A 226,418-nucleotide genomic window follows, 5' to 3' on the forward strand; every position below is an offset into this window, starting at 1 on the left:
GCCCTTCTTGACGTTCCCGCCGGGGATCGCGTCCTTGACGGTGGCGACGATGATGTCGCCGATGCCGGCGTAGCGACGCCCGGATCCACCGAGAACACGGATGCAGAGGATCTGCTTCGCACCCGTGTTGTCGGCGACCTTCAGTCGCGTCTCCTGCTGGATCATGTCCTCGAACTCCTGTCGTCGTGCTGGTTCTCGCGGCAGCCCTCAGGCCGGGCGAGCCTTGCCGAACGGATGGTGGTCTGGCGGTCGGGGCGGTGGTCCGCCCGGCCGGGCTGGACGACTACTTCGCCTTCTCCAGGATCTCCACGAGCCGCCAGCGCTTGGTCGCCGACAGCGGGCGGGTCTCCATGATCAGGATCAGGTCGCCGACGCCGGCCGCGTTCGCCTCGTCGTGCACCTTGACCTTGCTCGTGCGCCGCATGACCTTGCCGTAGAGCGGGTGCTTGACCCGGTCCTCGACCTCGACCACAACGGTCTTGTCCATCTTGTCGCTGACCACGTAGCCACGCCGCGTCTTGCGGTACGGCCGGGCCTCAGTGGTGATCGTCTCGCTCATCTCTGCCTTCACTCCGCCGGGGTCGGTGCAGTGCGGATGCCGAGCTCGCGCTCACGCAGGATCGTGTAGATCCGCGCGATGTCGCGACGCACGGCCTTCAGCCGGCCATGGCTCTCGAGCTGTCCGGTCGCGGACTGGAACCGCAGGTTGAACAGCTCCTCCTTGGCCTTCTTCAGCTCCGCCGCCAGGGCGTCGTCGTCCATCCCGTCCAGCTGGTCGGGCAGGAGAGCCTTCGAACCGATGGCCATCAGACGGCACTCCCCTCACGCACGATGAACCGGCACTTCATCGGGAGCTTGTGCATCGCACGGCGCATGGCCTCGCGGGCCAGGGGCTCCGGGACGCCGGCGAGCTCGAACATGACACGGCCGGGCTTGACGTTGGCCACCCACCACTCGGGCGAACCCTTACCGGATCCCATACGGGTCTCGGCCGGCTTCTTGGTGATGGGACGGTCCGGGTAGATGTTGATCCAGACCTTGCCGCCACGCTTGATGTGGCGGGTCATGGCGATACGGGCCGCCTCGATCTGCCGGTTCGTGACGTAGGCGGGCTCGAGGGCCTGGATCCCGAAGTCGCCGAAGGCGATCTGGGTACCACCGGTGGCGGCGCCGGAGCGGCCGGGGTGGTGCTGCTTACGGTGCTTCAGCCTGCGCGGGATCAGCATCGTCAGGCCTCCGTTCCGCTCGTGGTGGTCTCCGTGGCCTCAGCGGCGACCGGGGCCGGAGCCTCGGCAGCAGCCTCGGCGGGGGCCTCGGTGCGCTCGCGACGCGGGCCGCGGGCGGGCCGGTCCGGACGGTCGCCGCGACCGCGCGGGGCGCGGGGGGCCTGCGTGGCCTGCTCGCGGGCGAACTCCTTCTCGGTCATGTCGCCCTTGTAGATCCAGACCTTCACTCCGATCTGGCCGAAGGTGGTCCGGGCCTCGAAGGTGCCGAAGTCGATGTTCGCGCGGAGCGTGTGCAGCGGCACACGACCCTCGCGGTAGAACTCCGACCGGCTCATCTCGGCGCCGCCGAGGCGGCCGGAGCACTGGACGCGGACGCCCTTGGCGCCGGCGCGCTGGGCGGACTGCATGCCCTTGCGCATCGCGCGGCGGAACGAGACGCGGCTCGCGAGCTGCTCGGCGATGCCCTGGGCGACCAGCTGGGCCTCGAGCTCGGCGTTCTTGACCTCGAGGATGTTCAGCTGGACCTGCTTGCCCGTGAGCTTCTCGAGCTCGCCGCGGATGCGGTCGGCCTCGGCGCCACGACGACCGATGACGATGCCCGGCCGGGCCGTGTGGATGTCCACACGGACGCGGTCACGCGTGCGCTCGATCTCGACCTTGGCGATACCGGCACGCTCGAGGCCGGTGGCCATGAGCTTGCGGATCTGCACGTCCTCGCGGATGTAGTCGCGGTAGCGCTGCCCGGGCTTGGTGCTGTCGGCGAACCAGCGCGACCGGTGGTCGGTCGTGATCCCGAGGCGGTACCCGTGCGGGTTGACCTTCTGTCCCACTAGCGGGTCCTCCCCTTCTTGGTCGTGGCGGCGCCACCAGTGGCGGCGGCAGCCTTGGTCGGCGCCGGAGCGACGACCACGGTGATGTGGCTGGTGCGCTTGAGGATCCGGGACGCGCGACCCTGTGCGCGCGGCCGGAACCGCTTGAGCGTCGGGCCCTCGTCCACGAACGCCTCGCTGACGACCAGCGAACCGGCGTCGAACGACTCCCCTGCCCGGTCGGCCTTGACGCGCGCGTTCGCGATCGCGCTCTCGACGACCTTGCGGACCGGCTCGCTCGCGGCCTGCGGCGCGAACCGCAGCGTGGCGACGGCGTCCGTCGCCTTCTGCCCGCGGATGAGGTCGACGACGCGCCGGGCCTTCATGGGCGTGACACGGATGAACCGCGCCTGCGCCTTGGCTTCCATTGCTGTCCTGCCTTCTCGTGTCGACGGCTCGCCGGTCAGCGCCGGCGGGCCTTCCGGTCGTCCTTCTCGTGGCCGCGGAAGGTCCGCGTCGGGGCGAACTCACCGAGCTTGTGGCCGACCATCGACTCGGTCACGAAGACCGGGACGTGCTTGCGACCGTCGTGCACGGCGAACGTGTGGCCCAGGAAGTCGGGCGTGATCATCGATCGGCGAGACCAGGTCTTGATGACCGTCTTGCCGCCCTTCTCGTTCAGCGCGTCCACCTTCTTCTGCAGGTGGCCGTCGACGAAGGGGCCCTTCTTGAGGCTCCGTGGCATCTGTCTGGCTCCTTGTCAGCGCTTCTTGCCGGTGCGCCGGCGGCGGACGATCATCGCGTCGCTGGCCTTGTTCGGGTGACGGGTGCGGCCCTCAGGCTGACCCCACGGCGAGACGGGGTTCCGACCACCGGAGGTCTTGCCCTCACCACCACCGTGCGGGTGGTCGATCGGGTTCATGGCGACGCCACGCACCGTGGGCTTGCGGCCCTTCCAGCGCATGCGCCCGGCCTTGCCCCAGTTGATGTTCGACTGCTCGGCGTTGCCGACCTCGCCGACCGTCGCGCGGCAGCGGACGTCGACGTTGCGGATCTCGCCGGACGGCATGCGCAGCTGCGCGAACCGCCCTTCCTTGGCGACCAGCTGCACCGAGGCGCCGGCCGAGCGGGCGATCTTCGCGCCGCCGCCCGGGCGGAGCTCGATCGCGTGCACGACGGTGCCCGTCGGGATGTTGCGCAGCGGGAGGTTGTTGCCGGGCTTGATGTCGGCGCCCGGACCGTTCTCCACCACGTCGCCCTGGCTCAGCTTGTTCGGCGCGAGGATGTAGCGCTTCTCGCCGTCGGCGTAGTGCAGCAGCGCGATGCGGGCGGTGCGGTTCGGGTCGTACTCGATGTGAGCGACCTTCGCCGGCACGCCGTCCTTGTCGTTGCGACGGAAGTCGATGACGCGGTACGCGCGCTTGTGGCCACCGCCGATGTGACGCGTGGTGATCCGGCCCTCGCTGTTGCGGCCACCCGACTTCGGCAGCGGACGCACCAGCGACTTCTCCGGGGTGCTACGCGTGATCTCGACGAAGTCGGCCACGCTCGAGCCGCGGCGACCCGGCGTCGTCGGCTTGTACTTGCGGATTCCCATGACGTGTCAGTCCTTGGTCTCGTCGCCGGTCAGCCGACCGGGCCCCCGAAGATGTCGATCGTGCCCTCGCGGAGCGTCACGATCGCGCGCTTGACGTCCTTGCGACGGCCGATGCCGAAGCGGGTGCGGCGCGCCTTGCCCTTGCGGCTGATCGTGTTCACTGCCGCGACCTTCACGCCGAAAATCTGCTCGACGGCGATCTTGATCTCGGTCTTGTTCGAACGGGGGTCCACCTCGAAGGTGTACTTGCCCTCGTCGAGCAGGCCGTAGCTCTTCTCCGAGACCACGGGGGCGATGAGCACGTCCCGCGGGTCCTTGTTCAGCGTGGTCACTTGCTCTCCTCCGCCTCGAGGGCCGAAGCCTCGGTGGACGTGGCCACGGCCTTCGCGCCCCGCCCGGTCGGCCGCGCGAGGAAGGCCTCGAGCGCACCGCGGGTGAACACGACGTCGTCGGACACGAGCACGTCGTACGTGTTGAGCTGGTCGGCCCAGAGGACGTGCACCTGCTGCGCGTTGCGCAGCGACTTGATGCTGAGCTCGTCGGTGCGCTCCAGGACCACCAGCACGCTGCGGCGGTTGCTCACCGTGGCGAGGATCTCGAGCGCCGTCTTCGTGGACGGGGCACCGTCGGCGCCGAGGAAGCCCTCGACGACGTGCACGCGGCCGGCACGGGCCCGGTCGGACAGGGCACCACGGAGCGCGGCGGCCTTCATCTTCTTGGGCGTCCGCTGGGTGTAGTCGCGCGGGACCGGACCGTGGACGGTGCCACCGCCGGTGAACTGCGGCGCGCGGGTCGAGCCCTGGCGGGCGCGGCCGGTGCCCTTCTGCTTGAAGGGCTTCTTGCCGCCACCGGAGACCTCACCGCGCGTCTTCGCCTTGGCGGTGCCCTGACGGGCGGCAGCCAGCTGCGCGACGACGACCTGGTGGATCAGCGGCACGTTGGTCTGGACGTCGAAGACCTCAGCGGGGAGCTCGGCCGTACCGGCCTTCTCGCCCTTGGCGTCGAGGACGTCGACGGTCAGCGTGGTGGACTCGGTCATCTCACGCCCCCTTCGCGGCCGTGCGGACGAGGACGACGCCGCCCTTGGGGCCGGGAACGGCACCCTTGACGAGCAGGAGACCCCGCTCGGCGTCGACCGCGTGAACAGTCAGGTTCTGGGTGGTCTGCCGCACGTTGCCCATGCGACCGGCCATGCGCAGGCCCTTGAAGACGCGGGACGGAGTGGCCGCCGCGCCGATCGAACCGGGCTTGCGGTGGTTGCGGTGCGAACCGTGCGAGGCGCTCACGCCGGCGAAGCCGTGACGCTTCATGACACCGGCGAAGCCCTTGCCCTTCGTGGTGCCGATGACGTCGACGACCTGGCCCGCTGTGAAGGCCTCCGCGGTCAGCTCCTGACCGAGCGAGTACTCGCCGGCGTCGGTGGTGCGGATCTCCGTCACGTGGCGGCGCGGCGTCACACCGGCCTTCTCGAAGTGGCCCTTGAGGGGCTGCGTGACCTTGCGCGGGTCGATCTGACCGTAGGCGAGCTGGACCGCTGCGTAGCCGTCCTTCTCGCCGGTGCGCACCTGCGTCACGACGTTGGTGCCGACCTCGACGACGGTGACCGGAACGAGGCGCCCGGCCTCGTCCCACACCTGCGTCATGCCGAGCTTGGTGCCCAGCAGCGCCGTGACGGCGCGCTGGTTCTGGGGAAGGGTCGTCATCTCGATCTCCCTCAGAGCTTGATCTCGATGTTCACGTCAGCCGGCAGGTCGAGTCGCATGAGCGAGTCCACCGCCTTCGGCGTGGGGTCGATGATGTCGATCAGGCGCTTGTGCGTGCGCATCTCGAAGTGCTCGCGGCTGTCCTTGTACTTGTGCGGCGACCGGATGACGACGAAAACGTTCTTCTCGGTCGGCAGCGGCACCGGACCAACGACCGTCGCGCCTGCGCGCGTCACCGTGTCGACGATCTTGCGCGCCGAGCTGTCGATGACCTCGTGGTCGTAGGACTTGAGCCGGATGCGGATCTTCTGTCCCGCCATGGCGTCGTCTGACTCTCTCTCTCGAACCGCTGTGGCCGACCCCCGCACTCGGGCGTGTCGCGAATCGCGACGCACCTCCGCGCTGCGCACCGCGAGGTACGAGGTCGTTGGATGCTGTGTGGCACCGCGCCCGGAGGCGCAGCGATCCACTGGCGTCTGTCGTGCTTGGCCGGTTCGCCACCTGCACGCGCACGCGCGTCCAGGTCTCGGCGGTCGCCGGGCAACCGGAACAGTGTGCCAGACGTCGGGGGCCAATACCAAACCGCCTGCCCTTCCCCGGCGCTCGACGCGCCGGGGCGGGCGGGGCGCCGGTCCGGACGGGTCCGGGCCGGCATGGCGCGGCCCGGGCTCAGCGAGCCCGGGCCGCGCAGTGCCTCACTTGAGGATCTTGGTCACTCGACCGGAGCCGACGGTCCGGCCACCCTCACGGATGGCGAAGCCGAGGCCCTCCTCCATGGCGATCGGCTGGATCAGCTCGACCGTCATCTCGGTGTTGTCGCCGGGCATGACCATCTCGGTGCCCTCGGGCAGCGTGATGACGCCGGTGACGTCCGTGGTCCGGAAGTAGAACTGCGGACGGTAGTTCGAGTAGAACGGGTTGTGGCGGCCGCCCTCGTCCTTGGCCAGGACGTAGACCTGGGCCTCGAAGTTGGTGTGCGGGGTGATGGTGCCGGGCTTGGCCACGACCTGGCCGCGCTCGACCTCCTCACGCTTGATGCCACGGAGCAGCAGACCGCAGTTCTCGCCGGCCCACGCCTCGTCCATCTGCTTGTGGAACATCTCGATGCCGGTGACCGTGGTCTTCTGCGGCGCGCGGATGCCGAGGATCTCGACCTCCGAGTTGATCGGGAGCTTGCCCCGGTCGACCTTGCCGGTGACGACGGTGCCGCGGCCGGTGATGGTGAAGACGTCCTCGATCGGCATGAGGAACGGCTTGTCCATGTCGCGGACGGGCTCGGGGATCGACTCGTCGACGGCCTCGAGGAGCTCCTCGACCGACTTCGTCCACTTCGGGTCACCCTCGAGGGCCTTGAGGCCGGACACGCGCACGACCGGCGCGTTGTCGCCGTCGAAGCCCTGCGAGGACAGCAGCTCGCGGACCTCCATCTCGACGAGCTCGAGGATCTCCTCGTCGTCGACCATGTCGGACTTGTTCAGCGCGACCAGCAGGTAGGGGACGCCGACCTGACGGGCGAGCAGGACGTGCTCACGCGTCTGGGCCATCGGGCCGTCGGTGGCGGCGACCACGAGGATCGCACCGTCCATCTGCGCGGCACCGGTGATCATGTTCTTGATGTAGTCGGCGTGACCCGGCGCGTCGACGTGAGCGTAGTGGCGCTTCTCGGTCTGGTACTCGACGTGCGCGATGTTGATCGTGATACCGCGCTGCTTCTCCTCCGGCGCCTTGTCGATCTCGTCGAACGGCGTGAAGGGGTTGATGTCGGGGTACTTGTCGTGCAGCACCTTCGAGATCGCGGCGGTCAGCGTCGTCTTGCCGTGGTCGACGTGACCGATCGTCCCGATGTTCACGTGCGGCTTGGTCCGCTCGAACTTGGCCTTAGCCACGGGTGTCCTCCTCGGACTCGGGTAGTTGTCGCATTCTTGCAGGTGCCGGGTGACCCCTGCGGGGCGTGCGGGTCGCTACAGGTTGAGTGGTGTGACGGTACTGATGGTTCGACCTGTGGGACTACTCGCCCCGGGTCTTCTTGATGATCTCCTCGGCGACGTTCCGAGGAACCTCCGCGTAGCTGTCGAACTGCATCGAGTACACCGCGCGGCCCTGCGTCTTGGAACGCAGGTCACCGACGTACCCGAACATCTCGGAGAGCGGCACGAGGGCACGGATCACCTTCACGCCCGTCGCGTCCTCCATCGACTGGATCATGCCGCGGCGGGAGTTCAGGTCACCGATGACGTCGCCCATGTAGTCCTCGGGCGTACGGACCTCGACCGACATGATCGGCTCGAGAAGCGCGGGGTCCGCCTTGCGGACGGCCTCCTTGAGGACCATGGAGCCGGCGATCTTGAACGCCATCTCGGACGAGTCGACCTCGTGGTACTGACCGTCGAGCAGGGTCGCCTTGATGCCGACGAGCGGGAAGCCGGCGAGCACGCCGAGCTCCATAGCGGACTGGATGCCCGCGTCCACGCTGGGGATGTACTCCCGCGGGATGCGGCCACCGGTCACGGAGTTGACGAACTCGTAGAGCTCGCCCGCCGCGGCCTCCAGCGGCTCGAAGGTCATCTGGACCTTCGCGTACTGGCCCGAGCCACCCGTCTGCTTCTTGTGCGTGTAGTCGATCTTCTCGACCTTGCGCCGGATGGTCTCGCGGTACGCGACCTGAGGCTTGCCGACGTTCGCCTCGACCTTGAACTCGCGCCGCATCCGGTCCACGAGGATGTCGAGGTGGAGCTCGCCCATGCCGCCGATGACGGTCTGGCCGGTCTCCTCGTCGAGCCGCACGCGGAAGGTCGGGTCCTCCTCGGCGAGCTTCTGGATGGCGACCGAGAGCTTCTCCTGGTCGCCCTTCGTCTTCGGCTCGATCGCCACGTCGATGACGGGCTCCGGGAAGGTCATGGACTCCAGCACCACCGCGTTCGTCGGGTCGCACAGGGTGTCACCCGTGGTGACGTCCTTCAGCCCGATGAACGCGTAGATGTGGCCGGCGGTCGCCTCCTCGACGGGGTTCTCCTTGTTGGAGTGCATCTGGAAGAGCTTCCCGATGCGCTCCTTCTTGTTCTTCGTCGAGTTGAGCACCTGCGCGCCCGTGGGGACCCTGCCCGAGTACACGCGGACGTAGGTCAGCTTCCCGAAGAACGGGTGCGCCGCGACCTTGAACGCCAGCGCGGAGAACGGCTCCGTGGCGGAGGCCTCACGCGAGATCGGCTTCTCCGCGTCGTTCATCGCGTGGCCCTCGACGGCCGGCACGTCGACGGGCGACGGCAGGTAGTCGATGACGGCGTCGAGCATGGGCTGGACGCCCTTGTTCTTGAACGCCGAGCCGCACAGGACGGGGTAGGCCTCGCCCGAGATCGTGAGCGTGCGGATGCCGCGCTTGATCTCGTCGACGGTCAGCTCCTCGCCACCGAGGTACTTCTCGAGCAGCTCCTCGTCGGCCTCCGCGACGGCCTCGATGAGCCGGTTGCGGTACTCCTCGGCCTTGTCGACCAGGTCGGCCGGGATCTCCTCGATCGTGTAGTCCTCGCCCTTCTGCACCTCGCCACGCCACGTGAGCGCGCGCCGGTAGATGAGGTCGACGACGCCGATGAACGACGACTCGGAGCCGATCGGGATCTGCAGCGGGAGCGGCTTCGCCTTGAGGCGGTTCACGATCGTGTCGAGCGTGAAGTAGAAGTCCGCGCCGAGCTTGTCCATCTTGTTGACGAAGCAGATGCGGGGGACGTTGTACTTGTCCGCCTGCCGCCACACCGTCTCGGACTGGGGCTCGACGCCCTCCTTGCCGTCGAAGACCGCGACCGCGCCGTCGAGCACGCGCAGGCTCCGCTCCACCTCGACCGTGAAGTCGACGTGGCCCGGGGTGTCGATGATGTTGATCTGGTTGCCCTGCCAGTAGCAGGTCGTCGCGGCGGACGTGATCGTGATGCCGCGCTCCTGCTCCTGCTCCATCCAGTCCATCGTCGACGCACCGTCGTGCGTCTCACCGATCTTGTAGTTGACGCCCGTGTAGAACAGGATGCGCTCGGTCGTCGTCGTCTTGCCGGCATCGATGTGCGCCATGATGCCGATGTTGCGGACCTTCTTGAGGTCGGTGAGCACGTCCAGTGCCACGTGGTAGCCCTTCTGGGTGTCGGGTGGAGCCGGTCAGGATCGCGGCGCCGGGATCACCAGCGGTAGTGCGCGAATGCCCGGTTCGACTCGGCCATCTTGTGCATGTCCTCGCGACGCTTCACAGCGGCACCGAGGCCGTTGCTCGCGTCGAGGAGCTCGTTCATGAGGCGCTCGGTCATGGTCTTCTCGCGACGCGCGCGGGAGAAGTCCACGAGCCAGCGCAGCGCCAGCGTGGTCGCCCGGACGGGACGGACCTCGACGGGCACCTGGTAGGTGGCACCGCCGACGCGGCGGGAGCGGACCTCGAGCGCGGGACGCACGTTGTCGAGCGCGCGCTTGAGGATGACGACGGGGTCGGTGCCGGTCTTCTCGCGGGCGCCCTCGAGAGCGCCGTACACGATCGCCTCGGCGACCGAGCGCTTGCCGTCGAGCAGCACCTTGTTGATGAGCTGCGTGACGAGCGGGGAACCGTAGACCGGGTCGATGATGAGCGGCCGCTTCGGGGCCGGGCCCTTGCGAGGCATCAGCTCTTCTCCTTCTTGGCGCCGTAGCGGCTGCGAGCCTGCTTGCGGTTCTTCACGCCCTGGGTGTCGAGCGCGCCGCGGACGATCTTGTACCGCACGCCGGGAAGGTCCTTCACACGGCCGCCGCGCACGAGCACGATCGAGTGCTCCTGCAGGTTGTGGCCGACGCCGGGGATGTACGCCGTGACCTCGATCTGGCTCGAGAGCTTCACGCGTGCCACCTTGCGCAGCGCGGAGTTCGGCTTCTTCGGGGTCGTGGTGTAGACGCGGGTGCACACACCGCGCCGCTGCGGGCTGCCCTTCAGGGCGGGTGTCTTGGAGGACACCGACTTGGTAGCCCGGCCCTTGCGCACGAGCTGCTGGATCGTGGGCACTACGTCTCGCCTTCTGCTGGTCGTATGGTCGGCCGGGTCCTTGACCCGGTCATGAGGCCCGTCACCGGACCTGGTGCCTTTCGTCCCGCACCGACCCCCGCACCCGGGCGTGTCGTCCCCTCCGGGCGCGGCGCCGACCGCCAGACTGATCTGAACGGTGGGACCGCGCGGTAGGTGGCTCACCACCCGGCGCCTTCGCCGACCCCACCCCGACCGGGGCGGCATCCGACGCGGAGCACGCGCGAGGGCCCGACGGCGCGGGCACAGGGGCTCACGTTACCTGCTCCCCCGAGGGAGCGTCAAAGCGATCCGCCGTGCGCGAGCCCCGTCACGTCCGGGCCCACCAGGGGCAACCGCGCGTCGGGCCGCGGCATTCCCGGCAGGCCCTGGGCGCCTTCCTGGCGGAGACCCGCCGGACACCCGCCGGACGCCCGGCAGACGCCCGGGAGACGAGGAGAGGGGCCCACCGCATGGTGGGCCCCTCCTCGCCGGCGCGCGTCCCGACCAGTCCTCGCAAGGGACGCGTGCCGTGGTCGTCCCGGGCGGGCGGGTATCGGCCCGCCCAGCCCGGGACGCTCGTCAGCGCAGGTCGCCGAAGTCGATCTCGTCGAGCGGGATCGCCTCGCCGGAGCCCATGCCGAGCGGCGGGAAGTCGATCTCGTCGTACCCGAAGCTCGGGTAGAGCTCGGCCTTGGCCTCCTCGGTCGGCTCGACCGCGACGTTGCCGTACCGGGTCAGGCCGGTGCCCGCCGGGATCAGCTTGCCGATGATCACGTTCTCCTTCAGGCCCAGCAGGGGGTCGCTGCGACCGCTCATGGCGGCCTCGGTGAGCACCCGCGTGGTCTCCTGGAAGGAGGCCGCCGACAGCCACGAGTCCGTCGCGAGCGACGCCTTCGTGATACCCATCAGCTCGGGACGACCCGACGCCGGCTGGACGCCCTCGGCGATCGCCGCGCGGTTCGCGTCCTCGAACCGGCCACGCTCGGCCAGCTCGCCCGGCAGCAGGTCCGTGTCACCCGAGTCGAGCACGGTCACGCGACGCAGCATCTGCCGCACGATGACCTCGATGTGCTTGTCGTGGATGTCCACGCCCTGGCTCGAGTAGGCCTCCTGGACCTCGTCCACCAGGTGCTTCTGCGCCGCGCGCGGGCCCAGGATGCGCAGGACCTTCTTCGGGTCCACCTTGCCCTGGACCAGCTGCGTGCCGACCTCGACGTGCTGGCCGTCCGAGACCAGCAGGCGCGAGCGCTTGCTGATCGGGTACGCGATCTCCTCGGAGCCGTCGTCGGGCGTGAGGACGATCCGCCGCGTCCGCTCGGTGTCGTCCACCGCGACCCGGCCGGAGTACTCCGCGATCGGCGCCTCACCCTTGGGGGTACGGGCCTCGAAGAGCTCCTGGACGCGGGGCAGACCCTGCGTGATGTCCTCGGCCGACGCGACACCACCGGTGTGGAAGGTACGCATCGTCAGCTGCGTGCCCGGCTCACCGATCGACTGGGCGGCGATGATGCCGACCGCCTCGCCGATGTCGACGAGCTTGCCGGTGGCCAGCGAGCGGCCGTAGCACTTCGCGCACGTGCCGACGCGCGACTCGCACGTGAGGACCGAGCGGATCTTGACCTCGGTCACCCCGGCGGCCACGACGCGGTCGATGATCACGTCGCCCACGTCCTCGCCGGCCTCGGCGAGCACGGTGCCGTCCGGCCCGACGACGTCCGTCGCCAGGGTCCGCGCGTACACGCTGGTCTCGACGCGGTCGTGCCGACGGACCTTGCCGTCGGGCCCGGTGGTCGCGACGGGCAGCGTGAGGCCGCGCTCGGTCCCGCAGTCGTCCTCGCGCACGATGACGTCCTGCGACACGTCGACGAGACGCCGCGTGAGGTAGCCCGAGTCGGCGGTCCGCAGAGCGGTGTCCGCCAGACCCTTGCGGGCGCCGTGGCTGGCGATGAAGTACTCCAGCACCGACAGGCCCTCGCGGTAGTTCGACTTGATCGGCCGCGGGATGATCTCGCCCTTCGGGTTGGCCACGAGGCCACGCATGCCCGCGATCTGGCGGACCTGCATCCAGTTGCCTCGCGCACCCGAGCTGACCATGCGGAACAGCGGGTTGCCCGTCGGGAAGGACTCCTGCATCGACTTGGCGACGACGTCGGTCGCCTGCGTCCACACCTCGATGAGCTCCTGGCGGCGCTCGTCGTCGGTGATCAGACCCTTGTCGTACTGCGACTGGATCTTCGCCGCACGGCCCTCGTACTCCTCGAGGATCGCGGCCTTCGTGTCCGGCGTCGCGACGTCGCTGATCGAGATGCTCAGGCCCGACAGCGTCGCCCAGTGGAAGCCGCCGTCCTTGAGCGCGTCCAGGCTCGCCGCGACCTCCACCTTCGGGTACCGCTCGGCGAGGTCGTTGACGATCGCGGACAGGCGCTTCTTGTCGACCACCGTGTTGACGTACGGGTAGTCGACGGGGAGCAGCTCGTTGAACAGCGCGCGACCGAGCGTCGTCTCCATGAGGAGGGTGTCGCCGGCCTGGTAGCCCTCGGGGGCCTGGTAGCCCTCGGGCAGCACGACGTCCGACATCCGCAGCGAGATCACGGCGTTGAGGTCCAGGGTGCCCTGGTCGTACGCCATGATCGCCTCGGCGACCGACCCGAACGCGCGGCCGGCGCCGACGGCGTCGTCCTTGTCCGCGGTCAGGTGGTACAGACCGATGATCATGTCCTGCGAGGGCATGGTCACCGGACGGCCGTCCGACGGCTTGAGGATGTTGTTGCTCGAGAGCATGAGGATGCGGGCCTCGGCCTGCGCCTCCGCGCTCAGGGGCAGGTGGACGGCCATCTGGTCGCCGTCGAAGTCCGCGTTGAACGCGGCGCACACGAGCGGGTGCAGGTGGATCGCCTTGCCCTCGACGAGCACGGGCTCGAACGCCTGGATGCCGAGACGGTGCAGCGTCGGTGCACGGTTGAGCAGCACCGGGTGCTCCGAGATGACCTCCTCGAGCACGTCCCACACCTGCGGACGTGCGCGCTCGACCATGCGCTTGGCGCTCTTGATGTTCTGCGCGTGGTTGAGGTCCACCAGCCGCTTCATGACGAACGGCTTGAAGAGCTCGAGCGCCATCTGCTTGGGCAGGCCGCACTGGTGCAGCTTGAGCTCCGGGCCGACGACGATGACCGAGCGGCCCGAGTAGTCCACGCGCTTGCCGAGCAGGTTCTGGCGGAACCGGCCCTGCTTGCCCTTGAGCATGTCGGAGATCGACTTGAGCGGGCGGTTGCCCGGGCCGGTCACCGGACGGCCGCGGCGGCCGTTGTCGAACAGCGCGTCGACGGCCTCCTGGAGCATCCGCTTCTCGTTGTTCACGATGATCTCGGGCGCGCCGAGGTCGAGCAGACGCTTCAGCCGGTTGTTCCGGTTGATGACGCGGCGGTAGAGGTCGTTCAGGTCGCTCGTCGCGAAGCGGCCACCGTCGAGCTGCACCATCGGGCGCAGGTCCGGCGGGATGACCGGGACGGCGTCGAGCACCATCGCCTCGGGGCTGTTGTTCGTCGTCAGGAACGCGTTGACGACCTTGAGCCGCTTGAGGGCGCGCGTCTTCCGCTGGCCCTTGCCGTTCTTGATGATGTCGCGCAGGTTCGCGGCCTCGGCCTCGAGGTCGAAGGACTGCAGCCGCTTCTGGATCGCGGCGGCGCCCATCGAGCCCTTGAAGTAGATGCCGTAGCGGTCGACGAGCTGGCGGTACAGCGCCTCGTCACCCTCGAGGTCGGCGACCTTGAGGTTCACGAAGCGGTCCCAGACCTGCTCGAGGCGCTCGATCTCGGCGTCGGCCCGCTTGCGGATCTGCGCCATCTCACGCTCGGCGGAGTCGCGGACCTTCCGACGGGCGTCGGACTTGGCGCCCTCGGCCTCGAGCTGGGCGAGATCCTCCTCGAGCTTGCGGGCGCGGGCGTCGATGTCGACGTCCCGGCGGCTCGCGATCTCCTTCTTCTCGAGGTCGATCTCGTTGCGCAGGTTCGGCAGGTCCTCGGTCCGGCCGTCCTCGTCGACCTCGGTGATCATGTAGGCCGCGAAGTAGATGACCTTCTCCAGGTCCTTCGGGGCGAGGTCGAGCAGGTAGCCGAGGCGCGAGGGCACGCCCTTGAAGAACCAGATGTGCGTGACGGGCGCGGCGAGCTCGATGTGGCCCATGCGCTCACGGCGCACCTTCGAGCGCGTCACCTCGACGCCGCAGCGCTCGCAGATGATGCCCTTGAAGCGCACGCGCTTGTACTTGCCGCAGTAGCACTCCCAGTCCCGGGTGGGGCCGAAGATCTTCTCGCAGAAGAGGCCGTCCTTCTCCGGCTTGAGCGTGCGGTAGTTGATGGTCTCGGGCTTCTTGACCTCGCCGTGGGACCAGGCGCGGATGTCCTCAGCCGTCGCGAGGCCGATACGCAGCTCGTCGAAGACGTTGACGTCGAGCAAGGTGTCCTACTTCCTTCGAATGGTGTTCACCGGTGGCCGGTGGGCCGGAGGCCGGCTCCTCCCCGCGCGCGCCGGCGGGCGCGGGCGGGGAGAGCCGGCGAGGTCAGATCTCCTCGATGCTCGAGGCGTTCGGACGGCGGGACAGGTCGATGCCGAGCTCCTCGGCCGCCCGGTACACCTCGTCGTCGGACTCCTTCATGTCGATCGCCATGCCGTCGGAGGACAGCACCTCGACGTTCAGGCAGAGCGACTGCATCTCCTTGAGGAGCACCTTGAACGACTCCGGGATTCCCGAGTCGGGGATGTTCTCGCCCTTGACGATGGCCTCGTAGACCTTCACGCGGCCGGGGACGTCGTCGGACTTGATGGTCAGCAGCTCCTGGAGCGTGTAGGCGGCGCCGTACGCCTCGAGCGCCCACACCTCCATCTCGCCGAAGCGCTGGCCGCCGAACTGGGCCTTACCGCCCAGCGGCTGCTGCGTGATCATCGAGTACGGACCCGTCGACCGGGCGTGGATCTTGTCGTCCACCAGGTGGTGCAGCTTCAGGATGTACATGTAGCCGACGGCCACCGCCTCCGGGAACGGCTCGCCGGAGCGGCCGTCGAAGAGCCGGGCCTTGCCGCTGGCGTCGACCATCCGGTCGCCGTCCCGGTTCGGGTTGGTCACCGAGAGCAGGCCGGTGAGGACCGACTCGGGGACGCCGTCGAACACCGGGGTGGCGACGGGGTTGCCGGGCTCGCTGCGGACGGCGGCGACCGGCACCTCGGCGACCCACGCGGGCTTGCCCTCGGCGTCGGCGATGTCCCAGCCCTGCTTCGCGACCCACCCGAGGTGGGTCTCGAGCACCTGGCCGACGTTCATGCGGCCGGGCACGCCGAGCGGGTTGAGGACGACGTCGACGGGCGTGCCGTCGGACAGGAACGGCATGTCCTCGACCGGCAGGATCTTGGAGATGACGCCCTTGTTGCCGTGGCGACCGGCGAGCTTGTCGCCGTCGGTGATCTTGCGGCGCGCGGCGATGTAGACGCGCACCAGCTCGTTCACGCCGGCGGGCAGCTCGTCGCCGTCCTCGCGGTTGAACGTGCGGACCTCGATCACCGTGCCGGACTCACCGTGCGGGACCTTGAGCGACGTGTCGCGGACCTCGCGGGCCTTCTCGCCGAAGATCGCGCGGAGCAGGCGCTCCTCCGGGGTCAGCTCGGTCTCACCCTTGGGGGTGACCTTGCCGACGAGGATGTCGCCCGCCGAGACCTCGGCGCCGATGCGGATGATGCCGCGCTCGTCCAGGTCCGCCAGGACCTCCTCGGAGACGTTCGGGATGTCCCGCGTGATCTCCTCGGGGCCGAGCTTGGTGTCGCGGGCGTCGACCTCGTGCTCCTCGATGTGGATCGAGGAGAGGACGTCGTCCTGCACCAGGCGCTGGCTCAGGATGATCGCGTCCTCGTAGTTGTGGCCCTCCCACGACATGAACGCGACCAGCAGGTTGCGGCCGAGCGCGAGCTCGCCGTCGTCGGTCGCCGGGCCGTCCGCGAGGACGGAGCCGACCTCGACGCGGTCACCCTCGTCGGCCAGCACGCGCTGGTTGTACGAGGTGCCCTGGTTCGAGCGGCGGAACTTGGCGACCCGGTAGGTCGTCGTCGTGCCGTCGTCGTTGGCGACGGTCACCAGGTCCGCGGAGACCTCGGTGACGACACCCGGCTTGGTGGCCACGACCACGTCACCGGCGTCGACGGCGGCACGCCGCTCCATGCCGGTGCCGACGAGCGGCGCCTCGGCCCGGACCAGCGGCACGGCCTGACGCTGCATGTTCGCGCCCATGAGCGCGCGGTTCGCGTCGTCGTGCTCGAGGAACGGGATCATCGCGGTGCCGACCGAGACCATCTGCCGCGGCGAGACGTCCATGTAGTCGACCTGGTCGCCAGGGACGAGCTCGATCTCCCCGCCCTTGGTGCGCACGAGCACGCGGTCCTCGGCGAAGTGACCCTTCTCGGTGAGCGGGGCGTTCGCCTGGGCGATGACGTAGTTGTCCTCGTCGTCGGCGGTCAGGTAGTTGACCTCGTCCGTGACGCGGCCCTTGACGACCTTGCGGTACGGGGTCTCGACGAAGCCGAACGGGTTGATGCGGCCGTAGCTCGCGAGCGAGCCGATGAGGCCGATGTTCGGGCCTTCCGGCGTCTCGATCGGGCACATGCGGCCGTAGTGGGAGGTGTGCACGTCGCGCACCTCCATGCCCGCGCGGTCGCGGGACAGGCCGCCCGGGCCCAGCGCCGACAGGCGGCGCTTGTGGGTCAGGCCCGCGAGCGGGTTGTTCTGGTCCATGAACTGGCTGAGCTGGGAGGTCCCGAAGAACTCCTTGATGCTCGCCACGACGGGCCGGATGTTGATCAGGGTCTGCGGCGTGATCGCCTCGACGTCCTGGGTGGTCATGCGCTCGCGCACGACGCGCTCCATCCGGGACAGGCCCGTGCGGACCTGGTTCTGGATGAGCTCGCCGACGGCGCGGATGCGGCGGTTGCCGAAGTGGTCGATGTCGTCGGTCTCGACGCGGACGTCGACCGGCTCGCCGTTGCGCGTGCCCGGGAGCACCGTGATCTCGGCGTGCAGGGCCGCGAGGTAGCGAATGGTCGCCACGACGTCGGCGCGCGTGAGCACCGAGTCGGTCAGCGGCGCGTCCAGGCCGAGCTTCTTGTTCACCTTGTAGCGGCCGACCTTCGCCAGGTCGTAGCGCTTGGGGTTGAAGTAGAAGTTCTCGAGCAGCGCACGGCCGGCCTCGATGGTCGGCGGCTCGCCCGGGCGGATCTTGCGGTAGATGTCGAGCAGCGCCTCGTCCTCGGTGTGGACGTGGTCCTTCTCGAGCGTCTCGAGCACGGCCGGGAAGTCGGCGAAGTCCTCGCGGATCTCCGACTCGGTCATGCCGAGCGCCTTGAGGAAGACGGTCACCGACTGCTTGCGCTTGCGGTCGACACGGACGCCGACGGCGTCGCGCTTGTCGATCTCGAACTCCAGCCAGGCGCCGCGGCTCGGGATGATCTTCGCCGTGAAGACGTCCTTGTCGGAGGTCTTGTCGGCGGTCCGCTCGAAGTAGACGCCCGGGGAGCGCACGAGCTGGCTGACGACGACGCGCTCGGTGCCGTTGATGATGAAGGTGCCGTGCTCGGTCATCAGCGGGAACTCGCCCATGAAGACCGTCTGGCTCTTGATCTCACCCGTCGTGTAGTTCACGAACTCCGCGGTGACGAACAGCGGCGCCGCGTAGGTGAAGTCCTTCTCCTTGCACTCGTCCGGCGTGTACTTCGGCGGCTCGAACCGGTGGTCCCGGAAGGAGAGGGACATCGAGCCGCCGAAGTCCTCGATCGGGGAGATCTCCTCGAAGATCTCCTCCAGACCGGAGGCGGTGGGGACGTCGTTGCGGCCGGCCTCGACAGCGGCCGCGACGCGGTCCTGCCAGGCCTGGTTGCCGAGGAGCCAGTCGAAGCTCTCCGTCTGGAGGCCGAGGAGGTCAGGGACCTCGAGGGGCTCGTGGATCTTGGCAAAGGAGATGCGGCGAGATGCTGTGCGGTTCGCGATGGCTTCGGCGGTCGGAGCAGACGGGGTGCGCGAGGCAGCCAAGAGGGGTCCTTCCCTGCGGATCGTGTGCACGCGCGCAGCGTTGTGGCCTACCCTGCTCATCTGCCTCGCGGAGACCGATGGTCGTCACGAGCCCATGACGATCGGTTCGAGACCCGGGCAGCGCTCGGGACCGAGGGGCGGATGAGGGGTACGGGCACAAGCCAGCGCAAAGCGCTAGCGTACTCACCTTGGCCACCCCTGTCCAACGAGCAGCAGGTGACCAGGGCGCGTCGCCTTGACGGACGCCGTCGGGCGTCGCACTATCCCCGCCCGACGACACCCGAGGGCCCGCCCCCTCACGGGGACGGGCCCTCGGCGCGCGGCCGGAGCCGCGGGGTCGTGCTGGGTCAGGCAGACGTCACTTGAGGGTGACGGTGGCGCCGGCGCCCTCGAGCTGCGCCTTGGCCTTGTCGGCCGTCTCCTTGTTGACGCCCTCGAGGACGGGCTTCGGGGCGCCGTCGACCAGGTCCTTGGCCTCCTTGAGGCCGAGGCTGGTGAGGGCGCGCACCTCCTTGATGACCTGGATCTTCTTGTCGCCGGCGGCCTCGAGGACGACGTCGAACTCCGTCTTCTCCTCGACCTCCTCAGCGGCGGCGGCCGGGCCGGCCGCAGCGGCCACGGCCGCGACGGGGGCGGCGGCGGTGACCTCGAAGACCTCCTCGAACTTCTTCACGAAGTCCGAGAGCTCGATGAGGGTGAGCTCCTTGAAAGCGTCGATCAGCTCGTCGATGGTGAGCTTCGCCATGATGGCGGTCCTTTCGGTTGCCCTGCACGGACGGCAGGTGTCGGTGGTTGCAGACGCAGAGGGCCGTCAGGCCGCCTGCTCGGTGGCCCGCTTCTCGCGCAGGGCGTCGATGGTGCGAACGGCCTCGCCGGTCTTCGCGGTGAACATGTAGGCGGCCTGGAACAGCTTCGCCTTCATGGCGCCGGCCGCCTTGGCCAGCAGGACCTCACGCGACTCGAGGTCGGCGAGGGTCGTGATGTCAGCCGCGGTGGCGAGCCGGCCGTCGAGGACGCCGCCCTTCACCACGAGCTGGGGGTTGGCCTTGGCGAAGTCACGCAGGCCCTTCGCCACCGCCACCGGGTCACCGGTGACGAAGGCGATCGCGGACGGGCCGGCGAGCTGGGCGTCGAAGCCCTCGACACCAGCCTCGCGGGCCGCGATGGCGGACAGCGTGTTCTTCACCACGGCGTAGGTGGCGTCGCCGCCGAGGGCGCGTCGCAGCGCCTTCAGCTGGGCGACGCTCAGTCCGCGGTACTCGGTGAGCACCACCGCGTTCGCGGTACGGAACCGCTCGGTGAGCTCGGCGACCGCGGCTGCCTTGTCAGGCCTCGCCATGTCGATCCTTCCGGTAATGGTGCCGCTGGGCGTCCTACCGGGTCCTGACACGACGAGAGCCCCGGCGCAGGCACGGGGCTCGGTGGGCCCGACGTCGTCGGGCACCTGTGAACTCTCGCCTGCGCGGGCCTCCGCCGGAGCGGGACTTCGGTCGCTCCCCGGAGGGAACGGACGACCTGCGGTCTTGGGCGTCGTCCAGGCTACGCGACGTCGGGGCACTCCCCCAAATCCGCGCGCCAACCGCACGCCGCGACCCCGCGCGGCCGACACGGCCGACACGAGTGGAGCGCACCGGCCACGAGTGGAGCGCACCGGCCACGAGTGGAGCGCACCGGCCACGAGTGGAGCGCACCGGCCACGAGTGGAGCGTTCCCGACCCGACACGCCGGCGTGTCGGTCGGGAACGCTCCACATCGGTCGGGAGCGCTCCACACGGTCGTGTAGGGCGGGCGTGGTGCGGATGCGCGGAGGCCCGGACCGACGTGCGGTCCGGGCCTCCGGTGCGTTCAGGGCAGAGGCGTCGTCAGGCGACGTCCTCCTCGGCCATGAGGTTGCGGGTGCGGTTCGCGTCGAGCGGGACGCTCGGGCCCATGGTCGAGGTCACGAAGGCCTTGAGCACGTACCGGCCCTTCGACGCGGCCGGCTTGAGCCGGAGCACCTCCTCCAGGGCGGCGGCGTAGTTCTCGACCAGCGCCTGGTCGTCGAACGAGGCCTTGCCGATGATGAAGTGGAGGTTCGCGTGCTTGTCGACGCGGAACTCGATCTTGCCGCCCTTGATGTCGGTCACGGCCTTGGCGACGTCCATGGTGACGGTGCCGGTCTTCGGGTTCGGCATGAGGCCGCGCGGGCCCAGGACCTTGCCCAGGCGACCGACCTTGCCCATGAGATCCGGCGTCGCGACGGCGGCGTCGAAGTCGGTGTAGCCCGCGGCGACCTTCTCGATCAGCTCGTCGCCGCCCACCTCGTCGGCGCCCGCGGCGATGGCCTGCTCGGCCCGCTCGCCGACGGCGAAGACGAGCACGCGCGCCGTCTTGCCGGTGCCGTGCGGGAGGTTGACCGTGCCACGGACCATCTGGTCCGCCTTGCGCGGGTCGACACCGAGGCGGAAGGCCACCTCGATCGTCGCGTCGTACTTGGTCACCGACGTCGACTTCGCGAGCCGGATCGCCTCGAGGGGCGCGTAGACGCGCGTGCGGTCGATCTTCTCCGCGGCGGCGCGGTACGCCTTGCTGCGCTGTGCCATCTGCTCTTCTCCTTGTTCTCAGCAGTCGTGGTCCGGGCCAGCGCCTGGCCCTGCCACTGTGGTCGTCCCGGGCCGAGGTCCTCGGCCCGGGACGGTGCGGGCCTCAGCCCTGGACGGTGATGCCCATCGAGCGGGCCGTGCCCGCCACGATCTTCATCGCGGCCTCGATGTCGTTGGCGTTGAGGTCCTCGAGCTTCGTCTGGGCGATCTCGCGCACCTGGTCCTGCGTCAGCGACGCGACCTTGGTGGTGTGCGGGGTCGGCGAGCCCTTCGCCACGCCGGCCGCCTTCTTGATGAGCTCCGCCGCCGGCGGGGTCTTCGTGATGAAGGTGAACGAGCGGTCCTCGTAGACCGTGATCTCGACCGGGATGACGTTGCCGCGCTGCGACTCGGTCGCCGCGTTGTAGGCCTTGCAGAACTCCATGATGTTCACGCCGTGCTGACCGAGCGCGGGGCCGATCGGCGGGGCGGGCGTCGCCGCACCGGCGTTGATCTGGAGCTTGATCAGGCCGGCGACCTTCTTCTTCGGGGGCATGATGCCTTCCGTTCCTTCTCTGGGCCGACGCCGTGGGCGATGACCCGGTTGCAGTGCCCGACCGCGGTCGCGGACGGGCGGGACGTCGTCGTCAGATCTTGGCGACCTGGTTGAACGACAGCTCGACCGGGGTCTCCCGGCCGAAGATCGAGACGAGCACCTTGAGCTTCTGCGCCTCGGCGTTGATCTCGGAGATCGTCGCGGGCAGCGTGTCGAAGGGGCCGTCGGTGACGGTGACGGACTCGCCGACGGTGAAGTCGACGTCGATCGTCTGCGCGGCGGCGGCCTTCTGCGGCGCGGCCGCCGGCGCCAGGGTCGGCGCGAGCATCGAGAAGACCTCGTCGAGCGTCAGCGGCACCGGCTGGTGCGTGTGCCCGACGAAGCCGGTCACGCCGGGCGTGTGCCGGACGGCGCCCCACGACTCGTCGGTCAGGTCCATCCGGACGAGGACGTAGCCCGGGATCCGCACCCGGCGCACGACCTTGCGCTGGGCGTTCTTGATCTCGACGACCTCTTCCATGGGCACCTCGACCTGGAAGATGTAGTCCTCCATGTTGAGGCTCTGGATGCGGTTCTCCAGGTTCGCCTTCACGCGGTTCTCGTAGCCCGCGTAGGAGTGGATGACGTACCAGTCACCCGGGAGGCGACGCAGCTTCCCCTTGAACTCGGCGACCGGGTCCAGGATCTCGTCGGAGTCGTCCTCGGCGGCGAGCGGGGCGGCCTCGGGCTCGTCCGCGGCCTCGACCTCGTCGTCCGCCACCTCGGTGGCCTCGTCCTCGACGTCCGCGGCCTCGGCGGGCAGCGTCTCGTCGGGCAGCGTCTCGTCGGTGCCGTCCTCGGACAGCGTGGGGTCCTGCTCGAGCGGCTCCAGCGACTCCTGGGACACGAGGTGAACCTGCTTTCTGTCTGCTTGTCTGCGGTGCTCTTGCGGTGGGTACGGGGTCCGCCCGGGTCCGGCTCGCGCTCGCGGTGGCGCCCGAGGGCCGAGCCGGTGGCGTCAGCCTCCGAAGACCACCTGCGTGAGCGAGCCGACACCGAGGTCGACGAGGGTCACGAACGCCATCACGGCGGCCACGAACACGAGCACGGCCGTCGCGTAGCCGATCAGGTCGTTCCGGCTCGGCCGGACGACCTTCTTCAGCTCGGCGACCACCTGGCGCACGAACCGGGCGAGGCGAGCGAAGACACCGAGCTCCGCGGTGCCCTTCTTCCCGCCGGGGCGTGGCGCAGGGCGCCGGGTGCTGTCGGCGCCCTGGGCGCCTGCCCGAGCGGAATCGCTCACGTCTCGTTCCCAACGTCGAAGTGTTCGCCCGTACGGGTTCGCCGGTGCGAAGCCCCGTCCGGTGGACGGATGCTCAACGCAGGGCAGGAGGGACTCGAACCCACAACCGCCGGTTTTGGAGACCGGTGCGCTGCCAATTGCGCCACTGCCCTTCACAGCAGCCCGCCCCCGTCCCGACGTCCCTGGCGGGCGCGCCGAAGCATGGCGGACGGACCACCAGCGGTCGAGTGTACGGGGTTCGGGGCCGTGCGGTCGAACGGGCCCGCGACCGCCGCGTCCGGGCGCCCAGCACGCCCGGTGCCCACGATGAGAACTCCCTCGGCACAGCGCGGCCACTCTGCGAGGATTGCCGCGTGAGCCAGCCCACCGCCGCCAGCGCCCCGGCCCCCGTCCACCCCCGCATCTCGCCGCGCATCGCGCAGATCGCGGAGTCGGCCACCCTGGCCGTCGACAGCAAGGCCAAGGAGCTGAAGGCCGCCGGCCGGCCCGTCATCGGGTTCGGCGCGGGCGAGCCGGACTTCCCGACGCCGCAGTACATCGTCGACGCCGCGATCGCCGCGTGCTCCGACCCGGCGAACCACCGGTACACGCCCGCGGCCGGCCTGCCCGCGCTGCGCGAGGCGATCGCCGCGAAGACCCTGCGCGACTCGGGCTACCAGGTCTCCCCCGCCCAGGTGCTGGTGACCAACGGCGGCAAGCAGGCCGTCTACGAGGCGTTCGCGACCGTCGTCGGCGAGGGCGACGAGGTGCTGCTGCCCGCGCCGTACTGGACCACCTACCCCGAGTGCATCCGCCTCGCCGGCGGTGTGCCCGTCGAGGTGTTCGCGGGCGCCGACCAGGGCTACCTGGTCACGGTCGAGCAGCTCGAGGCCGCGCGGACCGAGCGCACCAAGGCGCTGCTGTTCTGCTCCCCGTCGAACCCGACGGGCGCCGTCTACTCGCGCGAGCAGACCGAGGCCATCGGCCGCTGGGCGCTCGAGCACGGCATCTGGGTGATCACCGACGAGATCTACGAGCACCTCACCTACGACGGCGTGGCCGCCACGCACGTCGTCGAGGTCGTGCCCGAGCTGGCCGACACCTGCGTCGTCCTCAACGGCGTGGCGAAGACCTACGCGATGACCGGCTGGCGCGTGGGATGGCTGATCGGGCCGGCCGACGTCGTCAAGGCCGCCACGAACCTCCAGTCGCACCTGTCCTCGAACGTGGCCAACGTCTCCCAGCGCGCCGCGCTCGCGGCGGTGACCGGCGACCTGACCGCCGCGGCCGAGATGCGCGAGGCCTTCGACCGGCGCCGGCGCACGATCGTCGCGATGCTCAACGAGATCGAGGGCGTCGTCTGCCCGACGCCGCAGGGCGCGTTCTACGTGTACCCGAGCGTCGAGGGGATCCTCGGCAAGACGATCCGCGGTCGCACGCCGACGACGTCGGCCGAGCTCGCGGCACTCATCCTCGAGGAGGCGGAGGTCGCCGTCGTGCCGGGTGAGGCGTTCGGGCCGAGCGGCTACCTGCGGCTGTCGTACGCGATGGGCGATGCGGACATCGTCGAGGGCGTGGGGCGCATCCAGCGGCTGCTGGCCGAGGCGCGCTAGCGATCGGTCGACGTCGGGGTCCACCGGTCGGTGGACCCCGGATCCCGACGGGCGGTGCTGTCGGCGGGGCGCTCGCGCCGACCAGGCTGGAGCCATGACCAGCCACCTCCTCGAGCCCGCAGCGCCTGCCATCAACGTCCGGGACCTGCACAAGCGCTACGGCGACAAGCACGCCGTGAACGGCCTCGACCTCGTCGTCGAGCGCGGCGAGATCTTCGCGGTCCTGGGCCCGAACGGCGCCGGCAAGACCACGACCATCGAGATCCTCGAGGGCTTCCGCCGTCGCGACAGCGGCCTGGTGCAGGTGCTCGGCGAGGACCCCGGCGACGCGGGCCGCGCCTGGCGCAACCGCATCGGCATCGTGCTGCAGACCGCGAACGACCAGGCCGAGCTCACGGTCGCGGAGCTCGTCCGGCACTTCGCCCGCTACTACCCCGACCCGCGGGACCCCGACGAGCTGATCGCCGCCGTCGGGCTCACCGAGAAGGCCGGGACGCGGACGCGCCAGCTCTCCGGCGGCCAGCGCCGGCGGCTCGACGTGGCACTCGGCATCGTCGGGCGGCCCGAGCTGCTGTTCCTCGACGAGCCGACCACCGGGTTCGACCCGGAGGCCCGGCGCTCGTTCTGGGACCTCGTCTCCGGCCTGCGCGACGGCGGCACCACGATCCTGCTGACCACCCACTACATGGAGGAGGCCGAGCAGCTCGCCGACCGGTGCGCCGTCGTCAAGGACGGCCGGGTCGTCGCGCTCGACGCCCCCGCCCGCCTCGGCGACCGGGTCGCGCGCCGCGCCGTCGTGCGCTGGCTGGAGGACGGCGTCGTGCGCGAGCACGCGACCGACACCCCGACGGCCGTCGTCGGCTCGCTCGCGGCGCGCTTCGCGCCGCAGGAGGTGCCCGGGCTGCAGGTGCTGCGCCCGACCCTCGAGGAGGTCTACCTCAGCCTCATCACCGACCACGCCGACGCCGCCGAGGACGCGGCCGACGACGCGGCCCTCGCCGCCGTCCCCGAGCGCACCCCCGCCGTCGCCCTCGCCGGGGCGTCCGTCACCATGAAGGAGCAGGTCCGATGACCGCCGTCGCCGACCCCACCACCGACCTCCGCGGCCCCCGGGCCGTCCGGCTGCCGTCGGCCGTGTCCGTCGCCCTCGCGCGCACGTCCGTGGAGCTGAAGCAGTTCTTCCGCGAGCGCGACGCCGTGATCTTCATCTTCGCCTACCCGATCATCATGCTGGCGATCTTCGCCACGGTCTTCGGGGACACCCCGATCGAGTTCGGTCCCGGCGACGAGGTCACCTTCGCGACCTACTTCCTGCCCGGGATGATCGCGACGGGCCTGCTGCTGTCCACGTTCCAGAACCTCGCCATCGGCATCGCGGAGGAGCGGGACAACGGCGCCCTGAAGCGCCTGCGGGGCACGCCCATGCCCGCGTCGGCGTACTTCCTCGGCAAGATCGGCTCGGTGCTCACGACCAGCCTCGTGCAGGTCGGCCTGCTGCTCGTGGTGGCCGCCACGATGTTCGACGTCGAGCTGCCGACGGACCCGGGCCGCTGGTGGACGTTCGCCTGGGTGCTCGTGCTCGGCACGGCGTCCGGCGCGATCTGCGGCGTCGCGTTCTCCTCGATCCCGCGCTCGGCGCGGTCCGCGAGCGCCGTCGTGACGCCCGTCGTGCTCGTGCTGCAGTTCGTCTCGGGGGTGTTCTTCCAGTACGACTCCCTGCCCGGCTGGATGCAGGACCTCGCCGCCGCCTTCCCCCTGAAGTGGCTCGCGCAGGGCATGCGGTCGGTGTTCCTGCCCGAGGGCGCCACGGCGATCGAGCCCACCGGCTCGTGGGAGCACGGGCGCACCGCGATCGTCCTGGGCGCCTACCTGGTGGTCGGCCTCGTCGTCGCGCTGCGCACCTTCCGCTGGCGCCGGCGCGACGACGGCTGACCATGATGACGCCCGGCCCCAGCGTCGGGGACGATGCGGCCATGGACCGCACGCTCCACACCTATCCGCCGCCCGGCCCGGCCACGACCCCGGTCCCGGGCGGGCCGGACTGGCGCAGCGACCGCGCAGCCTTCTGGGCACGGTCGCTGCGCGGCTGGGACGTCGCCTTCTACGCGCTGTGGGCGCTCGGCGTCGCGTCGTACCTGTTCGAGCGCCCGGAGGCGGGCCTCGGCCTGGGCATCGCGCTGGCGACGTTCGCGACCCTGCTCGTGGCGTACGTCGTCGTCGGGCGGCGGGCCGCGACGACCGGGAGCCGCCCGCTCGCCATGACCTACGTGGTCGTCATGATCGTGTGCGTGGGCGCCGTGGTCTCGGCGACGGAGACCGGCAGCCTGCTGCTCTTCATCGCGTACAGCCAGGTCTGGTACTTCGCGGAGACCCGCCGCCAGGGCGTGGTGCTCACGGTCCTCCTCACCGCCGTGGTGTTCGGGACCATCGCGGCCCAGTCGCCGTTCGACGACCTCTCCGACGCCGCGCCGCTCATCACGCAGGCGGGCATCGCGATCGCGTTCTCGGTGCTGCTGGGCCTGTGGGTGACCCAGGTCGCCGAGCAGAGCGAGGACAGGGCCGAGCTGCTCGCCCGGCTCGAGGAGGCGCAGGCGGAGGCCGCGGCCTCCCACCACGCCGCGGGCGTGCTGGCCGAGCGCGAGCGCATGGCCCAGGAGATCCACGACACGCTCGCCCAGGGCTTCACCAGCGTCGTCATGCTCGCCCAGACGGCCGCCGCGGACCTGCGTCGCGAGCGGCCCGACGACGCCGCGGCCCGCCTGGCGCTCATCGAGCGGACCGCGCGCGAGAACCTCGCGGAGGCGCGCGCGCTCGTCGCGGCGGCTGCACCGGTCGGCCTGGCCGAGTCCACGCTCACGGAGGCGCTCGAGCGCCTCGCGACCCGGTTCGGCGAGGAGACCGGCGTCGAGGTGCGGGTGGTGGCCGACCACGCCGCCCTCGCGGACCTCAGCCGCGAGCGCGAGGTCATCCTGCTGCGCGCCGCGCAGGAGGCCCTGTCGAACGTCCGGCGGCACGCAGGCGCCACCAGGGTCAGCCTGGTGCTCGGCGCGGCTCCCGACGGCGGCGTCAGCCTCGAGGTCGCCGACGACGGGCGCGGGATGGCGCCCGCAGCCGTGGAAGGCTTCGGGTTGCGCGGCATGCGCGAGCGGGTCACCACCGGGGGCGGCGCGCTCGCGGTGACGAGCGACGTCGGGCTCGGCACACGCGTCCAGGTGACCATGCCGGTGGGGGCCGAGGAGGCTGAGCCCGAGCCCGGCGAGGGCGACGACGCTCCCGCCGCCGGGGGCACGGAGGAGGTTCGGTGAGCGTTCGGGTGCTGGTGGTCGACGACCACCCGGTGGTGCGCGCCGGCATCGTCGGCCTGCTGGCGGGCGAGGCCGATCTCGACGTCGTCGGCGAGGCCGGTGACGGCGAGCAGGCGTGCGCGAGGGCGGCCGAGCTGACGCCGGACGTCGTGCTCATGGACCTGCGCATGCCGGTGCTCGACGGCGCGGCCGCGACCGCGCGGATCCTCGCCGAGGTGCCCACGGCGCGCGTCGTCGTCCTGACCACGTACGAGACGGATGCCGACATCCTGCGGGCCGTCGAGGCGGGCGCGACCGGCTACCTGCTCAAGGACACGCCTCGCGACGACCTCGTCGCCGCCGTGCGCGCCGTCGCGAGCGGTGAGACGGTGCTCGCGCCGTCGGTGGCCCGGCGGCTGGTGCGCGGGGTGCGCACGGCGGGCGAGCGCCTCACGCAACGCGAGCTCGACGTGCTCCGCGCGGTGGCGCGCGGGGGCAGCAACGTGCAGATCGGCGCGGAGCTGTTCATCAGCGAGGCGACGGTGAAGACGCACCTGCTGCGCATCTTCACCAAGTTCGGGGTGGACGACCGGACGCGCGCGGTGACCGTGGCGCTCGAGCGGGGCATCCTCACGACGCCGTGACCCGGCCGGTCAGCGGCCCCAGCCACCGTCCCAGCCACCCCAGCCGCCGTCCCAGCCGCCGTCCGGGCCGCTGCGACCGCCGTCGCGGCCGTCGCGATCTCGGTCCCGGTCGCGGTCCCGGTCGCCGTGGTGGTGACCGTCGTGGTCGGCGTCGGGGGCGGGCGGGGGCGGCGGTGCCGGAGCGGGCGGCGGCGGCGGCGCAGGCGCCGGAGACGGCGCCTGGGCCGGCGCGGGCGCTGCAGGCGCCGCTTGTGCCGCAGCCTCCTGCGCTGCGGCCTGCTCGGCAGCTGCCCGCGCCTCCGCCGCGCGCTCGGCGGCGACCCGGGCCGCCTCCTCCGCGGCGGCCTGCTCGGCCGCGACCCGCGCAGCCTCCGCCGCGGCCGCCTGCTCCGCGGCGATGCGCCGGCTCTCGCCGACCAGGTCCGCGCCCGCGGCCAGTCGCTCGGTCAGGGCCTCGCGGGCCTGCGTGTGCGCGGTCAGCTCTGCGGTGCGTTGGCCCGAGAGCACCGTGTCCGGGCCGCCGACGCCCGCCGCGCCGCTGATGAGCACCGCGGCGCTCCCGACGGCGACCGTGGCCGCGAGACCGGTGGCAAGCCTGAGTCGTCGATCCATGGTGTCCCCCTCACGGGCGCCCTCGCGGGCGCGCCATCGACCCACCCATGATGTGGGCGCCCGGCGGAGGCCGCCACCCGAACGGCCTCACGGCGCGACGGCCCCGCGGTGGGAGCCGGCCCGCGACGCTGGCAGACTCCTCGGGTGCGCGACCTTGCCCTCCTGCCCAAGGCGCACCTGCACCTGCACTTCACGGGCTCGATGCGGCCGGCGACCCTCGCGGCGCTGGCCAGCGCGCAGGGCGTCCGCCTGCCGCACGCGCTGCTCGACGCCGACCCGCTGCTCCTGCCGCCGGGCGACCGCGGCTGGTTCCGCTTCCAGCGCCTGTACGACTCGGCGCGCGCCTGCGTGCGGTCGGAGGCGGCGATGCGGCGGATCGTCGCCGAGGCCGCCGCGGACGACGCCGCGGAGGGCTCCGGGCGGCTCGAGATCCAGGTGGACCCGACGTCGTACGCGCCGTTCGTCGGCGGGCTCACGCCGGCGCTGGAGATCGTCCTCGACGAGGCGCGCCTGGCGAGCGCGCGCACAGGCGTCGAGGTCGGCGTCGTCGTGGCGGCGTCGCGGCTGCGGCACCCGCTCGAGGCACGGACCCTCGCCCGGCTGGCCGCGCACTACGCGGGCGACGGCCCGGGCGAGGTGGTCGGCTTCGGCCTGAGCAACGACGAGCGTCGCGGCGAGACCGACGAGTTCGCGCCGGCGTTCGCCCTGGCCCGACGCGCGGGCCTGGCGTCCGTGCCGCACGGCGGCGAGCTGCTGGGCCCGGACCACGTCGCCGAGATCCTCGCGCACCTGGCGCCGGACCGGCTGGGCCACGGCGTCCGCGCCGCCGAGGACCGCCGCGTGCTGGACGTGATCGTGGCCCAAGGGGTCGCGCTCGAGCTGTGCCCGGCGTCGAACGTGTCGCTGGGGGTGTTCGCCGAGCCCGGCCAGGTTCCGCTCGGCACGCTGCTCGAGGCGGGCGCCACCATCGCCCTGGGCGCGGACGACCCGCTGCTGTTCCGGTCGCGGCTGGTCGCGCAGTACGAGGTCGCCCGGCACGTGCACGGGGTCGACGACCCCGGGCTCGCAGCGATGGCGCGCTCGTCCATCCGGGCGTCGCGCGCGCCGGAGTCGACCAAGACCCGGCTGCTCGCGGGCGTCGACGCCTGGCTCGCCGGGCCCGCTTGACGCGGGCCCTCCGTCACGCCATTGTTGCAATGTCCTAGTACATTGCGTGATTCGAGGTGCTCAGTGTTCGGCGGCGTGATCGTCATCGTGGCCCTGGGGGGCCTGCTCCTCGTCGTCGTCGCCCTCGGGCTCGCCGCCGCCCTGAGCCGACAGCCGGTGCCGCCGCCCTCGGAGGCAGCTGAGGCGGCCCGGCGCCACGGAGTGCTCGTCTCGATCGCGGCGTGGGCGCTGCCGTCGATCGTCGGCCCGCTCCTGCTCCTCCAGCTGTCCGACCTGTACCTCCGATGGGGCGGCACCGGTGGCCCGGCGACCTGGAACGCGCTCCTCGTCGGCCTCTACCCCGCGCTCTTCGGACTCGGCTACCTCGGCGTGCACGCCATCGGGGAGCGCACGTGGCCCCGACCGGCCGGACCCGTGCGCCGGGCCGCGCTCGTGCACCGTCGGGTCTCCGACGTCGCGCCCCGCTGGCTACGCCGCACCGTCAACGGCCTCGCCGTGGCGACCGTCGTCGTGCTGGTCGTGTGCGGCGCGACGGGGGCCGACGACGGCCGCAGCATCACGACCTCGGCCTTCTCGGGGGACGCGTTCACCACGCGCAGCGCCAGCCCCTACCCCGGGTGGCACTTCGCTCTGCCACTGCTCGTCGCCGTCGTCCTCGTCGCGCTGGCCGCGGAGGGTGTGCTGCGGCTCGTCGCCCGCCGCCCCGCGATCGTCGACGCCGATCCGACCTACGACGCGGCCTCGCGCCGGCTGTCCGCGCACCGCGCGCTGCGCGGCGCCGTGCTCGTGATCGGCTGCTCCCTGGCGGGCGTCCTCGTCGTGGCCGGAACGGCGCTCCAGGGCGTCGAGCTCCGGCCGCTCGGGCTCGCCGCGGCGGTCCTGGGCGTCGTCGTCGGGCTGGGCTCGATCGTGGTCGCGGCGATCCCCGGCCGGGCAGCGGTCGCAGCGCCCGCCGCGGCGCGCGGCCCCGCGACCAGCCCGGCGAGCAGGAGCGCCGCAGCGTGACGTCGGCACCCGCGATCGAGGTCGACCTCGGCTCGAGCATCCCGCCGTACGAGCAGATCCGGCTCCAGGTCGTCGCGCACGTGTCCGCGGGGCACCTGCGCGCGGGCGACCGCCTGCCGACGATCCGCGCGCTCGCCGCCGACCTGGGCGTCGCCACGGGCACCGTGGCCCGGGCGTTCCGGGAGCTGGAGCAGTCCGGCGTCGTCGTCACGCGGCGCCGCACGGGGACCGTCGTGGCCGACGGCACGCCCGCACCCGACACCGCGGTGCAGGACGCCGCGGCCCGGTTCGTCGCCGTCGCCCGCGCAGCCGGCCTCGACGACGACGAGGCGCTCGCCGCCGTCCGGGGGGCGCTCCTGGGGACCCGGGAGGCCTAGAGGCGGACGCCCACCAGCACCGGCTCGGGCTCGAGCGTGACGCCGAACTGGTCACGGACGCCGTCGCGCACCTGGCGGGCGAGGGTGAGCAGGTCCGCCGTCGTGCCGGTGCCGCGGTTGGTGAGGGCGAGCGTGTGCTTGGTGGACAGGCTGACCGGGCCGGGCAGGCCGTAGCCGCGGCCGAAGCCCGCGTGCTCGATCAGCCAGGCGGCACTGGTCTTCACCAGCGACGGGTCCACGGCGCCGAGCGACGGTCCCGTGGTCACCTCCGGCAGGGGCGAGCGCACGGGGTAGCGGGGAGCGCCGTCGGGCAGCGTGTCCGCGAGGTCCATCGGGAGCACCGGGTTGGTGAAGAACGACCCGGCGCTCCACGTGTCGGGGTCCGCGCCGTCGAGCAGCATGCCCTTGCGGGCCCGCAGCCGACGCACGGCCTCGCGCACCTCGGCGAGCGGCGCGCGGCGCCCGACGGGCACGTCCAGCAGCGCGGCCAGCTCCGGGTACGCGATGGGCGCCGACAGCGTGCCGAGCCGCAGCTGGAAGCCCACCTCGAGCACCACGTAGCGCGGCGTCGGCGCCCAGCGGGACGGGCCGCCGTCGTCGTCGCGCAGGGAGCGCTTGAGCAGCGAGGTCCGGTACCCGAAGGCCAGCTCGCCGACGGCGAGCGTGCGCACCCGGGCCTGCTCGCGGTCCCACACGCGCACGGTCGAGACCACGCCGGCGACCTCCTGGCCGTACGCGCCGACGTTCTGCACGGGCGTCGCGCCGGTCGAACCGGGGATGCCCGTGAGCGCCTCGACGCCCACCCAGCCCTCGGCGACGCACCGCTCGACCACGTCCTCCCACGGCGTGCCCGCCGGCACCCGCAGGCTCGCGCCGCCGCAGCTGCCCACGTCCCCGTCGACGACGACGCCGGTGCGCACGTCGCGCACGACGGTCCCCGGGAAGCCGTCGTCGCCCACGACGAGGTTCGAGCCGCCGCCGATGACAAGCAGCGGCTCGCCGGCGTCGTCGGCCGCGCGGACCGCCGCGACGAGGGCCGCTTCTGTGTCCGCCTCGACGTACCGGGCGGCCGGCCCGCCGAGGCGCAGCGTCGTGAGGTCGGCGAGGCGTGGGGCGTTCACGCCACCCAGGCTAGTTGGCCGCATCCGTCGCTCCGGCGGCGTCCGGCACGCCGGGCTGCGGCAGCGCCTGCGGGAGCGGGCGGGTGACGCCCATGAGCAGCAGGCTGACGGCCGTCGGGACGGCGACCGCGAGCAGGGCCTCGCGGTAGCCCACGTGGTCGGCGAGGAAGCCGAGCAGCGGCGGCCCCGCGAGGAAGGCGGTGTACCCGAGCGTCGAGACGACGGCGATGCGGCCGGGCGCGCGCCGCGGGTCGTCCGCGGCGGCGCTCATGCCCACCGGGAAGCCGAGCGCCGCACCGGCGCCCCAGACCAGCACGCCCGCGAACGCGAGCGGCAGGACCGGCGCCAGGCCGAAGACGAGCAGGCCGGCGAAGGCCAGGCCGGCCGTGATGCGCAGCGTGGTCACGCGGCCGAACCGGTCCAGCAGCACGGTGCCGAGCAGGCGCATCGTCGTCATGGCGGTGACGAACACGGCGAACGCCGTCGCGCCCATCGCCTCCGGCGCGTCGAAGCCGTCGACGACCGCGAGGCTGAGCCAGTCGTTCGCCGAGCCCTCTGCGAGCGCGGCGGCCAGCACCACGAGACCGATGAGCACGGTGCGCCGCTCGCCCCAGGCACGGAAGACGCTGCCCTGGCCGCTGCCGGCGGACCCGGCCTCGGCACCGTCGGCGTGGGCCGCGTGGGTGCCCTCTGGCAGGAAGCTGCGGGCCGCGACGAGCACGGCCACGAGCACGGCCACGAGCACCACCGACAGGTGGACGCCGAGCGGGACGCCGAGCGCCGAGGCGCCCGCGCCGATGGCCGCGCCGCCCATCGTCCCGAACGAGAAGCCCGCGTGGTACCGCGGCATGACGGCGCGGCCGAGCCGCTGCTCGACGGCGGCACCCTCGAGGTTCATCGCCGCGTCCCAGACGGCGGTGCCCACGCCGTACGCGAAGAGGCCGACCGCGGTCAGCCACTGCGCGTGGATGCTGACCGCGCCCACGGCCGTGAGCAGGCCGATCACGGCGGTGGACCCGGTGACCTGGACGGTCCGCGTCGCGCCGAGGCGCTGCACGACGACGCCCGAGAGCGGCAGCGCGACGACCGAGCCCGCGGCGAGCGACAGCAGGAGCACGCCCATCTGCGCGGGCGTCAGGCCGAGCGCGTCGCGGACCGTCGGCAGGCGCGACGCCCAGCCGGAGAACGCGAAGCCGGACAGGAAGAAGACCGCGAACACCGCCCACGACGCGCGGCGCAGGGCCGCCGGGACGGCGGCCGGGGCGCCCGCGGTCACCGGACGAGCTCCGGGGCGACGGGTGCCGCGCCCACGCCGAGCGCGTCGGACTCGAGGTCGATCGACGCGACCATGGCGACGGCGGCCAGCTCGGTGGCGCTCGTGGGCATCGCGTGCGGCTCCTGGGCGTCGGGCTCGGCCGGCTCCGTCGCGTCCGCGCCGACGGTGCGGGCCAGCAGGATCGCGACGACGAACCCGCCGACGATGAGGACGAGCGCGTGCCGCACGCCCATGGTCTCAGCAGCGGCGCCGAGCAGGGGCGGCGCGACGATCGAGGCGGTCGAGCCGAAGGTCGACAGCACCGAGACGCGGCCCGCCATCCGCAGGCGGTCGCCCGAGACGGCGGCGACGCCGATCGGGAAGACGAGGCCGGCGCCCAGGCCCCAGCCCACCGCACCGACGACGGCCGTCGTGAGCGACGGGCCGAGCGAGAAGAGCAGGAGGCCGACCAGCGAGGACGCGCTCGAGGCGACCAGGACGGCGACGCGTCCGTACCGGTCGATCACCCGCGTCCCGACCAGGCGCGCGAGCGTCATCGCGCCGGTGAACACGCCGAAGACGATGGCGGCCATCGCCTCGGTCTGCTCGAAGCCCTCGACGACGGCGACGGTGAGCCAGTTGTTCGCCGATCCCTCCGACAGGATGCCGGTCATCACGATCACGCCGATGACGAGCGTCCGGCGCTCGCGCCAGGCGCCGAGCGCGGTCCGCATCCCGCCGCCGGGGCCGGACCCGGCGGCGGCCGCCGCGAGCTCCGCGGGCACCGGCAGCACGGCGCGGGGCACGACGACGACGCGGAAGACCAGCGTGCCCAGCGACAGCGCGAGGAAGTGCGCGAAGACGGGCACGCCCGCCCACGACGCCGCGGCGCCGAGCAGCGAGCCGGTCACGCTGCCGATGGAGAAGGCGGCGTGGAACTGCGGCACCACGGAGCGGCCCATGCCGCGCTCGATGACCACGGACTCGAGGTTGAGCGGCACGTTCGCGACGGCGTAGGACGAGCTCGAGATGAGGATGCCGACGGCGAGGACCAGGGTGCTGCCGATGGTGGGGCCCAGCCCGACCAGCACGTTCGCGAACGAGAACATCACGGCGCCGATGACCAGGCCGTTGCGGCTGCCCCAGCGGTTGGTGAGCGCGCCGGCCGCCAGCACCATCGCGAGCGAGCCCACCGAGCCGACGACGAGCACCGAGCCCAGCTCGGCCGCCGAGAGGTCGAGCATGTGCTTGATCGATGGCAGGCGCGACAGCCACGTGGCGACGGCGATGCCGGTGACGAAGTACAGGGCGATCAGCGCGCGGCGGGCGTGCAGCACCTCGTCCGGCACGGCCGCGTCGCGGGTCGGGCGGGGCCGGGGGTTCGGGTGGAGTCGGTCGGCGGGGCGTGGCCGGGCGTCGGGGCGGGCAGACATGGGTGGGCGCTCGTTCGTGTGGTCTCGTCTGGTTCGGCCGGTGAACGTCGGTCTTTGCCCCTGCGCTACCTGCTCTTGGGGAACGCTCGAATCGTTTCGAGGCCGGTCCCACCAGTGTGCCGATAGGCTGCCGCCAGAGTCAAACGGCTTTCCTACCGGGGCAGGGTGATATGTCGCAGGGTCGACCCACGCTCGCGGACGTCGCGTCCGCCGCAGGCGTCTCCGTGTCCACGGCCTCCCTGGCCTTCTCAGGAGCCGGCCCGATCGCCACCGAGACCCGCGCCAAGGTGCACGAGGCCGCCCAGCGGCTCGGGTACGCCGGGCCCAACCCGCTCGGGCGCTCGCTGCGCAGCGGCCGGTCCGGCATCGTCGGCGTGGTCATCGGTGACCAGCTGCGCCGCAGCTTCCGCGACCCGGTGTCGGTGCAGGTCCTGGACGGCCTGGTCAGCACGCTCGGGCCGCTCGGCCTCGGCGTCCTGCTCATCCCCGCCCTGGACCCCGACCGCGACCCGACGGAGTCCGCCGAGCTCGACCCGCTCCTCGCGTCCGCGCCCATGGACGTCGCGGTCCTCATCTGGGGCGCCCGCCGCGAGGACGCCACCCTCGAGGCCCTGCAGCGCCGCGGGGTGCCCGTGGTCATCGGCGAGGGCCCCGAGATCGAGGGGGCCGCCGTCGTCGGCATCGCCGACCAGCAGGGCACCGCCGACCTCGCGCGCTACCTCACGGGCCTGGGCCACACGCGGATCGCGACCGTGACCCTGCCGCTGTGCCACCCCCGGCAGACCGGCATCCCGACGCCGGACCGGCTCGCCCGCCTCGACTGGGCCCCCGCGCGGCACCGCCTGCAGGGCCTGGCCGACGCCGGCGTAGAGCCCACCGTCATCGTCGAGGCCTCCGCGTCGCTCGTCGAGGACGGCCGCGCGGCCGGCCACCTCGTCCTCGACGTGCCCGAGCCGCCGACGGCCGTCATCGCCCAGTCGGACCTGCTCGCGGCCGGCGTGCTGCTCGCCGCGCGCGAGCTCGGGCTGCGCGTGCCGGAGGACGTGTCGGTCGCCGGCTTCGACGGCCTGGACCTGCCCTGGCTCTCCCCCGACGTCCTGACGACCGTCGCCCAGCCGCTGAGCGCGAAGGGCGAGGCGATCGGGCACGCCGTCGCGCAGGTGCTGGCCGGGGAGGTGCCCCCGCCCGTCCGCCTGGACGTGGAGCTGCGCGTCGGCACGACGACGGGCCCGCCCCGCACCTGAGCGCTAGAGGCGGACGACCGCCTGGGCCTTGGCGAGGACCTTCGCGCCCTCGAACGTGACCGTGAGGTCGACGCGGACCGTGCCGGCCTCGGCGTCGATCGCGCCGACGACCCCCGTGACCTCGACGAGCGCCTCGCCCGGGTCCGGCACGGGCACGGGGCGCGAGAACCGCACGCCGTAGTCGACGATCGCACCCGGGTCGCCGGTCCAGTCGGTCACGACGTTGACGGCCTGGCCCATGGTGAACATGCCGTGCGCGATGACGCCGGGCAGGCCCACCTCGCGCGCGAAGCGCTCGTTCCAGTGGATCGGGTTCCGGTCGCCGCTGGCGCCGGCGTAGTGCACGAGGTGCGCGCGGGTGACGGTGACCGTCCGGGCGCCGATCTGCTGCCCGACCTCGAGGTCGCCGATCGCGGGGCGCGCGCTCATGCGTCGGCCCCCCGGACGGCCAGCGTCGAGACGACGGTGGCGAGCCGGGCGCCGTCGGCGGCGGCCAGCTCGCAGCGCGTGGTGACCATCGCCAGGCCGGCGCGCTCGGTGATCGAGTCGACGTGCAGGACGGTGACGACCTCGTCACCGGCGTGCAGCGGGCGGTGGTGCGTGAAGCGCTCCTCGGCGTGCACGACGCGCGAGAAGTCGATGCCGGCCGCGGGGTCCTCGATGAGCTGAGCCTCGGCACGCTGCGCGATCACCACCGCGAACGTCGGCGGGGCGACCACGTCGGGGTGGCCCAGCGCACGGGCAGCCTCGACGTCGTGGTGTGCGGGGTGGTCAGCGCCGACGGCGCGCGCGAAGTCCCTCAGGTGCTCCCGCCCGACGACGTATGGCGCCGTGGGCGGGTACTCGCGGCCCGCGTACTCGAGGTTGACCCCCACGAGCGAAGGTCAGCGGGTCTCGCGGTGCGCGGTGTGCTTGCCGCAGCGCGGGCAGAACTTCTTCAGCTCGAGCCGGTCGGGGTCGTTCCGACGGTTCTTCTTGGTGATGTAGTTCCGCTCCTTGCAGTCCACGCAGGCGAGCGTGATCTTCGGGCGGACGTCCTGGGTCTTGCTGGCCACTTCTGTGCCACCTCTCGCGTGCTGAGCGCAGTGCTCTGCCGGTTCGTCCCGCGCGCCGGGCCGGCGCGCCACTACTGGTAGCGGGAGCGGGGCTCGAACCCGCGACCTCACGATTATGAGTCGTGCGCTCTGACCAACTGAGCTACCCCGCCATTCCAGGGCCTGACCCGACGGGGACCGCCGGGCCGGGCACCAGGAGAGCCCCGAAAGGGAATCGAACCCTTGACCTTCTCCTTACCATGGAGACGCTCTGCCGACTGAGCTATCGGGGCGGCCTGGCTAGGGTACACGGGCGCCGACGCGCCTGCGAAATCCTTGACACCCCGGCCTCGGGGCCGCCGCGACCGGTAGCCGACCGGCCAGGCCGTCGGTCGGGCCCTCCGGCCCGGGTCTGGCCGGGTCGCTCCGGCCAGAATTGGATGACGGCGCCGCCCGGGTGACGAGACCTGCGGGCGGCGCCGTCGTCTTGGAGGGTTCACGGGCTCTCCTCGCATCGATGCGAGTGACCCGCGTGCCATGGCGCTCGCCCCCACGGTAAGCAGGGGCACTGGACCGTTCCAGGGGCGAACGTCCCGAAGCGGACACGATTCAGCACCGCCGGGGTCTCGACGGACGCGCGGGCGGCCGCTCGCCGCACCCGGGCGCCGGAGACACGACAGGCCGGACCCTGTGGGTCCGGCCTGGTGGGACGTCGGTGACGTCTGGTGGCAGGTGAGGGATTCGAACCCCCGTAGCTCTCGCAGCTGATTTACAGTCAGCCCCCTTTGGCCGCTCGGGTAACCTGCCGGGGTCGTGCGGATGGAAGGATAGCAACTCGCGAGGGTGCTCCGGACCACGGCCGCCGCCCGGGTCGACCGGGGCCGCCCGCGACCGCACCGCCACAGCCCAGGAGGACACATGGCCGACTCGTCGTTCGACGTCGTGAGCAAGGTCGACCGGCAGGAGGTCGACAACGCGCTGAACCAGGCGGTGAAGGAGGTCGCGCAGCGCTACGACTTCAAGGGCGTCGGCGCCTCGATCGCCTGGAGCGGCGAGAAGCTCGTGGTGATGACCGCGAACTCCCCCGAGCGCGCGAAGGCCGTCCTCGACGTCTTCGAGACCAAGCTCGTCAAGCGCGGCATCTCGCTGAAGTCGCTGGACGTCGGCGAGCCGAAGCAGTCCGGCAAGGAGTACCGCCTCGAGGCCGCCATCAAGGAGGGCCTGAGCACCGAGAACGCCAAGAAGATCGCGAAGATCGTGCGCGACGAGGGCCCCAAGGGCGTGAAGACGCAGATCACCGGCGACGAGCTGCGCGTCTCGGCGAAGTCCCGCGACGACCTCCAGGCCGTGATCGCCCTGCTCAAGGGCTCGGACCTGGACGTCGCGCTCCAGTTCGTCAACTACCGCTGAGGCCGCTGGCGGTGGACCGGCCCCCGCTGCTGGTCAGCGCGTGCCTGGCCGGCGCGGCGTGCCGGTACGACGGCGGCGCGCTGCCCGACGGCGAGGACTGCACGGACGCCTTCCGTCGGGGCGCGGAGCTGGTCGCGGCCGAGGCCGTCGCGCAGGGCGTCCGGGCCGCCGTCCTGCAGGCCCGCAGCCCGTCGTGCGGGACGGGCGCGATCCACGACGGCGCCTTCGCCGGCCGGGTGGTCCCCGGCGACGGCGTGCTCACCGCGGCCCTCCTGCGGGCGGGCGTGAGCGTCGAGGCCCGGCGCGGGGTGCTGCCCGGGCCGTGACGGTCACCGCCGGTCAGTGGCGGGCGATGCCGCCCTGCTGGTCGGACAGCTGCTGCAGCCGGCGGATCCGCTCCTGCATCGGCGGGTGCGTCGCGAACAGCGAGCTCATGCCACCGGCCCGGAACGGGTTGGCGATCATCAGGTGCGAGACGTCGACCAGGTCGCGGTTCGGCGGCAGCGGCGCGCGCTGCGTGCCGCGCTCGAGCTTCGCGAGTGCGCTGGCCAGGGCGAGCGGGTCGCCGGTGAGCCGGGCGCCGTCCTCGTCGGCGTCATACTCCCGGGTGCGGCTGATCGCGAGCTGGATGAGCACCGCCGCGATGGGGGCGAGGAACGCCATCGCGATCATCGCGAGCGGGTTCCCGCCGCCGCGGCGGTCGTCCCCGCCGCCGAAGAACATGAGGAACTGCGCGACCGACGTGATCATGCCCGCGAACGCGGCCGCCACCGACGACGTGAGGATGTCGCGGTTGTAGACGTGCATGAGCTCGTGGCCGAGCACGCCGCGCAGCTCGCGCTCGTCGAGGATCGCGAGGATGCCCTCGGTGCAGCACACAGCGGCGTTGCGGGGGTTCCGGCCGGTCGCGAAGGCGTTCGGCGCGGCCGTCGGCGAGACGTACAGCCGCGGCATCGGCTGCTGCGCCGCCGTGGAGAGCTCGCGCACGATCCGGTACATCGCCGGCTGCTCGATCTCGCTCACCGGCCGGGCGCGCATGGCGCGGATCGCCAGCTTGTCGGAGTTCCAGTAGCCGTACGCGGTCCCGAGGACGCCCAGCCCGGCGAACAGCCACAGGTACTCCCCGCCGTTGATGACGGAACCCAACCCGATCATCAGCGCCCACAGGACGCCGAAGAGCGCGGCCGTCTTGAGCCCGTTGAAGTACCGCCGTCCCACCGGTGCGCTTCCCTTCCCTCGTCCTGCCTGGTCAACGCACGTGAGCTCGGCTCGGTTCCCGCGGACACCTCGCCGCGGGCCCCTGCCGTTCCCGTACGCTGTGGCCGCTGCGCGGTGCCCACCGACGTGCGCCGCGCCCCAGCGTTCCCCCACACAGTCGGAGGCCCTCGATGCGCATCTCCCACGCCGCCACCCGCTCCGCCCGGACGCTCGCCGGCGCCGCCGTCCTCGCCCTGGGCGCCACGATGCTCGTGGCCTGCGCACCCGAGGAGGCCGACGACGCCGCGGAGGGCGACGCGGGCGACGGCGCGCTGCCGACGCTGACCGACGGCGTGCTCACGATCGGCACCTCCGACCCGGCGTACGAGCCGTGGATGGTGGACAACGACCCGACCAACGGCGAGGGCTACGAGTCCGCCGTCGCCTACGCGGTGGCCGCTGAGCTCGGCTTCGCGGCCGAGGACGTCGAGTGGGTCCGCGTGAGCTTCGACCAGATCATCGCGCCGGGCGAGAAGTCGTTCGACTTCGCGATCAACCAGGTCTCCATCAGCGACGAGCGCCGCGAGAACCTCGACTTCTCCTCGAGCTACTACGACACGGCGCAGGCCGTCGTGACCATCGGCTCGAGCCCGGCCGCGGACGCCACGTCGCTCGCCGAGCTCGCGGAGCTGCGCATCGGCGCCATGGTCGGCACCACGAGCGCCACGGTCGCCGCCGAGTCGATCGCGCCGAGCACCGACGTCCAGCTGTTCAACGACAACGACCAGGTCAAGCAGGCCCTGACGTCCGGCCTGGTGGACGCGATCGTGGTCGACCTGCCGACCGCCCTGTACATCACGGCCGCGGAGCTCGAGGACGGCGTGCTCGTCGGCCAGCTGCCGGCGGGCGAGAACCCGGACCAGTTCGGCCTGGTGCTCGACAAGGGCAGCGCGCTCACCGCCGCGGTCTCGGCCGCCGTCGACGCGCTCCGCGAGAACGGCACCCTCGCCGACCTCGAGGCGCAGTGGCTGACCGACGCCGCCGGCGCGCCCGTCCTCGACTGAGCCCCGAGCCCTCCCGGCACGACACCCGAAGACCCCCGACGTGAGCACCTGGACGCCGTCGCCCCGCCAGCTCGAGCGCGAGGCGTTCCGGCGACGGCGCGCGGTCCGCTCGACGGCGCTCGCGGCCGTCAGCACCCTCCTGGTGGTCGCGGTCGCGGTCGCGGTCCTCGTCAGCTCGCCGGGCTGGCCCCGCGTGCGGCAGTCGTTCTTCGACTGGGACGTCGCGGTCGACTCGCTGCCGAAGGTCGCGGAGGGCCTCTGGCTCAACCTGCGGGTGATGGCGGTGGCCGCGGTGGTCATCGTCGTGGTGGCGCTGGCGCTCGCCATCGCGCGCACGCTGCGCGGGCCCGTCTTCTTCCCGCTGCGCGCCGCCGCGACGGCGTACGTCGACACGTTCCGCGGCCTGCCGCTGATCCTCGTGCTCCTGCTCGTCGGGTTCGGCCTGCCCGGCCTTCGGCTGCCGGGCGTGCCGCGCGACGCCGTCGTGCTGGGTGGGCTGGCCCTGGTGCTCACCTACTCCGCCTACGTGGCGGAGGTCTTCCGGGCCGGCATCGAGTCCATCCACCCGTCGCAGGTCGCCGCCGCGCGCTCGCTCGGCCTCTCGCGCGGGCAGGCGATGCGGCACGTGGTGCTCCCGCAGGCGGTGCGCCGCGTCGTGCCGCCGCTGCTCAACGACCTGGTGGCGCTGCAGAAGGACTCGGGCCTGATCTCGATCCTCGGCGCCATCGACGCCGTGCGCGCCGCTCAGATCCAGACCTCCGCGTACGCGAACTTCACGCCCTACGTGGTGGCCGGCGTCCTGTTCGTGGCGCTGACGATCCCGCTCACGCGGTTCACCGACGCGCTCGCGCGGCGCAGCGGGTGGATGGGCGCGATGGGCGCGGTGCCGGGCGGCGTCGGGGGCCTGCGATGAGCGCGGAGGCCGGGGTGAACGGGGTGACCGGGCCGGGCGCCGCCGTCGGGCCGGTGCTGCGGGTCGAGGGCGTGCGCAAGGCCTACGGGGAGCACGTGGTGCTCGACGGGATCGACCTCGACGTCGACGCGCACCGGTGCGTGGTGCTCATCGGGGCGTCGGGCTCGGGCAAGTCGACGCTCCTGCGCACGATCGACCTGCTCGACGACGTCGACGACGGCGCCATCTGGCTCGAGGGCGAGGAGATCACCGACCCGCGCAAGGACGCCGACGCGCTGCGCGCGCGCATGGGCATGGTGTTCCAGGCGTTCAACCTCTTCCCGCACATGCGGGTGCTCGACAACGTGACCCTCGCGTCGCGGCTGGTGCACAAGGTGGCGCGACCCGAGGCGGAGGAGCGCGCGCTGGCGATGCTCGAGCGCGTCGGGCTGGCCGGCCGCGCGTCCGCGTTCCCCGACCAACTCTCCGGCGGTCAGCAGCAGCGCGTCGCGATCGCGCGGGCGCTCGTCGGCGCGCCACGGCTGCTCCTGCTCGACGAGGTGACCAGCGCGCTCGACCCCGAGCTGGTGGGCGAGGTGCTCGACCTGCTCATCGAGCTCAAGGCCGACGGCATGACGATGCTGGTCGCGACGCACGAGATGGGCTTCGCGCGACGCGTGGCCGACGAGGTGTGCTTCCTGCACGAGGGCCGCGTGCACGAGCGCGGCGCCCCCGACCAGGTGCTCGGGGACCCGGCGCAGCAGCGCACCCGCGACTTCCTCCGCCGCCTGGCCTGACCACTCGGCACCGCCTCGCGACCGACACCACGCTCGAGGGGCGCCGCGCGGGCACCCCGGCGTCACGGCTGCGCGGGCAGCCTGCGCATGACGGCGAGCATGTCCTCGCGGGGGACGACCTTGACGCGCTCGCGGCCGTGCGGGGCGCCGAGCTCGCGCTCGTACGCGTCCAGCAGGGTCCAGCCGGACCACTCGACCGGCTCGACGCCGCGGTCGGCGAGGAACGTCACGACGGCGTCCCGGTCGCGCTCGGGCGCGCGCTGCAGGCCGTCGGCGTCCTCGACCAGGTGCCGGATGGTCTCGCTCGCGTCGGACTTGGTGTGGCCGATGAGGCCCACCGGGCCGCGCTTGATCCAGCCGGTCGCGTAGACGCCGGGCACGGGGTCACCCGCCGGGTCCACGACGCGGCCCTCGCGGTTCGGGATGACCCCGGCGACCTCGTCGAACGGCACGCCCGGCAGCGGCGAGCCGAAGTAGCCGACGGCGCGGTAGACCGCCTGCACGGGCCAGTCGTGGGTCTGGCCCGTGCCCGCCACGGACCCGTCGCCGGTGAGCACCGTGCGCTCGGTCCGCAGGCCCTCGACCCGGTCCGTGCCGAGCACCGCGACCGGCTTGTGCAGGAAGTGCAGGTGGATGCGCCGGGACGCCGTCAGCTCGGACGGGTTCTTCAGCGTCCAGTCCGTCAGGGTCTTGACCACCTGCTTGGTCTGGTTGGACGAGTGGATCGCCGCCATCGAGCCCTCGTCGAACTCGAAGTCCTCCGGGTCGACCAGCACGTCGACGTCGGGCACGTGCCCGAGCTCGCGCAGCTCCAGCGGCGAGAACTTCGCCTGGGCCGGGCCGCGGCGGGCGAACACGTGCACGTCCGTCACGGGGCTCGTCTTGAGCGTGGCGTAGACGTTGTCCGGGATCTCGGTGGGCAGCAGGTCGTCCGCGTGCTTGGCCAGGATCCGCGCGACGTCGAGCGCCACGTTGCCGGCCCCCAGGATCGCGACGTGCTGCGCCTCGAGCGGCCACTCGCGCGGGACGTCCGGGTGGCCGTCGTACCAGGACACGAAGTCGGCCGCGCCGTAGGAGCCCGGCAGGTCGATCCCGGGGATCGGCAGCGCGGCGTCCTTGATCGCGCCCGTGGAGAAGATCACCGCGTCGTAGAAGCGGTGCAGTTCCTCCAGCGTCACGTCGCCGCCGAAGTCCACGTTGCACAGCAACCGGATGTCACCGCGCTCGAGGATCTTGTGCAGCGCCAGGATGATCTGCTTGATCCGGGGGTGGTCGGGCGCGACGCCGTAGCGCACGAGCCCGAACGGCGCGGGGAGCCGCTCGATCAGGTCGATGCTCACGTCCAGCCCGGACTTGCTGAGGATGTCCGAGGCGTAGATGCCGGCCGGGCCGGCGCCGACCACGGCGACACGCAGTTCGCTGCTCACGGGGAGATGGAAACCTTCCGCAGGTCGAGGGAGCTCGCGCGCCGGGGGCGCGGCAAGGAGGGAATCTGCCGCCAGTCTAGGTCGACCGGCCGTGCGGGAGCGCCCGAGGGCCGTGGGCCTGCACAGCTCCTCCGCAACCCTCAGCGGGAACCTCGCCGGCGCACCTCGAGCACCACGCTGTCGACGCGCGGCGGCGGGGCAGCAGCAGGTCCCGCGCGTCCGCCTGGACGACGACGACCCCGGCGTCCGTGAAGCGTTCCCGCAACGTGGCGGCACGGCCGGGGTGCAGCTCGAGCGCGATGACGCGGGCACCTGCGGCCACGAGATGCCGCGTGAGCGCGCCGTCACCGGCGCCGATCGTGACGCTACGGGCGGGGCCGGGCCGCCGGCGATGGAATTCCGCGCGAGCACGTCGCCACGAGGTCTACCGTCGCCGCGTGCCCGACCCACGCCCCCTCCCCGACCGGATCGACCGCGGCGGACTGGCCCAGGGCGTCGGTGCCTACTTCCTCTGGGGCCTGCTGCCGCTGTACTTCCCGCTCCTGGCCCCGGCCGGCTCCGTCGAGATCATCGCCCACCGCGTGGTGTGGTCCCTGGTGTTCTGCCTCCTGCTGCTCGCCCTCACCGGCGGCCTGGCGGACCTGCGCGCGGCGCTCACGCACCGGCGCACGCTGGCCAGGCTCGGGACGGCGGGCGTGCTCATCGCCACCAACTGGCTGGTGTACGTGTACGGCGTGCTCAGCGGGCACACCGTGGACGGGGCGCTCGGCTACTACATCAACCCGCTGGTCACCGTCGCGCTGGCGGTGGCGGTGCTCGGCGAGCGGATGCGCCGGACCCAGTGGGTGGCGCTCGGGCTCGGGGCCGCCGCGGTCGTCGTCATCACCGTGGGCATGGGCCGCCTGCCCTGGATCTCGCTGGTCCTCGCCCTGACGTTCGGGCTCTACGGGCTCGTGAAGAACCGGGTCGGCCGCACGGTCGGCGCCGTCACCAGCCTCACGGTCGAGACGGCGGCGATGGCGCCCCTGGCCGTGGCCTACCTCGCGTTCCTCGCCGACGACGGCCGCCTCACGCTCGCCCGCGGCGGCTGGCACGCGGCGGCGCTGGTGGCGCTCGGCGTCGTCACCGCGGTGCCGCTGCTGCTCTTCGGCGGCGCCGCCCGGCGCCTGCCGCTCAGCGTCGTGGGCATGCTCCAGTACCTCTCCCCGACGCTGCAGTTCCTCGTCGCACTCCTGGTCTTCGGCGAGGAGATGCCCGGGGCGCGCTGGGCGGGCTTCGCGCTCGTCTGGGCGGCGCTCGTCGTGCTCACGGTCGACGGCATCCGCTCGGGCCGGCCGCCGCGCCGCGTGGCGGAGCTCGCGGCCCAGGTGGTCGACCCTCAGGAGACGGTGAACCAGAAGTCGCCGAAGGAGACCGTCGCCCCGACGGGCACCCGCACCAGCTGACCCGGCGTGCAGATCACCTGCGCGCCGTCGGGCAGCGTGATGACCGTGCCGTTGGTCGACCCCCGGTCCCGCACCCACAGGCCCGCACCGTCGACGCCCGCGGACAGGTGCGTCTTGGAGACCGAGCGGCGCTGGTCCGGCACGGTGATGACCTGCTCGGGCAGCGGCTCGTCGTCCCGCCGCACGGGGTTGCGGCCCAGCAGCGCGAACCCGGTGAGCGTGACGTCCTCGCCGTTCCACAGGTGCAGGACGGCGTGCGCCGGCCCGTCCGTGCGGCGTCGACCGCGGCTCGTGCCGCTCAGGCTCAGGCGCGTCGCCTCGACGTCGTCGAGGTCGTCGTCGGCTGCGTCGTCGGTGGCCGCAGCGCTCGGGGTCGCGACGGGGGCGGCGGCCGCGGGCGCGATGCCGTGGCCGGGCACCGTCGGGAGCGGGACCGCCTCGCCGGCGACGGGCACGGGCAGGTCCGCGCCGGCGTCGGCCCCCTCGGCGTCGTGCGCCGGGAGCGGGACGGCGAGGCCCTCCGGCACGTGGTCCACCAGGATCGTCGGCTCGAGCGGCGGCGGACCCCCGGGCGCCGCGGGACGCGCGCCCGGGACGGCGGAGATGAGGCCGGTGCTGTCGTCGTCGGCGTCGTCGATGGCGGCGAGCGCCGGACGGGCGTCGGCCGGGTGGCCCGCGACCTCGCCCGGCGCCGGCTGCGGCGGGACGGCGGCCGGATAGGGCGCGAGGTAGTCGGGCGCGGTGGGCGCCGCCACGTCCGGCACAGCGTTGTCCGGCACGGCGTTGTCCGGCACAGCGTTGTCCGGCACGGCGTTGTCCGGCGGCGCGGGCGCGGCCGGGCCGGGCGTGGCCGCCAGGTAGTCGGGCGTGACCGGCGCGAGGTATGCGGGCGTCGTCGGCGGGAGGTCGGGCGCCGGGACGTCGAGGAAGGCCGGGGCGGGCGGCGGCGGAGGCGGCGGAGGCGCGGCGGGCGTCCCGGGCGGCAGGTCGACGACCGCCACGGGCGCGAGGAGTCCGTCGAGCCGCGCCGTCGCGGCCTCCTCGCTCGCGCGGGCGCGCACCGGGTCGACGCCCGTCACGACGTCGACGAGCAGCGCGCGGACCGCCTTGTCGTGCCAGCCCTGCCGGCGGCCACCCGCGTCGAAGAGCGGCGAGGCCAGGACGACGAGCTGCCCCACCCCGAAGGCCAGGCTGCCCGCGGCCACGACGAGCGCGCGCAGGAGCGCGCGGCCCATGCCGATCGGCTGCCCGGTGTCGGCGTCGACGGTGCGCAGCCCGACCAGCGCCTTGCCGAGGGTCGCGCCGCGCCGGCCGTGGTACCACCACTGCGCCAGGCCCAGCGCCGCCAGCAGCCCGACGCCCACGAGCGTCAGCACCAGCGCGCCGGAGGGCACGCCGTCATCGGTGGCGGTCGCGGCCTGCCAGGTACCCGCGCCGAGGAAGGCGCCGCCCAGGAGGAACGCGGCGAGCGTGTCGATCACGGAGGCCAGCACGCGCTTGCCCACGCTGGCGGGTACAGCTCCCGGGTACGCCATCTCTCACTTCCCGCTCGGGGCGCGCGCGGCGCGCGCTGCCCTTCTTGTCGGCACCGAGGCGCCGCCGGATGAGCCGCTCGGGCGTCCGGTGGCACCTGTCCTCGCCACTGTCCCCCGCCGACGACGCACGGGCACGCCCACGAGCGCGGCCGCGGCGCCCGCGACGGCCGCGGCGAGCAGCCACCAGGTCGCCGCCCGGCGGGTGTCGGCACCCAGGTCGACGGCGGGGCTCAGCGAGACGGGCGCGGGCTCGGGGGCGGCCTGGGGCGCGTCGTGCACGGGGCTCGCCGGGCCGGCGGCAGCTCCGTCGTCGACGAACGTGAGGGCTGCCCACGGGCGGACGATGCCCCAGCCGAGCGTGTCGCTGCGTTCGGTGGCGATGGGCCGGGCGGCCGTGACCATGAGCCGGTGCGCCCACTGCGCGGGCGACTCCTGCGGGTAGAGCTGCGCGACGAGCGCGGCCGCCCCGCTGACGTAGGCGGTGGCGTAGCTGGTCAGCGCCCCGTCCCCGGCCATGACGCAGTCCCCGTCGGCGAGGAAGGTCGTGAGCACGCCCTGGCCCGGCGCGGCGACGTCGACGTGCGGCCCCTGCTCGACGGCGCCGGCGGCGGCCCCGGCCGCGTCGACCGCGGTCACGGCCAGCACCTCGGGGTAGGCCGCCGGGTAGCGCGCGCCCGACGGCGGCTGGTCGGGCACGAGGTTGCCGACGCTCGCGACGACGAGCGCGCCGCTGCTCGTCGCGTAGTCCACCGCGTCGGCCAGCCCGGGGTCGTCCTGCGGGCTGGACATGGAGACGTTGATGATCTGGGCGCCGGCGTCGGCGGCGAGGCGGATGCCCTCGGCGAGGCGGTCGTCGCGCGGGCCGAGCCCCGCCTCGACAGAGTCCTCGGTGCGGTCCACGAAGACGCGGATCGGCAGGATCGTCGCCTCAGGGGCGAGCCCCACCAGCCCGGAACCGGCCACGGGGCGCGCGGCGATGATGCCGGCGACGGCCGTCCCGTGCCCCTCCACGTCGGCGAGCCCCTCGGTGTCACCGATCAGGTCGCTGCCCGGCACGACGGCGGTCGTCAGGTGCTCGTTCGCGGCGGTCACGCCGGAGTCGACGACGGCGACGGTCACCCCCGCACCCGTGGCCAGCTCCCACGCGCCGTCGACGCCGAGCTGCGCGAGCGCAGCCGGGCGGTCCGCGATCAGCCTCCGCTCACCGGGGGTGCACGCGTCGTCGACGGTGGCGTCGGCCGTGGCGTCCTCACCCGTGGCGTCCTCACCCGTGGCGTCCTCCCCGGCCGCGTCCTCGCCCGTCTCGGCGCCTGAGCCGTCGCCCTCCGTGGCGGGCGCGCCGGCGGCGGGCGTCGGCACGGATCCGGCGGTGTGCGTGACCCGCGCCCCGTCGACGGTGAGGGCGGGGCCCGTCGGGAACAGGCCGAGCCACTCCTGGGGCACGCGGACCACCTGGTCGGCGGTGAAGCCGAGCCGCGTGACGACGACGCCGTCGCCGGCGGGCACGGGGTACGCCGTCCCGGTGGCGTCCACGAGGTGCACCCAGCCGCCCGCGTCGGCGCTGCCGGCCACGGGCAGCACGAGCGCGCCACCGTCCACGTCCACGGACGCACCCGCGCCGGTGGCGATGTCCTGGGCGGTCGGCACGAGCTGCACCGTCGCGTCGGCCGCGCCGCCGGCGCCGGACGTGGACAGCCGCGCGCAGGCGTCGGGGGTCGTGGCGAGCGCGGGCAGGGCCGCGGGCCAGTCGTCGGGCGCCACCAGGGCCTCGGCGTTGCGCAGGCCGGCGACCTGCGCCTGCGTCACCTCGAGGTCCGGCCCGACCAGCTCACCGGCCCCGAGCCGGTAGAGGTTCAGGGCCACCTCGGACAGGGGTGCGAGCCGCCCGTCGGACGTGATCACCCAGGCGGCCACGCCCGGCGTCGCGTCGTCGGTCACCCGCAGCACGGAACCGACGCGGGCGCCCACGGGCGCGCCGAGGCCGTCCGGCAGCGCCTCGCCCGCGCCGGGCAGGGCGAGCGCGTCGAGGTCGGCGCCCGGCGGGAAGAGCGAGAGCCAGGCGCCGGAGGCGGGCCAGGGCTGCGCCGTCGCGAGCGCGAGGGCGCGCAGCACGGCGTCGCGGGAGTCCGCCGGGACCAGGTGCCGGCGCCCTTCGGTGACCAGGTACTCCTGCCCCGCGACCTCGACCAGCACCGCCGGCGGCCCCTGCTCGCCCGCGGCCAGGGCGCGCTCGACCGCCGCCTGCTCGTTCGCGACGGTCTGCGCGACCCGCCCGGTCGACAGGACCGTGGCCTGCGCACCCGTGGCGTCGATGCAGGACAGCCAGCCGTCGGCGACCAGCGCGCCGGGGTCGGGCACGGCGTCGGGCGCGCCGGGGATGCCGACGGTCGCGCCACGGGGGGCGTCGGCGATCTTCTCGTCGCTCGTGCGGACCACCCGGAACTCACCGGAGACGAGCAACCGCGCGCTGGTGATGTTCAGGACGGGGTACAGCGTCCCCTCGAGCGCGACGTAGCGTGCGCCGCTGTCGGTGACGACGAGCGTGTTGTTGTCCCAGCCGGCGGCCAGGCCGGGCTTGACCAGGCCGACCACGAGGCTGCCGAGCACCACCATGACCGCCAGGAGCAGGCCGGTGACGACCGCGCGCATCGGCTTGGTCGGCTCGAGCTCCCGGCCGCCGGGGGCACCCGAGACGAACGCGGTCAGCAGGCGTCGGCGGCTGAACGCCTGCGCCTCGACGAGGTCCTTCTTGCTGGCCACCCGTCACACCAGCCCGGCCGCCGCCACGCCGAGCGGCAGCAGGAGCGCGAGGACCGCGAGCTCGATGGCGTCCGCGAGGCGGCCGAGCGCCACGCGCTGCCGCGGCGCGACGAGGCTGAGCGCGATGACGACGGCGGCGACCGTCCCGGCGACGACGGCGAGCGTGGCGCGCCAGTCCGGGTGGGCGGCGGCGGCGAGCACGCCGGTGAGCGTCAGCCCGACGATGCCGGCCCCCATGACGACGGCGACGTCGTAGCGCGAGTACGTCTGCCGGACGCCCAGCAGCATGCCGGCGAAGCCCGCGGTGACGAGCAGCGTCCCGGGCAGGCCGGTGGCCACCACCTCGGGCAGCGCGACGAGCGTGAGCGCCGCGACGGCGGCGCGCAGGGCGACCTGCATGCGGTGCCCGCGGGCGTACTGCTCGCGGACGGCGTCGGCGTCGACGACGGGCGGGTCGGCCAGGATCTCGGCGTCGCTGCGCGGGGTGACCACACGCAGCGGGGTGCTCGCCAGCGCGAGCCACGGGATGCCGTTGCCGGCGGTCAGGACGAGCGCGACGACGATGGCGAGCACGACGCCCGGCTCGGCGTCGGTCGACGCGACGGCCGTCCCGGTCAGCGCGACCGTGAGTCCGAACGCCGCGGGCGCCAGGCCCACCTCGCGACGGGTGGTCAGCGCGGCGATCCCGACGACGGCCGTCACGAGCATCGCGCCGCCGGCGAGGGCGGCGGACCAGCCCCACCCGGGCGCGCCCGTGCCGGCGGTCAGGCCGGCGACGCCAGCCAGGACCGCGGCCGTGACCGCGAGCGACGCCGCGCCGACGTCGTGGCTGCCCACGCGGGCGACCACGGCGGCGGCGCCGAGGACGAGCAGCGCACCCGCGCCGGCGATCACCGGCGGCAGCGGGGACGCCTGGTCCGCGCCGAGCAGGAGGACCGCGGCGGCGAGCAGGAACGCGACGGCGGTCGCGACGGCCGTCAAGGCCGAGTCGCGCGGGGTCCACGCGGCCCGCTGCGCGGCGACGGCGTCCGCGACGGCCTCGACGACGTCGTCGTACACGCGCACGGGCGCGACGCCGACGCCGGCCTCGAGGGTGAGGACGGCGCCGTCGGCCACGTTCTGCGCCTGGAGGCTGCGGTCGGAGTCGAGGACCGCGCCGTCGGAGCGGACGAGGCGGAACCCGCCGTGCGCCGTCGCGGCGTCCAGGAGGCCCAGCGTGCGGGCGAGTCCGGGGACGAGCTCGGCGACCGGGACGCCGCCGGGCGCGCCGAGGTCGACGGTGCGCCCGCCGCCCTGCACGGACACGCGCACGAGGCTCCCGAGGCTTCCGGGAGCGGAGGCTGCAGCGGTCATCCGGGTCCCTCGCTCGGGCTGGGCACGGAACGCACCGGGGGCTGGGCCACCCGGCGCGCGTCGGCCGTCAGCATAGTGAAGCGACCCGCGTCGGGGGCGGGCGGTGCGACCACGGGTCCGGGTGAAGGTCGGTGGTGTGCGTCAGTCGTCCGCACCGACACGGTCCACACCCTCGCGAGCCAGCCGGATCAGCTCGTCCAGCTCGACGGGCGGATCCGCCGCGTCCGTCTCGAAGCCCACGAGGAGCACGGCATCGCCGACGGGCACAGCCGCGTACTCCCCCCAGAGCCCGCCCTCGTCGTCGCCCGTGCGCCAGCCCATGCCCTCGTCGGGCAGGCCGGCGATCGGGTCGATCGACAGCTCGGGGTGCTCCTCGGTTGCCTCGGCGCAGGTGGCCGCGGCGTCCTCGAGGCGGGCGGCCGTGAGGTCCATCTCCTGATCGACCAGGACCGCCCCGACGCGCGGGTAGCCGTCCTCCTCGTCGAAGGACAGCTCCGAGACGGCGCCGGTCGGCAGCCCGAGGTCGCCGACCGACAGGCCCTCGCACCACGTCGGGCCAGGGACGGACTGCTGTCCCACGTCGTCGTGGGTCGCGGACACCACACCGTCGAAGTCGGAGTCACGCAGGAGCGTCGGGGACGCTTGCGTGCACGCTCCCAGCACGAGGCCGGACAGGACCACGAGCGCGGCGCTCGGGGCCGCGCGCCAGTGCCGTGGGCTCACCGCAGGGCTGCGACGTGGCATCGCTCACTTCTTCCCGAAGTAGGTCTCGAACTGCCTTTCGTAGACACCTCGGAGGTAGTCCTCGTTGATCACGTGATCCATCGCTCCACCCATGTCGCCGGCAGCCGTCCCCACGAGCTCGGGCGCGATGTCCTGGAGCCGCGGGATGACGCCGTCCGGTGCCCACGCGTCTGCGATCTCCGGGGAGATCTCGAGGATGCCCGCCTGGACCAGCGCCTGGTAGGCGTTGACGACCAGCCGGTTCGCCGCCCGCTCGGCACCTTCCTCCTGCGCCTGGATCACGGCGTCGACGTTGCTGCTGTAGGCCGCGTCGATGGTCTCGGTCGGCATCTCGGAGAGCTTGTTCCAGGCGAACTCCCACGCGTTCTTGCCGACGTCGCCGAGGATCTCGCCGGCCTCGTCGGCGTACGGCACGGGGAACATCCCGACCGCCTCCGAGACCAGGTTGGTGAAGGTCTCCACGCGCTGCGCCCTCGACTCTGCGCCCTCGATCGCGATCTCACCCGTCATGTACTGCAGGTGGCCCTCGAGCGTGGCCGTCGAGGTCATGATCCGTTCGAGGCCACCGGGGTCGCCCGGCACACCACCCGGGTTCGCCGCCGCATAGGCATCGAGCTGCGCGCGCTGGAACCCGGCGACGCCCTCCGCGACGCGGGCGACGCCCTCGTCGGTGCTCAGCGCGACCTTCAGGAGCCCGTTCAGGTCGGCCTTGTCCATCAGGGGGTACGGGTCGATGTCGGGCAGGTAGCTCTCGACACCGATGTGGCCGAGCCGCTCCCCGACCGCGAGATCCGTGGAACCGGAGTCGATCGCCACCTCCATCGCCGGCGTGTAGAACTTGAGCAGCTTCGCCACGGGCTCGGCGGCACCGTCGGCGCTCTCGGCGTTGAACTCGGGGTTGTCCGGGAGCCGGTCGAAGTACTCGGACACGAACCTCGCGGTGGCCTCGGGCGACCCGGCGAGGTTCTCCGGATCCGTGCCGATGGCCAGAGCGGCCTCCGAGATGCCTGAGAAACCGTCGCGGCTCCAGTCCCTCTCGGCGAAGTAGAAGTCGGAACGCGCCTCGCCCGCACCTGACTCGGTGAAGAACTCCAGGCCGAGCTCCGGGTGCTTGCCGAGCTGGCCCATGACGGCTGCCATCGGGTCGGGCTGGTAGGAGAAGTCGACCCCGTCGAGACCCGTCAGCGGCGAGGCGAGCGAGTCGTGGTGAGCCCAGGTCGAGGCGCCGAAGGGGTTCGAACGCTCGAACTCGTCCATCTGCCATGCGACGCCGCGGACGAGGCTCTCGCCGTAGTCGCCGTCACGCATGAGGAAGTCGAGGACGGCCGCGTGCCCCTGGCCGTCCGAGCCGTACGTGTCGAAGAGCGCGGCACGCTCGTCGTCGGTCACGTCGTAGGTCGCGTAGCGGGCGAGCTCGCGGCCGTACGTCTCGCCGTCGAAACCTGGGTCCTGGCTGGCGACCTGCAGGCCGGCGCGGAGCTCGCGGGCGAGCCCGCCGAGCTCGTCGACGTTGGATCCGATGTACATCATCGACTGCACGTTGCTGAAGGTCGCGAGCAGACCCTCCGGCTCGAGCCGCTCGTACATCGATGCCATGACCACCTGGTCGTCGCCGAACGCCGTCATCAGCGCTGTGCACCGCTCGACGGTCGCGACGTCGTTCAGGGCCGTCGCGTCGCGGGCGACGGCGTCGAGCTCCGCCGCGACCCGCTCGCCGACGATCTCCTTGACCTGGGGCGAGGCGTAGTCGTCGAGGAGGGCGTACGCCTCGGGGTGGGCGAGCAGGTAGTCGACCTGCTCCGACGTGGACATCTCGGTGAACTCCAGCACCTCGCGCTGCTGGCCCAGCGACCCGACGGTGTTCGTGTCGGTGGTCGTGGCCGTACGCAGCGCGGCGGCCAGGGCCTCGTCCGCGGCGGCCGCCGCGGCGAGTGCGTCGTCGACCTGCCGGCTCACGTAGTTCTGCTGGGTGGCGGCGTAGGCGGCGTCGGAGGTGTTGTCGTACGACCGGGTCATCCGCACGGCGCCCGTCGCGCCGTCGATGCGCAGGTCGTGCCTCGAGGCCGCGTAGTAGGCGCCGTCCAGGTCCTCCTTCGCCGAACGGATCGCGGCCGCGGCCGCGTCGAGGGCGGCGATGACGTTCGCGGCCTCGGCGACCTGGGTCGCCAGGCCGTCGGCCAGCCGCTGGTGGGCCGCCTGGGCGGCCATCGCCGAGGCGAACGTCCACGACGTCGGCACCCGGCCGGCGGCGAGCTCGTCGCTCTGGTGGATCAGGGCCCTGCGGTGGGCGGTGATCTGGTCGGAGATCTCCGCCAGCCGGTCCGGCCGCCAGGAGCGCAGCTGCGTCGGGGTGACCATCAGACCGCCTCCATCCCACCGGCCGTGAACCGCCCCAGCTTGGCCGGGCTCGACGTCGGTCCCGAGGCCCCCGGCCACGCTGCTGGCCCGGTCGGCGTCATCGGGAACTGACCGAAGGCCCCCGCGGCGTGCTCGTCGACGCCGTCCCAGTCGCCTGCGGCCTCGCGCATCGACTGCGCGTGCGCCTCCGCCTGCGTGGCCCACGCCGTGTACGACTGCGCCCACGCGGCCGCGAGCGCCGACCCGGCGCCCCCGCTCGCACTCCCCGACAGGGCCGAGGCGATGTCGCCCACCTCGTCCGGCACGTGCGCACGCACGGTCCGCGCCACTCCTGCGACGGTCTCTGCCGCTGCCCGGACGTCAGCCGTCCTGATGTTCCCCACGTCGAACCCCCTCAGCGATCGCCACGCCAGAGGGTAGCGGTGTCCGGTTCGTCCCATCCGACGTTTGCGGCGGACTTCACCCGGACCGGCCGCACGGACGGGAGCGCGTGCTCGCCAGGACGGGTGAACCTGTGTCCGAATGCCGCAAACCGCCCAGCGCGATGGCCCGTTCTCCCCTACGCTGCCCGTGTCGCCGGCCCCGTGGGACCGGCGTCGGCGTCGGCCGTCCGGTCGCGTGACAGGGGGACCTGCGGGTCCGGGCAAGGGGAGGTGACCATGGCCGGGGAGATCACCGCGGCAGATGGGGCACTCAAGGCTGGTGCGGACGCGATCGGGCAGTCCCGCGCCGAGCTGAAGGGCGAGCTGTCCAAGCTCGAGGGGAAGCTGGCCGAGATCGGCAGCAAGTGGCAGGGCCAGGGCGCGGTTGCGTTCAACCAGCTCATGGTGCGCTGGCGCGAGGACGCCACCAAGATCGTCGACGCGCTGAACGAGTTCGAGGCCAACCTCGTCGACTCGCAGAAGACGTACACGGCGTCCGACGAGTCCGAGGCGTCGACGTTCGCCAAGTTCAACCGCTTCTGACCCGCCGACGAGACAGGACGAACCGATGGACCTCTCAGTCAACTACGGCACCCTGGCCGCCGCTGCGGCGGACATCCAGGCGTCCGCGGGCCAGATCGAGTCCCGCCTGAACGAGCTCGACCGCTCGCTCCAGCCGCTGCGCGCGAACTGGACCGGTGAGGCGGCGACCGCCTACGAGGCCGCCAAGGCCAAGTGGACCTCCGCGCTGACCGACATGAAGATGCTGCTCGCGCAGATCGGCAACCAGGTCACCACGACCTCGCAGAACTACCAGGCGACCGACCGGAACGTCGCCCAGCGCTTCTGACCTGACCGGCGGTCGGTGCGCCCTCGGGGCGCGCCGACCGCCGTCCGGTCGACAGCAGGGGGCGATGCAGGACCGCACGCGACGAGCGTGCAAGGAAGGACGGACGCGGTGAACGAGATCAAGGTCAACATCGACACCGTGCAGTCGAACGTCAAGGCGCTCAACGGGATGTTCGACCAGCTCGAGTCGGGCGTCCAGGGCGTGAAGGCCGTGCAGGGCCTCCAGACGACGACCACGTGGACGGACATCCCGTCGTGCCAGCAGTTCGCTGCGGCCTACCAGGCGGGCCTCGTGCGACTGCAGCAACGGCTGAACACCACGTGGCAGAACATCCGCGACCAGGCCGAAGCCCTGCGCGATGCGGCTGCGGCACTCGCTGCGACCGACGAGGCGAGTCAGCAGGAGCTCGCGCAGATGCAGACGTCGCTCGACGCCCTCCTCGCTCGGGCAGCCCGCGGCCCTGAAGCGGTGGCGCCCGTGCCCTCCGGGCCGATGCGCGCGATCTGATCGTGGCGGCTCGGCGAACACCGCATCGCAGGTCGCACCGCAGAAGGAGCTTGATGGCCGTCATGTCGACGCACCGCCCCGCCCGCCTCCCGCGCCGACCCATCCACCGGCGTGCGCTGGCGACAGCGTGCGCGGCTGCGGCCGCGCTGGGGATCGGCGCCGTGGCGATCACGCCCGCCTTCGCCGCGACGGACAGCGGGCCTATCGACGACGGCCTGTGGTACTTCACCCGGACCGGCGTCGCCGAGGCCCACCAGCAGACCACCGGCCAGGGCATCACCATCGCCGTGCTCGACACGATGATCAACCCGGACGTCCCCGACCTGGTCGGGGCGAACGTGCAGGCGCTCGGGACCTGCCGCGCCGCTGACGGCACCCCCGTGCCCGCGACCTCGACCGGGCCGGATGCCAAGCACGGCACACAGGTGACGTCCGTCATCGCCGGCACCGGGGCGGGGACGGAGGGGCAGGCGGGCGTGCGCGGTGTCGCCCCCGGCGCCACGATCATGCACTTCGCGATACTCCCGGCTGGCTACGACGCGGACGGGTCCGAGGTCGGTCAGGGGTGCGAGATACCGCCCGACGCCGAGTTCGGCTACGAGATCACCGCGGCGGTCGACCAGGCGGTCGCCGCCGGCGCCGACATCATCACGACGTCGATCGGTACCCACTGGGCCGACGGCTCCGTGGATGCGCTGCTCCGGGCGTACGCCGCGGGCGTCGTCGTGCTCGCAGCCCCCGAGAACCAGATGTCGCCAGGTGACGAGATGCTCGGTCCGGACGCCCTCAACGGCGTCGTGACCGTCGGCAGACACGATGTGAACGGCGCACTGCCTGACGCGCTCGCGCCGAACGGTGAGTATCTCAGCGTGGTCGCGCCCGGTATCGACCTTCGGGTGCCGGCGGCCGTGGACGGCGTGTGGAACCGCTACGCCCTCGCCGACGGCACCTCCTACGCGACGCCGTGGACGGCGGGTGTGCTGGCGTTGGCGTGGTCGCTGCACCCGGACGCGACCGCGAACCAGATGATCCAGGCCCTCATCCACACCACCGCCACCACCCCCGAGGGCGGCGAACCGGTCCACGACGACTTCTACGGCTACGGGCCGGTGTCCGTGCCCCGCCTGCTCGCCGTCGACCCGACGACCTTCCCCGACGAGAACCCTCTCCTGCACCCCCTCGACGACGCCGGGGCCCGTCCGTCGACCGCCGCGATCCTCGAAGCCACCGGCAAGGCCGTGCCGCAGGAGACCGCCGAACCCACCGCGGAACCCACGGCGACGCCCGCCCCGGACACCACCGACGACCAGGCCGGCGACGACACCGACACCTCCGCGTCCCTGCCCCTGCCCGCCATCCTCGGCGGCGCCGCCCTCCTGCTCGCCGCCGCCATCACCACCGCCGTCCTCCTGCGCCGCCGCACCACCAGCCCGGCAGCCGGAAGCACCAGCCCGACCGGAGAGGAAGCCTGATGGGCGCCAAGGAGAAGCAGCTCGCCAAGACCACCGAGGCCCAGCTCTGGGCGGCCGACCACACTCGGGACACCCTGTCGGGTGCTTCCACCGAGCTGCACGACGCCTCGCAGAGCCTCGTGAAGGTCGGTTCCGAGAGCGGACTCGAGGGGCTCGCAGGCGACGCCGCGACGGAGTCGTTCGCGCAGCTCGCCAGGGAGTGCGCACAGCTCTCCCTGGACCTGACCACCATGTCGAACGTCGGCTACATCGCGCGCCTCGCGGTCCAGAGCGCAGCAGCCCAGTACGAGGCCCTCCCCCCGGTCGAGCTCACACCGAGCCAGCGGACCCGCGTCGCGAATGCCTACGTGTCGCAGGAGCCGGTCTACGTCGCCGGTCACGGCATGCTCTCCGCGTGGGCTGCGGAGCAGGCCTGGCTCGCCGAGGCACGGGCACGGCGGGAGGCAGAGGCGGCCGACGCGCTGCAGAGCCTGAACGCTCAGATGGCGGAGGCCGCGAAGAGCGCCGACATCAAGACCGCCCGTGACGATGACCAGACGCTCCTCCCCCCCGGCACGGGCAGCGGCGACACCGGAGGGTCGTCGACGCAGAATCGGCCAGGCGGCGGTGCCGCCACCGGTGCGGGTGTCGGGGCAGGCGCGGGGGCTGGCGCGGGCGCGTCCACCGGGGGTATCGGCGGTGGCCCCATCGCCGTCGACCCGCCCGTGCGCGACTGGTCCGACATCTCCGCAGACGGGTCGACGGGTGGCACTGGTGGCCGTACCGGGTCAGGCGGAGGCATCGGCGGTTCGGGGAGCGGGCTCGGTGGTGGTTCGGGCTCGGGTTCGTCCGGGGGTGGTTCGTGGGGCGGCCCGGGCCTCGGTGGTTCCGGTAGCTCGGGCGGCGCCGGTGGCGCACTCGCTGGTGGCGCGGCCGTCGGCGGCGTCGCGGTAGGAGCGCTGGGCCTCGGCAGGGGCGGCCTCGGCATCGGCGGGCTCGGCATGGGCGCGGGCGGCGCCGGTGGGGCGGGCGGCGCCGCGGGCATGATCGGCGGCGCCGGCGCGGGACGAGCAGGCATGGGCGGCGTCGGCGGCGCTGGCGGCGCAGGGGCTACGGGCCTGGGCGCGAGTGCGCGAGGCGGAGCCGGTTCGACCGTGCTCGGCACCCCGGCCGGCGGCGCCCAGGGCTCGGCGGCAGCAGGCGGGCAGGCCGGTGGGCGTGGCATGGCCGGCGCGCCGATGGGTGGTGGCGGTGCCGCGGGCGCGGGCGACAGCAAGAGCCGCCGCCGCGGCGCCGGGTACCTCGCGCCCGACGTGGACATCGAGGACGAGGCCGGACCCGTTGCTCTCGGGCCCGCCGCGCGCGCCGGGTCCCGCGACCAGGTCCCGGTCGAGGCCGTCGAGGTCGACGTCGACGACGAGTGGTGACGCCCTGACGTGACGACCGGCGACGACCGCTACGGGCCCGACCCGAGCTGCGCCCCGTACGGCAACGACATCGCCTGCCAGCTCACCTACGAGGCGATCGAGGAGCTCTCCGCGCACTGGGAGGAGACGGCCGCTGTCCTCGACGAGCAGGCCGGCCGGGTCGCCGCGACCGGGAGCGGCTGGTCACCCGCCGTGGCCGGCGCCGTCTCGCGGTTCGCGGAGCAGTGGCGCGAGGACCTCGCCGGCCTGGCCACCGGCGCCCGGGGCAAGCGCGACGCCCTCACCGGGGCCGTCGCCGACTTCCGCGAGGCGGACGCCCAAGCGGCGCGCGACTGGTACTACGGCGGTGCCCGATGACCGTCGCCGTCCCCACCGTCCCGCCCGCCCCGCAGCGTCCAGCCGGCGACCCCGCCGGCGCGAGCGCCTGGGCCGACGGGCTGCGGCTCGCCGCCTCGCTGTGCGACGAGCGCGGCGAGTGGATCGGTGGCGAGGCCGTCGCCATGGTGGGGCGGGACGACGGGTGGACGGGCGCCGCTGCCGCCGCCTACCGGTCCTCGACGTACCGACCGCAGGTCGCCGCCCAGAGCGCCGCCACGGCACTGCGCACGGTCGCCACGGCCGTCTACGCGTACGCCGACGCGCTCGCCACGCTCCGCGGTCAGGCCGACGACCTCACGGAGCGACGCGCCAACCTGGCCGACCGCGCGTCGGACCTCCGGGCGCTCGCCCGCGGGGCCGATCCGGAGGACCTCGCCCTCGCCCAGTCGCTGGCACGCTCCGCCGCGGGGCTCCGCTGGGAGGTCGACGCCTACGCCCGGGCCGTGTCCGCGCTGACCGCCGACACCCGCGCGGCCGAGCAGGCGCTCCTGGACGCGCTCGCCCGATACCCCGACCTCGCGACGGCGCAGTCCGCGCTCGCCGCGACCTCGGGGAACGACCCGGCCGTCGCCTCGGCGCTGGTCAAGGCCGGCGGGCTGCCGACCGGCCTCTCCCCCGACGAGGCGCGCGACTGGTGGGCCGGCCTGACCGACGCCGAGCGCGACGCGATGGTCGTCGAGCATCCGGAGATCATCGGGTCCCTCGACGGTCTGCCCGCCGACGCGCGGGACACGGCCAACCGCCTGCTGCTGGACCGCGACATCGAGACCCTCGAGGCGCGCGAGGAGGCCGTGGGACTGGACGTCGACGAACGCGCGGCGCTGGCGAACGCGCGGACCGTGCGGGACCAGCTGGCGAGCTTCGTCGGTCAGCGGGATCCGCTGACCCGAGAGCCTCTCGTGGCGCAGCTCTACGACTACGAGCCCGGCGCATTCGGCGGTGACGGCCGTGCCCTCGTCTCGCTCGGGGACCTCACGACGGCAGACAACGTGGCGTTCTTCGTACCGGGCCTGACGACCACGGTGGGCAGTCTCGGCACGAACCTCACAGCCATGAACGAGCTGTACCAGGAGTCGCGGTACGCCGACGCGAACGCCTCGACCGCCTGCATGGTCTGGATCGGCTACGACGCGCCGTCGGACCTGGACTCGCTCACCGTCGCGACGGAGGGGCGGGCGCGCGCCGGCGGCGCGATGCTCGCCGACGACGTCGCCGGCTTCCTGGCCAGCCGCGGCGCAGACGAGCCGAACCTCACGGTCATCGGGCACAGCTACGGCAGCACCACCGTCGCTCACGGCGCGACGGGCACCGGCATGGACGCCGACTCGATCGTCCTGCTGGGCTCACCCGGCGCGGGCAACAACGTCGACCACGCGAGCGACCTGGGCATCGGCGCGGAGAACGTCTACGTCGGCAGCGCGAACTCCGACCCGGTGTCGTGGCTCGGCGGGCACGGCTGGGTCAACCTCGAGACCCTCCCGGGCGACCTCGGGCTCGGCAACGACCCCGCCGAGGACGACTTCGGCGCGCACCGCTTCCAGGCCGAGGTCGCGGACGAGACCATGTGGCACGTCCCGACCACGTACCCGCCCGGGGCCGCCGCCGCCGACTGGGTGATCCGAGCGCTCGACGACCACACCTCGTACTTCCGCGAGAACAGCGAGTCGCTCTACAACGTCGCTGCGATCGTCACCGGGCACGAGGACCAGATCCTGACCGCTGAGCACCGCACCGATCCGTGGTACAGGTCGGTGCAGGATCCTGAGGGCGACCGCGACGCCACCCACCAGAGCCACCAGGGGACCCCGTGACGAGCGACCCGTTCTTCGACGAGCTCCGCCGCCGCCTGCCGGGCGTCCGCATCGTCGTCCTCCCGGGCGGGCCTGACGGCACCTCGGCTCCCGAGCCGCCGCAGCCCGTTCCGGACGTCGACCTGGCGACCGCGGCGACCCGGGCCTCGCGCGCCCGGGCCGACGCGCTGGCGCTGCTCCGGGACGTGTGGCCGACGGCGTCCGCCGGCGCGGCGCCCCCGCAGACGGTGCAGTACGCGTGGCAGCCCGACCCGGGAGCGGGCGAGATCGTGGCCTCCGTCACCGCCCGGCTCGTGGGCCTGGTCCATGACGTCCGAGCCACGCTCCTGCCCGTCGCCGAGACGCTCGACGCGGCTGGCTGGCAGGTCGTCGCGCGCCCCGTCGGGCACGCGGGCGCCCGACTGCACGCCGATCGCGGCGACCAGCGCCTCGACGTCGTCGCCTGGGGCCCGGACGGGCCGTGGGACGTCACGGCGGGTGCGACGGCGGCCGTCGGCCAGCACGCGGCCGCCGTCAGCGCGACGGGCACGGTGGATGCGGGCTGGCACGATGACGCCCCGGAGGTGGCGCCATGACGCGAGCAGCCCCTGGGCGGGTCCTCTCGATCCCGGCTGGTGCACTCATCCTGTCCGCACTTGCGGGCTGCACCGGCCCCGCAGGCGGGACATCCCTCGCGGAGGCCCTCGAGGACCGTGCCGAGGTCCGCGCCCTCACCCAGGACCTCGCCGCCGCGGCGCGGAGCGCGGGCCTGGAACCGTTCGACGCAGGCGGCGGCTGGACGACGTGCACTGATCAGGGCAGCAAGTGGCAGTACAACGCCGACGCCGTCCTCCATGCCGAGGGCGACTCGGCCGACGAGCTCCCTGCCGTCCTCGCGGCCATGACGGAGCAGATCGGTCTGGAGACCGATGGCCCCGGCGCGTTCAACCTCGAGACGATGGCCGACGGCACGGCTCGTGGGCTGGACGTCCGGGTTCGGTCCTACGACGACGCCACAGAGCTCGTGATCAACGTCAGCGGCCCGTGCGGGCGCGTGGCCGCCGATCGCGCCGAGCTGGACCAGGGTGCGGGCCCCTACCAGATCCTCGACATCGGCGGCACCCACCCCAACCAGCAGGACGCCGTCCCGTAGCCCCGCTGCGGCGCTGAGGGCGCTCAGGCCGAGGCGACCGTGAACGAGCGCTCGCCCAGGCGGACGACCCCGCCCGCCGCGACCGGGTAGCGGGTGCCCGGCTCCAGCCGGTGCCAGGTGCCGGCGGCATCCCGCAGGAAGGTCCCGTTGGCCGAACCGCGGTCGGACACCCAGAACACCCCGTCGGCGATGCCGAACGCCGCGTGCGTGCGCGACATCGACCGGCTCGGGTCGTCCACGCCGACCACGTGGTCGAGCTGCTCGCCCTCGTCGGCGCGCGGCCGGCGGCCGATCACACCGGTGCCGGTGACCTGCACGACCTCGCCCGAGTCGAGCGTGAGCACGTAGCCCCGACGGCCGGGCGCCGCCGCGGGGACCGCCGGAGGCTGGACCGGCGCGGCGGTCGGCTGCGTGGGCACCACCGGTCGCACGGGCGCCGCGGCGGACGGCGCGGGCACGGCGGGCACGACGCGCGGCGCGGACGGCTGCGCCGGGAGCACGGGCGGGGCGGGCGGGGCCGGGACGGGAGCCGGAGCGGCCACGGGCGCGGCGGGCACCGGCGCGGGCACGGGCACCGGCGGCGCCGCGGGCGGAGGCGAGACGGCCGTCGTCGTGACGACCGGGGGGCGCACCACGTCGACCGGCTCGGCCGCGACGCGCATCGCGCGCACGTCCACCACGACGGTCCGTGCCGCGCGGTCGTGCCACGCCTGGCCGCGTCCCGTGCGGTCCGCGCCCGACGTCGCCACGAGCACCCACGGGCCGACGCCCGCGAGGAGGTTCGAGACCCCGAGCAGCGCGGCGCGGCCGACGGCGCGCCCGAGGCCCGGGGCGAAGGGCCGCTCGACGGCGGCGGTGCGCAGGCCCAGGGCCGCGTTGCCGAGCGTCAGCCCGCCGCGCGCCTCCCAGAGCACCAGCCCGACGGCGAGCTCCCCGGCCGCGAGGCCCGCGTAGATCGCCTGCCGGCCGGTCAGCCACCACACGAGCCCACCGACGACGGTCACCGCCAGCAGGTCCAGCGCGTACGCGGCGAGCCGGCGGCCGACCCCGGCCGGCGTGACGCCGTCGAACGCCGGACCGAGGGCGGCCGCACCCGCCTGGGCCGCGGCGCCCGGCACCGGGACGGGCGCGAGGACGCCCACCTGACCGGGCGCCTGGACCGGCAGTCCGGGGACCGGGCCGCGCGTCGTCGGGCCTACGGCCAGCCCTGCCGCACCGGCGACGGCCGCACCGGCGACGGGCGCGCCGGCCCGCGCCCCTGCGCCCTTGTCGCGCCGGTCACGACGGCGCTGGCCGCCCCACTGCTGGTCGGCCGCGGCGGGCACGGCGATCTCGCGGACGGCCACCGGCGCGCCGCACCGCGTGCAGAACGCGCTGCCCGCGCCGACGGCGGCGTGACAGGACGGGCACGTGGCACCGGACGCGACGCTCACGCTGCCCCCCAGGGTCGACTCGCGGGCGCGGCGGGATCGCCGCACCGGGCGGCGCCAGCGTAGCCGCCAGTGCCCTGCGCGGTCCGCCGGTTCACGGGCGCCTCACGACGCCAGCGTGCGCAGCGCCTCGATCACGCCGCCGGCCACGAGCGCGACCGGCAGCGCCAGCACGGTCGCGAGGGTCTCGACGGTGTCCGCGAGGCGCGAGAACCCGACCGACCGCCAGCCGCGCCCGATCGGGACGCTCAGGGCCACGGCGCCGAGGGCCAGCACCAGGGCCGCCACCACGGCCACCGCCGGCAGGTCCGCGACCCCACCGGCCGCGACGGCCGCCAGCTCGAGGACGACGGCGCCCGCCGCCGCCCGCGGCGCCCACCGCACGACGCCGCCGCGCGCCGTCCGCGGGGCGAGGGCGAGCGCCGTCGCCACCAGGACGCACGCCCCGACGGCGGTCCACCGGGTCAGCGCGCCCGGCTCCACGCCCGCGAGCAGCACCGGCGCGAGCAGCGGCGCCACCGCCGCGAGCGCGAGCGTGCCCGCGTCCTGCCGGCGCTCGGCGCTGCCGACGACGCGCCCCACCGTCCGGTCGTTGACCTCTGCCGGGCGCTGGGGCTCCGGCGCCCGCACCGAGGTGGCCGTCCGCTGCACCACCGACACGTCCAGCAGCTGGGAGTCCGGCACGGACACGCTCAGCACCGGGACGGCGCGCATGCCGAGCGGCACCGCGCCGAGCAGGGCCGCGGCCGCCAGCACGTCGGGGACGTCGAGCAGGAGAGTCGTGGCCACGACCACGAGCGCGACCGCCAGCACGAGCGCGAGGGGCGCGGCGACGTCGGCCACCGCGTCGCGGTGCCGGCGGCCCACCGCCCAGCGCAGCGTGACCGGGACCAGCGCCCCGACCAGGCCTGCGAGCACCATCAGCCGCCCGGCGTCCGTCAGGCCCGGGTCGACGGCGGCCGCCGCCCCGGCCGCGCCCGCGAGCGCCGCCGCGAGGGTCGGCCACGCGGCGCCGACGGTGCCCGGGCGGCCACGCAGCAGGGCGAGCCCGGCCGCGGCGACCCCGAGCCCGGCGACCAGCGCCCACCGGGTGACGGTGTCGTCCCCCAGGCCGTCCCCGGCGAGCAGTCCCCCACCCGCGATGACGACGAGCGCGACGACGCATGCGGCCGCGGCCGCGCCCAGCCACCAGGCCGAGCCGCCGGGACGGGACGCGAGCGGGTCCGCCGGCGCCTCGACGGCGGTCTCCCGGCGGTCGCCGCGAGCGCCGCGTCCCAGGCCTCGCCCGGCACCGCGGCCGCTGCCGCTGCCGCGCACCACGTGCAGCACCGCGCCGTCGACGAGGTCGGCGCCCGTCGCGCCGTAGCGGTCCAGCGCGCGGCCGGTGGAGTCGACGACCGCCACCCCGGGCGCGTCGAGGTCGACGCCGACGTCGCGCAGCGCGTCGTAGAGGGTGGTCCCGGCGGGGATCGCGACGTCCACCCGGCGCTCTCCGACGAGCAGGGCGACCCGGGACCGGGCGGGTGGATTCACGCCGTCTCCCTGGGAACTGCGGCGCCGGTGGACCCGCCCATACTAGGGTGTCGGCCGGGTCCACAGGCCGTGTTGCGGCAGGTCCCACGTGCGCATCTGGCCGCCGGGGCGACGCCCCAGCCGAGGGGGAGTCCCGAGCATGACCGCGACCGTCCCGCACCGCGAACGGCTCGCGCCCCCGGCGGTGCCCGCAGGCCACATCCAGGTGCTGCCCCCGCCCGAGATCACGCCGTCCGACGGCATGAGCGGCGTGCTCTCCAGCGCGCTCCCGATGCTCGGGTCCGTCGGCTCGATCGTGTTCATCGCCCTGTCCCGGCCGGGCGTGCAGGGCTACCTCGCCGGCGGCATGTTCCTCGTCGCCTCCCTCGGCTTCCTCGTCGCCAACGGCTGGCGCACGCGCGCGCAGCGGCAGGCGAGCGTCGTCGGGGCGCGGCGCGAGTACCTCGCGTACCTGTCCGAGCTGCGCGAGACCGTCCGGCAGGCCGGCGCCGCCCAGCGCCGGGCCGCCGAGTGGCGCGGGCCCGACCCGCGCGCGCTGCCGATCGTCGCCGAGGAGCGCACCCGGGTCTGGGAGCGGGCGCCCGGCGACGACGACTTCCTGATCACCCGCGTCGGCCTCGCCGACCAGGGCCTGTGCCTGACGCTCGAGCCGCCGGACACCCCGCCGCTCGCGCAGCTCGACCCGGTCGCGGCGTCCGCGGCCCACCGCTTCCTGCTCACGCACACCACCCAGCACGACGTGCCCTTCGAGGTCGACGTGCGCTCGGTCGCCCGGCTCGAGGTGACCGGGCCCGAGGCCGACGCGCGCGCCCTGGCCCGCGCCGTCGTCTGCCAGCTCGCGACGTTCCACTCCCCCGAGCACCTGCGCATCGCGGTCATCGCGGGCCAGGCCACGCTCGCGGACTGGGAGTGGGCCAAGTGGCTGCCGCACACCGCGAGCCCGCGCGCGCGGGACGCCGTCGGGCCGGCGCGGATGATCGCCGGCTCGCTCGCGGAGATCGAGGACCTGCTGCCGGAGGGGCTGCCGGACCGGCCGCGCTTCGGCCCGTCGGAGTCGCCGGACCTGCCGCACGTGCTGGTCGTCGTGGACGGCGGGGTGGTGCCGCCCGGCAACCCCGTGGTGACCACCGACGGCGTCATGGGCGTCACCGTCCTCGACCTGCCCTCGCGCTGGGGCGAGCTGGCCGACCCGGGGACCGCGCGGCTCGCGATCGGCGGCCGCGCCGCCCGCAGCGCGCCCGGCGAGGCGCGCGTCGCGCTCCAGGTGCTGCGGCCCGGGCTGCCCCCGCGGGATGCCGTCGCCGACCGCATGTCGGCGGCCGACGCCGAGGCGGCCGCTCGCCGCCTGACCCCGCTCTTCCTGGAGTCCGGCCCCCGCCGCGAGGACTCCGCCACCGTGTCCGCCGAGCTCGTGGACCTGCTCGGCATCGGCGACGTGCGCGACTTCGACCCCGCCGTGCACTGGCGCCCGCGCCTGCAGCGCGACCGGCTGCGCGTGCCCATCGGCCTCACCACGCAGGGCCAGCCCATCGCCCTGGACATCAAGGAGTCCGCTCAGCAGGGCATGGGCCCGCACGGCCTGATCATCGGCGCCACCGGCTCCGGCAAGTCCGAGGTGCTGCGCACCCTGGTGCTGGCCCTCGCGCTGACGCACTCGTCGGAGGACCTCAACTTCGTCCTCGTCGACTTCAAGGGCGGCGCGACGTTCGCCGGCATGGCGGACATGCCGCACGTGTCGGCGATCATCACCAACCTGGGCGAGGAGCTCGCGCTCGTCGACCGCATGCAGGACGCCCTGACCGGCGAGATGACCCGCCGCCAGGAGCTGCTGCGTGCCGCCGGCAACTTCGCCAACGTCACCGACTACGAGAAGGCGCGCCTCGGCGGGCGGACCGACCTCGAGCCGCTGCCCGCGCTGCTCATCGTCGCCGACGAGTTCTCCGAGCTGCTGTCCGCCAAGCCCGAGTTCGCGGACCTGTTCGTCGCCATCGGGCGCCTGGGCCGGTCGCTGCAGATGCACCTGCTGCTCTCCAGCCAGCGGCTCGAGGAGGGCCGCCTGCGCGGGCTGGAGTCCCACCTGTCCTACCGGATCGGCCTGCGCACGTTCTCCGCCGCGGAGTCGCGCACCGTGCTCGGCGTGCCCGACGCGTACACGCTGCCCGCCGTCCCCGGCATGGGCTACCTCAAGCCCGACACGACCTCGCTGATCCAGTTCCGCGCGTCGTACGTCTCCGGGCCGCCGAAGACCTCGCGGCGGGCCGCGGCGGCGTCGGGCGGGCGGCAGACGGGCGCGCGGATCGAGCCGTTCACCGCAGCCCCCGTGCTCGGCGCGCCGGTGGCGGCCGAGCAGGAGGTCGTCGCCGACGTCGAGGAGACGCGCGCGACGTTCGACATCGCGGTCGAGCGGATGCGCGGCAAGGGCCGCCCGGCGCACAAGGTGTGGCTCGAGCCCCTGGTCGTCCCGCAGACGCTCGACGCGCTCATGCCGGACCTCGTCGTCGACCCGACCCTGGGCCTGGTGTCGCCCACGTGGCGCGGCGCGGGCGACCTGGTCATCCCCGCGGGCCTCGTCGACCGGCCGCTCGAGCAGCGGCGCGAGAACCTCACGTTCGACCTCGGCGGCGCCGCCGGCCACCTCGCGATCGTCGGCGGTCCGCGCAGCGGCAAGAGCACCGCCGCCCGGACCGTGCTGACGGCCCTCGCGCTCACCCGCACCCCGCTCGAGGTGCAGTTCTACGTGCTGGACTTCGGCGGCGGCACGTTCGGCCCCCTGGCCGCGCTGCCCCACGTGGCGGGCGTCGCCTCGCGCGCCGAGCCCGACGTCGTGCGCCGCGTCGTCGCCGAGGTGCGCGCCGTCGTCGACGCGCGCGAGCAGTACTTCCGCGCGCAGGGCATCGACTCCATGGAGACCTACCGTCGCCGCCGCGCCGCCGGCAAGGCCGACGACGGGTACGGCGACGTGTTCCTCGTCATCGACGGCTGGAGCACGATCCGCGCCGAGTTCGACGAGCTCGAGGCCGAGATCCAGACGCTCGCCGGCCGCGGCCTGACGTTCGGTATGCACGTCATCGCGACCGCCGGGCGGTGGATGGACTTCCGCAGCCAGATCAAGGACGTGCTGGGCTCACGGCTCGAGCTGGCCCTCGGTGAGGCGATGGACTCCGACATCGACCGCCGCGTCGCCGCCGGCGTGCCCAAGGACCGGCCGGGCCGCGGCCTCGTGGTCAGCAAGCACCACGTCCTCACGGCCCTGCCGCGCGTCGACGGCAACGCCGACTCCCGCACCCTGTCCGACGGCGTCGACCACCTCGTGCAGGTGGTGCGCCAGTCGTGGACCGGGCCGGCCGGGCCGAAGCTGCGCCTGCTGCCCGAGCTGGTGGGGCTGGACGCCGTCCGCGCGGCCGCCGCGCCCGACGACCGCCGGCTGCTGCTCGGCATCGACGAGGCCGCGCTGGCGCCCGTCGGGCTCGACCCGGCCGAGGAGCAGCACCTGTACGCGTTCGGCGACGGCGGCTCCGGCAAGTCGTCGCTGCTGCGCGCGGTGGCCTCGGAGATCATGCGGACGAACCGGCCGGAGCAGGCACAGATCTTCGTCGTCGACCTGCGCCGCTCGCTCCTGGGGGACATCCCCGAGGACTACCTCAACGCCTACCTCACCACCGCCGACCAGGCGGCCGGGGCGATGGGCGGCCTGGCCGGCATCCTGCGCGACCGGCTGCCCGGGCCGAACGTCACCACCGAGCAGCTGCGCACCCGCACCTGGTGGTCCGGGCCCGAGGCGTGGGTGCTGGTGGACGACTACGACCTCGTGGCGTCCTCGGCCGGCAACCCGCTCTCGGCGCTCGTGCCCTACCTGGCGCAGGCGCGCGACGTCGGCCTGCACCTGGTGCTCGCGCGGCGGTCCGGCGGCGCCGGGCGCGCGATGTACGAGCCCGTGCTGCAGGCCCTGCGCGACCTCGCGGCGCCCGGCATGGTGCTCTCCGGCAGCCCGGACGAGGGCGCGCTCGTCGGCGGCGTGCGGCCCGAGCCCGCGGTGCCCGGCCGGGCCCGCCTGGTCACGCGCGACGCCGGCCGCCAGGTGATCCAGCTGGCGTACCTGCCCTCGAGCGCCTGACCGGTCAGGCCACGTGGCGCCTCACCGCACGGTGGCGGTCCGGAACGCCTGCGTGAGCTGACCCGACTCGAACGCGTCCTCAGGCCCCGAGACCGACAGGACCACCAGGTCCCCGGCCTCAGTCTCGGTCACCAGGACCAGCTCGCGGTCGTCGCCCGACACCCGGGCGCCCGACGCGTGCTCGCGCCCGCCGGTCCAGTCCACCGCGTCGTCCTGCGGCACCGACGCGCGGAACTGCTCGACGCCGCCGTGCGCACCCGCCTCGGCCGTCAGGACGGTCACCACGACCGATCCCGGCGCCAGCCGGCCCCAGACGCCGTCGAGCTCCACCGGCCCGGTCCAGCCGGCCCGCAGCTCCCGGACGGCGTCCGGGGACGTCGTCGACCAGGGGCCGAGCTCCTCGGGGAGGGTGATCGTCACCGGCCCGAGCTCGACGGGCGAGCCGGGGACCGCGACCCCGGCCGGCTCCGCCGCGAGCGCCTCGACGGCCGCGCCGGCGCCCGTGCCCAGGGCCAGGGCCACCGCGGCACTCACCGCGAGCGCCAGCTCGGCGCGCCTCCGGGGGGCGCGACCCAGCACCGGGGCGCGCCACCAGCGCTGCGCCGTCCGGCGTCGGGGGGCCGCCATGGGGTGCACGGTAGCCCGCGCGGGCCGCCCGTGGGGGGGACCTCACCCGTGCGGGGGATCAGCCTCGGCGGCGGGCCTTGCGGGACGTGCGGGCCGCGTGCCGGCGGTGCCGCAGCGAGGCGACCGCGAGCCGGGCCCGGAGCCGACGACGGCGCGGCACGGCCGCCCGCATCGCCGCCCGCGCGGCGTCGACCTCGGCCCAGTACACGGCGACGTGCTCGTCCGGGGGCTGCCCGGGGCCGAAGACGACGGCGTCCGCGCTGGCGGCCAGGCCGGCGACCGCCGCGCCGACGCTCCCCCGGCGTCCCGCCCGCGGGAACGCCGAGGCCAGGTGCAGCGCGGTCTCGCGACGTGTCGCGGTCTCCGCGGCGGGGTGCCGCAGGTCGCGCGCCTCGTCCAGCAGCTCGTCCCAGCCGCCCACGACGCGGGCCACCGGGTCGGGTGCCGAGCGCCGGCGCCGCCGGCGGCGTCGCTTGGCCGCGAGGATCAGCGCGACGGGCGTCAGCAGCGCGATCAGCGGGATGCCGACCGCTCCCGCGACCAGCAGGACCGCGCCCCAGTCGTCGCCGTCCAGCTCCTGGTCCTGCTCGGGTTGGGTGCTGGGCTGCTCGGTGTCCTCGTCGGGCGGCTCGACCGGCTCAGCGAGCGGGGGCGGTGGCTGGCGGACCTGCGGGTCCTCCGCCGACTGCTGCTCCTGCTCGTCCGTGCGCGGGGTGCGGCTCTCGTCCGGCGTGGGGTCGAACGCGACCCAGCCGCGGCCCGCGAACTCGACCTCGACCCACGCCTCGATGTCGTCGCCGGTGAAGGTGATCTCGTCGGAGTACTCCTCGGGGACGAACCCCATGACGACCCGCGCGGGCAGGCCCATCTTGCGCGCCATCAGCGCCATCGCGGACGCGTACTGCTCGCCGTCGCCCACCATGATCTTCCCGGTGAGCAGCTCGGTGATCCGGTCGGCGCCGTGGCCCGACCACGAGGGCTCCTCGTCGGGGCCGCCGTGGCTGAAGTAGCCGCGCTCGGCGAGACCGTCGGCGAGGGCGGACGCGATCTCGGCGGGCGTGGCGGCCGCCTGCGCGATCTCCCCGGCGTACAGCGGGACGGCGTCGGGCACCCCGGTCTCCCGGGGCAGGCGTGCGGTCCCGACGCGGGCGGCGGCGAGCTCGGCCTCCTCCGGCCGCTCGGGGACCACGACGTCGGCCGTGAAGGTGGTGCCGGCGGGGACGCCGTCGACGAGCACCGCCGTGCCCGTCAGGTCGTTGTAGCGCAGCTCGCGGGTGAGCTCGGTCGCGTCCGGGCCGGTGAACGTGAACCGCTCGGCGTAGCCGACGGTCGGGAGCCACACCATGGGCAGCTCGTGCACCTCGACCTCGACGCGGGCGCGCGGGCCCTCCGCGGACGTCGTGATCGTGTCGCCGACGCGGCGGAACGTGCCCGAGCCCTCCGACTCCTCGCTGCCCGCGACCTTCCACACGACGCCGTTGAAGGCGTCCATCGTGGCCAGGCGCACGCGGGCGCCGTCGGGCAGCCCGCGAACGGTCAGGAGCTCGGTCTCGCGGTACTGCTTGACGAACGAGCGGAACGCGGACAGCGGGCTGGCCAGCTCGTCCGGGTCGAACGGCGGCACCATCTCGTCACGCAGCACAAAGCGCTGGCGGTCCGCCACGAGGAGCGGACCCGCCGCGCCGGCGCCGACGACGGCGACCGCCACGAGCGCGAGCGCGACCACGCGCCGGGGCGCCAGCTGCCCGCGCCGCCACGCGACCCACCCGAGCAGGAGCAGCGCCATGACGACGCCGGCGGCCACCGGTGCGACGGACTCCTTGGTGCCGAGCAGCACGGCGACGCCGAGCGCGGCCACCGGCAGGAGCCCCGCCCAGGCCGCGTGCGGCCCACGGACGCGCGTGGCGATGCTCACCGACGTCCCGGCGATCAGCAGGCCGAGCAGCAGCGGGGCCGCGAGCACCGAGCCGCTGGCGCCGAGCTCCGGGTCGAGCGTCAGCACCTCCTTCCACACGGTGACGACGCCGCGCAGCAGGGCGGTCGTCGACTCCACCGAGGGCAGCGCGCCGGCGGTGGCGAGCGTCGGGGCGGCGACGAACGGACCGACCAGGAGGTAGGCGACGAGCGCCAGGGCGAGGGTGACCATGCCGCCCCAGCCGCGGCGGGCGCCCAGCGCGCTCAGGCCCGCGCCCAGCAGCACGCCGGCGGCGAGCGCCGGCAGGCCCGCGGCCAGGCCGAAGACGAGCAGCAGCGGCAGGCCCGCGAGGAAGGTCGCCGTGCCGAGGACGGCGGCGTCGACCCACACCGGCCGCCGACGCGCGGCGGAGCGCGGCCCGGCCGGGGCGGGTCGGGGGCTGCGGGCGCCCGCGGGCGCGGGCGCCGTCGTGGTCGCGGTCATCCGACCGCCGCCCGACGGACGATGCGCGGCATGTCGACGAGCGCGCCGATGCGCGCGAGGGACAGCCGCTCGTGCGTGGCGACCTCGGCCTCGACGCCGAGCTCCACGGCGAGCAGCAGCGTGCGGACGCCGACCGGCACGTGCACCGCCGAGGCGCGCAGCGTGCCCGGGTCGCACGTGGAGCCGGTCACGAGGATGGCGACCGTGACGTCCGGGACCTCGCGCGAGACCCAGGAGCCCAGGTCGACGCCGGAGCGGGCGGCGGTGCTCGGCTCCAGCGCGGACACGTCGTCGAGCATCCGCGCCGGGGTGTCCGTGCGGAGCACGCCGTCGCCGGCCAGGAACGTCACCTCGCGCTCGTCGCGGATGGCCTGCGCCGTGAGGGACGCCGCCGCCGCGATCGCGACCTCGAGCTCGTCGGCGTCGGCGTAGTCGGCCGGGTCCAGCGACAGCGCCACGGCGGTGTGCGTGCGCCGGGTGTCCTCGAACTGGCGGACCATGAGCTTGCCCTGGCGGGCCGTGCTCCGCCAGTGGATGTGCCGGCGGTCGTCGCCCGCCACGTAGTCCCGCAGGGCGTGGAACGAGAGGTCGGAGTCGGAGACGACGCGCGTCGCCTGCCCCTCGAGGTCGCGCAGCACGCCCGACGCCGCACCGGTGAGGCTCACCAGCCGCGGGTGCACGTAGAGCTCGACCGGGTCAGTCCAGCGCACCCGGCGGCGGACCAGGCCCAGCGGGTCGCCGCGCACCGACCGCACGGGCCCGACGACGACGACGGCGCGCCGCGTCGTCGGGATCGCGAAGACCTCGTCGTGCTCCCCGTGCGGGCCGAGGCTCGGCAGCGGGAAGTCGGCGGCGCCGCGACCCACCGGGAGCTCGACGTGGGCCGGCAGCAGACGCCGGCGGGAGGTGTTGCGGACCACGATGCGGCCCACGGCGCGCTCGCCCACCACCACGCGGTGGTCGGACATCTCGAGGTCGACGGCGTAGGTGGAGCGCCCCACCGCGAGCAGCGCGGCGGCCACGAGCGACCCGCCCAGCGCCGTCCCGAGCACGACCGGCTCGACCCAGCCCAGGTGGCGCCCGCCGAGCGCGAGCACGACGGCCGTCGTGAGCACCGCCCAGCCCAGGCCGGAGACCGGCCCGAGCGCGCGCCCGAGCACCCGCCGCAGGACGCGGCCGACCGCCCGGCCGGCCCGGCGCAGGGCGCGCGGGGGCCGGGCGGCGGAGGACGCGGCCTTCGCGGGCGCGGCGGAGCGACGGACGGGCATCGGCGGGCTCAGATCCGGGCGTCCGGCGGGACGGTCGCCTCGAGGACGCCGGCGACGACCTGCTGCGGGGTCACGCCCGAGAACTCGGCCTCGGTCTCGAGGATGATCCGGTGCGCGAGCACCGGGTCGGCCAGGAGCTTCACGTCGTCGGGGATGACGTAGCCGCGGCCCTGCGAGGCCGCCCACACCTTCGCGCAGCGCACCAGGGCGAGCGCGCCGCGAACGCTCGCGCCCAGGGCCGTGCGCGGGTCGGTGCGCGTCGCCTCCACCAGGGCGGCGACGTAGTCGAGCACCGCGGCGTCGGTGTGCACGGCGTCGGCGAGCGCCGACATCTCCGCGACCGCGTGGGTGGTGATCTTGGCCGTCAGGCGCGCGGTGCGGTCGCGGTCGGCCGCGCCCGAGAGGATCTCCACCGTCGACGCGCGGTCGGGGTACCCGAGCGACGTCTTCATGAGGAACCGGTCCAGCTGGGCCTCGGGCAGCCGGTAGGTGCCGGCCTGCTCGATCGGGTTCTGCGTCGCGATGACCATGAACGGCCGGCCCACCGGGTGGGACACGGTGTCCACCGTGACGCGGTTCTCCTCCATGACCTCCAGCAGGGCCGACTGCGTCTTCGGCGACGCCCGGTTGATCTCGTCCGCGAGCACGACGGACGCGAACACGGGGCCCGGGTGGAACTGGAAGTGCCCGGTGCTCTGGTCGTAGATCGTCACGCCCGTGACGTCCGACGGGAGCAGGTCCGGCGTGAACTGGATGCGGCTGTGCGTGCCCTGGACGGTGGCCGCGATCGCCTTGGCGAGCGAGGTCTTGCCGGTGCCGGGGGCGTCCTCGAGGAGGAGGTGGCCCTCGGCGAGCATGCAGGTGAGCGCCAGGCGGACGACGTGGTCCTTGCCCAGCAGCGCCTGCCCGACGTTGCGGACCAGCACCTCGAAGGTCTCGGCGAACCAGCTGGTCTGCTCGGGGGTCATCGTCACGGTGTGCCTTCTCCTTCTGGCGGAGGGGTGGGCCCCTCGATCTCGAGCGTGAAGTCGTAGTCCTGCGCGCGGCTCTCGCCGTCGGCGTTCGTCGCCCAGAGCGTGATCCGGAACCGGTCGCCATCCGCGTACGTGCCGGTCAGGGTCAGCGTCGTCGCGTCTCCGTTGGACTTGTTGCCGCCGGTCTGCAGCCGGTAGCCGTACTGCACCGCGGCACCGCCGTCGGCGACCGCGGGCCAGCTGATCGTCACGCTCGTCTCGGTGGCGACCACCACCTCGGCGCCGAGGACCTGTCCCGGCAGGGTGACCACGGTGACCGGCGCCGAGGTGCGCGAGTCCCCTCGGGCGCCCTTGGTGTTCACGGCCGTCACGGTGGCCGTGTAGGCGCCGCCGCGCAGGTTGTAGAACTCCATGGAGGTCTGGTGACGGTCCCGGGTCTCCGTCCGCGCGTTCCCGGCCGCGTCGGTGAGCGTGATCTCGTAGTGGTCGATGTCGATGCCGTCGCCGCCGGTCTCGTTCGTCCTCTGCCACGTCACGCGCACCCGGCCCTGGCCCGGGTCGTTCCACGGCCCGGAGCTGTCGACGGCCTCGACGCTCGGCACCTGTCCCGGCCGGCCCCAGATCTGCCCCTGGGTCGACGTCCACGGCGACCAGCCGACGGCGTTCCGGGCCCGCACCTCGATGGTGTACCGGTGGCCCTGGACGGCGGGGAACGTGCACTGCGTGACCCCGCAGGAGGCGTCCGCGCGGGGCGCGCCGTCGACCCGGAGCTCGTACTCCTCGATCGGCTCGCCACCGTCGGGGGGCGCCGCCCAGGTCACGGCGATGCTCGAGCCCTCCGACGCGTCCGTCGCGCTGAGCGACAGCGGCGCGTCCGGCACGCGGGCCGGCTTGCCGGTCGCCGCGGGGCCCCACGCACCCGGCTGCGGCGCGCTGTTGCGCGCCCGCACGCGCAGCGAGTACACCGTGCCGTTCGCGAGGCCCGTGATCGGGATCGACGTCGCCGACGTCGTGAAGGACGTCTGGCCCGACGGCGTCGCCGGGCTGATCTCGACGAGGTAGTCGATGATCGGCGAGCCCGGGTTCTCCGGCGGCGTCCAGCTGACGTCGAGGCGGCGGTCGCCGCGCTCCACGCGCGGCGCCGCGGGTGCGAGCGGCTGCGTGTCCGGCCGGGCCTCCCCCGAGGCCGGGCTCGGCTCGGACCACCCGACGGCGTTGTGCGCCGCCACGGTGAACGTGTACGTGACGTCGTTCGTCAGGCCCGTGATGGTGCACGCGGTCGAGGGACAGGTCTGCGTGAGGCCGCCGGACGCGGTGACGCGGTAGGAGTCGATCGGCTCGCCGTTGTTCGCGGGCGGCTCCCACGCGAGCGCGACCGCGCGGTCGCGGGACTCGACCACCCGCGGCGCCGCGGGGGTCGCCGGCTTGCCGCGCACGACGACGGTGATGCGACCCTCGACCATCCGGTCCAGGTCCGGCAGGACGTCCTTGACCGTGTAACGCACCACGAGCTGCCCGATGTAGCCCGCCGCCGGGTTGACGACGACGGTCGAGCCGCTGACGTGAGCCGTGCCGGCGCCGGGCGTCTCCACGGTCGCCGAGACGACCGACAGGGGGCTGGGCGCGAACGGGTTGAAGGCGCCCTCGAGCACCCGCACCACGGACTCGCCGCCCTCGACGCCGTCGGGCACCGTGAAGTCGAGGACGCGCGCGAGCGGCTCCCGGCTCGCCACCACGCGGGTGTCGACCTGGACTGCGAGCGGCTCGGTCCCGCCGAACCCGAGCTCGATCGGGATCGCGCCGACCGTGCCACGGGCCGTCGACATCTGCGCGGCGACGACGAGCATCGAGCCGTCCAGCGAGACGTCGAAGCCCGCGGGCAGCGGGGTGCCCAGCCGGTACGTGTACCGGGACGCCGCGTCCTCGTCGACGCTGGCCGGCTCGGACGTGAACACGGCCAGGTCCACCCGCCCGGACGAGGCCTGGGGCACCTCCAGCACCGACGGCGTGAACGTCGGCGGGTGCTCCTCGCGGGCCAGGACCATGATCTCGAAGGTCAGCGTCGCGTCGTGCGTCGTCGGGTCGCTCAGCGGGCCGTCGGTGACGTGCACCGTGACCGACGCCGGACCGGAGTAGTCGGCGCGCGCGGTGAAGCGCAGCGTGTCGTCGTCGACGACGAGCGGCGAGCCGTCGGCCTTGGTGGCCACGACGCGCGAGCGGTCGCCGATGCGCGGGGACCGCCCCGGCGCGACGCGCACGAGCTCGGCGAGCTCGAGCGTCAGCGGCTCCCCCGCGATGACGGACAGGTCGTCGGTGCCCGGCCGGTGCATCGGCGGGAAGTCGCCGAGGGCGGGCACGGTGATGAACGCGTACGACGAGACGCGACCGGCGTCGGGGTGCTCGTTGACCAGCAGGTACGGGAGCGTCTGCGGCTGGTCGACCAGCGTCACGACGACGGTGCCGTCACCCGGGGCCACGGCCGTGGCGCCGGCGGACACGGGCACCTCGACGGTGAGGTCGGCGAGCGAGCCGCTCGGGTTCTGCGCGGTCTCCATGACGTTCACGGCGACCTGCGTCTTGTTGATCGTGTCGACCGCGGGCACCACGATGTCGGCCGCGACGGGCGGCAGGAACGGCGCGTCCTCGTCGACCGTCACCGTGAGCACGCCGGTGTCGTACCCGCCGCGGTCGTTGCGGGCCGTGTAGAGGATCTGCACGACGCCCTCGGCGTCGGGCGCCTCCACCAGGATCCGCCTGCCCTCGGTGCGCGCCACGACGCCCTCGGGCTGGATGGTCAGCGCCTCGTCGAGCGTGAGCTCGCCGGCGCCGCCGCCGTCGTCGTTCGCGAGCACGCGGACCTCGATGGTCTGGCCCGGGCGGACGGTCACCGCGTCGTCGCGCGTGACGACGGGCACCGCGCCCGAGGGCCGCGCCGCGATGCCGACGCGCACGGTGGCGACGGCGCGCTGCCCCGTCCAGTCCTCGACCGCGTACGTGAAGGTGTCCGTGCCGATCTCGCCGGGCAGCGCCCGGTAGACGATCGAGTCGGACCCCACCGAGCTGACCAGGCCCTTGGTCGGCGGCTGGTCCACGCCGAGCAGCGTCACGCCGTCGCCGTCGTCGTCGATGCCGACGAGCGGCACGTCGATGGTGACCTCGTCGCCCGCGTAGGCCCGCGACGTGAGGTCGACCGGGCGCGGCGGGGCCTTGCTCTCGGCGTCGGACGCGTGCACCGCGATGGTCACCGTGGCGGCCGTGACGTTGCGCATCGGGTCGCTGACCTCGAACGTCGCCCGGACCTCCATCGGCGTGCTCGGCGCCTGGTAGCGCAGCACGTCGCCCGAGATGAACATCAGGCCGGCGGTGGGCGCCTCCACGAGCGTCGGCACGAGCGTGAGGGGCTCGCCGTCGGGGTCGAACGCGCCCTCGAGGACGGGGATCGTCACGACGCCGCCCGTGCGGACCGTGGCCGTCACGTCGGGCACGACCGGGGGCTGCTGGCCCGCGGCGGCCGGGACGGGCTGCACGACGACCTGGCCCACCGCGGTGTCCAGCCCGTTCGTGATCGTGTACGTGAAGACCTCGGGCGTCTCGAACGTGCGCGTCGTGGAGATCCGCAGCAGCTGGTGGTCGAGGACCGCGACGCGCAGCGGGCTCTCGCCGGGTACGGACACGCTCTGGACGACGAGCACGCCGCCCGTCGGGTCCGTGTCGTTGGCCAGCGGGTCGATCGTCACCTCCCCGCCCGGCGGGAGCAGGGCGACGTCGAGCACGGCCGTGGGCGGCGGCAGCTCCTGCGGCGCCTCGAGGACGTCCACCCGGGCCAGGCCGGTGGCCTGCTGCGGCGGCGCGGTGATGACGTAGGGCACGTAGAACGTGCCGGGCGTGCGGCCGGTCACCGTGAAGGTGCCCGCGTCGAGGTCCGTCCTCAGCTCGAGGCCCACGACCTCCTCGACGCCGGCCAGCCGCGCGGGCTCGCGGCCCTGGCTGCGCACGTAGTCGAGCGCGTTGACGGTCGCCGGCTTGTCGACGTAGGTGACCACGTGCACGGGCTCGAGGACCGGCGGCAGCGAACCCGCCGGGCGGATGTCGACGTACAGGGTGCCCTCGACCGACGCGACGCCGTCGGAGACCACCACGGTGATCGCCTGCCGGCCGAGCGCGCTGCCGTCGGCCTGGAACCGCAGCCGGCCGTCGCCGCGCGCCCGGGCGCTGCCGCCGGTGCCGACGGCCGAGACGAGCACCATGGGGTCGCCGTCGGGGTCGCGGAAGTCGGCGAGCACGTCGTACGTGCCGATGCCGCCCTGCTCCACGGTGAAGGCGCCCACGCGCAGCTGGGCCGGGGCCTCGTTCTGGCCGTCGCCGCGGACCGTCAGGGTGACCAGGGCCGTCGCCGGGGCGGCCGTGTCGCGGCCGTCGATCACCGTGTACCGGAAGCTCGTGCTGCCCGACGCGTCGTCCCTGACCGTGAGCTGGAACGCGCGCCCGCCGTAGACGGGCGTCAGCGTGCCGAACGACTCCTCGATGTCCTCGTAGGTGTCGATCGCCAGGATGCCGCAGGCCGACGACGCGTCGTTGTCGACGACGGGCAGGATCATCGTGCGCCCGCGGCGCACCCCGAACTCGTCGTCGACGGCGGACGGGGGCGCGGCGTCTGCGCTGCACTCGGCCTGCAGGGTCTCGGCGGTGACCGCCTCGCGCTCGGACTCGTCGGGCTCGTCCTCGGTGTCCTCCTGGATGTCGGTCCAGTTCGGCTCGCGCACCTCGGCGTCGACCAGGGGCAGCCACAGGCGGCCGTCGCCCACGTCGTTGAGCGCGACGACGTCGCGGTTGACGCGGAACACCAGCTCGTCGGTCGCGGCGATCTCGGCCAGGTCCTCGACCACCGGGGCGTCGTCGCCGCACACCCGCAGGTAGTTCTGCGTCGCGGACGCCCACGCGCCGTGCACGCAGGCGCCGACGCGCACGGGCGCGGACGGCTTGCCCTGGCCGGCCGGCAGGACGCGCGGCTCGCCGCCGTCGAGCGGGACGTCCAGCAGCGCGCCCTGGACGCCGACGAGGACGCTGTCCGCCGCCGGGCCCGGCTGCTGCAGCTCGATCAGCCCCTGGTACTGCGACAGGTCGACGCTGGCCGAGCGCGTGTGCAGCGTGGTCCCCGAGAGGACGACCACCTCGTCGCCCACCGCCGTGATGGCGTCGATGCCCGCGCCCGCGCCCCCGTCGAGCCGGCCGTCCTCCTCGGCGACGTTGCTCTCCGGCGTGACCCGCACCCGGTACGCCGCACCCTCGGCGTCCACGGCGAGCACGGCGCCGCTGCGGGCGACGACGGCCGCGCCGCCCTCGCCCAGCTCGAGGTCCGGCTCGTCGACGTCGACCCGCAGGCCGCCGATCATCGCCGTCGGCCGCGCCCAGACGTTGCCGTCGGCGGAGCGCGTCACGGCGGTCGTGCCCGCGGCCATCGAGACCAGCGTGCCGCCGCCGATCGAGGTCTGCCCGGCGAGCGCGACGTTCGCCGGGTCGACCACCGCCACGGTCCCCTGCTGGACGAGCAGCACATCGAAGCCGTCCTGGAGCACGTCGAACGGGCTGCCCCCGGCGATCAGGCCCGCGTTGAGCTCCTCGACCACCGGGTTGTACCGGCCGAGCCGCAGGTCGGTCTGGTTGGTCAGCCACACCGTGCCGTCGTGCAGGTCCATCTGGGACACGGGCGCGCCCGGGTTGATGACCGCGAACACGGCCAGCACGGCCGGCGCGGTGCCCCATGCGGCCCGCGTGAGCAGGCGACGACGACGGCCGTCGAGCACCCCCCTCGCGGCGTCGTCCGCCCTGCGGTCCCGCCAGCGCCCCCCGAGCCCCCTCATCAGTCGGCGCACCCCCGTACGGGCGCGGAGGACCGGCCGTCGGCCCGGACGAGGGCCACCTCCACGCAGACGTCCTCACCGGAGGCCGGGACGCTGAGCGTGGCCGTCTGGACCAGCTCGGCCTGGCCGGCCACGCCCGCCGGGTCGAGCCGCGCCCAGGTGTACCGGTCGCCCTCGAGCGGGTCGGGGTTGGCCCAGGTGAACACCGCCTCCCCGCCGACGACGGCGCCGGCGAGGTCGGTGGGCGCGGGCACCGCGCGGGTGATCGGCGGCGGCTGCGAGCCCGTGGGCTCGGGCTCGGACGTGTCCGGCGGCCGCGTGGCCAGGACGGCAGCGGCGCCCGCGCCCAGGAGGACGACGACGGTGGCCACCCCCGCGGCGACCCGCCGGCCGCGCCGCGCCTGGGCCACGGGGGCCTGACGCTCGGCCAGCACGGCGGCCTGGTCGCGCCACGCGAGGGGGACGCCGTCGGGCCCGGCCGCGGTCCGCGCGTCGGCGACGGCGGTCGGCACCGCGATCGCCGACACGGCCGCCGCGGCGACCGGGTCCGCGGGCGGCGGGACGGCGCCGCGCGGCGGTCCGTCCGGGGCGACCGCGGTGATCGGCCGCAGCCGCGTAGCCTGGTCGGTGCCCGGGGTGGGCTCGCCGGGCGCTGGCCGGTCGGGGGTCGCGGCGTCGCCCGCCTCGTCCGACAGGTCCAGCGGCGTCAGCGCCAGGCTCAGCTCGGCCTCGACCTGCTGCAACGCCCGGGCGAGGGCGAGCGCCGAGTGGTGCCGGCGCGCGGGGTCGCGGTCCATGGCCCGCGCGAGGACGGCCTCGAGGCTCGAGGGCACGTCCACCCGGCCCGTCAGCGGCAGCGACGCCCGCTCGATGCGCGAGACGAGGTCGGCGGCCGTGTTCGGCCCGCCCGGCAGCTCGAACGGCGAGCGGCCCGCCAGGAGCGAGTACACCGTCGCGGCGAGCGAGTAGACGTCGGACCGGGCGTCGCCGTGCGGGTCGTCCGCGAGGAGCTCGGGCGGCGACCACGGGATGGACATGCCGACGGCCGCGGTGGCCGTCGTCGCGGCGATGCCGAAGTCCGTCAGCGCGGGCCAGCCGAAGTCGGTGACCAGGACGTTCGCCGGCTTGATGTCGCGGTGCAGGATGCCGGCGCGGTGCGCGGTCTCCACCGCCGAGGCCAGGCGGACGCCGATCCGCAGCACCTCGGCGACGCTCATCCGCTCGCTGCGGTACCGCTCGCCCAGGCTCGGCCGGGAGCAGTACTCCATGACCAGGTACGGCCGGCCGTCGCTGGCCATGGCCGCGCCGAACACCGTGACGATCGACGGGTGGTGCGACAGGGTGGCCATGAGGTCGGCCTCGGCGCGGAACCGCTCGCGGATCTCGTCGCCGAGCGCGCTCGCCAGCAGCACCTTGACCGCGACGAGCCGCCGCGGCATCTCCTGCTCGTACAGGAAGACGTCCGCGAACCCGCCCATGCCGAGGAGCCGGACGGGCCGGAACCCCCGGATCGCCGGCGGGGTGGAGGCTTCGCGCTTGGCGCTCACGACCCGAGTTCCACCGTGAACGTCACGCCGTCGCCGATGTCGACGAGGTCACCGGGCACCACGACGGACGGCTCGCCCGGGTGCAGCCGCTGCGGGGCGGCGCCCGGCCGGGTCACGAGGACGCCGTTCGTCGAGTGCAGGTCCGTGACGAGGACGTCGTCCCCGTCCTGGCGCACCTGGGCGTGCGTGCGCGAGATGTCGCTCGTCGGGCTCGGCACCGTGACCAGGCGCGGCAGCTGCGCGTTCGACACGCGTGCGACCTGCGGCGCCCGGCCGATGAGCACGGGTCGCTCGAGGGAGACGACCGCACCCGTCGAGAGCACGACGCGGGCCGGCGGCGGCGCCTGCGGGGACGCGACCGAGAGCGGGCCCGGGCCGCCGTCGAGGTGCGGCAGCTGACCGCGCAGCGCCACGATGTCCGACGTCAGGACCGTCATGCCGTCGTGGTCCTCGTCCTCGGGCGCGCCCGTGAGGACGAGCGGGAGCTCGAGGCTGTCGGTGGGCGCGGCACCGCCGGCGGGCGGGAACGCGGGGGCCGCGGGCGGCGGCGGGGGCGGCGCGACGGCGGGCGCTGCGGGCGCTGCAGGCGCGGCAGGCGCAGCGGCCACGGGCGCGGGGACCGGCGCGGGGACCGGCGCAGCCGGCGGGAACGCGACCCGCAGCGGCTGGGGCGCGGCAACCGGCGCAGGCTCCGGCTCCGGTTCGGGCTCCGGCGCGGGCTCAGGCTCAGGCTCCGGTTCGTGCTCAGGTTCCGGCTCGGGCTCAGGTTCCGGCTCCGGAGCCACCACGGGCTCGGGCACCGGCTCCGGCTCCGGCACGCGGGCCGGCGGCACGGCGTCGATGAGCCCCGGCGCGCCGTCCCGGAGCGCCACGTGCACGGCGCCGGCCCGGACGACGCCCGAGAGCACCGGCAGCCCACCCTCGGCGGCGGCCGCCGCGTCGGACGGACCGGCGTCGGTGGCTCGGACCGTCACGCCACGCGCGTCGGCCACGACCTCCTCGACCCACGTGGCGGCGCGGCCGCCCGTGATCTCCCGCGACCCGTCCGCAGCGACCACCTCGACCACGACGCCGCCCCGGACGATGGCGCGCACGGTGCCGCCCGCGACGGTGACCAGGGCGAACGGCGGCATGGCCGCGAGCCCGCCCGCGAGCAGCGGCTGGAGCTGGGCCGACGTGTCCGCGCCGTCGCGCAGCGACTGCCACACGTCGTGCACGACGGCGGCCGACGTGTCGGGCTCGAGCAGGGCCACAGTGCCGTCGGTGACCACCGCGAACCAGGCGCCGGTGGCGTACCTGGGGACGATCATGAGTGCCCCTCCGTCCGGGAGTAGCGCGGCACCGTCGCGCCGTCGATCTCCTCGATCCACGCGGCGGCCGGCCGGGCCGGCGCAGGCGTGGTGAGCTCGGTCTGCGCGCCGCCCCCGGGCTGGACCGTCGCGACGTCGACGACCACGGCGCTGATGTTGTCGGCGCCGCCCGACGCGACGGCCTCGGCGACGAGGCGCTCGGCGGCCAGCTGCGGGTCGGGCACCGTCGCCAGCACCCGCTCGAGGCGCTCGTGCGGCAGCTCGATGGTCAGGCCGTCGGTGCACACGAGCAGCCGGTCGGTCGGCCCGGCCGGGATGAGCCAGTAGTCGGGGGCCGGCTCGGCGTCCGTGGCGATGGCGCGCGTGATGACGTGCCGCTCGGGGTGCACGCTCGCGTCGGCCGGATCGATCTCGCCGGCGTCGATGAGGTCCTGGACCACCGAGTGGTCCACGCTGATCTGCTCGAGCCGGCCGTCGGCGAGCCGGTACACGCGCGAGTCGCCGATGTTGAAGACGAGCCAGTACTCGGCGCCGTCGTACGCCGCCACCGCGACCCCGGCGACGGTCGTCCCGGCCGTGCGCCCGGCGTCCACCACGTCCCGCAGGCGGCGCGCGGTGCGCCGGAAGCACGCGTGGATCTCGTCCGGCTCGGCCGCGGCGCGGCCCGCGAGCTGCGCGAACTCCTCGACGGCGAGCCGGCTCGCGACGTCGCCGGCGGAGTGGCCGCCCATCCCGTCGGCGACGAGGAAGACGGGCGGGTACGCCAGCAGCGCATCCTCGTTGATGCGGCGTACCAGACCACGGTCCGTGGCCGACCCCCATGACGTCCGCACGCGCGTCCTCTCACTCACGGCAGCGGCGCGCCGCGCGCGCCGTCACCGAAGGGTAACGACCTCGCTCCCCCTTCGCTGGGGGACCGAGGGTGATCCTTCGGACATTCCTGGCGGCTGGACATCTCGGCAGATGGCGCCGCCGTGGGATGTATCGGTCGCTCAGGCGCTGCGGTCAACCAGCGAGTGCGTGAAGGTCTCCAGCGCCTCGCGCACCGGCCCCTCCGGCAGCCGCCCGAGGGCGTCGATCGCGCGCTGCTCCCAGGCCTGCGCCCGGGCCCGCGTCTCCGCGACCACGTCGTGGGCGCGCAGCGCCGTCACGGCGCCCGCGAGCACGGCGTCGTCGGACAGGTCGGAGTCGAGCAGGGCGAGGAGCTCGGCGTCGGCCGCCGTGCCGCCGGCCGCGACGCGCTCGCGCAGCAGCAGCACCGGCATCGTCGGCACGTGGTCGCGCAGGTCCGTGCCGGGCGTCTTGCCGGTGACCTGGGCGTCGGAGGTGAGGTCGATGACGTCGTCGGCCAGCTGGAAGGCGACGCCCGCCGCCTCGCCGTAGGCCACGAGCGCGGCCTCGACGTCAGGGCCGGCGCCCGAGAACATCGCGCCGAACCGGGCCGACGTCGCGATGAGCGACGCCGTCTTGTCCGCGAGCACCTGCAGGTAGTGCGCCACGGGGTCGGCGCCCTCGTCCGGGCCGGCGACCTCGTGCAGCTGCCCGAGGCAGAGCCGCTCGAACGTCGCGGCGAGGATCCGGATCGCCTCCGGTCCCAGGCCGGCCGCGATGGCCGACGCGCGGGCGAAGACCAGGTCGCCGGTGATCACCGCGATCTGGTTGCCCCACAGCTCGTGCGCCGACGGCGCCCCGCGCCGCACGGGCGCGGCGTCCATGACGTCGTCGTGGTAGAGCGTCGCCAGGTGCGTCAGCTCGACGACGGCGGCGGCGTCGACCAGCTGGTCGGCCGCCCCGTCCCCGAGGTGGCCGCACAGCAGCGTCAGCATCGGCCGCAGCCGCTTGCCCCCGGCGTCGACCAGGTGCCGCGACGTCGCCCCGGCGAGCGCGTCCGAGTGCGCGACGGCGTCCCGCAGCCGCTGCTCGACGACCGCCATCCGGGCGGTCACCGCGTCGGCGAGCGCGGGCTCGACCGGGGGCAGCGCCGTCGTCACGGCAGGAAGCGCGCCGCGTCGGCGAGCAGCTCGAGGATCGGCGACGGCAGCACGCCGAGCAGGATCGTGCCGAGTGCGGCAGCACCGATGGCCACGATGGTGAAGCCCTCCCCGCCGATGACCGTCGTGCCCTCGCCGGGGGTGCCGGCCGGGTCGGTGAAGTACATCAGCACGATGAGGCGGACGTAGAAGAACACCGCCGCCGCGGACGCGAGCACGCCGACCAGCGCGAGCCACCACAGGTCGCCCTCGACCGCCGCGGTGAACACCGCGAACTTCCCGGTGAACCCGGCGGTGAGCGGGATGCCCGCGAACGAGAGCAGGAAGAGGGTGAACGCGCCCGCCAGCAGCGGGCTGCGCTTGCCGAGGCCCGCCCACTGCGACAGGTGCGTCGCCTCGGCGACGACCGCGCCGTCGGCGTTCACCTCGCGCACCAGGGTCACGACCGCGAAGGCGCCGATGGTCGCCAGGCCGTAGGCCAGCAGGTACACGAGCACGCCGCTGACCCCGCTCGCGGTGAGCGCGACGACGCCGACCAGGATGAAGCCGGCGTGCGCGATCGAGGAGTAGGCGAGCATCCGCTTGACGTCGGTCTGCACGATGGCGACGACCGTCCCGACGAGCATCGTCAGCACCGCGACACCGGAGAGCAGCGGGACGACGTCCCACTCCAGCGGCGGCAGGACGACGTAGACCAGGCGGAGCATCGCGCCGAACGCCGCGACCTTGGTGCACGCGGCCATGAAGCCCGTGATCGGCGTCGGGGCGCCCTGGTAGGCGTCCGGCGTCCACGCGTGGAACGGCACCGCGCCGACCTTGAAGAGCAGGCCGACGAGCACGAGGACGACGCCGCCGAGGAGCAGCGGGTCGAGGTCGCTCGGGGTGCCGACGGCCGCGGCGATGTCGGTCAGCTTGACCGACCCGGCGAAGCCGTACAGCAGCGCGATGCCGAAGAGCAGGAACGCCGACGCGTAGGCGCCCAGCAGGAAGTACTTCATCGACGCCTCCTGGCTGAGCAGGCGGCGCCGGCGGGCCATGCCCGCGAGCAGGTACAGCGGCAGCGAGAGCACCTCGAGCGCGACGAACAGCGTGAGCAGGTCCGCCGTCGCCGGGAAGAGCATCATGCCGCCGAGCGCGAAGAGCACCAGCGGGAAGACCTCGGTCTGCGCGAGCCCGCGGCGGGTCGCCTCGGCCTCCGTGTCGGAGCCGGGCACCGCGGCCACGGCGGACGCGAACGCGTCCTCCCCGCTCTCGGTCCGGTCCGCGATGACGAGCAGCGCGACCAGGCCGAGCAGCGCGACGACGCCCTGCAGGACGAGCGCGGGTCCGTCGACGACGAGGGCGCCGTCGAGGACCTTCACGCCGCCGGAGTCGGACACGTCGGACCACAGCGCGGCGACCGCGACGACGGCGCCGGCCAGGGCCACGAGGGCCAGGGAGATCTGGGTGACCCGGCGGGCCCGGCGCGGCACGAACGCCTCGACGAGCACGCCGAGGACGCCGGCGCCGAGCACGGCGGCGACCGGGATGAGGTACGCCCACTGGATGTCGGGGGCCTCGAACGTCACTTGTCGCTCCCGTCCTCGGTCGCTGCCACGTCGTCGGACGCGGCGTCCGCCTGCCCGAACAGCACCTCGTGCTCAGCCGAGGCGTCCGTCACGCCCACGCTCTCCTGGGCGACCGCGGCCGGCTCACGCACCAGGTCCAGCGCCGGGGCCGGCCAGAGGCCGAGCACCACGATCGCGGCCAGGAGGGGCCCGACCACCCACCGCTCGCGCGCCGACAGGTCGGCGTGCGGCGCGAGCTCCTCGCGCGTCCGGCCGGTGAAGATCCGCTGGTAGGTGAGCAGCACGTAGATCGCCGCGAGGACGACGCCGAGCGTCGCGACGATCGCCGCGGGCTTGTGCGCGGCGAACGTGCCGACGAACACCAGCAGCTCGCTGACGAACGGCGCCGTGCCCGGCAGCGACAGGGCCGAGAGGCCCGCCACCAGGAACGTCCCGGCGAGCACCGGGACCACTGTCTTGAGCCCGCCGTAGTCGGCGATCCGCGCGGTCCCCCAGCGGCGGACGAGGAAGCCAGCGAGCAGGAACAGCGCGCCCGTCGAGAGCCCGTGCGTGAGCATGTACAGCGACGAGCCCTGGATGCTCACCGACGTGAACGCGAAGATGCCCAGCACGATGAACCCGAAGTGGCTCACCGACGTGTAGGCGATCAGGCGCATGAGGTCCTCCTGGCCGATGGCCAGGAACGCGCCGTACAGGATCGACACGACCGCGAGCGCGATGATCACCGGCGCCGCCCAGCGTGAGGCCTCCGGGAACAGCGGCAGGCAGAGCGTGAGCATGCCGAACGTGCCGACCTTGTCCAGGACGCCGACGAGCAGCACATTCGTGCCGGCGGGCGCCTGCTCCGCGGCGTCGGGCAGCCAGGTGTGCACCGGCCACATCGGCGCCTTGATCGCGAAGGCGAAGAAGAAGGACAGGAAGATCAGGCGCTGCGTCCAGGTGCTCATCTCGGTGCCGACGAGCGAGTCGACGAGGAAGCCCTCCTCGCCGCCCGGGCCCTGCGTGTAGAGCGCGATGACGCCGACCAGCATGACCAGGCCGCCGACCAGGGAGAAGATGAGGAACTTCACCGCGGCGTACCGGCGCTGGGCGCCGCCGAAGAGCCCGATCATGAAGTAGACCGGGATGAGCATCGCCTCGAAGAGCACGTAGAAGAGGAAGACGTCGCGGGCCGCGAACACCGCGACCATGAACGCCTCGAGGACCAGGACGAGCGCGACGTAGGTGCGGATCCGCGAGCCGCCCTCGCCCTCACCGTCGGTCAGGTCCGGGTGCTCGCGCCAGGCGGCGAGCAGCACCAGCGGCACCAGGAACACCGAGAGCAGGATCAGGCTCAGCCCGATGCCGGTGACGCCCAGCGCGTAGCTGACGCCGAACGCCGGGATCCAGGACGCCTGCTCGGTGAGCTGGAGCTGGCCGGCCGCGCCGGTGTCGAAGGCCGCGAGGGCGAGCCCGGCGAGCACCAGCTCGACGAGCGAGAACGCCACGGCGACGTGCCGCGCCCAGCGGCGGGCGGCGGCGGGCAGCAGCCACACCACCACGGCGCCCAGCAGCGGCCAGACGACCAGCGTCGTCAGCCAGGGGAAGGTCGGGTCGGTCATGGTTCCCCTCAGATCCTCACTGCCAGGACGACGGCCACGAGGGCCACGATGCCCACCACCATCTGCAGGGCGTACGAGCGGACGAAGCCGGTCTGCAGGCGGCGCAGCAGCTCGCCGCTGCCCGCCGTGCCGGCCGCGACGCCGGTCACCGCGCCGTCGACGACCGTGCGGTCACCGAACACGAGCGAGCGCGTCAGGTACTGGCCGGGGCGCATGAGCAGCGCCTCGTTGACCGTGTCCTGGAACAGGTCCCGACGCGCGGCCCGCGTGAGCAGGGAGCCGCGCGGCGGCACGACGGCGACCGGTGCGGCCGCGTACTGCCGCCAGGCCAGGAACGCGCCCGCCAGGAGCAGCACGAACGTCGCCGTCATGATCACCGGCACCGGCAGCACCGGCTCGTGGTGCTCGGCGTGCCCGGTCACCGGCTCGAGCCAGGTGGTGAACGCCCCGCCGACGGCGAGCGCGCCGCCCAGCACCGCGGAGCCCACGGCGAGCAGGATCATCGGCCAGGTCATCAGCGCGGGCGACTCGTGCGGGTGCTGCACGTCGGCGGTCTCACCGGCGTCACCCGGCACGCCGTGCCCGTCGTCCCAGCGGCGGGTGCCGTGGAACGTCATGAAGAACAGGCGCGACATGTAGAAGGCGGTGATCCCGACGCCGACCAGCGCCACGGTGCCGAGCACCCACGGCTGCCAGCCCTGGCCGTCGGCCACCGCGTAGGCGGACTCGACGATCTTGTCCTTGCTCCAGAAGCCGGAGAACGGCGGGACGCCGATGATCGCGAGCCAGCCGAGCGCCATCGTCACCCACGTGACCTTCATGGAGGTGGCCAGGCCGCCGAACCGGCGCATGTCCACCTGGTCGTTCATGCCGTGCATGACCGAGCCGGCGCCGAGGAACAGGCCCGCCTTGAAGAAGCCGTGCGTGAGCAGGTGGAAGATCGCGAACGCGTAGCCGATCGGGCCCAGGCCTGCGGCCAGCATCATGTAGCCGATCTGCGACATCGTCGACGCCGCGAGCGTCTTCTTGATGTCGTCCTTCGCGCAGCCGACGATCGCGCCGTACAGCAGCGTGATCGCGCCGACGATCGAGACGACCAGGAGCGCGGTCGGCGCGGCGTCGTAGATCCCGCCCGAGCGGACCACCAGGTACACGCCCGCGGTGACCATGGTGGCCGCGTGGATGAGGGCGGAGACCGGCGTCGGGCCGGCCATCGCGTCGCCGAGCCACGCCTGCAGCGGGAACTGGGCGGACTTGCCGCACGCGGCGAGCAGCAGCAGCAGGCCGAGGACGGTCGCCCAGCCCTCGCCCGCGCTCTCCGCGCCGCGGTTGACCAGGCCGATGTCGGTGGTGCCGAAGAGCAGGCCCATCGCCATGATCGCGGTGAGCAGACCGAGGTCGCCGACGCGGTTGGTGACGAAGGCCTTCTTCGCGGCGACGGCGTTCGGCCGCTCGTGCTCCCAGAAGCCGATGAGCAGGTAGGACGCGAGGCCCACGCCCTCCCAGCCGACGAACAGCAGCACGTAGCTGTCCGCGAGGACCAGCAGGAGCATCGCCGCGACGAACAGGTTCAGGTAGGCGAAGAACCGGCGCCGGTTCGGGTCGTGCTCCATGTACGCGATCGAGTACACGTGGATGAGCGACCCGACGAAGGTCACCAGCAGCACGAACGTCATCGACAGCGGGTCCACCCGCACGCCGAGGTCCACCGTGAAGGTGCCCGCGGACAGCCACGTGCCCAGGTCGAGCTCGGCCACCCGCTCGGCTCCGGACAGGCCAAGCATCTGGACCCAGATCGCGGCCGCGACCACGAACGAGGCGACCGGCATCGCGACGCCCAGCAGGTGGCCCCACCGGTCGCTGCGCCGGCCGGCCAGGAGGAGGACGGCGGCGCCGAGCGCGGGCAGGGCGACGAGCAGCCAGGCGACGTCGATCGCCCCGCCGGCCGACGTCACGGCCATCGCGGGGTCGACGGCGGTCGGGAGCACGGCGGCCAGCCCGCCGAGTGCGTTCGTCATCGGTCCCTCAGCTCTTCAGGAGGTTGACGTCGTCGACGGAGGCCGACCTTCGGGTCCGGTAGATCGCGACGATGATCGCCAGGCCGACGACGACCTCGGCGGCCGCGACGACCATGACGAAGAAGGCCACGACCTGACCGGTGAGGTCGCCGTGCATCCGCGCGAAGGTCACGAACGCGAGGTTCGCCGCGTTGAGCATGAGCTCGACGCCCATGAACACGATGATCGCGTTGCGCCGCACGAGCACGGTGGTCGCCCCGATGGAGAACAGCAGGACGGAGAGCACCAGGTAGTTGCTGAGGTTCACCGCACCTGCTCCTCACCCGTGATGGTCCGCTCCGGCGGCGTGCTGCCGGTGCCCGTGCCGGGATCCAGGTGCGCGTGCACCTCGGCCACCGACCGCTGCTGCCCGCGGATCCGCAGGACGCGCGAGACCGAGTGCTCGAGCGGACGGCCGTCGGGCCCGAGGGCCGGGACGTCCATCGCGTTGCTGCGCGCGTAGACGCCGGGCGCCGGCAGCGGGGTGAGCACCTCGCCGGCCGCGATCCGCGCGTCGGCCCGCTCGCGCTGGCCCACCTTGGCGACGAGCCGCTCCTTGTGCGTCAGGACGATGGCGCCGACCGCCGCGGTGATGAGCAGGATGCCCACCACCTGCAGCGTGATGACGTAGTCGCCGAAGATGATGCGCGCGACGCCGGACGGGTTGCCACCCTCGTTCGCCGCGGTCAGGCCCTGCGGCGCGATGTCCGCCGCCCGCAGCACCACCGAGATCAGCACGGCGCCGAGCCCGATGCCGAACAGCGCCGCGACCCAGCGGTGCGCGCCGAGGGTGTCGGCGAACGTGTCCGCCACGTCGACGCCCACGAGCATGAGCACGAACAGGAAGAGCATCATCACGGCGCCCGTGTAGACGATCACCTGCACGATGCCGAGGAAGGGTGCCTCCTGCGCGACGTACAGCACCGCGAGGCTGACCATCACCAGGATGACGCTGAGCGCGGCGTACACGGTGCGCCGGGCGAAGATGAGGCCGAGCGCGGCGAGCACCATGACCGGCGCGAGGATCCAGAACAGGACCTCCTCGCCGGTGGTGGTGCGGCCGGCCTCCGCGATCCCCGCGAGCACGCTCCCCGCGTGGAGCATCGTCGTCATCGGGTGATCCCTTCAGCGGCACGCAGGGCGTCGAGAGTCGGGTCCTCCGGACGGTGCTCGGCGACCCACGCGACCTGCTCGGGCACCGGGCCGGTCACCGCGCCACGGTAGTAGTCCGTGTCCTCGGTGCCCGGCACCATGGGGTGCGGGGCGGCCAGCATGCCCTCGCCCATGGGAGCGAGCAGGTCCTGCTTCTCGTAGATCATCCCGCGCCGCGTGGGGCCCGCGAGCTCGTACTCGTTCGTCATGGTCAGCGCGCGCGTCGGGCAGGCCTCGATGCACAGGCCGCAGAAGATGCACCGCAGGTAGTTGATCTGGTAGACGCGCCCGTACCGCTCGCCGGGCGAGAACTGCGCGTCGGGCGTGTTGTCGGCGCCCTCGACGTAGATCGCGTCCGCCGGGCAGGCCCACGCGCACAGCTCGCAGCCGATGCACTTCTCCAGGCCGTCCGGGTACCGGTTGAGCTGGTGCCGGCCGTGGTACCGCGGCTTCGTCGGCACCTTCTCGAACGGGTACTGCTCGGTGACCGTCGGCTTGAAGAACGACGAGATCGTGACGCCGAAGCCGGCCACCGGCGACAGCGCGCGGCCGATCGGCCCCTTCTCCGGGATCAGCGACTCGTACGCGGGCGCGGCCGGCGCGGCGACCTCGCCGCCCGTCGTCCGCCGGTTCAGGTCCTTGCCGGCCTTGTCGTCAGCCACGGGGCTCCTCTTCGGTCGGGATCGACGGCGCCGCCTCGAGCGTCGCCGTCGGCTCGCCCTGGGCCCGCAGCCGCGCCTTGCGGGGCGACGGCGGCAGGGTCTGGCCGGGCAGCGGGGGCACGGGGTACCCGCCGGCGAACGCGTCGAACGGCTCGTCCGCGGGCGCGGGCTCGGGTTCGGGCTGCTTCTCCGGGATGAGGAACGTCGCCGCGGTCGCCACCGCCGCGATCCCCGCGAGTACCCAGAGCAGCGTGGTGAGGTCGACGTCGACGAACTGCCGCACGCCCTGGACGGCCGTCACCGCGACGACCCACGCGAGGCCGACCGGGATGAGGACCTTCCAGCCGAACTTCATGAACTGGTCGTAGCGGAAGCGCACGAGCGTGCCGCGGACCCACACGAAGAAGAACATCAGGGCCCAGAGCTTGACGAGGAACCACAGCGCCGGCCACCAGCCGGTGTTGAGCACCCCGTCACCGATGGCCGACAGCGGCCACGGCGCGCGCCAGCCGCCCAGGAAGAGCGTGGTCGCGACGGCCGAGACGTTGAGCATGTTGATGTACTCCGCCAGGAAGAACCAGGCGAACTTCATCGACGAGTACTCGGTCATGTAGCCGGAGACCAGCTCGCCCTCGGCCTCGGGCAGGTCGAAGGGCAGCCGGTTCGTCTCGCCGACCATCGAGATGATGTAGAGCACGAACGCAGGCAGCAGCGGCAGGAACCACCAGATCTGGGTCTGCGAGGAGACGATCTCGGACGTCGACATCGAGCCGGCCAGGATGAACACGCTGACCAGCGACAGGCCCATGCCGAGCTCGTAGCTGATGACCTGCGCCGTCGAGCGCACCGCGCCGAGCAGCGGGTAGGTGGTGCCGGACGACCAGCCGCCGAGCACGATGCCGTACACGCCCAGGGCGGCCGCCGCCAGGATGTAGAGCACGGCCACCGGGAAGTCGGTCAGCTGCAGCGGCGTCGTGACGCCGAACATGGTCACGGCCGGCCCGATCGGGATCACGGCGAACACCAGCAGCGAGCAGAACACCGAGATGATCGGCGCCACCACGTACACCAGCCGGTGCGCCGTGCTCACCATGATGTCCTCCTTGAAGAGGAGCTTCATGGCGTCGGCCATCGCCTGGAACAGGCCGAACGGGCCGTGCACGTTGGGGCCGGGACGGATCTGCATCCGGCCGACGACCTTGCGCTCGAACCAGATCGCCATCAGCACGGACAGCAGCAGGAACACGATGATGCCGACCGCCTTGATCAGGACGATCCACCACGTGTCGTTCGAGAAGTCCGCGGCCCCCGAGGACGCCGCTGCGCCCTCCGCCGCGAGCAGGACCCCGGTCACTGCGCCTCCTCCTCGTTGGTGATCCGTGCCGCCGACAGGCGCACGATGGCGCCGGCGTCCGCGCCGAGCGTGGCGCGCACGGCGGAGCCCGGTGCGTTCGTCGGCAGCCACACGACGCCGTCGGGCATCGGGGTGACGACCAGCGGCAGGGTGACCTGACCGCCCTGGGCGCCCCGCACCGTGAGCGCGTCGCCCGTCGCCAGGCCCAGGCCTGCGGCGGTGCCCGCCGACGCCCGGGCGACCGGCCGCTGCGCGGTGCCGGCCAGGAAGCGCTCGCCGTCCTGCAGGCGGCCGGCGTCGAGCAGCTGGTGCCAGGTGGCCAGGACCGCCTCGCCCTCGCCGACGGCGGGGGGCTCGGCCGCGGCGACCGCCGGGGCCGCCGCACGGTCGCCGTCCCAGCCGCCCAGCTGGTCGAGCTCGGCGTGCACCTGCGTCACGGTCTTCGTGCCGAGCGTCACGCCCATCCGGTCCGCGAGCGCGTCGAGGACGCGGTGGTCGGCCATGGAGGTCGACGTCAGGGCCTGCGGGAACGGCCGCAGGCGGCCCTCCCAGTTGACGAACGTGCCCGCCTTCTCGACCGGCGGCGCCACGGGCAGCACGACGTCCGCCAGCTCCGTCACGGCCGACGCGCGGACCTCGAGCGAGACCAGGAAGCCGACGGCCTCGAGCGCGCGCGACGCCTGCACCGGGTCCGGCAGGTCCGCCGGGTCCAGGCCGCCGACCACGAGCGCGTCGAGCTCGCCGGTGACCGCCGCCGTGAGCATCGCCGCGGTGTCGCGGCCCGGCTCGGCCGGCAGCCGCTCGACGTCCCAGGCCGCGGCCATGTCGACGCGCGCGCGGGCGTCGCCCACCGGGCGGCCGCCCGGCAGCAGGCCGGGCAGCGTGCCCGCCTCGACCCCGCCGCGCTCGCCGGCGCGACGCGGGATCCACACCAGGCGGGCGCCCGTGCGCTCGGCCAGCCGGAGCGCGGCCGTGAGCGCACCCGGCACCGTGGCCATCCGCTCGCCCACGACGACGACGGCGTCCGGTCCCAGCAGCGCGGCGGCCTCGCCCAGGGCGCCGTCGGCGCCGGCGACCAGCGCGTCCAGCACCTCGGGCTCGGTGCCCGGCGCCGCCGGGAGCAGCGTCGCGTCGAGCCGCGCGAGCCCGCGGCTCGCGAACGGCGCGACCGAGAGCACGCGCACGCGGCCCTTGCGGACGCCCTTGCGCAGCCGCAGGAACACGACGCCGCCCTCGTCCTCGGGCTCGTAGCCCACGAGGAGCACCGCCGGGGCCGACTCGAGGTCGGCGAACGTGACCGACATCCGCGAGCCCGCGACGTGGTGGGCGAGGAACGCCTCCTCCTCCGCCGAGTGCGGCCGGGCACGGTGGTCGACGTCGTTCGTGCCGAGGGCGACGCGCGCGAACTTGGCGTACGCGTAGGCGTCCTCGAGCGTGAGCCGGCCGCCGGGCAGGACGCCCACGCGGCCCGCCGCCGCGGCCAGGCCCTCGGCCGCGCGGTCGAGCGCCTCGCCCCACGACGCGCGGCGCAGCTCGCCCCGCGTGCCGTCCTCGGCGACGTCGCGCACCAGCGGGACCGTCAGGCGGTCCGGCATGCCCTGCCACGCGAACGCGAAGCGGTCCTTGTCGGAGATCCACTCCTCGTTGACCGCCGGGTCGTCGCCCGCCAGCCGGCGCAGCACGACGCCGCGGCGGTGGTCGACGCGGATCGCCGCGCCGTTCGCGTCGTGCTCGGCGACGCCCGGCGTCGAGACCAGGTCGAACGGGCGCGAGCGGAAGCGGTAGGCGGCGTTCGTCAGCGCGCCGACCGGGCAGATCTGGATGACGTTGCCCGAGTAGTACGAGGCGAAGGGCCGCCCCGACGTGTCGGTCGTCGCGGCGCCCACCGGCCCGGCGACGTCCTGCTCGGGCACGCCCATCGCGGCGTTGATGGGGGTGCCGTCGGGCTGCACGCCCCGGTACACCTGCGCGGGCTCGCTGCCGGCCCAGTCGAGCACGCCCGGGTCGAAGCGGCCGATCTGCTGGCCGTGGGTGCCGTGCACCTCGTACCCCGGGGTGCCGCCGCCACGCCCCTGCAGGGCGATGAACGGGTCGCCGGCGATCTCGTCGGAGAACCGCGTGCACCGCTGGCACAGGACGCACCGGTCGCGGTCGAGCAGGATCTCGGTCGAGATCGCGATCGGCTTGGGGAACGTCCGCTTGACGTCGTGGAACCGCGACGTGCCGCGCCCGTTGCTCATCGCCTGGTTCTGCAGCGGGCACTCGCCGCCCTTGTCGCAGGTCGGGCAGTCGAGCGGGTGGTTGACCAGCAGGAACTCGATGATCCCGTGCTGCGCCTTGTCGGCGACGGCGGACGTCCGCTGGGTCTTGACGACCATGCCGGGCGTCGCCTCGGTGGTGCAGGAGGCCTGCGGCTTCGGCATCGGCCGGACGTTGCCCTCGCGGTCCGGGACGGCCACCTCGACCAGGCACTGGCGGCAGGCGCCGACCGGCTCGAGCAGCGGGTGGTCGCAGAACCGCGGGATCGCGATGCCGAGCTCCTCGGCCGCGCGGATCACCAGCGTGCCCTTGGGGACGGTGACCTCGACGTCGTCGATGGTGAAGGTGACCTGGGGGGTCCCCTGCTTCTCGGCGCCGCCGGTCTTCGCCCCGGGGGCAGGTGTGGTCGTCGTCATGCGTGCACCCCAGCCATGGTCCTCGGCGTGTACTCGAAGCGGGCCGCGGCCACCGGGTCGAACGGGCAGCCGCCGCCGGTGACGTGCGCCTCGTACTCGGCGCGGAAGTGCTGCAGGCTCGACGTCACCGGCGAGGTCGCGCCGTCGCCGAGCGCGCAGAACGCGCGGCCGAGGATGTTGTCGCACACGTCCAGGAGCGTCTCGAGGTCCTCGGCGGTGCCCTGGCCGGACTCCAGGCGCTGGTAGATGCCCTTCATCCAGAACGTGCCCTCGCGGCACGGCGTGCACTTGCCGCAGGACTCGTGCGCGTAGAAGTCCGTCCAGCGCGCCACCGCGCGCACCACGCACGTCGTCTCGTCGAAGATCTGCAGCGCACGCGTGCCGAGCATCGAGCCCGCCGCGCCCACCGACTCGTAGTCGAGCGGCACGTCGAGGTGCTCGGCCGTGAAGATCGGCGTCGACGACCCCCCGGGCGTCCAGAACTTCAGCTCGTGGCCCTCACGCATCCCGCCGGCCATCTCGAGGAGCTCGCGCAGCGTGATGCCGAGCGGCGCCTCGTACTGGCCCGGCCGGGCCACGTGGCCCGACAGCGAGAAGATGCCGAAGCCCGCCGAGCGCTCGGTGCCCATGGACCGGAACCAGTCGGCGCCGTTCGCGACGATCGACGGGACGCTCGCGATGGTCTCGACGTTGTTGATGACGGTCGGGCGCCCGTACAGGCCCGCGACCGCGGGGAACGGCGGCTTCAGGCGCGGCTGGCCGCGACGGCCCTCGAGCGAGTCGAGCAGCGCCGTCTCCTCGCCGCAGATGTAGGCGCCCGCGCCCGCGTGCACCGTGAGCTCGAGGTCGTAGCCGGAGCCCAGGATGTCGCTGCCGAGCAGGCCCGCCTCGCGAGCCTCCGCGACCGCCGCGAGCAGGCGGCGGTACACGTGCAGCACCTCGCCGCGCACGTAGATGAACGCGTGGTGGCAGCCGATCGCGTAGGACGTGATGATCGCGCCCTCCACCAGCAGGTGGGGGTCGGCCATCATCAGCGGGATGTCCTTGCAGGTCCCGGGCTCGGACTCGTCCGCGTTGACCACGAGGTAGCGGGGGCCGCCGTCGGGCGCGGGCAGGAAGCCCCACTTCATGCCCGTGGGGAAGCCCGCGCCGCCGCGGCCGCGCAGGCCCGAGTCCTTGACGGCCGTCAGGACGTCGCCGGGCGCCATCGCGAGCGCCGAGCGGAGGGCCTCGTAGCCGCCCGCCTTGCGGTAGGCGTCCAGGGTCCACGAGCGCTCGTTGGCCCACCGGTCGGTCAGGACCGGGGTGAGGGTCGTCGCCATCACGCCTCCTCAGAGGCCTTGCGGCCCGAGTCAGTGCCGGCCGCGCCGCCCGAGGGCGGTGCGGACGGCGTGTCCACGCTGGACTGCTCACCGCCGGGCACGGGTGCGACGGGCGTCTCCTGGGCCCCGGAGGCGGCGTCCGACGCCGTCGCTGCGGGCGCCGCCCAGCCCTTCTCACGCGCGAGTCGCGCGCCGGCCAGCGTCGCCGGGCCGGCGCCGACGCCCTCGCCCGCGCGGCCGTCGGGGAACCCGGCCAGCACGCGGGACATCGCCTTGAACGTGCACACCGACGACGCGCCGCGCGTCGGGGCGACCGGCTCGCCCGCGATCAGCTTGTCGACGACGGCGAGCGCCGACTCCGGCGTCTGCTCGTCGAAGAACTCCCAGTTGATCATCATCACGGGCGCGTAGTCGCAGGCCGCGTTGCACTCGATGCGCTCGAGCGTGATCGCGCCGTCGGCGGTCGTCTCGTCGTGCCCGACGCCGAGGTGCGCGCTCAGCTCGTCGAAGATCGCGTCGCCGCCCATGATCGCGCACAGCGTGTTCGTGCAGACGCCGACCGTGTAGGTGCCGTTCGGGTGCCGCTTGAACTGGCTGTAGAACGTCGCGACGGCCGACACCTCGGCGGTCGTCAGGCCCAGCGTCGCCGCGCAGAACGCGATGCCGTCGGGGCTGACGAACCCGTCCTCGGACTGCACGAGGTGCAGCAGCGGCAGCAGCGCCGACCGGGGGTCCGGGTAGCGCGCCGTGATCGCCGCGGCGTCGGCCGCCATGCGCTCCGTCTTCGCCCCCTCGTAGGGCTCGTAGCTGACCATCAGCGGTCCACGCCTCCCATCACGGGGTCCAGCCCGGCGACCGCGACCACGACGTCGGCGAGCATGCCGCCCTCGCACATCAGCGACACCGCCTGCAGGTTGTTGAACGACGGGTCCCGGAAGTGCGCCCGGTAGGGGCGCGTGCCGCCGTCGGACACCAGGTGCGCGAGCAGCTCGCCGCGCGGGTGCTCGACCGCCTGGGTCGCCTGGCCGGCCGGCACCCGGAAGCCCTCGGTGACCAGCTTGAAGTGGTGGATCAGGGCCTCCATCGAGGTGCCCATGATCTCCTTGATGTGGTCGAGCGAGTTGCCCATGCCGTCCGAGCCGATGGCCAGCTGCGCCGGCCACGCGATCTTCTTGTCGGCGACCATGACCGGGCCGGGGCCCGACGCCTGCAGCCGCTCGAGCGCCTGCTCGACGATCCGCAGGCTCTGGTAGCACTCCTCGACCCGCAGGACGACGCGCGCGAACGAGTCCGCGTCGGTGCTCACCGGGACGTCGAAGTCGTACGTCTCGTAGCCGCAGTAGGGCGTGTGCTTGCGCACGTCGTACGGCAGGCCGGTCGCCCGCAGCACCGGGCCGGTGATGCCGAGCGCCATGCAGCCGGCCAGGTTCAGGTGCCCGACGCCGACCAGGCGGCCCTTGAAGATCGGGTTGCCGAGCATGAGGTCGCTCAGCTGGCCGATGTAGTCGCGGATCAGCGGGAGGGCCTCGCGGATCGTGTCGAGCGCGCCCGGCGGGATGTCCTGGGCGACGCCGCCCGGCCGGACGAAGCCGTGGTTCATCCGCAGGCCGGTGATCAGCTCGAAGATCTTGAGGATCTCCTCGCGCGCGGTGAACGCCGTCGTCATGATCGTCGTCGCGCCGAGCTCGTTGCCGCCCGTGCCGAGTGCGATGAGGTGCGACCCCACGCGGTTGAGCTCCATGAGCAGCACGCGGATGACCGTCGCGCGCTCGGGCACGTCGTCGGTGATCCCCAGGAGCGTCTCGACCGCGAGGCAGTGCGCGGTCTCCTGGAAGAACGGCGCCAGGTAGTCCATCCGCGTGCACAGGGTCACGCCCTGCGTCCACGTCCGGTACTCCATCGACTTCTCGATGCCGGTGTGCAGGTAGCCGACGCCGCAGCGGGCCTCGGTGACCGTCTCGCCGTCGATCTCGAGCATGAGCCGGAGCACGCCGTGCGTCGACGGGTGCTGGGGGCCCATGTTGACGACGATGCGCTCCTCGCCGAGGCGCGCGGCCTCCTCGGCGATCTGCGACCAGTCGCCGCCCGTCGCCTCGAACGTGGGGACGCCCTCGGCGCCCTCGTCGACGATGTGGGCGCTCGCGTGCGGGGTCTGCTGGGTCATCAGTTGTACGCCCTCCGCTGGTCGGGCGGCGGGACCTGCGCGCCCTTGTACTCCACGGGGATGCCGCCGAGCGGGTAGTCCTTGCGCTGCGGGTGGCCCGGCCAGTCGTCGGGCATCTCGATGCGCGCCAGGCCCGGGTGCCCGTCGAAGACGATGCCGAAGAAGTCGAACGTCTCGCGCTCGTGCCAGTCGTGGCCCGGGTAGACCGACGTGCTCGAGGGGATGTGCGGGTCGGCGTCGGGCACCGCGACCTCCAGGCGGAGGCGGCGGCCGTGCGTGACCGAGCACAGGTGGTAGACGGCGTGCAGCTCGCGGCCGACGTCGCCCGGGTAGTGCACGCCCGAGACGCCCAGGCCCAGCTCGAAGCGCAGGTCCTGGTCGTCGCGCAGCGACCGGCACACGAGCACGACGTGCTCGCGCCGCACGAACAGGGTCAGCTCGCCGCGGTCGACGACGACCTTCTCGATCGCGTCGTCGAAGGCCACGCCGGCCTCGTCGAGCACCTCGGCGAGGATGTCGACGACCTCGTCGAACCAGCCGCCGTAGGGGCGCTCGCTCGCGGGCGGCATCGCGACGGTCTTGACCAGGCCGCCGTAGCCCGAGGTGTCGCCGGAGCCCGCGGCGCCGAACATGCCGGTGCGGACGTCGACGACGTCGAGCGGCGTGCGGCCGTCCGGCCCCGTGGGGACGCCCGCGACCTCCTGCGTCGGCACGTGCTGCGAGCCGGCCTCGTGCGCCGCCTCGGTCGCCGTCTGCGGCGTGCTCGGGTCAGGGGTGCCGACCGCGCCGGCACCGGCCTTGGCGGCCGCCGCGGCGTCCTTCTCGGGCCGGTTGGCGTCGCTCATCGGAGCAGCCCCTTCATCTGGGAGGTCGGGGTCGCGGCGAGCGCGGCCTCCTCGGCCGCCCGGACGGCCGCCTCGCGGTTCACGCCGAACGGGCTCTGCCGCACCTGCTCGTGCAGCGCCAGGATGGCGTTGAGCAGCATCTCCGGCCGCGGCGGGCAGCCCGGCAGGTAGATGTCCACCGGCACGATGTGGTCGACGCCCTGCACCAGCGCGTAGTTGTTGAACATGCCGCCCGACGACGCGCAGACGCCCATCGAGAGCACCCACTTGGGCTCGGACATCTGGTCGTAGACCTGACGCACGACCGGGGCCATCTTCTGGCTCACACGGCCCGCGACGATCATGAGGTCGGCCTGGCGCGGCGACGCGCGGAAGACCTCCATGCCGAACCGCGAGATGTCGAACCGCGACGTCCCGGTGGCCATCATCTCGATGGCGCAGCACGCGAGGCCGAAGGTGACCGGCCACATCGACGCCTTGCGCGAGAGCCCGACGAACTTCTCCAGGCTCGTCAGCAGGATGCCGGACGGTGCCTCTTCGATCCCCATCGCGCTCCTCCTTCCTCCGTGATGCGACCAGTTGTGGGGGTGCCCGCCGCCGTCAGTCCCACTCGAACCCGCCGCGGCGCCACTCGTAGACGAAGGGCACGGTGATGAGGGCGAGGAACGTCACCATCGCGACGGCGCCGAAGACCGCGAGCTCGCCGAAGGTGACCGCCCACGGGTACATGAAGACGACCTCGATGTCGAAGATGATGAAGCTCATCGCGACCAGGTAGTACTTCACCGGGAAGCGACCGTGGCCGACGGCGTGCGGCGTGGGGTCGATGCCGCACTCGTAGGCCTCGAGCTTGGCCCGGTTGTACCGCCGCGGGCCGAGGATCGCGCTGGCGCCCAGGCCGCCGAGGGCCAGGACCGCCGCGATGCCCATGAGCACCAGGATCGGCACGTACGGGTTGGTCATCGTGACCTCCAGCCAGGTCGGGACGCGCGTGCCGGGAACGCCGACTGCGCCGAGTGTCGTCGGGTCATGCGGCCGGCGCAATCCGGGTCAGGGCGGCGATCAGGCGGTCCGACGCCTGTCCACCGCGCGGCTCGTACACGTCGGCGAGCAGCTTCATGACCAGCCGCATCAGCGCCGGTCGGGGCAAACCGTAGCGGGTGCACAGGTGCATGATCGCGGGCTGCTCGATCAGCTTCACGAAGATGCGCCCCAGCGAGTAGTAGCCGCCCAGCTCGTCGGCCATGACCTTCGGGTAGGTGGACAGCACGGCGTCGCGCGCGGCGGGGGTCCGGCGGGCGTGCGCCTGCACCACGACCTCGGCCGCGCGACGGGCCGCCTGCATCGCGTAGGCGATGCCCTCGCCGTTGAACGGGCTGACCATGCCGCCCGAGTCGCCCACCAGGAGCAGCCCGCGGTCGTACAGCGGCTTGCGGTTGAACGCCATCGGGAGCGCGGCACCGCGCACCGGGCCGAGCGGGGCGTCGACGTCGAACTGCCAGTGCTCCGGCGCGTTCGCCACCCAGCGCGCCAGCAGGTCCTTGTAGTCGATCTTCGTGGCCGTCGCGGTCGAGCTCACGCTGCCGAGGCCCACGTTCGCCGTGCCGTCGCCGAGCGGGAAGATCCAGCCGTACCCGGGCAGCAGGTTCGAACGGCCGGCCGGGCCGTCCCACAGCTCGAGGTGGGACTCCATCCACTCGTCGTCGTGCATGGGCGTGGCGAAGTAGGTGCGCACCGCGACGCCCATCGGGCGGCGGGGGTTCTTCTCGATGCCCATCGCGAGCGCGAGCCGCGCCGAGACGCCGTCGGCCGCGATCACGACCGGCGCGCGGTAGGTGACCTCGTCACCGGCCTTGCGCCCGGCGTCGTCCACCGGGCGGGCGGTGACGCCGACCAGGCGGCCGGTGCGCTCGTGCAGCACCGGGCCGGTGACCGCGGTCCGCTCGAGGATCTTCGCGCCGGCGGCGCGCGCGTGGTCGGCGAGCGCCGCGTCGAAGTCGCGCCGGGTGCGGGCCAGCCCGAAGTCGGGGAACGAGTCCAGCTGGGGCCACGGCATCTCGAGCCGGTGCCCGCCGCCGTAGACGCGCAGGCCCTTGTTGCGGATCCAGCCGTCCTCGGCGCGGATCGGCACGCCCATGGCCACGAGCTCGCGCACGGCGCGCGGCGTCAGGCCGTCGCCGCAGACCTTCTCGCGCGGGAAGGCCGTCTTCTCCAGGACGAGGACGTCGAGGCCGGCGCTCGCCAGCCAGTAGGCCGCCGACGCCCCGGCGGGTCCGGCGCCGACGACGACGACGTCAGCGTCGTCCTGTCGCTGGACTGTCCCCGCCACGCCTACCTCGCCGTCGACCGAAGGGTCCCTTGTGAAGCCGTTCACGAACGCGTAGGTCAGTCTAACGGCGCCGCGAGGGTGTGAACGCACGGCCCCCGACGCCGCCGCAACCGGGCAAAACCACCCACTCGCCGCGGGTCGCGCCGCGGGTCGCGCCGCTCGTCACGCCGCCGGCCGGGTCGCGCGGTGCAGCGCCACGATGCCACCTGACAGGTTGCGGTACGCCACGTCCGTCCAGCCGGCCCGGCGCAGGAGGCGGCCGAGGCCCACCTGGTCCGGCCAGGCGCGGATCGAGTCCGCCAGGTACTCGTACGACTCCGGGTCGGAGGACACCACGCGCGCCACCGCCGGCAGCGCCCGCATGAGGTACTCGGTGTAGACGGTCCGCAGCGGCTCGAACGACGGCGTCGAGAACTCGCACACCACGATCCGGCCGCCCGGCCGCGTCACCCGCGCCAGCTCGGCCAGCGCGTCCACGGTGTGGGCGACGTTGCGCAGCCCGAACGAGATGGTCACCGCGTCGAAGCTGCCGTCGGCGAACGGCAGGTGCAGCGCGTCGCCCGCGACGAACGGCAGGTCCGGGCGCCGCTCCTTGCCGGCCGTGAGCATCCCGAGCGAGAAGTCGCACGGCACCACGTGCGCACCGGCGGCCGCGAACGGCGCGCTCGACGTGCCGGTCCCCGCGGCGAGGTCGAGCACCCGCTCCCCCGGCCGCACCCCGACGGCGGCGAGGGTCGCCACGCGCCAGCGGCGGTCCTGCCCGAGGGACAGCACGTCGTTGGTGACGTCGTAGCGGCGGGCGACGGCGTCGAACATCGCCGCGACCTCGTGGGGGTTCTTGTCGAGCTGCGCACGTGCCATGCGTCCATCCTCCGCCATCCCAGCGCCTACCCTTGACGGCGATGACCGATCTGAACACGGGCGCGGCGACCACCCCCCTGCCCCTCGTCACGCGCACCGTCGCGATCGACCCGCTCACGCTGCCGGGCGACCTGACGGAGCTCCTGCCCGCCGACGGGGGCATCGCCTGGGTGCGACGCGCCGACGGCCTGGTCGCGTGGGGCGAGCTCACACGCATCACCACCACCGGCCCCGACCGCATGGCCGACGCCGACGCCGCCTGGCGCGAGCTCGTCGCCCACGCCGTCGTCCGGGACGAGGTGCACCTGCCCGGCACCGGGCCCGTCGCCTTCGGCTCCTTCTCGTTCGCGCCGGGCTCGGCCGCGGGCGGCGTGCTCGTGGTGCCGCGCGTCGTCGTCGGGCGCCGGGGTGCGTCCGCCTGGGTGACCACGCTGGCGCTCGGCGCCGTGGCCGCGCCCGTGACGCCGTCGGCGCAGCCCGCGCCCGCGGCACCCGGGGCGGTCACCTGGAGCGAGGGGGCGCTCGGCCCCGACGCCTGGCGCGCCGCCGTGGGGGCCGCCGTCGGGCGGATCCGGGCCGGGCGCCTGGACAAGGTGGTGCTCGCGCGCGAGGTGCACGCCCGGACCGCCGAGCCGCTCGACCCGCGCTGGGTGGTCGCGCGCCTGGCCACCGACTACCGCGCCTGCTGGACGTTCGCGGTCGACGGGCTCGTCGGCGCCACGCCCGAGCTGCTCGTGCGCAGCGAGAAGGGCCTGGTCACCTCGCGCGTGCTGGCCGGCACCATCCGCCGCACGGGCGACGACGACGCGGACCTCGCCCACGCCGCGCTGCTCGCGCACTCCTCCAAGGACCTCGAGGAGCACGAGTACGCGGTGTCGTCCCTGACCGACGCGCTGGCGCCGTTCTGCTCGTCCACGAACGTGCCCGAGACGCCGTTCGTGCTGCACCTGCCCAACGTGCTGCACCTGGCCACCGACGTCACGGGCGTGCTCGCCGCGGACGCGGCGGGCAACGGGGGCCCCGCGCCGTCGAGCCTCGCGCTCGCGCAGGCCCTGCACCCGACGGCCGCGGTCGCGGGCACCCCGACCGCCGACGCGTGCGCCCTCATCGACGAGCTCGAGGGCATGGACCGCGGCCGCTACGCCGGCCCCGTGGGCTGGATCGGCGCGGACGGCGACGGCGAGTGGGCGCTCGCCCTGCGCTCCGGCGAGATCGACCCGGCCGACGCGCGGCACATCCGGCTCTTCGCCGGCTGCGGCATCGTCGCCGCCTCGGACCCGGCCGCCGAGCTGGCCGAGTCCGAGGCGAAGCTGGAGCCGATGCGGCGCGCCCTCACCGACTGAGGGATCAGCCGCGGCTGCTCGACGGCAGGGTCACCGCCTGCTCGCGGGTGCCGAGCGTCACGTCCAGCTCGAGGGTCTTCCCCCCGCGCACCACGGTGAGCGTCACCACGTCGCCCGGTGCCCGCTCACGGACCTGGGCGGTCAGCGACTCGGCGCCGCTGACGGCCTCGCCGTCGAGCGCCACCACGACGTCGTCCTTGGCCAGCCCCGCCTGGGCGGCCGGCGAGTCCTGGCCCACCTGTCCGACGACGGCGCCCACGCGCGTCGCCCCGTCCGCGGTGCCGTGGCCGTCACCGAGCGTCACGCCGAGGAACGCGTGCTCAGCCGAGCCGTTCTGGACCAGCTCCGTGGCGACCCGCTCGGCGAGGTTGACGGGGATCGCGAACCCGAGGCCGATCGAGCCGCTCGAGCGCGAGGTCGTCAGGATCGACGAGGTGATGCCGACCACCCGGCCGGACGCGTCGAACAGCGGCCCGCCGGAGTTGCCGGGATTGATGGCGGCGTCCACCTGGATGGCGTTGGTGACGACGGGCTCGCCGCCGGTCGGCGACCCGGTCGAGACCGGTCGGTCGACCGCGGAGACGATGCCCGTGGTCACGGTGCTGTCCAGGCCGAGCGGGTTCCCGACGGCCATCACGGGCTCGCCGACCGCGACGGAGTCGGAGTCCCCGATGCTGGCCGCGACGAGGTCGTCCGGCGGGTCGACGAGGCGGATGACGGCGACGTCGGTGGTCGGGTCCGTGCCGACGAGCTCGGCCCCGTAGACCCGGCCGTCCATGAGCGTCACCGCGATCTCGCGGGCGTCACCGACCACGTGGTCGTTGGTGAGGATCCGGCCGGACTCGTCGACGACGACGCCCGAGCCCTCGCCCTGGCCGCTGCCCGTGCTCACCTGGATCGCCACCACCGACGGCCGGACCGCCTCGGCCACGGCCTGCCAGTCGGGCCGGTCGGCCGTGCTCGTCACGGGCGCCGGGTCGACGGTCTTCGCCGCGGAGCGCGCCGCGTCGTCGACCGACGCGACGGCGGCGGGCGCGTCGTTCGAGTCGAGCGCCCGGACCACACCCACGGTCCCCGCGCTCGCCAGCACCGCGGCCACGGCGGCGGTCGCGACGATCGCGGGCCACGGCCGGGGGCGGCCCGGGCCGTGCGCCGCACCTGCGTAGGGCGCCGGAGCCGCACGGAGCGTCGGAGCTGCGTAGGGAACCGCCTGCGGAGCGGCGGAGGGCGCGGCGTGGGGCGCGGTGTAGGGCGCCGGAGGCGGCGCTGCCGGTGTGAAGGGTGGGTGCTGGATCTCTCGCGGGTCGTCGGTGCTCATGTCTGACCTCCTCGACCGACATGACACGCGACCGCCCTGGCCCACCCCTGTGCCATTCCTGTGGGCCGCCTGAGACCCTCCCGCGGTCAGCCCTGCACGGCGTCGTGCACGGCGCCCTGCACGGCTTCGTGCACGGCCTCGGCGAGCCGCGCGTGCAGCGTGCGCCGCCCCGCGCGGTCCACGGTCACCTCGACCACCTGCGTCCCCACCACGGGAGCGGCGAGCGCGCGCGCGAGCGCGTCCGCGTCATCGACCCGCACGTGGTCGACGCCGTAGCCGGCGCAGAGCGCACCCAGGTCCGCCCCGTGGGGCGTGGCGAACACCCGCTCGAAGCCGCGCTCGTGCGCGGGCTCGCCGTGCTCGAGGGTCGCGAAGACCGACCCGCCGGCGTCGTGGGCCACGACGACGCGCAGTTCGGGCCGCCGCTCGAGCGGGCCGACGAGCAGGCCGCCGGCGTCGTGCAGGAAGGTCAGGTCGCCCACGTAGGCCGTGATTGGGCGGCCCAGGCCCAGCGCCAGCCCGGACGCCGTCGAGAGCGTGCCGTCGATCCCCGACAGCCCGCGGTTGGCGAGGACCAGCGGCGGCTCGGCCCACTCGGCGACCAGGTCGAGGTCCCGCAGGGGGTTCGACGCGCCCACGAGGAGCGCGCCGTCCGGCCGGCCGCGCAGGCTCTCGGCGACGAGCGCCGCGACCTGCGGGCCGACGAGGGCGCCGTCACCGGCGTCGATCACCCCGCGCACGGCGTCCGCCGCGGCCTCCCCCGCGGCGCGCCACCGGTCCAGCCAGGCGGGGTCGCCGCCCGCCGCGGCGGGCGCGCGGAGCCAGTCGGGCACCCGCGAGAGCACGTAGGTGGCCCCCCGCCCGGCGTCGGGCGTCGCGGAGCCCTGGTGCACGACGGCGATCGACCGCAGGCCCCTCCGGGCGAGGAGCGCGGACACGGGCCGGCTCAGCGTCGGCCGCCCGAGGACGACGACGCGGCGCACGTCGTCCGCGAGCGCGCCCAGCACCAGCCGGTACGCGCGGATCGCGTTCGGCCCGCCGCGCGCGCCCGACGACGGCTCGGCGAGCAACGGCCAGCCGTTCGCCTCGGCGACCTCGCGCGCGACCCGCCCGGCGCCGTCGCCCGCCACGACCAGCGTCGGCTCGTCCGCGGCCCAGCCGCGCAGCGGGCGGTCGGCGGCCTTGGCGTCCGCGCTCAGCCGGAGCGGCGCCACCTCGGTGGCCCGCGGCACGCGGGTGGGCAGCGGCCGGGGCGGCCACGCGTCGTCGTCGGGCACGAGCGGCTCGCGGTAGGCGAGGTTGAGGTGCACCGGACCCGGGTCGCCGCTCGCCGTGCCCGTGGCGGCCGCGACCGCCTCCTCGGCGACCTTGCGCAGGTGCGCGGACTCCCCCGCCCGGCCGGTGGGCGCGGAGATGTCGAACGTCATCCGCACGGCGCGGGCGAACATGCCCGGCTGCTCGGTGGTCTGGTTGGCGCCGGACCCGCGCAGCTCGTGCGGCCGGTCCGCGGTCAGGAGCAGCAGGGGCAGGCCCGCGTGGTGCGCCTCCACCACCGCGGGGTGCAGGTTCGCGACCGCGCTGCCCGACGTCGTCACGACCGCCACCGGCGCGGCCGGCCCGACCCCCGCCTGCACGACGGCGGCGCGCGCCAGGCCGAGCGCGAGGAACCCGGCGGCGCGCTCGTCGATGCGCACGTGCAGGTCCAGCGCGGGGGCGCCGTCGGGCCGCTCGCCGTCGGGGCGCGCCGCCTGGGCGAGCGCGTGCGCGAGCGGCGCGCTGCGCGAGCCCGGGGCGAGCACGACGTGCCGCACGCCCAGGTCGGCGAGGGCCTGCAGCAGCAGCCGGGCAGCCCCGGTCGACGGGTTCACCGGTCCTCGACCTCCGATCGGCCTTCGGCGGCTGCCTGCACCGCCCGGATCCGGGGGGCCCACCGCTCGTCGTCCCCCGCGGCGGCCGCGCGCTCGGCGGCGGCCGCGAGGAGGTCCGGGTCGGGCGCCGGGCGGCGCACCGGGATCGCGCCCGCCACGGGCAGCAGCGGCTCGGCGACGACGTCGGCCGCGAGCAGGCGCGCGGTCGCCAGCCCGCACGCGTACGGGAGCTCCGGCAGCGCGGCGGCGAGCGCAAGGCCCGCGGCGAGCCCCACCGAGGTCTCCAGGGCGGAGGACACCACGACGGGCAGCCCCACCCGCTCGGCGAGCGCCAGGCACGCGCGCACCCCGCCCAGCGGCGCCACCTTGAGCACGACGACGTCGCACGCGCCCGCGCGCACGGCCGCCATCGGGTCGGCGGCGAGCCGGATGGCCTCGTCGGCCGCGATCGGGACGTCGACGCGGCGGCGCACCGCGACGAGCTCGTCGACGGTGCGGCACGGCTGCTCGACGTACTCCAGGCCGCCGGCGGCGCGGTCGAGCGCCCGGATCCGCGCGACCGCCGCGTCCGCGTCCCAGGCGGCGTTCGCGTCCACCCGGATGCGGCCGGCCGGGCCGAGCGCGTCCCGGACGGCGGCCACGCGGGCCTCGTCGTCGGCGGGCTGCTGGCCGGGTTCGGCGACCTTGACCTTCGCCGTCGTGCACCCCGAGCCGGCGACGATCGCGCGCGCCCGCTCGGGGTCCACGGCCGGCACCGTGACGTTCACGGGGACCGCTGCCCGCACGGGCTCCGGCCAGCCGACGTCCGCGGCCTCGCGGGCGGCGCGCCACCACGGGGCGGACGCCGCCGCGTCGTAGTCCCAGAAGGGCGCGAACTCGGCCCAGCCGGCCTCGCCGCGCAGCAGGACGCCGTCGCGCTCGGTCAGCCCGCGGAACCGCGTGACGAGCGGCACGCGGTAGACGACGACGTCGGGCACGGTCGCCACGGTAGTGGGGATCAGCGGACGGACTCGACGGCGACGTCGGACGCGTGGTCCTCCGGCTCCCCGCCGAACAGGTGCAGCCCCACGATCCCGGCCACGATGAGGACCAACGAGACGATCTTGCCGACGCTGACGGCCTCGCCCAGCCACACCATCCCGACGACCGCCGTGACGGACGCCCCGATGCCGGTCCACACCGCGTACGCGATGCCGACGGGCAGGCTGCGCAGCGCGAACGCCAGCCCGCCCATGCTCGCCGCGAGCAGCACCCCGAACAGCACCGTGGGCCCGGGGCGGCTGAAGCCCTCGGAGGCCTTGAGGCTGAGCGCCCAGCCGGCCTCCAGCAGCCCGGACACGATCAGCACGAACCACGCCATGACGCCTCCCTCGTTGCTGTCCGAGGGTACGGGGCGGGCCACTCGCTAGGGTCGGAGCGTGATCCCCGACCGCGTGTCCGAGACGTTCGACCCCCAGCGCTGGCGCACCGTGCCGGGCTTCGAGGACCTCACGGACGTCACCTACCACCGGGCCGTGACCGACGCCCGGGACCTGCCCTGGGTGCGCGTCGCCTTCCACCGGCCCGAGGTGCGCAACGCGTTCCGCCCGCACACGGTCGACGAGCTCTACCGGGTGCTCGACCACGCCCGGTGCTCGCCCGACGTCGGCGTCGTCCTGCTGGGCGGGAACGGGCCCAGCCCCAAGGACGGCGGCTGGGCGTTCTGCTCGGGCGGCGACCAGCGCATCCGCGGGCGCGACGGGTACCGGTACGAGACCGAGACCGGTGACGCGCGCGAGATCGATCCCGCCCGCGCCGGCCGCCTGCACATCCTGGAGGTGCAGCGGCTGATCCGGACGATGCCGAAGATCGTGGTCGCCGTCGTCGACGGCTGGGCCGCGGGCGGGGGGCACTCGCTGCACGTGGTCTGCGACCTCACGGTCGCCTGCCGGCAGCACGGCCGCTTCAAGCAGACGGATGCCGACGTCGGCTCCTTCGACGGCGGGTACGGCTCGGCGCTGCTGGCCCGGCAGGTGGGCCAGAAGCGGGCCCGGGAGATCTTCCTCCTGGCCCGCGAGTACTCCGCCGACGACGCGGAGCGCTGGGGCGCGATCAACGAGGTCGCCGAGCACGAGGACCTCGAGGACCTCGCCTGGCAGTACGCCCGGACGATCGTCGGGAAGTCCCCGCAGGCGGTGCGGATGCTGAAGTTCGCGTTCAACCTCGCCGACGACGGGCTGGCCGGTCAGCAGGTGTTCGCCGGGGAGGCGACCCGCCTGGCGTACATGACCGACGAGGCCGTCGAGGGCCGTGACGCGTTCCTCGGCAAGCGCCCGCCGGACTGGTCGGCGTTCCCGTACTCCTACTGAGGCATCACCAGCAGCAGGCCCAGGCCGGCCAGCTGCCGCAGCGCGAGCGCTCCGACGAGCGTCACGCCGAGCAGCAGCGCCAGCGAGACCAGGGTGGGCACGGCCGACCGCAGGTGATCCCGGCGGGCGGCGTCGCGCTCGAGGTCGATGTCGGTGAAGTGTGCGTCGTGTGCCATGCCTCAAGCCTCGGCCGCGGCCGGGTCCGGGCGCGTCGGCCCGTCGTCTCGACCGTGCGCCGCGGTGCTGCGACCGAGGGTTGGTGATCCCTCATCCCGTGGGTGGAGCTAGCCGACGGTGACGGACCCGGTCTCGGCGGGCACGAGCTCGACCCACGTGTTGCCGGGTGCGAGGAGCGCCGGGGAACCGTCCGCGAGGAAGAGCTGCAGGGGCTCGTCCCGCCCGGCCTTGCGCCAGCGGACGGCGACCTGCGAGCCGCCCGTCGCGAGGATGCCGTCACCCTCGCCCTCGAGCACGTACGTGGGCACGGGAGCGTTGTTCTGGGCGAGGAACCCGCTGGCCGGGTGCGAGGCGGTGATCGAGACGACGTTCACCGCGGACAGGCGGGCGCCGCTCTCGGCCATGGCCGCGCTGTCCCCCTCCGAGCGGAGCCACGTGCCGGACCCGGCGTCCCACGTCCACGACGGCCGCGACTGGCCGGAGAGCCGGAACGCGAGCGTGCCCGCGGGCGTGCCCGCGCGGACGGCGCTGGCGAGCGCCGGACGCAGGGCGAACTGGAACTGCTGGGCCGGCGGGGCCGAGTGGTCGCCGTCGGCCTGCGCGAGGAAGTCGGTGAGCGAGCCGTAGACGTTGTGCGGCGCGGACCGGCGGCTGACCCGGTAGAGGCCGTCTGCCCCGGCGTCGTGGCTGATCACCTGCAGGGGTGAGTTCGCCGCGAGGGAGAGGATCCCGGGCTGCCCGCCGGAGAACACGATGAGCCCGCGCAGCGGCGAGGCGATCGGCATGTCCATCGGGCGCACGGAGCGGATCGGGCCGATCTCCTCCGGCAGCTGGCTGTGGAAGACCGCGACGAGGCGCGAGACCTCGAACTCGACGATGGTCTCCCAGACGACGTCGGCGGCCTCGAGCCCGGACTGCGGGCGCGCCTGCGACGTGTTCTCGATCTTGACCGCGACCGCCGGCCGGAGGGCCACCTCCGCCGTCGTGACGCCGGTCAGGGGCCAGGTCAGCGGGACGGTGGGCGTGGGCGGAGCGGTGCGCGTCTGCGGCACGTCGGGCGTGACGGTGACGTCCGGCAGGGGCTCCGGCGTCTCGGCGCTGCTGCACGCCGCGAGCGCGGACGCGAGGACCGCGAGGACGGCGATGCCCGCCCGGGTACTCGCGCTCCGGCGCCTGCGGATGATGGTCGCGGACGGTGCCACTGCTGTTCCTCCTCGTCACCGGGCGAGCCGGCGGACGCTCCCTGCGCTGCCTTCGCAGCCCGGTCCACTCTATGGCCCGCCTACCCTGGGATCGTGCAGCGCCGTGTCCTTCCCGTGGAGGTTCACCCCGGTGAGCTGCCCCGGGTGGCCGCCGCGCTCGACGGCAGCGGCCCCGCGCTGGCGCCGCTCCGGCCGGGCATGCCGAGCGCCGTGGCGGCCGACGCACGGGTGCCCGACGACGTCGCGCTCGTGGTGACCACGTCCGGGTCCACCGGCGAGCCGCGCGCGGTGCTCCTGGACGTGGCCGCGCTCCGGGCGTCGGCGGACGCCACGCACGACCGGCTCGGCGGGCCCGGGCGCTGGCTGCTGACCCTGCCCCTGCACCACGTCGCCGGGCTGCAGGTGGTGGTCCGCTCGCTCCTCGCGGGCGCGGCGCCCGTGTCGCCCCCCGCGGGCGACGGCTTCGACCCGGCCGCGGTCGCGGCGCACCTGGCCGCGCTGCCGCCCGACGAGCGGCCGCGGTACGGCTCGGTGGTGCCGACGCAGCTGCACCGGATCGTCGCCCTGGCGGGGCGCGACCTGCGCCCGTGGGCGGACCTCGACGCGATCCTCGTGGGCGGCGCGGCCACCGCACCGGCGCTCCTGGCCCGCGCGCGCGACGCCGGGCTGCGCGTCGTGACGACCTACGGCGCGACCGAGACCTCGGGCGGGTGCGTCTACGACGGCGTGCCCCTGGCCGCCGCCACGGCCCGGATCGCCGACGGCGTCGTGCACCTGGGCGGGCCGACGCTCGCCCGCGGCTACCTGGGGCGACTCGACCTCGACGCGGCCACGTTCGTCACCGCCGAGGGGGCGCGGTGGTTCCGCACCGGTGACCTGGGCGAGCTGCACGACGGCGTCCTGCGCGTGCTGGGCCGGGCGGACGACGTCATCGTGACCGGCGGCGTGAAGGTCGCCCCGGCGGCCGTCGAGGCGGTGCTGGCCGAGCTGCCGGGCGTCGCGCAGGTCTGCGTGGTCGGCGTGCCCGACGACGAGTGGGGGAGCCGCGTGGTCGCCGTCGTCGTGCCCGGCGGCGGGCGCGTGCCGGACCTGGCGGAGGTCCGCGCCGTCGTGCGACGTACCCTGGGAGCCGCGGCCGCCCCCCGCCGAGTCGTGCTCGCCGACGCACTGCCGGAGCGCGGGCCGGGGAAGGTGGACCGCGCCGGCGTGGCCGCCCTGGCCGCGTCACAGGGCTGACGCCTCCGCAGCGGGGCGAGGACGGAGACGCATGGCGACCGCCGGCGAGTGGCTCGAGGGCGCCCGGTTGCGCACCCTGCCGGCGGCGATCGCGCCGGTGCTCGTGGGCACCGGCGCCGCGGCCCAGGTGGACGGCGCCGACGCCGGCCGCGCCCTGCTCGCCGCGGGCGTCGCGCTCGCGCTGCAGGTGGCGGTGAACTTCGCGAACGACTACTCCGACGGCGTGCGCGGCACCGACGCGCAGCGGGTCGGGCCGCTGCGACTCACCGCATCCGGTGCGGCGCGGCCCGGGCAGGTCAAGGCGGCGGCGTTCGCGTCGTTCGCGGTGGCGGCCGTGCTGGGGCTCGCGCTCGTCGCGCTGAGCGGGCAGTGGTGGCTGCTCGCGGTGGGCGCGGCGGCGATCGCGGCCGCCTGGTACTACACCGGCGGGCGGCACCCGTACGGCTACCTCGGCCTCGGCGAGGTGGGGGTGTTCCTGTTCTTCGGGCTCGTCGCGGTGCTCGGCACGACGTACACCCAGGCGGGGGTCGTCACCTGGCCGGCGGTGCTCGGCGCGACGGGCGTCGGGCTGCTCGCGTGCGCCCTGCTGACCGTGAACAACATCCGGGACGTGCCCGGCGACGCGCTGTCCGGCAAGCGCACGCTCGCGGTGCGCTTCGGCGAACGCCGGGCGCGGCGCACGTACGCGTGGCTCCTCGGGCTCGCGTTCGTCGCGGGTGCGGCCTGCGCGGTCGAGGCGACGGGGGCGCTGCTCGTGCTCCTCGCGGCGCCGGGGGCGGTCGTGCTCTCGATCACGGTGCTCGCTGGCGCCCGTGGCGTCCTGCTCAAGCCCGTGCTGGCGGGCACCGGCCTGCTCGAGCTGGGCTACGGGGTGCTGCTGGGGCTCGGGCTCGCGATCTGACCGTCCGGGGGCTCCTCGCGCAGCCGGTCGGCGATCGCGTCCTCGGCGGCGGCGTCGTCCTCGACCGCGCGGGAGAAGCGCGGGCCGGTCCCTTCCGCGCGCCGGTCCGCGATCCACTGGGCGGCGGCGACCCGCTGCTTGCCGAAGAGCACGTAGCTCAGCGCTGCGGCGACGACCGTCGCGACGATGACGAGGAGCCAGCTGCCCATGCCCGCGAGCCACAGCCCACCGAGCGCGAGGACGAAGACCCCGAGCCGCAGCAGGGAGTAGGTGACGACCGGCACCAGGCCAGCCTAGGCGCCTGCGCGGCTTACCCTGGGTGGATGCTCCGCGCCCTGGTCTACGTGGTTCCGATCGCACTGGCGATCTTCGCCCTGATCGACCTCTCGCGGAGCCTGCCCGAGGAGCGAGCGGGCCTCCGCCGGACGCTGTGGGTCGCGATCATCGTCCTGCTGCCCGTGCTCGGCCCGATCGTGTGGATCGCGGTCAGCCGCAACTCGCGGGCCGGCAGCGCCCCGGCGCGCCCCCGACCGCTGCCCCCGATGGCGCCCGGCCGCGGTCCCCTGCGCCCGCCGACCCGTCGCCCCGGCCCCGTCGCCCCCGACGACGACCCGGAGTTCCTCTGGCGCCTCGAGCAGGAGCGCCGCCGCGCGGCGGGCGAGCCGCCGTCGGAGGACCAGCCCCCGGCCTGACGGCACCTCGGGAGCCCAGCCGCCGGCGTCCCGGCGCGCCGGCACAGCGCCGCGCCTCAGGCACAGGCGTCGAGCTCGAACGCTCCCTGGTCGGGACCCGCTCTCCCACCGGGCGGCCCACCTTCACCGCCGACACGCGACGCCTCACCACCACGCGGCGCCTCACCACCGATGCGCGACCCGTCCCGCCGCGCGAACGTGAACCCGCCCGCGCCGTCGTGGCTGATCGCGACGTCGCGCTGATGCACCTGCCGATGGTGGAACGCGCACAGCAGGATCCCGTTGCTGACCTCGGTGAGGCCGTCGCGGCTCCACCAGATGATGTGGTGGACCTCGCAGATCATCGGCGGCGCCGAGCACCCGGGGTACCTGCACGTCCGGTCGCGGGCCACGACCGCCGCCCGCTGCGGTCCGGTGAACGTCCGCTGCGCCCTGCCGACGTCGAGCGGCTGCCCCGCGGGGCCGAAGACCACGCGGGTGATCCGCGCGTCGCACGCGATGCGCGCGAACGCCGACGGGGCCAGCGGCGTGCCGTCGTCGAGCTCGGCGGGCTCGCCGAGCGATCCGTCGGCGGCCTCGAGCGCGCCGGTCGCGTCCTGCGGCCCGTCGCCGTCGCCCGCGAGCGCGGCGTAGGTCTCGTAGGGCACGTGCACGAGCAGGTGCGGCCGGACGAGCGCCGTGCCACCGCCCTCGAGCCCGTGGTCGAGGACGGCCTGCGCGAGACCGGTGAGGGCGGCGGCTGCCCGCTGCTCCGGCGTCCGACGGTCGTCCGCCGCGGGCACGCCGGCGGCCGTCCGCAGGGCCGTGGCCAGGATCTCCGCGTTCTCGGCGGCGAGGAAGCCCTGGATGTCGACGCCGTCACGGCGCCGGACCAGCCGCAGGTGCTCGCGCTCGATCGCGGCGCGGTGCTCCGCCTCGTGCGCGGCCTGGTCCACCGCGGCCGCCCACTTCTTCGCGAGCCGCCGGAAGTCGTCGACGCCCAGGCGCCGCGCGGCACCGACGAGGAACGCCTCGTTGCGGTCGGGCCGGTCCGAGGCCAGGGCGGCCCGCCGCGCGTCGGACGTGGCCGCGACCTCGCTCAGCACCTGCGCGTGCTCCAGGCTGATCCGGCCGGCGGCCACCTCGCGGCCCGCCGCGGGCACCTCGCTCTCGAGCGCGCGGCCCAGCGCGAGCTCCCGACGCGCGGTGCCCACCGAGGACCCGCCGCGCCGTGCGACCCACTCCGGGAAGGTGCGCGCCGTGCCCGAGGCGGCCCAGCGGCCGTCGTCGGCGATCCGGGCGGCGAGCCGCGCCCGCACCGCGCCCAGGCGGTCCCCGACACCGCGCAGGGTGTCGTGCGCGGCGGCGAGCTCGGTGACCTCGACCGAGCCCAGGTCCGTGGCGGCGAGGGCCGCCGCCGCCTCGCTCAGCGCGGCGAGCAGCGGCTGCAGGCCGGAAGCCTGCGTGACGCCGCTGCGGTCGGTCATGCCCTCGCCCTTCGAACTGGTGTGCTAATGCTAGCACACCAGGGCGATTCGGACACCCCCGCGCATCACACCTCGGCGTACGTGTGCTTCCCCTGGAAGAACAGGTTCACGCCCGTGAAGTTGAACAGCACCGCCGCGAACCCGATGATCACGAACCACGCCGCGCGGCGCCCGGACCAGCCCGCCGTCGTGCGCGCGTGCAGGTAGGCCGCGTAGATCACCCAGACGACGAACGACCAGGTCTCCTTGGGGTCCCAGCCCCAGTAGCGACCCCACGAGTGCTCGGCCCAGACGGCGCCGGCCATGATCGTGAAGGTCCACAGCACGAAGCCCACGGCGGTGATCCGGAACGACAGCGCCTCGAGGTCGCGCGCGGGCGGCAGGGCGTCGAGCGACCGCCAGCGCGGCCCGCCCACGCGGACCGACCCGCTGTCGCGCGAGTCCTTGAGCAGCTGCAGCGCGCTCGCCGCGAAGGAGACCGTGAACAGCCCCGAGGAGATCGTCGCGATCGAGACGTGGATGACCAGCCAGTAGCTGTCGAGGACGGGCTGCACCGGGTCGGCCGGCAGGTAGAACACCGCGATCGCCAGCCCCAGCGCGAGCACCGCGAGCCCCAGCACGATCGACCCGAGGAACCGCACGTCCCGCCAGCGCGTCAGCGCCACGAAGGTCCCGACGGCGACCAGCGTGCCGATCATCGTGAACTCGTACATGTTCGCCCACGGCACGCGCCCGGCCGCGATCCCGCGCAGCACGGCGGCGACCAGGTGGAACCCCAGCCCCAGCACCGTGACCGCCATCGCGATCCCGGCGGCCCGACGGCGCCGCCCGGCCGGCTCACCCGGGTCGGCACCTGCGACGACGCCCGCCTCCGCACTCTCGACGGCGCCACCGCCCACCTTGGCCAGCGCCCGCTCGCGGGCGACGACGCCCCGCGCGTCGGCCAGGCGGGCCAGGTCGATGGCGAAGGCGACGAACGCGACCGCGTACGCCGTCGCCGCACCCCAGACCAGGGTGTCGCTCAGCTCACCGATGCTCATCGGTTCCTCCGTCGTCGTCCTCGGGGGCCTCCCCGAGCGCGCGCACCGAAGCGGTGACTCGCGCCAATTCTCCCGGCAACCCTAGGTCGTCTCCCCGGGCCAATGCCGCGAAGGCCACCACTGTACGTCCGTCATGATCAGTTGCGCGCACCCAGATCCGCCGCCGCGGCGTGAACAGCGACACGGACAGCCCCAGCAGGGCCGCCACGGCCGAGGCGAGGACCGCGGCCAGCGCCGGGTCGTGCCGCAGGTCCAGCGCGGCGAACCGCGGCAGCCCGTCCCACGTGAGGGTGCCCAGGCCGTCCGGCAGCTCGACCGTCTGGCCCGGCTCGACGAACAGCGTCACCGGCGCGCCGTCGGCGTCCGTCACCTGCTCCATCCGGTCCACGTCCAGCTCGTAGACGTTCTGCGGCACGCCCGTATCCAGGCCCAGGTCTCCGCGCCACACGCTCAGCACCAGCAGCGGCGCGGCCGGGTCCGGGTGGACCGACGCCGCGCCCGCCGGCGACACGACCGCCGTCGGCAGCAGGAAGCCGACCAGGCCCACCTGGTCGCCGGTGGACACGTCGGGCACCTTGATCACGCCGCGCGAGGTGTAGACCGCGTCCTGCGGCAGGAACGGCACCGGGCCCGCGAACGCGACCTCGCCGGCGGCGTCGCGCACCGTGACCTCCGGTGCGTAGCCGTTGCCCTGCAGGTAGACCTTGGCGCCACCGACCTCCAGCGGCCGGTTGAGCCGGATCACCGCCGGCTCCCCCGCCCCGCCGGGCCGGTGCACCGTGACGTCCGCCTGGAAGTCGCGCGGCCGCGCGTCGGCGTCGAACACCGCGTCGAACTCGTCCAGGGTGAGCGTGAACGGCACCAGCGACCCCGGGTCGAACCCCGAGCCCGCGACGAACGTGTCGTAGTCCGTCACCGAGTTCGCGAAGCCGCGTCCCTCGACGACGATCGCCTGCCCCCGGTAGTGGAACAGCTGCCCGACGGCGACCGACACCAGCAGCCCCACGAGCGCCAGGTGGAACACGATGTTCCCGGTCTCGCGCAGGTACCCGCGCTCGGCGCTCAGCGTGCCGGCCTCGAGCGACACCACGCGGAAGCGCGGCAGCCGCGGCACGCGCCCGACGAGCGCAGCCCGCGCGGCCGCGAGCGCCTCCTCCGGCGTCGCGGCCACGACCGCCTCGTCGCGCACGGCGAAGCGCTCGAACCGGCGCGGCGCGCGCGGCGGCCGCGACCGGGCGGCCCGCACGTGCACGCCGACGCGCGGCACGATGCACCCGATCAGCGACACGAAGAGCAGCAGGTACACGGCCGAGAACCACACGGACGCGAAGACGTCGAACAGCCCGAACCGGTCCAGCCACGGCGCCAGGTCCGGGTTCTCCGCCAGGTACCGCGCGACGGCCGCCGGGTCCTGCGGCCGCTGCGGCAGCACCGAGCCGGGGATCGCCACGACCGCGAGCAGCACGAGCAGCATCAGGGCCACCCGCATGCTCGTCAGCTGCCGCCACGTCCACCGCGCCCAGCCGGCCGGTCCCAGCCGCGGCAGCCGGACCGGCCCCTCGGCACCGCCACCACCGTCACCACCCGCACCCTCGGCACCGCCCGGGGCCAGCGGCGACATCTCGTCCACGAGGTCGTCGGGCATCACACCACCGTCTCGAAGCCGCCGATGGTGCCCTGGAGGGCACCCGTGAACCGTCCCCACAGGCCGGTGACCAGCGCGAGCCCGATGAGCACGAGCACCACGCCGCCGATCCTCATGATCGCGAGCCGGTGCCGGCGCAGGAAGCCCAGCGCGCGCGTCGACCGCTCGAAGCCCAGCGCCAGTAGGAGGAAGGGCAGCCCCAGCCCCACGCAGTACGCGACCGACAGCGCCGCGCCGCGCGCGGCCGAGCCCTCGTCGAGCGCGAGCGTGTAGACCGCGACCAGCGTCGGCCCGATGCACGGCGTCCACCCGAGCCCGAACACGAACCCGAGCACCGGCGCGCCCCACAGCCCCGCGCGCGGCGCCAGCCGCAGCTTCGCGGTGCGCTGCGCGAACGGCATCCAGCCGACGAACACCAGCCCCATGAGCACCACGAGCACACCCGCCACCCGCGTGATCACGTCGCTCCAGCGGGCGAGCGCCGCCCCGAGCGAGCCTGCGAGCACCCCGAAGGCCACGAACACGACCGCGAACCCGGCGACGAACAGCGCCACGCCCAGGAGCGTCCGCCCGCGCGTCGCGGTTCCGCCGCCCCCGCCCGACGCGCGGCCCGCCCCGGCCGCGGACCCGGTGGAGCCGGCGCCGGCACCCATCCCCGCGCCCGCCATCCCCGACACGTAGCCCAGGTACCCCGGGACCAGCGGCAGGACGCACGGCGACGCGAACGACACCAGCCCGGCGAGGACCGCGAGCGGCAGGGCGGCGAGCATCGACCCGTCGAGCACCGTGGCCTGCACGGTGTCGCCGATCGAGGTCCAGACCGCCACGGCGGTCGTCACCGGCGCCCCCTCACCCGGCGTCCTCGGCCAGCAGGTCGTCCACGACCGTGCGCAGCGTGCTCGGGTCGATCACCCCGAGCACCCGCGCGGCGACCAGCCCGTCCGCGTCGAGGACCACCGTCGTCGGCACGGCCTGCACCGGCACGATGCCCTGGAGCGCGGCGATGGCGGCGCCGTCGGCGTCGTGCACCGAGGGGTAGGGGATCGCGAAGGTGCGCTCGAACGCCTGCGCGGCGCCGGCGTCGTCGGTGGAGTTGATGCCGAGCACGTGCACGCCCGCGTCGGCGTAGTCCTCGGCGAACGCGACCAGGTCGGGCGCCTCGGCGCGGCAGGGCGGGCACTGCGCGTACCAGGTGTTGAGCACGACGACGTCGCCCCGCCAGTCCGCGACGTCCACCGCCGTCCCGGCGAAGTCGGTCCCGGCGATCTCGACGGGCCCCTCGCGGTCGGGCGCGTCCCAGGTCACGACCGAGCGGTCGCCCGAGACGTAGCCCGTCTGGGCGCCCTCCTCGTCCCAGCCGCCGGTGATCGTCGGGGAGCAGGCCGCGAGCGCGAGCGCGAGCAGGGCGGCCACTCCGGCACCGCGCGTCGTCCGCCCCATCGTCACGCCCCGGGGACGGTGCTCGCGCCGGGGAGCAGGGCGGCCGCCGGCTCGGAGTAGGTCACGCCGACCAGCTGGTCCCCCTCGTAGTGCAGCGACGTGAGGGAGGCGAGGCTGCACTCGCGCTTGCGCGGGTCGTGCCACAGGCGCCGCCCCTCGAGCGCGGACCGCACGATCCAGATCGGTAGCTGGTGGCTCACCACGACGGCCTCGTGCCCCTCCGCGGCCCGACGCGCGGCGTGGATGCCCGCGAGCATCCGCGCGACCTGCTCGCGGTACGGCTCGCCCCACGACGGGCGGAACGGGTTCCACAGGAACCGCCAGTGCGTCGGCCGGCGCAGCGACCCGTCGCCGACGCCGAAGGTCAGGCCCTCGAAGTGGTTCGTCGCCTCGAGGAAGCGCTCGTCGCTGCCGACCTCGAGCCCGAACTCCGCGGCGATCGGCGCGGCCGTCTCCTGCGCGCGCTGCAGCGGCGAGGCCACCACGTGCACGACGTCGCGGCGCTGCGCGCCGTCCCGGCCGCCCAGGTGCTCGGCGACGCGCTCGGCCATCGCGCGGCCGCGGTCCGACAGTCGGTAGCCGTCGAGGCGGCCGTAGAGCACGCCCGTCGGGTTGTGGACCTCGCCGTGGCGGAGCAGGTGGACAGTCGTCGTGACCGGGGTGGCGACCATGGGACCAGTGTCCCTTACCGGACTGTGTGCCCGGGTGCTGCTCGGACGGGCCGATCAGCTCACTGCGGCGTGCTCGTCACCGTGGCGCAGCCACCACCCAGAACCGGCCCCAGACCTCGCCGTCGGGCCACAACAGGACGACGCGGTAGGCGCCTGGGTCCAGGCCCAGCACCATCACGCCTTGCGTCCCGTCGCCGATGTCCGAGAGCGCGACCGGGTCCGCGACCGTCACCCAGGCGCCGTCGATCCACGCGTCCACCCGGGCCCGCTCGGCGGGGCCGGTCAGCGGCAGGTGCCCGTCCGGCACCACCTGGGCGACGACGAGCGGGCCGGTCGGGTCGGTCGTCAGCAGCGGTCGCCGGACCTCGAGCGACCGCTCGTCGAGCGGAGTCAGGGGCGCAGCTGCGGGCGCGCCCTCGGCGATCTCGAGCACCGCCGAGGCCACGGCACCGGAGCGCGCCGTGTGGCTGATCCGGTACCAGCCGGGCTCCAGGCCCGCGGTGCTCATGCGCATCGCGGGTCCCGGCAGCGCCGGCTCGGGGGCGATCTCGACGGGCTGGAAGTCGACGGCCGTCCCAGGCTCCATCACCGAGGCGGCGCACGGGTCCGCGGGCAGGCACCACAGCAGGGGCTCGTGGCGATCCACCCACTCCCCATCGAGCCAGCGCTCCACCGAGGCGAGCTGGTCGAAGACCTGGCCACCGCCGGTCTCGTCGACGAGCACGCCGACGACGTCCGCGCCGGGAGGCACCCGCTCGGCGCTCAGCCACAGCTGGGCACCGCCGCTCTCCTGGGGCGGCGGCGCGACGGGCGGCGCCGGGGTGCGGTCGATCAGCGCCAGCCCGCCGACGGCGAGCGCCGCGACCACGGCCACCGCCGCGAGCCCGCTCCCCACCTGGCGGGCGCGCCGACGCCGTCGGGCGCGGTGCAGCAGCGAGCCGACCGCCGCGTCGTCGAGCGCGGGCGCCGGCAGGGCCGCGTCGAAGCGTGCGCGCAGGCCCGGGCCCAGGAGCTCAGCCATCGCCGCCACCTCCCCGTTCGCTCCCCCGCGCGTCGGCCGTCCGCGCGTCGGCCGCCGCGAGCACCTCGCGCAGCCGGTCGAGCCCGCGCGAGAGCGTCGACTTCACGGTGCCCACCGAGACACCGAGCATCTCCGCCACCTCGGCCTCGGGCAGGTCCACCAGGTACCGGAGCACGACGACGCGGCGCTGCTGCGCCGGCAGCGTCCGCAGCGCGCGCAGAAGCAGGTCACGTTCGGCCTGGGGGCCCTCCGGCGAGGCCCCGGCCGCCCCTGCGCCCGCCCGGCCCGCCACGACGACGTCGTCGGGCGCCACGAGCACCTCGCGACGCCGCAGCCGCCACACGTCGATGCGGGCCGTCGCGACCGCGCGTCGGGCGTAGGCGAGCGGGTCCGTCAGCCGCGGCCAGGCGAGGTAGGTGCGCACGAGCGCCTGCTGCGCGAGGTCCTCGCCGCGGGCACGCTCGCCGCAGAGCAGCCACGCCGTGCGGACCAGGACCGGCCCATGCGCGGCCGCGAACGCGCTGAACTCCGCGTCCCGGTCCCCGCGCCCGGCCACCCGCACGGGCACGTGCTCGGGGGCGCGCTCAGCGCCTCCCGCGGCGCCACCGTCCGCCGACGCGCGCACGCCGAGCCGGTCGCCCAGCTCGCCCGGCGCTGCACCCATGCCCTCTAGACGGCGCACGGACACCAAAGGTTGAGCCCGCCGGGCGCGGTCGCCACTGAGCGTGGCCCGCCGCTCTTGTGACGGGTGGGGACAGAGGGGCCCCTGAGAGGTCCCACCCACCACATCCGTCACCTCAGCACCAGGTGCGGCGGTGCGTGAACGGCGGCTGGGTGCGGCGGTTCGAGCACGGACGCCGGGCGCGGAGCGTGTCAGGCCTCGGGCGCAGCCTCCGGCGCGATCTTGTCCATCGCGAGGCCGAGCGCCGCGAACTCCTCGTCGGTGAGCACGTCGACGAGCTGCGCGCGCACCTCGCGCACGTGACCGGGCGCGGCCGCGGCGAGCGCGGCGTACCCGGCGTCGGTCATCGCGCAGTTCACGCCGCGGCGGTCGTCCGGGCAGGGCCGGCGCTCCACCAGGCCGCGGTTCTCCAGCCGCCCGACGGCGTGCGTGAGCCGGCTGCGCGAGTGCACGACGGCGACGGCGAGCTCCGACATCCGCATCGTGCGCTCGGGCGACTCCGAGAGGCGCACGAGGATCTCGTACTCGCTGAGCGAGAGGCCGGCGTCGCGCTCGAGCTGGCGCGTGAGGGCCTCCGTCAGCCGGGCCGTGCCCGTGATGACGGCGCGCCAGTGACGCTGCTGGTCGGTGGTGAGCCAGGGGACGTCGTCGGGGATCGGGCCGCACTCGGTCTGGACCAGGTCGGTCCGGACGGCGCTCGCCTGCGCGGCGCCCGCCTGCGTGGGCCGCGCCTCGTCGGCCAGTGCCTGCTGGGCCATCGCCCCGCTCCTCTCCTCGGTGTGCGCTCCGAGTGTGCGCCCTGGGTGTGCGCCCTGGGTGTGCGCACCCCCGTGTTGCGAACCTGGAACCACTGTAGTACAACTGTCAACTACATGGTTGATGCTTCAATCATTGCAGCGTCAACATCATCAGTCAGCACCGCCATCAGCATCACCAAGGGAGCCACCATGACCAGCACGACCACCACCACCCTTCCCGTCGGCGTCACCCCGGGCACCTGGGCCGTCGAGACCTCGCACAGCCGCGCCGGCTTCTCCGTGCGCCACGCGGGCATCGCGAAGGTCCACGGCACCGTCGCCATCACCGGCGGCGAGATCGTCATCGGCGACACCATCGAGGCCAGCTCGGTCGTCGCCACGCTCGACCCCGCGACCGTCGACACCGGCGCCGAGCAGCGCGACGGCCACCTCAAGAGCGCCGACTTCTTCGAGGTCGAGACCTACCCGACCTGGGAGTTCCGCTCCACGGCCGTGCGCGCCGACGGCGAGGACTTCGCCATCGACGGCGAGCTCACCATCCGCGGCACCACCCGCCCGGTCACGCTGAAGACCACGTTCGAGGGCGCCGCCACCGACCCGTTCGGCGCCTCGCGCCTCGGCGCGACCGCGACCGTCGAGATCTCCCGCAAGGACTTCGGCCTCACCTGGAACGCCGCGCTCGAGACCGGCGGCGTGCTCGTCGGCGACAAGATCACCATCACGCTCGACATCGAGGCCGTCGCCCAGGCCTGACCAGGCCTGACCAGCCGCCGTCGGCCCGCACGGGCCACGGCCGAGAACCTCGGGCCCGCCTGGGTGGGCCCGAGCAACGCCCGGCTCCCTTCGGGGGACCCGCCGGGTCCGCGCCCCCGGCGTCGGGCCCGGCGGGTGCCGGCGGCACCACCAGCGGCCTCAGCCCCGCCCGCCAGGGCAGGCGGCCTCAGCCCCGCTCGAGCGTCCGCTGCCGCGCGTGGAAGGCCAGGATCTGCAGCTCGGTCGCCAGGTCGACGGACCGCAGGTCCACATCCGCCGGCACCTGCAGCACCCGCGGGACGAACGTGAGGATCCCCGTCACCCCCGCCGCGACCAGCCGGTCGCACACCTCCTGCGCGACCGCCGCCGGCGTCGCCAGCACGGCGAGCGTGGCGCCCTCGCGCTGCACCACCTCGCCCAGCCGCGCGTCGTCCTCCACGACCAGCCCGGCCACCGTCGTCCCGACGACGCGCGGGTCCGCGTCCACCAGGGCCGCCACCCGGAAGCCCGTCCCGGCGTCCACCACGTAGTTCGCGAGCGCGTGCCCCAGGTTGCCGATGCCGACGATGACGACCGGCAGGTCCCCCGTCATCCCCAGCTCGGCCGCCACCTGCGCCTGCAGGTGCTCGACGTCGTACCCCACGCCCCGCACGCCGTGCGAGCCCAGGAACGACAGGTCCCGGCGCAGCTGCGCCGACCCCACGCCCGCCAGCTCCGCCAGCTCGCCCGACGACGTCCGCGCCACGCCCTGCGCCGCCAGCTCGTCGAGGGCCCGCAGGTACACCGGGAGCCGCGCCACCGTCGACGGCGGCACGGCGCGACGCAGCGGGGACCCTGCCGTCACGCGCTGCCTGCCAGCGCTCGCCGCAGCCGCATCGGGTCGATGCGCCAGTGGTCCACCAGGACCCCGTCGACGGTGACCGCCGGCACCAGCTCGCCGAAGAGCGACCGCGTGCTCGGGGAGACGTCGATGTCCACCTCGTTGAACGGCACGCCGAGCTCCTCGGTCACGCCCGCGACCACCTCGCGGCCCGTCGCGCACAGGTGGCACCCGGCGCGCACGTAGAGGACGACCCGGCCATCGCTCCCCATCGAGCGGTCATCAGCAGCCACCATGGGCCAACCCTAGGGCGATGGCTACAGTGAAGGAGTGGTGGCCGAGCCGAGTCCCGTCGCCGGCCCCTCCGCGGAGCCGTCGCGGGTCGCCGCCTTCTTCGACCTCGACAACACGATCATCCGCGGCGCGAGCGCCTTCCACCTGGCCTCCGGCCTGCGCGCGCGGGGCTTCTTCACGACGTTCGACCTGCTGCGCTTTGCGGTGCACCAGGCGCGCTACCTGACGTTCGGCGAGGACCTGCACCAGATCGCGACCGTCCGCGACCGTGCCCTGTCGATCGTCGCCGGCCGCTCGGTCGCGGAGGTCGCCGCCATCGGCGAGGAGGTCTGGGACGAGGTCCTGTCGCTGCGGATCTTCCCCGGCACGCACGCCCTGCTCCGCGAGCACCTGGCGGCCGGCCACCAGGTGTGGATCGTCACGGCGAGCCCCGTCGAGATCGGCGAGCTCATCGCGCGGCGGCTGGGTGCCACCGGCGCCCTCGGGACCGTCGCCGAGCACAGAGACGGCTTCTACACGGGGCGCCTGGTGGGCGCGATGCTGCACGGCAAGGCGAAGGCCGCCGCCATCGTCGCGCTCGCCGAGCGGGAGGGCATCGACCTGGCCCGGAGCTGGGCCTACAGCGACTCCCTCAACGACGTGCCGATCCTGTCGGAGGTCGGCCACGCCGTCGCGATCAACCCCGACCGGCGGCTGCGCGGCCACGCCCGCACGGCCGGCTGGCCGGTGCAGGAGTTCCGCGGACGCCGACGCGCGGCGGCCCGCCGCAGCGCGCAGACGGCGAGCTGGGCCGGCACGGCCTGGGTGGCGAGCCTCGTCGTCCGCGCCGTGCGCCGCGCCCTGCGCCGCCGCCTCGCCGCCTGATCGCCGCCTGAGCGCCGCCGCCCTCAGGCGGTCGCGTGCTCGCGGAAGCGGTCCGCCAACGGCGTGCGGACCCGCTGGAGCGCGCCGGCGCCGTCGGGCACCAGCTGCCAGAGGCCGAGCGGCACGTGCACGTCCTCGAGCGCGCCGCCGTCGCGCCAGTCCCAGCCGTACCAGTCGATGACCGCCCACCAGGTGTAGCCGACGACGGGCAGGCCGCCCGCGCGCAGGTCGCGCACGCACGCCACCGACGCGTCGAGCCAGGCGATCCGCTCGTCGACCGTGCGACCGGACGCGGTCTCGGTGAGCATCACCGGCCGGCCGTAGCGCTCGGCGAACCCGGTGAGCACCCCGGCGAGCCCGACGACGCCCTCGTCCACCTTCTCGCGCGGTGCCGCGGGGCTGCCGTCGCGGGTGTCCCCGGGCACCACGAGCTCGCTCGAGACCCCGGGGTAGTAGTTGACGCCCATGACGTCGGGCACCGCGGGATTCGCGGCGAACCAGGCGAGCGCGTCGTCGCCGAACCGGTGCTCGGCGAGGTACCCGGCCAGCGGGTGGTCAGCGCCGACGCGCCCGGTGACCAGGTCCTCGATCAGGTACCCGCGGTGGCGCAGGTAGGCGATCTCGTCGCCCTCCTCGCCGGTGAACCGCGACGACGCCTCCACGTGCACGAACGTCGCGTCCGGGTTCACCTCGGCGATGCCGTGCTGCGTGCGCACGATGCCGCGGGCCAGCGCCCGCACCACCTGCACGAACCCGTCGTGCCCGCGCAGGTAGGGCGGCCAGTAGCCGTACTGGCCGCAGTAGAGCGCGTTGAGCAGCGGCTCGTTCAGCGGGGTGAACACGTCGAAGGTCCCGCGGTACCGCTCGGCGACGGCGACCGCGTACTCGGCGACCCGCTCCGGGTAGGACGCGTTGGCGAACTCGTTGTCGAGCCACGTCGGTGTGCCGTAGTGCATGAGGTCGACGATCGGCGTCAGCCCGAGCTCGGCGAACCGCTCGGCGACCTGGTCGAGCCAGCTCCAGTCCCAGCGGCCCGGCGCGGGGTTCACCCGGTACCAGGGGATGCCCCAGCGCACCATCGAGGCGCCCGCCTCGGCCGCGTGGCCGAGGTCCTCGCGCCAGAACCGGTAGTGCTGGGTCATCTCGTACTCGTCGAGCACCCGCTCCCGGAACGGCGTCTGCGGGATGAACGTGTCCTCGACACCGAGCGCGAAGCGCAGCGCGCCGTCGTCGTACCAGGCCATGCGAACCTCCGTGGGCGCGGCCGGGTACGACGCGGGCCCGGCACCGTGGGTGCCGAGCCCGTCCGCACTGCCGCGCGTCAGATCACTTCTTGTTGCGACGCTGGTGACGCGTCTTGCGCAGCAGCTTGCGGTGCTTCTTCTTGGCCATGCGCTTGCGGCGCTTCTTGATGACGGAGCCCACGTGTGTCCTCGCTCGTTCGATTCTTCACGCGGCGCCACCGGCCGACGATGCCGACCCGGTCCCCCGCGTTCGGGAGAAGTCCGCCCGCCACTCTACCGGGTCCGCGCGAGTGGTGCGTGCGCAGGGGTCCCGGTCCCTCGCGGCGGGCCGGGGGCGCACCCGGCCGGGGCCCTCAGGAGCTGAGGCGACCCTCGTCGCGCCCGTCGTCGGCCAGGCCCTCGACCGAGTGGTCGCGCAGGTAGGCGTCGAGCGCGTCCTGCGGGACGCGGAAGGAGCGGCCGACGCGCACGGCGGGCAGCTCGCCGCCGTGCACCAGGCGGTAGACGGTCATCCGGGAGAGGCGCATGAGCTCGGCCACCTCGGCCACGGTCAGGTACCGCATGCGCTCGCCGCCGGCGCTCATCCTCGTCACTTCCGTCCCGGGGGCCGTCCGACGCGTCCGGACGACAGACAGCGCGGCCCCTGCCGCGCTGTCGCACACCCTAGGGGCTCGCGACCGGGGTGTGAAAGGGGTGACCAGAGTGACGCAAGTGACGGATGTGCCCCGGTTCACCCGGACGGCCCAGCGCCACCGCCCCGAGTGGAACGCAACGGGAGCACAACGTTCCACTCGAGCACGGATCACAGCACGTTCGTTCCACTCAAGGGGCGGGTCAGTCGTAGAGGGCGTCCAGGCCGTGCCAGTCGAAGACGTGCTTGCGCGTGGCCAGGAGCGACCGGTCCAGCGGGCTGCCGGGGTCGTAGCCGGCCGACCACGGCGCCGGGCTGCCCGCGGCCTCGCCGTCGCCCATGACCTCCGGCGCGGGCGGGCCCAGCGTTCCCTCGACGTGCTCGCGCCACGCCTGCGGGACGGGCGTCGCGACGTCGATCGGCGCGTGCGCGGCGATCGCCAGCAGGTGCGTCCAGATCCGCGGCACCACCTGCACGATGGCGTACCCCCCGCCCCCGAGCGCGAGCCACCGCCCGCCCGCGACGTCGTGCGCCAGGTCGTGCACCTCGAGCGCGGCGGCGCGCAGCCCGTCCACCGACACCGCGAGGTTCGTCAGCGGGTCGTTCGCGTGCGCGTCGCAACCGTGCTGGCTCACCAGCAGCTGCGGGGAGAAGGCCCGCACCACCGGCAGGGCGACGGACTGCACCGCGCGCAGCCACCCGGCGTCGGACGTGCCCGCCGGGAGAGCGACGTTGACCACGGACCCCTGCGCCTGCGGCCCCCCGATGTCCGCCGGGTGGCCCGTGCCCGGGAACAGCGTCGTGCCGCTCTCGTGCACGGACACGGTCAGCACCCGCGGGTCGTCCCAGAAGGCGCGCTCGACGCCGTCCCCGTGGTGCGCGTCGAGGTCGAGGTACGCCACGCGCGTCGCGCCCTCGGCGAGCACCGCCCGGATCGCCGCGACGGCGTCGTTATAGACGCAGAAGCCCGACGCGCGGTCCGGCATCGCGTGGTGCATCCCCCCGGCCAGGTTCACCGCGTGCCGCGCCTGCCCGCGCCAGACGGCGAGCGCCGACTCGACGCTGCCCGTGACCAGGCGCGCGGCGGCGTCGTGCATCCCGGGGAAGACCGGGTCGTCCTCCGTGCCGAGCCCGCGCGCCTCGTCGGGCACGCCCTGCGTCCCGGCCAGGCGCACGGCCGCGATGTAGTCGGGCGTGTGCGCGGTGGCGACGAGTGCGTCGTCGGCGGGCTCGGCCCCCACCACCTCGACCCCGGGGAGCGCGAGCACGCCCAGCTGCTCGGCGAGGCGGAAGGTCAGGTCCAGCCGCAGCGGCGTCATCGGGTGGCGGACGCCGAAGTCGTAGCCGAGGAGCGCCGGCGACCACACCACCCGCGTCCGCGCGGGCGCGTGCGCGCCGGGTCGCCCGCCCGGACGACCAGCAGGTCGACCGCCGGGCACCGCTCCTCGACGAGCCGCCATGACCGCACGGTAACCGCTGTCCGGGGCGCCCGCGTCAGCCGGGCCTGCGATGTGCCAGAGTTGGGCGGCTGAGGAGGTGGCGATGGAGGTCCCGCGACCGATCGCCGCGGTCCGCGAGATGGTGGACGAGGCCGCGAGACGATCGCCGGCTCGGCTCACCCTCGCAGCGTTCGCGGGGATCATCGCCATCTTCACCGGGCTGCTCTCCCTGCCGGCCGCGACGGCCGGCGACCGCACGACGTCCTTCGTGGACACGCTCTTCACGGCCGTGTCCGCCGTCTGCGTCACCGGGCTGACCGTGGTCGACACGGGCACGCACTGGTCGGTGTTCGGCCAGGCCGTGCTCCTGCTCGCCATCTGGGTCGGCGGCCTGGGCGTGATGACCCTGGCGTCGATCCTCGGCCTGGCCGTGTCGCGCCGGATCGGCCTGACGCAGAAGCTCCTGGCGCAGGCCGAGGTCGGCAGCCGCGGGCTCGGCGAGGTCGGCTCGCTCATCCGCGTCGTCGTCATCACCTCGCTGACCATCCAGGGCGGCATCGCGGCGCTGCTCGTCCCGCGGTTCCTCGTGCTGAACGAGAGCACCGGGGAGGCGGTCTGGCACGGGGTGTTCTACGCCGTGTCGTCCTTCAACAACGCGGGCTTCGTGCCCACGCCCGAGGGCCTGGTCCCCTACGTCGGCGACTGGTGGGTGTGCCTGCCGATCGCGCTCGGCGTCTTCGTCGGGTCGCTCGGCTTCCCCGTGATCTTCAACCTGGCGCGGCACGGCTGGCGGTTCCGCCACCTCACGCTGCACAGCAAGCTGACCATCACGATGTCGCTCGCGGTGCTCGGCGCGACGACGCTCCTGCTGGGCGCGATGGAGTGGACCAACGAGGACACGCTCGGCGGGCTGCCCGCGGACCAGCGCGTGCTGGCGTCGATCTTCGCGGGCGTGATGCCGCGGTCGGGCGGCCTGTCGACCATCGACGTCGGCGAGATGCACGAGGCGAGCTGGCTGCTCACCGACGCCGTGATGTTCATCGGCGGCGGCAGCGCGTCGACGGCGGGCGGCATCAAGGTCACGACCTTCGCGATCCTGCTGCTCGCGATCCTGTCCGAGGCCCGCGGTGACCGGGACATGGAGGCGTTCGGCCGCCGGATCCCGCGCGAGACGCTGCGCCTCGCGGTCGCCGTCACGATGGTCGGCACCGCCCTCGTGCTCGTCGCCACGCTGCTCGTGCTCGAGATCACGAGCCTGTCGCTCGACAAGGTCCTGTTCGAGGTGATCTCCGCCTTCGGCACCGTGGGGCTGAGCACCGGCATCACCCCCGACCTGCCGGACTCGGCGAAGTACGTGCTGGCCGCGCTCATGTTCGCCGGCCGGACGGGCACAATCACAGTGGCGGCTGCTCTCGCCCTGCGCGACCGGCGCCGGGTGATCCGCTACCCCGAGGAGAGGCCGATCATTGGCTGACGTCGCACCCCGCCCCGCGCCACGGGCCCCGCTCGCGGGTCGGCCGCCCAAGGCGGAGAAGGAGAAGGAGCGGACCTCCGGGACGCTCGTCATCGGCCTGGGCCGGTTCGGCTCCGCGATCGCGCTCACCCTGGAACGGCTCGGCCACGACGTCCTCGCGGCCGAGCGGTCCGCGGACATCGTCGCTCAGTTCACCGGCCGCTTCCCGCTCGTGGAGGCCGACTGCACCAACCCCGAGGCCCTCGTCCAGCTCGGCGTGCACGACTTCCCCGTCGCCGTCGTCGGCGTCGGCACCTCGCTCGAGGCGAGCGTGCTCATCGCGGGGAACCTCGTCGACCTCGGGGTGCCGCAGATCTGGGCCAAGGCCATCTCGGCCGAGCACTCGCGGATCCTGCGGCGCATCGGCGTGCACCACGTCGTGCTGCCCGAGGCCGACGCCGGCAACCGCGTGGCGCACCTGGTCAGCGGCAAGCTGCTGGACTACATCGAGGTCGAGGACGACTTCACGATCGTGAAGATGCGCCCGCCGCGCGAGACGCAGGGCTTCACGCTCGAGCAGTCGCAGATCCGCAAGCGGTACGGCGTCACGGTGATCGGCGTGAAGCCGCCGGGCGAGGACTTCGTCTACGCGACGCCCGACACCCGGATCTCGGCCAACGACATCCTCATCGTCTCCGGCAGCGCCGACCTGCTGGAGCGCTTCGCCGCGCGGCCCTGACCCTGGGCGACGGCCGGACGGTCAGCCCCAGGCCTGCACGTCCGCGGGCAGCGGGGTGAACAGCTCGCTCGCGGCGTCGGCGTGCCGCCCGTCGGTGAGCCCCGTGCGCAGCACGTCCTCGGGTGCCAGGTCGGGCCCGGGCGTCGGCCGCGGGCCCACCCGCACCGGCAGGGCATCGAGCACGTCCGCGCGCGCGCCGTCCACCCGCTCGTCGCGCCGGCGCCTGCGGCGCGGCAGCTCGGCGCCGTCGACGACGCCGTCGGGCACGGCCGGCGGCTCCCACGGCACGGGGCGACGCGCGGCGTCGGGCACCACGTCCCCGAGCGCGTCGAGGAGCGCGGTGAGGTGCGCGGCACGGGTGCGCAGCTTCGCGATCCGCGCCTGGAGTGCGAGGGTCACCGCGTCGATCTCGTCCAGCTCCGCCACGGCCGCCCGCGCCGCCGCGCGGTAGGTCTCGCCCCGTGCGCCACCGTCGCCCATTGCCTCGTCCAGGCTCATCGCTCTCCCACCGCACCCGGCCGGCACCGGCGGCCCAGAGCCGCTGCCGGCGTCCACCGCGCGACCGTGGATGCGCGCGGAACGTCCTGGTCGATCATGATCCATGCAGATTGCCAGGGTGTGAACCGTACCCCGGCACACGGGTGACACGGGTGACACGGCAGGGCGGCGGCCTGGGCACCGGGCCGCCCGACACGAGGGGCCCGGACCGCACCAGGTGCGGACCGGGCCCCTCGTCAGCCGAGCAGGTGGAACGTCAGCGGGCCGCCTCGGCGCGGCGCTTGTTGAACACGTCGAACGCGACGGCGAGCAGCAGGACCATGCCCTTGACGACCTGCTGCCAGGCCGTCTCGACGCCGAGCAGCTGCATGCCGTTGCTCATGACCGCCATGATCAGGCCACCGATCATGGCCCCGGTCACCCGCCCGACGCCGCCGGTGACGGCCGCGCCACCGACGAAGCAGGCCGCGATCGCGTCGAGCTCGAACGAGTTGCCGGCGCTGGGCTGGGCCCCGTTCATGCGGGACGAGAACACGATGCCCGCCACGGAGGACAGCACACCCATGTTCACGAAGATCCAGAAGTTGACCTTCTTGACCTTCACACCCGACAGCTGGGCGGCGTTGAGGTTGCCGCCGATGGCGTACACGTGGCGCCCGAACACCGAGCGCTGCGTGACGAGCGTGTAGATGACGATGAGCACGCCGAGCAGGACCAGCACGTTCGGCAGGCCCCGGCTGCTCGCGAGCTGGTACGCGAACCACATCACGACGGCGGCGACCACGACGATCTTCGCCACGAACCACCAGAACGCCTCGACCTGCTGCTGGTAGCGCTGACGGGCGCGGCGGCTGCGCCAGGCCGTCCAGGCGTAGACGGCCACGGCCGCGCCGAACACCACGAGCGTGAAGACGTCGACGCCGTAGCCGCCGAACAGACCGTTCTGGAACCCGTTGGCGATCTGGTAGTAGGTGCCGCCGAACGGCGACAGCGAGATGCTGCTGAGCGTCAGGAACGTCAGGCCCCGGAAGATCAGCAGGCCCGCGAGCGTGACGATGAAGGCCGGGATGCCGACCCGCGCCACCCAGAAGCCGTGCCACGCGCCGACCAGGAAGCCGACGGCAAGGGCGGCCAGCACGCCGACCCACCACGGCTGACCCTCGCGGATGACGAGCGTCGCCGCGACCGCGCCCGTGAGGGCCACGACCGATCCGACCGACAGGTCGATGTGGCCCGCCACGATGACGATCAGCATGCCGATCGCCAGGATCAGGATGTAGGAGTACTGCAGCACGATGTTCGTGAGGTTGCTCGGGCTCAGGAACTGGTCGTGCGCGAGCGAGAAGATCAGCACGATCGCGGCGAACGCGAGGAAGATGCCGCTCTGGCGCAGGTTCCCGGTCAGGGCCGACGCCAGCGCGCGCATCGCGCCCTTGTCGTCGTCGCCCGCGGGAACGGGTTCCCGCATCGTCGTCTCAGTCGCGGCGCTCATCGGGCCGTCTCCTTTTCCATGGTCATGAGTTCCATCAGCCGCTCCTGGGTCGCGTCGGCGACGGGGAGCACGCCGGTGATCCGGCCGAAGGCGAGCGTGTACACGCGGTCGCAGATGCCGAGCAGCTCGGGCAGCTCGGACGAGATGACGACGACCGCCTTACCCGCGGCGACCATCCGGTTGATGATCGTGTAGATCTCGTACTTCGCCCCGACGTCGATGCCGCGGGTGGGCTCGTCGAGGATGAGGACGTCGGCGTCCGTGAAGATCCACTTGCTCAGGACGACCTTCTGCTGGTTGCCGCCGGAGAGCTTGCCCGCGAGCGCCATCACCGTGGGGGCCTTGATGTTCAGGTTGCCCCGGTACTCCTCGGCGACCTTCATCTCCTCGTTGCTGTTCACCCAGCCACGCCGGGAGACCTTGCCGAGGCTCGCCGCGGTGATGTTCTTGCGGATGTCCTCGATGAGGTTCAGGCCGTAGCGCTTGCGGTCCTCGGTCGCGTAGGCGATCCCGTGGTCGATGGCGTCGGAGACGGTGTGCACCTGGATCTCCTGGCCGTGCTTGAAGACCTGGCCGGTGATGTTGCGCCCGTACGACCTGCCGAACAGGCTCATCGCCAGCTCGGTGCGGCCGGCGCCCATCAGGCCGGCGATGCCCACGACCTCGCCCGCGTTCACGGTGAAGCTGGCGTTGTCGACGACGACGCGGCCCGGCTGCGTGGGGTGGTGCACCGTCCAGCCCTCGACCCGCAGCAGCTCCTCGCCGACGTTGGGGGTCCGCTCGGGGTAGCGGTGCTCGAGGTCGCGGCCGACCATGCTGCGGATCATGCGGTCCTGCGTGGCCTCGGGCTGGGACATGTCGAGGGTCTCGATGGTCCGACCGTCCCGGATGATCGTGGTGCGGTCGGCGATCTCGGCGATCTCGTTGAGCTTGTGGGAGATCATGATCGAGGTGATCCCCTGCGCCTTCAGCTGGCGCAGCAGCTCGAGCAGGTGCTCGGAGTCGTTGTCGTTCAGGGCGGCCGTCGGCTCGTCGAGGATGAGCAGCTTGACCTCCTTCGAGAGCGCCTTGGCGATCTCGATGAGCTGCTGCTTGCCGACGCCGAGCTGGCTGACCGGGGTCACGGGCTTCTCGTTCAGGCCCACGCGGGCCATCAGCTCGGCGGCCTCGGCGTTGGTGCGGTTCCAGTCGATGAGGCCGCCCGCGCCTCGCCGCTCGTTGCCCAGGAAGATGTTCTCGGCCGCGCTGAGGAACGGCACCAGCGCGAGCTCCTGGTGGATGATGACGATGCCGCGCGCCTCGGAGTCGTTGATCGACCCGAACTGCACCTCGGCGCCGTCGAAGTGGATCTCCCCGTCGTACGTGCCGTGCGGGTAGACGCCGGAGAGCACCTTCATCAGGGTCGACTTGCCGGCCCCGTTCTCACCGCAGATCGCGTGGATCTCGCCGCGACGGACGGTGAGGGACACGTCCTGCAGCGCCTTGACGCCGGGGAACGTCTTGGTGATGGAGCGCATCTCCAGGATGTTGTCGGTCATGCCACAAAACCTCGCTTCGTCGGGGGCCGACGGTCGGCCGGGAGTGGCCCGGCCCGGCGGTGGCTCCGCCGGGCCGGGCCGGTCAGGTCAGCCCTCGGCGACGCCGGAGGCGACCTCCTCCTCGGTCCAGTAGCCCGAGTCGACCAGCAGCGACTGGATGTTGTCGGCGTACACGACGTCCGACTCGAGCAGGAAGGACGGGACGACCTTGACGCCGTTGTCGTACGTCGTGGTGTCGTTGGCCTCCGGGGTCTCACCCTTCAGGTACGCCTCGGCAGCGATGACGGCCTGCGCGGCGAGCTTGCGGGTGTCCTTGAAGATCGTCGAGAACTGGACGTCGTCGGCGATGGACTTGACCGAGGCGATCTCGGCGTCCTGGCCGGTGACGACCGGCAGGCCCTCGGCGACGGTCGGGCCCATGCCCACGCCCTGGAGCGCGGTGATGATGCCGCGCGACAGGCCGTCGTACGGCGACAGGACGCCGTGCAGCGGCTTGCCGTCGTTGTACGTACCGGTCAGGAGGTCCTCCATGCGGCGCTGGGCCGTCTCCTGCTGCCAGCGCAGGATGTTGGTCTGCTCGATGTCCATCTGGCCGGACGGGACGACGAGGGTGCCGGCGTCGAAGTACGGCTTGAGGGTGTCCATCGCGCCCTTCCAGAAGAAGTGCGCGTTGTTGTCGTCGAGCGAGCCGGCGAAGAGCTCGACGTTGAACGGACCGGTGGCGTCGCCCTCGGAGCCGTCAGCGTTGAGCAGGCCGAGGCCCACGAGCAGCGAGTTCGCCTGCTGCACGCCGACCTTGTAGTTGTCGAACGTCACGTAGAAGTCGACGTTCTCGGAGTCACGGATGAGGCGGTCGTACGAGATGACCGGGATGTCCGCGGCGGCGGCGGCCTCGAGCTGGCTCGTGAGCGCCGTGCCGTCGATCGCCGCGATGATCAGCGCCTTGGCGCCGTTGGTGATCATCTGGTCGATCTGCTGCGTCTGCGTGGGGATGTCGTCGTTGGCGAACTGGAGGTCGACCTCGTAGCCGAGCTCCTCGAGGCCGTCCTTGACCGCGTTGCCGTCGGCGATCCACCGCTCGGAGGTCTGGGTCGGCATCGCGACGCCGATCAGACCGCCCTCCTCGGTCTCGGTGGTGGTGCCGTCACCGGTGTCGGTGGACTCGTCGTCCGTGCTACCCGCACCGCTCCCACCGCACGCGGCGAGGGACAGGGCGAGCGTCAGGCCCGCCGCGACCGCGGCGAACTTCCTGGTGCTCATGAATCTCCTCCTCGAGATCTACTGCTCTTCCTGAGTCGGGGCGCTCCCGTTGGACCGTCCCGGGCGACCTGACCGCCACCTCGGGACCGGCCAGGAAGTCTTCTGTTGTGCTGGCGCTACTCGACGCGCACGACGTCGAGCCCCGCCCGCTCGAGCCGCCGCACCTCGTGCTCGGGCGCGGACGGGCCGGTGACGAGCGTGTGGACGTCCCCGAGCCGGGCGATGCGTCCGAGGTGCGTCTGGCCGAGCTTCGAGCCGTCCGCGACGACCACGGCGCGCCGGGCGGCCGCGATGATCGACCGCTTGACCTCGGCCTCGGGCAGGTTGATGTTGGTGAAGCCGTCGGGGTCCACCCCGTTGCACCCGACGAACGCGATGTCGACGTGCAGCTGCTCGAGCAGCACGGTCGCCAGCGGGTTCACGAGCGAGTGCTGCAGCCGGCGCAGGGTGCCGCCGGTGACGACGACGGTGAGCCGCGGCATCGCGCGCTCCAGCTCGAGCGCGATGTTGAGCCCGTTGGTCACCACGGTGACGCGCTCGAGGTCCGCGCGGGCCACGAGCGCTCGCGCGACGGCCGTCGTCGTCGTGCCGACGTCGAGCAGGACGCCCATGCCCGACTGGACGAGCGAGGCGGCGTACTCGCCGATCCGCTGCTTCTCGTGGGCGAACTCGACGAGCGACTCCTCGAACGAGGGCTCGGGACGGGCACCGCGGGCCGGCGGCATCGCCCCGCCGCGGACGCGGCGCACGGCGTGCGAGGTCTCGAGCGATGCGAGGTCGGCGCGCACGGTGACGTCGGAGATGCCGAAGGTCTCGGCCAGCTCGGACACGCGGACGAACTCGCGGTCCGTGATGAGCTGCAGCATCCGCTCGCGCCGGACCGGCACGGGCAGGAGATCGGTCTCCTCGTTGAGCACGCGTCGATTGTGAGCGATCACAACCCCTGGGTCAACTTCGTGAAGTCAACTTCCGATTACGAAACCGTAACGCTGCTCACGACCTGATCACGAAAGTTCCGACTCGACCGCGAAAGTGTCCCCCGCCCCGCTTCACGCACAACGGGGCGGCGAAGGCACCTTTCGCACGCTGTCGGTCGGCTTTCCCAACCGAAAGCATACGCAAGCCTTCGCCACCCCGTCGAGGGTGCAGAAGTGGGAGCGCGACCTCTCGCGCCCCTCTCACACGAGCGGCGGTCCCTCACCCGCGAGGACGAGGGTTCGACGCGAGAACGAGGCTTCGAACCCCTCGTCCTCGGAGCAAACCCTCGGCCTCGGCAGCGGGTGTGCCGTCGGCCGGGCCCGTCAGAAGCCCTGGGCCAGGTGGAACCAGACCTGATTCCAGCGCAGCTCGTTGGCGAAGCCGCGCGTGGTCGTCTGCTCGTCGATGACGAGCAGCTCCGTCCGCGCCATCGCCGCGAAGTCCGCGAACACGTCGACGCCCACCTGCGTGGTCATCACCGTGTGGTGCGCCGCGCCGGCCATCAGCCAGGCCTCGGCCGACGTCGCCAGGTCCGGCGCCGGGCGCCACACCGCGCGCGCCACCGGCAGGTGCGGCAGCGGCGGGTGCTCGACGACGTCGACGACGTTCGCCGTCAGCCGGAACCGGTCCCGCATGTCCGACATCGCGACGACGAGGCCGGGGCCCGGGTCGGTGTTGAACACCAGCCGGACCGGGTCCTCCTTGCCGCCGATGCCGAGCGGGTGGATCTCGAGGCTCGGCCTGCCCGTCGTCAGGCTCGGGCAGATCTCGAGCATGTGCGCGCCGAGGATTTTCTCCTCGCCGGGCGTCAGGTTGTACGTGTAGTCCTCCATCAGGGAGGCGCCGCCGGGCAGGCCCTGGCCCATCACCTTGGCGATGCGGACGAGGACGGCCGTCTTCCAGTCGCCCTCCGCGCCGAAGCCGTAGCCCTTCGACATGAGCCGCTGGACGGCCAGGCCCGGGAGCTGGCGCAGCGCGCCGAGGTCCTCGAACGTCGTCGTGAAGGCGGTCGCGCCGAGGCCCTCCAGGAGGGTGAGCAGCGCGAGCTCCTGGCGGGCGCCGTAGCGCAGCGAGTCGTGCCGCTCGCCGCCCTTGCGCAGATCCGGCACGACGTCGTACAGGTCCTCGTACTCGGCGACCAGCGCGTCGACGTCGCCGTCGGCCACCTCGTCCACCGCCGCGACCAGGTCGTTCACGCCCCACGTGTTCACGCTGACGCCGAACCGCACCTCGGCCTCGGTCTTGTCGCCCTCGGTGACCGCGACGTTGCGCATGTTGTCGCCGAAGCGGGCCAGGCGCAGGTCGTGCGCGGCGGCCCAGCCGGCCGCGGCGCGGGCCCAGGTGCCCACCTTCTCCTGCACCACGGGCGAGGACGCGTGCCCGACGACGGTCTTCCGGGCCACCCCGAGCCGTGTCTGGATGTACCCGAACTCCCGGTCGCCGTGCGCGGCCTGGTTGAGGTTCATGAAGTCGAAGTCGATGGTGTCCCACGGCAGCTCGACGTTGGCCTGCGTGTGCAGGTGCAGCAGCGGGGTGCGCAGCGCCTCGAGGCCCGCGATCCACATCTTCGCCGGGGAGAAGGTGTGCATCCACGCGATGACGCCGATGCACGCGTCGGACGCGTTGGCCTCCAGCGCGAGGCGGCGGATCGCGTCGGAGCCGGTCAGGACCGGCTTCCAGACGACGCGCGCGGGCACGGCGTCCGACTCGTCGAGCAGCCGCGCGATGGCCTGCGACTGCTCGGCCACCTGCGCCAGGGTCTCGGGGCCGTACAGGTGCTGGCTGCCCGTGGCGAACCAGATCTCCTTGTCGGCGTACGCCTTGCTCATGCGCTGCTCTCCTCGCTCGTCTTCGATGCGGTGGTCGTGGGGCCGCCGGGGCGACCGGTGGGTCAGGGGTTGACCGGGGCGGAGTCGCCCTGGCCGTAGACGTTCTGGTAGCGCGCGTACAGCGAGTCGATGTCGGACTGCGCGATCGGCAGGGGCTCCCCCAGCTGCCGCGAGATGTGCACGGTCCGCGCGACCTCCTCGACCATCACGGCCGCCTTCACGGCGTCCTTCGCGTCGCGGCCGATGGTGAACGGCCCGTGGTTGCGCATCAGCACCGCCCGGCTCCGCGAGTCGCGCAGCGTCTCGACGATGCCGCGGCCGATCGAGTCGTCGCCGATCAGCGCGAACGGCCCGATCGGGATGGGCCCGCCGAACTCGTCGGCCATCATCGTCAGCACGCACGGCACCTCCTCGCCCCGCGCGGCCCACGCCGTCGCGTAGGTGGAGTGCGTGTGCACGACGCCGCCGACCTGCGGCATGTGCTGGTACACGTACGCGTGCGCCGCGGTGTCCGACGACGGCGCACGGCTCCCGTCGACGAGGTTCCCCTCCAGGTCGCACACGACCATCGACTCGGGCGTGAGGTCGTCGTAGGTCACGCCGCTCGGCTTGATGACCAGCAGGTCCTCGCCGCCCGGCACGCGGACGCGCTGCGAGACGTTGCCCGCCGTCCAGACGACCAGGCCCCACCGCGGCAGCTCGGCGTGCAGGTCGCACACGAGTGCGCGCACGCGCTCGACCTCCTCGCGGACCTCGCTCGGGTAGGCCGCCAGGCCCGGGGTGCTCGTCACGCTGCCTCCTGCACTGCTGGTCTCTGCGCTGCTCGGTTCTGCGCTGCTGGGTTCGGGATCCGGTGCTCGTCCGGCCTAGAGGGCCTCGGTGGCGGCGCGCTCGACCGGCAGGCCGGCCTCGTACCGCTCGAGGAAGGCCGCGTACCCGGCCACGTCATCGGCGAGCGGCGCGACGACATCGACCTCCGCGCCCGCGAAGACGCGCGTGGCGAGGTAGGCGCCGAGGTCCTCGTCCGTGGTGCCGTCGGCCTTCGCGAGCAGGTACCCCGCCAGCACGGCCATGCCCCACGGCCCGCCCTCGCTCGCGGTGCGCGCGACGGCGACGGGCGCGTCGACGGCGGCGGCGAGCAGCCGCTGCGCGACGCCTGCGGTGCGGAACAGGCCGCCGTGCGCGGCCAGCACGTCCAGCTCGACGCCCTCGGCGGCGAGCACCCGCATGCCGAGGCTCAGCGTCGCGAACGCGCCGTAGACCTGCGTACGCATGAAGTTCGCCAGGGTCAGCCGCGAGTCGGGCGTGCGCACGAACAGCGGCCGACCCTCCTCCAGGCCGGTGATCGGCTCGCCGGAGAGGTAGTTGTACGCGACCAGGCCACCGCCGTCGGCGTCGCCCGCCAGGGCCTCGCGCAGCAGCGCGCCGAAGACGGCGTCAGGCTCCGCCGGGGTGCCCAGCGCGGTGGCGAACCGGCCGAAGAGGTCCGCCCAGGCGCCGAGCTCGCTCGCGCCGTTGTTGCAGTGCACCATCGCCACGAGGTCGCCCGCCGGCGTCGTGACCAGGTCCAGCTCGTGGTGCTGCCGCTCGAGCGGCCGCTCGAGGACGACCATCGCGAAGATCGAGGTGCCGACGCTCACGTTGCCGGTCCGGCGCGCGACGGCGTTCGTCGCCACCATCCCGGTGCCGGCGTCGCCCTCGGGCGGGCAGAGGCGCGCGCCGGGGCGCAGGGTGCCGCTCGGGTCGAGCAGCGCCGCGCCCTCGTCGGTGAGCCGGCCGGCCTCCTGGCCCGCGACCAGCACCGTGGGCAGCAGGTCGCCCAGGTGCGGCAGGCGCGGGCCGGGCCGGCGCTCCGCGACGAGCTCGTCGAACTGGGCGAGCATCCGCGCGTCGTAGGTCCGCGTGGCGGGGTCGATCGGGAACATGCCGGACGCGTCGCCGACGCCGAGGACGTGGCGGCCGGTCAGCCTCTGGTGCACGTAGCCGGCGAGCGTGGTCAGCGACGCGACCTGCGGCACGTGCGGCTCGTCGTCGAGGATCGCCTGGTACAGGTGGGCGACCGACCAGCGCAGCGGGATGTTGTGGCCGAACAGGGCGCTCAGCTCGGCGGCGGCCGCGCCGGTCGTGGTGTTCCGCCAGGTGCGGAAGGGGACAAGGAGCTCGCCGGCGGCGTCGAAGGCCAGGTAGCCGTGCATCATGGCCGAGACGCCGAGCGCGCCGACGTCGGTCAGCGGCACCCCGTAGCGGCGCTGGACGTCGGCCTGCAGCTCGGCCACGCAGGCCTGCAGCCCGGACCACACGTCCTCGAGCGAGTACGTCCACATGCGGTCGACGAACTGGTTCTCCCACTCGTGGCTGCCGTCCGCGAGGGTGCTGCCGTCGGCGCCGACCAGGCACGCCTTGATGCGCGTGGAGCCCAGCTCGATCCCGAGGGACGTGCGTCCTGCGGCGATCTCCGCCCGCGCCTGAGCCGAACGGTCCTCGGTCGTCATCGTCACTCCCCATCGCCTCGCTGCGGCAGTCGGCGGGCGCACGCCCGCAGCGATGTTAGCGTTCACAACAACCGGGGTGTCAAGCCGGGCGCACGCCCGTCCCTGCCGTCACCGGGCCGTCGCGGCCGCGCCCACGGCGCCGGGCGCACCCGACGCCGTCACGATGTCCAGGCCCTCGGCGAAGATCTCGAACAGCCGCTCGACGACCTCCTGGAGCGACGCGGCGTAACCGGTCCCGTACCAGTGGTGGAACATCCCGAGGATGCCGCCCGTGAACGCGTGCGAGAAGACCTGCACCTCGAGGTCGACCTCGGGCCGGCCGAGCCGCTCCGCGAGCACCCGCCCGACGAGCTCCGCCATCTCATAGGTGCTCGCGGTCGCCGCCTGCTCCAGCGCCGGCGTCGTCAGGACGAGGGTGATGCGGCGCCTGACGACGTCCATCTGCTCGGGCGTCACCGCCGCGACGGCGCCGAGCACCACCCGCCGGAGGCCCTCCAGCGGGACGTCGTCGCCGATCCCCTCCATGAGCCAGTCGTCCATCACGAGGTCGTACTCGTCCCAGAGGACGACCGCCTCCTTGCTCCCGAAGTACCGGTAGACGCTGCTCGGCGAGACGTCGGAGGCGTCGGCGATCTCCTCGACGGTGACGTCGTCGAAGCCGCGCGCCTCGAACATGTCCAGGGCGACGGCCTGGATCCGCAGCATGGCGGCGAGCCGCTTGCGCTCGCGCAGGCCGCCCCCGCCGCCGTTGCCGTCGTCCGCCATCCCGCCATGCTACGCGACGTCTGACCGAAACTGTCGATTGACAGTCACTTTCCGTTGACACTCGCTCTCAGTGCGATCTACTGTCAGTTGACACCCACTGTCAGATTCGCGGAGGTAGTCAAGTGGAGCACGTCATCCAGGTGGAGGGTCTGGTCAAGACGTTCGGCAGCACGCGCGCGCTGGACGGGCTGGACCTGACGGTCGAGCCCGGCGAGGTGCACGGCTTCCTCGGCCCGAACGGCTCCGGCAAGTCGACGACCATCCGCGTCCTGCTCGGCCTGCTGCGCAAGGACGCCGGGCACGCCCGCCTCCTCGGCGGCGACCCGTGGCGCGACGCCGTCGCGCTGCACCGCCGGCTCGCCTACGTGCCGGGCGACGTCAACCTGTGGCCGAACCTCTCCGGCGGCGAGGCGATCGACCTGCTCGGCTCGCTGCGCGGCTCGCTCGACCGCGTGCGCCGCGACGAGCTCGTCGAGCGGTTCCAGCTCGACCCCACCAAGAAGTGCTCGGCGTACTCCAAGGGCAACCGGCAGAAGGTCGCGATCATCGCCGGCATGGCGAGCGACGTGGAACTCTTCCTGCTCGACGAGCCCACCAGCGGCCTGGACCCGCTGATGGAGACGGTGTTCCAGGACGTCGTCCGCGAGATCACCGCGGGCGGCGGCACCGTCCTGCTCTCGAGCCACATCCTCGCCGAGGCCGAGGCCCTGTGCGACACCGTGTCGATCATCCGCGCCGGTCGCATCGTCGAGTCCGGCTCCCTCACCGCGCTGCGGCACCTCACCCGGACGACGCTGCACGTCACCACGACCGAGCCCCTGGACGGGCTCGACACGACGCCGGGCGTCTTCGACGTGCGGATCAGCGACGGCGGGCACACCGCGCGCTTCGAGGTCGCCGCCGACCAGCTCGACGCCGTCATCAAGCACATCGGCGAGCACGGCGTCGTCGCGCTGACCAGCGCACCCCCGACGCTCGAGGAGCTGTTCCTGCGCCACTACGGCGACGAGCTCGCCACCCTGGCCGGGAACGGCAACGGGAACGGCACCAGCAACGGCACGGCCGACGACGGCGCCGCGCGCACGCGGGGCGGCCGCCGTCGGCACGCGGATGCGGGGGCCGCACGATGACCCGCACGACGTCGCGCCCGCTCGCGGGCACCGGCCGCCTGGTGCGACTGGCCCTGCGCAGGGACCGCATCATCCTGCCGGTCTGGATCGCGTCCATCGCCGCGATCGCCTGGATGGTCATCGGCAGCTACGAGGCGACCGTCGGCGGCGAGGCCGAGCGGATGAGCACCGCCGCCTTCGCCGCGGGCAACCCGATGGCGCGCATGTTCGACGGACCGGCGGCCGGCTACGACCTCGGCGCGATGGTCATGGTCGAGAGCTACCAGGTGCTCGCGATCCTGGCGGCCCTGATGACCGCGCAGGCGGTCGTCCGGCACACGCGCCAGGACGAGGAGACCGGCCGCGCGGAGCTGCTCGGTTCCGCCGTCGTCGGGCGCCACGCGCGGCTCACCGCCGCGCTTGTCGTGGCGCTCGGCGCGAACGTCGCCCTCGGGGCCACCATCACCGCCGTGCTCGCCGGCACCGGCTACACGGGCGCCGGGGCGCTCATCTCCGGCGTCTCCGTGGCGGGGCTGGGCTGGGTCTTCGCGGGTCTGGCCGGCATCGGGGCGCAGGTCTTCAGCACCGCGCGCGGCGCGAACGCCGCCGTGGGCGTGGGCCTCGGCGTCGCCTTCCTCGTGCGGGCGGTCGGCGACCTGCTCGGCGACGTCGCCGCGAACGGGGTCGCCGTCGTGAGCGCGTGGCCGTCGTGGCTGTCGCCGCTCGGCTGGGGCCAGCAGATGCGGCCGTACTACGAGGACAACTGGTGGATCACCGGGCTGTTCCTGGCGCTCACCGCCGTCCTGGTCGCCGTCGCTGTCGCGCTGGCCGCACGCCGTGACGTCGGGCCGGGCATGGTCCCCGCGCGCACGGGGCCGCGCTGCGCCGCGCCCACCCTGCTGCACAGCCTCGGCCTTGCGTGGCGGCTCCAGCGCGGGATCTTCGTGACGTGGCTCGTCGGGCTCGTGACGATGGGCGCGGCGCTCGGCCCGATGGGCGAGAGCGCGGAGGAGCTGATCAGCGAGAACGCGCAGATGTACGAGCTGCTCGAGCGGCTCTCCCCCGGCGCCGGCGTGGTCGACCTGTACTTCGCCTTCTCGATGGCGATCTTCGGCATCGCGGCGGCCGGCTACACCGTCCAGGCTCTGCTGCGGATGCGCGCCGAGGAGGTCTCCGGGCGCCTCGAGCCGGTCCTGGCGACCGCCACGGGTCGGCGCCGGTGGCTGGCCGGGCACGTCCTCATCGCGGCGGCGGGGACGGCCGTCATCCTCGCGCTGACCGGCGTGGCCAGCGGCCTCACCTACGGCGCGGCGGCCGGCGACTGGTCGGTCATGGGCGACCCGCTGACCGGCGCCCTCGTGCAGCTGCCCGCGACGTTCGCCCTCGGCGCGTTCGTCCTCGCGCTCTTCGGCCTGCTGCCCCGGCTGTCCGGGCCGCTCGCGTGGGCGTCGCTGGCGCTGGCGCTCGTCGTCGGGCAGCTCGGCTCGCTGCTCGACCTGCCGCAGTGGGTGCTCGACGTCTCGCCGTTCACGCACGTCCCGCTCGTCCCGGCCGACCCGTTCGAGGCGACGCCGGTGCTGTGGCTGACGGCGGTCGCGCTCGCGCTCGGCGCGGTGGGCTTCGCGGCCTTCCGGCGCCGGGACCTGGCGATCGGCGCCTGACGGCGTCGCGGGCCCGGCTGGGAGGGAGCCGGGCCCGCGACGCGACGCGTCGGGTCAGGCCCGCGGCGGGCCGCTGCTCGCGCGGACCACGAGGCTCGGCGGGACGAGCACGGACTCCCCGTCCTCGCCGCCCAGCACCGAGACCACCAGGGCCATGCACGTGCGGCCCAGGTGCCGAACTCCTGCCGCACGGTCGTCAGCGGCGGGTAGAAGTGCGCCGAGCCCTCGATGTCGTCGAAGCCGACCACCGAGACGTCGTCCGGCACGCGCACGCCCGCCTCGGCGAAGGCGCGCAGCAGACCGAGGGCGAGCTGGTCGTTGGCGGTGAAGACCGCCGACGGCACACCGGACGCGACGAGCTCGCGCCCGACGGCGTAGCCGCGGGCCGCGGTCCAGTCGCCGGCGACCGGCTCGGGCGCCTCGAGGCCTGCGGCCGCGAGCTCGTCCCGCCAGCCGTCGATGCGCCGCCGGGCGTCGATCCAGTCGAGCGGGCCCGCGACGTGCAGCACCGAGCGGTGGCCCAGCTCGAGCAGGTGCCGCACCGCGAGTCGGGCACCGCGGTACTGGTCGCCCGAGACCACGTGCAGGGGCGATGGCAGCGAGGGCGGGCCCACCATGACCACGGGGACGCGGCCGGTGAAGGACCGGACGGCCTCCACGGCGTCGTCGTGCGCGGCGATGACGACGACCGCGTCCACGCCCTGGTCCAGGAAGTGCTCGAGCGCGGCGGAGACCGGCTCGACCTCCCACTTGGCGATGGTCGCGACGCTGACGAACAGGCCCGCGTCGCGCGCGGCGCCCTCGACGGCGATGAGGGTGGAGCTCGGGCCGAACAGCGCCGAGCCCGAGGACATCACGCCGATGGTGCCGCTGCGGCGCGTGACGAGGGCGCGCGCCGCGGGGTTGCGCCGGTAGCCGAGCTCGGCGATCGCCGCGAGCACCCGCTCGCGCGTCGCGGGACGCACGTTCGGGTGGTCGTTGAGGACGCGCGAGACGGTCTGGTGGGAGACGCCGGCGCGGGCGGCGACGTCGCTCATGGCCGGCGGCCGGACGGGATTCACCGGGGGGTTGCGCCCCCGCCCGTGGTGGAGCCCGACGCCGGGGCGCCCGACGCCGGGCCGCTGGCCTCGGCGGCGAGCTGCCGCGACCGGTCACGCGCAGCCTCCGCGGCGGCCAGGACCGCGGCGCGCACGCCGTGGGCGTCGAGCTCGCGCAGCGCCGCGACGGTGGTCCCGCCGGGCGACGACACCCGCTCGCGCAGCACCACGGGGTGCTCGCCGGACTGGGCGAGCAGCGCCGAGGAGCCCTCGAACGTGGCCACGGCGAGCTCGAGCGCCTGCGCGCGCGGGAGCCCGAGCAGCACGCCGGCCTCCGCGAGCGCGTCGACCAGGTAGAAGACGTAGGCCGGGCCGGAGCCCGAGACGGCGGTCACCGCGTCGAGGTGGTGCTCGGGGACCTCGACCACCAGGCCAGTCGCGGCGAGCAGCTCGCGCGCGAGGGCGACGTGCTCGCGCGTCGCGGCGGTCCCCCCGGCGAGCCCGCTCGCGCCCTTGCCGACGACGGCGGGCGTGTTGGGCATGACGCGCACGACGGGCGTCCCCGCGGGCAGCCGCTCCTCGTAGAACGCGAGGGGCAGCCCGGCCGCGACGGAGACGACGATCGCACCCGCTGCCAGGTCCGGCCCGGCCGCGGCGAGCGCCGCGGCGACGTCCTGCGGCTTGACGGCCACGATCACGACGTCGGCGCCCCGGACGGCCGTGGCGGCGTCGGCCGTGGTGGAGACGCCGTGGCGCTCGGCGACCTCGGCCGCGCGGGCGGTCGCCTTCTCGGCGACGACGACGCCGGCGGCGGGCACGCCCGCGCGCAGCACCGCGCCGACGAGGGCCTCACCCATCACGCCGCCACCGAGCACGGCGACGCGTCGCGCGGCGCCCTCCTCCGGTCCTGCGGCGGTCACAGCGAGAACGCCGTGAACACGTCGCGCAGCGCGGACCACGGGCCGTCCAGCTGCACGAACACCGTCGTGTTGGTCCACCAGAGCGTGCCGGTGCCGTCCGCGCGCGGCAGGAATACGTAGCGGCCCACGTCCTGGCCGTCGACCTGCACGGGGCCCTGCTCGGGCGACGGCAGCGGCTCCTCGGTGGGCGTCGCGGTTGCGCCGTCCTCGTCCTCGGCGGGCTCCTCGGCGTCGTCCGCCGTGCCGGCGGCACCGGCCTCGGGGACCTCGCCGACCTCGCCGGTGACCTGCGCCAGCACGCCGTCGAGCCGGGCCTGAGGCCCCGTGGCGTCGGCCCACTGCCCCGCGAGGACCGTCAGCGTCGTCGCGCCGCCGTCGGAGTAGACGAGGCGGTAGCCCTCGAGCGCGCCGCCGAGCAGCAGGTCCTCACTCTCGCCGGTCTCGGTGAGGACGTACTGGAGCACCGTGGACGGGAGCGCGTCGAAGAAGGGCGTGCCGGGCTCGCGCTGGATCGGGTCGATCGTCGGGGTCGGCACGGGCAGCGTGACGGTCGCGGCGGGCGGCGCCTCCGGCTCGTCCTGCCCGGTCAGCAGCAGCACGGCGGCGACGATCCCGCCGACCACGACCACCCCGATGACGATGAGGAGCCACAGCGGCGGCCGACGGCGGCGCGGCGGCGTCGCCGCGGCGTCCCGGCGCGAGGCGGGCGGCTGCGCCGACCCCGCCCCGGCGGACGTCGTCCCGGCGTGCACACCGAAGCCCGACCGCGCGGCAGGCTGCTGGGCGGGAGCGCCGGTGCCCCAGCCCGCGGGCTCGGGGACGACCGGGCGTGAGGGCGGCTGCGACGCGTGCGCGGACACCGACTGGCGGACGGGCGGCTGCCCGGGCTGCGGGGGCTGCGCGGACCACTGCGGCTGCGGCGGCTGCGCGGGCTGCGGGCTCTGCGCGGGCTGCGGCGGCTGCGCCGACCACTGCGGCGTGCCGCCCGTGCCGTCGCTGACCCGGTCGAACGGCCAACGGCCCTCGCCGCCACCGGTGCTGCTCATGCGTCCTCCCCCACCGATCCTGGGCGCCAGCCTAGGGCCTGCTCCCGTGCGGACCGGGGCGCGTGGGCGCGTGCCGCGCGAGCACGGCCGCCGCGCGTCAGGGCGTCCGACGGCGCAGCGTGGTGATGGCGAGGGCGAGCGAGGCGACGATGAACGCACCGATCGCGCCGACGGCGCCGGCGATGTCGCCGAGCTCGGCCCCGCGGGCGAGGTCCTGTAGCGACTCCATGCCGTAGGTCAGCGGCATCGCGCGGGAGAACCACTCGATCGCCTGCGGCATCTGGTCGCGGGGCATCAGCAGCCCGCCCGTGAGCAGCTGCGGGATGATGAACAGCGGCATCATCTGCACGGCCTGGAACTCGGTGTTCGCGAGCGCGGAGGCCGCCAGGCCCAGGACGCAGCCGAGCACCGCGTCGAGCACCGCGACCGCGACGATGAGCCACAGGTCGCCCTGGGCGTCCATGCCGCACACCCAGATGGCGAAGCCCGTCAGGACGAGGCCCTGGAGCGTGGCCAGCACGGCGAACGCGAGCGCGTAGCCGAGCACGAAGTCGGCCCGCCGGATCGGCGTCGTCATGAGGCGCTCGAGCGTGCCGCTCTGGCGCTCGCGCAGGGTCGCGACGCTGGTGATGAGGAACATCACAAACATCGGGAAGACGCCGAGCAGCAGCGGGCCGAACTGGTCGATGACCATCGGGGTGTCGGAGAACATCCACGCGACGATGCCCATGAGGAAGCAGGGCACGACGAGGATCAGCGCGATGGTCCGGCGGTCGTGGCGCAGCACTCGGGCCGCCGTCGAGAGGGTCAGGGTGGTGATCACGCCGCCGCCTCCTTCCCGGCCGCGTCGACCAGGGCGAGGAACGCGCCGTCGGCGTCCTCGGCGCCCGTGCGCTCGAGCAGCTCGGGGAGCGTCGCGTCCGCGAGCACCCGGCCCTGGCGCATGAGGACCAGCCGGTCGCAGCGCGTCGCCTCGTCCATGACGTGGCTCGACACCAGCAACGAGGTCCCGCGCTCGGCGAGGCCGCGGAAGAGCTTCCACAGGTCGCGCCGCAGCACCGGGTCCAGGCCGACGGTGGGCTCGTCGAGCACGAGCAGCTCGGGCCGGCCCAGCAGGGCGGCGCCGAGGGAGACGCGGGAGAGCTCACCACCCGACAGCACGCTCACCCGGCGGTCCGCGATGGGCGCGAGGTCCACCTCGGCGAGCACCCGGGCGACGTCGTCCTCCGGGGCCCCGATGAGGCGCGCGAAGTAGCGCAGGTTCTCGCGGATGGTGAGGTCGCCGTAGACGCTCGGTGCCTGCGTGACGTAGCCGACGCGGTGCCGCAGCCGCGCGTCGCCGGCCGGGAGGCCGAGCACCTCGAGCGTGCCGGTGACGTTCGCCTGGCCGCCGACGACGGCGCGCATCAGGGTCGTCTTGCCGCTGCCGCTCGGGCCGAGCAGGCCGACGAGCTGCCCCGCGGGGACGTCGAGGTCCATGCCGTCGATGATCACGACGCCCTTACGGCCGCCGCGCACCACGCGCAGGCCACGGGCGCGGACGGCTGGTGCGCCGTCGTCGTTATTCCTCATGTGAGGAAATCTACGCCGGGACCGCGCCGGGCGAAAGGACCTAGGACCCCCCCACGCCGACGGCGAGCCCGCACCCACTCGGCGAGCCCACACCCACTCGAGTGGTGCACGGTGGCGGCGAATCAGCCCAACTGGTGCACGGTGGCGCCACAGTGCACCACGTGAGTGAGGGATCAGGGCCCGTCGGGGGTGAAGTAGCGCTAGATGACCGGGCCCGCCTGGGCGACGACGTCCGCGACCGGGGCCGACGCGAGCGGCTCCAGGCGGACCACGTACCGGGCCAGCAGGAGGCCGACGACGTGCGACATCGCGAGGTTCACGCGCAGGTCCGCGTCCGGGCCGGGGACGATCGGCCGCACGCGCGCGAACACCTCGGTCATGAGGTACTCGCGGATCGAGCTCGGCAGGTCGTGCCCCGTCGCGACGCTCTGCAGCAGCAGCTGCATCTTCTCCTGGCCGTCCGGGAACTCCCAGACGCTGAGAACCGTCTCCAGGAGCCGCGTCCCGATGGTCTCGATCGGGCCGGCCGCGACGCGCTCGGCCAGGCGGGCCGGGTTGATCCGCGCGTCCATGAGCGACGCCGCGAACAGGGACGGCTTGTCGTCGAACCAGTACCGCACCAGGGCCGGGTCGACGCCGGCCCGCCGCGCCACCGCGCGCATGCTGCCCGCCGCGTACCCCCGCTCGAGGAACTCGGCCCGGGCCGCCTCGATGATCGACTCGCGGGTGTCCTCGCCGCGGGCACGACGGCCCCGCGGGCGCTGCGCCGCCTCGCGTTCCGGGGCGCTGGGCTCCGGGTCCACCATGAGCGTCAGCCTAGAGCGAGGGCGTCGCCGGGGAGCTCGCTCTCCCCCGAGCGGGACGGCGGCCGGTCCGGCCGGGGGCTGTGCGTGGCGGCCCGGGGGTGTCGGCGGGGGTCGGTACCGTCGGCGCATGTCCACCACCGCGGCGCGTGCCGCCACCGCAGGCGGCCGCGCGTCGGGGGGCTCCCGGGCGGGGCGCCCGGGGTACGTCTGCACCGAGTGCGGCTGGACGGCCGCGAAGTGGGTCGGCCGGTGCGGCGAGTGCCAGACGTGGGGCTCCGTCGTCGAGGACGCCGGACCCACGGCCGGCCCCCGCACGGTGGCGACCGCGCCGACGCGCGGCCCGGCCCGGCCCATCACGGCGATCGACGTCGAGACGGCGCGCGCCCGGCCGACGGGCGTCGGGGAGCTCGACCGGGTGCTGGGCGGCGGCCTCGTGCCGGGCGCGGTCGTCCTGGTCGCGGGCGAGCCTGGCGTCGGCAAGTCCACGCTGCTGCTCGACGTCGCGGGGCGCGTCGCGTCGGCCGGACGGCCCGTGCTCTACGTGACCGGCGAGGAGTCGGCGGGGCAGGTGCGCCTGCGGGCCGAGCGCATCGGGGCCCTGTCCCCGCACCTGCTGCTCGCCGCCGAGACCGACCTCGGGGCGGTGCTGGGCCACCTCGAGGCGACCGAGCCCGAGCTCTTCGTGCTGGACTCCGTGCAGACCGTCGCGTCCGTCCAGGTCGACGGCGCGCCGGGCGGCGTCGGGCAGGTGCGCGAGGTCGCGGCCGCGCTCATCGCCGCGGCCAAGGAGCGCGGCATCCCCGCCCTGCTGGTCGGGCACGTCACCAAGGACGGCAGCGTCGCGGGGCCGCGCACGCTCGAGCACCTGGTCGACGTGGTCTGCCAGGTCGAGGGCGAGCGGCACTCGCGCCTGCGCCTCATCCGCGCGAGCAAGAACCGGTACGGCGCGACCGACGAGGTCGGCTGCTTCGACCTCACCGACACGGGCGTGGTCGAGCTGCCGGACCCGAGCGGCCTGTTCCTGTCCACGACGGTGCACGACGTGCCCGGCACGTGCGTCACGGTGACGCTCGAGGGGCGCAGGCCGCTCGCCGCGGAGATCCAGGCGCTCGTCGCGCCGACGCTGCTCAGCAACCCGCGACGCACCACCAGCGGCCTCGACTCCAGCCGCCTCGCGATGGTGCTCGCCGTCCTGCAGCGCCGCGGCGGCGTCCCGATGGGCGACAAGGACGTCTACGCGTCGACCGTCGGCGGGGCCCGCGTGGTCGAGCCGGCCGCCGACCTCGCGCTCGCGCTCGCCGTTGCGGGCAGCGCCGACGACGTCCCCGTCGTGCCCGGGCTCGTCGCGTTCGGGGAGGTCGGGCTCGCCGGTGAGGTGCGCGCCGTCGTCGGGCTGCAGCGGCGGCTCGCGGAGGCGCGACGACTCGGGTTCCGGGTCGCCGTCGTGCCGGCGGGCGCGCTCGCCGAGGCGTCGGCACCCGAGGGCATGACGGTGCTGGAGGCGCGCGACGTCAGGCACGCCGTCCGGCTCGCCCGCACGCCTGGCGGGCAGAAGGACTGAGCCCGGGGAAAACGGACTCCCGCGCCCGCGCGTCGGGCGGGTGGTCCGCGCCTCGGCGGGGGGTGCACGCGTACCCTTGGGCCGTGGTCACCACCGAGCGGAGCGCCGAGGAGACCCTGCGCGCCACCCTGGCGGCCGTCGCCCCCGGAACCGAGCTGCGCGACGGGCTCGAGCGCATCCTGCGTGGCCGGACCGGCGCACTCATCGTGCTCGGCCACGACCGGGTGGTCGACGCCATGTGCTCCGGCGGCTTCATCCTCGACGTGCCGTTCTCCGCGACCCGCCTGCGGGAGCTCGCGAAGATGGACGGCGCCGTCATCGTCGACCGGGACGCGGCCCGGATCGTGCGCGCGGCCGTCCAGCTGCTGCCCGACCCGACGATCGAGACCACCGAGTCCGGCACCCGGCACCGCACCGCCGAGCGCGTCGCGAAGCAGTCGGGCTTCCCGGTGATCTCCGTGAGCCAGTCGATGCGGATCGTCGCGCTGTACGTGGGCGGCTCGCGGTACGTGCTCGAGGAGACCGACGTCATCCTGTCGCGCGCGAACCAGGCGCTGGCGACCCTCGAGCGCTACAAGGCCCGCCTGGACGAGGTCAGCGGCACGCTGTCCGCGCTCGAGATCGAGGACCTCGTCACGGTGCGTGACGTCGCCGCCGTCGTGCAGCGGCTCGAGATGGTCCGCCGCATCTCCGAGGAGATCGACGGCTACGTCGTCGAGCTCGGCACCGACGGGCGCCTCATGGCGCTGCAGCTCGACGAGCTCGTGGGGGGCATCGGCTCGGACCGTCAGCTCGTGATCCGCGACTACGTGGACCCGGGCAAGGGCGGCAAGCACCACGCCGAGGTGCAGGCGGCGCTCGCCACGCTCGACTCCAACGAGCTGCTCGACCTCGCCCACATCGCGCGCATCCTCGGCCTGGTCGGCCCCGACGACTCGCTCGACGGCGCCGTCGCCCCGCGCGGCTACCGGCTCATGTCGCGGGTGCCGCGCCTGCCGGGCGCGATCGTCGACCGGCTGGTCGGCCACTTCGGCGGCCTGCAGAAGCTGCTGGCCGCGGGCATCGACGAGCTCATGGCCGTCGACGGCGTCGGCGAGCAGCGCGCCCGCGCGGTCCGCGAGGGCCTGTCCCGCCTGGCGGAGTCGAGCATCCTCGAGCGCTACGTCTGACGCGCGCGTCCCGTTCCTCCACCCCACCGAGTGGAGCGAACCTGCTGTGATCCACCCCCGAGTGGAACGTCCTGCTCCCGTTTCGCTCCACTCGAGAGGGTGGGTTCACTCCAGCGTGAAGACCAGGTCGTTGCTCTCCGCGCCGACGAGCGTCGCCTTCGCGTGGTAGGTCCCGGCGCGCGGCTCCGGCAGGCCGGACGAGCACGTCGCGTCGGACCGCACGCGGGCCCACGGGACGCTGGCCGCCTCCTGGGCGCCCGTCGCCAGCAGGAGCATCCGCTCCGCCCCCTCGGCGCCCTCGACCGCGCAGTCCAGCGAGGACCAGATGCGGTCCGAGCCCGAGGTCACGACCACCTCGACCGACGCGTTCCCCGCGTCGACGGTGCAGCTGGAGTCGGCGGCGTTGGTGAGCGTCACGGCGAACGTGGGCGTGGCACCCGGGGCATAGCTCGTGGCGTCGCTGGTGAGGGCGAGCTGCAGGTCACCGGCCGCGCACGCGCGGGACGCCGTGGTGTCTGAGGTGTCCGGGGCGTCCGCGGCCTCGGTCTCGCCGACCGCGGGCTCGGCCGCCGGGTCGGTCGGCTCGTCGCTGCCGCCGTCACCGCGCAGGAAGATCGCCCAGATGAGCACCAGCACGAGGAGCGCGGCAAGCGCCACCACGGCCCGGCGGATCCAGTAGACCCACCGGGGCTGCGGCTCGAGGCCCCGCAGGACGGTGCTCATCGTCGTCTCCCCTCCTTGGCCACAAGGTACGGCCGCGCGCGGCCGCGCCCCGGGAGCCGCGCCGCGCGTCGGGCGCCGGCCGGGCACTGCGAGCGCGACCAGGGCCCGCGCGTCGGGGGCGGGCGCGAGCCGGGAGATGATGCATCCGTGGTGGCAGGCGAGCGGGCGGGCGTCGACGCGAGGCTGGCCGAGGCGAGGCTGGCCGAGGCGGGGCTCGTCGACGCGAGGCTGGTCGCGCCCGTTCTCGCCTGGTACCCGGGCGCCGCCCGCGACCTGCCCTGGCGCGCGTCCGACCGGACGCCGTGGGGCGTCCTCGTCAGCGAGGTGATGCTGCAGCAGACGCCCGTCGCGCGGGTGGAGCCCGTCTGGCGCGCGTGGCTGGACCGCTGGCCGACGCCGGCCGCGCTCGCCGAGGCGCCCACCGCCGACGTCCTGCGCGCGTGGGGCACGCTCGGCTACCCGCGGCGGGCGCTGCGGCTGGCGGCCTGCGCCCGGGCCGTGGTCGAGCACCACGGCGGCGCGCTGCCGACGACGGAGGCCGAGCTGCGCGCGCTCCCCGGCATCGGCGCCTACACCGCCGCGGCCGTGGTGGCCTTCGCGCACGGGCGACGCGCGGTGGTCCTCGACACGAACGTGCGCCGGGTCCTCGCGCGGACCCTCGGCGGCCAGGGGCTCCCCCCGGCGCACCTGACCCGCGGCGAGCAGTCGCGGGCCGACGCCGTCTGGCCCGCCGACGACGCGCGGGCGGCGGCCTGGTCGCAGGCCGTGATGGAGCTCGGCGCGCTCGTCTGCACCGCCCGGGCGCCGCGCTGCGCGGCGTGCCCGGTGGCGTCGTCGTGCGCGTGGCGCGCGGCCGGGTCTCCCCCGCCGACGACGGCGCCCCGCACCCAGGCGTGGACCGGCACCGACCGGCAGGCACGCGGCCGGATCATGGCCGTGCTGCGTGACGCCGTCGGGCCCGTCGGGGAGGGCGCGCTCACCGCGGCGTGGCCGCACGACGCCGAGCAGCGGGCCCGCGCGCTCGCCGGGCTGCTCGCGGACGGGCTGGTCGCGCGCGCCGGCGACGGCTACGGGCTGCCGGAGTGACGCCGTGACGCCCGCGCCCGAGCCCGCCGAGCTGCCGGCGATCCCCGCCGGCCTCGCCGACGCCGCGCGCGGGCCCGCGTGGGCCGACTGGCTGGAGCGCCTCCCGCGGCTGGCCGCAGAGGTCCTGGCCGAGTGGGCGCTCACGCCGGACGGCCCGCCGATGCACGGCCGCTGCGCGCTCGTCCTGCCGGTGCGCACGCAGGAGGGCACGCGCGCCGTCCTGAAGCTGACGTTCCCGCACCCCGAGGCGGAGACCGAGCACCTCGCGCTGCGGCGCTGGGGCGGGCGCGGCGCCGTGGCGCTGCTGCGGGCCGACCCGCACCGGTTCGCACTCCTGCTCGAGCGCCTCAGACCGCGCGACCTGCGGGACCTGCCCACCGACGACGCCGTGCGCGTGGTCGCCGGCCTGTACCCGCGCCTGCACGTGCCGGCGCTGCCGCAGACGCCGCGGCTGTCGACGCACCTCGCGCGCTGGTCGGACGGGCTCGCGGCGCTGCCGCGCAGCGCGCCGGTGCCGCGGCGCTACGTCGAGCAGGCGGCCTCGCTCGCGCGGGCCTTCTCGGCTGATCCGGGCGTCGACGCGCGGCTGCTGCACGGCGACCTGCACGACGGCAACGTGCTGACCGCGCTGCGCGAGCCGTGGCTGGCCATCGACCCCAAGCCCCTGGCGGGCGACCCGCACTGGGAGCCGGCACCGCTCCTGTGGAACCGGTGGACGACGGCCGTCGGCGGCGGCGACCTGCGCGGGGCGCTGAGGCACCGGCTGTGGCTGGCGTGCGACGTCGGCGGGCTGGACGCCGACCGCGCGCGGGACCTGACCGTGGTGCGGGTGATGGTGAACGCGCTGTGGGAGATCGAGGACGCGGCCGCGCGAGGCACGGAGCCCGACCGCGACTGGCTGACGCGGCAGGTCGCGATCGCCAAGGCCGTGCAGGACTGACGTCGGTGCAGGACTGACCTGCGTGCAGGACTGACCTGCGGCGCCCGACCGACTACAGGTGCACGAGCATCCGGGTGTTGCCCAGGGTGTTCGGCTTCACGTGCGCCAGGTCGAGGAACTCGGCCACGCCGTCGTCGTGCGAGCGCAGCAGCTCGGCGAAGACGTCCGGGTCCACGGGCGTGCCGTGGATCGGGTGGAAGCCGTGCCGGCGGAAGAAGTCGACCTCGAAGGTCAGGCAGAAGACCCGCTCCAGGCCCAGGTCGCGCGCCCGGTCCAGCAGTGCCACGAGCAGCGCGTGCCCGATGCCGCGGCGGCGCAGCCCCGGGTGCACGGCCAACGTGCGCACCTCGCCGAGGTCGGACCACATCACGTGCAGCGCACCGCACCCGACGACGCCGGTCGCGTCCTCGGCCACGAGGAACTCCTGGACCGCCTCGTAGTACCCGACGAGCTCCTTGGGCAGGAGGATCCGCTCGCGGGCGTAGGGGTCGACCAGGTCGCGGATCGCTCGCACGTCGCGCGGCATGGCCGGGCGCAGCCGGAGGGCGCCGGCCTCGGGGGCCGGGGCGCCACCCGCGGGGGCGGCGTCGTCGTCGGGCGAGAGCCAGTGCGGCGCGGACGAGGTCGAGGGCGAGGAATCCACGTCACCACGGTAGTGGCGGGGCCGCGGGAACCGGTTGGCGATCCGCCCCAACGAAACCGGGACCTCGGGCGTCGTACAGGTCGGAGGGGCCGTGGAGGGCGGCCCTTCTGATCGACCGGCTCGGCGAGAACGTGGCTCACGGTCGGTGGCGTGGCGACTGCGCAGGGGGCGGTCGCCACGCCACCGGCCGTGGTCATCAGCTGTGGGTGAGCGCCTGCTCTCGGTGGGGACCCCGCCGTCGGGGGGTGGCTCGTAGGGTGTCGGAGTGGACTCCCTGGACCCCGCCGTCGACCGCACGGACGCCCGATGACGGCCACGCCGACCGGCCCGTCCGCCCGCACCTCCGCCGGTACGGCGATCCGCTCGGCGGAGGTGCTCGTCACGAGCCCGGGGCGCAACTTCGTCACGCTGCGGGTGGTCACCGAGGACGGCGTCGTCGGCCTCGGCGACGCCACCCTCAACGGGCGCGAGCTGGCCGTGGCCAGCTATCTCACCGACCACGTGGTGCCCCTGCTGCTCGGCCGGGACGCGCACCGGATCGAGGACACCTGGCAGCTCCTCTACCGCAGCGCGTACTGGCGGCGCGGGCCGGTGACGATGAGCGCGATCGCCGCCGTCGACATGGCGCTGTGGGACATCAAGGCGCGCCTTGCCGGGATGCCGCTGCACCAGCTCCTCGGCGGCGCCTCGCGGACGGGGATCATGGCGTACGGCCACGCGTCCGGCCGCGACGTCCCCGAGCTCCTCGACTCGATCCGCGCGCAGCTGGCGGAGGGCTTCCGCGCGATCCGCGTGCAGACCGCCGTCCCGGGCATCGACAAGGTCTACGGCGTGTCGGCCCGGCCCTCCACGTCGGGCCGCTACGACTACGAGCCCGCCCAGCGCGCGCCGCTGCCCGCCGAGGAGGACTGGGACTCCGCCGCCTACCTGCGCCACGTCCCGGGTGTGCTCGAGGCCGTCCGGAACGAGTTCGGGCCCGCGCTGCCGCTGCTGCACGACGCGCACCACCGGCTCACGCCGATCCAGGCGGCACGCCTGGGCAAGGCGCTCGAGCCCTACGACCTGTTCTGGCTCGAGGACTGCACGCCCGCCGAGAACCAGGAGACGCTCCGCCTCGTCCGCGCCCACACGACCACGCCGCTCGCCATCGGCGAGGTGTTCAACACCGTCTGGGACTATCAGACGCTGCTCCGCGAGCAGCTCATCGACTACGTGCGGTCCTCCGTGACGCACGCCGGCGGGATCACGGCGCTGCGCCGGATCCTCGACGCGGCGGCGCAGTACCAGATCAAGTCCGGGCTGCACGGGCCCACCGACGTCTCCCCGGTGGGCATGGCCGCGGCGTTGCACCTGGACCTCGCGATCCACAACTTCGGCATCCAGGAGTACATGCAGCACTCCGGCGCGACGGAGTCCGTGTTCCGGACGTCGTTCAGGTGGGAGGGCGGGTACCTGCATCCGGGCGAGCACCCTGGCCTGGGCGTCGAGTACGACGACGACGCAGCCTCGCGCTTCCCGTACCAGGCGGCGTACCTCCCGTTCACCAGGCTCAAGGACGGGACCGTCCATGACTGGTGACGCGGCGGACGCGCGGGGGCCGATCGCCGCGTCGCCGACCTGGTCGCCGACCTGGTCGCCCGCCTGGCTGCCGGACGGGGCGCTCGCAGCGCTCGGCCGTCGGCGGGTGCGGGTGGCGGGCTCCGGGCCGCTCGTGGGCACGGTGCGGGCCGAGGTGGCCGCCGCCACGGCACGCTGGGGCGGCGCGGTGGTCGACGACGAGGCGCCGGCGGACCTGATCCTGGCGGTGGCGGCCGACGCCCGCCCCGTCGGCCCGGAGGGCTTCACCGTCGAGCGGTCGGCCGGCTCGCTCACGGTGCGCGCGGCGACCGGGTACGGGCTGCTCCAGGGCCTGTGGCACGTGGTCCGGTACGGCGAGGCAGCCTTCGCGGCGGACGGCGGCGCGCCCGCGCGCGTGGTCGGCGCGTTCGCGCCGGCCGAGCCGATCCGGATGCTCGACCACTGGGACAACATGGTCGTCCACCCGGTCATGGGACAGGTCGAGCGCGGGTACGCGGGCGGTTCGCTGTTCTTCTCGGACGGCCGGGTGCGCGACGGCGCGGCCGACCTCGGACGGGTCCGGGCGTACGCGCGTCTGCTGTCCGCCACGGGGGTCAACGCGGTCGCGGTGAACAACGTGAACGTCGGACCGACGGAGGCGCGGCTGCTGACCGAGCACCTGCCCGGCGTCGCCCGGCTCGCGGAGGCCTTCCGGGCGTACGGCATCCGGCTCTACCTGTCGGTCTCGTTCGCGGCCCCGATGACGGTGGGCGGGCTGCCCACGGCCGACCCGCTCGACCCGGCGGTGCAGCGGTGGTGGTCGGCGGCGACGGCCGCCGTGTACGCGGCCGTGCCGGACTTCGGCGGCTACGTCGTCAAGGCGGACTCCGAGGGCCAGCCCGGCCCGTTCGCGAACGGCCGCGACCACGCCGACGGCGCCAACCTGCTCGCCCGCGCGCTCGCGCCGCACGGCGGCACGGTCTTCTGGCGGGCGTTCGTCTACGACCACCGGCAGGACTGGCGCGACAGGTCCACCGACCGGGCCCGCGCCGCCCACGACCACTTCGCGCCGCTCGACGGGCGGTTCGACGAGAACGTGGTGCTCCAGGTGAAGTTCGGGCCGATGGACTTCCAGACGCGCGAGCCCGTCTCGCCCGTGATCGCCGCCATGCCGCGCACGCGGGTGGCGGTCGAGCTGCAGGTGACGCAGGAGTACACCGGGCAGCAGAAGCACGTGTGCTACCTGGGCACGCAGTGGTCGGAGGTCCTCGGCTTCCGGTTCTGGGGGGCCGACGGCCCGAGCGTGGCGGACGTCGTCGGCGGGCGCGGGCCGGCTCGCGCGGGCGCCGGTGCGGGCGGGCGGGCGGCGGGCGTCGTCGGCGTGTCGAACGTCGGGACCGACGAGCACTGGACCGGCCACCCGCTCGCGCAGGCGAACCTGTACGCGTTCGGCCGCCTCGCGTGGGACCCCGGCCTGGCGCCGGAGGCCGCGCTCGACGAGTGGGCCCGCCTGACCTTCGGCGACGACGACGCGGTGGTGGCGGCGCTGCACCGCCTCATGGACGACTCCGGTCGCGTCTACGAGAGCTACACGGCGCCGCTCGGCGTCGGGTTCATGGTGACGCCGGGCAGCCACGACGGCCCGAGCGTGGACGGCTACGAGTACAGCCAGTGGGGCACGTACCACTTCGCCGACCGCGACGGCATCGGCGTGGACCGGACGCTCGCCACCGGAACCGGCTATGCGGGGCAGTACCCGTCGCCCTGGCGCGAGACGTACGAGTCGCTCGAGACATGCCCCGACGAGCTGCTCCTCTTCTTCCACCACGTGCCGTGGGAGCACCGCCTGCGGTCGGGAGCCACGGTGGCCCAGCACGTCTACGACTCGCGGTGGGACGGCCACGCGCGGACGGTCGAGATGATCGCGGAGTGGGCAGCGCTGCGCGGTCGTGTGCCCGACGACGTGCACGACCGCGTCGCCGCGCGTCTCGTCGAGCAGGAGCGCAGCGCCCGCGAGTGGCGCGACCAGGTCCGCACGTACGTGTACCGGAAGTCCGGCGTCCCGGACTCGCGGGGCAACCCGATCTGCTGACCGGCGCGGCATCGACCGCATCGACGGGGCGGCATCGACGGGGGCGGCGCCGTCGGGGGTGGCTCGTAGGGTGTCGGGGTGAACTCCCTGGACGTGGCCGACGGCTGGGCGCTGCTCGAGCCGCCCTACGACCCGGAGTTCGACGACGCTCCGCCCGCCGGGCCGCCTGCCGTGACCGGACCCGCGACCGGGCCGGCGCCGAGCGGTCACGCTGCTCCTGCGACGCCGTCGGGCGCCCGCGCACCCCTGGCCACCGACCCGCTCGAGGTGCTGCACCGGGTCTTCGGCTACGAGGCGTTCCGCGGCGCGCAGGCCGAGGTCGTCGACACGGTCGTGGCCGGGGGCGACGCGCTCGTCCTCATGCCCACGGGAGGCGGCAAGTCGCTCTGCTACCAGGTGCCCTCGCTGGTGCGGCCGGGGACCGGCGTCGTGATCTCCCCGCTCATCGCACTGATGCAGGACCAGGTGGACGCCCTGTCCGCGCTCGGCGTCGCCGCCGGGTTCCTCAACTCGACGCAGCGGCCGGACGAGCGGGCCGCCGTCGAGCGCGCGTTCCTGGCGGGCGAGCTCGACCTGCTCTACCTCGCGCCGGAGCGCCTCTTCGTGCCCTCGACGATGGCGCTGCTCGACCGCGGGACCATCGCGCTCTTCGCGATCGACGAGGCGCACTGCGTGTCCCAGTGGGGGCACGACTTCCGGCCGGAGTACCTCCAGCTGTCGGTACTGCACGAGCGCTGGCTGGGGGTGCCGCGCGTCGCGCTCACCGCGACCGCCACGCACGCGACCCGCACCGAGATCGTCGAGCGCCTCGCGCTGCACGACGCACGGCAGGTGGTCGCGAGCTTCGACCGGCCCAACATCACCTACCGGATCGTGCCCAAGGACAACCCACGCGCGCAGGTGCTCGACCTCATCCGCACCGAGCACGCCGGGGACGCGGGGATCGTCTACTGCCTGTCCCGCGCGTCGGTGGAGCAGACGGCCGAGTACCTCAGCGCGCACGGCGTGCCGGCGCTGCCGTACCACGCGGGCCTGGACCGGGCCGTGCGCGCGGCGAACCAGTCGCGGTTCCTGCGCGAGGACGGCCTGGTCATGGTCGCGACCATCGCGTTCGGGATGGGCATCGACAAGCCCGACGTGCGGTTCGTCGCGCACCTGGACCTGCCCAAGTCGGTCGAGGGCTACTACCAGGAGACCGGCCGGGCCGGCCGTGACGGGCTGCCGTCGACGGCGTGGCTCGCGTACGGCCTGCAGGACGTGGTGCAGCAGCGTCGGCTCATCGACTCCTCCGAGGGCGACGCCGCGCACCGGCGCCGGCTGAGCGCGCACCTCGACGCGATGCTCGCGCTCTGCGAGACGGTGACCTGCCGGCGTGCGCAGATGCTCGCGTACTTCGGCGAGGAGTCCGGACCGTGCGGCGCGTGCGACACGTGCCTCGAGCCGCCCGAGACCTGGGACGGGACCGTCGCGGCGCAGAAGCTGCTGTCCGCCATCGTGCGCCTGGAGCGCGAGCGCGGGCAGCGATTCGGTGCCGGGCACCTCATCGACGTGCTGCTCGGCAAGGCGACCCCGCGCGTCGAGCAGCTGGGCCACCGGTCGCTGTCCGTGTTCGGCGTGGGCGCGGACCTGTCCGACGGCGAGTGGCGCGGCGTCGTCCGGCAGCTGCTCGCGCAGGGGCTGGTCGGGGTGGACGGCGACGGCTACGGCACCCTGCGCACGACGCCGGCCAGCGCGGACGTGCTCTCCGGCGCCCGGACGGTCGCGCTCCGCCGGGCACCGGCCCGGGCGACGAAGCCCGCGCGGAGCCGCCGGGCCGCCGGCACCGCGGCCGTGGCCGCGGACCTCGACGCCGGGCAGACCGCGCTGTTCGAGCGCCTGCGGGCCTGGCGGGCCGCGACGGCGAAGGAGCAGGGCGTGCCCGCGTACGTCGTCTTCCACGACGCGACGCTGCGCGAGCTGGCCCAGCGCCGCCCGACGACGCCGGCCGAGCTGGGCGCGGTGTCCGGCATCGGCGTCGCCAAGGTGGAGCGCTACGGCGCGGGCGTGCTCGCGGTGATCGCCGAGGGCTGAGTGCATCCCGGATCGGGATGCACGGGGATAGGCTCGCCTCATGAGCACGCAGATCGCGGTCCGCCTGCCGGACGAGATGGTCGCCTTCCTCGACGAGGCCGTCGCGTCCGGGAAGGCCCCGAGCCGCGCCGCACTGGTCGCCTCCGCGGTCGAGCGAGAGATGCGCCGGCTGCTCGCCGAGCACGACGCGGAGATCCTCTCCCGGCGCGGAGCCGCCGACGACCTCGACGACCTCGTCCGCTGGACCGCGGCGAACTTCGACGTCGAGCCCTGACCGGTGCGTGAGATCTGCCTCGTCCGGCTCGACAAGACTCGCCCGGCACTCGTGCTGACCCGCGAGCCCGCTCGCGCCGCCATGACGAAGGTGACCGTCGCACCGATCACCACCACCGTGAAGGGGCTGACGAGCGAGCTGCTCCTCGGGCCGGAGAACGGCCTCGACCGACGCTCTGCGGCCAGCCTCGACAACGTGGTGACGGTGCCCACCAGTCTGCTCGGCCGGACCGTCGGCTTCCTCACGGCCGAGCAGGAGACCCGGCTGGCCCGTGCCGTCGTGCTCGCCTACGACCTCGACGTGCCGCTGCTGGGGTGAGAGCTGAGGGTCAGTCCTCGTCCACGGCAGCCGCCTGGCCGCCCTCCGCGGTACCACCCTCCGCGCGCGCCTCCCCGCCGACGACGAAGCGCCGCTTGACCTCCTCGGCGATCGGCATCCCGTTGCGCCAGAGCAGGAACGTGAGGAGCGACGCGAGCGCCATCGGCAGCCACGGGCCCACGAACCACGCGGCCGCGACACCCAGGCCCACGATCGCGAGCGCCCCGACGGACGCGAACGGCTTGGCGACGACGAAGAACACGGCGATCCGGACGACGTCGCCGGTGCGGAAGCTGAAGAGCGAGGCCACGAGCAGCGCGTGCAGCGTCCACACCGCGACGAGCACCGCGGCCACGACGCCGACGACGCCGAACGCGATCGGGGCGCCGTTGCCGCGCAGGTTCGCCAGGTTGACCCCGAGCAGCACGAGCACGACGAGCGCGGGCACCCACAGGCGCAGGACGTCCGCCCAGTTCAAGCGGTAGCCGCGCCAGAAGTGCCGCGCCGGGGAGAGGTCACGGTCCTCCGTGAACCGCCGCCAGGCGAACAGGGCCGCCGCGAGCGCGGGCCCGACCGGGATGCCGAGCACGACCATCAGCGGCACGTTCACCCAGCTCGGCTCCAGGAACGGCAGCCACACGAGCGTCGGCACGGTCGTCAGCGCCACGAGCGCCTCGACCACGACCCACCACACCACGAGGGCCGGCACCAGCGGTGGCCGGGCGCCGGTGGTCTCGTCGTCGGCGCTCGTCGGGGCGGCTGGCTCGGTCATGGGGCCACGGTATCGGCGCGCGGGCGGCCGTCCTCCCGGACTCCGGTCCCGCACGCGGCGAAGCCCGAAACTATCGGCCCGCCACGGGCCCACCGCCCCGACGCACGGCCCGCCCCTGCCCGCCGCGCCGATGGTCCAGCCGGGGCGCCGACCAGCAGATGGACCACCTGCCCGAGACGCACGGCCGTCACCCGATCGGCGGTGCTACGGTGGTCGAAAATTGCGACCCGACACCGAAGGATCCTCGTGGGCAACGGAGCTCCGACGACGACGATCGCCGCCATCGCACGTGACGCAGGGGTCTCGGTGCCCACGGTGTCGAAGGTGCTCAACGGCCGCCCCGACGTCTCCCCCGCCACCCGGGCACGGGTGGAGGCCGCGATCGAGCGGCACCAGTACCGGCGCCGTCGGGCGAAGGCCGGACCGGGCTCACGCCTGATCGACCTGGTCATCCACGAGCTCGACTTCGCCTGGGCGGTCGAGCTCATCAAGGGCGTGGAGCAGGTGGCCGCGGCCGCGCGCGTCGGCGTCGTGCTCTCGGAGCTCGGGGGCGCGCACCGCCCGCCGCAGGAGTGGCTGGACGACATGCTCGCCCGCCCGCCGCTCGGCGTGATCCTGGTCCTGTCCGGCCTGGACGTGTCCCAGCGCCGGCAGCTCGCGGCGCGCTCCATCCCCGTCGTCGTCGTCGACACCGCGGGCGAGCCGCCCACGGACGTGCCGACCGTCGGCTCGGGGAACTGGAACGGCGGGCTGGTCGCGACCCGGCACCTCATCGGCCTGGGCCACCGGCGCATCGCCGTCATCGCGGGCCCGGCGGACGTCATGTGCTCGCGCGCCCGCATCGACGGGTACCGCACGGCACTCGAGGAGGCCGGGCTCTCGCTGGACCCGAAGCTGGTGCGGCACGGCGACTTCTTCGTCGGCGGCGGCTACACCCACGGCGCGGCCCTCCTGGACCTGCCCGAGCCCCCGACCGCGATCTTCGCGGGCAGCGACCTGCAGGCCCTCGGCGTCATGCGCGCGGCCCGCGAGCGCGGCCTGCGCGTGCCGGAGGACCTGTCGATCGTCGGGTACGACGACCTGCCGGTCGCGGCCTGGATCGGCCCGCCCCTGACCACGGTGCGCCAGCCGCTGCAGGAGATGGCGGCGACCGCGGCGCGCATGGTGCTCGACCTCGCGCGCGGGGAGGCGCCGTCCAACCTGCGGATCGACCTGGCCACGGAGCTCGTGGTGCGGGAGAGCACCGCGCCGCCGCGCGCGTGAGGCGGGCGGTGGCGTGATCCGGGTGATGTTCCACTCGCCGCGCATCGCGGGGAACACCGGCAACGCGATCCGGATGTGCGCGGCGACGGGCGCGTGGCTGCACCTGGTGGACCCGCTGTTCGAGCTCGACGAGCCGCGGCTGCGCCGGGCCGGCCTGGACTACCACGACCTCGCGCACGTCGTGGTGCACGCCGACCTCGACGAGGCGTTCGCGGCGGTGGCCGACGCGCGGGTCGTCGCCTTCACCACGCGCGCCCGGCTGCGGCACACGGACCTGGCGTACCGCGACGGCGACGTGCTGCTCTTCGGCCCCGAGCCCACCGGGCTGGACGACGCCGTCCTCGCCCACCCGCGCGTGACCGAGCAGGTGCGCATCCCGATGCTGCCCGGCCGGCGCTCGCTCAACCTCGCGAACGCCGCGGCGGTCGCCGCCTACGAGGCCTGGCGCCAGCTGGGCTTCCCTGACGGCGTCTGACCTCGAGTGGAACGAAGGTGCCGTGATCGGGGCTCGAGTGGAACGTCGTGCTCCATCTTCGTTCCACTCGGGGTCGGTCGGAGCTAGGGACGGATGGTGAGCGCGGACACCGATGCCGGCAGCTCGTGCGCGAGCTCGCCAGCCGGCAGCGCGCGCACCCAGTCCCAGGTGTCGCGGACGATGTCGGCCACCGGCCTGCTCGCCAGGCCGAGCTCGCGCGCGCGGGCCGTGCCCACCGCCCACGCCGTCAGGGCGGTCTCGCGGGGCAGCCACAGCGGCAGGTCTGCCCACGGCTGGACGCCGGCCTCGAGCAGCCGCGCGTCGGGCAGCGGCAGCGGCACGCCCGCCGAGCCCTCGGTCGCGGCGACGGCGGCACGGCACGCGTCGAGCAGGCCGGTGAACGTCGTCATGCCGGCCGGCCCCGTCGCGTTGACGGGGCCCGCCCAGCCCTCCTCCGCACCCCGGACCAGCCACTCGGCCAGGTCCCGCGCGTCGACGACGGCGACCGGCACGTCCGCGTCGCCGGGCACCACGACCTGCGGCTGGGTGGCGCACCGGTGCAGCCAGGCGGTCAGGCGCCGGGTCCGGTCACCGGGCCCGACGATGAGCCCGGCGCGGGCGAGCAGGGCCCGCCCGTCCGTCGCGGCGGTGAGCACCCGCTCGCTCTCGGCCTTCATCGGGCCGTAGTCGGCCAGGTCCGCCGTCGGCGGGAAGATCGGCGCCGACTCGTCGGGGACGGGCCCGGGCGGCCAGCCCGCGTACGCGCTGATGCTGCTCACGTACACGTACCGCGGCACGCGGCCGAGCACCTCCCCCGCGGCGCGCGCGCCCGCCACGGTGTAGCCGCAGACGTCGACGACGGCGTCGGGCAGCCCGGGCAGCGACGCCACCGCGCGCGCCAGCGAGGCGGCGTCGTCGCGGTCGGCGACGACCGCCCGCGCACCCGGGGGCGGGTCGCCGCGGCGGCCGCGGGACACGGCCGCGACCTCGTGCCCGCGCGCGAGCGCCGCCCGCACCACCCACGTGGACAGGAACCCGGTGCCGCCGAGCACGACGATGCGCATCGGCTCACCCTGTCGGCCGCACCTGGGGCGCGTCGAGCCCCGTTCGCCGACGGCAGAGGGACCGACGTCCCCTGTCGGCGCGCCCACCTGGGCCGATGATCCGTTCGGCCGTCGCGAGACCCGCGTCCGGTCGCGCGACGACGCCCGCACACCAGCGGGGCACGAGGAGTTCGATGGACGCCGCCACCGAGGTCGTCGGGATGCTCGCATCCCTGTCGTCCTTCGTCATCTGGGTGCCGCAGGGCCGGCGCGTGTGGCAGGCGCGTCACGAGCCCGCGCAGCTGACCGGCATCGCCGTCAGCACCCAGGCCATCTCCCTCGTCGGGAACGTGCTGTGGTCGCTCTACGCGATCGGCATCGGCTCGTTCTGGCTGGGTGCGCCGGGCATCGTGAACATCCCGATCCTCACCATGACCGTCGTCGTCCTGCGCCGGCACGCCCGCGAGCGCGCGCTCGGGACGACAGCGACGTCGCCCGCCGGGGACGTGCCCGACGGCGCCCCGGCGGCACCCGAGGTCGTGCTCGCGGCCTGAGGTACCGCTCGCTCGCCGAGCGGCTCAGCCGCGCGACCACCACGGGCGACGGCGTCGCTCGTCCTCCTGCTCGGGGGTACCGAACAGGGACAGGTCGGTGGGCGGTTCCTCGGGCGTCTCGTGCCGGTCGTCGGCCGGCGGCGGGGGTGCCCACGGGTTGACCGGCTCGGGGGGCACGGGCAGGAGCGGCGGCGGCGTCCAGACGGAGGACTCCGCCGCGGGCTCCTGCGCACCGTCCTCGGCGCGGCCGGCGGCGGCATCGGCGGCGTCGCCGCCTTGGTCGGGGTGGCCAGCACCGCTGGAGTAGCCGACCTCGTCGACGTCACCGGTGTCGCGGTGGTCCCCGACGGCGTCGGCCGGGCTCGCGTCGACGGCGTCCTCCTGCGGCTCCCCGAGCACGGGCGCCCAGGCAGGGCGCGCGATCGGGGCCGGCTGACCGGGGACGTCACGACCGGGCGTCTCCGGCGTGGCGGTGTCCGGGCCTGCGGCGTCGGGGCCAGCGGCGTCGGGGCCAACGGCGTCCTGGCCAGCGGTGTCCCCGCCGAAGGGCGGCGGGCTGCCGAGGACGGGACGGTCGAGGTCGGGGCCGGCAGACAGCTCGTCGAGCCAGCTGAGGGCTGCGGCGGCGTCGGGATCGAGGGACTCGGCACCGAGCGTCGGGCCATCCACGCTTGGGGCGTCGGCCACGGGGGCCCCGGCCATGGCGGGCGTGGGCGGCGGGGGCGGCGGGGTCCAGACCCACGCCGAGGCCGCCGGGACGACACCGCCGTCGGCGACGTCGAGCGGCCCCGCGTCGGACTCCGCTGCGTCCGGCAGCTCGGCGTCCGGCTGGTCGGCACCCGACAGCACCTCGGCCGGCTCCTCGGCGGTCGGCTCCTCGGCGGCCGGCTCCTCGACGGCCGGTCCGTCGCCGGCCGGCTCCTCGAAGGCCGGTCCGTCGCCGGCCGGTTCGTCGACGGCCGGTTCCGCGAACCCGGGCCGGTTCAGGGCCGCCGGCTCGGGGCGCCAGGGGATGGCCCACAGGTCGGCCGGTAGCACCGTGCCCACGGGCGCTGGCCGAGCCGCACTCGGGTCGCGCACCACCGTCCACTCCGGGAAGTCCTCGTCGACCGAGTGCGCCTCGTCGACCGGCTGCGCCTCGATGGCGGGCTCCGCGCCGTCCGAAGGTTCGCCGTCGGGCTCCACGGCGTCGGGTCCCGGGGGCGGTGGCACGGGCAGGAACACCGGGACGAACGGGGCGTCGACGGTCGGCGCAGGTGCGGGCGGCGGCGGGGGCGGCGGCACGGACGCGGCGCGCGCCCACGCGGACTGCCGCGTCGGCGCGGGTGCAGGGGCGGGCGGCGACGGCGGCAGGACCGGCTCCGCGTTCGCGTCAGCGCTCGACTCGTCGGCGTCGGTCCCTGCTCCGGCGTCGTCTGCCTCCGCCGCGGCACCGGCCGCGTCGTCAGCCGACCAGGGCTCCGCTGGCTCGACGCGCGGGTGCTCCGCCGTGACGGCGTCGACCGGCCCCGCCGGGGGCGGCGGCGGAGGCGTCCACGTCCACGTCTCCCCGAACGGCGACGGGAGCTCCTCGTCCGGCTCGTCCTCGGGCGGGACGGCCGGCAGCACGAGCGCATCCGCCTCGGGCTGCGGCTCCTCGGGCTGCGGCTCCTCGGACTGCGGCTGGCCGACCTGTTCCGGCGCACCGAGGTCCTCGACGGGCTCCGCCTCGGGCTGCTCCTCCGCCGGGACCTGGTCAGGCTCGGCATCGTCCACGGCAGGCTCGGCCTCGACCTCGAGCTCCGGCTCGGCTTCGACCTCGGCCTCCGGCTCCGGTTCCGGTTCCGGCTCCACCCCAGGCTCGAGTTCAGCCTCCGGGACGGGCTCCGGCTCCGGCTCCACCGCGGGCTCGAGTTCAGCCTCCGGCTCCGGCTCCACCGCAGGCTCGAGGTCAGCCGCCGGCTCCGACTCGACCTCGTCCTCCGCCGGCGCCTCGGGCTCGTCCGGGGTCTCCGGCTCGGCCTCCTGCGGCTCCTCCGCCTCCTCGGCCGACGCCTCGGCTCCGGGCTCGGGCTCCGCCGCTACGTCGGGCTCCACGAGGTCCGGCACCACGACGTCGGGCACCACGGCAGCGGGCACCGCAAGCGGCACCTGGGCGATGAGCGGCACAGCCACGGAGGTCGGCGCCACCGCCGCAGCAGGCGTCCCGGCGGCGTCCCGCTCATCCTCGGGCTCCGCCGGGCCCACCGGCGCGGCCACCACCGGCGCGGCGACCTGCGACGCGACCGCCGCCTCGGCCGCCTCCGCGAGCCGGCGGGCCTCCCGCCTGGACAGGAACGTCCCGAGCGTCGGGGGCGGGGGCGGCGCAGCCGCGGCCGCGATCGCCTCGCGCCCCAGCGCCGCCAGGTCGGCCGCGCTGGCGACGTCGGCGATGCCGTCGCCGACGACCACCGCGTACCGGAACGTGCGGGTCGCGTCCGGCGGGAGCTCCAGCGGCCCGTCGCGGAACGGCGTGGGCGCGAGGGCGGCGAAGGGCTCGGCACCGGCCGACCAGCGCGCCGGGTGCCCGGGGTTCGCCTCGTCGTCGACCAGGACCACGGTCGACGCGGCGCCCGTCCCGTCGTGCCGTCCGGTGAAGCCGACCCACGCCGCGGCCTGCCCGTGCATCGCGCGGGAGGCGGCGCCGTCGGGCAGCAGCAGCGTGCCGCCGGTGAACGAGCGGGGCCCGCACCAGGCCAGGCCGCCCGCCCCGGGGTCGGCGCCGTCGGCGCCGGCCAGCGGCAGGTCGGCGCCGCTGATGTTCGTCAGCACGGACTCCCAGGCGAGCACCCACACGTCGTCGGCGGCGACGGAGACCCGCAGCGTCCGGCGCTCGCGCACCAGCTCGGGGCCGGCGTCGAGCCCGGTGCGCGACCGCCCGTGCCAGACCAGCTCGTGCCCGAAGGCCACGTGGTCCGTCCGCTCCCGGATCTCCGTGAAGTGCTGGTGGTCCATCGACCCGCGCTCGGCGGCCGGCCCGGGACCGCCCCAGAGGTCGTGCTGCCCGACGCGCGGGACGGCGAACGAGAGCCCGCGGTGCCAGGGCGCGTCGTGGGGCCGCGCGAGGGACACCACCTCGCCGCTGAGCGCCCGCACCGGGTGCAGGTAAGGGCGCGGCGCCTGCCCTGCGGGGTCGTCGGGCAGGTGGATGTAGGTGAACAGCTCCCGGCCGTCGTACGCGACGCGCACGACGAGGGCGACATCGAGCGTCAGGCGGGGCACGGGGCCGTTCCTCTCATCACGCGGTGAACCTCCTGCACACCCTAGACAAGGGCGCGGCCCTGCTCGCTCCCCAGCCGGAGGTCACGCCTCGACGACCCGGCCGCGCACCGCGCCCAGGTCCGTGCGGCCGAAGCTGACGCTGAGCCGCGCGTGCGCGGTGACGGCGTCGTCCGTGACGCGGGCGTCCAGGGTGAGGCACGTCGGGCTCTGGAGGGGGCGCACCTGCACGGTGCAGGCGTCCGGCGCCGTCCAGGCCGCCGCGGCGACGACCGGCAGCGGCCCGTCCTCGACCCGACCGGCGAACGCGCCCTGGCCCCGGCGAGGCCGCACGGCCCGCTCCGCCCACTGGCCCGCGCCGACCGCGAGGGTGCGGCTGCCGCCGTCGGCCAGCTCGAGCGTCACGGTGGTGCCCTCCCCCGTCCCCAGACCCTCCGGTCCGACGACGACGGCGCGCACCTCGGCGTCGCCCGCCACCTCGATGCGGCGCCCCGCGAGCGTGTGGGCGGGGACGGCGTCGCCCGACGGCGGCGCGATCCGCAGCCCGGCGAGGCGGGCGGCGAGCTCGGCCTCGGCGGCGGGCTCGAGGTCCGCCCCCACCTCCTGCTCGCCCGCGAGCGCCGGCACCAGGTGCTCCCACATCCGTTCGAGCACGCCCTGCAGGTGGGGCGTCCCCGAGGTCGCGACGACGACGGCCTGCGCCTCCGGCATGACCACGCAGAACTGCCCGAACGCGCCGTCGCCGCGGTAGATGCCCGGCGGCTGGCAGCGCCAGAACTGGTAGCCGTAGCCCTGCGCCCAGTCGGGCTCGAGGATGTGGGAGTCCGTGTGCCGGGCGGTCGCCTCGGCCACCCAGCCCTCCGGGAGCACCCGGGTGCCCTCCCACACGCCGTCCTGCAGGTAGAGCTGACCGAAGCAGGCCAGGTCCTCGGTGGCCAGCGTGAGGCCGAAGCCGCCGGTGTCGACGCCCTCGGGCGACTGCTCCCACGTGGCGCCCTCGATGCCGAGCGGCGCGAGGAGCCGCGGGCGGAGGTACTCGAGCACGCGCTGGCCGGTGAGCCGCTGCACGAGGAAGGACAGCAGGTACGTCGCCGGGGTGTTGTACAGGAACTCGGTGCCGGGCTCGGCCTCGAGCGGCAGGGCGAGGAACGCCTTGGCCCAGCGCGGGGTGCCGAACACGCGCACGTCCGTCGCCGTGACGTGCCCCGTCGTCATCGTGAGCAGGTGGCGGATCCGCATCCGGGCCAGCCGCGGGTCGGGGCGGGCCGGCGCGAGGTCGCCGAGGTGGTCCAGCACGAGGTCGTCGAGGGAGAGCAGGCCCTCGGCGCGCGCGAAGCCGACGGCCGTCGACGTGAAGCTCTTGCTCAGGGAGAAGAGCTGGTGGCCCAGCTCGCGCCGGTACGGGTGCCACCACCCCTCGGCGATGACGTGCCCGCGGCGCAGGACCATGAGGCTGTGCAGCTCCGGGCCACCCTGCTCGAGGGAGTCCAGGAACCTCAGCAGGGCCCGCGCGGGCACCCCCTGCTCGGAGGGAAGGGCGCGAGGCAGTCGTCGTCGACCGGGCATGGACACACTGTGGCACCCGTCGCCGTCATGGTCGGCCGCGTTTGGTCCTAGCCGTCGTCGCCGAACCCCTCCCCACGGCGGCGTCGGGCTCCTATCGTGCGGGGATGGGCGGGCGAGGGACGCGGGCGGGGGCACGACGCGCGGGGGCACTGACGGTGGTGGTCCTCGCCTGGGCGTGCGCGGCCTGCGGGTCCGACGAGCCGGGCGGCGGCGCGTCGCCGACTCCGCCCGGCGACGCGACGACGGGCGCGGTCGACGCGTTCTTCGACCAGATGGACGCGCTGCGCGACATGGGCGACGCCATCGACCAGCACACCGCCGTGCAGGAGGACGTGGCGGCCTGCATGAACGCGCTCGGCTTCGAGTACACGCCCCTGGACCCGGGCCCGGCGCTCGAGGACGTCCGCACGGCGACTGATCTCGGCCTCGAGCCGGGCACCCGGGAGTACGCGGAGCAGTTCGGGTTCGGGATCACCACCGACGACATGGGCTACTACGCGATGTCTGCCGCCCAGCTCGACGACCCCAACACCCGGTACGTGGAGCAGCTGTCCCCCGAGGCGCGCGCCGAGTACGACCGCGCCCTGTGGGGCTCCCCCGAGGAGGTCGACGCGGCGGACCCGCAGTCCGGCGAGGGGCAGGGCTGCTTCGCGCAGGCGCAGGCGAGCGCCGGCGCGATGCTCGAGGCGAGCGGCGAGTTCGACCCGGACGTCTTCTTCCAGGAGCAGATGGCCATGCGCGAGGCGATCCAGTCCGACGACCGCGTCGTCGGACTGCACCCGGCGTGGGCCTCGTGCATGGCCGACGCCGGGTTCCCGGGCCTGGTCACGCCCGGCGACAACCTGTTCACCGGCGACGCGATGCTCGCGATCCGCACGGAGTTCGACGCGCGCCTGGTCGCGCTGCAGGGCGCCATCACCGACGTCGACGACCCGTCGATCAAGCTCGGCCTCGCGGCGCTGCAGGCCAAGCAGGAGCTCGCGGAGCGCGAGATCGCGATGGCCGTCGCCGACGTCGACTGCCGCGACTCCTCGGGGTACGCCGACGCCCTGCTCGAGGTCGAGATCGAGTACCAGGCGCAGTTCTACGCGGACCACAAGGCGGAGTTCGACGCCTACGCCGACGCCGTCGCCGAGCGCGCGGCCGCCGATGCGGACGACTGACGTCCGGTGACCGACGCGACGCTGCGGCACGAGCCCGATCCGGCGGTGGGCGGGTGGATCGGCGCGCGACTGGCGCCGTACGGCGCGGACACCGGGACGCGGGTGGGTCACCTCGTGCCCCGCGGACTCGCCGCCTACGCGCGCGTCCTGCACCGCGCGTCGGACGGCGCCGGCGGCCTCCGGCGCTGGGCCGACGTCGCCGCCGCGCACGGGACGGTCGTGCACCCGCTCGCGCAGTTCTGGCGCCTGGTCAGGTGGACGGGCGAGCCGTGGGCCGTGCAGGGACAGGGCGACTGGGGCTCGATGGACGGCCAGCTCGACGCCGAGCAGCTCCCGGCCCTGCTCGACGTCCTCGCCGCGCACACGGACGGGGGCGCCGACGCGGAGGTGATCGCGGCGCTGTGGGAGGGCTACGGCTGGATCCAGGGCGGCGGGGCGGTCTCGGTGCTCAGCGCGGGGCCGGTGACCCCGACGGTGGAGCCCCCGCCCCCGGCGTTCGGCCGCGAGGTGATGGCCGCGCCGCGCCTCGAGCTGCCCGGGCGCGCGTACCTGCTCTTCCGCGGCCCGATGCGCGGCGTGCAGCCGTTCTTCGCCGCGGGCCAGTCCGGCTTCTGGGGCCAGACGCCGAACCTGCTCTGGCCGGCCGACCGCACGTGGTGCGTCGCCACGGAGATCGACCTGGACTCGACGGTGGTCGGCGGCCCACGGGCGCTCGTCGACGCGGTTCTCGCCGACCCCGTCCTCGAGGCGTTCGAGGTGCACGAGGACGACTCGCTCCACATCGACGGCGACACGGTCAACCGCTGACGGCGAACGGCCCCGGACCGTGTGGTCCGGGGCCGTGTCGTCGGTGGGCGAGCCCGCCCGTCAGGAGGCGGAGGCGGTCGTGCCGTCGTCGGTCGTCGTGAGCGGCGGCATCGAGGAGACGGCCACGGGCTCCGGGTCGCTCGACCCGGCCCCGGTGCCCTCGCCCGACGCGGAGAAGACGAACTCCCCGAGCAGGCCCTCGCCCTGGGCGTCGACCAGGACGGTCTGGCCGGGGCGCAGCTCGCCGAAGAGGATCTTCTCGGACAGGGCGTCCTCGATCTCCCGCTGGATCGCGCGACGCAGCGGCCGGGCGCCGAGCACCGGGTCGTAGCCCTTCTCGGCGAGCAGCTGCTTGGCGGCGGGCGTCAGCTCGATCGCCATGTCCTTGGCCTCGAGCCGCAGCCGCAGCCGCGCGATCATCAGGTCGACGATCTGGATGATCTCGTCCTGCGACAGCTGCGGGAACACGACGATGTCGTCGACGCGGTTGAGGAACTCGGGCCGGAACTGCTGCTTGAGCTCGTCGCCGACCTTGGCCTTCATCCGCTCGTACGACGTCGACAGGTCGCCGCCGGCCTGGAAGCCGGTCTGCAGGCCCTTGGCGATGTCCCGCGTGCCGAGGTTGGTGGTCATGATGATCACGGTGTTCTTGAAGTCGACCACCCGGCCCTGGGCGTCGGTCAGGCGACCGTCCTCCAGGATCTGCAGCAGCGAGTTGAAGATGTCGGCGTGCGCCTTCTCGACCTCGTCGAAGAGGACGACGGAGAACGGCCGGCGGCGCACCTTCTCGGTGAGCTGACCGCCCTCGTCGTACCCGACGTAGCCGGGGGGCGAGCCGAACAGCCGCGAGACCGTGTGCTTCTCGGAGAACTCGCTCATGTCCAGCTGGATGAGCGCGTCCTCGTCGCCGAACAGGAACTCGGCGAGCGCCCTGGCCAGCTCGGTCTTCCCGACGCCCGTCGGGCCCGCGAAGATGAACGACCCACCGGGGCGCTTGGGGTCCTTGAGGCCGGCGCGCGTGCGGCGGATCGCCTGCGACAGGGCCTTGACGGCCTCGCTCTGCCCGATGACGCGCTTGTGCAGCTCCTCCTCCATGTGGAGCAGGCGGCTGGACTCCTCCTCGGTGAGCTTGAACACCGGGATGCCGGTGGACATGGCCAGCACCTCGGCGATGAGCTCCTCGTCGACCTCCGCGACCGTGTCGAGGTCGCCGGACTTCCAGGCCTTCTCCTTGTCGATCCGCTGCGCGGTGAGCTGCTTCTCGGTGTCGCGCAGGCGGGCGGCCTTCTCGAAGTCCTGCTCGTCGATCGCCGACTCCTTGTCGCGGCGCGCCTGGGCGATGGCCTCGTCCAGCTCGCGCAGCTCCGGGGGTGCCGTCATCCGGCGGATGCGCAGGCGCGCGCCCGCCTCGTCGATGAGGTCGATCGCCTTGTCCGGCAGGAACCGGTCGTTGACGTACCGGTCGGCCAGCGTCGCCGCGGCCACCAGGGCGCCGTCGGTGATCGAGACGCGGTGGTGCGCCTCGTACCGGTCGCGCAGGCCCTTGAGGATGTTGATCGCGTGCTGCAGCGTCGGCTCGGCCACCTGGATGGGCTGGAACCGGCGCTCGAGCGCGGCGTCCTTCTCGACGTACTTGCGGTACTCCTCGAGGGTCGTCGCGCCGATCGTCTGCAGCTCGCCGCGCGCGAGCATCGGCTTGAGGATGCTCGCCGCGTCGATCGCGCCCTCTGCGGCGCCGGCACCGACCAGGGTGTGGATCTCGTCGATGAACAGGATGATGTCGCCGCGCGTGCGGATCTCCTTGAGCACCTTCTTCAGGCGCTCCTCGAAGTCGCCGCGGTAGCGGGAGCCGGCCACGAGCGCGCCCAGGTCCAGCGTGTAGAGCTGCTTGTCCTTGAGCGTCTCGGGCACGTCGCCGCGCACGATGTCCTGGGCCAGGCCCTCGACGACGGCGGTCTTGCCGACGCCGGGCTCGCCGATGAGGACGGGGTTGTTCTTGGTGCGGCGGGACAGCACCTGCATGACCCGCTCGATCTCCTTCTCGCGCCCGATGACCGGGTCGAGCTTGCCCTCGCGCGCGGCCTGCGTGAGGTTGCGGCCGAACTGGTCGAGGACGGCAGAGCCGGACGGCTGGCCCTCGGCGGGGCCGCCGGCGGCGACCGGCTCCTTGCCCTGGTAGCCGGAGAGCAGCTGGATGACCTGCTGGCGCACGCGGTTGAGGTCGGCGCCGAGCTTGCCCAGCACCTGGGCGGCGACGCCCTCACCCTCGCGGATGAGGCCGAGCAGGATGTGCTCGGTGCCGATGTAGTTGTGGCCGAGCTGCAGCGCCTCGCGCAGCGACAGCTCGAGCACCTTCTTGGCGCGCGGGGTGAACGGGATGTGCCCGGACGGGGCCTGCTGGCCCTCGCCGATGATCTCCTGCACCTGCTGGCGCACCGCGTCGAGGGAGATGCCGAGGGACTCCAGCGCCTTGGCCGCGACGCCCTCACCCTCGTGGATGAGGCCGAGCAGGATGTGCTCGGTCCCGATGTAGTTGTGGTTGAGCATCCTCGCCTCTTCCTGGGCGAGGACCACCACACGGCGGGCTCGGTCGGTGAATCGCTCGAACATCTGCGCTCCTATGGGGACGGCGTCTTGCCAGGCTAACGGCGCCCGAGGCCCCCGACTGCCCGTGTTCGCGCTGGGCGTGACCCGATCACAGCGTCCGGATCAGCGGCCGACGGCGGCACCCGCGTCGGCAGCGCCGTCGTCGGCGTACGCGTACCGGTGGTCGCAGTGGGTGCCGCCCTGCATGAGCGTGGTCGTGCGCGAGAAGGCGATGCGGCGGGCGCCCGGCCCGGCGGCCTCGTTGAAGCCGGCGACCATGTGCGGGTCGGTCGCGCAGAACAGCGCGTAGCCGACCCCACCGGGGCCGGCCGCCCCGGCCGCGGCGGCGACGGCGTGCCACGGGCAGTAGGTGCAGTGCATCTGGACCGTCCCGGTGGCCGGGTCGTCGGCGCGCTCGAACTCCAGGCCGTCCGGCAGGCACATCTGGTTCCACAGGACGTCGACGAGGGCGTCGATGCTCGCGTCGCCGCGCTCCTGCGCCCGGGCCTTCCACTCCGCGGTGACGGTCTCCCGGTTCCGGCGCTCGACGTCGTCCAGCACCACCTGGCCGCGCGCCGCCACCTCGGCCTGCACCGACGCGATCCAGTGGTACGTCTCCTCCGCGCGCTCGGCGCTGATGCCCTTGATCTCCACGGTCGCTCCGTCGACCCGCGCCGGCCGGCCTCAGCGGGCGACGTGCGCGACGGCGGCCTCGACCACGCGGGCGTCGGCGAGGATCCGGTAGTGGCCGAGCCCCTCGGTGGTCAGCAGCGTCGCGTTGGGCCACGCCTGCGCGACGGCGGCCCCCACGGCGTGCGCGGTCTCGCGGTCACCGCGGTCGTGCACGACGAGCGCGTCCGGCATCGCGCCGTCGGCGCCGGCCGGGATGACGTCGAAGTCGTCGATCGGGCGACCGGTGATGTCCTCGAGCGCGCCGCGCAGGTGGGCCTTGGCGCGGTCGCCCAGCCAGAGCACCGAGGCGAACCGGTCGAGCAGCTCGGCGAACGCCGGGTTCGGCGCGAGCAGGACCAGCCGGTCCGCCGGGACGCCGTCGCGCAGGACCGCCATCGCGACCGTCGTGCCGAGCGAGTGCGCGACGACGCCCGCGGGCTCCCCGAACGCGCGGACCGCCTCCTCGAGGGCCTCGATCATCTCCGTGACGGTGCCGCGGTGCGGGCCCATGAAGCCGGCGTCGGCGTCCCCGTGGCCCGGTGCGTCGACCGCGACGACGCGGTGCCCGGCCGCGAGGAACGGGTCCACGAACGCGCCGAGCTGGCCCCGCCAGCCGCCCCAGCCGTGGACGAGATACACGACGGGTGCGCCATCGGCCTGACCCGCGCCCCAGACCTCCGCGACCACCTCGCCGCCCCCACGGGGCGCGGGCAGGCGGACGACGTCGCCGGGCCGCGGCCGCGCGTCGAGCCGGTGGTGCCGGGCACCGGGCGGCAGGGTGCACCAGACGTCGAGCGCCCGGCGGTCCGCAGCCCGCGGCGCGACGACGCGCAGGACGAGGAACGTCGCCCGCAGCCAGACCAGGCCGGCGAAGGACACCGCGCGGCGGCGCAGCCGCCGGAGCCGACGCCGCGACGCGGGCGCGTGGCCCGGCCGGCCACCCCGGCGGACGGCGGACGTGGGCTCTGCGCCGGTGCTCGTGCTGGTGCTCGTGCTGGTGCTCGTGCTGGGCGTCGCGGTCACGGCTGCTCCTGACGGGTCGGGCGGGCGGCGTCGAGCAGCGCGGCGACGGCGGCGCGCGCCCGGTCGGCGGCTCGAGGGTCCTCGAGCATCCGGTGCTGGTGGTAGAAGCCGAGCATCACGGCGTGCAGGTCGACGGCGAACTGCACCGGGTCGGCGTCGGGCCGGAACTGGCCCTCCGCGATGCCGCCGGCGAAGATCCGCGCGATGGCGGCGCCGAGCTCGAGGTGCAGGTCGCGCAGGCGGTCGCGCACCGGGCCGGGCTGCTCGTCGAGCTCGGCGCTGGCCTTGACGAACAGGCAGCCGCCGGGGCGGCGCAGCAGCCCGCACTCGAGCCAGCGCTCGAGCAGGTGCAGGACGCGCGGCTCACCGCGAGGCGCGTGCAGCGCCGGGACGACCACCTCGGTGGCGAACTCGCGCGCGGCGGCCTCGACGACGGCGAGCTGGAGCGCCTCCTTCGAGCCGAAGTGCGCGAACATCCCGCTCTTCGACATGCCGACGTCGGTGGCGAGCGCGCCGATGGTCAGGCCCCCCAGCCCGGTCCGACAGGCCAGCGCGACGCCCGCGGCGAGGATCGCCTCGCGCGTGCGGCCGCCCTTGGTCCCGGCGTCGGCGGGGGCGTCCTGGCCGGGTTCGAGGCCGAGGAGCAGGCGGACGCCGTCGGCGGAGGTCGCGGGCGGGGTGGTCACCGGACGAGAATAGCACGATCGTTCGTGCTGCGAATCTCGCCTCCGAGCTTCGAATCGATTCGAATAGGATGTCGCCCGTGGCGACCCCCTCCCCGCCCGCGCGCGACCGCACGTCGACCGCGCTGCTCGCGACGATCCTCGGCGCGATGGCGTTCCTGCCGGCCGCCACCACTGACATGTACCTGCCGTCGCTGCCCGACGTCGCGCGCGACCTGCAGACCAGCGAGGCCGCCGTGGCGCTCACGATCAGCTGGGTGCTCGCCGGGGCCGCCGTCGCGCAGCTCGTCATCGGGCCGCTGTCCGACCGGGTCGGGCGGCGCCGGCCCGCGGTCGTCGGGCTGGGCGTGTACGTCGTCGTCGCGCTGGCCTGCGCGGTCGCCGCCACGGTCACCCAGCTCATCGCGCTGCGCGTGGTCCAGGGCGCGGTGGGCGCGGCCGGCACCGTCGTCGCGACCGCCGTCATCGGTGACCGCTGGCGCGGCGCCGAGGCCGCCCGCATGCTCTCGCGGCTGTGGCTCGCGATCGCCGTCGGGCCGGTGCTCGCGCCGCTCGCGGGCACCGTCGTCGCCGGCCACTGGGGCTGGCGCGGGGTGTTCGTCGCGCTCGCGGTGACGGCCGCGCTCATCGTCGCCGCCGTGCTGCGCTGGCTACCCGAGACGCGACCGCCCGCGCAGCGCAGCACCGAGCGCCTCGCCGACACGTTCCGCGGCTACCGGGAGGCGCTCCGCGACGGCCAGTTCGTCGCGTTCGCGCTGCTCCCGGGCCTGGCCCTGGCCGTGATCATGAGCTACGTCACCGGCTCCACCTTCGTGTTCCAGCGCGAGTACGGGCTCGATCCGACCGGGTTCGCGATCGCCTTCGGCACCGGCGCCACGTCCATGCTCGCCGGGTCCCAGGCCAACGCCGTCCTCGTCCGCCGGTACGGGCCCGACCGGCTCCTCGCGGTCGCCCTCCCCGCCGTGGTCGCCACGACCCTCGCGGTCCTCGTCGTGGCCTCGGGCCGGTTCGGCGGCGTCGTCGGCGTGCTCGTGCCGCTCTGGCTCACGGTCGGGCTGCTGAGCAGCGTCCTCGCCAACGCGTCGGCGCTCGCGCTCGCGCGCCTCCCCGGGCGGTCCGGCACCGCCTCGGCGGTCCTCGGCTTCTCGCAGGGCGCCCTCGGCGGCCTGGTCTCGCCGCTCGTCGGCGCCCTCGGGGGCACCGGGACGGCGATGGCGTGCGTGATGGTCGGGCTCGCCCTGGTCTCCGTGGTCGTCCTGTGGGCGGGGACGCCGGTGCGCCCGTGGGCCCCGCGCGACGCGGCCGGGGCGGGTTCCGTTCACTCGTTCGAGTAGTTCGCCCGGTCCGCAGCTGAACCTTGGGCGCCAGCGGCCGATGGACAGGTATGGCGTCCGGCCCGACCCAGAACTACGACGACCCGACGCTGGTCTCGTGGCGGCCGCGACCGGCGCTGGCCCGGGCTCTGCGCGCCACGCTGGCGGTCCTGCCCGTGGGCGTGGCCGCCGCCGCGGGCCTGCTGGCCGTCCGCTTCCTGCCGCCCGAGCGCGTGGGCCTCGACCCCTGGCTGTGGCTGGCGCTCGAGGTGAGCGTCTGCTCCGCGCTGCTGTACGCCGTCGGGCGCCTGAGCCGGCGCCTGCTGCCGCTCGCGACGCTGCTGCGACTGACGCTCGTCCTGCCCGACCGCGTGCCCAGCCGCGCCGCGGCGGTCCGACGGTCGTCGTCCGTGGAGGGGCTGCACGCGCGGCTCCTGCTGGCGTCCGACGACCCGGAGCCGGACGCGGCGCTCCTCCTCGAGCTCGTGTCCGCGCTCGCGCGTCACGACCACGCGACGTTCCGGCACTCCGAGCGCGTGCAGTCCTACGCGGCGCTCATCGGCCGCGAGCTGGGCCTGCCCGCCCCCGACGTCGCCCGGCTGGGCTGGGCGGCCCTCCTGCACGACGTCGGCAAGCTGAGCGTGCCCGTCGGCGTGCTGAACAAGCCCGCGCGGCCGGACGCCGACGAGTGGGCGGCGCTCGCCGGGCACGCCGCGGCCGGGGGTGAGCTGGTGGCTCCCCTCGCGCGGTGGCTGGGCCCGTGGGCGGCCGCGATCGACGAGCACCACGAGCGCTGGGACGGCGCCGGCTACCCGAGGGGACTCGCGGGCGAGCAGATCAGCCTGGCGGCCCGGATCGTCGCGGTCGCCGACGCGTACGACGTCATCACCTCCACGCGCGCCTACAAGTCGGCCCTCCCCGCGGACGCCGCCCGCGCGGAGCTGGCGCGGTGCGCGGGCGCGCAGTTCGAGCCGGCGATCGTCCGGGCCTTCCTCGCCGTCGGCCTGGGCGAGCTGCGCCGGGTCGCCGGGCCGCTCGCCCTCGTGGGCACCCTGCCGGTGGTCCCGTCGCTGCTGCGGACTCCCGCCCGGGCGCTCGGCCGCGCCACTGAGGCGTCGTCCACGGTGGCCGTCGCCGCGCCGGGCGTCGCCGCCGCCATGGCGATGGGCGTCGGCCTCGCGGTCGCGACGCCGGCGCTCACCCTGCCCCCGGCCGCCGACGCGGAGAGCGTGGTGACCGAGGTCGGCGCAGGCGACGGTCGGACCGGCCCCCGCGCGGAGCCGGGCGAGGGGGCGCTCGCCGGGGAGGCGGTCGAGATCGGGGAGGCGGCGGACGCAGCAGACCCGGCCGAGGGTGCCGACAGCGCAGAGGGCGCCGAGCCCGGCGACGGCACCGAGCCGGGTGACGGGGAGGCGGCGGACGGCACGGGAGGGTCCGGCGGCGATGCGGCCGGCCCGGGGGCGGCGGACGGCGACACCGGCGCCGCGACGGCCGCGGACGCCGGGTCCGCGGACTCCGCGACGCCGACCCCGCGGACGGCCCCCAGCCTGCCGCCGACGGCGTCCGACCAGGCGAACGAGTCAGCGACCACCACCGGGAGCCAGCCCTCGGACGCCGGCGCCACGAGCGACCCGACGAAGGACCGCCCGAGCGCCGAGTAGGCCCCTGTCGCGACCTGCGTACCCGCGGTCGCGCTCAGGCGCGTTCCCGCGCGTCGGGCACGACGCCGATGCGCGGGAAGGGCCGCAGCGCGAACAGGACCTCCACCGGGACCTCGAAGTACTCGGCCATCCGCAGGGCGAGGTACAGGCTCGGGCTGTACTCGCCGCGCTCGAGGTAGCCGATGGTCTGGTAGTGGACCTCGAGGGCGTCGGCGAGCTGGCGGCGCGTGATGCCCCGCTCCGCGCGCAGCACGGCGATGCGGTTGTGGACCTGCTCGGCGGGCGTCCCGCTGCGCTCAACCAACCCGCTGCATCCGTTCCGCCATGCGGGCCTCGACGGCCGAGCCCGACTCCCGGCGCGCCATCCTACGGAGGACACGCGGCACGAGGACCAGGCCGACGACCGCCCAGGCCGCGAGGACCAGCAGCGCCGGGCCGAGCCGCCACTGCCCGCCCAGCTCGATCTGCTTCGCGGCGTCGGGCAGGAAGATCCAGCGCATGAGGTGGCCGAGCCAGTAGGTGGGGAAGCCCTGGACCAGGCCTTGCACCCAGCCGGCGTGGTTGGTCACCGGCCCGAAGACGCCCGAGAAGAGCGTGAGCCCGAGCACCGGCAGCATGCCCCACGTGGAGACGTGCGTCGGCTTGCGCGCCAGCGAGCCGATGATCATGCCGATCGGCATGGTGGCGAGGAAGCCGAGCACGAGCAGGCCCAGCACGACGAGCCAGCCCAGCGGACCGCGCGGCATGAGGTCGTCGATGATGAACGCGCTCGGCACCAGCAGGATCGCGAGCATCGGCAGCGCGCCGGACACCTGGTACACGACCTGGGCCGTGACGTAGCCGTCCATACCGTACGGCGCGGACTTGGCGCGCAGCAGGGTCCCGTCCTCGCGTTCCAGCACGAGCGAGAACGCCGGCCCGGCGATCCCGCCGAACACGAGCACCGCCGCGATGATGCCCGGCAGCGCGACGGCGGGCAGGCCGAGGTCGGTGCCCTCCATGACGACGTTCCGGTTGAGGATCAGGTAGACGGCCATCCCGCCCCCCCAGAGGAGGTAGAACACCAGGTCCTCGGGGTTGCGCAGGCTCAGGAGGCAGAGCCGCCAGCCTCGGCGCAGGCCCACGCGGACGGCGTGCAGGCGCAGGTCGGAGGGGCTGGGCTGGGTCGGGGCGCTCATCGCCGCACTCCCTCGGTCGACGTCCGGCTGAGGTCGTCCTCGCGGCCGCCCGGCTCGGGCCGGGACTCCTCGCCGAACTCGTGCTTGCGGACCAGGCTGATGTAGGTGTCCTCGAGGGTGGTGCGGCGGACCTCGAGGTCGGCGACGTCGTCGCCGTACTGCGCGAACAGCTGGCGGACGAACGCCGTGGCGTCGTCGGCGGCGTGCACGTAGCGCTCGCCACCGCGTGACCACGTGACCTGCGCCTTGCCCTGCACCTGGCGGGCGAGCGCGTCGGCGCTGCCGTCCGCGACGATGCGGCCGCCCGCCAGGACGAGGATCCGGTCGGCGAGCTTCTCCGCCTCGTCGAGGTCGTGCGTGGTGAGGACGACGGTCGTGTCCTCGCGGTCGACCAGCGCGTGCACGATGTCGTGGAAGTCGCGCCGCGCCTCGGGGTCGAAGCCCGCCGTCGGCTCGTCGAGGAAGAGCAGCTCGGGCCGGCCGACGATGCCGATCGCGACGTCGAGCCGCCGGCGCTGGCCGCCGGAGAGCTTGGACACCCGCTGGCCGGCCGCGTCGGCGAGCCCGACGGCCTCGAGCAGCTCGTCGACGTCGCGCGGCCGGGGCCGGCCGGGCGTCCCGTAGGGCTCGTAGTACTCGCCGAGGTGGCGCAGCAGGTCGCGCACCTTCCACAGCCCGTGGTCGCGCCAGGACTGCAGCACGATGCCGATGCCGGCGCGCCACGGCTCCGGGGCCAGGAGCGGGTCATGGCCGAGCACGGTGACGTCGCCGCCGGAGCGCTCGCGGAACCCCTCGAGGATCTCGATGGTCGTGGTCTTCCCGGCGCCGTTCGGGCCGAGCAGCGTGATCACCTCACCGCGGTGGACCTCGAAGTCGACCCCGTCGAGCACGTCCTTGGTGCCGTACCGCATCCGCAGGTCGCGGACCTTGATCACCGCGTCGTCCACCGCTCCCCCGCCCTCCACGTGCCGTCGTCGTTCACCGACAAGATGTAGTACATCTACTACATCCGGTCATGTCAAGACGACGGGATGGGGTTCCCGCGGCGTCAGAGGGTCACGGTGCCCGCCACGCACGTCACGGCGTCGCCGCCGATCCACGTCGCGTCGCCCGCGCGCTCCACGTGCACGCGACCCGCCCGGCGCAGCACGGTGCCCTGGGACACCACGTACCGCTCGGGCAGGACACCCGCCGGGATCAGCCACAGCGCCAGCCCTGCGTTGAGGCTCCCGGTCACCGGGTCCTCTGCGATCCCGATGCCGGGCACGAACGCCCGCACCTCGGCGTGCGCCCCCAGCTCCGCCCGGCGCGCGTCGTCGTAGAGCCCGACGACGCCGACCTTGAGCCCGTCCATCACGGCGAGGTCCGGCCGCAGGGCGAGCACCGTGTCGGCGTCGCGCAGCAGCAGGCCCAGCCACTCGGGCCCGTTGTCCACCCAGGCCGCGTCGAGGACGGCGTCGTCGGGGACGCCCAGCGCGGCCACCGCCTGGGCGCGCGTCGCCGCGTCGACCGGGCCCGAGCGGCGCAGGGGCGGCGCGGCGAAGGCGAGGCGACCGGCGTCGTCGGCGCGCAGGCGGACCAGGCCGACGCCGCACTCCTGGACCGGGCCCGCGCCGTCGCGCGGCGCGCCGCCCGCCTCCAGCCACGCGTGCGCGCTGCCGATCGTGGGGTGGCCGGCGAACGGCAGCTCGCCGCCGGGCGTGAAGATGCGCAGGCGGTAGTCCGCGGCCGGGTCGGTGGCCGGCAGCACGAAGGTCGTCTCCGAGAGGTTGGTCCAGCGCGCGAAGGCGGCCATCTCGTCGTCGGCCAGGTGTTCGCCGTCGAGCACGACGGCGACCGGGTTGCCGCGGTACGGCTCCGCGGTGAAGACGTCGACCTGGGCGAACGGACGCTGGCGCATGGGGCTCCTCCGGGATTGGTCGTCGCCGCGGCGACGGCCGCGGCACGTGCCTGCCATCGTCGCCCGGCGACCGGGTCGCGGCGGAGGCCTTTTCGATCAGGGAGGCCTTGTCGATCAGGCCGACGCGAGCGCCGTCCGGAACGCGTCCAGCGCGGCGTCGCCGAACAGGACGAACCTGACCAGGGTGACCGGGGCGTCGTCGTGCGCGGCGGACCAGGCGCGCACCGCCGCCACCGCGATCCGGGCGACCTCGCCGACGTCCCACCCGTAGACGCCCGCGCTGACAGCCGGGAACGCGACCGACGCCGCGCCCAGGCCCGCGGCCACGTCCAGCGAGCGCGTGAAGCACGAGGCGAGCAGGTCGGGGTCGGTCTGACCGGCGCGGCGGTCCGGGCCCACCGTGTGCACCACCCATCGGGCCGGCAGCTCGCCCGCGCCCGTCGCGACGGCGTCGCCGGCCGGCAGCCCGTGCGGCAGCGACGTGCGGCGCAGCTCGCGGCACTCGGCGAGGAGGGTGGGCCCGGCCGCCGCATGGATGGCGCCGTCCACCCCGCCCCCGCCGAGCAGCGCCGAGTTCGCCGCGTTCACGACGACGTCGACCTGCTGCGTGGTGATGTCCCCGCCGACCGCCTCGATGCGCATGAGGCGATCCTCCCCCCGTGTCGCAGCGCGGGCACGGCCTCGATTGCGGCGGGCCGCGCCCCGGGTGTCGAATCGATGTGCGCCGGACCGGCGCCCACCCGACTCCGCACGAAGGAGCACCATGCAGCAGCGTCGCATCGGCGACCGTTCCGTCAGCGCGATCGGTCTCGGCGGCATGCCGATGTCGATCGAGGGCCGACCGGACGAGGCCCGCTCGATCCGCACCATCCACGCCGCGCTCGACGCCGGCGTTACCCTCATCGACACCGCCGACTCGTACCACCTCGACCCGACCGACGTCGGGCACAACGAGATCCTCATCGCCAAGGCGCTGCGCCTGGCCGGCAAGGGGCCCGACGACGTCCTCGTCGCCACCAAGGGCGGGCACCGCCGGCCCGGCGACGGCTCCTGGTACACCCAGGGCGGCGCCGGGTACCTCAAGAAGGCGTGCGAGGCGTCGCTCCAGCGGCTCGACGTCGAGGCGATCGGCCTGTACCAGTTCCACCGGCCCGACCCGGCCACCCCGTACGAGGAGTCGGTCGGCGCGATCCGCGACCTGCTCGACGAGGGCAAGATCCTCATGGCGGGCATCTCCAACGCGAACCCGGCGCAGATCCGGCTCGCGCAGGAGATCCTCGGCGGCCGCCTCGTGTCCGTGCAGAACCAGTTCTCGCCCGCGTTCCGCAGCAGCGAGCCCGAGCTCGAGCTGTGCGACGAGCTCGGCATCGCGTTCCTGCCGTGGAGCCCGCTGGGCGGGATCACGCGCGCCGGCGAGCTCGGGTCCGCGCACGCGGCGTTCGGCGAGATCGCGGCCGAGCGCGGCGTGAGCCCGCAGCAGGTGGCGCTCGCGTGGGAGCTCGCGAAGTCGCCCGTCGTCATCCCGATCCCCGGTGCGAGCCGCCCCGAGAGCATCCTCGACTCGCTCGAGGCGGTCACGCTCGAGCTCACCGACGAGGAGCTCGCCCGCCTCGGCTGACCGCGGCAGGCGCCCGGACCGGGGCCGCGGACGACGCCGGTCCGGGCGTCGTCGCGACCCCGGCCCGGGCGTCGTCGCGGCCCCAGCCCCGGCGTCGTCGTGACCCCGGTCTGGGCGCCTCGCGATCATCCTCGGTCAGAAGGGCGGATCACCCGCGGAGGCGGGCTCGGACCCGTCACGTCGGTGCGGACGCACCACGAGGAAAGCGGAGTTCCGTCGACGCCCGTCGGCCGTCTGGAGCTCGACCGGCCTGCCCGGCACGGGAAGCACCGGCACGACGCCCTCGCCTGGCGAGCGCCCACGCTCCGAGCCGGCTCGGCGGTCACGATCGCCGCCGCCGCCGACACCACGTACCCCGCCGCCCGGGCCGTTCACCCGACGCCCCGCACTGACCGGCTCATCGGCCTGACCAGACACCGAGAGCTCCACCGGGACCCCGCCGTCGAGCGCGGTGCGGCGTTCGACGTAGCGGTGGCCGGTCGGCGTCGTCCACTCGAAGACCCCCGGCGCGACCTGGCGCAGCACGAAGCCAGCGTGGGTCTTGAGCAGGTGCTCGCGCTTGCACAGGCACCCGAGGTTGTCGTGCGCCGTCGGGCCGTCCTCGGCCGAACCGGGCGCCTGGACCGGGCCGAACGGCACGGTGTGGTCCACCTCGCAACGCACGGCCGGTGTCGAACAGCCTGGCCGCACGCAGGTGCCGTCCCGCGTGCGCACGTGCGCCTCGAGGCCTGCGGGCGGCCGGTAGCGCGTCCGGCCGACATCGAGAACCGTCCCGGAGAGCGGGTCCGTGACCAGCCGCCGCCAGGTGCCATCCCGCGCCAACGCCTCCGCGGTCGCGGGCGGCACCGGGCCGTAGCCCTCGAGCTCGGCCGCGCCGTCGGCGACGCCCAGCAACGCATCCAGCGGCACGACGACGCGGACCTCGGCACGAAGCGGCGGCGCCTGCAGGATGCGCAGGAGAGGGTCGTCGACGTTCCCGGGCGCGCCACCGGGACCGTCCGGCAGCGCGCCCTGGGCGCCCTGGGCAGCACCGCGCCCGAGCAGCGCGCCGCAGAGGGCATCTGCGCGCAGCTGGTCGATCGTGCGGGAGTCCCCGGCGCGGCGAGCCGCACGGGCGACGGCCCCGAGCTCCTCGTGGAGCGCCACCGCAGCAGGAGCGGGGAGCACCGCCCAGATGCCCGCCATGCCGTTCGGCAGCACGCGCGGCCGGCAGACCCGACGCTCCTCCACGGCGCGGGCCGCGCGCTCGGCGGCCTCGTCAGGGTCGACGCGGATCAGCGCCCGCTGTACGTCCCCGGCCAGCTGCGCCGGCGTCCGCCGGGGGGCCGTCGGTAGGACCTCCTCCTGGACGGCGATCGCGAGCTCGCCCGGCACGGGCACCAACGCCGTGAGCAGCACGCGGGCCTTCGACTCGTCGAGGTCGCCGCGCTCGAGCGCGTCACCGGTGGGCCACAGCGCACCCTCGTAGGCGGCACCGGCACGAACGAGGTCGCGCGCCGACCGGCGCGAGCAGGCCAGCCGCATCGCGAGCTCCTCCGCGGCGACGCACGGCTCCGAGACACTCCCCGCGACGTCCGGCCAGAGCGGGTTCATCGACGCGCGCCGGGAGAGCGCCTCCGCCGCGCGTGCCGCGCGCGCCGCCGCCCAGGACTGCAGGCGCCGCCACGCCGCCACGAGCTCGACGAGCGCGGCGTCGTCCAGCTCCTCGGCCACCGCCTGGTCGAGCATCGCCGCGAGCCCAGGCGAGGGCGGCGCAACGGCCAGCGCCTCCGCCTGCGGCGAACCCGACAATTGGAACATGTGTGTCAATCTACCTGCTGGGTCCGACACGCACGCGCACGGCCGCGCGCGGACGACACCGCACCGCCCCGGCCACGCAGCCATACCCCCGGGACGAACGTCGCCGCCGGGGCGCGCAGCGGGTGCGACGCTGCCACCATGATCGACTCGTCCGGCACCTCCCCCGCCACCCCGGCCCCCGCCGCCCCGGCAGCCACCACCCCCAGCCGCCCCGCCTTCCCGTTCGGGGCGCACCTCGCCGCCGTGCGCACCGCCGCGGACGCGCTGCTCGCCGACGCCGCCGCCGCAGGCCTGGACGCCTCCGTGCCCACCTGCCCGGGCTGGCGCGTGGCGAACGTCGTCGCCCACCAGGGGATGGTGCACCGCTGGACCACCGCCAACCTGCGCCTGGACCCCACGCCGGTGCCGACCGAGGCGGAGATCCTCGCGACCGTCCCGCACGCCGACCTCCTGGCGTGGTTCGCCGCGGGCATCACGGAGATGGCGGCCGCGTTCGCCGCCGCCGACCCCGACGTCGCCGCGCTCGTCTTCCTCGACGACGCCCCGCCGCCGCGTGACTTCTGGGCCCGCCGGCAGGCCCACGAGACCGGCATGCACGCGGTCGACGTCCTCGCCGCGCGCCTCGGCCGTCGCCCGACGGCCGTCGAGGCCGCCATCCCGCGCGACCTCGCGCTCGACGGTCTCGACGAGCTGCTCACGGGTTTCGTGACGCGCGGCCGCAACGGCCTCTGCGACGCGGAGGCGACGAGCATCGCCGTCGTGCCCGACGACGCCCTGCCCGCCGCCCCCCTGGCCTGGTTCCTGGAGGTCCTCCCGGAGGGTATCCGGACCATGCGCACGACGCCGGAGCGCACCCCCGCGGCCGACGCCGTCTTCCGTGGCACCGCGGCCCAGCTCCACCTGGGCCTGTGGAACCGCGGCGACGAGGTGCGCGTGGACGGCCGCGCAGACCTGCTGGCCCGCTGGGCCGAGCGCGTCCAGATCACCTGGGGCTGAGGGGCCCGACCCTTCCCGGCGTCAGGCCTCGAGCAGGATCGTGAACGGCCCGTCGTTGAGCAGCTCCACCTGCATGTACGCGCCGAACACGCCCGTCGCGACCTCGATCCCGCGCGCCCGGAGCGCCGCCACGACGGCGTCCACGAGCGGCTCGGCCACCGGCCCCGGCGCCGCGCCGTTCCACGACGGCCGACGCCCCTTGCGCGTGTCCGCGTAGAGCGTGAACTGGCTCACCACCAGCACGGGCGCGCCGACGTCGAGCACCGACTTCTCGTCGTGCAGGATCCGCAGGTCCGCGATCTTGCGCGCGATGAGCTCGACCTGCTCGGGACCGTCGTCGTGTGTCGCGCCGACCAGCGCGAGCAGGCCCGGACGGTCGATCGCGCCGACCACCTCGCCGTCCACCGTGACCGACGCGCGGCTCACCCGCTGCAGGACCGCCCTCACACCCGTCCCCTCACACCCGTCTCCCCGTACCCGTGCCGTTCACGCGCGCCCGGTCACGCCCAGCGCGCCCCCACGACGGCCCGCCCGACGTCGTCGCCCCCGACGCCCACGATCTCCCCCACGGGCTCGCCGTGCCCCAGCACCGGCACGTGCCCGATGGCGCGCACCTCCGCCACGGCCCACTGGTCGGGCGCGGCGGCCCAGTCCTGCTGCCAGCGGTGCTCGAGGACGTCGCGCAGCACCACGGGCCGCGCCCGGGCCGACCCGTCGGCGATCTTGAACGCCACCCCGGTCCCGTCGGCGAAGCCGGCCGCGTACACGCCCTCCGCGCCGTCCTTGGCCACGAGCCCCGGCACCGCGGCCATGAACCGCGACACGTCCCGCCCCGGCCCACCGACCAGGAACGGGTACGTGCGCATGACCCGCCCGACCCGCTGGAACGCCCCGTGCTGGGCCCAGAGCTCCTCGCCCCACCAGGGCACCCCGGGCCGCCCCTCGCCCGACGCCGCCGCCGCGATCCGCCCGAAAGCCCGCGCCAGCCCGTGCACCGTCGTCGAGAACAGCGGGGCGCCGCAGCCGTCGACGGTGACGTCGCGCACTGGCACGCCGGTGAGCAGCTCGATCGTCTCCCGCACGCGCACCTGCAGCGGGTGCTCGGGCGAGCGGTACGACGCCGGGTCCCAGTCGGACGAGCCCGCCCCCGCGCACGTCGCGAGCATCGCCGCGTGCTTGCCGGAGCAGTTCTGCGTGACCGACGCCGGCCCTCGCCCGCCCTGCCGCCACGCGTGCGCCGCCGCGGCGTCGAGCGGCAGGTCCGGCGTGTTCTGCAGGTCGTCCTCGGTCAGCCCCGCCCCGGCGAGCACGCGGCGCACGACGGCGAGGTGCTCCGGCGTCCCCGAGTGGCTGGCGCACGCGAGCGCGAGCCCCTCGTCGTCGATCTCCAGGCCCGCGCCGAGCATCGCCGCCGCCTGCAGCGGCTTGAGCGAGGACCGCGCGAAGATCGTCGCGTCCGGGTCGCCGACGGCGCGGGACACCGTCCCGTCCGGGCGCACCACCACGAGGTGCCCCACGTGCACGGACTCCACCACCCCGCCGCGTACGACGACGGCGAGCGGCCCCGCCTGCGGGCTCACCTCACCAGCCTCCGCGCGTGCCGCGGGACCGCCCGGAGCCCCCGGAGTACGGCTTGATCGCCGGCCGGACGTCGGCGAGGTACACGCCCGCCGCGACTGCGCTGCCCAGCGCGAGGAACGACAGCATGCCGAAGCCCACCGGCCACGGGATCGCGACGAACGCGACCGCCGTCGCGGCGCCCAGCAGGATCGTCCAGAACTGCTTGGTGCGCTTGCCGCCGCTGACGAACGCGGCCGCCGGCCGGCGCAGCGCGTCGACGAGCGCGTACACCGTCACCGCGAACACGACGGCGTACAGCGCGAAGTACACGAGGAGCTGGAGGTCGCGGATCACGGGGTGAGCCTACGAGCCCGGGTGCGTGGTGGGCGCACCGACCGCGGGGCGCCCGCCGAGCCCGCGCGCCACCGGCCCGCGCGCCTGCGGCCGGTCGACCGACATGCCCTCGGCGGGCACGATCACCTCCTGCGCGGCCGCGACGTCGCCGCCGTCGCACACCACGGCCAGCCGGGCGTCCTCCGGCAGGCTCCGCTTGAGCAGCGCCAGGGCGATCGGGCCCTGCTCGTGGTGCCGCGCGACCGAGGTGACGTGCCCGACCGGCCGGCCGGCGTCGTCGTGCACCGCGGCCCCCGGCACCGGGATCAGGTGACCGGAGCCGTCCAGGTGCAGCATCGTCAGGCGGCGCGGCGGGCGGCCCAGGTTGTGCACCCGGGCGATCGTCTCCTGGCCGCGGTAGCAGCCCTTGTGCAGGTGCACGGCGGTGCGCAGCCAGTCGAGCTCGTGCGGGATGGCCCGGTGGTCCACCTCGGCGGCCGCCCGGGGCCGCCACGCCGCGACGCGCAGCGCCTCGCTCGCCCACGTCCCGGCCAGCCGCCACCCCGCCGACTCGCGGGAGGCCACCGCGGCCGCGAGCTCGCCGCGCGGCACGAGCACCAGGCGCCAGGCGCGGTCCGCGCCGGGATGGGCGTCGCCGGCCGGCCCGTAGCGGGTGCCGCCGTCGGTCAGCCGCGGCCACGGGTCGCGCCAGGTCACCGGCTCGCCGTCGGCACCCTCCGCGTCGACGGGCTCGCCGAGGACCGCCCACGCGGGCGTCGCGTCGGCGACCTCCACCCGGAGCATGAAGCGCATCGAGTCCAGCCACGCCGCCAGGGGCGCGGCCGCCGCGGCCTCGGTGATCAGCCAGGTGCGCTCGCCGTCGTCGACCACCGCGAGGGCGTGCTCCACGTGCCCGTGCGGGCTGAGCACGAGCGTCTCGGTGGAGACCCGCGGCGGGAGCAGCGCGAGGTGCTGGGAGGTGATGTTGTGCAGCCAGCCGAGCCGGTCCGGGCCGGTCACGGTGACCACGCCGAGGTGCGAGAGGTCCACCACGGCCGCGCCGCGCTCGAGCGCGCGCTGCTCGCCCGTCGGGTCCCCGTAGTGCCACGCGACGCCGGCGTCGGGCCCCGTGGTGGCCGCGACCGCTCCCTGACGCCCGAGCAACGGGCTCCGGTACGCGGGACCGGTCACCGCGGGCCCGGTCACCGTGGGCTCCGGACCAGCCGGGCCGACGCGTAGGACTGCAGCGGCTCGCCGAACGCAGCGATGTCCCAGGCCCACAGCAGGGCGCCGTCCACGAGCCCGTACAGGCGGGTCGCGGCGTTCACCTCGGCCGCGTCCGGGGTGCGGGCGATCAGGTCGCTCGCCAGGTCGATCCGGCCGTTGCCCACGATGCCCGCGTAGAGCGTGAGGTGGCCGGCGGGGTCGATCAGCAGCAGCTCGACGGGCTCCTTGCCGTCGGGGGTGTCCGCGGGACGCAGGGGCGGGATCCGCCAGTAGCCGGACTCCGTGGACCACACCTGGCCGCGCGGCTCGTCGTCCTGCGCGCCCTCGGCACCCTCGGCGCCCTCGGCGCCCTCGGCGGCGAGCCAGAGGGTCGCGGACCAGCGCAGGTAGGGGCCGCCGTCGTGGTCGACGACGACCTCCTGGTGCACCCGGGCCTCGGGGATCGTCGGGTAGCTGACGACGCCGTCGCCCTCCCAGCGTCCGACGAGCCAGGCGAGCGGGTAGACCTCAGGGGCCAGACCTGCCGGGATCGCGAACGCCACGGTCAGCGCTGGCCCTTGTAGAGCTTGTAGAAGCTGTACGCGGCGAACCAGCCGATGGTGAGCGTGGCCAGCACGAGCAGGCCGATGAAGAACACCTCGAGCGCGAGCATGCGCCGATCCTACGGTGCGGGCCGGGAGAGACCACCCCGCCACCCGCATCGGCGCCGGCCGCAGGCGACCAGCCGGCCTCACGTGACCAGCGGGCCTCACGCGACCAGCACGCCTCAGGTGACCAGCACGCGCCCGACGACGTAGACCAGGATCCCGCTCAGCGCGACGGGCAGCACCACCACGGTGAACGCGGCGAGCCGCCGCCGCAGGGCCGGCAGCCGGTCGAAGAGCGCGTGCAGCGCCGCGACCAGGACGCCCATCGCCAGGCCCAGCACCGGACCGACCGCGCGCGGGAAGTCCGCCATGAGGATCCCGACGGCCGCACCGGTCGCCACGCCCGCGCCCGTCGTGACGACGCCCCCGAGCCACGCACCGAGCGGGGCCGCCGACGTCGCCGCCGCGACCGCGAGCGCCGCCGCACCGCTGACCACGAGGGCCGTGCCGCCGACCGAGCGCTCCGCGGCCAGCCAGCCCGCCGCCGACGCGGCGACGAGCACGCCCGTCACGGTGCCGGAGACCGAGTCGACGAGGCGCGCGCGGCCGTCCTGCCGGGCCAGCTCGTTGACGAAGGCGAGGAGCACCGCGAGCGCGACGACGATGGGCAGCTCGCGCAGCCAGGGCGCCCCACGCGTCCCTGCGACGGCGAACACGGCGCCCACGCCCCCGATGGCGATGACGACGCCCGAGCCGAGCACGTTCGGCAGCCCGAGCAGCAGCGGCCAGCCGACGGCGATCGCGAGCGCGAGCAGCGACGCGGCGACGACGATCGGCAGCTCGCCGGTGCCGTCGAGCTCGGGGAGCCCGACGACGTAGGAGGTCACGGCCATGACGGCCGCCAGCACCGCGGTGAGGACCGCGCGGGTCGAGACCTCCATCAGGCGGCCGGGCGCTCGAGGGTGCGGATCACGCACGCAGTGTCCCAGATCCCCCGCGTCCGCGGTGTCCACGACGGGAGCCACGGGCCTTCCGGGGCGACGTCGGGGGGTACGGTTGGGCCACAGCCGACCCGCAGGAGGCCCGACCGGTGGCAGACCTGTTGCTGCTGACACCCAGCGCCGGGGGCTCCGCTCAGGTGCTCCCCGCCCTCGGCCTGCTCAGCCACCGGGTCCGCGTCCTCCCCGTCGAACCGTCCGCGCTGCTCGACGCGCCCGACGCCGACGTCCTGCTGCTCGACGCGCGGCGCGACCTCGCGACGGCCCGCTCCACCTGCCGGCTGCTCCGGGCCACGGGCCTGAGCGTGCCGCTCGTCCTCATCCTCACCGAGGGCGGGCTCACCGTGGTCACGGCCGAGTGGGGCGCGTCCGACATCCTGCTCGAGGACGCGTCGCCCGCCGAGGTCGAGGCGCGGCTGCGGCTCGTGATCGAGCGCGGGGGCGCCGCGGAGCCGGACGACGAGCTCGCGGAGATCTCGTCCGGGGACCTGACGGTCGACGCCGGCGGGTACGTGGCCCGCGTGCGCGGCCGCCCGCTCGACCTCACCTACAAGGAGTTCGAGCTGCTGAAGTACCTGGCCCAGCACCCGGGCCGGGTCTTCACGCGCGCCCAGCTGCTCCAGGAGGTCTGGGGCTACGACTACTACGGCGGCACGCGCACCGTGGACGTCCACGTGCGCCGCCTGCGCGCGAAGCTCGGCCCCGAGCACGAGCAGCTCATCGGCACGGTCCGCAACGTCGGGTACCGGTTCGAGCCGCCGCGCGAGCGGCGCGCCACCGCCGACGACGAGGCACCGGCCACGTCCGCCACGGCCGAGTGATGGCGGCGCGGCGTCGCGCCACCGGCCGGGCGACCGCCACGAGCGCCCTCTTCGGCCGCCTCACCGCCGGTGGCGAGCGCAACCTGCTGGACACCCTGCGCGCCGAGAAGGCGGGCGGGACGCTGCTGCTCCTGGGCGCCGTCGTCGCGCTCGTGTGGGCCAGCTCGCCCTGGCGGGACGGGTACGAGGCGATGCGCGGCACGGTCGTCGGGCCGGCCGCGCTGCACCTGGACCTCACGCTCGAGCACTGGGCCACGGACGGCCTGCTGACGATCTTCTTCTTCGTCGTCGGGCTGGAGCTCAAGCGCGAGGTGGTGGCGGGCGAGCTGCGCCGGCCGGCCACCGCGCTCGTGCCGATCGTCGCGGCCGTCGGCGGCATGGCCGCCCCCGCGCTCATCTACGTCGCCGTCAACGCGACGGCGGCCGACGGCGACCTGGCCGGCTGGGCCATCCCGACGGCCACCGACATCGCCTTCGCGGTCGCCGTGCTCGCCGTCGTCGGCCGGAACCTGCCGAACTCCCTGCGGGCCTTCCTCCTCACGCTGGCCGTGGTGGACGACCTCCTGGCGATCGTCGTCATCGCCGTCGTGTACTCCGACGACATCGCGCTCGGCTGGCTCGCGGCGTCGCTGGCCGCCTGCGCGGTGTTCGGGCTGCTGGTCCGCCGCCGGGTGACGACGGCGTGGGTGCTCCTGCCCGTCGGGCTCGCCGCGTGGGGCTTCATGCACGCGTCGGGCGTGCACGCGACGATCGCGGGCGTCGTCCTGGGCTTCACCGTCCCCGCGCTCGCGCCCGACGACGAGCCGTCGCTCGCCGAGCGCTTCGAGCACCGCTGGCGGCCGCTGTCGGCCGGGGTCGCCGTGCCCGTGTTCGCGCTCTTCGCCGCCGGGGTGGCGCTCGACCCGGCGACGCTCCGCGAGGCCCTCGGCGACCCCGTGGCGCAGGGCGTGGCCCTGGGCCTGGTCCTCGGCAAGCCGATCGGCATCGTGACGGCCACCTGGCTGACCGCCAAGGCCACCCGGCTGCGGTTCTCCCCGGGCGTGACCTGGGCCGACATCGCGGGCCTCGGCCTGGTCGGCGGCATCGGGTTCACCGTGTCCCTGCTCATCGGCGCGCTCGCGTTCGGCGAGGGCAGCGAGCGCGACGACCACATCCGCGCCGCCATCCTCGTCGCGTCGCTGACGGCGGCCGTGCTCGGCGCCACCGTGCTCGCCTGGCGCGACCGGCACCACGCCTCGCTGGCCGACGGGCTTCGGGACGGCCCCGCCGACCGGTAGGTTCGGCGTCTGTGACCGATCCGTCCGCCGTCCTGGTACCCGGGCCCTGGCGTCACCGGTTCGTCCCCGCCAACGCGGCGCGCTTCCACGTCGCCGAGATGGAGCCCGTCGGCGGCGACGGGACGCCGGGCGCCGACGCCGGGACGCCGGCCCCCCTGGTCGTCCTCCTGCACGGCTTCCCCCAGATGTGGTGGGCGTGGCGCGCGCAGCTGCCCGCCCTCGCCGAGGCCGGCTACCGCGCCGTGGCCATGGACCTGCGCGGCACGGGCGCCTCGGACAAGCCGCCGCGCGGCTACGACATGTCGACCCTCACCCAGGACGTCGCGGGCGTGATCCGCTCCCTGGGCGCGCAGGAGGCGGTCGTCGTCGGGCACGGCATCGGGGGGACCGTCGCCTGGTCGATGGCGGCCCTGCAGCCGGAGGTGACGCGCGCGGTCGGCGCGTTCTCGGCGCTGCACCCGCTGCGGATGCACTCGTCGTCGGTCGTCCGGGCCATGGGGACGCGCACGACGGCGCGCCGGCTCGCGTTCGTCCAGCTCCCGTACTTCCCCGAGCGCAGCATGGTGCGTGGCGACCTCGTGGCGCGCGTGCTCGCCGACTGGGGCGCGCCGGGCTGGCCGCCGCAGGACCTGGTCGACGTGTACCGGTCGGCGGCGGGCATCCCGTTCGCGGCGCACTCCGTGATGGAGATCCTGCGTTGGCTCGTCCGGTCCACCCCGCGCGTCGACGGGCAGCGCTACCTGGCGGCGCTGCGGCAGCCGGTCGCCGTCCCGGTGCTGCAGGTGCACGGCTCGGCCGACCGCGCCATCCCCGCCGGCGTGGCCAGCTGGGGCAACGGCGCGCCCTACCGGTTCGAGTCCGTGCCCGGCGCCGGGCACTTCCTGCCCGAGGAGGCGCCGGAGGCCACCACCCGCATCCTGCTGACCTGGCTCGCGTCGCTCGCCTGAGCGGCCCGGGTCGAGGCGCGGCCTCAGTCGACCGGCGCGGCGAGGCCCGTCGGAGCCGGTCCGGCCCAGCCGACGCCGGCGACCCGGGCGGCACCGGTCTTGACGAGCTTCGCGGCCGCCGCCGGCTCGGTCTCGCCGATGCCGTAGGAGGGGCACAGCGTCGCGACCGGGCAGGCGCCGCAGGCGGGGCGCCGCGCGTGGCAGGTGCGGCGGCCGTGGATGATCACGCGGTGGCTGAACATGGTCCACTCGCGCTTCTCGACCAGCGCGCCCAGCGCAGCCTCGACCGCGACCGGGTCGCCGCCCGGCTCGACGAGCCCGAGCCGCGCCGTCACCCGCAGCACGTGCGTGTCCACCGGCAGCCCCGGCACGCCGAACGCGTTCCCCAGCACGACGTTCGCGGTCTTGCGCCCGACGCCGGGCAGCGTCACCAGGTCCTTCATCCGCCGCGGCACCTGACCGCCGTACCGCTCCACCAGCGCCTGGCCGAGGCCGATGAGCGAGCTCGTCTTGGCCCGGAAGAACCCCGTCGGCTTGATGAGCTCCTCGAGCTCAGCCCGGTCGGCGGCCGCGTAGGCGGCGGCGTCGGGGTAGCGCGCGAAGAGCGCCGGCGTCACCTGGTTGACCCGCACGTCGGTCGACTGCGCGGACAGGATCGTGGCGACCAGGAGCTCCAGCGGCGTCGTGAAGTCGAGCTCGATGACGGCGTCGGGGTAGCGCTCGGCGAGGACGCGGTTGATGCGGCGGGCGCGGCGGGTCCGGGCGAGGGGGCTCTCCACGGCCGTCACTCTAGGTGCGCCCTGCGACACCGCGGAGTGGCCGCGCTCCCACAAACGTTTCGAGCACGTTAGGCCGAGGGGGTGAAACGCCCTGGGCCGATGGGGTGAAGCTTGGTCGCCACGCTCAAGTGCGCGAACGCCGCCGCCGAAGGTGCAGGTGAGCGCGGTCCAGGCTGCCGCGCCCACGACGGACGGGGGAGTTCGGGGACGATGGCAGTGGCACAGGTCAGGGAGCGGCGCACGGCGCGCGGTCACGACGCCCGTGCCGCTCGACGTGCCCTGCGCGCCGAGAAGGCGCAGCTCCTGCGCTGGCGCCGCCTCCTGCGCGCGCGCCTCGACCTCGCCGTGGCGGCGTACGCGCCGCCGGACACGCTCGGTGCGATGAGCTGGGACATCCTGCCCGAGGCGCAGATGGCGCTGCCGCACCCCCAGGAGCTCCTCGACGCCGTCCGCGCCGCCGGCGAGAGCGACCAGGTCGCCCTCATGCAGCGCCTGCGCCTGCTCGACAAGCAGCTCGCCGAGTACGAGGCGCACGTGGACGCCGCCCTCGAGGCCTCCACGCAGCGGATCCTGGGTGCCTTCGCGGCGGGGCAGGGCGAGGACGACGACGCTCGCTGAGCCCTCCCGCATGAGGCAGGATGGGAAGGGGCGCACCCTCCGCGCCCCTTCGCCGATCAGGGACGAGGACGTGGACGACGTCGTGCTGTCAGCCCCGCTCTTCGCGGGGATCGACCCGGAAGCCGCGCGGGCGCTGCTCGCGTCGATGTCGCGGGTGGACCTGCCCCGGGGACAGGTGCTCTTCCACGAGGGCGAGCCGGGTGACCGGCTCTACGTGATCGCCGACGGCAAGCTGAAGCTCGGCCGGCGCTCGGCCGACGGCCGCGAGAACCTGCTGTCGATCCTCGGCCCCGGCGAGATGTTCGGCGAGCTCTCGCTCTTCGACCCGGGTCCGCGCACGGCGAGCGCGACGGCCGTCGCCGACGCGCGGCTGCTCGAGCTCGCGCACGAGGAGCTGATCGCCTGGCTCGAGCGCTACCCCGCCGTGGCCAAGCACCTGCTCGAGGCGCTCGCGCGCCGGCTCCGCCGGACGAACGAGGCGCTCGCGGACCTGGTGTTCTCCGACGTCCCCGGTCGCGTCGCGAAGGCGCTGCTGGACCTGTCGACCCGCTTCGGCCAGCCCGTCGAGGACGGCCTGCGCGTCGCCCACGACCTCACGCAGGAGGAGCTCGCCCAGCTCGTCGGAGCGTCCCGGGAGACCGTGAACAAGGCCCTCGCCGACTTCACCGCGCGCGGCTGGGTGCGGCGCGAGGGACGCGCCGTCGTCCTCCTGGACATGCAGCGGCTGGAGCGCCGCGCCCGCTGAGCAGCCCTGCGGGCCCGAGCGGGCCGGGCGGTCAGCCGAGCTCGACGACGAGCTCGACCTCCACCGGGGAGTCGAGCGGCAGCACGGCCACGCCGACGGCGCTGCGCGCGTGGACGCCCGCCTCGCCGAACACCTGGCCGAGCAGCTCGCTCGCGCCGTTGATGACCTGCGGCTGGCCCGTGAACGACGGGTCGGAGGCGACGAAGCCGACGACCTTGACGACCCGCTTCACGCGCTCGAGGCTGCCGGCCTGCTCGGCGACGGCGGCGAGCGCGTTGAGCGCAGCCGTGCGCGCGAGGCCCGCGGCGACGTCGGGCGGCACGAGACCCGGGCCCTCGCCGACCTTGCCGCGGACCGGGAGCGCGCCGTCGACCATCGGCAGCTGACCGGCGGTCCAGATGTGGTTGCCGCTGCGCACGGCCGGCACGTACGCCCCGGCCGGGGCGACGACGGCGGGCAGGGTGATGCCCAGCTCCGCGAGGCGCTGTCCGATGCTCATCGGGGCCTCAGCCGGCGAGGGGGCGCTTGAGATAGGCCACGAGCCCGTTGCCGTCGGGCCCGGTGACCACCTGGACGAGCTCCCAGCCGTCGGCACCCCACTGGTCGAGGATCGCCTTGGTGGCGTGGACGATGAGCGGGACGGTGGCGTACTCCCAGCGAGTCATGCCCGCCAGGCTAGCGGCCGGCCGCCTGCTGGTGCGCGAGCGTGCGCCGGTTGCGCCCCATGCGGTAGCCGCCCGGCCAGGAGACCAGCTCAGGCTCCGCCTCGATGACGTCACGCCACGAGGAGACGTCCGGGTAGCGGCGCAGGAGCGCGCGACGCTCCCGCTCCGTCATGCCACCCCAGACGCCGAACAGGATGTGGTGGTCGAGTGCGTCGATGAGGCACTCGATCCGCACGGGGCAGGTCGCGCACACCTCGCGCGCGGAACGCTGCGCCGCACCCTCCACGAACAGGTCGTCCGGGGGCGCGCCCGAGCACGCGCCGTACGCGGTCCAGTGCTGATCAGCCACCAGACCCCTCCTCTCCACCGACGACCAACCACTGTAGACAACGGATGGTCGCGCTCCCATGGGCCGTTCGGGTCGACTTTCCGTCGAGACGGAGGGTGGATCTCGACGGATTCGGCCGCTACGGCCGCAATCTTTCCCGATCCGGACGATCCGGTCCAGGGACCTTTCGGCCCTCCTGTCCCGGAACCGCGCGCGCTCGTGCACAGGATCTCCACCAGATCCGTGGCCACGGCCCGGGCCCGCCCCCACGTGCTCCCGTACCCTGAGGACCATGGTGTCGTCTGTCCGCTCGGCCCCTGGACGCCGGATCACGGCCCCCCAGGTGCTCGGGCTCCTCCTGGCGTTCGTGCTCATGTCCGGCCTCGGCGGGGTGCTCTCCGCGGGCCTCGTCATGCCGGCGGTCGGCGCGACGAGCACGGTGACCAACCAGTCGGTGCGTCTCTTCGACGACCTCCCCGAGGAGCTCGAGACGCCGGCGCTCTCGGAGAAGTCCGTCGTGCTCGCGTCCGACGGGACGCTGCTGGCGGAGTTCTACCTGCAGAACCGCATCGTGGTCCCGCTGGACCAGGTGTCCCAGCCGATGCGCGACGCCGTCGTCGCCATCGAGGACCACCGGTTCTACGAGCACGGCGCGATCGACCCGCAGGGCATGCTGCGCGCGCTGGTGCAGAACGTGACGACGGACGACACGCAGGGCGCGTCGACGCTGACGCAGCAGTACGTGAAGAACGCGCTCGTGCAGGCGGCGCTCGAGGCCAGCTCGACGGACGCGGAGCGGGCCGCGGCCATCGAGGCGGCGACGACGTCGGACGGCACCGAGGGCATCGCCCGCAAGCTCGCCGAGGCCAAGATGGCCATCGCGCTCGAGCAGCGGTGGACCAAGGACCAGATCCTCGAGGCCTACCTCAACATCGCCCAGTTCGGGCTCTCGGTGTACGGCGTCGAGGCGGCCGCGCAGTTCTACTTCTCGACGTCCGCCGCGAACCTCAACTACCTCCAGGCCGCGACCATCGCCGGCATCACGCGGGGCCCGAGCCTGTACGACCCCACCCGGAACCCGGAGGAGTCCCAAGGCCGCCGCGACCGCGTGCTCAAGCGCATGCTGGAGACCGGCAAGATCACCCAGGAGGAGTACGACGCCGGCGTCGCGATGCCGATCGCGGACACCCTCTTCATCGGCGTGCCGAAGGCGACGTGCATGGCCGCGAACGCCGTCGGCGGGGCGGGCTTCTTCTGCGACTACGTCACGAAGATCATCGCGACCGACCCCATCTTCGGCGAGGACAAGGCGAGCCGCAGCCAGCTGCTCCTCGAGGGCGGCCTGACGATCACGACGACGCTCAACGTCGGCATGCAGGTCGCCGCGAACGAGGAGGTCCAGGCGGGCGTGCCCGTGCTCGACGCGTCGGGAGTCGGCTCCGCCATCTCCGTGGTGCAACCGGGTACGGGCCAGGTGCTGGCCATGGCGCAGAACCGCGTCTACAACAACACGAGCACCGTCGGACCGGGCGAGACCTCGGTGAACTTCAACACCGACAACAAGTACGGCAGCGCCAGCGGCTTCCCGCCCGGCTCCACCTTCAAGCCCTTCACGCTGCTGCAGTGGTTCAAGGACGGCCACGGCCTGTCCGAGATGGTCAACGGCACCGCCCGCATGCGCAACGAGAACGAGTTCACCACGTGCGGCGCCCCCGGGCCCAACAAGCCGTGGAAGCTGGGCAACTCCGAGGGCGGCAGCGGCGTGATGACCGTCCAGGACGCGACCCGGCGGTCCGTCAACAACGCCTACGCCGACATGGCGGCCCAGCTCGACCTCTGCGCGATCATGGACGGCGCCGCCGAGATCGGCGTGCACCGGGCCGGCGGCCTTGCGGGCGACGGCAGGTTCGACCCCTTCCCGGCGAACGTCATCGGCAGCCAGTCGATCGCCCCGCTCACGATGGCGAACGCGTTCGCCACGTTCGCCTCGGGCGGCGTCTACTGCGACCCGGTCGCGATCACGAGCATCGTCAACCGGGCCGGCGACCAGCTGCCCGTCCCCTCCGCGAACTGCCGCCAGGCGATCGACCCCGGCATCGCCGCCGCGATGAACTACGCGCTGAGCCAGGTCTGGACCGGCACCGGGCGCCCGATCGGCGCGCTGCCCGGCCGCGTCGCCGCCGGCAAGACGGGCACGACGTCGGAGAACGAGCACACGTGGTTCGTCGGCTACACGCCGCAGCTGGCGACCGCGGTGTGGGTCGGCTTCCCCGACGGCATGCGGCCGATGCAGAACGTCCCGATCAACGGCGTCACGCGCCGCAACGTCTACGGCTCCACGATCGCCGGCCCGACGTGGAAGCGGTTCATGATCCGCGCCCTCGACGGACAGCCCGCCCTGGGCTTCGCCGCGCCGCCGCAGCAGTACCTCACCGGCATGAAGTTCACCGTGCCGTCGATCGGCGGCATGTCGGTCGACCAGGCCGCGCGGACGCTGAAGGAGGCCGGGTTCAACCCGACGGTCGGGAACCCGATCTACTCCTCGTACGCGCCGGGCTCGGCGGCGGCGTCCGACCCGCCGGCCGGGGCCTCGATCGTCCGCGGCAGCGGCGTCACGATCCACCCCTCGGCCGGACCGGAGCCCGTCGTCGTGCAGCCGCCGCCGGACCAGAACCCGCCGCCCACTCCCGGAGGCGGCAACCCGCCCGGGAACAAGCCCTAGTGGCGTTCCGCTCCGTCGTCGGCGGCGCGGCGCTGGCCGGCGCGGCGGCGCTCGCCTACGCGGCCGCCGTCGAGGTCCGCTGGTACACGCTGCGGCGGTTCGTGGTCCCGGTGCTGCCCGACGGCGCCGGCGAGGTCCGCGTGCTGCACCTGTCGGACCTGCACCTGCTCCCGACGCAGGACCACAAGGTCGAGTGGGTGCGCTCGCTCGCGGCGCTCGACCCGCACCTGGTCGTGACGACGGGCGACAACATCGCGCACCTGCAGGCCCTGCCCGCGCTGCTGCACGCGTACGAGCAGCTGCTCGAGCGCCCGGGCGCGTTCGTCCTCGGCTCGAACGACTACTTCGCACCCCGCCCCAAGAACCCCGCGCGCTACCTGCTGGCCGACGCGCGGGAGGCCAACCCCGCCCCGCGGCTCCTCCCCTTCCCGGAGATGACGGCGGCGTTCCGGGCGGCGGGCTGGAAAGACCTGACCAACCGGCGCGACGCCGTCGTGCTCGGGGAGGGCGACGACGCGCTGAACGTGGCGCTGGTGGGCGTCGACGACCCGCACCTGGACCGCGACCGCTTCCCGGCCACCACGCGCGGCCACGCGCAGCCGACGGCCGTCGGGGGCACGGTCGGGCGCGGGACGCTGCGGCTCGGCGTCGCGCACGCCCCCTACCGCCGCGTCCTGGACGCGATGCACGACGACGGCGCGGACCTGATCCTCGCCGGCCACACGCACGGCGGCCAGCTCTGCGTGCCGGGCTGGGGCGCGCTGGTGACGAACTGCGACCTGGACACCCGGCGCGCGAAGGGCCTGCACGGCTGGCCGGGCGCCCGTCCGGACGCCCCGGGCGGAGCGGGGTCGTCGTGGCTGCACGTGTCGGCAGGGCTGGGCACGTCGCCGTACGCGCCCGTACGGTTCGCGTGCCGGCCGGAGGCGACCCTGCTCACGCTGGTGCCGCGCGAGTCCTGAGGGCTGCTCCCCGGCTCTCGGTGACCGCGGGACGAACGGGTTTCATGGCGGGGTCACGGCTGGGCTATCCTTGCCGGGCACCTTCGGGGTGTGGCGCAGCTTGGTAGCGCGCTTCGTTCGGGACGAAGAGGTCGTGGGTTCGAATCCCGCCACCCCGACGCATGGAAGGCCCTGACCGGCGGACGTCGGTCAGGGCCTTCGTCGTTCTCGGGTCCGGGCGGGGTCCGGCGCCGTAGGCTCGCGGGCGTGCTCGAGTTCCACGTCCCCGCACGGGCGGAGTTCGGCGTGCGGCAGGCGTGGCTGTCCGATCCCGAGCTCATGGCGTACAACGCGGACTGGGACGTGAGCCACCCCGGCTACGACCGCGCCACGGGCTGCGTCGCGTGGCCGGAGAGCGAGTGGGACGCGTTCGCCGCGCGTCTCGCGCTGCCGCCGGACCGCCAGGGCTACTTCTACGTCCGGGACACCGACACCGGCGAGCTCATCGGCCACGCCCACTACACGGTCGAGCCCGACGGCGCCGCGCACATCGGGATCAACGTCGTCCCCCGGCACCGGGGGCGTGGCCGCGGCGAGCAGGTCCTGCGCCTGCTCGTCGAGCGGATCTGGCAGGACACCGCGGCCGTGGAGATCGTCAACGACTTCGAGGACGAGCGCGAGCCCGCGGTCCGCGTCCACCGCCGCTGCGGCTTCGTGCCCGACGACGACACGCACTCCCCCTGGGGACGCCCGACTCGCGTGTGGCGGCTCAGGCGGGGCGCCCGGCTCGCTACTCTCCCCGCATGACTCCCGTCGTCGTCGGCGACCCCGGCACGCGGCCCACGTGGGACGAGTGGGCCCTCGGCATCGCCACCGCCGTCGCCTCGCGCGCGGACTGCACGCGCCGCAAGGTGGGCGCCGTCATCCTCGGGCCCGACCACCGCGTGCTCTCGACGGGCTACAACGGGTACCCGCCCGGCCAGCCCGGCTGCCTGACGGACGGCGCGTGCCCGCGCGGGCGGCGCACGTACGAGGAGGTGCCGGCGAGCTCGCCGTACGTCGAGGTCGGCGAGCCGTGCCAGGCGCTGCACGCGGAGGAGAACGCCGTCCTGCACCTGCCGAGCGGTGCGCGGATGGGCGCCACGGTGTACGTCACCGACGAGCCGTGCCCCAACTGCCAGCGGTTCCTCGCGGGCGCCGGCATCGCGCGCGTCGTGTGGCCCGGCGGCGAGCTGACCTACCGCGCAGGCGTCTGACCAGCGCATCGGCGCCCGAAACGTCCCCTTTCCCGGTATTGCCCCGGCTCTCGACGTGCGGCACCCTGATCTTGGCGTCACGATTCTCCAGCAGGGGTGAGAACGAGGAGGTCCACGTGGCACGGACCAGCAAGGACAAGGCAGCCAGGGCCGCCGCGACGGAAGCACCGGTCGGAACGACCACATCGGCGTCGACGTGGTCACCGGTCCCGGACGCGGCGACGGTGCCGCGGACCACCGTGGGCGCCCGCAGCGGAGGGCTCGGCATCGGTTCGCCGATCTACGAGGAGCTCGTGGCCGAGCTCGGCGACCCCGCCGCCTGACCGGCCCGGCCCCGCCGGCCGGGCGTCCCGGCGGTTACGCTCGCCCGATGGCGATCCCCGACTTCGTGCTCCGGCTGCGCCGTCGGGTCGGCTCCGAGCTGCTCTGGATCCCCGCCGTGTCCGGCGTCGTCCTGGACGACGCCGGGCGGCTCCTGCTCACCCACCGCGTCGACAACGGCCTGTGGGGCCTGCCCGGCGGGATCCTCGACCCCGGGGAGCAGCCCGCTGCCGGCGTGGCGCGCGAGATCCGCGAGGAGACCGGCGTCGACGTCGAGGTGCTCGCCCTGACCTCGGCGATCAGCGGCGACGTCATCGAGCACGCGAACGGCGACCTGGCGCAGTACCTCGTGCTCGCCTTCCACTGCCGCCCGGTCGGGGGCAGCGGCCACGGCGCGCACGCCGCCGACGACGAGAACCACGACGTCCGCTGGTTCGCCCTCGACGACCTGCCCCACCCGCTGTCCGACGGCGGCGACGAGCGCCTCGCGCACGCCCTCGCCCACCGCGACGCGCGGGCCGCGGGACGCGAGTGGGCCGGGCCCTACGTGCGCTGAGGCCGCGCGTCGGGCCGGGCCCGCGCGTCGGGCGGCGTCAGGTCCAGCGGAACAGCTTGGCCGCGAGCGGCACCAGGACCGCGGTCCACACCGCCATGACCACCAGCTCGACCCCGGGGAACGTCCCCTCGTACCAGCCGGCCGCGAGCGCCTGCGACGCCGCGCCCAGCGGGGTGAACCGGCTGATCGTCTGGACGACGTCCGGCATCAGGGGCAGCGGGAACCACACGCCCGCGAAGAACAGCGAGGTCATGTAGACGAGCATCCCCGTGCCGGTGGACGCGCCCGCCGTCGGCGCGACCGCCGCGATGAGGAGCCCGACCGACATCGACGCCGCCGCGCCGACCACGAACGCCAGCAGCGTCACCCCGACGTCCCGCGGCATGCCGACGCCGAGCACCAGCGCACCGCCGAGCACGGCGAGCGTCGAGGCGATCACGAGCATCGCGAGGTTGATCAGCAGCTGGGCGACGAGCAGGCGCGACGGCGGCAGCGGCGTCGTCGAGAGGCGGCGCAGCACCCCCTTCTCGCGGTAGGTGCCCATGACCGGCGGCAGGGTCGTGTAGCCGACCGTGCCGATGGCGAGGGCGAGCACGATGGGCGTGTAGCCGGTGATCGCGGTGATCTCCGACAGCACCGGGCCCTCGCCGAACGGCTGGTCGGCCCACGGCATGAGCAGGCCGAGGGCCAGCAGCAGCACGGCCGGGAAGAAGAGCCCGAAGAACACCGCTGACGGCTCGCGCAGGTACAACCGCGCCTCGGACACGGTGAGGGCGGCCAGGACGCGCGGGCTGCGGGCGGTGCCGACGGCGCCCGACGCGCGGGTGGGCGTGGGGATCGTGGTCATCTCAGGACTCCTTGCCGTTGGCGCCGACGATGGACACGAAGGCCTCCTCGAGGGAGCCCTGCTCCACCCGCAGGTGCAGGGGCCGCAGACCGGCCCCGGTGACGGCGAGCACGACGTCGACCGCGACCTCGGCGCCGCGGACCTCGTAGTCGGCGCCGTCGACGACGACCGACTGCACGCCCGGGACCTGCTCCAGCAGCCCGTCCGGCAGCGGCTCGCGGAGCACGAACCGCACGGTCTGCGCCGTCGCGCGGGCGGCGAGCTGGGCGGGCGTGCCCTCGGCGACCACGCGGCCGGCGTCGATGAGGAGCACCCGGTCGGCGAGCCGCTCGGCCTCCTCCATGAAGTGCGTCACCAGCAGGATCGTCACGCCGCGGTCCCGGATCCGCTCGACGACGCCCCAGGTCTCGCGGCGCGCCTGCGGGTCCAGGCCGGTGGTGAGCTCGTCGAGGATGGCGACCTCGGGGTTCCCGACGAGCGCGAGCGCCACCGACAGCCGCTGCTTCTGCCCGCCCGACAGCCGCCGGAACTGCGTGTCGACGCGGTCGGCCAGGCCGAGGTCGCGGACGAGCTCGGCCGGGTCCGCGGGGTTCGCGTAGAACGACGCGTACAGGGCCAGGGCCTCGCGCACGGTGATCTTCGCGGGCATCTCGCTCTCCTGGAGCTGCAGCCCGAGCCGCTCGCGCAGGGCCTCGCCGTCGCGCTGCGGGTCCAGGCCGAGCACGCGGACCTGCCCCGCGTCGGGCACGCGCAGGCCCGCGATGGACTCGACGGTGGTCGTCTTGCCGGCGCCGTTGGGACCGAGGATGCCGACGATCTCGCCGGCCTCGACGGTGAACGAGACGTCGTCGACGGCGACCTTGGGGCCGTAGGCCTTGCGCAGGCCGGCGACCTCGATGACGGGTGTTGCCATGGGAGCCTCCGGGTCAGATGAGGGCGGCCGTGCGGACGGGCGTGCCCCGCAGGATGCGTTGGAACGCGACGGCGACGAGTGCGAGGACGGCCACGACGGTGGCGCCGCGCGCGAGACCGCTGTCGAGGAACGGCAGGTCGGCGCTCAGGACCACCTGGAGCAGGATCACCGGCCCGACCGTCAGCGGGAGCGTGAGCGTGCCCCACCACGCGCCGGCGCGGTAGTACACGATGCCGACCAGCAGCCCGCAGAGCTGGCCGCTGGCCGCGGCCACGAGGTAGGCGGCGAGGAGCGGGCCGATCTGCGAGCTGTCGCCTGCCAGCAGGACGTCGTCGCGGATCGCGTGCTCCCAGCCCACGGCCGCGTACAGCCCGCGCTCGAGCTGGATCAGGCCGACGACGCCGGCCGCGTACACCAGCGACATCGCGACGGCCGCGAGGAGCGCGGCACGCCCGAGGGTGCGGCGCGAACGACCCAGCCCCACCTGCACGTTCACCTGACCGACGGCGATCGCGATCGCCCAGGAGAACGAGAACCAGATGACCCCCTGCCGGGCGAAGCCGACGACGGAGTAGTCGGGCGGCCGCACCACCGCGAGGACGGTCAGCGTCAGGGCGGCGGCGGCCACCACGACGAGCAGCGCCCACCGGGCCACCATGAGCTGGCCGCGGAGCAGCCCGCGGGACGTCTGGGCGACCGAGTGTCCGAGGAACCTCATCGCGCGGCCTCCTTCCCATCCTTGGAGGTCAGGTCGACGAAGAGGTCCTGCAGGTCGACGCCGCCGAGCTCGAGGCCCGCGGCGTACGCCGCGGCGGCGTCATCGGGCGTGAGCGAGCCGTAGAGGGTGACCTGTGCCGTCCGGCCGAGCGAGCGGCGACCGATCGCCCGGCGGCCCGCCACGAACGCGTCGACCGCGTCGGCGGGGCCCGTGACCGTCGCACCGCGCGAGCGGAGGGCGTCGGCGTCGTCGGCCAGGAGCACGCGACCCTCGTCGAGGATGACCACGTGCTCCAGCAGCCGCTGGATCTCGTCGATCAGGTGGCTCGAGACGACGATCGTGCGTGGGTGCTCCGCGTAGTCCGCGAGGAGCGCGTCGTAGAACGCGTACCGCGACGGCGCGTCCATCCCCAGGTGCACCTCGTCGAGCATCGTCAGCGGCGCGCGGGACGCCAGCCCGACGACGACGCCGAACGCCGACTTCTTGCCGCGCGAGAGCTTGGACGGCCGCGCGCGCGGGTCCAGCTCGAACGTGTCCATGAGCGCACCCGCAAGGTCGGGATCGAACGTGGGTCGCGCCTCGGCCACCAGCCGGAGCGTGTCGCGCAGGCTCGCGTCGCTCGCGACGTCGCCGCTCTCCCGGATGAGGCAGACCTGCTCGGTGACGCGCTCGTTCTCCCAGGGCTCCTCGCCGTCGACAAGGACCACGCCGGCGGTCGAGCGCCGGAACGCGGCAAGGACCGAGAGGAGCGTGGTCTTGCCCGAGCCGTTGCGGCCGAGCAGACCGGTGATCGCGCCGGGGGCGATGGTCAGGTCCAGCCCGTCGAGTGCCACGGTCGAGCCGTAGCGGACCACCAGGCCGCGCACCGCGACACCCAGGCCGCCGTCGGCGCCGCCGTGCCCGGCGGCTGTCTCCGTCGCGCTCATCGGTCCCCCTCCCCCGTGGCGCCGGCCGCGCGGAGCCGCGCGACGACGTCGTCCAGCGGGATGCCGAGGACGCTCGCCTCCGCGGCGACGGGGTCGACGACGTCGGCGAAGAAGCGCTCGCGGCGCTCGGCGACGAGCCGGTCGCGGGCACCGGGTGCGACGAACATGCCGACGCCGCGGCGCTTGTAGAGCGTCCCCTCGTCCACGAGCTCGGCGAACGCCTTGGCGGCCGTCGCGGGATTGATGCGGTACGCGGTCGCGTACTGGGTCGTCGACATGACCTGCTCCTCCTCCCCGAGCGCACCGCTGACGACGTCGGTGCGGATCTGGTCGGCGATCTGCAGGTAGATCGGCTCGCGCCCGTCGAAGGCCACGCCGCGCTCCTATCGCCTCACTGGTTCATTACTTGAGTAATGAACCACAGAAGCCGGGATGGGTCAAGAGGCGGGCGAGGCCACCCGCGCGGCGCGGCGTCCGGCCCGCGCGCCGGCGGGCGCCGTCGGCGGGGCGAGCACCGTGAGCGGGCGGGCGCGCCGCACGCCCCAGCGCAGGCCACGCAGCAGCGACTCCCCCAGCGCGGTCCGCTCACCCCCGGCCCACAGGATCGGCCAGCCGCGCGCGACGGCGCACGCCTCCGCGGCGGCGAGCAGGCACGTCGCCACCCGCCGACGGCGGGACGCCCGGTCGACCTGCAGCTCGAGCACCTGCCCGGTGGCCGGGTTCCAGCGGAGCACGGCGATCGCGTCGCCCGGGGCCAGCCCGAGCCGCTCGACGTCGGCATCGGTCAGCACCACGCCCGGGTCGACCGCCGGGTCGACCGCGGGGCCGGGCCGCTCGGTCGCGAGGCGCGCGACGTCGTCGTGGGAGAACGCGCGCAGCTGCGCCTCCACGGGCCGCAGGTCGCGTCGCAGCTGCTCGTGCCAGACCAGCGCGGGCGCGCGGCCGTCCGCGAGGTCGCCGCAGACCTCGACCTCGAGCACCTGCCGCGTCGCCGGGCGCACGCGCGCGCGGACCACGCCCTCCCCCCGCGGCGCGTAGCCCGGGGGCAGCGAGACGACGTCGACCACGGTCCCGTCCGGGCGCTCCGACGAGGCGACGGCGTGCAGGGTCACCAGCTCGACCGTCGCCGTGCGCAGCCACCAGACGGGAACCCCCGGTGCGGCTGCGCTCATGCGATCGGGCGACCCCGCCGGGCGGCGTGACGGTGCGGACGGCGTCGGGGGATGGGCAGCGGACGGCGGGTGGGCATGGCGGGACCTCGGGGGACGATCCGCCGTTCGGGGGCACGGCGGGTGCCTCCCATGGTGGCGGACCACCGTGTCCAACGTTGCAGGTTCGGCGCGCCAGGCGGGCGCGCGACGGGTGAAATCGCCGGCCGTCAGCCGCGCAGGCGACGCTCCACGACCAGCTCCGCGATCTGCACCGCGTTGAGCGCCGCACCCTTGCGCAGGTTGTCGTTGCTCACGAAGAGCACCAGGCCGCGCCCGTCGGGCACCGACTGGTCGACGCGCACGCGGCCCACGAAGCTCGGGTCCGCGCCGGCCGCCTGCAGCGGCGTCGGCACGTCGGTGACCTCGACGCCCGGGGCGTCCTTGAGCAGCTCGAGCGCCGTCTCCGGCGAGAGCGGCTCGGCGAACTCCGCGTTGAGCGTCAGCGAGTGGCCCGAGAACACCGGCACGCGCACGCACGTCCCCGACACCAGCAGGTCCGGGATGTCGAGGATCTTGCGCGACTCGTTCCGGAGCTTCTGCTCCTCGTCGGTCTCGCCGCTCCCGTCGCCCGCGAGCGAGCCCGCGAGCGGGACGACGTCGAACGCGATGGTCCGCACGTACTTCGCCGGCTCCGGGAAGGTGACGGCGGCGCCGTCGTGCGCGAGGCGCGTGAAGTCCTGGTCGACGGCGGCGCGCACCTGGCCGGCGAGCTCCTCGACGCCCGCGAGCCCGCTGCCGGACACCGCCTGGTAGGTCGAGACGATCAGCCGGCGCAGGCCCGCGGCGTCGTGCAGCGGCTTGAGCACCGGCATCGCGGCCATCGTGGTGCAGTTCGGGTTCGCGATGATGCCGAGCGGCGTGCTGTCGACCTCGGCGCCGTTGACCTCGCTCACGACGAGCGGCACCTGCGGGTTCATCCGCCACGCGGAGGAGTTGTCGATGACGATCGCGCCCGCGGCGGCGAACCGCGGCGCGTGCTCCTTCGACGTCCCGCCGCCGGCGGAGAACAGCGCGATGTCGATGCCGGACAGGTCGGCCGTCGCGACGTCCTCGACGACGACCTCCTCGCCGCGCCACGGCAGCGTGCGCCCGGCCGAGCGCGCCGACGCGAAGTAGCGGATCCGCCCGACCGGGAAGTCCCGCTCGTCGAGCATGCGGCGCATGACGCCGCCCACCTGCCCCGTCGCACCGACGACGGCGACCACGTAGCCGTTGCTGTCAGCCATGGCCTTACCGTCCCGTCCCGCCGTACACGACGGCTTCCTCGTCGGTGGAGTCGAGCCCGAACGCCGTGTGCACGGCGCGGACGGCGTCGTCGAGCTGGTCGGCGCGCGTGACGACGGAGACGCGGATCTCCGAGGTGGTGATCATCTCGATGTTGATGCCGGCGTCGCGCAGCGCCCCGAAGAGCTTCGCGGAGACGCCCGGGTGGCTGCGCATGCCGGCGCCGACGAGCGAGAGCTTGCCGATGGTGTCGTCGTACTGGAGCGACTCGTAGCCGAGGGTCTCCTGGACGGCCGCCAGGGCCGCGGTCGCCTTCGCGCCGTCGCTCGCGGGCAGCGTGAAGGAGATGTCGGTCAGGCCGGTCCGGGCGGCCGACACGTTCTGGACGATCATGTCGATGTTCACGCCCGCGCCGGCGACGACCTCGAAGATCGCGGCCGCGGTGCCGGGCACGTCGGGGACGCCGACGACGGTGATCTTCGCCTCGCTCCGGTCGTGCGCGACACCGGAGATGATCGGCTGTTCCATCTGTCCCTCTCCCTCGATGGGGGCGTCCGTGACCAGGGTTCCCTCGCGCCCGGAGAACGACGAGCGCACGTGGATCGGCACGCCGGTGCGGCGCGCGTACTCGACGCAGCGGAGCATGAGCACCTTGGCCCCGCTCGCCGCCATGTCGAGCATCTCCTCGTAGGTGATGCGGTCGAGCTTGCGCGCCGTGGGCACGATGCGCGGGTCGGCGGAGAAGACGCCGTCGACGTCGGTGTAGATCTCGCAGACGTCCGCCTCGAGCGCCGCCGCGAGCGCGACGGCCGTCGTGTCCGAGCCGCCGCGGCCGAGCGTCGTCACGTCGTTCGTGTTCGGGTTGACGCCCTGGAAGCCCGCGACGATCGCGACGTGGCCGGTCTCGACCGCCTGCCGGATGCGGCTGGCCTTGACGTCGATGATCCGCGCCTTGCCGTGCACCTCGTCGGTGATGACGCCGGCCTGCTGGCCCGTGAACGACTGCGCCTCGACGCCCAGGTTCGCGATCGCCATCGCGAGCAGGCTCATCGAGATCCGCTCGCCCGCGGTGAGCAGGATGTCCATCTCGCGCGCCGGCGGCATCGGGCTGATCTCGTTGGCGAGGTCGATCAGCTCGTCGGTCGTGTCACCCATCGCGGAGACCACGACGACGACGTCGTGCCCCGCGCGCTTGGTCTCGGTGATCCGCTTGGCGACGCGCTTGATGGCGGTGGCGTCCGCGACGGACGACCCCCCGTACTTCTGCACGATCAAGCCCACGGGACTCTCCGGGTGGTGGCAGGTTGGACGACGGCGATCGGCTCGCGCGGGCGCACGGCCACGCGCCGTCCGTGTCCGGTGAAGGATAGTCCGTGCCCACCAGGCGGACCGCTGGATTTCGTCATGTGGGCGTCGGTCGCGCACGTGCCGGGAGGGCCGGTCTCGCGACACAAGCAGGGGGACGAGGGGAGGCGCCGTGCGTCGGACGCGTGCGCAGGTGGCGGCGGTGGTCGCCGTCGTGCTCGTGGCCGCCCTGGGCGGGTGCCAGACCGGGCGGGACGACGACGGGCTCACGCCCGGGACCGACGACGACCCGGTGTCCTCCGACGAGCCCCCGGCGCCGGGTGACGACACCCCGGCGCCGGGCGAACCCGCCGAACCCGTCGCGGCCGACCTGACCGTGGTCGTCGACGCGACGGGCGAGGGCGCGACCACCACGTACACGCTCACGTGCGAGCCGGCCGGCGGGCACCACCCCGACGCCGAGGCGGCCTGCGCCGCGATCGCCGCGGGCGGCGGCACGGCCGCGTTCGCGCCGACGCCGATGGACGTCGCGTGCACCGAGCAGTGGGGCGGCCCGCAGACCGCGAGCGTGACGGGGACCGTCGGCGGCGAGCCCGTGAGCGCGGCGTTCAGCCGCGCGAACGGCTGCGAGATCTCGCGCTGGGACACCCTGGCGCCGCTGTTCGGCCCGGACGCCGGCCTCCTGTAGCACTCACCTGGCGGGCGGATCTCTCCGCGCGGAGAGATCGGCTCACCTGGCGGGCGGATCTCTCCGGCCGGAGAGCTCCGGTCGACGGGTCAGCGCGCCAGGACGTCCCAGCCCAGGCGCAGGATCAGGCCGCCGACCACCACCAGGAACACCACGCGCACGAAGCCGCTCCCCCGGGCCACGGCCATCCGCGCACCCAGGTAGGCGCCGACGATGTTCGCCGCACCCATGACCAGGCCCAGCCGCCAGACCGGCGCGCCCGCCACCGCGAACACGACCAGCGCGCCGAGGTTGGTCGCCGCGTTGACGATCTTCGCCTTCGCCGAGGCCTCGAGGAACCCGTACCCGAGGACGGCGACGAGCGCGATGACGAGGAACGTGCCGGTGCCCGGGCCGACCAGCCCGTCGTAGAACCCGAGCCCGACGCCGATGGCCACGGCCGCGCCGTAGTGCCGCCGCCCGCTCCACCGCAGGTCGTTGGCGCGCCCGAGCGTCGGCCGGGTGACCGTCCAGACCAGCACGGCGACGAGCGCCACGAGCACGATCGGCTCGATGACCTCGCCCGGAAGCCAGCTCGCGAGCGCCGCTCCCCCGCCCGAGCCGGCCAGCGCGGCGAGCGCCGTCGGGATCGCCGTGCGCAGGTCCGGCTGGACGCGGCGGTAGTAGGTGGCCGCGCTCACGGAGGTGCCCATGATGCTGGCGAGCTTGTTCGTCGCGAGCGCCTGCACGGGCGCCAGCCCGGGGACCAGGAGCAGGGCCGGGAGCTGGATCAGCCCGCCCCCGCCGACGACGGCGTCCACCCAGCCGGCGGCGATGGCGGCCAGCACGAGCAGCGCGATCGTCGGCGCCGCGAGGTCGGCGAGGTCGGTGACAGCCACCGTCACCGCACCGGGGTCACTCGCCGCGCAGGGTCACTCGCCGTGCAGGGCCTGGAACTCGGCCTCCGCGGCGACGTCGTCGTCCACGTCCAGACGCAGGTGCGCGAGCACCGCCTGGAGCACCCGCAGCAGCGACGACGCCCGCTCGCCCCAGTTGGCGAGGTAGGAGTACTGCCACCACCACAGCGCCTCGAGGTCCTGCCCGGCGTCGTGGTGCCGGCGGCCCTGCGCGAGCGCCGCCGAGATGACCACGAGGTCGCCGGAGATGCTCGACGTCACGATCGTGCTCCCGAGCACCGGGTCGTCGATCTCGTTGTACTCGTCGATGCCGTCGAACAGGTTCTCGAGCGCCTGCCCCAGCGGGTCCAGGTCGGCGTCCGGGCCGACGTCGGGCTCGAACCGCTCCGCGGGGACGATGTCGACCATCGCGCCCAGGCGGGCGCCCGCGGCGAGCACGTCCGAGACGGCGAGCAGCAGCAGCGGGATCGCCACCTCGGGGTTCGCGCCGGCGGCGACCTCGGTCACGGTGTTCAGGAAGCGCTGGACCTCGGCGGAGGTGGTGGCGGCGACCTCGCGGAGGTCGGCGGGGACCTCCTCGGCGGTGAAGCCGTCCGCGCCGCCCTCGGCGCCGATGCGCGGGATGTCGTCGGGGGTCTGGTCAGGCACTGATCCGTCTCCGTCCTTCGAAGGCCCGGCCGAGCGTGACCTCGTCGGCGTACTCGAGGTCACCGCCCACGGGCAGCCCGGAGGCCAGCCGCGTGACGGTCAGGCCCATGGGCACGAGCAGTCGGGCGAGGTAGGTCGACGTCGCCTCGCCCTCCACGTTCGGGTCGGTCGCCAGGATCACCTCGGTGACCTGGCCGTCCGCGAGCCGCGACAGGAGCTGGGCGATGCGCAGGTCGTCCGGGCCGACGCCCGCGATCGGGTTGATGGCCCCGCCGAGCACGTGGTACTTCCCGCGGAACTCGCGCGTGCGCTCGATCGCGACGACGTCCTTCGGCTCCTCGACCACGCAGATGACCGTCGGCGAGCGGCGCGGGTCGCGGCAGACCTGGCAGAGCTCCTGCTGCGCGACGTTCCCGCACACCGTGCAGAACTGCACGCGGGCCTTGACCTCGGTGATCGCGGTGACGAGGCGCTTGACGTCCTCCGGGTCCTCCGCGAGGAGGTGGAAGGCGATGCGCTGGGCGCTCTTGGGACCGACGCCGGGCAGTCGCCCGAGCTCGTCGATCAGGTCCTGGACCGCGCCCTCGTACACCCCTTCAGCCTAGGGGGTGCGGGCGGTACCGGCCCCGGCCGACCTGCCGGGCGACGGTGTCCGGGCTTCGGCTCGCCGTCGGTCGAGCGCGGCGAGCGCGACGGCCGCGACGGCGGCCACCCCCGCGGCCGGGGCCGGCAGCCAGGCCAGGCCGACGCCGTCGACCACCGCGCTGCCGAGCGCGGCACCCGCCGCGATGCCGAGGTTGAAGGTCACCGGCACGATCGCGCCGATGGTGGACCGCAGGCCCGCGCCGCCGATCCGGAAGAGGAGCGTCTGCGTCAGCGCCGGCACGGCGGCCGTGGCTCCCGCCCAGGCGACGACGAGCGCGACGTCGGTCACGGGGTGCGCGCCCAGTCCCGCCAGGGCCGCGAGCGCGAGCACGACGGCGGCACCCGCCCTGGTCAGCACGGCCTGCGTCCGCTCGACGGGCACCCGGCCGACCAGCCCGACGGCGACCGCCGAGACCACGCCGTAGAGCAGGAGGAGCGCGGGGACGCCGCCGGGGACCTCATCGCCGGTCGGGCCGAGCAGCGGGGTGACGAACGTGTAGGCGGCGAAGTGCCCGGTCATGAGGAGGCCGGCGAGGCCGGCGACGGTGAGGGCGGCACGCAGGCGGGCACGGTCACCGGCGTCGGGCCGACCGCCCGCGGTGGTGGTCGGCTCGGACGCGGGCCGCGCGTCGGCCGGGTCCGCGGGCTCCGGCGCCGGCCGCGCGTCGGGCGGCTCGGGGACGACGACGAGCCGGACCGCGGCGGCGACGAGCGCGCCGAGGACGGCGACGGCCCAGAAGCCGGCGCGCCAGTCGGCGGCGTCCGCGGCGAGGTTCGCCGCGGGCACGCCGAGCACTGTGCCGAGGGTCGCGCCCACGAGCACGACGGAGACCGCCCGGGCGAGCCGCGCGTCGGGCACGATCGCCGCGACGTGCGCGTTCACGCTCGCCCAGAGCAGGCCGCACGCGGCCGCGCCGACGACGCGCGCGACGAGGGCCGCCTCGTAGGAGCCGGCGACCGCGGTCCCGGCCGACGACGCCGCGAACACCGCCATCGCGATGGTGACCACCGCGCGTCGGTCCCAGCGCCGGGCCAGCCGCGCGAGCGGCAGGGCGCCGACCACGACGACGCCCGCCCAGAGCGAGACGAGCAGGCCGGTCCGCGCCTCGGTGACGCCGAGGTCGGCGCTCATCTGCGGCAGGACGGCCATCGGGAGCATCTCGCCGACGACGACCACGAACGTGACCGCGCCCAGGACGAGCAGGCTCGGCCAGGGCAGGTCGTCGCGGCGGCCGGTCCGGCGCGAGGTATCGAGATCTGTCGATGTGTCCATGCCGGCGACGTTAAGCTCTGACATCAGCGTCAAGGTCAAGGGGTGCGTGATGCGGATCGGTGAGCTGGCCCGACGCGCGGGCGTGAGCACCCGCGTCCTGCGCTACTACGAGCAGCAGGGCCTCCTGGCGCCGGCGCGCGCGGGCAACGCGTACCGCGAGTACGACGACGCCGACGTCGCGCGCGCCGAGCAGGTCGCGCTGATGGTGCGGTCGGGGCTGCCGACCCGGCTCATCAAGGCCGTGCTCGACCTCGAGGAGACGCTCGCCCGGGACCCCGCGGCGTCGTGCCCGAACGAGGTCGCCGGCCTGCTCGCGGACGAGCTGAGCGAGCTCGACGCGCGGATCGCGTGTCTCGCCCGCAGCCGCGCCACGATCGCCGAGTACCTGCAGCGGACCCGGTCGACGGCGACGGCCGTCGGAGCACCGGGCTAGGGCCCGTCAGTCCTCGTCGACCTCGTCGATCACCGTGCCGCCGAGCATCTGCGCGACGAGCGGGGCGCCCACCAGGCCGGAGTCGTCGAGGTCCGGGTCGTCGGGGCTGGCGTCGATCATCGGCTCGTCGGCGATGGACCGGCGCGAGGGGTCCGTCGCCGCGGGCTTGTTCCGACGCGCCGCCGCCGACGCCGCAGCAGCCTTCGCGGCCGCCTCGGCCGAGCCGCGGGAGCGCGCGGGGCCCGACGCTCGGGGCTCGGGCTCGTCGTCGAACGGGGGCTCGTCGGCGGGCGGCTCGGCCGGCGGGATGTCCCAGGGCGGGGCGTCGTCGTCGGGGCCGGGGGCGGGCGCGCGACGCGGCGCGGGCGCGGCCTGGCGCGGGGCGGGCGCGGCCTGGCGCGGCGCGGGCGCGGCCTGGCGCGGCGCGGATTCGCGGGCGGCGGGCGCGTCCCACGACGGCGACGCGGCGGCTTGGGCGGCCGACGACGCTGACGGCGCAGACGGCGCAGACGGCGCGGGCGCGGCGGGCGGCGCAGCCGACGGGGCAGGAGCCGCCGCACCCACGGCGGTCTGCACGCGCACCGTGAGGCCGAGCGACTCGTGGAGGGCGCGCTCGACGTGGCTCGCGTGCGGGCCGGACCGGAACGTGGAGGCGAGCTGCGGCGTCGTGAAGCCGAGGGTCACGGTGTCCGCCGTGACCTCGGTGACCTGCGCGTTCTGGCTCACGAGCACCCAGGTGGCCATGCGCAGCGAGCGCAGGGTGCCGAGCACCTCGGACCAGCGGCGGCGCACGGTCTCCGCGTCCATGCCGGACCCGGCCGGCGCGGGCCCGGGAGCCGGGGCCGGCGGCGGGACGATCGGGCTGGGCTGCGGCAGCGGCTCCGGTGTGGGGGCCGGGACCGGGTCAGGCTCGGGCAGCGGCGTCGGCTCTGGGATCGGGGCGGGGACCGGGGCCGGGATGGGCGCGGGCGTCGGCGTCGGGATCGGCTCGGGCGGCGTCGGCGGGATGGACGCCGCCGGCACCACGGGCGCGGCGGGCACCGCCGGCGCGGCGGCCGCCGTCTGCAGCCGGGGCGGCGCACCCACGGGCGCGGCCGTCGGGACACCGCTCGCCACCGCGCGCTCCACCCGGTCCAGGCGCGCGCCCAGGCCGGAGACGCCGTCGTCGGCGCCCGGGAGCAGCAGGCGGGCGACCAGCAGCTCGAGGTGCAGGCGCGGGGAGGTCGCGCCGGTCATCTCGGTGAGCGCGGCGTTGACGAGGTCGGCCGAGCGCGACAGCTCGTAGGCGCCCAGGGTCTGCGCCTGCGCGCGCATGCGCTCGACCTGGTCGGCGGGCAGGGTCGCCAGCACCGCGGCTGCCGCCTCCCCCGAGGCCGCGATGACGATGAGGTCGCGCAGCCGCTCGAGCAGGTCCTCGACGAAGCGCCGCGGCTCGTGGCCGGTGGAGATCACGCGGTCGACGACCCGGAACGCGCTCGCACCGTCGCGCGCGGCGATGGCCTCGACGGCGTCGTCCAGGAGCGTCGCGTGGGTGTAGCCGAGGAGGGCGACGGCGCCCTCGTAGTCGATGCCCTCGGCGGTCGCGCCGGCGACGAGCTGGTCGAGCACCGAGAGCGAGTCGCGCACCGAGCCGCCCCCCGCGCGGACCACCAGCGGCAGCACGCCCGGGCCGACCTGCACGCCCTCCGCCTCGCAGAGCTTGGCGAGGTACGGCTGCAGCGTGTCCGGCGCGACCAGGCGGAACGGGTAGTGGTGCGTGCGCGAGCGGATGGTGCCGATGACCTTGTCCGGCTCCGTCGTCGCGAACACGAACTTCACGTGCGGCGGCGGCTCCTCGACGATCTTCAGCAGGGCGTTGAAGCCCTGCGTCGTGACCATGTGCGCCTCGTCGAGGATGAAGATCTTGAACCGGTCGCGCGCCGGGGCGAACGCCGCGCGCTCGCGCAGGTCCCGCGCGTCGTCCACGCCGTTGTGGCTGGCCGCGTCGATCTCGACGACGTCGAGCGAGCCCGGCCCGCCGCGCGCCAGCTCGACGCACGAGTCGCACTCGCCGCAGGGCTCCGGCGTCGGGCCCTGCGCGCAGTTGAGGCAGCGCGCCAGGATGCGCGCCGACGTCGTCTTGCCGCACCCGCGCGGGCCGGAGAACAGGTACGCGTGCGAGACACGACCGGTCCGCAGAGCCTGGAGCAGCGGCTCGGTGACGTGCTCCTGTCCGATGACCTCGGCGAAGGTGTCGGGCCGGTAGCGGCGGTACAGGGCTGTCGTCACGCCGCCAGGGTAGGCGACGCCGGGGACGCCGCGCCGAGGCCGGTGCACACCCGATCAGTTCGCGGCCCGACGGCGGTCTGCCCACCCAGGAGCATCCACACGAGGAGAGACGCCATGCGCCTGACCGTGCACGAGTTCATCAGCCTGGACGGCGTGATCCAGGGCCCCGGCGGCCCGGAGGAGGACCCGGCCAACGGCTTCACCGCAGGCGGGTGGGCGGTGCCGTTCGTCGAGGGCGACGAGTTCGGCAACGTCGTGACCGGGTGGTTCGCGCGGGCGGGCGCGCTGCTGTTCGGACGCACGACGTTCGAACTCATGCGTGCGTTCTGGCCGGACGTCGACCCGGCCGCAGACCCGGTGTCCGCCAGCCTCAACACCCTGCCGAAGTACGTCGTCTCGAACACCCTGACCGACCCCGGCTGGGAGCCCACGACGGTCCTGACCGGCGACCCGGTGGACTCCGTCGCGCGGCTGAAGGACGAGCTCGCCGACCGCCCGGGCGAGCTGCAGGTGCACGGCTGCGCGCGCCTGGCAGCCGCGCTGCACGCCGCGGGCCTGGTCGACGAGTACCGCCTCTTCACGTTCCCGGTGACCGTGGGCGCGGGCAAGCGGCTCTTCACGCCCGACGCGCCGCCCACCGGCTTCCGCGTGCTCGAGACCCGCACGACGTCCGCGGGCGGCGTCTACACGGCGCTCGAGCCGACCGCGTTCCGCCGCGGCGACATCACCGTCGAGGACGGGCGCGAGGTCGTCTCGATCGTCGACTGACGCACTGTGCAGCCGGCGCTCAGCCCAGCGCGGCGACCACGACGGCCGTCGCGCGCGCCACGGCGGCGTCGACGGGCTCGGCGTCGGGCGCGTCCCGCGAGGTCAGGACGGCGAGGACGATCGGCTCGCCGCCCGGCGGCCAGACGACGGCGAGGTCGTTGCGCGTGCCGTGACTGCCCTGGCCGCTCTTGTCGGCGACCGTCCAGCCCTCGGGGACGCCCGCGCGGACCAGTGCCGTCCCGGTGGTGGACGCGCGCATCCACCCGACCAGCAGCGCGCGGTCGGCGTCGTCGAGCGCGTCGCCCAGGACGTACGCGTGCAGGTCCGTGGCCAGGGCGCGCGGGGTGCTCGTGTCCTTCGGGTCGCCCGGCGACCAGGCGTTGAGGTCGGGCTCGATCCGCACGGGCTGCGTGACGTCGTCGCCCAGCGCGCGCAGCGCCTCGGCGAAGCCCGCCGGGCCGCCCAGGCGCGCCAGCAGCAGGTTCGCCGCGGTGTTGTCGCTCTCCTGCACCGCCGCGCGCAGCACCTCCGACAGCGGCAGGCCGACGCCCGCGTGCGCCTCGGTCACCGGCGAGTACGTGACGAGGTCCCCCGGCCCGTAGGGCACCACCTCGGCGAGGGCGGCGTCGTCCGCGGCCGCGAGCACCGCGCCGGCTGCGAGCGCCTTGAACGTCGAGGCGTACGCGAAGCGCTCGTCGGCCCGGTACTCCGCCGTCCGGCCCGTCGCCGTGTCGAGCGCGTGGACGCCGATCCGCACGCCGAGCTCGGCCTCCAGCGCCGCGAGCTCGGCGGAGACGTCGACCGGCTCGGGCGCGGGCTCCGCCGTCGGCGTCGTCGAGGAGCTGGGGGACGCGATGGCCGACGGCGCCCCCGTGGCTGCGCCGTCGTCGCCGGTGCATCCCGCGAGCGCGAGCACCGCACCCAGGGCGACGACGGCGGTCCGGGCACGTCTCGAGGAGGTCACCCGCGCGACGCTAGCCGCGCTTGTTCGAACGCGAACGTGGGCGCACCCCTCGAACAACCGTTGTTCGCGTCGGGCACCAACGTTCGCACTCGAACATGCGTCAGTTCCGGGGGCGGACGGACGGGCGCCGGGGTCGGGAGCCCGGAGCCGTCCCGCTTGACCCTCGCACGGTGTCAGAGTGTGGGCTGATGGACATGCCACCCGCGGGAGAGCGACTGCTGACGATCGGCGAGTTCTCGCGCCTGTCCCAGCTGAGCATCCGCATGCTCCGGTACTACGACGAGCACGGCGTGCTGCCGCCGACGCACACCGACCCGAGGTCCGGCTACCGCTCCTACGCGCCCGCGCAGCTCGCGACGGCGCGGGCGGTGCGGCGGCTGCGCGACGTCGGGCTCGGGGTCGCCGAGCTGGCCGCGTGCGTCCCGCTGCTCGACGAGCCCGGGGCCATGCGGCGCGTGCTCGAGCGGCACCGGACGCGCCTCATCGCCGAGGCCGCCGCGGCCAGCGCCCGCATCCAGGAGGTGGACGACCTGATCACCGGTCTGGAGGAACCGCTCATGTCCGTCACCGTCACCCACCGCACCGACCCGGCGCGCACCGTCGCGTCCCTGCGCGGCGTCATCCCCACCTACGCCGACGAGGCGCGCCTCTGGGAGCGCCTCATGCCCGCGCTCTTCGCCGCGGGCGCCCAGCTCGCGCCCGACGCGCGGGCGATCGCCGTCTTCCACGACGAGGACTACCGGGAGGCGGACTGCGACGTCGAGGTCCGCCTCGACGTCGCCGCACCCTTCACCCCGCCCGCCGGTGCCGACGGCGCCGACGGCGTCCGGTGCGTCGAGCTGCCCGCGCAGGACGTCGCCGTCGGCGTGCTGCACGGGGCGTACGACCGCGTCGGCGAGGTCATGGAGGCCGTGGGCCGCTGGGTACCCGAGCACGGCTACCGGTTCGCCGGCCCGATGTTCAACGTCTACCTCGTCTCGCCGCGCGAGGACCCCGAGCCCGCCCACTGGGTCACCGAGGTCTGCATCCCGGTCGCGCCGGCGGGCGCGTGATGGCCGCCGCGAGCACCTCGTCCGCGAACGACCTCCGCCGCGCCCACCCGCAGCTCTGGCGTGCGCCCGACACCCCCGAGCGCATCACCGCGCCCCCGGTCGCCTGCCTCGCGGTCGACGGCGTCGGCGAGCCGGGCGGCGAGGCGTACGCGGCCGCCGTCGGGACGCTGTTCGCGGTGTCCTACGGGCTGCGGTTCTCGGTGAAGGCCGCGGGCGGCGAACCGTGGTCGGTGATGCCGCTCGAGGGCCTGTGGTGGGCCGACGACATGGCCGACTACCTGACCGGCGACCGGGCCCGCTGGCGCTGGACGATGCTCATCGCCCAGCCGCCCGTGGTCACGGCCGCGAGGGTGGCCGACGCCGTCGCCGCCGCCGCGCGCAAGGGCAGGGCCCCAGCCGCGGACCTGCTCCGGCTCGAGGTGCTCGACGAGGGCGACGCCGTCCAGGTCATGCACCACGGGCCCTACGCGGCGGAGGGTCCGACGGTCGCCGCGCTGCACGCGTGGATCGCGGACGCCGGCCTCGCGCTGCGCGGCACGCACCACGAGGTCTACCTGTCGGACCCGAACCGCGTCGCGCCCGAGCGGATGCGCACGATCATCCGCCAGCCGGTCACGGCGCGGTCGCCCGCCTGAGAGGTGCCGGGCCGCGCGACGCTCAGCGCAGGGCGAGGGCCACGGCCAGCGCGCCGACGACGCCGTGGCCCGCCAGCGTCAGCGCGCTCCGCGCGCGCGGCCCGACCCGAGCGCCGAGGGCCGCACCGACCGCGCCGAGCCCCACCTGCCACGCAGCCGACGCACCCCCGATCCCGACGACGAACGCCAGCCGGTCCCCCGGCGACGTCAGCCGGTCCGCCAGGCCCGCGACGACGGCCGCGAAGTAGACGACGGTCAGCGGGTTGATCGCGGTGAGGGCGACGAAGCCTGCGAACGCACGGGCGGGCGAGCCGCCGTCGGGCGGGGCGGCGTCGGGGTCGACGGCGTCAGGCCCGGCGGCGGGCGAGGTGGCGGCCGCGCGGTCACGGGTGCGCCACCAGCGGAGGACGCCCGTCGCCGCGACCGCACCGAGCACGAGCGCGCTCGCGACCCGCACCGGTCGCTCGTGGCCCGCCAGCGCCCCGGCCACCGCGGCACCCGCCAGCACGGCGACGACGGCGTAGACCAGGTCGACCGTCGCGACCCCCAGCCCGCCCGCAGCGGCGACGCGGAACCCGCGCCGGACGCCCGTCTGCAGCAGCAGGACCCCGATCGCCCCGAGCGGCATCGCCACCCCGAGCCCGACCAGTGCCCCGAGCCCGAGGGCCGCCGTCACGTCCATGATCACCCAGTGTCGCGAGTCGCGACGCCGGCGGTCGACCTGATTGCCGTCCGCGGCCAGGCCCTGTTCTCCCGGGTGGGGCCGTGGTTACATCGCCGGATGGCCCAGCCCACGCCGTACCTGCACCTGCCCGGCACCGCCCGGGAGGCCCTGACGCTCTACGCCGACGTGTTCGGCGGGCGCGCCCAGCTCCACACGTTCGAGGAGTTCGGCCGCACCGACGGCCCGGCCGACGCGATCGCCCACGGCTACCTCGTCGACGGCCCGGTGTCGCTCTTCGCGGCGGACGTCGCCGGCGACGAGGCGCCGTTCCGCGCCGAGGGCCTGCTGCTCTCGCTCCTCGGCGCGGCGCCTGCCTCGACGCTGCGCACCTGGTTCGCCCGGCTGGCCGACGGCGCCCGCGTGGTCGACGACCTGCAGCTGCGCCCCTGGGGCGCGTGGGACGGCCAGCTCGTCGACCGGTTCGGCGTGCCGTGGCTCATCGGGTACGAGCACGAGGACTGACCCCGACCGACGGGGACTAGCTCCGCAGGGCCTCCGCGAGCCCCGCGGGCGCACGGCCGAGCAGGTCGGCCAGGTCGGTCGACGTCACGTCGAACTCGCCCGCCCCGATGGCCTGGTCCAGCGCGACCACGAACCCGGCAGTCCCGGCGTCGAGCCCGGCCGCGGCGAGGATCCCCGCGAGCTCCTCGGCCGACACCGCGCGCGCCTCGACGGGCGCGCCCGAGACCTCGGCGAACGCGGCCGCGAGGTCCGCGTACGTGAACGGCTCGCCGGCGAGCTCGCGGACCGAGGAGGGTCCGTCGTCGTGCAGCAGGGCGAGCGCTGCGGCCTCGGCGAGGTCCGCGCGGGTCGCCGCGGCCACCCGCCCGTCGCCCGCCGCGTGCACGACGGCGCCGGTCGCCACCGCCTGGTCCAGGCGGCTCGTGAAGACGCCCAGGTAGAGGGCGTTGCGCAGCACCGAGTGCGGCAGGCCGGACGCCTGGAGCGCGCGCTCCGTGCCGGCGTGCTCGGGCGCGAGCAGGTGCGTGCCGTCGGCGCGCTGCACGGAGGTGTAGACGACGCGTCCCACTCCCGCGGCGACCGCGGCGTCGATCACGGCCGTGTGCTGCGCGACCCGGTTGCCGAGCTCCGAGCCCGAGACCAGGAGCAGCCGGTCGACACCGGCGAGCGCCGGGCCGAGCGTGTCCGGGCGGTCGTAGTCGCCCTCGCGCACGACGACGCCCCGCTCGGCCAGGTCGGCCGCCTTGGCGGGCGTGCGCGCCACGGCCACGATCGACGACGGCGCGACTCCGTGGGCGAGCAGCGTCTCGATGGCGGTGCGGCCGAACGGACCGGTCGACCCGGTCACGGCGTACGTCGTCATGCGTCCTCCTCGTCGTCTCGGGCCTTGCGCCCTCCAGCGGCAACCCGCCGCCCCCGGCGTGGATTCCCGATGGCGCTCCGGATCCCGCCCGAGGGGCGACCGGACGCTGCTACGGTCCCGCCGGTACCACAGCAGCGCCCGCCGAGAGGGACCCATGACCGAGCTCGCCGTCCGCTTCGAGACCGTGCTGCACGCCCGCGACGTCCTCGACCGGCAGGACGGTCATGCGTGCGCCATCGACAGCTACCTGCGCGCGGAGACCGACATCTCCGACAGCACGGGCCTGCTGCTCGCCGCGCTCAGCCC

The 226,418-nt window shown here is 74.4% G+C and carries 217 protein-coding genes and 5 tRNA genes (2 of these 222 only partly in view); 72 read left to right on the top strand and 150 right to left on the bottom strand.

Annotation, left to right across the window (positions count from 1 at the left end; genetic code table 11):
• The 25 genes from rplN to AFE02nite_RS13090 form a co-directional block, all read right to left on the bottom strand.
• Positions 1-165 carry the beginning of a 50S ribosomal protein L14 gene (gene rplN / locus AFE02nite_RS12970; RefSeq protein WP_034243822.1) on the bottom strand. 204 nt of this gene lie to the left of the window's left edge, so the window shows 165 of its 369 coding nt (coding positions 1-165); its start codon is at positions 163-165; its stop codon lies off the left edge, out of view.
• 118 nt (positions 166-283) lie between these two features.
• On the bottom strand, positions 284-559 hold the full coding sequence (gene rpsQ / locus AFE02nite_RS12975) for a 30S ribosomal protein S17 (protein ID WP_034243858.1): 276 nt from the start codon (positions 557-559) through the stop codon (positions 284-286).
• An 8-nt stretch (positions 560-567) separates the two neighbouring features.
• Entirely contained in the window at positions 568-807 is a 240-nt protein-coding gene (gene rpmC / locus AFE02nite_RS12980; RefSeq protein ID WP_034243820.1) for a 50S ribosomal protein L29, read from the bottom strand.
• Entirely contained in the window at positions 807-1,226 is a 420-nt protein-coding gene (rplP, locus tag AFE02nite_RS12985) for a 50S ribosomal protein L16 (protein ID WP_034243818.1), read from the bottom strand. Before rplP ends, rpmC begins: the two co-directional genes overlap by 1 nt.
• A 2-nt stretch (positions 1,227-1,228) precedes the next feature.
• Entirely contained in the window at positions 1,229-2,056 is an 828-nt protein-coding gene (gene rpsC / locus AFE02nite_RS12990) for a 30S ribosomal protein S3 (protein WP_034243816.1), read from the bottom strand.
• A complete protein-coding gene (rplV, locus tag AFE02nite_RS12995; protein ID WP_034243814.1) occupies positions 2,056-2,463 on the bottom strand; it encodes a 50S ribosomal protein L22 in 408 nt (135 codons plus the stop codon). The genes rpsC and rplV overlap by 1 nt, the downstream gene beginning before the upstream one ends.
• 35 nt (positions 2,464-2,498) lie before the next feature.
• Entirely contained in the window at positions 2,499-2,780 is a 282-nt protein-coding gene (rpsS, locus tag AFE02nite_RS13000; protein WP_034243812.1) for a 30S ribosomal protein S19, read from the bottom strand.
• Between the two features lie 15 nt (positions 2,781-2,795).
• Complete coding sequence (gene rplB / locus AFE02nite_RS13005; RefSeq protein ID WP_034243810.1) at positions 2,796-3,632, bottom strand: 50S ribosomal protein L2; 837 nt, start codon at positions 3,630-3,632, stop codon at positions 2,796-2,798.
• Positions 3,633-3,661: 29 nt separating this feature from the next.
• On the bottom strand, positions 3,662-3,964 hold the full coding sequence (gene rplW / locus AFE02nite_RS13010; protein WP_034243808.1) for a 50S ribosomal protein L23: 303 nt from the start codon (positions 3,962-3,964) through the stop codon (positions 3,662-3,664).
• Positions 3,961-4,671: a 50S ribosomal protein L4 gene (gene rplD, locus AFE02nite_RS13015; protein ID WP_034243806.1), complete on the bottom strand. Its 711-nt coding sequence runs from the start codon at positions 4,669-4,671 to the stop codon at positions 3,961-3,963. Before rplD ends, rplW begins: the two co-directional genes overlap by 4 nt.
• Before the next feature lies 1 nt (position 4,672).
• Positions 4,673-5,335: a 50S ribosomal protein L3 gene (rplC, locus tag AFE02nite_RS13020; RefSeq protein ID WP_034243804.1), complete on the bottom strand. Its 663-nt coding sequence runs from the start codon at positions 5,333-5,335 to the stop codon at positions 4,673-4,675.
• 11 nt (positions 5,336-5,346) lie between these two features.
• Positions 5,347-5,655 (bottom strand): 30S ribosomal protein S10, encoded by a 309-nt coding sequence (rpsJ, locus tag AFE02nite_RS13025; RefSeq protein ID WP_019146773.1) that lies wholly within the window; start codon positions 5,653-5,655, stop codon positions 5,347-5,349.
• 375 nt (positions 5,656-6,030) lie between these two features.
• Positions 6,031-7,221, bottom strand: coding sequence for an elongation factor Tu (gene tuf, locus AFE02nite_RS13030; protein ID WP_034243801.1), 1,191 nt, complete (start codon positions 7,219-7,221; stop codon positions 6,031-6,033).
• 121 nt (positions 7,222-7,342) lie between these two features.
• A complete protein-coding gene (gene fusA / locus AFE02nite_RS13035) occupies positions 7,343-9,445 on the bottom strand; it encodes an elongation factor G (RefSeq protein ID WP_034243799.1) in 2,103 nt (700 codons plus the stop codon).
• Positions 9,446-9,498: 53 nt separating this feature from the next.
• A complete protein-coding gene (gene rpsG, locus AFE02nite_RS13040; protein WP_034243796.1) occupies positions 9,499-9,969 on the bottom strand; it encodes a 30S ribosomal protein S7 in 471 nt (156 codons plus the stop codon).
• Entirely contained in the window at positions 9,969-10,343 is a 375-nt protein-coding gene (gene rpsL, locus AFE02nite_RS13045; RefSeq protein WP_034243794.1) for a 30S ribosomal protein S12, read from the bottom strand. Before rpsL ends, rpsG begins: the two co-directional genes overlap by 1 nt.
• Before the next feature lie 579 nt (positions 10,344-10,922).
• Complete coding sequence (locus AFE02nite_RS13050) at positions 10,923-14,798, bottom strand: DNA-directed RNA polymerase subunit beta' (RefSeq protein WP_034243792.1); 3,876 nt, start codon at positions 14,796-14,798, stop codon at positions 10,923-10,925.
• 103 nt (positions 14,799-14,901) lie between these two features.
• A complete protein-coding gene (gene rpoB / locus AFE02nite_RS13055) occupies positions 14,902-18,408 on the bottom strand; it encodes a DNA-directed RNA polymerase subunit beta (protein WP_034243790.1) in 3,507 nt (1,168 codons plus the stop codon).
• A 358-nt stretch (positions 18,409-18,766) separates the two neighbouring features.
• On the bottom strand, positions 18,767-19,153 hold the full coding sequence (rplL, locus tag AFE02nite_RS13060) for a 50S ribosomal protein L7/L12 (RefSeq protein ID WP_034243788.1): 387 nt from the start codon (positions 19,151-19,153) through the stop codon (positions 18,767-18,769).
• Between the two features lie 66 nt (positions 19,154-19,219).
• Positions 19,220-19,747, bottom strand: a complete 528-nt coding sequence (gene rplJ, locus AFE02nite_RS13065) for a 50S ribosomal protein L10 (RefSeq protein ID WP_034243786.1) — start codon at positions 19,745-19,747, stop codon at positions 19,220-19,222.
• A gap of 523 nt (positions 19,748-20,270) precedes the next feature.
• On the bottom strand, positions 20,271-20,990 hold the full coding sequence (gene rplA, locus AFE02nite_RS13070; protein ID WP_034243784.1) for a 50S ribosomal protein L1: 720 nt from the start codon (positions 20,988-20,990) through the stop codon (positions 20,271-20,273).
• Between the two features lie 103 nt (positions 20,991-21,093).
• Complete coding sequence (gene rplK, locus AFE02nite_RS13075; RefSeq protein WP_034243782.1) at positions 21,094-21,525, bottom strand: 50S ribosomal protein L11; 432 nt, start codon at positions 21,523-21,525, stop codon at positions 21,094-21,096.
• Positions 21,526-21,616: 91 nt separating this feature from the next.
• Positions 21,617-22,411 carry a transcription termination/antitermination protein NusG gene (nusG, locus tag AFE02nite_RS13080; protein ID WP_034243780.1) on the bottom strand — a complete coding sequence of 265 codons (795 nt, stop codon included), beginning with the start codon at positions 22,409-22,411 and terminating at the stop codon, positions 21,617-21,619.
• Between the two features lie 111 nt (positions 22,412-22,522).
• Positions 22,523-22,807 (bottom strand): preprotein translocase subunit SecE, encoded by a 285-nt coding sequence (gene secE / locus AFE02nite_RS13085; RefSeq protein ID WP_034243778.1) that lies wholly within the window; start codon positions 22,805-22,807, stop codon positions 22,523-22,525.
• Positions 22,808-22,886: 79 nt separating this feature from the next.
• Positions 22,887-22,959: transfer RNA gene (locus tag AFE02nite_RS13090), tRNA-Trp, on the bottom strand.
• Between the two features lie 201 nt (positions 22,960-23,160).
• On the opposite strand from AFE02nite_RS13090, the gene AFE02nite_RS13095 reads away from it, so the two are divergent.
• The 5 genes from AFE02nite_RS13095 to AFE02nite_RS13115 all read left to right on the top strand — a co-directional run bounded on the left by AFE02nite_RS13095 (position 23,161) and on the right by AFE02nite_RS13115 (position 28,327).
• Positions 23,161-24,399 (top strand): pyridoxal phosphate-dependent aminotransferase, encoded by a 1,239-nt coding sequence (locus tag AFE02nite_RS13095; RefSeq protein ID WP_034243776.1) that lies wholly within the window; start codon positions 23,161-23,163, stop codon positions 24,397-24,399.
• A 94-nt stretch (positions 24,400-24,493) separates the two neighbouring features.
• Positions 24,494-25,471: an ABC transporter ATP-binding protein gene (locus tag AFE02nite_RS13100; RefSeq protein ID WP_146819794.1), complete on the top strand. Its 978-nt coding sequence runs from the start codon at positions 24,494-24,496 to the stop codon at positions 25,469-25,471.
• Entirely contained in the window at positions 25,468-26,331 is an 864-nt protein-coding gene (locus tag AFE02nite_RS13105) for an ABC transporter permease (protein WP_034243774.1), read from the top strand. The genes AFE02nite_RS13100 and AFE02nite_RS13105 overlap by 4 nt, the downstream gene beginning before the upstream one ends.
• A 41-nt stretch (positions 26,332-26,372) precedes the next feature.
• Complete coding sequence (locus AFE02nite_RS13110) at positions 26,373-27,704, top strand: sensor histidine kinase (protein WP_186814557.1); 1,332 nt, start codon at positions 26,373-26,375, stop codon at positions 27,702-27,704.
• On the top strand, positions 27,701-28,327 hold the full coding sequence (locus tag AFE02nite_RS13115) for a response regulator (RefSeq protein ID WP_034243772.1): 627 nt from the start codon (positions 27,701-27,703) through the stop codon (positions 28,325-28,327). The genes AFE02nite_RS13110 and AFE02nite_RS13115 overlap by 4 nt, the downstream gene beginning before the upstream one ends.
• A 9-nt stretch (positions 28,328-28,336) precedes the next feature.
• Here AFE02nite_RS13115 and AFE02nite_RS17465 read toward each other — a convergent pair whose 3' ends face one another.
• On the bottom strand, positions 28,337-28,939 hold the full coding sequence (locus AFE02nite_RS17465) for a hypothetical protein (RefSeq protein WP_186814558.1): 603 nt from the start codon (positions 28,937-28,939) through the stop codon (positions 28,337-28,339).
• A 144-nt stretch (positions 28,940-29,083) separates the two neighbouring features.
• Here AFE02nite_RS17465 and AFE02nite_RS13125 point away from each other — a divergent pair, with 144 nt between their 5' ends.
• The 3 genes from AFE02nite_RS13125 (at position 29,084) to AFE02nite_RS17780 (ending at position 31,488) form a co-directional block, all read left to right on the top strand.
• Positions 29,084-30,106 (top strand): adenosine deaminase, encoded by a 1,023-nt coding sequence (locus AFE02nite_RS13125; protein WP_034249594.1) that lies wholly within the window; start codon positions 29,084-29,086, stop codon positions 30,104-30,106.
• 63 nt (positions 30,107-30,169) lie between these two features.
• The gene (locus AFE02nite_RS17775; RefSeq protein WP_261765615.1) at positions 30,170-31,111 is read left to right on the top strand and encodes a hypothetical protein; all 942 of its coding nucleotides are present in this window, start codon (positions 30,170-30,172) and stop codon (positions 31,109-31,111) included.
• On the top strand, positions 31,108-31,488 hold the full coding sequence (locus AFE02nite_RS17780) for a GntR family transcriptional regulator (protein WP_034246043.1): 381 nt from the start codon (positions 31,108-31,110) through the stop codon (positions 31,486-31,488). Before AFE02nite_RS17775 ends, AFE02nite_RS17780 begins: the two co-directional genes overlap by 4 nt.
• On the opposite strand, the gene AFE02nite_RS13135 is transcribed toward AFE02nite_RS17780, so the two are convergent.
• From AFE02nite_RS13135 to AFE02nite_RS13145, 3 genes are read right to left on the bottom strand one after another with little or no spacing between them, the layout of a single operon-like run.
• On the bottom strand, positions 31,485-32,633 hold the full coding sequence (locus tag AFE02nite_RS13135; RefSeq protein WP_034246040.1) for a UDP-N-acetylmuramate dehydrogenase: 1,149 nt from the start codon (positions 32,631-32,633) through the stop codon (positions 31,485-31,487). The genes AFE02nite_RS17780 and AFE02nite_RS13135 overlap by 4 nt on opposite strands.
• Positions 32,620-33,885, bottom strand: coding sequence for an MFS transporter (locus tag AFE02nite_RS13140; protein WP_034246037.1), 1,266 nt, complete (start codon positions 33,883-33,885; stop codon positions 32,620-32,622). The genes AFE02nite_RS13135 and AFE02nite_RS13140 overlap by 14 nt, the downstream gene beginning before the upstream one ends.
• The gene (locus AFE02nite_RS13145) at positions 33,882-35,297 is read right to left on the bottom strand and encodes an MFS transporter (protein ID WP_146819795.1); all 1,416 of its coding nucleotides are present in this window, start codon (positions 35,295-35,297) and stop codon (positions 33,882-33,884) included. The genes AFE02nite_RS13140 and AFE02nite_RS13145 overlap by 4 nt, the downstream gene beginning before the upstream one ends.
• 170 nt (positions 35,298-35,467) lie before the next feature.
• Between AFE02nite_RS13145 and AFE02nite_RS13150 the strand changes: the two genes are divergently transcribed.
• Positions 35,468-36,541, top strand: coding sequence for a LacI family DNA-binding transcriptional regulator (locus AFE02nite_RS13150; RefSeq protein WP_034246036.1), 1,074 nt, complete (start codon positions 35,468-35,470; stop codon positions 36,539-36,541).
• A 3-nt stretch (positions 36,542-36,544) separates the two neighbouring features.
• Here the strand turns inward: AFE02nite_RS13150 and AFE02nite_RS13155 are convergent, their stop codons facing one another.
• From AFE02nite_RS13155 to AFE02nite_RS13180, 6 genes are all read right to left on the bottom strand, one after another.
• Positions 36,545-36,970: a MaoC family dehydratase gene (locus AFE02nite_RS13155; protein ID WP_034246034.1), complete on the bottom strand. Its 426-nt coding sequence runs from the start codon at positions 36,968-36,970 to the stop codon at positions 36,545-36,547.
• The gene (locus AFE02nite_RS13160) at positions 36,967-37,416 is read right to left on the bottom strand and encodes an FAS1-like dehydratase domain-containing protein (RefSeq protein ID WP_034246032.1); all 450 of its coding nucleotides are present in this window, start codon (positions 37,414-37,416) and stop codon (positions 36,967-36,969) included. The genes AFE02nite_RS13155 and AFE02nite_RS13160 overlap by 4 nt, the downstream gene beginning before the upstream one ends.
• Before the next feature lie 9 nt (positions 37,417-37,425).
• The gene (gene rpmG, locus AFE02nite_RS13165) at positions 37,426-37,596 is read right to left on the bottom strand and encodes a 50S ribosomal protein L33 (protein WP_034246031.1); all 171 of its coding nucleotides are present in this window, start codon (positions 37,594-37,596) and stop codon (positions 37,426-37,428) included.
• A gap of 75 nt (positions 37,597-37,671) precedes the next feature.
• Positions 37,672-37,748: transfer RNA gene (locus AFE02nite_RS13170), tRNA-Met, on the bottom strand.
• 47 nt (positions 37,749-37,795) lie between these two features.
• Positions 37,796-37,868, bottom strand: a tRNA-Thr gene (locus AFE02nite_RS13175).
• A 430-nt stretch (positions 37,869-38,298) separates the two neighbouring features.
• Positions 38,299-38,382 (bottom strand) — tRNA-Tyr (locus AFE02nite_RS13180).
• 111 nt (positions 38,383-38,493) lie between these two features.
• Between AFE02nite_RS13180 and AFE02nite_RS13185 the strand changes: the two genes are divergently transcribed.
• Together AFE02nite_RS13185 and AFE02nite_RS13190 are read left to right on the top strand one after the other, a co-directional pair.
• Positions 38,494-38,985, top strand: a complete 492-nt coding sequence (locus tag AFE02nite_RS13185) for a YajQ family cyclic di-GMP-binding protein (RefSeq protein WP_034246029.1) — start codon at positions 38,494-38,496, stop codon at positions 38,983-38,985.
• 11 nt (positions 38,986-38,996) lie between these two features.
• Positions 38,997-39,311: a DUF523 domain-containing protein gene (locus AFE02nite_RS13190; protein WP_034246028.1), complete on the top strand. Its 315-nt coding sequence runs from the start codon at positions 38,997-38,999 to the stop codon at positions 39,309-39,311.
• Between the two features lie 13 nt (positions 39,312-39,324).
• On the opposite strand, the gene htpX is transcribed toward AFE02nite_RS13190, so the two are convergent.
• Positions 39,325-40,203, bottom strand: a complete 879-nt coding sequence (gene htpX / locus AFE02nite_RS13195; RefSeq protein WP_034246026.1) for a zinc metalloprotease HtpX — start codon at positions 40,201-40,203, stop codon at positions 39,325-39,327.
• 170 nt (positions 40,204-40,373) lie between these two features.
• Between htpX and AFE02nite_RS13200 the strand changes: the two genes are divergently transcribed.
• From AFE02nite_RS13200 to AFE02nite_RS13210, 3 genes are read left to right on the top strand one after another with little or no spacing between them, the layout of a single operon-like run.
• Positions 40,374-41,246, top strand: coding sequence for an ABC transporter substrate-binding protein (locus AFE02nite_RS13200; RefSeq protein ID WP_034246024.1), 873 nt, complete (start codon positions 40,374-40,376; stop codon positions 41,244-41,246).
• Between the two features lie 40 nt (positions 41,247-41,286).
• On the top strand, positions 41,287-42,159 hold the full coding sequence (locus tag AFE02nite_RS13205; RefSeq protein ID WP_052113665.1) for an amino acid ABC transporter permease: 873 nt from the start codon (positions 41,287-41,289) through the stop codon (positions 42,157-42,159).
• On the top strand, positions 42,156-42,935 hold the full coding sequence (locus tag AFE02nite_RS13210; RefSeq protein ID WP_052113664.1) for an amino acid ABC transporter ATP-binding protein: 780 nt from the start codon (positions 42,156-42,158) through the stop codon (positions 42,933-42,935). Before AFE02nite_RS13205 ends, AFE02nite_RS13210 begins: the two co-directional genes overlap by 4 nt.
• Before the next feature lie 62 nt (positions 42,936-42,997).
• Here AFE02nite_RS13210 and AFE02nite_RS13215 read toward each other — a convergent pair whose 3' ends face one another.
• Together AFE02nite_RS13215 and AFE02nite_RS18010 are read right to left on the bottom strand one after the other, a co-directional pair.
• A complete protein-coding gene (locus tag AFE02nite_RS13215) occupies positions 42,998-44,362 on the bottom strand; it encodes an FAD-dependent oxidoreductase (protein WP_261765617.1) in 1,365 nt (454 codons plus the stop codon).
• A 76-nt stretch (positions 44,363-44,438) separates the two neighbouring features.
• Complete coding sequence (locus tag AFE02nite_RS18010) at positions 44,439-44,684, bottom strand: hypothetical protein (RefSeq protein WP_052113663.1); 246 nt, start codon at positions 44,682-44,684, stop codon at positions 44,439-44,441.
• Positions 44,685-44,799: 115 nt separating this feature from the next.
• Between AFE02nite_RS18010 and rarD the strand changes: the two genes are divergently transcribed.
• Positions 44,800-45,807, top strand: a complete 1,008-nt coding sequence (rarD, locus tag AFE02nite_RS13225) for an EamA family transporter RarD (RefSeq protein WP_052113662.1) — start codon at positions 44,800-44,802, stop codon at positions 45,805-45,807.
• On the opposite strand, the gene AFE02nite_RS13230 is transcribed toward rarD, so the two are convergent.
• The 6 genes from AFE02nite_RS13230 to AFE02nite_RS13255 form a co-directional block, all read right to left on the bottom strand.
• Complete coding sequence (locus AFE02nite_RS13230) at positions 45,741-47,342, bottom strand: RDD family protein (protein WP_146819797.1); 1,602 nt, start codon at positions 47,340-47,342, stop codon at positions 45,741-45,743. The two genes, rarD and AFE02nite_RS13230, sit on opposite strands and share 67 nt — an antisense overlap.
• Positions 47,343-47,345: 3 nt before the next feature.
• Positions 47,346-50,102 carry a type VII secretion protein EccB gene (eccB, locus tag AFE02nite_RS13235; protein ID WP_146819798.1) on the bottom strand — a complete coding sequence of 919 codons (2,757 nt, stop codon included), beginning with the start codon at positions 50,100-50,102 and terminating at the stop codon, positions 47,346-47,348.
• A 3-nt stretch (positions 50,103-50,105) separates the two neighbouring features.
• Positions 50,106-51,455 carry an EsaB/YukD family protein gene (locus AFE02nite_RS13240; protein ID WP_146819799.1) on the bottom strand — a complete coding sequence of 450 codons (1,350 nt, stop codon included), beginning with the start codon at positions 51,453-51,455 and terminating at the stop codon, positions 50,106-50,108.
• A gap of 141 nt (positions 51,456-51,596) precedes the next feature.
• On the bottom strand, positions 51,597-52,199 hold the full coding sequence (locus AFE02nite_RS13245) for a hypothetical protein (RefSeq protein ID WP_146819800.1): 603 nt from the start codon (positions 52,197-52,199) through the stop codon (positions 51,597-51,599).
• A gap of 3 nt (positions 52,200-52,202) precedes the next feature.
• Positions 52,203-54,557, bottom strand: a complete 2,355-nt coding sequence (locus tag AFE02nite_RS13250; RefSeq protein ID WP_034247808.1) for a hypothetical protein — start codon at positions 54,555-54,557, stop codon at positions 52,203-52,205.
• The gene (locus AFE02nite_RS13255) at positions 54,557-54,886 is read right to left on the bottom strand and encodes a hypothetical protein (RefSeq protein WP_034247806.1); all 330 of its coding nucleotides are present in this window, start codon (positions 54,884-54,886) and stop codon (positions 54,557-54,559) included. The genes AFE02nite_RS13250 and AFE02nite_RS13255 overlap by 1 nt, the downstream gene beginning before the upstream one ends.
• A 330-nt stretch (positions 54,887-55,216) precedes the next feature.
• Between AFE02nite_RS13255 and AFE02nite_RS13260 the strand changes: the two genes are divergently transcribed.
• The 9 genes from AFE02nite_RS13260 to AFE02nite_RS13300 all read left to right on the top strand — a co-directional run bounded on the left by AFE02nite_RS13260 (position 55,217) and on the right by AFE02nite_RS13300 (position 62,535).
• Positions 55,217-55,522, top strand: coding sequence for a WXG100 family type VII secretion target (locus AFE02nite_RS13260; protein ID WP_034247805.1), 306 nt, complete (start codon positions 55,217-55,219; stop codon positions 55,520-55,522).
• 25 nt (positions 55,523-55,547) lie between these two features.
• Positions 55,548-55,829 carry a WXG100 family type VII secretion target gene (locus AFE02nite_RS13265; protein ID WP_034247804.1) on the top strand — a complete coding sequence of 94 codons (282 nt, stop codon included), beginning with the start codon at positions 55,548-55,550 and terminating at the stop codon, positions 55,827-55,829.
• Positions 55,830-55,937: 108 nt separating this feature from the next.
• Positions 55,938-56,336, top strand: coding sequence for a hypothetical protein (locus AFE02nite_RS13270; RefSeq protein ID WP_034247803.1), 399 nt, complete (start codon positions 55,938-55,940; stop codon positions 56,334-56,336).
• A gap of 53 nt (positions 56,337-56,389) precedes the next feature.
• On the top strand, positions 56,390-57,808 hold the full coding sequence (locus AFE02nite_RS13275) for a S8 family peptidase (RefSeq protein WP_034247801.1): 1,419 nt from the start codon (positions 56,390-56,392) through the stop codon (positions 57,806-57,808).
• Entirely contained in the window at positions 57,808-59,214 is a 1,407-nt protein-coding gene (locus AFE02nite_RS13280) for a hypothetical protein (protein ID WP_146819801.1), read from the top strand. Before AFE02nite_RS13275 ends, AFE02nite_RS13280 begins: the two co-directional genes overlap by 1 nt.
• A gap of 9 nt (positions 59,215-59,223) precedes the next feature.
• Positions 59,224-59,571, top strand: coding sequence for a WXG100 family type VII secretion target (locus AFE02nite_RS13285; protein WP_034248927.1), 348 nt, complete (start codon positions 59,224-59,226; stop codon positions 59,569-59,571).
• Positions 59,568-61,403 (top strand): alpha/beta hydrolase, encoded by a 1,836-nt coding sequence (locus AFE02nite_RS13290; RefSeq protein WP_034248926.1) that lies wholly within the window; start codon positions 59,568-59,570, stop codon positions 61,401-61,403. Before AFE02nite_RS13285 ends, AFE02nite_RS13290 begins: the two co-directional genes overlap by 4 nt.
• Positions 61,400-61,978: a hypothetical protein gene (locus tag AFE02nite_RS13295; protein WP_146819802.1), complete on the top strand. Its 579-nt coding sequence runs from the start codon at positions 61,400-61,402 to the stop codon at positions 61,976-61,978. The genes AFE02nite_RS13290 and AFE02nite_RS13295 overlap by 4 nt, the downstream gene beginning before the upstream one ends.
• Entirely contained in the window at positions 61,975-62,535 is a 561-nt protein-coding gene (locus tag AFE02nite_RS13300) for a hypothetical protein (protein ID WP_034248922.1), read from the top strand. Before AFE02nite_RS13295 ends, AFE02nite_RS13300 begins: the two co-directional genes overlap by 4 nt.
• A 23-nt stretch (positions 62,536-62,558) precedes the next feature.
• Here AFE02nite_RS13300 and AFE02nite_RS13305 read toward each other — a convergent pair whose 3' ends face one another.
• Both AFE02nite_RS13305 and AFE02nite_RS13310 read right to left on the bottom strand, forming a co-directional pair.
• Positions 62,559-63,968 carry an RDD family protein gene (locus tag AFE02nite_RS13305; RefSeq protein WP_146819803.1) on the bottom strand — a complete coding sequence of 470 codons (1,410 nt, stop codon included), beginning with the start codon at positions 63,966-63,968 and terminating at the stop codon, positions 62,559-62,561.
• 102 nt (positions 63,969-64,070) lie between these two features.
• Positions 64,071-65,498 carry a hypothetical protein gene (locus AFE02nite_RS13310; RefSeq protein WP_146819804.1) on the bottom strand — a complete coding sequence of 476 codons (1,428 nt, stop codon included), beginning with the start codon at positions 65,496-65,498 and terminating at the stop codon, positions 64,071-64,073.
• 139 nt (positions 65,499-65,637) lie between these two features.
• On the opposite strand from AFE02nite_RS13310, the gene eccCa reads away from it, so the two are divergent.
• A complete protein-coding gene (eccCa, locus tag AFE02nite_RS13315; protein WP_146819805.1) occupies positions 65,638-69,612 on the top strand; it encodes a type VII secretion protein EccCa in 3,975 nt (1,324 codons plus the stop codon).
• A 21-nt stretch (positions 69,613-69,633) separates the two neighbouring features.
• On the opposite strand, the gene AFE02nite_RS13320 is transcribed toward eccCa, so the two are convergent.
• The 25 genes from AFE02nite_RS13320 to AFE02nite_RS13440 all read right to left on the bottom strand — a co-directional run bounded on the left by AFE02nite_RS13320 (position 69,634) and on the right by AFE02nite_RS13440 (position 104,178).
• A complete protein-coding gene (locus AFE02nite_RS13320; RefSeq protein ID WP_146819806.1) occupies positions 69,634-70,239 on the bottom strand; it encodes a hypothetical protein in 606 nt (201 codons plus the stop codon).
• A 58-nt stretch (positions 70,240-70,297) separates the two neighbouring features.
• Entirely contained in the window at positions 70,298-72,637 is a 2,340-nt protein-coding gene (locus AFE02nite_RS13325; protein WP_146819807.1) for a transglutaminase-like domain-containing protein, read from the bottom strand.
• Positions 72,634-73,905 (bottom strand): DUF58 domain-containing protein, encoded by a 1,272-nt coding sequence (locus tag AFE02nite_RS13330; RefSeq protein ID WP_146819808.1) that lies wholly within the window; start codon positions 73,903-73,905, stop codon positions 72,634-72,636. Before AFE02nite_RS13330 ends, AFE02nite_RS13325 begins: the two co-directional genes overlap by 4 nt.
• Positions 73,906-73,913: 8 nt before the next feature.
• The gene (locus tag AFE02nite_RS13335) at positions 73,914-74,873 is read right to left on the bottom strand and encodes an AAA family ATPase (RefSeq protein ID WP_034247861.1); all 960 of its coding nucleotides are present in this window, start codon (positions 74,871-74,873) and stop codon (positions 73,914-73,916) included.
• A 2-nt stretch (positions 74,874-74,875) separates the two neighbouring features.
• Positions 74,876-80,740, bottom strand: coding sequence for an Ig-like domain-containing protein (locus AFE02nite_RS13340; RefSeq protein WP_146819809.1), 5,865 nt, complete (start codon positions 80,738-80,740; stop codon positions 74,876-74,878).
• Positions 80,740-82,287: a serine/threonine-protein kinase gene (locus AFE02nite_RS13345; protein ID WP_186814559.1), complete on the bottom strand. Its 1,548-nt coding sequence runs from the start codon at positions 82,285-82,287 to the stop codon at positions 80,740-80,742. The genes AFE02nite_RS13340 and AFE02nite_RS13345 overlap by 1 nt, the downstream gene beginning before the upstream one ends.
• Positions 82,284-83,597 carry an FHA domain-containing protein gene (locus AFE02nite_RS13350; protein WP_146819810.1) on the bottom strand — a complete coding sequence of 438 codons (1,314 nt, stop codon included), beginning with the start codon at positions 83,595-83,597 and terminating at the stop codon, positions 82,284-82,286. The genes AFE02nite_RS13345 and AFE02nite_RS13350 overlap by 4 nt, the downstream gene beginning before the upstream one ends.
• The gene (locus tag AFE02nite_RS13355) at positions 83,594-84,430 is read right to left on the bottom strand and encodes a PP2C family protein-serine/threonine phosphatase (protein ID WP_146819811.1); all 837 of its coding nucleotides are present in this window, start codon (positions 84,428-84,430) and stop codon (positions 83,594-83,596) included. Before AFE02nite_RS13355 ends, AFE02nite_RS13350 begins: the two co-directional genes overlap by 4 nt.
• Positions 84,431-84,589: 159 nt before the next feature.
• Positions 84,590-85,588, bottom strand: coding sequence for a polyprenyl synthetase family protein (locus AFE02nite_RS13360; RefSeq protein ID WP_034247050.1), 999 nt, complete (start codon positions 85,586-85,588; stop codon positions 84,590-84,592).
• Positions 85,585-87,156, bottom strand: a complete 1,572-nt coding sequence (gene nuoN, locus AFE02nite_RS13365; protein WP_034247051.1) for an NADH-quinone oxidoreductase subunit NuoN — start codon at positions 87,154-87,156, stop codon at positions 85,585-85,587. The genes AFE02nite_RS13360 and nuoN overlap by 4 nt, the downstream gene beginning before the upstream one ends.
• Entirely contained in the window at positions 87,153-88,757 is a 1,605-nt protein-coding gene (locus AFE02nite_RS13370; protein WP_034247052.1) for an NADH-quinone oxidoreductase subunit M, read from the bottom strand. Before AFE02nite_RS13370 ends, nuoN begins: the two co-directional genes overlap by 4 nt.
• An 8-nt stretch (positions 88,758-88,765) precedes the next feature.
• On the bottom strand, positions 88,766-90,775 hold the full coding sequence (gene nuoL / locus AFE02nite_RS13375; protein ID WP_034247053.1) for an NADH-quinone oxidoreductase subunit L: 2,010 nt from the start codon (positions 90,773-90,775) through the stop codon (positions 88,766-88,768).
• 7 nt (positions 90,776-90,782) lie between these two features.
• Positions 90,783-91,082, bottom strand: a complete 300-nt coding sequence (gene nuoK, locus AFE02nite_RS13380) for an NADH-quinone oxidoreductase subunit NuoK (protein WP_034247055.1) — start codon at positions 91,080-91,082, stop codon at positions 90,783-90,785.
• On the bottom strand, positions 91,079-91,927 hold the full coding sequence (locus AFE02nite_RS13385) for an NADH-quinone oxidoreductase subunit J (protein WP_407643101.1): 849 nt from the start codon (positions 91,925-91,927) through the stop codon (positions 91,079-91,081). Before AFE02nite_RS13385 ends, nuoK begins: the two co-directional genes overlap by 4 nt.
• Entirely contained in the window at positions 91,924-92,541 is a 618-nt protein-coding gene (nuoI, locus tag AFE02nite_RS13390; RefSeq protein ID WP_261765648.1) for an NADH-quinone oxidoreductase subunit NuoI, read from the bottom strand. The genes AFE02nite_RS13385 and nuoI overlap by 4 nt, the downstream gene beginning before the upstream one ends.
• Positions 92,542-92,620: 79 nt before the next feature.
• Complete coding sequence (gene nuoH / locus AFE02nite_RS13395) at positions 92,621-93,982, bottom strand: NADH-quinone oxidoreductase subunit NuoH (protein ID WP_052113768.1); 1,362 nt, start codon at positions 93,980-93,982, stop codon at positions 92,621-92,623.
• Positions 93,979-96,657 (bottom strand): NADH-quinone oxidoreductase subunit G, encoded by a 2,679-nt coding sequence (locus AFE02nite_RS13400; protein ID WP_146819812.1) that lies wholly within the window; start codon positions 96,655-96,657, stop codon positions 93,979-93,981. Before AFE02nite_RS13400 ends, nuoH begins: the two co-directional genes overlap by 4 nt.
• Positions 96,654-97,979, bottom strand: a complete 1,326-nt coding sequence (gene nuoF, locus AFE02nite_RS13405) for an NADH-quinone oxidoreductase subunit NuoF (RefSeq protein WP_034247459.1) — start codon at positions 97,977-97,979, stop codon at positions 96,654-96,656. The genes AFE02nite_RS13400 and nuoF overlap by 4 nt, the downstream gene beginning before the upstream one ends.
• Positions 97,979-98,794: an NADH-quinone oxidoreductase subunit NuoE gene (nuoE, locus tag AFE02nite_RS13410; RefSeq protein WP_146819813.1), complete on the bottom strand. Its 816-nt coding sequence runs from the start codon at positions 98,792-98,794 to the stop codon at positions 97,979-97,981. Before nuoE ends, nuoF begins: the two co-directional genes overlap by 1 nt.
• Complete coding sequence (locus AFE02nite_RS13415; protein WP_034247457.1) at positions 98,794-100,143, bottom strand: NADH-quinone oxidoreductase subunit D; 1,350 nt, start codon at positions 100,141-100,143, stop codon at positions 98,794-98,796. The genes nuoE and AFE02nite_RS13415 overlap by 1 nt, the downstream gene beginning before the upstream one ends.
• Positions 100,143-100,988 carry an NADH-quinone oxidoreductase subunit C gene (locus AFE02nite_RS13420; RefSeq protein ID WP_034247455.1) on the bottom strand — a complete coding sequence of 282 codons (846 nt, stop codon included), beginning with the start codon at positions 100,986-100,988 and terminating at the stop codon, positions 100,143-100,145. The genes AFE02nite_RS13415 and AFE02nite_RS13420 overlap by 1 nt, the downstream gene beginning before the upstream one ends.
• Positions 100,985-101,536: an NADH-quinone oxidoreductase subunit B gene (locus AFE02nite_RS13425; protein WP_034247453.1), complete on the bottom strand. Its 552-nt coding sequence runs from the start codon at positions 101,534-101,536 to the stop codon at positions 100,985-100,987. Before AFE02nite_RS13425 ends, AFE02nite_RS13420 begins: the two co-directional genes overlap by 4 nt.
• Positions 101,537-101,588: 52 nt before the next feature.
• A complete protein-coding gene (locus AFE02nite_RS13430; RefSeq protein ID WP_034247451.1) occupies positions 101,589-101,951 on the bottom strand; it encodes an NADH-quinone oxidoreductase subunit A in 363 nt (120 codons plus the stop codon).
• A 64-nt stretch (positions 101,952-102,015) separates the two neighbouring features.
• Positions 102,016-103,317 carry a geranylgeranyl reductase family protein gene (locus AFE02nite_RS13435; protein ID WP_034247449.1) on the bottom strand — a complete coding sequence of 434 codons (1,302 nt, stop codon included), beginning with the start codon at positions 103,315-103,317 and terminating at the stop codon, positions 102,016-102,018.
• Between the two features lie 162 nt (positions 103,318-103,479).
• Positions 103,480-104,178 (bottom strand): demethylmenaquinone methyltransferase, encoded by a 699-nt coding sequence (locus AFE02nite_RS13440; RefSeq protein WP_034247447.1) that lies wholly within the window; start codon positions 104,176-104,178, stop codon positions 103,480-103,482.
• 41 nt (positions 104,179-104,219) lie between these two features.
• Between AFE02nite_RS13440 and AFE02nite_RS13445 the strand changes: the two genes are divergently transcribed.
• The gene (locus tag AFE02nite_RS13445) at positions 104,220-105,521 is read left to right on the top strand and encodes an isochorismate synthase (protein WP_146819814.1); all 1,302 of its coding nucleotides are present in this window, start codon (positions 104,220-104,222) and stop codon (positions 105,519-105,521) included.
• A 4-nt stretch (positions 105,522-105,525) separates the two neighbouring features.
• On the opposite strand, the gene AFE02nite_RS13450 is transcribed toward AFE02nite_RS13445, so the two are convergent.
• The 4 genes from AFE02nite_RS13450 to AFE02nite_RS13465 form a co-directional block, all read right to left on the bottom strand.
• Positions 105,526-106,839: a S1C family serine protease gene (locus tag AFE02nite_RS13450; protein ID WP_146819815.1), complete on the bottom strand. Its 1,314-nt coding sequence runs from the start codon at positions 106,837-106,839 to the stop codon at positions 105,526-105,528.
• 86 nt (positions 106,840-106,925) lie between these two features.
• The gene (gene menD, locus AFE02nite_RS13455; protein ID WP_146819816.1) at positions 106,926-108,707 is read right to left on the bottom strand and encodes a 2-succinyl-5-enolpyruvyl-6-hydroxy-3-cyclohexene-1-carboxylic-acid synthase; all 1,782 of its coding nucleotides are present in this window, start codon (positions 108,705-108,707) and stop codon (positions 106,926-106,928) included.
• Entirely contained in the window at positions 108,704-109,684 is a 981-nt protein-coding gene (locus AFE02nite_RS13460) for an o-succinylbenzoate synthase (RefSeq protein ID WP_407643102.1), read from the bottom strand. The genes menD and AFE02nite_RS13460 overlap by 4 nt, the downstream gene beginning before the upstream one ends.
• Before the next feature lie 20 nt (positions 109,685-109,704).
• Positions 109,705-110,067: a DMT family transporter gene (locus AFE02nite_RS13465; RefSeq protein WP_052114078.1), complete on the bottom strand. Its 363-nt coding sequence runs from the start codon at positions 110,065-110,067 to the stop codon at positions 109,705-109,707.
• Positions 110,068-110,125: 58 nt separating this feature from the next.
• Here AFE02nite_RS13465 and AFE02nite_RS13470 point away from each other — a divergent pair, with 58 nt between their 5' ends.
• Positions 110,126-111,055, top strand: coding sequence for a 1,4-dihydroxy-2-naphthoyl-CoA synthase (locus AFE02nite_RS13470; protein ID WP_034249142.1), 930 nt, complete (start codon positions 110,126-110,128; stop codon positions 111,053-111,055).
• Here AFE02nite_RS13470 and AFE02nite_RS13475 read toward each other — a convergent pair.
• Both AFE02nite_RS13475 and AFE02nite_RS13480 read right to left on the bottom strand, forming a co-directional pair.
• Entirely contained in the window at positions 111,049-111,231 is a 183-nt protein-coding gene (locus AFE02nite_RS13475; protein WP_052114079.1) for a hypothetical protein, read from the bottom strand. The genes AFE02nite_RS13470 and AFE02nite_RS13475 overlap by 7 nt on opposite strands.
• 108 nt (positions 111,232-111,339) lie before the next feature.
• Positions 111,340-112,434: a DUF3048 domain-containing protein gene (locus AFE02nite_RS13480; RefSeq protein ID WP_034249143.1), complete on the bottom strand. Its 1,095-nt coding sequence runs from the start codon at positions 112,432-112,434 to the stop codon at positions 111,340-111,342.
• 93 nt (positions 112,435-112,527) lie between these two features.
• Here AFE02nite_RS13480 and menE point away from each other — a divergent pair, with 93 nt between their 5' ends.
• The gene (gene menE / locus AFE02nite_RS13485) at positions 112,528-113,670 is read left to right on the top strand and encodes an o-succinylbenzoate--CoA ligase (RefSeq protein ID WP_261765621.1); all 1,143 of its coding nucleotides are present in this window, start codon (positions 112,528-112,530) and stop codon (positions 113,668-113,670) included.
• Between the two features lie 31 nt (positions 113,671-113,701).
• Positions 113,702-114,571 carry a 1,4-dihydroxy-2-naphthoate polyprenyltransferase gene (locus AFE02nite_RS13490; protein ID WP_146819818.1) on the top strand — a complete coding sequence of 290 codons (870 nt, stop codon included), beginning with the start codon at positions 113,702-113,704 and terminating at the stop codon, positions 114,569-114,571.
• Here the strand turns inward: AFE02nite_RS13490 and AFE02nite_RS13495 are convergent.
• The gene (locus tag AFE02nite_RS13495) at positions 114,535-114,855 is read right to left on the bottom strand and encodes a DUF4229 domain-containing protein (RefSeq protein ID WP_052114150.1); all 321 of its coding nucleotides are present in this window, start codon (positions 114,853-114,855) and stop codon (positions 114,535-114,537) included. The genes AFE02nite_RS13490 and AFE02nite_RS13495 overlap by 37 nt on opposite strands.
• A 39-nt stretch (positions 114,856-114,894) precedes the next feature.
• Between AFE02nite_RS13495 and AFE02nite_RS13500 the strand changes: the two genes are divergently transcribed.
• On the top strand, positions 114,895-115,263 hold the full coding sequence (locus tag AFE02nite_RS13500; RefSeq protein ID WP_146819819.1) for a PLD nuclease N-terminal domain-containing protein: 369 nt from the start codon (positions 114,895-114,897) through the stop codon (positions 115,261-115,263).
• A 56-nt stretch (positions 115,264-115,319) separates the two neighbouring features.
• Here the strand turns inward: AFE02nite_RS13500 and AFE02nite_RS13505 are convergent, their stop codons facing one another.
• The 9 genes from AFE02nite_RS13505 to AFE02nite_RS13545 form a co-directional block, all read right to left on the bottom strand.
• Positions 115,320-116,729, bottom strand: a complete 1,410-nt coding sequence (locus AFE02nite_RS13505; RefSeq protein ID WP_146819820.1) for an HNH endonuclease signature motif containing protein — start codon at positions 116,727-116,729, stop codon at positions 115,320-115,322.
• Positions 116,730-116,794: 65 nt separating this feature from the next.
• Positions 116,795-117,769 (bottom strand): c-type cytochrome biogenesis protein CcsB, encoded by a 975-nt coding sequence (gene ccsB / locus AFE02nite_RS13510; RefSeq protein ID WP_034249516.1) that lies wholly within the window; start codon positions 117,767-117,769, stop codon positions 116,795-116,797.
• Positions 117,756-119,414 carry a cytochrome c biogenesis protein ResB gene (resB, locus tag AFE02nite_RS13515; RefSeq protein ID WP_261765622.1) on the bottom strand — a complete coding sequence of 553 codons (1,659 nt, stop codon included), beginning with the start codon at positions 119,412-119,414 and terminating at the stop codon, positions 117,756-117,758. The genes ccsB and resB overlap by 14 nt, the downstream gene beginning before the upstream one ends.
• Positions 119,414-120,184, bottom strand: coding sequence for a cytochrome c biogenesis CcdA family protein (locus tag AFE02nite_RS13520; protein WP_052114071.1), 771 nt, complete (start codon positions 120,182-120,184; stop codon positions 119,414-119,416). Before AFE02nite_RS13520 ends, resB begins: the two co-directional genes overlap by 1 nt.
• Before the next feature lie 79 nt (positions 120,185-120,263).
• A complete protein-coding gene (locus AFE02nite_RS13525) occupies positions 120,264-120,854 on the bottom strand; it encodes a TlpA family protein disulfide reductase (RefSeq protein ID WP_034249085.1) in 591 nt (196 codons plus the stop codon).
• Positions 120,855-120,856: 2 nt separating this feature from the next.
• Entirely contained in the window at positions 120,857-121,525 is a 669-nt protein-coding gene (locus tag AFE02nite_RS13530) for a histidine phosphatase family protein (RefSeq protein WP_034249086.1), read from the bottom strand.
• A 76-nt stretch (positions 121,526-121,601) separates the two neighbouring features.
• Complete coding sequence (locus AFE02nite_RS13535) at positions 121,602-122,546, bottom strand: hypothetical protein (protein WP_146819821.1); 945 nt, start codon at positions 122,544-122,546, stop codon at positions 121,602-121,604.
• Positions 122,539-123,210 (bottom strand): SigE family RNA polymerase sigma factor, encoded by a 672-nt coding sequence (locus tag AFE02nite_RS13540; RefSeq protein WP_146819822.1) that lies wholly within the window; start codon positions 123,208-123,210, stop codon positions 122,539-122,541. Before AFE02nite_RS13540 ends, AFE02nite_RS13535 begins: the two co-directional genes overlap by 8 nt.
• Before the next feature lie 209 nt (positions 123,211-123,419).
• The gene (locus AFE02nite_RS13545; protein ID WP_146819823.1) at positions 123,420-123,986 is read right to left on the bottom strand and encodes a MarR family winged helix-turn-helix transcriptional regulator; all 567 of its coding nucleotides are present in this window, start codon (positions 123,984-123,986) and stop codon (positions 123,420-123,422) included.
• Between the two features lie 189 nt (positions 123,987-124,175).
• Here AFE02nite_RS13545 and AFE02nite_RS13550 point away from each other — a divergent pair, with 189 nt between their 5' ends.
• Positions 124,176-124,739 carry a YceI family protein gene (locus AFE02nite_RS13550; RefSeq protein WP_034248883.1) on the top strand — a complete coding sequence of 188 codons (564 nt, stop codon included), beginning with the start codon at positions 124,176-124,178 and terminating at the stop codon, positions 124,737-124,739.
• A gap of 187 nt (positions 124,740-124,926) precedes the next feature.
• Here AFE02nite_RS13550 and AFE02nite_RS13555 read toward each other — a convergent pair whose 3' ends face one another.
• Positions 124,927-125,583 (bottom strand): redox-sensing transcriptional repressor Rex, encoded by a 657-nt coding sequence (locus AFE02nite_RS13555; RefSeq protein WP_034248879.1) that lies wholly within the window; start codon positions 125,581-125,583, stop codon positions 124,927-124,929.
• The gene (locus AFE02nite_RS13560; RefSeq protein WP_261765623.1) at positions 125,580-125,855 is read right to left on the bottom strand and encodes a glutaredoxin family protein; all 276 of its coding nucleotides are present in this window, start codon (positions 125,853-125,855) and stop codon (positions 125,580-125,582) included. The genes AFE02nite_RS13555 and AFE02nite_RS13560 overlap by 4 nt, the downstream gene beginning before the upstream one ends.
• Before the next feature lie 37 nt (positions 125,856-125,892).
• On the opposite strand from AFE02nite_RS13560, the gene AFE02nite_RS13565 reads away from it, so the two are divergent.
• Positions 125,893-126,717 (top strand): HAD family hydrolase, encoded by an 825-nt coding sequence (locus AFE02nite_RS13565; RefSeq protein ID WP_222594397.1) that lies wholly within the window; start codon positions 125,893-125,895, stop codon positions 126,715-126,717.
• Between the two features lie 23 nt (positions 126,718-126,740).
• Here AFE02nite_RS13565 and AFE02nite_RS13570 read toward each other — a convergent pair whose 3' ends face one another.
• The 4 genes from AFE02nite_RS13570 to AFE02nite_RS13585 all read right to left on the bottom strand — a co-directional run bounded on the left by AFE02nite_RS13570 (position 126,741) and on the right by AFE02nite_RS13585 (position 130,052).
• Positions 126,741-127,961: a family 1 glycosylhydrolase gene (locus tag AFE02nite_RS13570; protein WP_146819825.1), complete on the bottom strand. Its 1,221-nt coding sequence runs from the start codon at positions 127,959-127,961 to the stop codon at positions 126,741-126,743.
• 82 nt (positions 127,962-128,043) lie between these two features.
• On the bottom strand, positions 128,044-128,142 hold the full coding sequence (locus tag AFE02nite_RS13575; RefSeq protein ID WP_003792170.1) for a 30S ribosomal protein bS22: 99 nt from the start codon (positions 128,140-128,142) through the stop codon (positions 128,044-128,046).
• A 172-nt stretch (positions 128,143-128,314) separates the two neighbouring features.
• Positions 128,315-128,545, bottom strand: a complete 231-nt coding sequence (locus tag AFE02nite_RS13580) for a helix-turn-helix domain-containing protein (protein ID WP_034248430.1) — start codon at positions 128,543-128,545, stop codon at positions 128,315-128,317.
• A 250-nt stretch (positions 128,546-128,795) separates the two neighbouring features.
• On the bottom strand, positions 128,796-130,052 hold the full coding sequence (locus tag AFE02nite_RS13585; RefSeq protein WP_407643103.1) for an acetoin utilization protein AcuC: 1,257 nt from the start codon (positions 130,050-130,052) through the stop codon (positions 128,796-128,798).
• 82 nt (positions 130,053-130,134) lie between these two features.
• Here AFE02nite_RS13585 and AFE02nite_RS13590 point away from each other — a divergent pair, with 82 nt between their 5' ends.
• Entirely contained in the window at positions 130,135-131,505 is a 1,371-nt protein-coding gene (locus AFE02nite_RS13590) for a TrkH family potassium uptake protein (protein ID WP_034248433.1), read from the top strand.
• A 91-nt stretch (positions 131,506-131,596) separates the two neighbouring features.
• Entirely contained in the window at positions 131,597-132,223 is a 627-nt protein-coding gene (locus AFE02nite_RS13595; RefSeq protein ID WP_261765649.1) for a potassium channel family protein, read from the top strand.
• Between the two features lie 21 nt (positions 132,224-132,244).
• Here the strand turns inward: AFE02nite_RS13595 and AFE02nite_RS13600 are convergent, their stop codons facing one another.
• From AFE02nite_RS13600 to AFE02nite_RS13640, 9 genes are all read right to left on the bottom strand, one after another.
• Positions 132,245-132,721 carry a hypothetical protein gene (locus AFE02nite_RS13600; RefSeq protein ID WP_146819826.1) on the bottom strand — a complete coding sequence of 159 codons (477 nt, stop codon included), beginning with the start codon at positions 132,719-132,721 and terminating at the stop codon, positions 132,245-132,247.
• 256 nt (positions 132,722-132,977) lie between these two features.
• Complete coding sequence (mmsB, locus tag AFE02nite_RS13605) at positions 132,978-134,147, bottom strand: multiple monosaccharide ABC transporter permease (RefSeq protein ID WP_034246208.1); 1,170 nt, start codon at positions 134,145-134,147, stop codon at positions 132,978-132,980.
• A 62-nt stretch (positions 134,148-134,209) separates the two neighbouring features.
• Complete coding sequence (gene mmsA, locus AFE02nite_RS13610) at positions 134,210-135,751, bottom strand: multiple monosaccharide ABC transporter ATP-binding protein (protein WP_034246190.1); 1,542 nt, start codon at positions 135,749-135,751, stop codon at positions 134,210-134,212.
• A gap of 87 nt (positions 135,752-135,838) precedes the next feature.
• Positions 135,839-137,011: a multiple monosaccharide ABC transporter substrate-binding protein gene (gene chvE, locus AFE02nite_RS13615; protein ID WP_034246187.1), complete on the bottom strand. Its 1,173-nt coding sequence runs from the start codon at positions 137,009-137,011 to the stop codon at positions 135,839-135,841.
• Positions 137,012-137,127: 116 nt separating this feature from the next.
• Complete coding sequence (locus AFE02nite_RS13620) at positions 137,128-137,928, bottom strand: DeoR/GlpR family DNA-binding transcription regulator (protein ID WP_034246184.1); 801 nt, start codon at positions 137,926-137,928, stop codon at positions 137,128-137,130.
• 384 nt (positions 137,929-138,312) lie between these two features.
• A complete protein-coding gene (araA, locus tag AFE02nite_RS13625) occupies positions 138,313-139,818 on the bottom strand; it encodes an L-arabinose isomerase (RefSeq protein ID WP_034246181.1) in 1,506 nt (501 codons plus the stop codon).
• Positions 139,819-139,880: 62 nt separating this feature from the next.
• Entirely contained in the window at positions 139,881-140,609 is a 729-nt protein-coding gene (locus AFE02nite_RS13630; RefSeq protein ID WP_052113687.1) for an L-ribulose-5-phosphate 4-epimerase, read from the bottom strand.
• A 75-nt stretch (positions 140,610-140,684) separates the two neighbouring features.
• Positions 140,685-142,310 carry a xylulokinase gene (locus AFE02nite_RS13635; RefSeq protein WP_146819827.1) on the bottom strand — a complete coding sequence of 542 codons (1,626 nt, stop codon included), beginning with the start codon at positions 142,308-142,310 and terminating at the stop codon, positions 140,685-140,687.
• Positions 142,311-142,418: 108 nt separating this feature from the next.
• A complete protein-coding gene (locus AFE02nite_RS13640; RefSeq protein WP_052113686.1) occupies positions 142,419-143,075 on the bottom strand; it encodes an acyl-CoA-like ligand-binding transcription factor in 657 nt (218 codons plus the stop codon).
• Positions 143,076-143,197: 122 nt separating this feature from the next.
• Between AFE02nite_RS13640 and AFE02nite_RS13645 the strand changes: the two genes are divergently transcribed.
• Positions 143,198-144,205: an ABC transporter ATP-binding protein gene (locus AFE02nite_RS13645; protein ID WP_052113685.1), complete on the top strand. Its 1,008-nt coding sequence runs from the start codon at positions 143,198-143,200 to the stop codon at positions 144,203-144,205.
• A 1,279-nt stretch (positions 144,206-145,484) separates the two neighbouring features.
• On the opposite strand, the gene AFE02nite_RS13655 is transcribed toward AFE02nite_RS13645, so the two are convergent.
• From AFE02nite_RS13655 to AFE02nite_RS13680, 6 genes are all read right to left on the bottom strand, one after another.
• Positions 145,485-146,882 carry a LacI family DNA-binding transcriptional regulator gene (locus tag AFE02nite_RS13655; protein WP_186814560.1) on the bottom strand — a complete coding sequence of 466 codons (1,398 nt, stop codon included), beginning with the start codon at positions 146,880-146,882 and terminating at the stop codon, positions 145,485-145,487.
• 20 nt (positions 146,883-146,902) lie between these two features.
• Positions 146,903-147,802: a pyrroline-5-carboxylate reductase gene (gene proC / locus AFE02nite_RS13660; protein WP_261765624.1), complete on the bottom strand. Its 900-nt coding sequence runs from the start codon at positions 147,800-147,802 to the stop codon at positions 146,903-146,905.
• Positions 147,799-148,848 (bottom strand): hypothetical protein, encoded by a 1,050-nt coding sequence (locus tag AFE02nite_RS17470; protein ID WP_186814578.1) that lies wholly within the window; start codon positions 148,846-148,848, stop codon positions 147,799-147,801. The genes proC and AFE02nite_RS17470 overlap by 4 nt, the downstream gene beginning before the upstream one ends.
• Positions 148,849-148,945: 97 nt before the next feature.
• Positions 148,946-149,671: an ABC transporter permease gene (locus tag AFE02nite_RS13670; protein WP_034249381.1), complete on the bottom strand. Its 726-nt coding sequence runs from the start codon at positions 149,669-149,671 to the stop codon at positions 148,946-148,948.
• Positions 149,668-150,420, bottom strand: coding sequence for an ABC transporter ATP-binding protein (locus AFE02nite_RS13675; protein ID WP_034249379.1), 753 nt, complete (start codon positions 150,418-150,420; stop codon positions 149,668-149,670). Before AFE02nite_RS13675 ends, AFE02nite_RS13670 begins: the two co-directional genes overlap by 4 nt.
• Before the next feature lie 200 nt (positions 150,421-150,620).
• Positions 150,621-151,226: a TetR/AcrR family transcriptional regulator gene (locus tag AFE02nite_RS13680; RefSeq protein ID WP_034249378.1), complete on the bottom strand. Its 606-nt coding sequence runs from the start codon at positions 151,224-151,226 to the stop codon at positions 150,621-150,623.
• A 127-nt stretch (positions 151,227-151,353) separates the two neighbouring features.
• On the opposite strand from AFE02nite_RS13680, the gene radA reads away from it, so the two are divergent.
• A complete protein-coding gene (gene radA, locus AFE02nite_RS13685) occupies positions 151,354-152,787 on the top strand; it encodes a DNA repair protein RadA (protein WP_146819829.1) in 1,434 nt (477 codons plus the stop codon).
• Positions 152,788-152,870: 83 nt separating this feature from the next.
• The gene (gene disA, locus AFE02nite_RS13690; RefSeq protein WP_034249227.1) at positions 152,871-153,956 is read left to right on the top strand and encodes a DNA integrity scanning diadenylate cyclase DisA; all 1,086 of its coding nucleotides are present in this window, start codon (positions 152,871-152,873) and stop codon (positions 153,954-153,956) included.
• Between the two features lie 105 nt (positions 153,957-154,061).
• On the opposite strand, the gene AFE02nite_RS13695 is transcribed toward disA, so the two are convergent.
• Entirely contained in the window at positions 154,062-154,679 is a 618-nt protein-coding gene (locus AFE02nite_RS13695; RefSeq protein WP_034249225.1) for a hypothetical protein, read from the bottom strand.
• Positions 154,680-154,877: 198 nt separating this feature from the next.
• Here AFE02nite_RS13695 and AFE02nite_RS13700 point away from each other — a divergent pair, with 198 nt between their 5' ends.
• Positions 154,878-155,765, top strand: coding sequence for an HhH-GPD family protein (locus tag AFE02nite_RS13700; protein ID WP_407643105.1), 888 nt, complete (start codon positions 154,878-154,880; stop codon positions 155,763-155,765).
• 4 nt (positions 155,766-155,769) lie between these two features.
• A complete protein-coding gene (locus AFE02nite_RS13705) occupies positions 155,770-156,705 on the top strand; it encodes an aminoglycoside phosphotransferase family protein (RefSeq protein ID WP_222594398.1) in 936 nt (311 codons plus the stop codon).
• A gap of 52 nt (positions 156,706-156,757) precedes the next feature.
• On the opposite strand, the gene AFE02nite_RS13710 is transcribed toward AFE02nite_RS13705, so the two are convergent.
• Positions 156,758-157,243, bottom strand: coding sequence for an amino-acid N-acetyltransferase (locus AFE02nite_RS13710; protein ID WP_261765650.1), 486 nt, complete (start codon positions 157,241-157,243; stop codon positions 156,758-156,760).
• Between the two features lie 411 nt (positions 157,244-157,654).
• Here AFE02nite_RS13710 and manD point away from each other — a divergent pair, with 411 nt between their 5' ends.
• The 5 genes from manD to AFE02nite_RS13735 all read left to right on the top strand — a co-directional run bounded on the left by manD (position 157,655) and on the right by AFE02nite_RS13735 (position 163,659).
• The gene (manD, locus tag AFE02nite_RS13715) at positions 157,655-158,926 is read left to right on the top strand and encodes a D-mannonate dehydratase ManD (RefSeq protein ID WP_052114081.1); all 1,272 of its coding nucleotides are present in this window, start codon (positions 157,655-157,657) and stop codon (positions 158,924-158,926) included.
• Positions 158,916-160,997: an alpha-glucuronidase gene (locus AFE02nite_RS13720; protein WP_146819831.1), complete on the top strand. Its 2,082-nt coding sequence runs from the start codon at positions 158,916-158,918 to the stop codon at positions 160,995-160,997. The genes manD and AFE02nite_RS13720 overlap by 11 nt, the downstream gene beginning before the upstream one ends.
• An 87-nt stretch (positions 160,998-161,084) precedes the next feature.
• Complete coding sequence (gene recQ / locus AFE02nite_RS13725; RefSeq protein WP_407643106.1) at positions 161,085-163,067, top strand: DNA helicase RecQ; 1,983 nt, start codon at positions 161,085-161,087, stop codon at positions 163,065-163,067.
• Positions 163,068-163,107: 40 nt separating this feature from the next.
• Complete coding sequence (locus AFE02nite_RS13730) at positions 163,108-163,341, top strand: ribbon-helix-helix domain-containing protein (protein WP_034249045.1); 234 nt, start codon at positions 163,108-163,110, stop codon at positions 163,339-163,341.
• 3 nt (positions 163,342-163,344) lie between these two features.
• The gene (locus AFE02nite_RS13735; protein WP_034249046.1) at positions 163,345-163,659 is read left to right on the top strand and encodes a type II toxin-antitoxin system PemK/MazF family toxin; all 315 of its coding nucleotides are present in this window, start codon (positions 163,345-163,347) and stop codon (positions 163,657-163,659) included.
• Positions 163,660-163,669: 10 nt separating this feature from the next.
• On the opposite strand, the gene AFE02nite_RS13740 is transcribed toward AFE02nite_RS13735, so the two are convergent.
• A complete protein-coding gene (locus tag AFE02nite_RS13740; RefSeq protein ID WP_146819832.1) occupies positions 163,670-164,431 on the bottom strand; it encodes a DUF624 domain-containing protein in 762 nt (253 codons plus the stop codon).
• A 246-nt stretch (positions 164,432-164,677) separates the two neighbouring features.
• Between AFE02nite_RS13740 and AFE02nite_RS13745 the strand changes: the two genes are divergently transcribed.
• Both AFE02nite_RS13745 and AFE02nite_RS13750 read left to right on the top strand, forming a co-directional pair.
• A complete protein-coding gene (locus AFE02nite_RS13745) occupies positions 164,678-165,694 on the top strand; it encodes a LacI family DNA-binding transcriptional regulator (protein WP_034249047.1) in 1,017 nt (338 codons plus the stop codon).
• 13 nt (positions 165,695-165,707) lie between these two features.
• Positions 165,708-166,169: a tRNA (cytidine(34)-2'-O)-methyltransferase gene (locus AFE02nite_RS13750; protein ID WP_034249048.1), complete on the top strand. Its 462-nt coding sequence runs from the start codon at positions 165,708-165,710 to the stop codon at positions 166,167-166,169.
• 83 nt (positions 166,170-166,252) lie between these two features.
• Here the strand turns inward: AFE02nite_RS13750 and AFE02nite_RS13755 are convergent, their stop codons facing one another.
• The gene (locus AFE02nite_RS13755; protein ID WP_186814562.1) at positions 166,253-167,233 is read right to left on the bottom strand and encodes an NAD-dependent epimerase/dehydratase family protein; all 981 of its coding nucleotides are present in this window, start codon (positions 167,231-167,233) and stop codon (positions 166,253-166,255) included.
• A gap of 173 nt (positions 167,234-167,406) precedes the next feature.
• On the opposite strand from AFE02nite_RS13755, the gene AFE02nite_RS13760 reads away from it, so the two are divergent.
• Positions 167,407-167,766, top strand: a complete 360-nt coding sequence (locus AFE02nite_RS13760; protein ID WP_052114102.1) for a hypothetical protein — start codon at positions 167,407-167,409, stop codon at positions 167,764-167,766.
• A 24-nt stretch (positions 167,767-167,790) separates the two neighbouring features.
• Here AFE02nite_RS13760 and AFE02nite_RS13765 read toward each other — a convergent pair whose 3' ends face one another.
• Both AFE02nite_RS13765 and AFE02nite_RS13770 read right to left on the bottom strand, forming a co-directional pair.
• The gene (locus tag AFE02nite_RS13765; protein WP_146819834.1) at positions 167,791-171,006 is read right to left on the bottom strand and encodes a DUF6807 family protein; all 3,216 of its coding nucleotides are present in this window, start codon (positions 171,004-171,006) and stop codon (positions 167,791-167,793) included.
• A gap of 81 nt (positions 171,007-171,087) precedes the next feature.
• Entirely contained in the window at positions 171,088-172,569 is a 1,482-nt protein-coding gene (locus tag AFE02nite_RS13770) for a serine hydrolase domain-containing protein (protein ID WP_146819835.1), read from the bottom strand.
• A gap of 104 nt (positions 172,570-172,673) precedes the next feature.
• On the opposite strand from AFE02nite_RS13770, the gene AFE02nite_RS13775 reads away from it, so the two are divergent.
• Entirely contained in the window at positions 172,674-173,732 is a 1,059-nt protein-coding gene (locus tag AFE02nite_RS13775) for a hypothetical protein (protein WP_146819836.1), read from the top strand.
• Positions 173,733-173,738: 6 nt separating this feature from the next.
• Entirely contained in the window at positions 173,739-174,539 is an 801-nt protein-coding gene (locus AFE02nite_RS13780) for an NUDIX hydrolase (protein WP_052113932.1), read from the top strand.
• Positions 174,540-174,599: 60 nt separating this feature from the next.
• Here the strand turns inward: AFE02nite_RS13780 and AFE02nite_RS13785 are convergent, their stop codons facing one another.
• The 4 genes from AFE02nite_RS13785 to AFE02nite_RS13800 all read right to left on the bottom strand — a co-directional run bounded on the left by AFE02nite_RS13785 (position 174,600) and on the right by AFE02nite_RS13800 (position 179,506).
• Positions 174,600-177,149 carry an ATP-dependent Clp protease ATP-binding subunit gene (locus AFE02nite_RS13785; protein ID WP_034247898.1) on the bottom strand — a complete coding sequence of 850 codons (2,550 nt, stop codon included), beginning with the start codon at positions 177,147-177,149 and terminating at the stop codon, positions 174,600-174,602.
• Positions 177,150-177,248: 99 nt separating this feature from the next.
• On the bottom strand, positions 177,249-177,779 hold the full coding sequence (locus AFE02nite_RS13790) for an L-2-amino-thiazoline-4-carboxylic acid hydrolase (RefSeq protein WP_034247899.1): 531 nt from the start codon (positions 177,777-177,779) through the stop codon (positions 177,249-177,251).
• 30 nt (positions 177,780-177,809) lie between these two features.
• Positions 177,810-178,820: an alpha/beta fold hydrolase gene (locus tag AFE02nite_RS13795; RefSeq protein ID WP_146819837.1), complete on the bottom strand. Its 1,011-nt coding sequence runs from the start codon at positions 178,818-178,820 to the stop codon at positions 177,810-177,812.
• Complete coding sequence (locus tag AFE02nite_RS13800) at positions 178,817-179,506, bottom strand: TetR/AcrR family transcriptional regulator (RefSeq protein WP_261765625.1); 690 nt, start codon at positions 179,504-179,506, stop codon at positions 178,817-178,819. The genes AFE02nite_RS13795 and AFE02nite_RS13800 overlap by 4 nt, the downstream gene beginning before the upstream one ends.
• 77 nt (positions 179,507-179,583) lie before the next feature.
• On the opposite strand from AFE02nite_RS13800, the gene AFE02nite_RS13805 reads away from it, so the two are divergent.
• Positions 179,584-180,837 (top strand): multidrug effflux MFS transporter, encoded by a 1,254-nt coding sequence (locus AFE02nite_RS13805; RefSeq protein WP_186814563.1) that lies wholly within the window; start codon positions 179,584-179,586, stop codon positions 180,835-180,837.
• A 50-nt stretch (positions 180,838-180,887) separates the two neighbouring features.
• On the top strand, positions 180,888-182,477 hold the full coding sequence (locus AFE02nite_RS13810) for an HD-GYP domain-containing protein (protein WP_146819839.1): 1,590 nt from the start codon (positions 180,888-180,890) through the stop codon (positions 182,475-182,477).
• 34 nt (positions 182,478-182,511) lie between these two features.
• Here the strand turns inward: AFE02nite_RS13810 and AFE02nite_RS13815 are convergent, their stop codons facing one another.
• The 5 genes from AFE02nite_RS13815 to AFE02nite_RS13835 all read right to left on the bottom strand — a co-directional run bounded on the left by AFE02nite_RS13815 (position 182,512) and on the right by AFE02nite_RS13835 (position 186,197).
• Positions 182,512-182,781, bottom strand: coding sequence for a helix-turn-helix transcriptional regulator (locus AFE02nite_RS13815; RefSeq protein ID WP_034249280.1), 270 nt, complete (start codon positions 182,779-182,781; stop codon positions 182,512-182,514).
• Positions 182,774-183,655: an ABC transporter permease gene (locus tag AFE02nite_RS13820; RefSeq protein ID WP_052114100.1), complete on the bottom strand. Its 882-nt coding sequence runs from the start codon at positions 183,653-183,655 to the stop codon at positions 182,774-182,776. The genes AFE02nite_RS13815 and AFE02nite_RS13820 overlap by 8 nt, the downstream gene beginning before the upstream one ends.
• On the bottom strand, positions 183,652-184,602 hold the full coding sequence (locus AFE02nite_RS13825) for an ABC transporter ATP-binding protein (protein ID WP_261765626.1): 951 nt from the start codon (positions 184,600-184,602) through the stop codon (positions 183,652-183,654). Before AFE02nite_RS13825 ends, AFE02nite_RS13820 begins: the two co-directional genes overlap by 4 nt.
• 101 nt (positions 184,603-184,703) lie before the next feature.
• Complete coding sequence (locus tag AFE02nite_RS13830; protein WP_146819840.1) at positions 184,704-185,555, bottom strand: PhzF family phenazine biosynthesis protein; 852 nt, start codon at positions 185,553-185,555, stop codon at positions 184,704-184,706.
• A gap of 114 nt (positions 185,556-185,669) precedes the next feature.
• Positions 185,670-186,197 carry an O-acetyl-ADP-ribose deacetylase gene (locus AFE02nite_RS13835; protein ID WP_034248944.1) on the bottom strand — a complete coding sequence of 176 codons (528 nt, stop codon included), beginning with the start codon at positions 186,195-186,197 and terminating at the stop codon, positions 185,670-185,672.
• Positions 186,198-186,318: 121 nt separating this feature from the next.
• On the opposite strand from AFE02nite_RS13835, the gene AFE02nite_RS13840 reads away from it, so the two are divergent.
• Positions 186,319-187,173, top strand: a complete 855-nt coding sequence (locus tag AFE02nite_RS13840; protein ID WP_034248945.1) for an aldo/keto reductase — start codon at positions 186,319-186,321, stop codon at positions 187,171-187,173.
• A gap of 135 nt (positions 187,174-187,308) precedes the next feature.
• Here AFE02nite_RS13840 and AFE02nite_RS13845 read toward each other — a convergent pair whose 3' ends face one another.
• Positions 187,309-188,901, bottom strand: coding sequence for an HNH endonuclease signature motif containing protein (locus AFE02nite_RS13845; protein ID WP_052114045.1), 1,593 nt, complete (start codon positions 188,899-188,901; stop codon positions 187,309-187,311).
• A 210-nt stretch (positions 188,902-189,111) separates the two neighbouring features.
• On the opposite strand from AFE02nite_RS13845, the gene AFE02nite_RS13850 reads away from it, so the two are divergent.
• Complete coding sequence (locus AFE02nite_RS13850) at positions 189,112-189,969, top strand: maleylpyruvate isomerase N-terminal domain-containing protein (RefSeq protein WP_146819842.1); 858 nt, start codon at positions 189,112-189,114, stop codon at positions 189,967-189,969.
• A 21-nt stretch (positions 189,970-189,990) separates the two neighbouring features.
• Here AFE02nite_RS13850 and dtd read toward each other — a convergent pair whose 3' ends face one another.
• The 6 genes from dtd to AFE02nite_RS13880 form a co-directional block, all read right to left on the bottom strand.
• The gene (gene dtd / locus AFE02nite_RS13855) at positions 189,991-190,416 is read right to left on the bottom strand and encodes a D-aminoacyl-tRNA deacylase (protein WP_034249166.1); all 426 of its coding nucleotides are present in this window, start codon (positions 190,414-190,416) and stop codon (positions 189,991-189,993) included.
• Positions 190,417-190,469: 53 nt separating this feature from the next.
• Positions 190,470-191,549, bottom strand: coding sequence for an asparaginase (locus tag AFE02nite_RS13860; protein ID WP_034249165.1), 1,080 nt, complete (start codon positions 191,547-191,549; stop codon positions 190,470-190,472).
• A gap of 1 nt (position 191,550) precedes the next feature.
• Complete coding sequence (locus AFE02nite_RS13865; RefSeq protein WP_034249164.1) at positions 191,551-191,883, bottom strand: DUF2516 family protein; 333 nt, start codon at positions 191,881-191,883, stop codon at positions 191,551-191,553.
• A gap of 9 nt (positions 191,884-191,892) precedes the next feature.
• Positions 191,893-193,068 carry a CAF17-like 4Fe-4S cluster assembly/insertion protein YgfZ gene (gene ygfZ, locus AFE02nite_RS13870; RefSeq protein ID WP_261765627.1) on the bottom strand — a complete coding sequence of 392 codons (1,176 nt, stop codon included), beginning with the start codon at positions 193,066-193,068 and terminating at the stop codon, positions 191,893-191,895.
• Positions 193,065-193,631, bottom strand: a complete 567-nt coding sequence (locus AFE02nite_RS13875) for an FABP family protein (protein WP_034249909.1) — start codon at positions 193,629-193,631, stop codon at positions 193,065-193,067. Before AFE02nite_RS13875 ends, ygfZ begins: the two co-directional genes overlap by 4 nt.
• Positions 193,632-193,855: 224 nt before the next feature.
• Positions 193,856-194,653 carry a hypothetical protein gene (locus tag AFE02nite_RS13880; RefSeq protein WP_261765628.1) on the bottom strand — a complete coding sequence of 266 codons (798 nt, stop codon included), beginning with the start codon at positions 194,651-194,653 and terminating at the stop codon, positions 193,856-193,858.
• A gap of 113 nt (positions 194,654-194,766) precedes the next feature.
• Between AFE02nite_RS13880 and AFE02nite_RS13885 the strand changes: the two genes are divergently transcribed.
• From AFE02nite_RS13885 to AFE02nite_RS13895, 3 genes are read left to right on the top strand one after another with little or no spacing between them, the layout of a single operon-like run.
• Positions 194,767-195,495, top strand: a complete 729-nt coding sequence (locus tag AFE02nite_RS13885; RefSeq protein ID WP_034245670.1) for a response regulator transcription factor — start codon at positions 194,767-194,769, stop codon at positions 195,493-195,495.
• Positions 195,495-196,772: a Na+/H+ antiporter NhaA gene (nhaA, locus tag AFE02nite_RS13890; protein ID WP_034245673.1), complete on the top strand. Its 1,278-nt coding sequence runs from the start codon at positions 195,495-195,497 to the stop codon at positions 196,770-196,772. The genes AFE02nite_RS13885 and nhaA overlap by 1 nt, the downstream gene beginning before the upstream one ends.
• 11 nt (positions 196,773-196,783) lie before the next feature.
• Positions 196,784-197,719, top strand: coding sequence for an alpha/beta fold hydrolase (locus AFE02nite_RS13895; protein WP_034245675.1), 936 nt, complete (start codon positions 196,784-196,786; stop codon positions 197,717-197,719).
• Between the two features lie 23 nt (positions 197,720-197,742).
• On the opposite strand, the gene nth is transcribed toward AFE02nite_RS13895, so the two are convergent.
• On the bottom strand, positions 197,743-198,507 hold the full coding sequence (gene nth / locus AFE02nite_RS17790; RefSeq protein WP_146819844.1) for an endonuclease III: 765 nt from the start codon (positions 198,505-198,507) through the stop codon (positions 197,743-197,745).
• Between the two features lie 207 nt (positions 198,508-198,714).
• On the opposite strand from nth, the gene AFE02nite_RS17795 reads away from it, so the two are divergent.
• Together AFE02nite_RS17795 and AFE02nite_RS13910 are read left to right on the top strand one after the other, a co-directional pair.
• Entirely contained in the window at positions 198,715-199,116 is a 402-nt protein-coding gene (locus AFE02nite_RS17795) for a hypothetical protein (protein WP_052113633.1), read from the top strand.
• 70 nt (positions 199,117-199,186) lie between these two features.
• Positions 199,187-199,861 carry a Crp/Fnr family transcriptional regulator gene (locus AFE02nite_RS13910; RefSeq protein WP_034245678.1) on the top strand — a complete coding sequence of 225 codons (675 nt, stop codon included), beginning with the start codon at positions 199,187-199,189 and terminating at the stop codon, positions 199,859-199,861.
• A 31-nt stretch (positions 199,862-199,892) separates the two neighbouring features.
• On the opposite strand, the gene AFE02nite_RS13915 is transcribed toward AFE02nite_RS13910, so the two are convergent.
• The 3 genes from AFE02nite_RS13915 to AFE02nite_RS13925 are packed head-to-tail and all read right to left on the bottom strand — an operon-like array spanning position 199,893 to position 200,875.
• Positions 199,893-200,360: a RidA family protein gene (locus AFE02nite_RS13915; RefSeq protein ID WP_034245681.1), complete on the bottom strand. Its 468-nt coding sequence runs from the start codon at positions 200,358-200,360 to the stop codon at positions 199,893-199,895.
• A 7-nt stretch (positions 200,361-200,367) separates the two neighbouring features.
• On the bottom strand, positions 200,368-200,526 hold the full coding sequence (locus AFE02nite_RS13920) for a DUF4177 domain-containing protein (protein WP_146819845.1): 159 nt from the start codon (positions 200,524-200,526) through the stop codon (positions 200,368-200,370).
• 10 nt (positions 200,527-200,536) lie between these two features.
• A complete protein-coding gene (locus tag AFE02nite_RS13925; RefSeq protein WP_052113634.1) occupies positions 200,537-200,875 on the bottom strand; it encodes a WhiB family transcriptional regulator in 339 nt (112 codons plus the stop codon).
• 271 nt (positions 200,876-201,146) lie between these two features.
• On the opposite strand from AFE02nite_RS13925, the gene AFE02nite_RS13930 reads away from it, so the two are divergent.
• The 7 genes from AFE02nite_RS13930 to AFE02nite_RS13960 all read left to right on the top strand — a co-directional run bounded on the left by AFE02nite_RS13930 (position 201,147) and on the right by AFE02nite_RS13960 (position 206,650).
• Positions 201,147-203,576 (top strand): penicillin-binding protein, encoded by a 2,430-nt coding sequence (locus AFE02nite_RS13930; RefSeq protein WP_186814565.1) that lies wholly within the window; start codon positions 201,147-201,149, stop codon positions 203,574-203,576.
• Positions 203,576-204,538 carry a metallophosphoesterase gene (locus AFE02nite_RS13935; RefSeq protein ID WP_034245695.1) on the top strand — a complete coding sequence of 321 codons (963 nt, stop codon included), beginning with the start codon at positions 203,576-203,578 and terminating at the stop codon, positions 204,536-204,538. The genes AFE02nite_RS13930 and AFE02nite_RS13935 overlap by 1 nt, the downstream gene beginning before the upstream one ends.
• Before the next feature lie 84 nt (positions 204,539-204,622).
• Positions 204,623-204,696, top strand: a tRNA-Pro gene (locus tag AFE02nite_RS13940).
• An 88-nt stretch (positions 204,697-204,784) separates the two neighbouring features.
• Positions 204,785-205,324: a GNAT family N-acetyltransferase gene (locus tag AFE02nite_RS13945; protein ID WP_034245698.1), complete on the top strand. Its 540-nt coding sequence runs from the start codon at positions 204,785-204,787 to the stop codon at positions 205,322-205,324.
• Entirely contained in the window at positions 205,321-205,773 is a 453-nt protein-coding gene (locus AFE02nite_RS13950) for a deoxycytidylate deaminase (protein ID WP_034245715.1), read from the top strand. The genes AFE02nite_RS13945 and AFE02nite_RS13950 overlap by 4 nt, the downstream gene beginning before the upstream one ends.
• A 116-nt stretch (positions 205,774-205,889) precedes the next feature.
• Entirely contained in the window at positions 205,890-206,096 is a 207-nt protein-coding gene (locus tag AFE02nite_RS13955; RefSeq protein WP_034245701.1) for a hypothetical protein, read from the top strand.
• A gap of 47 nt (positions 206,097-206,143) precedes the next feature.
• Entirely contained in the window at positions 206,144-206,650 is a 507-nt protein-coding gene (locus AFE02nite_RS13960; RefSeq protein ID WP_034245704.1) for an NUDIX hydrolase, read from the top strand.
• A gap of 37 nt (positions 206,651-206,687) precedes the next feature.
• On the opposite strand, the gene AFE02nite_RS13965 is transcribed toward AFE02nite_RS13960, so the two are convergent.
• The 8 genes from AFE02nite_RS13965 to AFE02nite_RS14000 all read right to left on the bottom strand — a co-directional run bounded on the left by AFE02nite_RS13965 (position 206,688) and on the right by AFE02nite_RS14000 (position 213,770).
• Positions 206,688-207,497 (bottom strand): ABC transporter permease, encoded by an 810-nt coding sequence (locus AFE02nite_RS13965; protein WP_034245705.1) that lies wholly within the window; start codon positions 207,495-207,497, stop codon positions 206,688-206,690.
• Position 207,498: 1 nt separating this feature from the next.
• On the bottom strand, positions 207,499-208,410 hold the full coding sequence (locus tag AFE02nite_RS13970; protein ID WP_034245706.1) for an ABC transporter ATP-binding protein: 912 nt from the start codon (positions 208,408-208,410) through the stop codon (positions 207,499-207,501).
• A 13-nt stretch (positions 208,411-208,423) separates the two neighbouring features.
• On the bottom strand, positions 208,424-209,128 hold the full coding sequence (locus AFE02nite_RS13975) for a hypothetical protein (protein WP_034245708.1): 705 nt from the start codon (positions 209,126-209,128) through the stop codon (positions 208,424-208,426).
• The gene (locus AFE02nite_RS13980; protein ID WP_052113635.1) at positions 209,125-210,054 is read right to left on the bottom strand and encodes an ATP-binding cassette domain-containing protein; all 930 of its coding nucleotides are present in this window, start codon (positions 210,052-210,054) and stop codon (positions 209,125-209,127) included. The genes AFE02nite_RS13975 and AFE02nite_RS13980 overlap by 4 nt, the downstream gene beginning before the upstream one ends.
• Positions 210,051-210,428 (bottom strand): GntR family transcriptional regulator, encoded by a 378-nt coding sequence (locus AFE02nite_RS13985; RefSeq protein ID WP_034245710.1) that lies wholly within the window; start codon positions 210,426-210,428, stop codon positions 210,051-210,053. Before AFE02nite_RS13985 ends, AFE02nite_RS13980 begins: the two co-directional genes overlap by 4 nt.
• Positions 210,429-210,491: 63 nt before the next feature.
• Positions 210,492-211,226, bottom strand: a complete 735-nt coding sequence (locus tag AFE02nite_RS13990; RefSeq protein ID WP_146819848.1) for a hypothetical protein — start codon at positions 211,224-211,226, stop codon at positions 210,492-210,494.
• Positions 211,227-211,432: 206 nt separating this feature from the next.
• Positions 211,433-212,491, bottom strand: coding sequence for an aspartate-semialdehyde dehydrogenase (locus AFE02nite_RS13995; protein WP_034248008.1), 1,059 nt, complete (start codon positions 212,489-212,491; stop codon positions 211,433-211,435).
• 4 nt (positions 212,492-212,495) lie between these two features.
• A complete protein-coding gene (locus tag AFE02nite_RS14000; protein ID WP_034248009.1) occupies positions 212,496-213,770 on the bottom strand; it encodes an aspartate kinase in 1,275 nt (424 codons plus the stop codon).
• Between the two features lie 196 nt (positions 213,771-213,966).
• On the opposite strand from AFE02nite_RS14000, the gene AFE02nite_RS14005 reads away from it, so the two are divergent.
• Complete coding sequence (locus AFE02nite_RS14005) at positions 213,967-214,482, top strand: SSI family serine proteinase inhibitor (protein ID WP_146819849.1); 516 nt, start codon at positions 213,967-213,969, stop codon at positions 214,480-214,482.
• 89 nt (positions 214,483-214,571) lie between these two features.
• Here the strand turns inward: AFE02nite_RS14005 and AFE02nite_RS14010 are convergent, their stop codons facing one another.
• The 4 genes from AFE02nite_RS14010 to AFE02nite_RS14025 are packed head-to-tail and all read right to left on the bottom strand — an operon-like array spanning position 214,572 to position 217,944.
• Complete coding sequence (locus AFE02nite_RS14010) at positions 214,572-215,360, bottom strand: TSUP family transporter (RefSeq protein WP_034248014.1); 789 nt, start codon at positions 215,358-215,360, stop codon at positions 214,572-214,574.
• A gap of 33 nt (positions 215,361-215,393) precedes the next feature.
• The gene (locus tag AFE02nite_RS14015; RefSeq protein WP_034248016.1) at positions 215,394-215,993 is read right to left on the bottom strand and encodes a DUF5063 domain-containing protein; all 600 of its coding nucleotides are present in this window, start codon (positions 215,991-215,993) and stop codon (positions 215,394-215,396) included.
• A 25-nt stretch (positions 215,994-216,018) separates the two neighbouring features.
• Complete coding sequence (recR, locus tag AFE02nite_RS14020; protein WP_034248011.1) at positions 216,019-216,618, bottom strand: recombination mediator RecR; 600 nt, start codon at positions 216,616-216,618, stop codon at positions 216,019-216,021.
• Positions 216,619-216,627: 9 nt separating this feature from the next.
• Positions 216,628-217,944 (bottom strand): MFS transporter, encoded by a 1,317-nt coding sequence (locus AFE02nite_RS14025; protein WP_146819850.1) that lies wholly within the window; start codon positions 217,942-217,944, stop codon positions 216,628-216,630.
• A 49-nt stretch (positions 217,945-217,993) separates the two neighbouring features.
• Between AFE02nite_RS14025 and AFE02nite_RS14030 the strand changes: the two genes are divergently transcribed.
• The gene (locus AFE02nite_RS14030; RefSeq protein ID WP_146819851.1) at positions 217,994-218,377 is read left to right on the top strand and encodes a MerR family transcriptional regulator; all 384 of its coding nucleotides are present in this window, start codon (positions 217,994-217,996) and stop codon (positions 218,375-218,377) included.
• 6 nt (positions 218,378-218,383) lie between these two features.
• Here AFE02nite_RS14030 and AFE02nite_RS14035 read toward each other — a convergent pair whose 3' ends face one another.
• Complete coding sequence (locus AFE02nite_RS14035) at positions 218,384-220,645, bottom strand: DNA polymerase III subunit gamma and tau (RefSeq protein ID WP_146819852.1); 2,262 nt, start codon at positions 220,643-220,645, stop codon at positions 218,384-218,386.
• A 114-nt stretch (positions 220,646-220,759) separates the two neighbouring features.
• Between AFE02nite_RS14035 and AFE02nite_RS14040 the strand changes: the two genes are divergently transcribed.
• On the top strand, positions 220,760-221,413 hold the full coding sequence (locus tag AFE02nite_RS14040) for a dihydrofolate reductase family protein (RefSeq protein WP_034248664.1): 654 nt from the start codon (positions 220,760-220,762) through the stop codon (positions 221,411-221,413).
• A gap of 19 nt (positions 221,414-221,432) precedes the next feature.
• On the opposite strand, the gene bla is transcribed toward AFE02nite_RS14040, so the two are convergent.
• The gene (bla, locus tag AFE02nite_RS14045; protein WP_052114017.1) at positions 221,433-222,377 is read right to left on the bottom strand and encodes a class A beta-lactamase; all 945 of its coding nucleotides are present in this window, start codon (positions 222,375-222,377) and stop codon (positions 221,433-221,435) included.
• Between the two features lie 188 nt (positions 222,378-222,565).
• Here bla and AFE02nite_RS14050 point away from each other — a divergent pair, with 188 nt between their 5' ends.
• A complete protein-coding gene (locus tag AFE02nite_RS14050) occupies positions 222,566-223,429 on the top strand; it encodes a MerR family transcriptional regulator (protein WP_052114018.1) in 864 nt (287 codons plus the stop codon).
• Positions 223,429-224,064, top strand: a complete 636-nt coding sequence (locus tag AFE02nite_RS14055; RefSeq protein WP_034248666.1) for a GyrI-like domain-containing protein — start codon at positions 223,429-223,431, stop codon at positions 224,062-224,064. The genes AFE02nite_RS14050 and AFE02nite_RS14055 overlap by 1 nt, the downstream gene beginning before the upstream one ends.
• Before the next feature lie 22 nt (positions 224,065-224,086).
• Here AFE02nite_RS14055 and AFE02nite_RS14060 read toward each other — a convergent pair whose 3' ends face one another.
• Complete coding sequence (locus AFE02nite_RS14060; RefSeq protein ID WP_146819854.1) at positions 224,087-224,746, bottom strand: LysE family transporter; 660 nt, start codon at positions 224,744-224,746, stop codon at positions 224,087-224,089.
• Between the two features lie 99 nt (positions 224,747-224,845).
• Here AFE02nite_RS14060 and AFE02nite_RS14065 point away from each other — a divergent pair, with 99 nt between their 5' ends.
• Positions 224,846-225,250, top strand: coding sequence for a VOC family protein (locus AFE02nite_RS14065; RefSeq protein WP_034248950.1), 405 nt, complete (start codon positions 224,846-224,848; stop codon positions 225,248-225,250).
• A 16-nt stretch (positions 225,251-225,266) separates the two neighbouring features.
• Here the strand turns inward: AFE02nite_RS14065 and AFE02nite_RS14070 are convergent, their stop codons facing one another.
• Positions 225,267-226,112: an NmrA family NAD(P)-binding protein gene (locus AFE02nite_RS14070; protein WP_034248949.1), complete on the bottom strand. Its 846-nt coding sequence runs from the start codon at positions 226,110-226,112 to the stop codon at positions 225,267-225,269.
• Between the two features lie 154 nt (positions 226,113-226,266).
• Here AFE02nite_RS14070 and AFE02nite_RS14075 point away from each other — a divergent pair, with 154 nt between their 5' ends.
• On the top strand, positions 226,267-226,418 hold the 5' end (the start) of the coding sequence (locus tag AFE02nite_RS14075) for a hypothetical protein (RefSeq protein WP_034248948.1). The gene runs 1,057 nt beyond the window's last position; only the first 152 of its 1,209 coding nucleotides appear in the window; the start codon lies at positions 226,267-226,269; its stop codon lies off the right edge, out of view.

It is taken from the genome of Actinotalea fermentans (genome assembly GCF_007991475.1).
GTDB classification, from domain to species: Bacteria; Actinomycetota; Actinomycetes; order Actinomycetales; family Cellulomonadaceae; genus Actinotalea; species Actinotalea fermentans.

Excerpts from the sequence above, each read along its gene's own strand:
- rpsQ (WP_034243858.1), bottom strand. The coding sequence starts at position 559 with ATGAGCGAGACGATCACCACTGAGGCCCGGCCGTACCGCAAGACGCGG.
- rpmC (WP_034243820.1), bottom strand. The coding sequence starts at position 807 with ATGGCCATCGGTTCGAAGGCTCTCCTGCCCGACCAGCTGGACGGGATG.
- rplP (WP_034243818.1), bottom strand. The coding sequence starts at position 1,226 with ATGCTGATCCCGCGCAGGCTGAAGCACCGTAAGCAGCACCACCCCGGC.
- rplV (WP_034243814.1), bottom strand. The coding sequence starts at position 2,463 with ATGGAAGCCAAGGCGCAGGCGCGGTTCATCCGTGTCACGCCCATGAAG.
- rpsS (WP_034243812.1), bottom strand. The coding sequence starts at position 2,780 with ATGCCACGGAGCCTCAAGAAGGGCCCCTTCGTCGACGGCCACCTGCAG.
- rplB (WP_034243810.1), bottom strand. The coding sequence starts at position 3,632 with ATGGGAATCCGCAAGTACAAGCCGACGACGCCGGGTCGCCGCGGCTCG.
- rplD (WP_034243806.1), bottom strand. The coding sequence starts at position 4,671 with ATGACCGAGTCCACCACGCTGACCGTCGACGTCCTCGACGCCAAGGGC.
- rplC (WP_034243804.1), bottom strand. The coding sequence starts at position 5,335 with ATGACGACCCTTCCCCAGAACCAGCGCGCCGTCACGGCGCTGCTGGGC.
- rpsJ (WP_019146773.1), bottom strand. The coding sequence starts at position 5,655 with ATGGCGGGACAGAAGATCCGCATCCGGCTCAAGTCCTACGACCACGAG.
- rpsG (WP_034243796.1), bottom strand. The coding sequence starts at position 9,969 with ATGCCTCGCAAGGGCCCGGCCCCGAAGCGGCCGCTCATCATCGACCCG.
- rplL (WP_034243788.1), bottom strand. The coding sequence starts at position 19,153 with ATGGCGAAGCTCACCATCGACGAGCTGATCGACGCTTTCAAGGAGCTC.
- rplJ (WP_034243786.1), bottom strand. The coding sequence starts at position 19,747 with ATGGCGAGGCCTGACAAGGCAGCCGCGGTCGCCGAGCTCACCGAGCGG.
- rplA (WP_034243784.1), bottom strand. The coding sequence starts at position 20,990 with ATGGCACAGCGCAGCAAGGCGTACCGCGCCGCCGCGGAGAAGATCGAC.
- rplK (WP_034243782.1), bottom strand. The coding sequence starts at position 21,525 with ATGCCCCCGAAGAAGAAGGTCGCCGGCCTGATCAAGCTCCAGATCAAC.
- AFE02nite_RS13100 (WP_146819794.1), top strand. The coding sequence starts at position 24,494 with ATGACCAGCCACCTCCTCGAGCCCGCAGCGCCTGCCATCAACGTCCGG.
- AFE02nite_RS13105 (WP_034243774.1), top strand. The coding sequence starts at position 25,468 with ATGACCGCCGTCGCCGACCCCACCACCGACCTCCGCGGCCCCCGGGCC.
- AFE02nite_RS13110 (WP_186814557.1), top strand. The coding sequence starts at position 26,373 with ATGGACCGCACGCTCCACACCTATCCGCCGCCCGGCCCGGCCACGACC.
- AFE02nite_RS17465 (WP_186814558.1), bottom strand. The coding sequence starts at position 28,939 with ATGGATCGACGACTCAGGCTTGCCACCGGTCTCGCGGCCACGGTCGCC.
- AFE02nite_RS13135 (WP_034246040.1), bottom strand. The coding sequence starts at position 32,633 with ATGCGGCCAACTAGCCTGGGTGGCGTGAACGCCCCACGCCTCGCCGAC.
- AFE02nite_RS13145 (WP_146819795.1), bottom strand. The coding sequence starts at position 35,297 with ATGTCTGCCCGCCCCGACGCCCGGCCACGCCCCGCCGACCGACTCCAC.
- AFE02nite_RS13150 (WP_034246036.1), top strand. The coding sequence starts at position 35,468 with ATGTCGCAGGGTCGACCCACGCTCGCGGACGTCGCGTCCGCCGCAGGC.
- AFE02nite_RS13155 (WP_034246034.1), bottom strand. The coding sequence starts at position 36,970 with ATGAGCGCGCGCCCCGCGATCGGCGACCTCGAGGTCGGGCAGCAGATC.
- AFE02nite_RS13185 (WP_034246029.1), top strand. The coding sequence starts at position 38,494 with ATGGCCGACTCGTCGTTCGACGTCGTGAGCAAGGTCGACCGGCAGGAG.
- AFE02nite_RS13200 (WP_034246024.1), top strand. The coding sequence starts at position 40,374 with ATGCGCATCTCCCACGCCGCCACCCGCTCCGCCCGGACGCTCGCCGGC.
- AFE02nite_RS13210 (WP_052113664.1), top strand. The coding sequence starts at position 42,156 with ATGAGCGCGGAGGCCGGGGTGAACGGGGTGACCGGGCCGGGCGCCGCC.
- AFE02nite_RS13230 (WP_146819797.1), bottom strand. The coding sequence starts at position 47,342 with ATGGCGTACCCGGGAGCTGTACCCGCCAGCGTGGGCAAGCGCGTGCTG.
- AFE02nite_RS13240 (WP_146819799.1), bottom strand. The coding sequence starts at position 51,455 with ATGACCGCTGCAGCCTCCGCTCCCGGAAGCCTCGGGAGCCTCGTGCGC.
- AFE02nite_RS13245 (WP_146819800.1), bottom strand. The coding sequence starts at position 52,199 with ATGCCACGTCGCAGCCCTGCGGTGAGCCCACGGCACTGGCGCGCGGCC.
- AFE02nite_RS13250 (WP_034247808.1), bottom strand. The coding sequence starts at position 54,557 with ATGGTCACCCCGACGCAGCTGCGCTCCTGGCGGCCGGACCGGCTGGCG.
- AFE02nite_RS13260 (WP_034247805.1), top strand. The coding sequence starts at position 55,217 with ATGGCCGGGGAGATCACCGCGGCAGATGGGGCACTCAAGGCTGGTGCG.
- AFE02nite_RS13265 (WP_034247804.1), top strand. The coding sequence starts at position 55,548 with ATGGACCTCTCAGTCAACTACGGCACCCTGGCCGCCGCTGCGGCGGAC.
- AFE02nite_RS13275 (WP_034247801.1), top strand. The coding sequence starts at position 56,390 with ATGGCCGTCATGTCGACGCACCGCCCCGCCCGCCTCCCGCGCCGACCC.
- AFE02nite_RS13280 (WP_146819801.1), top strand. The coding sequence starts at position 57,808 with ATGGGCGCCAAGGAGAAGCAGCTCGCCAAGACCACCGAGGCCCAGCTC.
- AFE02nite_RS13290 (WP_034248926.1), top strand. The coding sequence starts at position 59,568 with ATGACCGTCGCCGTCCCCACCGTCCCGCCCGCCCCGCAGCGTCCAGCC.
- AFE02nite_RS13300 (WP_034248922.1), top strand. The coding sequence starts at position 61,975 with ATGACGCGAGCAGCCCCTGGGCGGGTCCTCTCGATCCCGGCTGGTGCA.
- eccCa (WP_146819805.1), top strand. The coding sequence starts at position 65,638 with ATGACCGCGACCGTCCCGCACCGCGAACGGCTCGCGCCCCCGGCGGTG.
- AFE02nite_RS13320 (WP_146819806.1), bottom strand. The coding sequence starts at position 70,239 with ATGGCGGCCCCCCGACGCCGGACGGCGCAGCGCTGGTGGCGCGCCCCG.
- AFE02nite_RS13325 (WP_146819807.1), bottom strand. The coding sequence starts at position 72,637 with ATGACCGCGACCACGACGGCGCCCGCGCCCGCGGGCGCCCGCAGCCCC.
- AFE02nite_RS13330 (WP_146819808.1), bottom strand. The coding sequence starts at position 73,905 with ATGCCCGTCCGTCGCTCCGCCGCGCCCGCGAAGGCCGCGTCCTCCGCC.
- AFE02nite_RS13335 (WP_034247861.1), bottom strand. The coding sequence starts at position 74,873 with ATGACCCCCGAGCAGACCAGCTGGTTCGCCGAGACCTTCGAGGTGCTG.
- AFE02nite_RS13340 (WP_146819809.1), bottom strand. The coding sequence starts at position 80,740 with ATGAGGGGGCTCGGGGGGCGCTGGCGGGACCGCAGGGCGGACGACGCC.
- AFE02nite_RS13350 (WP_146819810.1), bottom strand. The coding sequence starts at position 83,597 with ATGATCGTCCCCAGGTACGCCACCGGCGCCTGGTTCGCGGTGGTCACC.
- AFE02nite_RS13370 (WP_034247052.1), bottom strand. The coding sequence starts at position 88,757 with ATGACCGACCCGACCTTCCCCTGGCTGACGACGCTGGTCGTCTGGCCG.
- nuoL (WP_034247053.1), bottom strand. The coding sequence starts at position 90,775 with ATGACGAACGCACTCGGCGGGCTGGCCGCCGTGCTCCCGACCGCCGTC.
- AFE02nite_RS13385 (WP_407643101.1), bottom strand. The coding sequence starts at position 91,927 with ATGACGACGATGCTCCACGCGGGGAGCGTGCTCGCGGGGATCGCGGAG.
- AFE02nite_RS13400 (WP_146819812.1), bottom strand. The coding sequence starts at position 96,657 with ATGACGACGACCACACCTGCCCCCGGGGCGAAGACCGGCGGCGCCGAG.
- nuoF (WP_034247459.1), bottom strand. The coding sequence starts at position 97,979 with ATGGCGACGACCCTCACCCCGGTCCTGACCGACCGGTGGGCCAACGAG.
- nuoE (WP_146819813.1), bottom strand. The coding sequence starts at position 98,794 with ATGGTCAGCTACGAGCCCTACGAGGGGGCGAAGACGGAGCGCATGGCG.
- AFE02nite_RS13415 (WP_034247457.1), bottom strand. The coding sequence starts at position 100,143 with ATGACCCAGCAGACCCCGCACGCGAGCGCCCACATCGTCGACGAGGGC.
- AFE02nite_RS13420 (WP_034247455.1), bottom strand. The coding sequence starts at position 100,988 with ATGAGCGACGCCAACCGGCCCGAGAAGGACGCCGCGGCGGCCGCCAAG.
- AFE02nite_RS13425 (WP_034247453.1), bottom strand. The coding sequence starts at position 101,536 with ATGGGGATCGAAGAGGCACCGTCCGGCATCCTGCTGACGAGCCTGGAG.
- AFE02nite_RS13430 (WP_034247451.1), bottom strand. The coding sequence starts at position 101,951 with ATGACCAACCCGTACGTGCCGATCCTGGTGCTCATGGGCATCGCGGCG.
- AFE02nite_RS13440 (WP_034247447.1), bottom strand. The coding sequence starts at position 104,178 with ATGGCACGTGCGCAGCTCGACAAGAACCCCCACGAGGTCGCGGCGATG.
- AFE02nite_RS13445 (WP_146819814.1), top strand. The coding sequence starts at position 104,220 with ATGACCGATCTGAACACGGGCGCGGCGACCACCCCCCTGCCCCTCGTC.
- AFE02nite_RS13450 (WP_146819815.1), bottom strand. The coding sequence starts at position 106,839 with ATGAGCACCGACGACCCGCGAGAGATCCAGCACCCACCCTTCACACCG.
- AFE02nite_RS13465 (WP_052114078.1), bottom strand. The coding sequence starts at position 110,067 with ATGGCGTGGTTCGTGCTGATCGTGTCCGGGCTGCTGGAGGCCGGCTGG.
- AFE02nite_RS13475 (WP_052114079.1), bottom strand. The coding sequence starts at position 111,231 with ATGGCACACGACGCACACTTCACCGACATCGACCTCGAGCGCGACGCC.
- AFE02nite_RS13490 (WP_146819818.1), top strand. The coding sequence starts at position 113,702 with ATGGCGACCGCCGGCGAGTGGCTCGAGGGCGCCCGGTTGCGCACCCTG.
- AFE02nite_RS13500 (WP_146819819.1), top strand. The coding sequence starts at position 114,895 with ATGCTCCGCGCCCTGGTCTACGTGGTTCCGATCGCACTGGCGATCTTC.
- AFE02nite_RS13505 (WP_146819820.1), bottom strand. The coding sequence starts at position 116,729 with ATGACCGACCGCAGCGGCGTCACGCAGGCTTCCGGCCTGCAGCCGCTG.
- ccsB (WP_034249516.1), bottom strand. The coding sequence starts at position 117,769 with ATGAGCATCGGTGAGCTGAGCGACACCCTGGTCTGGGGTGCGGCGACG.
- resB (WP_261765622.1), bottom strand. The coding sequence starts at position 119,414 with ATGCCCGACGACCTCGTGGACGAGATGTCGCCGCTGGCCCCGGGCGGT.
- AFE02nite_RS13520 (WP_052114071.1), bottom strand. The coding sequence starts at position 120,184 with ATGCTCGCCGCCCTGCCGCTCGCGGTCCTCGCCGGGCTGGTGTCGTTC.
- AFE02nite_RS13525 (WP_034249085.1), bottom strand. The coding sequence starts at position 120,854 with ATGGGGCGGACGACGCGCGGTGCCGGAGTGGCCGCCCTGCTCGCGCTC.
- AFE02nite_RS13530 (WP_034249086.1), bottom strand. The coding sequence starts at position 121,525 with ATGGTCGCCACCCCGGTCACGACGACTGTCCACCTGCTCCGCCACGGC.
- AFE02nite_RS13535 (WP_146819821.1), bottom strand. The coding sequence starts at position 122,546 with ATGGCTGAGCTCCTGGGCCCGGGCCTGCGCGCACGCTTCGACGCGGCC.
- AFE02nite_RS13540 (WP_146819822.1), bottom strand. The coding sequence starts at position 123,210 with ATGGGTGCAGCGCCGGGCGAGCTGGGCGACCGGCTCGGCGTGCGCGCG.
- AFE02nite_RS13545 (WP_146819823.1), bottom strand. The coding sequence starts at position 123,986 with ATGGCCCAGCAGGCACTGGCCGACGAGGCGCGGCCCACGCAGGCGGGC.
- AFE02nite_RS13550 (WP_034248883.1), top strand. The coding sequence starts at position 124,176 with ATGACCAGCACGACCACCACCACCCTTCCCGTCGGCGTCACCCCGGGC.
- AFE02nite_RS13560 (WP_261765623.1), bottom strand. The coding sequence starts at position 125,855 with ATGGTGGCTGCTGATGACCGCTCGATGGGGAGCGATGGCCGGGTCGTC.
- AFE02nite_RS13570 (WP_146819825.1), bottom strand. The coding sequence starts at position 127,961 with ATGGCCTGGTACGACGACGGCGCGCTGCGCTTCGCGCTCGGTGTCGAG.
- AFE02nite_RS13580 (WP_034248430.1), bottom strand. The coding sequence starts at position 128,545 with ATGAGCGCCGGCGGCGAGCGCATGCGGTACCTGACCGTGGCCGAGGTG.
- AFE02nite_RS13585 (WP_407643103.1), bottom strand. The coding sequence starts at position 130,052 with ATGGCGGCTCGTCGAGGAGCGGTGCCCGGCGGTCGACCTGCTGGTCGT.
- AFE02nite_RS13590 (WP_034248433.1), top strand. The coding sequence starts at position 130,135 with ATGGAGGTCCCGCGACCGATCGCCGCGGTCCGCGAGATGGTGGACGAG.
- AFE02nite_RS13600 (WP_146819826.1), bottom strand. The coding sequence starts at position 132,721 with ATGAGCCTGGACGAGGCAATGGGCGACGGTGGCGCACGGGGCGAGACC.
- mmsB (WP_034246208.1), bottom strand. The coding sequence starts at position 134,147 with ATGCGCGCGCTGGCGTCGGCCCTGACCGGGAACCTGCGCCAGAGCGGC.
- mmsA (WP_034246190.1), bottom strand. The coding sequence starts at position 135,751 with ATGACCGACAACATCCTGGAGATGCGCTCCATCACCAAGACGTTCCCC.
- chvE (WP_034246187.1), bottom strand. The coding sequence starts at position 137,011 with ATGAGCACCAGGAAGTTCGCCGCGGTCGCGGCGGGCCTGACGCTCGCC.
- araA (WP_034246181.1), bottom strand. The coding sequence starts at position 139,818 with ATGAGCAAGGCGTACGCCGACAAGGAGATCTGGTTCGCCACGGGCAGC.
- AFE02nite_RS13635 (WP_146819827.1), bottom strand. The coding sequence starts at position 142,310 with ATGACGACCGAGGACCGTTCGGCTCAGGCGCGGGCGGAGATCGCCGCA.
- AFE02nite_RS13640 (WP_052113686.1), bottom strand. The coding sequence starts at position 143,075 with ATGGCGGACGACGGCAACGGCGGCGGGGGCGGCCTGCGCGAGCGCAAG.
- AFE02nite_RS13655 (WP_186814560.1), bottom strand. The coding sequence starts at position 146,882 with ATGAGCGACGTCGCCGCCCGCGCCGGCGTCTCCCACCAGACCGTCTCG.
- AFE02nite_RS17470 (WP_186814578.1), bottom strand. The coding sequence starts at position 148,848 with ATGAGCAGCACCGGTGGCGGCGAGGGCCGTTGGCCGTTCGACCGGGTC.
- AFE02nite_RS13675 (WP_034249379.1), bottom strand. The coding sequence starts at position 150,420 with ATGAGGAATAACGACGACGGCGCACCAGCCGTCCGCGCCCGTGGCCTG.
- AFE02nite_RS13680 (WP_034249378.1), bottom strand. The coding sequence starts at position 151,226 with ATGGTGGACCCGGAGCCCAGCGCCCCGGAACGCGAGGCGGCGCAGCGC.
- radA (WP_146819829.1), top strand. The coding sequence starts at position 151,354 with ATGTCCACCACCGCGGCGCGTGCCGCCACCGCAGGCGGCCGCGCGTCG.
- AFE02nite_RS13695 (WP_034249225.1), bottom strand. The coding sequence starts at position 154,679 with ATGAGCACCGTCCTGCGGGGCCTCGAGCCGCAGCCCCGGTGGGTCTAC.
- manD (WP_052114081.1), top strand. The coding sequence starts at position 157,655 with ATGACGGCCACGCCGACCGGCCCGTCCGCCCGCACCTCCGCCGGTACG.
- AFE02nite_RS13720 (WP_146819831.1), top strand. The coding sequence starts at position 158,916 with ATGACTGGTGACGCGGCGGACGCGCGGGGGCCGATCGCCGCGTCGCCG.
- AFE02nite_RS13730 (WP_034249045.1), top strand. The coding sequence starts at position 163,108 with ATGAGCACGCAGATCGCGGTCCGCCTGCCGGACGAGATGGTCGCCTTC.
- AFE02nite_RS13740 (WP_146819832.1), bottom strand. The coding sequence starts at position 164,431 with ATGACCGAGCCAGCCGCCCCGACGAGCGCCGACGACGAGACCACCGGC.
- AFE02nite_RS13755 (WP_186814562.1), bottom strand. The coding sequence starts at position 167,233 with ATGCGCATCGTCGTGCTCGGCGGCACCGGGTTCCTGTCCACGTGGGTG.
- AFE02nite_RS13760 (WP_052114102.1), top strand. The coding sequence starts at position 167,407 with ATGGACGCCGCCACCGAGGTCGTCGGGATGCTCGCATCCCTGTCGTCC.
- AFE02nite_RS13770 (WP_146819835.1), bottom strand. The coding sequence starts at position 172,569 with ATGCCCGGTCGACGACGACTGCCTCGCGCCCTTCCCTCCGAGCAGGGG.
- AFE02nite_RS13775 (WP_146819836.1), top strand. The coding sequence starts at position 172,674 with ATGGGCGGGCGAGGGACGCGGGCGGGGGCACGACGCGCGGGGGCACTG.
- AFE02nite_RS13785 (WP_034247898.1), bottom strand. The coding sequence starts at position 177,149 with ATGTTCGAGCGATTCACCGACCGAGCCCGCCGTGTGGTGGTCCTCGCC.
- AFE02nite_RS13810 (WP_146819839.1), top strand. The coding sequence starts at position 180,888 with ATGGCGTCCGGCCCGACCCAGAACTACGACGACCCGACGCTGGTCTCG.
- AFE02nite_RS13820 (WP_052114100.1), bottom strand. The coding sequence starts at position 183,655 with ATGAGCGCCCCGACCCAGCCCAGCCCCTCCGACCTGCGCCTGCACGCC.
- AFE02nite_RS13830 (WP_146819840.1), bottom strand. The coding sequence starts at position 185,555 with ATGCGCCAGCGTCCGTTCGCCCAGGTCGACGTCTTCACCGCGGAGCCG.
- AFE02nite_RS13835 (WP_034248944.1), bottom strand. The coding sequence starts at position 186,197 with ATGCGCATCGAGGCGGTCGGCGGGGACATCACCACGCAGCAGGTCGAC.
- AFE02nite_RS13840 (WP_034248945.1), top strand. The coding sequence starts at position 186,319 with ATGCAGCAGCGTCGCATCGGCGACCGTTCCGTCAGCGCGATCGGTCTC.
- AFE02nite_RS13845 (WP_052114045.1), bottom strand. The coding sequence starts at position 188,901 with ATGCTCGACCAGGCGGTGGCCGAGGAGCTGGACGACGCCGCGCTCGTC.
- AFE02nite_RS13850 (WP_146819842.1), top strand. The coding sequence starts at position 189,112 with ATGATCGACTCGTCCGGCACCTCCCCCGCCACCCCGGCCCCCGCCGCC.
- nhaA (WP_034245673.1), top strand. The coding sequence starts at position 195,495 with ATGGCGGCGCGGCGTCGCGCCACCGGCCGGGCGACCGCCACGAGCGCC.
- AFE02nite_RS13915 (WP_034245681.1), bottom strand. The coding sequence starts at position 200,360 with ATGAGCATCGGACAGCGCCTCGCGGAGCTGGGCATCACCCTGCCCGCC.
- AFE02nite_RS13920 (WP_146819845.1), bottom strand. The coding sequence starts at position 200,526 with ATGACTCGCTGGGAGTACGCCACCGTCCCGCTCATCGTCCACGCCACC.
- AFE02nite_RS13930 (WP_186814565.1), top strand. The coding sequence starts at position 201,147 with ATGGTGTCGTCTGTCCGCTCGGCCCCTGGACGCCGGATCACGGCCCCC.
- AFE02nite_RS13950 (WP_034245715.1), top strand. The coding sequence starts at position 205,321 with ATGACTCCCGTCGTCGTCGGCGACCCCGGCACGCGGCCCACGTGGGAC.
- AFE02nite_RS13960 (WP_034245704.1), top strand. The coding sequence starts at position 206,144 with ATGGCGATCCCCGACTTCGTGCTCCGGCTGCGCCGTCGGGTCGGCTCC.
- AFE02nite_RS13965 (WP_034245705.1), bottom strand. The coding sequence starts at position 207,497 with ATGACCACGATCCCCACGCCCACCCGCGCGTCGGGCGCCGTCGGCACC.
- AFE02nite_RS13970 (WP_034245706.1), bottom strand. The coding sequence starts at position 208,410 with ATGGCAACACCCGTCATCGAGGTCGCCGGCCTGCGCAAGGCCTACGGC.
- AFE02nite_RS13975 (WP_034245708.1), bottom strand. The coding sequence starts at position 209,128 with ATGAGGTTCCTCGGACACTCGGTCGCCCAGACGTCCCGCGGGCTGCTC.
- AFE02nite_RS13980 (WP_052113635.1), bottom strand. The coding sequence starts at position 210,054 with ATGAGCGCGACGGAGACAGCCGCCGGGCACGGCGGCGCCGACGGCGGC.
- AFE02nite_RS13990 (WP_146819848.1), bottom strand. The coding sequence starts at position 211,226 with ATGAGCGCAGCCGCACCGGGGGTTCCCGTCTGGTGGCTGCGCACGGCG.
- AFE02nite_RS13995 (WP_034248008.1), bottom strand. The coding sequence starts at position 212,491 with ATGGCTGACAGCAACGGCTACGTGGTCGCCGTCGTCGGTGCGACGGGG.
- AFE02nite_RS14025 (WP_146819850.1), bottom strand. The coding sequence starts at position 217,944 with ATGGACACATCGACAGATCTCGATACCTCGCGCCGGACCGGCCGCCGC.
- AFE02nite_RS14030 (WP_146819851.1), top strand. The coding sequence starts at position 217,994 with ATGCGGATCGGTGAGCTGGCCCGACGCGCGGGCGTGAGCACCCGCGTC.
- AFE02nite_RS14040 (WP_034248664.1), top strand. The coding sequence starts at position 220,760 with ATGCGCCTGACCGTGCACGAGTTCATCAGCCTGGACGGCGTGATCCAG.
- AFE02nite_RS14050 (WP_052114018.1), top strand. The coding sequence starts at position 222,566 with ATGGACATGCCACCCGCGGGAGAGCGACTGCTGACGATCGGCGAGTTC.
- AFE02nite_RS14055 (WP_034248666.1), top strand. The coding sequence starts at position 223,429 with ATGGCCGCCGCGAGCACCTCGTCCGCGAACGACCTCCGCCGCGCCCAC.
- AFE02nite_RS14060 (WP_146819854.1), bottom strand. The coding sequence starts at position 224,746 with ATGGACGTGACGGCGGCCCTCGGGCTCGGGGCACTGGTCGGGCTCGGG.
- AFE02nite_RS14065 (WP_034248950.1), top strand. The coding sequence starts at position 224,846 with ATGGCCCAGCCCACGCCGTACCTGCACCTGCCCGGCACCGCCCGGGAG.
- AFE02nite_RS14070 (WP_034248949.1), bottom strand. The coding sequence starts at position 226,112 with ATGACGACGTACGCCGTGACCGGGTCGACCGGTCCGTTCGGCCGCACC.